The organism is Paraburkholderia sacchari (assembly GCF_000785435.2).
Taxonomy (GTDB): domain Bacteria; phylum Pseudomonadota; class Gammaproteobacteria; order Burkholderiales; family Burkholderiaceae; genus Paraburkholderia; species Paraburkholderia sacchari.
Window position 1 is genome coordinate 1 of record NZ_JTDB02000006.1, and the last position, 229,309, is coordinate 229,309.

Below are 229,309 nucleotides of genomic sequence, written 5' to 3' on the forward strand. Positions count from 1 at the left end.
CGCGGGCAAATCCACGCTCATGAAGATTCTCTCGGGCGCGTATCAGGCCGACGCCGGCGGCGAAATCGTGCTCGACGGCAAGCCGGTCGTGATCGACGGCCCGCTCGCCGCGCGCGAGCTGGGCGTGGCCGTGATCTACCAGGAGCTGAGTCTCGCGCCGAATCTTTCCGTTGCCGAAAACATTCACGCCGGGCGCGAGCTGCGCCGCGGCGGCCGCCGCTTCGGCATGGTCGACCGCGCCGCCATGGAGCGCGGCTGCGAAGACGTGCTCAAGCGTCTGGGCGCGAGCTTCGGCCCCGCCACGCTGGTGGGCTCGCTCTCCATCGCCGAGCGCCAGCTGGTGGAAATCGCACGCGCCGTGCACAGCGACGCGCGCATCATCGTGATGGACGAGCCCACCACGCCGCTCTCCTCGCGCGAAACCGAGCGCCTCTTCAAGCTGATCCGCCAGTTGCGCGAGGAAGGGCTCGCGATCATCTACATCAGCCACCGCATGGCCGAGATCTACGAGCTCTCCGACCGCGTGTCCGTGCTGCGCGACGGCAGCTACGTCGGCACGCTGATGCGCGACGAGCTCAACGCGGAAAGTCTCGTGAGCATGATGGTGGGCCGCGATATTTCGGGGTTCTACAAGAAAGAGCACGCACCCTACGATCCGGGCCACGTCGTGCTTACCGTGCGCGATGTCGCCGATCACCACCGCGTGCGCGGCTGCAGCCTCGATCTGCATTCGGGCGAAGTGCTCGGCATTGCAGGCCTCGTGGGCGCGGGCCGCACCGAGCTTGCGCGCCTGATTTACGGCGCGGAGCAGCGCGTGCGCGGAGAGATTGCCATCGACGGCCGCAAGCTCCACGTACACGGGCCGCGCGACGCCATCGAAGCGGGCCTCGTCTATCTGACCGAGGACCGCAAGCATCAGGGCCTCTTTCTCGACATGAGCGTGCGCGACAACATCAACGTGGCCGTGGCCGGGCGCGATGCGCGCTTCGGCGTGCTCGACCTCGCGCGCGGCGCGTCGCGCGCGAAGGATTCGATTCGCGCGCTCTCGATTCGCGTGCCGAGCCCGCGCGTGAACGTGGGTGCGCTCTCGGGCGGCAACCAGCAGAAGGTGCTGCTCTCGCGGCTGCTGGAAACCAAACCGCGCGTGCTGATACTCGACGAACCGACGCGCGGCGTGGACATCGGCGCGAAGTCGGAGATTTACCGCATCATCAACGACCTCGCCAAGACCGGCGTGGGCATCATCGTGATTTCGAGCGAACTGCCCGAGATCATCGGCGTGGCCGACCGCGTGCTCGTCATGCGCGAAGGCGTATTCGCCGGAGAGCTGGGCGGCTACACCGGCCAGCCCATCACCCAGGAAGCCATCATCGAACTCGCCACCGGCTCGCAGGGCGCGCTGGGCGAGGCCGCCTGATTCCGACGCACAAGTCGAAGAGATATTGAGGAGCACGACATCATGAAGAGCATTCTTCCCCGCCACGGCGCTGCAGCGCAGCCCGCGCAGGCCACTTCCGGCAGCACGGCGCTCGACGGCCATCGCGCCCGCATGAAATCCTTCATGCGCACGGCCGGCATGCTGCCCGTGCTCGTGCTGCTGTGCATTGGCTTCGGATTCCTGACCGATGGCTTTGCCACGTTCCAGAACCTCTCGATCGTCACGCAGCAGGCGTCGATCAACATCGTGCTCGCCGCGGGCATGACCTTCGTGATTCTCACGGGCGGCATCGACCTCTCGGTGGGCTCGATCCTCGCCGCATCGGCGGTCGCGGCCATGCTCTGCTCCACCGTCCCGGGCTGGGGCTGGCTGGGCATCCCCGCCGCGCTGGGCGTAGGTCTTGGCTTTGGCATCGTCAACGGCGCGCTGATCTCGCTACTGCGCCTGCCGCCCTTCATCGTCACGCTCGGCTCGCTCACGGCGGTGCGCGGCATCGCGCGCCTCATGGGTCACGACACCACGATCTTCAATCCGCAACTCTCGTTCGCCTTCATCGGCAACGGCACGGTGTTCGGCGTGCCCTGGCTCGTGATCATCGCGCTCGTGGTGGTGGCCGTTTCGTGGTTCGTGCTGCGCCGCACGGTGCTCGGCCTGCATATCTATTCGGTGGGCGGCAACCCCGAAGCCGCGCGTCTCTCGGGCATCAAGGTCTGGGGCATCGAGATGTTCGTCTATGCGGTCTCGGGCCTGCTCGCCGGTTTGGGCGCGGTGATGTCGGCCGCGCGCCTCTACGCCGCGAACGGCCTGCAACTCGGCCAGTCGTACGAACTCGACGCCATCGCGGCGGTGATCCTGGGCGGCACGAGCTTCGTGGGCGGCGTGGGCTCGATCGTCGGCACGCTGATTGGCGCGCTCATTATCGCGGTGCTCTCGAACGGCCTCGTGCTGCTGGGCGTCTCGGACATCTGGCAATACATCATCAAGGGCCTCGTGATCGTGGGCGCCGTGGCGCTCGACCGTTATCGCCAGCGCGGCTCGGCGCGTACCTGAAACGCCTTGCCGGCTTCATAAGCGGCTTCAAATCGGCTTCAAATCGGCTTCAAATCGGCTTAAAAAAGCGGGCGCAGGCGGTCCTCCTGCACCCGCACTGCATGGCACACACCAACCGGACCCCTCTGGAGACAACGTTATGTTCAAGAAAAAGGCTGCTTTCGCGGTTCGCGCCACTGCCGCACTGGCGCTCGGTTTCGCGCTGCAAGGCGCGCATGCCGCCGACAAGCAACTGAAGTCGATCGGCATCACCGTGGGCTCGCTTGGCAATCCTTACTTTGTGACCATTGTGAAGGGTGCCGAAGCGAAGGCGAAACAGCTCAATCCGAACGCGAAAGTCACAGCCGTCTCGGCCGACTATGACCTGAACAAGCAGTTCACGCAGATCGACAACTTCATCTCGGCGCACGTCGACATGATCCTGATAAACGCCTCCGATCCGAAGGCAATCGAACCGGCTGTGAAAAAGGCGCGCGCCGCGGGCATCGTGGTGGTGGCCGTGGATGTGGCCGCAGCAGGCGCCGACGCCACCGTGCAAACCGACAACGTGAAGGCCGGCCAGATCTCGTGCGAATACCTGGCGAAAAAGATCAACGGCAAGGGCAACGTGATCATCGAAAACGGCCCGCAGGTCTCGGCCGTGATTGACCGCGTGAACGGCTGCAAGCAGGTGCTCGCGAAGTCGCCGGGCATCAAGATTCTCTCCGACGACCAGGATGGCAAGGGCTCGCGCGAAGGCGGCATGAACACGATGCAGGGCTATCTCACGCGCTTCCCGCAAGTGGCCGGCGTGTTCACCATCAATGACCCGCAGGCCGTGGGCAGCGACCTGGCCGCGAAGCAGTTGAACCGCACCGGCATCGTGATTACCTCGGTGGATGGCGCGCCCGATATCGAAACGGCGCTCAAGACCGACACGATGGTACAGGCCTCGGCCAGCCAGGATCCATGGAAGATGGCGCAAACGGCGGTGCAAGTGGGCTACGACATCATGAACGGCAAGAAGCCCGCGAATCCGATGATTCAGATGACGCCGCAACTCGTCACGCGCGACAACATCAGCAGCTACAAGGGCTGGTCGTCGCCGCATTGAGCGCGATTGCAGGGATGGCACGCGATCGCCCCGAGGCGATCGCGTGAGCGCATATCTCCTGAGCCGTGCAGCGCGCTCAGGTTCTCAGGGGCGCATTGCCCGACTTCCATTTCCACCACTCCCAGTTTGCATCCGGGTCGCCATCGGCGTAATCCGGCCACAGGTTCGCTTCCTTTTGCTTCGAGAGCAAACCAACCCGGTTCGAGTCGCTGTCCCATGCATACATGGATTGGGTGTAAAAGGGCTTCGCTTCGCCCTTGTTATAGTAATCAAGCGTGTAGCCCTGCCAGATGCGATTGTAGGGAAAGGCGGCCGTAATCCCCCCACCGATTCCGGCGCCCAACGCTGCTCCCGCTAAGGCCCACCCCGCACCACCGGTGACAAATCCCACCGACAATCCCAGCGCCGAAACACCCGTCACAGTTGCGAATTCGCCGAAGTTGGTGAGATCGCTGGTGCTCAACTGCGGCATATGCGCACTGCCGACCACCTTGCTGCCATCCGGAAAATCGAATTCGCGTACGTGCGGATTGCCGTCCACGGGTTTTCCATATTGAAAGAATCGGCCCTGCGTATCCCAACTCGCGCTCGATGCGGCGTAAGCATTCTCGTATCCGCTGGGTGCGCCAGCAGACGCGCTATGAGCGACTGGGAAGAGCGACACGGTACCGTTGTTGAATGCCAGATGACCGAGATCGCCCTGCGGTCGTTGATCGGGAAAAGCATACGTATGGTTGTGCGCAACGCCATCAACGGAGGCAGCCTGGAGTTCGTGAAAATCGGCACTTGCATCGTTATGGCCGCTGATTGTGTCGAGTCGCTGAAAAAACTCGTGCTCACGGTCGGCATTGCGTCCAGCGGACTCGAGAAGTGTACCCAGCATGCGCTCTTGCAACGCCGTCCGGCGCTGCTCCGAGTGGTAGCCTCCGAGATCCGGCACGGTCACGCCCATCTCTTGCATCACACGGCGCGCCAGAATTTCGGTCGGCCCCATGGAATTTCCTTCGTCGTACCTGGACGGATCGCTCGAGCCGCTAAGATGATGCACGAGTTCATGAATTAGTCCTTCTTGCCATAACGGCTGAAACAGCGAGTTCGCGTTTGGCGCTACGCTGTAATTCACAAAGGGCCCATGCTCACGTGTTCCACGCACAGCTTCGCCCATGGCGTAGATCGGATTGTTCGATGGATCAAGTGGTAGCAGTCTATCTATCGTCAGGTCCCGAATTGCCCCCGGTGCTGCGCTGGAATACCTGTTAAATGAATACTCGTTTCTGTACCCGATGGTCTCCAAAGGTACGCCTCCGTGGTTCATGCTGAAACTCACAAGGGAACGAAACGTAGGTGACCGATTTAGTGCCTCCTCTACGGTGTTGCCGATCATATCCATTGTGTGTGTGTCGGCAAGTCTACTGCGGCTCGCCTCTACCGCGCGCGCCACGCCCCAGCGCGTGCTATCCAACTGTTCGGTGCTAAGTGGCGCCTGCTGGCCGAGGCTTACCACGTAGTCTGCATAGTCGTCGGACCACTTTAGCGGGACTTTGGGGTCGCCCCGCTTCTCACGCACCAACGCATCGTCCGAGTTTCCTGAACCTGCAACATTACTACCGCTCGGAGGCGATAGTAGGGCGCCCTCGTCTGCGGGCGTTAATTCATTCTGTCGATTGCCGCCCGGCTGCGGCGTGGCTCCCGATGCCAAACTCGCCGTCGACCCGGAAGTTTTGCCGCCTCCGCCGACGGTACCCGGCAATGGGAATTCGTTTTCTCCCCGGCAATCGTTTTCCGAGCCAAAATGACTGCCTTGCTGGCTCCAGTTAGTTCCCGGGGTACGCCCGCTTCCATTGCCATCGCTCCGGAATGAAGAGAATATACTTGGTGGTCCAAGACCGGCCACCGCTTCGGCTGCCTTTTCGTGTTCGGCGGCGTTCTCCAAATTGGGAGATCCACTTCCTTCCGGTCGATTATTCTGCTTGCCAGAAGCATTTTCTTGTTGGGATTCATTGCTTCCTGGAACCCAATTGTTGTCGGAATTTTCCGCTGATAACCGGGACGTTTCGCCTTCGGGAGCCGCGCTCCGCGTTTCAGACAGATTGCCATTGTTGATCCCACCATTTTCATTTGCAGGATCATGGCTGCCATTATCGCTCTGCTCCGGCGGATTCTTTTCAGATGGCATATTTTCTGGCGATTCCGAAGCACAGCCTTGCTGGAGTGTGGAATCCGTCGACGTTCGAGCATCACTGCCGTTTCCGGTCGATGATTGCGACTCATCCTGTGGCTGGGGACAACTCGCTTGCTCATTCGTGTTGTCATCCTGATTGCCGTAATCCTGAGCCGCATACGACTTTCCCGAATCTACGCCTGACACGCCCATATAGACACTCCTCGAAGGATGAGATGACGCGATCCTTCAATGGCTGACGAACGCCACCATCGGATTGCCGTATCGTCAGGGACCGCGCGATTGAGAAGTGTCAGGCTACGGCTCGTTCCCGAGGTAGTACGAATATATGTGCCGCCTATTTCCCTCCAGTTTCGATCAGGCAGCGCAGCGCGCAAAAGCAACGGATCGCACCAACGAATCGCACCTGTCAAATCATGGCGTACGGACAGCGCTTCCGGCGCGCGTGCTTCAGTGTGCCGCCTTCGCCTCCGGATTGGAGCACGCCCTCGCCCGAAAGATGCTCGGGCGCGAAGTTGATGCCCAGGTGAAAGCCTGGCCGCGTGCCCCATCGCATGACGTCGCGCGCAATCAGCGTCAGCAGATGCTGTGTGAGCGCCACGATCACGCCGTCTTCCTCGGCGGCCTGGATGAACTCGTCGGGACGCACCCAGCGCAGCAGCGCCTCGGCCCCCTCGCAACGGCCCGACTCAACGCCATAGAGCGGTTGATATTCGACGTGGAATTCTCCCGCGCGCATCGCACGCAGCAACTGCTCGCGGCGCGACTGGCGGCTGCGCTGCACGCGATGCACGAGCCCGGCGAGAAGCACGGAGAACGCCGCCACCCAGGGTATGTAGCGCAGCAGCAAGCCGCCCCATATTTCGTTCAGGTGGGCAGGTTCGCCGTAAAGCTGGAGGTCGATCACGCCGCCTGCAAATAGCTTGCGCGTATCAGCCACGAGCGGGCTCGATGCCAGCGGGGTAGCGTCGCCGGCTTCGCGCAGCGAATTGCCGGTGCCCACGCGCAATTCGGCCTGGCGATACGCGGTGAGCGGTGCGGCTGCGTGCAGCAGATCGAGCAGATACTGCGAGTCCACCACCGCAATCACGGCGCGGCCGCCCGGCGCACCCACGCCCACCAGCAGCGCCGGGCGGTCGGCCACCATCGGCGTGCGGGGCACGATCGCGAGCCAGTCGCCACGCGGCAGCCGCCCATCGACTGCGATGCTGCGCATGGCGAACACCTGCGGGCCGAGCGCGGAAGAGCAGACAAGGCGATCGCCGTCGGCGACATTGAGCGTGCGGATATAAGGCTCTGTCGCCGTGCCAAACGTAAGCGCGGCCGCCAGCGTCGAGCACGGCTCGGCGGCGCGCGGCGCGACGACCCGCGCCGTATTGCGCGCGCGCTCGGCAATGGCGACCACCTGATTGACGACGAAATTGGAACGTTACACACCAAGGGACGGAATGAAGAGCGGACCGTGCCAGACGAGCGCACTCGCCGCTCGCCGGGTGCGCCGGGCGTGGCACACCCGGCGCGGCTCAGGCGCACTCGATGCGGTTGCGCCCGCCTTTTTTCGCGCGATAAAGCGCGCTGTCGCTGCGCGAGAGCGCGGCTTCGACGCTCGGGTCGCCGGCGCTCATCTGCGTGACGCCGATGCTGACCGTGAGCGGCACTCCACCAGCTGCGGCCGCGAGCGGCGCACGGGCGATGCAATCCTGGATGCGGCGCGCGACCGTGCACGCGCCATCGAGATCGGCGCCGCCCAGCAGGAGCGCGAATTCCTCGCCGCCGATGCGCCCGGCCACATCGCCCGCGCGCAAATGCGTGCGCAGGATCCCGGCGAAATGGCGCAAAGCTTCGTCGCCCACGGCATGGCCGAAGCGGTCGTTGATCGACTTGAAATGATCGAGGTCGCACATCAGCACGGCGGCGCTCCCGTGGCCGACATGGCCGGGGTTGCCCACGCTGTCCGCATGGCGCAACAGCGCAAGCTGCGCCTCGAGCCGCATCATGAAGTGACGACGGTTCGCGAGCCCCGTAAGGCCGTCGGTCGTGGCGAACTCCTGCAGCTCGGCCTCGATGCACTTGCGCTCGGTGACGTCGGTGATGAAGCCGTGCCAGACGATCACGCCATCGGCGAGGCGCTGCGGCTTCGCATCGCCCTGCCTCCAGCGCAGCCCCTGGCGCGGCAGGCACACGCGATATTCGAGGTGCCACGGAGCAAGCGTGGCCGCCGAAGCCGCGAACGACGCGCGATACGCTTCGAGATCGTCGGGATGAATGAGCGCCTCGATCGCGCGCGCATGCGCCGCGACCTGCGCCGGCTCCAGTTCGTATATCTCCGCGATGCCCGCGCTCGCGTAGGGCAGACTCATGTGGCCGTTGGGCGTGCGGCGGCACTGGAACACGAGACCGGGCACTTCATTCGTGAGATTGGTGACGAGGCTGGCCGACTCACGCAGGCGCTCCGCCATCTGGTGCATCGACGTCACGTCGGTCGTGGTGCCGATCATGCGCAGCGCGCGGCCTTCGTCGTCGCGCGCGGTGACCTTGCCGCGGCTGCAAATCCACTTGTAGCTGCCGTCCTTGCAGCGGATGCGGTGCTCCACTTCGTACTGCTCGGTGCGGCCTTCGAAGTGGGCCTGCATGGTGGCCTTCACGTAGTCGAGGTCGTCGGGATGCAGGCGCTGGTAGCTGTCTTCGATGCGGTTGCTCACCTCGTCGGCGGCGTAGCCGAGCATCGCCTTCCACCCAGTGGAATAGCGGATTTCTCCAGCGACGACATCGCGGTCCCAGATGCCCGTGCCGCTGCCCGCGATGGCGAGCGCGAGAAGCCGCTCGCGGGCGCGCAGTGATTCGAGTTCTTCGAGCAGCATGGCTTCGGCGGGAGACGGCGCGCGCTGGGCTTCGATAATCGATTCCTGCGCCGCCAGCGCCGCGATCACGCGCGCGAAGTCGTCGAGGCTCGCGCGTTCAGCCGGCGCGAGCTCGCGCGGCGCGTGGTCGAGCAGGCACAGGCTGCCCAGTTGCTCCCCGCCCGCCCCGCGCAGCGGCCAGGCCGCCACGAAGCGGAACGGCAGCGCGCTCGCCCGCGACAGGCACGCCTGCCATGCGGGGTCGTTCCCGAGATCGCTGACGATGAACGCCTCGCCCGCGCCTGAGATGTCATGCGGCTCGTCCGTGTCGCCTGGCCCGTTCATGGCGAGCGCGTTCTGTGCGGAGCGGATTTCGGCCAGCGCCTCGCGCAACGGCATCGCGACGCCCGGCGCAGCGGCGCCCGACGTAGCGGCGCACGCGGCTTCCACGCCCGCACCCGCCCATGCCTGCGCGCCGGCCGCCGCATCGCCAGGCAACACGCACGCGGCCGCCACGCCGAAATGGCGGGCCACGAGCCGCATCAGCGCATCGAGCAGGGAATCGAGACTGCTCGGGGCCTGCGAGCCCGCGCCTTGCACACCGGGCACGTGGACGCTGCCGTGCGCGTCGCGAACCGGCGCTGTGGGCGGGACGAACGCGGATTCGACTGATGTTTGGGGAACGTGCATGGCGCGCGCAGTGACGAAAAATCGAGCGCCCAGTATACAGCGCCGATTTTTCGACAAGACGGCAAAGCCGCACGCCCTGTGCCCGCCTTCGTTGCGCACGCACCGGAGCCCCGGCGCCAAGCCCTTCCGCGCACAAACCGGACAAACCCTCCTCCCCACTCATGCCGCCGCGTGACTACACTATTTTTGTCGGCGCCCGCTGCATCATCATTGCATCCCGGTCCACGTCCGCCAGCACGATTGCCCTGGGAGGTGTGCTGTGCTCCGCCTCATTTTCGCCCGCACCTCGCGCCCCGCGGCGGCGCTCACGCTGGCGCTCGCCAGTGCATTCTGCCTCCGGGCGAACGCGGCAACACCCTTGCCGGCGTCGAGCGGATCCGGCGCCAACAAATCGGCGGCAAGCAAGCCCGCCGCCGTCACCGGCGCCGGGAACATCGCCGGGAATTCGTCAGTCACACCCTCCGCGATGGCCACGCCGGACTTCTTCGCGCTCGCCGAGCGCTACGGTCCCGCCGTCGTGCACGTGATCGCGCGCGGCCCCGACGACCAATCCGAAACGCCCGAGCAGGAAGCCATCGACGCCGATGACCCGTTCTTTGCGTTCTTCAGGCGTGCGCCAAGGCCGCCGTCGGAGGGCCAGGCCGGTGCGCCGCGCGCGATGACGGGCGCGGGCTCCGGCTTCATCGTGACCTCGCATGGCCTCGTGTTCACCACGGCCCACGTCGTGGACAAGGCCGACGAAGTGATCGTTCGGCTTACCGACAAGCGCGAGTTCAAGGCGCGGGTGGTGGCCGTCGACCCGCAGAGCGACGTCGCGGTCCTGCAAATCGACGGCGCGCGCAATCTGCCGTTCGTGAAGCTCGGCGCCTCGTCGAAGATGCACGCGGGCGAACCCGTGCTCTCGATCGGCTCACCCGACAACTTCCAGAACACCGTGACGACGGGCATCGTCAGCGCAACCTCGCGCACGCTGCCCGATGGCAAGCCGTTCCCGTTTCTCCAAACCGATGTGGCAGTCAATCCCGACAACTCCGGCGGGCCGCTGTTCAATCGCGCGGGCGAAGTGATCGGCATCGGCGTGCAGCTTTACGCCGATAGCGGCCACTACGAGGGCCTGACCTTCGCGATTCCGATCGAAGCCGCGAACCAGTTCCGCGCGCAGTTGCAGGCCGCGCGCGCGACAGCGCCAGCCGCCAATGCGGACACCAGTGCCGACGCCAACGCCGACGCGAACCCAGGTGCTGCCCGCGCAGGCAACCCGCACGCGACCCAAACCTTCGGCATGCGCATCGAAGATGTGAGCCCGGGGATCGCGGCGGCGCTCGGCTTGCCGCGCGCGAGCGGCGTGCTCGTCGATGCCGTCGAGCCGGGCTCGCCCGCCGCGGCGGCGGGCGTGAACCCGGGCGACGTCATCGTGGGGATAGGCGGCAAACCGGTCGACCGTGCCGCGGCGCTCGCCGAGCAGCTCGCAGCCGTGCCGCCCGCGACGAAAATCCCGCTGTCGGTGATCCGCAACCGGCAGCTGACGCAGGCGCACTTCACGAACGCGGCTGCCGCCGAGACGCAGCCGGCAAATGCGACCAATGCGGCAAATGATGTGCATGCGGTTCCGGCGCCAGCGGCGGTGGCTGCTGCGCCAGCGGCGGCGGCTGCTGCGCCTGCCGTGGCCGTGGCTGCCGCAGCCGCCACCCCGGCAGTCGCCAATGCGGCACAGGTGAACAACGTCAAGGCGGTGAAGACGGCAATGACGGAAGCGGCTGTCCAACCGGCTGTCCAACCGACAGTCCAACCGGCCGTCCAGCAGCCCGTCCAACCGCCGGCTCCGCCAGACGCCCAGGCAACCGCTGCCAAGGCGCCCCGCCATACCGCGGATCGCCTCGGCCTTATCACGCACTCGCTGACCGAGGACGAAAAGCGCTCGACCGGTCTGCCGCTGGGGCTGATGGTGGACGACTCGACCGGCCCCGCCGCGAAAGCGGGCGTGCGGCGCGGCGACGTCGTGCTGACGCTCAACGAAACGCTGGTCGAAACCGAGGACCAGGCCGCCGAGCTGGAAGCCAAGGCAACGAGGAGCATGGACGTGCTGATCCAGCGAAACCATGCGCGCAGCTTCGTGGCGGTGAAGCTCCAGTGAGGATACCTACACGACGATATGCAACGCCGATACCCCGATCATGAGAAGCGGGGGTATCGGCGTCGGCATGCTAGTCTCGCGAGCGCCTCTAGCGCGGCGCCGGTGAAGGCGTCGGCGTCAATTGCGCATAGACGTCGTGCGCGAGTTGCAGCAGCACCTTGCGGTCGATGCCGCCCGACAACGCATAGCCAAAATCGCCGTCGATCCAGTAGAACACGTTCACCGGGCCGTCCTGATAGAGCTTGAACGCGGTCGTATTGCTGCTTGCCTTGCGGTGCGAGATGCACAGCGTCACGCGCTCGCCCTGGGCGTTGTGATACATGAACTGCGCGACGTCGCCATTCGCGCCGGGCAGCAAACGCCCGCCCTGGAGCTCGAAGCCGCTCTTTGCCAGCATCGGCGCATGCACGTTGGTGCCGAGCCGGTTCGCGAGCCACTGCGCGAAATCCTGCTCGCGGCGCGCGCCCATCGTATCGGGCCGATCCACCTCGGGCATGTAGACCACGTGCGCGAGCGCGGCCTCGTGCACGAAGTTCATGGTCGAGTCCGCGCTCACCGTGGACAGATTCGCATGCGGGTCGCTGCGGCCCGCCGCGCCGCCGAGCAGGTCCGCGCCATAATGCGAGCCCCAGCCGATGCCCACGCCCAGCACCAGCGCTGCCGCGAGCCCCGCGAACTTCGGCCAGTTCGCGGCTGCGCGCGCGCCGCGCCCGGCCTGTACGCCGGAATTGCCGATGTTGTCCGAGCCGCCGGAGCGCCTGGCCGGTTCAATGCGCAGACGCGCGGGCACAGGCTCGCTCAACACACGGTCGTAACGCTCGTGCAGCAGATTGTTCAGCGAGAAGAAATCGCTCGTGCGCGCCGCCAGATCGGGATTGCGTTCGAGTTCGCGCTCGACGTCGACGCGGCGCGCCTGCGCGAGCGTGCCATCCACGTAAGCGTGGATTTCGTCTTCGGTCACGGGATTACGTTGCTCGCTCATCGCACCACCTTCAGATTCGCACGCGGGACGGCACCGGCCATAAGCGCGCGCAGGCGCTCACGTCCCCTCGAAAGCCGCGACATCACCGTGCCGATGGGGATGTCGAGCGCCAGCGCCACGTCGGCGTAACTCATTTCCTCCAGCCCGACCAGCAGCACCACCTCGCGCTGCTCGAGCGGCAACCGCTGCAGCGCGAAATCGAGATCGCGAACTTCCAGCGTGCCGGTCTGGGTCGGCTGCACCGCGTAATCGGTCTCGGGCACGCTCTCGTCGTCTACGCTCACATGCGTGCCGCGCGCCGCCGATTTGCGCACCTGATTCACGAACAGGTTGTGCATGATCGTGAAGAGCCAGGCGCGCAAATCCGTGCCCGCCTGATACAGCGCCGTGCGCGCGAGGGCGCGTTCGAGCGTGTCCTGCACGAGATCGTCCGCGAGTTCCCGGTTGTTGATCAGCGCGCGGGCGTAGCGCCTCAGGCGCGGCACGTGTTCTATCAACTCGTCACGGATGTCCATGTTCCATCCTCAAGGTCCCCGCCATTCTCGTTTGCCCGCTCATCGTGGGTATTCATCGCTGCTGCTCCGCATTGCCTGCCTCTTCCGCGCGGGCCGTCGGCTCCTGGGTGGCGAGGTCCGCCGCTCGCATCAACCCGCGCGTGCGCGCGTCGCCTGCGAGCACCCAGCGCTCGCCATGCCCGGTCCATCCGAGCAGGCGCAGATTGCCGGCGCGGCGCGCGCTCCATTGCCGCTCGGCACGCGCGAGCCACGCATGCGACGCAAGCAGCACGACCGGCTTGCCCTCACTGTTTTCGTAAATCCAGCGACGCACCCGCACGAACAGCCCGAGTTCGACCGTGCCGGAAGCCACGAGCCGCAAGCCCGCCGGCGCGAAATCGAACGGCGCGGGCGCGCTGGCCTGCGTCGTCGGCACGAGTTCATTGGCGAGCGGCACAGCAAGCAACTCCGGTGTGGACTGCGTGGGCGACGCGGACCGCGCGGAAGATGTCACCGAAGCGCCGTTGCCGGCCTCCATGAATGCCATGACTGCAGCGTCGTCGAGGATCTGGACACTGGGCTCGGAAACGGCCGACCACGCCAGCGCCGCGCCGGCCAGCATACACGCGAGTGCAAGCGCGACGCAGCGGCGGCGCTTGGTGCCACCATGCTCAACCCTATGACGGCGCGCCGACGCGAACCACCGGACAGCGGTTGCCGCCCCGGCTCCGGCCCCTGCCTCACCGAACGAATGCCGAAGCTCGGCATTGAGCCGGCGATAAAACAGGATCCGATGCCATTCGCCAGGGCGCGCAGCCAGATAGCGGCGCACGCGCGCGACCCGCTCGCTGGCGAGCGCGCCATCGGTATAGGCGTGGATATCGCGTTCGGATACCGGCCGCTCGTCGCGCGGCCCCTGCAAAGCCATGATTAGCCACCGTCCTGGTTGGAGACGATGAACTAACACGTGCGCCTTGGCGCTTATTCCATGTGGGGACGCAATTTTGTGCACTCGCGAACGGCTTTGCAGCGATCCAAGGGCCACGCCGAACAGCCGCTCAATCGAGTAACGAAGTGACCCCGCTTCTTTAGGCGGGGCTAATTTATTCGAGCGACAAGCGCGCCTGTTTCTGCGCCGCGTCGACGGGGAAGGCACTCGAAGGCTTCACGAAGCAATTTGCGTTTTTTTCTCCAGTCGGGGGAATTGTGCCCCCCTCACCCCCTTCCCGTCACCGCCGTCGAATACGCCACACGATTGCGCCCTTCGCGCTTGGCCCGATAAAGCGCCGCATCGGCTTCTTCGATCAGCGCAGTTTCCGCAAGCGCTTCGGTGGGCGTGAGCGTGGCCACACCCACGCTGATCGTGAGATGCTCGCTCACCGCGGAACCGCTATGCGGCAGCGCCAGATCCGCCACGTCGCGGCGCATCTTCTCGGCCAGCAGACGCGCGAGCGCGCTGCCCGCGCCCGGCAGCACGACGGCGAACTCTTCGCCGCCGAAGCGCGCCACGAGATCGCGCGGCTGGTTCACCTCGTGGCGGATCGTGGCAGCCACGGAGCGCAGCACGTTGTCGCCCGCTACATGGCCATAGGTGTCGTTATAGGGCTTGAAGTAATCCACGTCGATCATCAGCAGCGAGACCTCCGTGTTCTCGCGCTGCGCGCGCCGCCATTCCGCGCCAAGGAATTCATCGAAGTAACGGCGATTCGAGAGCCCCGTGAGGCCGTCTGACTGCGTGAGGCGGCGCAGTTCCAGATTCGCCTTGAGCAGTTCCTGCTGCGAGCGGCGCAGCGCGCGATAAGCTTCGTCGCGCTGAAGCATGTTTACATAGGATCGCGAATGATATTTGACTCGCGCGATAAGCTCGATGCTGTCCGGCAGCTTGACGAGATAATCGTTCGCGCCCGAGGCGAAAGCCGCGCTCTTGATCGCCGGCTCCTCTTTGGTGGAGAGCACGATGATCGGCACGTCGCGCGTGGCGTCGTTGGCGCGATAGGCGCGCACCAGCGTGAGGCCGTCAGTGCCTGGCATCACGAGGTCCTGCAGGATCACGGTCGGGCGCACCTGCCCGGCCATGAGCACGGCCTGGTCGGGGTGCGCGCAGTAGTGAAAGTCGATCTCGCGCTCGCTCGCCAACGCCCGCCGCACCGCCTCCGCGACGATCGCCTGATCGTCCACCAGCAGCACCATCATCGGCGCCTCCGCAGCGGGCAGCGGCTGCGCGAGCGCCGTGCGCACTGCAGCGAGCGCGGCTTCGAGCGATGCCTCGTCAGGCCCGCCTTCGGCCAGCGCGGAGTCGGCTGCCGTCGATGGGTTCGGCTTCTCGGTCATGGTGTCTTTCACTTTTACAGTCGGTGTTTCCAGGGTCTCAATTACGGTTTCTTCGCCGGCAGTCTTTAACGCGCCGGCGGGCTCGTTATCGCCACCATGCTCAAGCGGCTCGCGAGTTCGCCGGCAATCGCGGAAAGCGGCAGGATCGCGCGCGCCGCGCCCAGCGTAGCGGCTGCCTTCGGCATGCCGTAGACGGCGCTTGTCGCCTCGTCCTGGGCGATTGTGTAGTAGCCCTTGGCGCGCATCGCCTTCAGGCCGATCGCGCCATCGCGCCCCATGCCCGTGAGCAGCACGCCAATCGCCTCGCCGGGCCAATGCTCGACCACGCTATGAAAAAAGGTATCCACGGATGGGCGGTACGGCGTCTCGGCCGGCTCGCGCGTGTAGGCGAGGCGCCCGGAAGCCGTCATGCACAAATGGTCGTTGGTCGCCGCAAGCAGCGCTTCGCCCGCCGCCACGCGGTCGCCCTCATTCGCCACGCGCACCTTGAGCGCGGTTTGTCCGTCGAGCCACTCCGCCATGCCAAGCGCGAACGACTGGTCCACGTGCTGCACGATCACGATGCCCGCGTTCAGGTTCGCCGGCAGTGCGCCCAGCACCGCCGCGAGCGCCGTGGGCCCGCCCGCCGATGCGCCGATCGCCACCAGCGGCGTGCGCGCGTCAACGCAGGCTGCGAACGCCTCGGGCGCGCGCGCCATTTCCAGCGTGCCGTTCACACGGCCGATCTGGTCGATCTTCGCGAGCAGAAGGTCCATCGTGCCGCGTGCGCCGGGGCCCGCCAGCGTGGGCGTATCGACCGCGTCGAGCGCGCCCGCGCCCATCGCTTCGTACACGCGCCAGGCGTTCGCGCCCACGCTGCTCGTGACGATCAGGATCGGGCACGGCGAGCGCGCCATGATGCGCCGCGTGGCCTCCACGCCGTCGAGCCGTGGCATCACGAGATCCATCAGGATCACGTCGGGCGGCTGGGCGGCGCAGAAGTCCACGGCCTGCTCGCCGTCGGCGGCCACCCACAGCACGCGATGCCCGGGCCGCGCCGCAATGGCGTGGCGCAGCGCCTCCACGGCGAGCGGCATGTCGTTCGCTATGCCGATGTTCATCAGGTCGCCTCTCCGATCAGGTCGTTCACGGCGTCGAGCAGCGCTTCGTCGTGGAAGCTGCCCTTGGTCAGGTAGTAGTCGGCGCCGGCGTCGAGTCCACGGCGCCGGTCGTCCTCGCGGTCCTTGTACGAGACGATCATGACCGGCACGCCGCGCTGCTGCGGGTCGTTGCGGATCATCGTCACGAGTTCGATGCCGTCCATGCGCGGCATGTCCACGTCGGTGATCACGAGATCGTACTGGCCGTTGCGCAGCGTGTTCCAGCCGTCCATGCCGTCCACCGCCACGCTCACCGCGTAGCCGCGTTTTTCGAGGAGCTTGCGCTCCAGCTCCCGCACGGTCAAGGAATCCTCCACCACGAGAATGCGCTTGCGTTCGCGCGCCTGGCTCTCGCTGCCGCGCGCCACTCCCGCCAGTTGCCCTTCGCGCACGAGCCGCGCGACCGAGGCCACGAGATCCTCCACATCGACGATCAGCGCCACGGCGCCGTCGTCGAGCAGCGCCGCGGCGGCCACGTTGCGCACTTTGCCGAGGCGCGCGTCGAGCGGCTGCACAGCCAGCGTGCGCTCGCCCGCGAAGCGGTCCACCGCGATGCCGTAAAGCGCCGCTTCGTGGTCGGCGCCGTGGCCCGCGCTGATGAGCACGACGCACACATCGTCCGCGCTCGCCGCCTCGCCGCTCGCGCCGAGCAGCTGGCGCGCCGTCACGAGCCCCACGGGCCGCCCTTCGTGGATGATGTGCTGCTGGCCTTCCAGCATCTCGATGGCTTCGCGCGGCACCCGCAGCGCGCGCCGCACATGCGCGAGCGGGAACGCATAGGCCTCGCCCGCGACCTCGACGATCAGGCTGCGCACCACCGAAAGCGTGAGCGGCAATTGCAGCACGAAGCGCGTGCCGCGCCCGGCCGCGCTTTCGATGCGCACGGTGCCGCGCACGGCCTTGGCGAAATTTTGCACCGCATCGAGCCCCACGCCGCGCCCCGACACGTCGGTTACGCGCTCGCGCATCGTGAAGCCGGGCAGCAGCAGGAATTCGAGCAGCTCGGGCTCGGACATGGCCGCCACGGCCTCGGGCTGCGCGAGGCCGCGCGCGACGATCGCGCGCCGCAGCGCCGCGAGGTCGACGCCCGCGCCGTCGTCGGCCACGGCGATCAGCAACTTGCCCGCGCTGTGGCGCGCTTCGAGCGTGAGCTTCGCCTCTTCGGGCTTGCCGCCGTTGCGGCGCGTCTCAGGATCTTCGACGCCGTGATCGAGCGCGTTGCGCAGCAGATGGCCGAGCGGTGCGTCGAGCATTTCGAGGATGTCGCGGTCCACCTGGGTCGCCTCGCCTTCGACGACCAGGCGCACGCGTTTGCCCAGCGAGCGCGCGAGGTCGCGCACGATGCGCGGGTAGGCGTGCGCCGCGTCGCCGAACGGGCGCATGCGGCATTGCAGGGCTTCGTCGTAGAGCCGTTGCGCGAGCTGTGTGCCGCGCCGGTCGATGTAATCGAGGTCGTCGAAACGTTCGGCGAGCTGGCGCTCCAGCGCAGCCAGCTGATCGCGGATGCCCGCGAGCGAGGCGCGCGCCTCGGCGCCGAGCGTCTGCGCGTGGCGATCATGGAACTGGCCGAGGGCGGCAAGCACCTCGCCCTGGGCGCGGCGCATCCGCAGCAGGTTGTTCGCGAACGGGCGCATGCGGCGCGACTCCACCAGCGACTGGCCCGCGAAACCCAGCACACGGTCGAGCGTGCCGGCGCGCACGCGCAGCATGCGGTCGCGGTCCTGGGTGATGGGACCCGCCGGAGCGGCCTGGGTGGCGTGGGCATCAGCGGGTGGTGCGGGGACGGACATAGCGACATTCGAACCCGGCGCGGCTGCGAGACTCGCGGCAAGCAAGGCCTCGGCCTCCGCTGTGTCCGCTGTGTCCGCTGCTTCCCCCACCCGCGCCACGTCCACCAGTGCTGCGTGTGCTGCGCTGGAACCTGCCGCACTTCCCGCCCCCGCCAGCCGCGCGACAAAATCGTCGACAACTTCGCGCGCGAGCGGCGGCGCCGACGCATCGCCTGCCGCCAGCAGCAGATCGATGCCCACCAGCAGCGCGTCGATGTGCGCCGCGTCGATCGTCAACGCGCCGTGCTGCGCGGCGACGAAGCAATCCTCCATCGCGCTCGCCACGTCCACGGCCTCGGGCAAGCCGACGATGCGCGCCGCGCCCTTGAGCGAATGCGTCGCGCGCATGCACGCTTCGAGCGTGGGCGCGTCGGCGGGGGTGGACTCCAGCGCGAGCAGGCCCGCCGAGAGCGTGCGCGTTTGCGTCTGCGCCTCCTCGCGAAAGAGGTCGAGCAGCGAGCGGCGGCTCAGTTCGTCGTCGCTCATCGCAGGCTCCGGGTTAGCGCGCCGAACAGCGCGTCGGGTTCGAGCACGCCCACCGAGCGCCCGCGCCAGGCGAACACGCCGCGCACGTGCCGGCCCGCCGCGTGTGCGAGCGTGGCGGGCGCGGGCAGCAAATCGCCCGCGCCGAAGTAGGCCACGCCTTCGACTTCGTGGACGGGAAACGCCGTCGTCTCGCCATCCCACTCGGCCACGAGCAGGCGCGGCGTGGCCGCTGCCGTTGCGGGATTGGCCGGTGCGCCGGCCGTTGCGTCTATCCGCAGCAACTCGGCGAGCGAAGCCGCCAGCGTGAGCACGCCGCGCACGTTCACGACGCCGAGCACCGCCGGGCTGCGCCGGTGCGGCAGCGAGTGAATCGGCCGCGATTCGCCCACGTAGCGCAGCGCCTGCGCGCTGAGAGCGAGCCACTCCGCACCCACGCGGAACACCAGCGAGCCTTCCCGCCGCACCGCGCCGGTTTGCATAGTCGATTGCGTGAGGTCGCCGTTCCCGGCTTCGGTCGCGAGCGACGCGCGCTGTGCGGGGCGATCGAGCATGCGCGCGGCGGCCTCTTCGAAGACCGGGCAGTTCAGGCACCGCACATGGCGCGCGAGACGCTCGCACGAGCCATCGCCGCGCGTGCCGATGCGGTTCCAGCAATCGTCGAGCGGCACGGCGTGTGCAGTCGGATCGTGCATGGCGTCATGCTTTTGCGGATTCGCTTGCATGTCGTTCAGGTGCGGGAAGGGCGAGTCACGCATCCGCGCCTCCGTGGCCCGGGCGACGCGATACGTCAGGCGCGGCGCGTTCGGCACGACGCATCAGGCGGCGCGCGCCCTCAGCGTCGCCCTGCACTTCGAGCAGCGCAGCCAGATGCGTGAGCGCTTCGTAATGGCCGGGCTGCAGATACAGCGCCTTGCGATAGTGCTCCAGCGCCAGCGCTGGCCGGCCCTGGGCGTCGGCGATCAGGCCGAGCAGGTACCACGCCTCGGCATCTTGCGGAGACGCTTGCGCGACTTGCGCGGCGGCCCGGGCGGCTTCGTCGAGCGCGCCCGAGTCGGCGAGGCGGCGCGCCGACGCCAGCGTAGCGACGCCCGGCGTAGCGACGCCAGGCGAGGCGATGCGCGGCGCAGCGACCGCCGGCGTACCGAATGCACTATTCGCCTGTGCCGCCGGCTGCGTGCGGGCCAAGCCAGCGGCGCTCGCAACAGAAAACGCTTTGCCGGCTGCCACGCCCGCCGCGCTGCCCGCGCGCGCAGACAGCGCAACGGGCGGCGAACGCCGCGCCAGCGGCTGTGCCTGCACGGCGGAATGCAGCGACACATTGGGCAACCCCGTGGAAGCGGCAGTCAAGGCACCCCTCAAGTCCCACCTTGAGTCAACCTTTAAGGCATCCGAACCATGCCCCCGACGCGCAGCCCGCTCATCAGGCGCAACAAACCCAAACGCCAGCGGAATCTGTGCCGAAATCCAGTCATGACGCATCATGAGCCCCGTCTCGGCCGGCCCCACGAAAATCATGCCGCCATCGGCCAGGCGCGCGCGCAGCAGCCCGATCGCGCGGTCCTGCGCCTCGCGATCGAAGTAGATCAGCACGTTGCGGCAGAAGATGAAGTCATAGCGCACGGGATGCGCGGCGAGCCAGTCGAACAGGTTCGCGCACTCGAACGACACGGCGCGCCGCACGGCGTCGGCGAGCTGCCAGCCGTCCGGCGCCGGGTGAAAGTAGCGCTCGCGAAACCCGTGAAGCGTTGGCGTATCGCCGCGAAACGCGTTGCGGCCATACACGCCGCGCGTGGCGGCCGCGATCGAGGTAGCGCTGATATCGATGGCGTCGATGCCGAACTGCCCGTGCGCTAGGCCCGCATCCATGAGCGCCATCGCCGCCGAATAGGGCTCCTCGCCGGTCGAGCACGGCACGCTGAGCACGCGCACAGGCTCGCCGGGTTCGGCCGCGAGGCGCTGCACGCCACCACGCGCAAGCGCCGCGAATGCCTCGCGCTCGCGGAAGAACCAGGTTTCGGGCACGACGAGTGCGTCGATGAGCGCCTGGCGCTCGGCGGTGTCGGTCGTCAGACGCGCCCAGTATGCGTCGCGCATCGCTTCGGGCAGCGCCGCACCGTTCTCCCATTGCGCCGGCAGCGCACGCGTGCTTGCGACGCTCGCCTCGCGAGGCGCTGCTGCGCCGCCGTGGTCATGCACGGTCAGCGCCGCGCGCGCGGCCACCGCGCGCGCTAGCGCGTGAGCGCCCAGCGATTCGGCATCGATGCCGGTCTCCTGCGCGAGCCAGGCGACGAAGCGCGGATCCACGTGCTGCTGGGCGGACATCATGGCGCGCGCCCGGCCGGCGAAACGTTGCCCCAAAGAGCATCGCGCCAGGTGGGCGGATCGGGAAACAGCAGCGCGCGCACCCGCTCGTCGAGCAACTGCTCGACCTTCACCCATTGCACGAAACCCAGCGCGTCGCTCGCCACCGGGCCAAGCCAGCGCGCCTCGGGCGTCGCGATGCCGGCTTCGGCGAACGCTTCGGGCGAAAGTGTCTGGGTGCGCGTCGCGCATTCGAGCAGCAGCGCGATGCGGCGCGGGGACGTTTCATCGCCAGCGCCCGAAAGCGTGTTGGAAGCCACTGGAGCCTTGTCATCCACCAGCACGAGCCGCGTCGACATCAGCGTGCGCGCGGGCCGGCCGAGCGCAAGCATCGCCATGTCGACCACCGGCACTGGCGCGCCTTCGTGATCGATCACGCCCGCGATATACGGCGGCGTGCCCGCGAATGCGCGCACCGGCTGCAGCGGCAGCACGCGCACGATCTCGCGCGCATCGAGCGCGTAGCGTTCGCCGTCCAGCTCGAACACGAGAAACAGCATCGCGGCTCCGTTCAATGAACCGGCAAGCAAGGCTCGCCGCTACACAGGCCCACGCCTACACCCGCGCCCGCGCCCGCGCCCGCGAGCATCGGCATCAATCCGCTCACGCCTCGATCCTGAACCGCGACACGCCGGTGCGCAGCTCGTTGGCCACGAGCGTGAGATTGTCGATGGCCTGCGAGGACTGGCGCAGCGACTCGGCCGTCTGCTGTGCGGCTTCAGATAGCTGCGTGAGCGCCTGGGTGATCTGCTCCGCGCTGGTGGCTTGCGCCTGCATGCCGTCGTTGACCACCTGGAAGCGCGGCGCGAGCGTCTGCACCGCACCGATGATCTGCGAAAGCTGCGCGCCCACTTCCTGCACGTCGTGCATGCCGCGGCGCACTTCCTCGGCGAACTTGTCCATGCCCATCACGCCCGCCGAGACCGCCGACTGGATCTCCTTCACGGTCTGCTCGATGTCGAAGGTGGCCACCGCCGTCTGGTCGGCGAGACGCCGGATCTCGGTCGCCACCACGGCGAAGCCGCGCCCGTACTCTCCGGCCTTTTCCGCCTCGATGGCGGCGTTCAGCGAAAGCAGATTGGTCTGGTCGGCGACCTTGGTGATGGTCGCCACCACCTGATTGATGCTCACGGCCTTCTCGTTGAGGATTGCGAGCTTGGCGTTCACCGAGCCCGCCGCCTCCATCACGCTGCGCATGGTGTCTTCCATGTGCGTGAGGCCACTCTGGCTCGTGCTCGCGAGCGCCGCCGACTGCTCGGCCACGGTCGCCACTTCGCCCATCGTGCGCACGAGGTCGCGCGCGGTCGCGAAGATCTCGCGCGAGGTCGCGCCAATCTCGGTCGTGGTGGCCGCGGTCTCGCTTGCGGTGGCCTGCTGCTCTTTCGAGGTGGCCGCCACCTCGGCCACCGAGGTCGTCACCTGGAGCGACGACTTCTGCGCCTGGGCGACGAGGCTCGTGAGCTCGTCGCTCATGCGGTTGAAGCCGTCCTCGAGCACGCCGAATTCGTCCTGGCGGTTCAATTGCAGGCGCTGCGAAAGATTGCCCATGCGCATCGAATCGTGGACCTCGACGAGGCGCGCCATCGGCCGCGTGATCGCGCGATGCAGCGCATAGCCGGTCACGAGCGAGGCAATCAACACGACGCCGAGCGCCGTCGCGAGCGTGATCTCGGTGCTCGCGACCGAGCCGCGGATGGTCTGCGCGGATTCGTCGGCCTGGTTGCGGTTTGCGTCGACGAGCCCATTGGCGACAGTGAGCACCTCTTGCCAGGAAGCATCGAGCTGGAGGAACGCGGCCTGCGCGGCGGCGCGCTGCGCAGGCAGTTGCCGCGCGACGGCCATCAGTTGGGGCAGAAAGCGCGCGTAAGCGTCGTGAAAGTGCTGATAGCGTGCGCGGTCGTCGCCGCGAAACACCGTGGCCTCGTAGTGTGCGCCGTTCTCGTCGAACTGCTTGACGGCGGCGGGCAATTGCCCGAGCACGCGCGCGATGCCGGCCGCATCGGGTTCGACGAAGGTGGCGCGCTCCACGATGTCGTGCACCTCGGTGGCGGACGTGCGCAGCGCTGTCGAGTAGTACAGCCCCGGCACGGAATCGCGCGTGAGGCTCACCGCTTCGTCGTCGATGGTGCGCAGGCGGTCGTAGGAGATCGCGGCCATCACGAGCATGAGCACGAACAGCAAGCCGAAGCTCAAGACGATGCGCGTTCCGAGTGTGTAGCGACCCTGGGTCTGGTGCGGCAGTCCGGCGGAGCCGGAACGGGGCATGGCTGTGCTCATTACGCGTGGCCTTATCCGGTTGGCGAGGGACGACGCCCGCCGTTCGCGCTTTGTGCGCGAACGAATAGACGACGCAGCAAAAGCCCGTCAGCCGGGCTTCCGGGACGTAGTGTAATGCGTCCCGGCACTTTTATGGGATGGGGGAAGAACAGGATGCGCCGACGCCACACTATGCAGCATGAATATCGGGATTGCTCGCGGGCAGTGTCGGGGTTCAGCCGGCCTTGCGCGCGAACCTCACGACAGCGTCCACCACCATCTCGCGATGACGCGCGCGCAGCCGCGGATGCGAGGGATCGCGCCCGAACGCCGCGCCGAAGGTATGGCGATTGCTCACGCGATGAAAGCACATCGAGCTGATGAGCAAGTGCAGGTCGATGGGATCGATGTCGTCGCGGAATGCGCCCGTGCTCACGCCGCGCGCGAGCAGGTCTTCGATGGTGCGGATCACGCTGGCGTTGCGACTGCGGAACGTCTTGAGCCGCTCGATGTATTTCGCGCCGTGAATGTTTTCGATCGTCACGAGGCGCACGAAGTCGCGATGGCGGTCGTGATAGTCGAAGGTGAATTCGACGAGACGCTTCAAGCCCTCCTCGGGGTCGAGCTCGTCGATATGCAGATCCTGCTCCAGCGCGCGGATATCGGCATAGACCTTGTCGAGCACCGCTTCGTACAGCCCTTCCTTGCTGCCGAAGTAGTAATAGAGCATGCGCTTGGTGGTGTGGGTGCGCTCGGCGATCTGATCCACGCGCGCGCCCGCGAGACCCATGGCCGAAAACTCGGCGGTCGCCACTTCAAGGATGTTGCGCTTGGTCTGCTCCGGGTCGTACTTGCGCCGGCTTTCGGATTGAGCGTCGTTGCTTTCGGCCGAAGCCGCCGGTCTTGCCATTTTGTTGTGGAGCACGAGTGGGAAGGAATGCGACCGATTCTAGCATGGGCTCCTGCACGAACCGGCTGGCCTGACCGCACCAGGCGGACCTTCCAAGGAGCCTTCTGGCGGGCCTTCATTGCGCCTTGATTGCACCTTGATCGCACCTTCTGGCAGCCCGCCTGGTGAGCCGCCCGGCGCCCGGGCATGTGCCGCCGGAGCGCCGGGCCCGCGCGATTTTTACAGCTCGATGCGCTTGATATCGCCCACCACGAAGATGTACGACGCGGCGCCCAACAGCGCGATCGCGCCGATAAACGCGAGCGCCCACACGAACGAGCCCGTCGCCCCCACGATCAGCCCGACCACGAGCGGCGTAATGATGCCGGCGAGGTTGGCGGCCAGGTTGAAGATGCCGCCCGTGAGCCCGAGCATGCCGGCCGGCGCGATATCGGAAACGAGCGTCCAGCCGAGCGCGGCCATGCCCTGCGCGAAGAACGCCACCGAAAGAATCACGATCACCGTCACATTGCTCTGCACGAAGTTCGCGAGAATGATGCACGACGCGAGCAGCAGGCCGGCGATGATCGGCAGCTTGCGCGCCACGTTGGCCGAGATGCCCCGGCGCAGCATCCAGTCGGAGAACGTGCCGCCGAACATCACGCCAACCGACGCCGCGATGAACGGCATGATCGCGAAGAAGCCGATCTTGAGCCAGCCCATGTGGCGCTCGGTGGCGAGGTAGGTCGGGAACCACGTGAGGAAGAACACGAGCGTGGAGTTGCCCGCGAACTGGCCGAGGCAGATGCCCGCGAGCTGGCGCTTGCGCAGCAGCTTGCCGGCCATGCGCCAGTCGAAGCCCTTCTTGAGCGCTTTGCCGCCCCCTTCCTTGCCCTCGGCCGCTTTTGCGTCGTGCTTCGCGAGGCCGCCGCCCGCCTCGATATAGTCGAGTTCCGCGCGGTTGGCGCCCGGGTGATCGTGCGGCTCGCGATAAAACGCCCACCAGACGAACCCGAACACGATGCCCACTCCGCCCACTACATAGAACAGCGAGCGCCAGCCGTACGCGCCCATCAGCGCGAACAGGAAGGGGCTGAAGAACGCGAGGCCGATGTACTCGCCCACGGTATAGGTTCCAGTCGCGAACGCGCGCTCGTGCTGCGGGAACCAGGTCGCCACCACGCGGCTATTGGTGGGAAAGCACGGCGACTCGGTCACGCCTAGCCCCAGCCGGCACGCGAACAACGCGCCCACGCTGCCCACGAAACCCTGCACGAGCGTGCACGCCGACCATAGTGTCATGGCGAGGTAATACGTGAGCTTGCTTCCAAAGCGGTCGAGAAACAGGCCGCCCGGAATCTGCGCGACCACGTAGCTCCACGAGAACGCCGAAAAAATCAGCCCCATGAGCGCCGCGTTGATGCCCAGTTCCTTCGTGAGCTGCGGCGCCGCGATGCCAAGCACCGTGCGGTCCAGATAATTGATCATGGTGCCCACGGCCAGCAGGCCGAGGATGCGGTAGCGCGCCTTCGAGCGCCGCAACGCGCCTTCTGCGGGCGCAGCGGCAATGGGAGGCGCGTCGCGCCCCGTCGATACGGGTGGTGCCATGTCTCTCTCCTGACTATCTATATAGATGCAGCGCCGACGTGATGCTCGAGCGGCGGGTAATTTATTGGCCGGCGTCCCGCGCCAGCATCGATTGCAAATGCGCATACATGCGCTCGGCGTCGGGCTCGTGGCCCGTGAAGAGCCGGAACGCATCCACGGCCTGGTAGACCGCCATCCCGCCGCCGCTCAAGACGCGGCAGCCGCGCGCCTCGGCCGCTTCGAGCAGCGCCGTGCGAATCGGGAAATAGACGATGTCGGCCACCCACAGGCGCGCATGCAGATACTCGGGGGGCAGCGGCAAGCCGGGCAGCTTCGCCATGCCGGTGGGCGTCGCGTGAATGAGGCCGGTGGCGCCTGCCAAGGTATGCTGCAAGTCGCTATCGTTGCCCGCGCTCACGCGCGCCGTGGGAAAGCGCGCCTGCAATTCGCCGGCAAGGGCCTGAGCGCGCGCGGCGTCCACATCGAACAGCGTGAGCGCGCGCGCGCCCATCTGCAGCGCGGCATGCGCGACCGCCGCGCCTGCCCCGCCCGCCCCCAGTTGCACGACCGCTTCGAGCGAGACGTCGGGCAGCCCGCGCTCGAACGCGGCGGCAAAGCCCGACCAGTCTGTGTTGTGGCCGATGCGCCTGCAATCGCGGAACAGCACGGTGTTCACCGCGCCCAGCGCGCGCGCATCGTCGGAGAGCTCGTCGAGCAGGGGAATCACGGCCTGCTTGCACGGATACGTGATGTTCAGACCGTCGAAGCCCATGCGCTGCGCCGCTTGCAGCAGTTCGGGCAGAGAGTCGACGGTGAGGCCGAGCGCGTCGAGATCGATACGCCGGTACACGGTGTTGAAGCCGAGCTCGCGCCCTTCCTTCTCATGCATCGCGGGCGTGAGCGAGCCGCCGATGCCTTGGCCGATCAGCCCGCAGAGAAACGAGCGCGGCTTGTTCGAATGCTCGCTCATTTCGCCACCTTATTTGCCGCCGTGTTTGCCAACTTCGCTGCCAGTATCGCGGCCATGCGTTCGAGCGCGAGCACATAGCCCTGGGTGCCGCAACCGACGATGATCGCCTCGGCAATCGGCGAGACGAACGAATGGTGCCGGAACGCCTCGCGCTTGTGGACGTTCGAAATATGGACCTCGATCACCGGCTTGTCGATGGCGGAAAGCGCATCGGCAATCGCCACCGAGGTGTGCGTGTAGGCGGCGGGATTGATGACGACGCCGTCGATGCGCGTGCGCGCCTCGTGCAGCCAGTCGATCAACTGATGCTCGGCGTTCGATTGGCGGAAGTCGATTTCGATATGAAGCCGCTCGGCGGCTTCGCGGCACAGGCGCGCCACGTCGTCCAGCGTTTCGGACCCATATATCGCGGGTTCCCGCGTTCCCAGAAGATTGAGGTTCGGCCCGTTCAGGACCAGTACCGACGGCAATAGCATCAGGCGCTCCAGAATACACAACGACAACTTGAAAACCGCTTTACAACAACGCGGCTGGGCATTCGCTCCGCACTACGGCAAATACGCTCACCCCACACATGGCCGCCAGTGTGCCCCGCTCATGCGTGCGGGTCACCCTGGGGTTTTCGAGAATTTGTACTAACTAGTTAGTTTTATTATCCTTGCATCTCCGGCGGCGCTTGCGGGTTCGACTTTGCCAGCACCGCCGTGTCGACCGGTTCACTGGTTATCGTTCATCCGCTGCCGCGCCACGCCATGTCCAAGCCGCTCCAAACTCCCGCCCTCGCCCCGCTGTGCCGCTCGATCGCAACCGTTTCGGTCAGCGGCACGCTTGCGGAAAAGCTCGCCGCCATCAGCGACGCGGGCTTCACGGGCGTGGAGATCTTCGAAAACGACCTGCTTTATTTCGAAGGCTCGCCCTCCGACGTGCGCCGAATGGCCGCCGATCTCGGGCTTGCGATCGTGCTGTATCAGCCGTTTCGCGACTTCGAGGGCGTGAGCCCTGAACGCCTCGCGCGCAATCTGGAGCGCGTGAAGCGCAAGTTCGACGTGATGCACGAACTGGGCACGGAGCGGCTGCTGGTGTGCAGCAGCGTCTCGCCCGACACGATCGACGACGACGCGCTCGCCATCGAGCAACTCGGCCAGTTCGCGCAGGCCGCCGCGCAGGCAGGCGTGGTGACGTGTTACGAAGCGCTGGCCTGGGGCCGCCACGTGCGCACGTATCGCCATGCGTGGCAGCTCGTAAACGCCGTGAATCATCCGAATCTCACGCTTGCGCTCGACAGCTTCCACACGCTCTCGCTCGACGACACACCCGATGCCATCGCTACGATTCCCGGCGAGCGCATCGGCTTCGTGCAGATCGCCGACGCGCCGAAGATGAATATGGACGTGCTCGAATGGAGCCGCCATTACCGCTGCTTTCCGGGCCAGGGCGATTTCGCGCTCGCGAACTTCACGGCGCAGGTGGTGAAGAGCGGCTATACAGGCCCGCTCTCGCTGGAAATCTTCAACGACGGCTTTCGTGGCGCGCCGCCTGCGGCCACGGCAGCGGACGGCCATCGCTCGCTGCTGCTGCTCGAAGAGCTCACGCGCGAAGCGCTGGGTAGCGCGGACCAAGCCGCGCCGCTCTACCACCCGAGCGCGCCGCCGGCGCATGCGGGATGGCAATTCCTCGAGTTCGCCGTGGACGATGCCGCACGCCAGCGCGTGGCCGACTGGCTCGAAAAACTCCATTTCCGCCGCGCGGGGCAGCATCGATCGAAGGACGTGACGCTTTATCGGCATGGCTCGGCGGCCATCGTGCTGAACGCCGAACCCGATTCGTTCGCCGACGCGTTTTTCCAGCGCCACGGGCTTTCGCTGTGTGCCTCCGCATTGCGCGTAGACGACGCGCGCCTCGCGCTCGAACGCGCGGCGGGTTTTGGCTATCAACCGTTTTCGGGCCGCGTCGGTCCTAACGAGCGTGTGGTGCCGGCCGTGCAGGCGCCGGACGGAAGTCTTAACTATTTCGTTAACGAGCAGCCGGGACAGCCGACGCTTTTCGAAGCCGACTTCGTCCTCACCGATGTGGACGGTCCCACGGAGGTCGGCCCCATCATCGGCATCGATCATGTGAGCCTTTCGCTGCCGGCCGGTTCGTTCGATGCGTGGGTGCTGTTCCTGAAAGCGGTGTTCGGCCTGCAGGCGAGCGCCGCTGTCCTGCTGCCCGATCCGTATGGCCTCGTGCGCAGCCGCGCGCTGTTCAGCGCGGACCGTGGCTTGCGCATGGTGCTCAACGCCTCGGTCGATCCGCACACCGCGACTGCCGAGACCGTGCGCGCCTATCACGGCACCGGCCTGAACCACGTGGCATTCAGCACTGCCGATATCTTCCGCGCGGTGACGGAGTTCGAAGCGGCGGGCGTGCCATTGCTGCGCGTGCCTGCGAACTACTACGACGATCTGGACGCGCGCCACGCACTGCCCGCCGAATTCCTCGATGCGCTGCGCCAGCACAACCTCCTGTACGACCGCGACGAGCAAGGCGGCGAGTTCCTGCACGCCTACACCGAAACGCTCGATCAGCGCTTCTTTCTGGAACTGGTGGAGCGGCGCGGCGGCTATGACGGCTACGGCGCGCCGAACGCCGCGGTGCGCCTCGCCGCGCAAGCCCGCCAGCGCTCGCGCCCGGCGGGTCAAGACGGCATTGCAAATAATAAATAAGCAATCCTGCTTTTATTGATTATCGGAGATCTACAACGATGAAGAAGACTGGCTTCGGCCCGGGGATTTTCCTGGCCGCAGGCGCGGCACTGATTACGAGCCCCGCATTCGCACAATCCAGCGTCACGCTGTATGGCGCAATCGACGACGCGATTACTTACGTCAACAACCAGAACGGTCACTCGAATGTGTATCTGCGCCAGGGCAACCTCTATGCCTCGAAGTTCGGCCTGCAAGGCAAGGAGGATCTGGGCGGCGGCACACTCGCGATCTTCGATCTTCAGAACGGCTTCGATCCGAACAGCGGCGCGCTCCAGACCAACGGCCTGATTTTCAACCGCCAGGCGTATGTGGGATTGCAGAACCGCAGCGCGGGCCAACTCACGCTCGGCCGCCAATACACGCCCTACTATCAGTTCGTGGGACCGCTCACGGGCAGTAGCTGGCTCACGGGCGCAACCGGCGCGCACCCCGGCGATATCGACGGACTCGATACCACCGTGCGCATCAATAACTCGGCGGTTTATACCTCGCCCACCTGGTACGGCGTGCAGGCAAGCGCAATGTATGCGTTCGGCGGAATTGCGGGCAGTACGGGCAAGGGCCAGACATGGAGCGCGGCGCTGCGCTACACGAATGGCCCGGTCTCGCTTGGCGCGGGCTATCTGCGCATGGACAACGCAGCAATCACGGGCGGCTTCGACAGCGCGTCGACAGCAAGCTTCGGCAAATCGTCGCTGAACACCGGCTATGTTTCGGCGCGCGCGGTTCAGCACGTGGCCGTGGCCGGCGACTATACGATCGGCAATCTGATGTTGGGGGCGTCGTATTCCAACGTCGAATACCTCGCGGGCGGCAAGTCGCTGTTCGGCTCCACAGCCGTCTTCAACACGTGGGCCGCGCTCGCCACCTGGCGCTTCACGCCCGCGTTCGACGTGGGCGGCGGTTATGCGTACACGCTGGCCTCGAAGGCCAACGGCATCAACGACGCCGCGCGCTATCAACAGATCTCGCTCAAGGAGACGTATCACCTTTCAAAGCGCACCTCGCTTTACGCGCTGCAGGGCTATCAACACGCGAGCGGACAAACGCTGGGCGTACACGGCGCGAGCGACATCGTCAACGCGAGCCCTTCCGTGGGCGATTCGCAAAACAGCACGCCGTCGAGCACGCATTCGCAGTTCGTCGGCATGGCGGGCATTGCGATGTTGTTCTAACGGGCCGCGCAGGTCGGGCCGTGCAGGGTGCGGCCCGACCTGCATCTATACGTGCCAATACGCGTCAATGCGACGCAACTGCCCGCACACCCGCATCACACGGGCGTCTGTGCACCGCAGCAGGGCGCAACGGTGTCATTCCGGCTCCGGTGATCGAATCAATATGAGACACTGGCGCGTCTCGATCGAGCCGCCCCGGTTCTGGCGCGCTTGACGCGTCCGCCACCATCGGCGCCGTCGGTTCGCGGCGTCATCGCACATGGGGTTTACACGGCTGCGCGCGAGGCTCTTGAGCCCAACCCTCAGCGCACATTCATGCCGGACGTTCCCCTATCCCAGGCGGGCCAGCCGAGCCAACCCAGCCAGCCGCGCGCCATGCAGCCGCGCCGCCGCGGTCTTGCCGCCGCGCTCTTCTTCCTCGTCATCGCGGCCGGCGCGCTCTATGTTATCGATCATCTCGTCGTCGACCTGAGCGCGGTGCAAGGCAGTTCCGCGCTGCCATTCGTTCTGCTCGGCCTCGCGCTCGTCATCGCACTCGGCTTCGAGTTTGTGAACGGCTTTCACGACACCGCCAACGCCGTCGCCACAGTCATCTACACGAATTCACTCGAACCGCATACCGCCGTGATCTGGTCGGGCGCATGGAATTTTCTCGGCGTGCTCGTATCGAGCGGCGCGGTCGCGTTCGGCATCCTGCAACTGCTGCCCGTCGAATTGATCCTCCAGGTGGGTAGCCACGCGGGCTTTGCGATGGTGTTCGCACTCTTGATCGCGGCCATCCTCTGGAATCTCGGCACCTGGTACTTTGGGTTGCCCTCCTCGAGCTCACATGCACTCGTGGGCTCGATCATCGGCGTGGGCATCATGAACCAGTGGATCAGCGGCCCCTCGGGCACTTCCGGCGTCGACTGGACTCAGGCGCTGGGCGTGGGCAAGGCGCTGCTGTTTTCGCCCGTGGTGGGCTTCCTGCTCTCCGCGTTCGTGCTGTTTGCATTGAAGCTTCTCGTGGTGGCGCCGCGCCTTTATCGCGAGCCGCCGGCGAACGAGAGGCCGCCGCTCTGGATCCGCGCGCTGCTGATCCTCACCTGCACGGGCGTCTCGTTCGCGCACGGCTCCAACGACGGGCAGAAAGGCATGGGCCTCATCATGCTGATCCTGATCGGCGTGGTGCCCACGGCCTATGCGCTCAACAAGGCCGTCACGCCCGAGCAGACCGTGACCTTCGTGGCCGCCGCGCGCGCGACTTCGGCCACGCTCGCGCGCTACGTGCCTGAGGAATCACTCCAGGCGCTGCCCGAGAATCCGCGCGCGGAAGTCGAAGCCTACGTGAGCACTCACCGCCTGAGCCCCGCCACGCTGCCCGCGCTGCGCGCGCTCACCGACACCATCGGCGACCAGGTGAGCCTCTCGGGTTCGATGGCGCAGGTGCCGCAGGCAATCGTCGACAACGTGCGCAACAATATGTATGTCGCTTCCGAAGCCATCCGGCTGATGGACAAAGCACACGCGCCCGCCTTCTCGGCCGCCGACGCAGCCACGCTGGACGCCTTCCGCAAGCAGATGGACCACGCCACCAAGTTCATCCCCACCTGGGTCAAGGTGGCGGTGGCCATCGCGCTCGGGCTGGGGACGATGGTGGGCTGGAAGCGCGTGGTCGTGACCGTGGGCGAAAAAATCGGCAAGCAGCATCTGACCTACGGGCAAGGCGCTTCCGCCGAGGCCGTGGCCATGCTGACCATCGGCATGGCCGACGCTTACGGCCTGCCTGTTTCGACCACGCACGTGCTCGCTTCCGGCGTCGCCGGCACGATGGCCGCCAATGGCTCGGGCCTGCAATGGGGGACCGTGCGCAATCTCGCGCTCGCGTGGCTGCTTACACTGCCCGCGTCGATTGCGCTATCCGCGCTGCTCTATTGGGTGTTCCGTCAATTCTTCTGAACAAAGCGGGCTGCACGCGCAACGCTCATAGCCGCGCGGCGAGATCCATTTCGATTCGTCTGCGCAAATCACGCACGACCTTCGCCGCCGGCAGGAGCCACCACGCGGGCGCCTGCACCCCGAAGCCCCAGGCAATGCGCGTCTCGCCCGCACTCACGGCGTGGGCGCGACAGAGGAAGATCACGGCCTGGTGCGCTTCACCCTCGCCTTGGCCTGGCCGCACCGTGGAATAGCGCAGGACCGCGCGCAGTTCGAAGCCCGCGTCGCCGGGCAGTTGCTTGAACGTCTCGATGCTCCATTCCGCGCCGTGCCGGCCCGTGCCGCGCAGCGCGGCGCTCACGCGCAGCCACGTTTCATGCGCGGGCAGCGGCATGCCATGCTCGCGCCCGGCGCGATCGGCGCGGTAGAACGTCCGCTGCGCCCACGCATAACCGCCTGCCAGCACCACGCCCACTGCAATCAGAAGCCCTTGCAGCGTTTCGCCGAGCCAGTGCCACGAACCGGCCGTGTCGAATACGCTGAAGACGATCTTGTGCGCCACCACAAAAATGACGATGCACATCACGACGATGCCGCTCAACGTCATCAGCCAGCCGCGCGCGGGGTCGTCGAAACGCGAGTACAAGAAATCGCGTATGGGATGCCGTTCGGGCAGCGCGAGGTCCGCGCCATGATGGTTTGCGTTGCTTCCGTTGCTCCTGTTCCCATTCGCGGGACTGGCGGGACCGGCCGCCTCTGCCTGCTCGCGCCGCTCGGCGGCGCTCGCGCGCTCGTGCGTGGCTTCCTCGCGCAGGCGCACGAGTTCGACGATCAGCCGTTCGCGCTCGGTCTGCATGCGCGCGAACTCTGCCAGGCCTCGCAGTTTTGCGCTTTGCAGCGCGTCGAGTTCGCTGCGCAGCCGCTCGCAATTCAACTGGAGTTCGCGCACCTGCTCGCGCACGCGGGCGAGATGCGCGTCGCTCTGTGCCACGCGGCTCGCGGGCGCTTCGTCGTGCACCGACCAGTACGCTTCCAGCACCTCCCGCGCTTCCTTGATCTTCTTGAACTGCTCGGACGCCCAGTGCAGCGACGCGGGGCTCGGATGCCGCCATTTGTCCGGATGAAAGATCTGCGCAAGCTGCCGGTAGTTGTGCTTGATATCGGCCGCGCTGGCACCGGGCTCGAGATCGAGCCGGTAATAGAGGCGGTCGTAGTCTTCTCGGTTCCGAGGGTCTGAGGCGGGCATGACCGGAGTGTCGATTCCGTGAGTAGTTTTAGTCGCTGGGTCGAATCAAGACGCGTTCGTGGCGGCGCTATTGGAAAGTTATAACACGCGAGCGCCCGCGGCAAGAATCGCAGCGGATGCGTTCAACCTCGGCGCGAGCGCATGCAAGTCGCTGCGCAAGACCGCAGGATCGCAGGATCGCCGTCGCTGGTAGTTGCGGCAAGGTCCGTCAAAATACTTTGGCCTCCTGATCTTTCGACAAGCAGTCGAGTTGTCGAACAGATAGACCCGCCAGCCGCCGAGAAATGCCTCGTTGAGCAGATTCGCGCCCCGGTGAAAGCCGATACGCGCCAATCGTGCACTCACCGCGCGCGCAGCACGCCGTGGCCCGTACGCACGTCCACTGGCCAGTAATTGGCGGCATCCGGCATCAACCAATGTTGCAGCACTGCGACACGGCGTCAAATTTGTTGCAGAAATATGAACAATTCGCAATATTATTGCCCCGTCGCGCGCGGGACGCCCCACCCGCCTTGCGTGCGATGCAGCCCAAACGACTAAAACAGAGAACACATGAAGAAGACCACCGCAGCGCTCGGCGCCGCCATGCTCGCGATTTCCGCGCAATCCGCCTTCGCACAAAATTCGGTCACGCTGTACGGCATCGTCGACACCAGCGTGCGCTACCTGACCAACGCCAACGCCACCAACGACAGCCAGGTGCAAATGGGCGTCGGCCCGGTCACCGGCAGCCGTTGGGGCCTGAAGGGCTCTGAAGACCTCGGCGGCGGCCTCTCGACGGTGTTCCGCCTCGAAAGCGGCTTCAACCTGTGGAACGGCCAGATGGCCAGCCAGAACACGCTGTTCAACCGGATGGCGTACGTCGGCCTGCAGCACAACCAGTACGGCGCGCTCACGTTCGGCCGCCAGAACACGCCGCTGTTCGACCAGCTCGGCAACGTGTACGACCCGCTGACCGTCGGCAACTTCGACCAGGACGGCTGGCTGCCGGGCGCGCTCGGCTACGGCCTGCGCCAGAACAACTCGGTCAAGTACGACGGCCACTTCGGCGGCCTCGAACTCGAAGGCATGTACAGCTTCGGCGGCGTGCCGGGCAGCACCGGCGCGAACAACATGTACGGCTTCACCGCGGCGTACACCTACGGCCCGGCCTCGCTCGACGTCGGCTACCAGCAGAACAGCGACCTGCACAACAACAAGTACCGCGTGGTCAACGTGAGCGGCGTCTACCAGATCGGCCCCGTCAAGGCGCTGGCCGGCTGGTTGTGGGGCCAGGACAATACCGGTTTCGTCGACTTGTACATGGCCTCGGCCAACTCGCCGGCGGCCAGCTTCGCGGCACCCGTGGCGAAGACCAACCGCATCGACAACGGCCTCTACGCCGGCGCCGTGTGGCAGATCACTGCGCCGCTCACGCTGACGGCCGCGTACTACTACGACCACGCCAGCAACGCGCTGAACGCGGACGGCGCGACCTTGAGCACCGGCATTCGCTACACGGCCGTCGTGCTGGCCGAATACGCGCTCTCGAAGCGCACGCAGATCTACGGCACGGTCGACTACGCACACGGCTCGGGCGCGGCGAAGGCCGACTTCCCTGGCCGCAACAACCAGACCGGTGTGGCAGCCGGCATGCGCCACATCTTCTGATCGGGGCGGCTGTGGGATAATCGGCGTTTGCCCAGAGTGCAGCTCAAGAGGTTGTTCGCACGGGCGCAGGGGGCCTTCAATCCCGCGGCCCGACCTTTTTGCAAAAAATCACTCTCGAGCAACCACGATGCCCGCATACCGTTCCAAGACCTCAACCGCCGGCCGCAACATGGCCGGCGCGCGCTCTCTGTGGCGCGCCACCGGCATGAAAGACGACGACTTTTCGAAGCCGATCATCGCGGTGGTCAACTCGTTCACCCAGTTCGTGCCGGGCCATGTGCACCTGAAAGACCTCGGCCAGCTCGTTGCGCGCGAAATCGAGGCTGCGGGCGGCGTGGCCAAGGAATTCAACACCATCGCCGTGGACGATGGCATCGCCATGGGCCACGACGGCATGCTGTATTCGCTGCCGAGCCGCGACATCATCGCCGACTCCGTGGAATACATGGTCAACGCGCACTGCGCCGACGCCATGGTGTGCATCTCCAACTGCGACAAGATCACCCCGGGCATGCTGATGGCCGCCATGCGCCTGAACATCCCCGTGATCTTCGTCTCGGGCGGCCCGATGGAAGCCGGCAAGACGCGTCTGGCCAACCCCGTCACCAAGGCCATCGAAGTCAAGAAGCTCGACCTGATCGACGCCATGGTGATCGCCGCGGACAGCAAGTACTCCGACGCCGAAGTGGCCGAAGTGGAACGCTCGGCCTGCCCGACCTGCGGCTCGTGCTCGGGCATGTTCACGGCCAACTCCATGAACTGCCTGACCGAAGCGCTGGGCCTCTCGCTGCCCGGCAACGGCACCGTGGTGGCCACGCACGCCGACCGTGAGCAACTGTTCAAGCGCGCCGGCCACCGCATCGTCGAACTCGCGCGCCAGTACTACGAGCAGGAAGACGAGCGCGTGCTGCCGCGCTCGGTGGGCTTCAAGGCGTTCGAAAACGCCATGACGCTCGACATCGCCATGGGCGGCTCGACCAACACGATCCTGCACCTGCTGGCGATCGCGCAGGAAGCGGGCATCGAGTTCGGCATGGACGACATCGACCGCCTCTCGCGCGTCGTGCCGCAACTGTGCAAGGTGGCGCCCAACACCAACAAGTACCATATCGAAGACGTGCATCGCGCGGGCGGCATCATGGCGATCCTCGGCGAACTCGACCGAGCCGGCAAGCTGCACACCGACGTGCCGACCGTGCACGCGCCCTCGCTCAAGCATGCGCTGGACCAGTGGGACATCGTTCGCACCGAAGACGAAGCCGTGAGGACGTTCTATATGGCCGGCCCCGCCGGCGTCCCGACCCAGGTGGCGTTCAGCCAGAACACGCGCTGGCCGAGCCTCGACCTCGACCGCGCCGAAGGCTGCATCCGCTCGAACGAGCACGCGTTCTCGAAGGAAGGCGGCCTCGCGGTGCTCACGGGCAATATCGCGCTCGACGGCTGCGTGGTGAAAACCGCCGGCGTGGACGACAGCATTCTCGTGTTCGAAGGCACGGCGCACGTGACCGAATCGCAGGACGAAGCGGTTGAAAACATCCTCGCCGACAAGGTCAAGGCCGGCGACGTGGTGATCGTGCGCTACGAAGGCCCCAAGGGCGGCCCGGGCATGCAGGAAATGCTTTACCCGACGAGCTATATCAAGTCGAAGGGCCTGGGCAAGGCTTGCGCGCTGCTGACCGATGGCCGCTTCTCGGGCGGCACCTCGGGGCTTTCGATCGGCCACTGCTCGCCTGAAGCGGCGGCGGGCGGCGCGATCGGCCTCGTGCGCGATGGCGACAAGATCCGCATCGACATTCCGAATCGCACGATCAACGTGCTCGTGTCCGACGAGGAACTGGCGCGCCGTCGCGAAGAGCAGAACGCCAAGGGCTGGAAGCCGGCCAAGGCGCGTCCGCGCAAGGTGTCGGCGGCGCTCAAGGCTTACGCCAAGCTGGTGATGTCGGCGGATAAGGGCGCGGTGCGGGATCTTTCGCTGCTCGAGGATTGAGGCTGGACTGGCGCCGGGGGCTTTAGAACCGGCGCCTTCCTTCCAGATGAAAGCCGCTCTCTGTAGCGGCTTTTTGTTTGTGGGTGCTGTTCAAGCGCCGCTGCGCGCACCATGCAAATGTGGCATTCTCGGCGCCTTGGCTCGCGCCTTATACCGGCTCGGCCCTCTTCCTCAGCCTTTACGACCCACCATGCCCAGAAAATCCGTTCCAGCATGCCAGGACTGGATGGTGCACGCCAGGCCCATCGATGGCGTCGAGCGTATCGAGGCCTGGTTTCAAGGCAACGCGTACGCCATGCATCGGCACGATACCTACGCGATCGGCCGCACGCTCGCAGGCGTACAGCGCTTCAACTACCGGCGCGGCCGGCGCGATAGTCTGCCGGGAAACACCATGGTGCTTCATCCGGACGAAGCGCACGACGGCCAGGCCGGCACCGGCGAGGGCTTCCGCTACCGCATGATTTACGTCGAGCCCGCGCTCATTCAGGATGTGCTGGGCGGACGCGCATTGCCGTTCATCGAAGGAGGCGTCATCAACGACCCGCGCATCGCGGCGGCAACCGAGACCTTGCTGCAACGTGTCGGCGAAACGATCGAGCCGCTCGAACAGAGCGACGCGCTGGCCGAACTCGCCCATGCGCTCGCTGCAGTTGCGGGCCTGCCGCGCTCGCGAGGCAAAGGCGATTACGTGGCGGCGCGCCGTGCGCGCGACTATCTGCATGCGAACTTCATGCGAGTGGTCACGCTCGACGAAGTGGAAATCGCAACGGGCCGGGATCGCTGGAGCCTCTCGCACGATCTCCGCACCTTCTACGGCACGAGTCCGTATCGCTACCTCACGATGCGCCGCCTCGACGCGGTGCGCAGCATGCTGCTCTCTGGCACCTCGCTCGCGAGCGCGGCTGCAAACGCCGGCTTCGCTGACCAGAGCCACATGACGCGTCATTTTCTGAAGACCTTCGGTCAAACGCCGGGACACTGGCTCCAGGTCGCAGGCGCGATGCGCCGTGGTTGAACACCGTTTGAACGCGGGTTGAACGCGGGTTGAACGTCTCCCACGATCGTTCAATACGGCGCCCCGGCGGTTGCGTATTCTCTGCAGTACATCCACACATGCACGGAGAGAACGATGTCCGCATCAACGCCTGCCCAGACTGCACCCGCCGCGCGCGGCCAATGCGAAGCGATCGACCTGGTTGGCAAAATCGCCCTGATCGACGGCCACTGGCAACCTCGCGTGGTCGCGGAAATGAACGATTACCAATTCAAAGTCGTTAAGCTCGAGGGCGAATTCGTCTGGCACCAGCACAGCGATACCGATGAAACCTTTATCGTGCTCGACGGCGAATTACGCATCGATTATCGCGGCGGCCCGCAAGGCGACGGTTCGATCGTGCTGCGCGCCGGTCAAATGGCAGTCGTGCCGAAAGGCGTCGAGCACAAACCCTGCGCTCAAGGCGAAGTGAAAGTGCTGTTGATCGAGCCGCGCGGTGTTGTGAATACCGGGGAAAACGCCGCAAGCGAACGCACAGTTGCGAACGATCAGTGGGTTTGAAGGGAGGTGCCTGGCATCGTCCGATCAACGTTCACAATCGAATCATTCGATGCAGACCTTGAGGCTCAAGAGTACGCTGGCGTAACGTCAAGCGGTGTCGATGACGGGATTCCAACGGGGAATACATCATGTCAGGAGAATGGAAGCGCCGCGCCCGGCTGTTCGTCCAGCGTTTCTGGCAGCCCACCAGCGCCTGCATGACCTGCATGCCGGGAAGTTGGGGCAATATCATGAGTCTCGCCCACTGGACGATTGCCCTCCATACCGGACTGCTCACCGGAATTCTGGCCGTACTGCTAACTTTCACGCCGGCGGCAAAACTCTATGCGCATCGATACGGCAATGCACTCATTGTCGGCTGCCTGACGACGCTGGGCGATGCCTACTCGCACAAAAGCCACTACCGTATTCCCGTTGTCGAGCACATCATGACGGGAGTCCTCTCAGGACTGCTCGCACTTATCGCCTCATATCTCCTTGAAGATCGCGCGCGGCGCATTCGTGCGGTTTGGGCTCGGGTTTTCGGATAGTTGTCCGCCAGCCTGGATACCGCAATCACTGTGACGGCCCGGCAAGGTATTACGCGCCCGCCACGGCCTCCAGCCACTCGATGTTCTTGCCGTCCAGCGCTTCGTGGATCGCGATATGTGTCATCGAGGTCGTTGGCGACGCACCGTGCCAATAGCTGCACTCGTCGTGGCGCGCCTGTGTGCGGTGGCGCGAGCGTCAGGCCACGCCTCTCTTACACACTACCCTCCGTTTCAACCACGAGAATGCGCGCCTCGCCAAGCGGATGCGCAACATGCTCGGTCCCAACGCAGGCATAAAAAATATCGCCCGTTTCAAGGATCACCGATTGCTCGACGCCCGCTTCGCGGTAGCGCATTTCCACCCGGCCATCGAGTACGGCAAAGACCTCTTCGCCGTCGTTGACGTGCCATCGATAAGGCTCATTGGTCCAGTGCAGCCTTGTGGTAATGCCGCGCATATTGGCAATATCGAGCGCGCCCCAAGGGCGCGTCGCGGTAAAAGTCTTGCTGCGAATGATCTTCATGGTGAACCTGTCGGCCGCTGACAATGCGAAGTTCAATGCGAAATGGGCTTCGAGAATATCATGCGGTCGATGCGAAAGCCCCTTACTTCGTGGTGTATCCGCCGTTGATGAGGATGGTCTGGCCCGTGATCCACCAGCCGTCGCTCACGAGATGGCGGATGAACGGCACTGAATCTCTTGAAACGCCAGTGCTGCGCGCCGGGCGAGAACGACTGAGCCGCGTGCATACGCATCCCGGTACGGCATTTGCGGCCTGAGCGCCATCAAGTTCCGCATATCGATGGCAACATGCGTTACTTCGGCCGGCCCGCACCTGGGCGCCGACATCAACAGGAGATGCTCCATGGCGATTCAAAAGATCACGCCTTTTCTCTGGTATTCCGCCGCGCAGGTCGAGGAAGCCGCTGCCTTCTACACAAAAATCTTCCCGGACTCACGCATCGTCAAGGTCACGCCGATTACGAGCGCCGGCGATACCAGGGTCGTCGACTTCGAACTCTTTGGGCAGCCCTTTGTTGCGATGGGCTCCGGACAGCCCGAGGCATTCAATCTCTCGATCTCACTCATGGTCGACTGCGCCGATCAGGCCGAGGTCGACCGTTACTGGAGCGCCCTGCTCGAAGGTGGCGGCGCGCCACTCGAATGCGGCTGGCTGAAAGACCGCTTCGGCATTGCATGGCAGATCGTCCCCGACGATCTCATGCGCATGATGGCCGATTCCGACCCGATCAAGGCCGCTCGCGTGGCCAAAGCCATGATGTCGATGGTGAAGTTCGACGTAGCCGCGCTCAGAGCGGCCTACGCGGGCACGGCCAGCTGAACAGAAACCCAGAGCGGTTTGAATCCGCTGCTGCGACGCCACACTACGCTCTGCGCAATCGAAACCGGACGCGCGCCCCGCCATTGCGCTAGCGCAGAGCTTCCCACCGATTGAAAGCTTGTTGAAAAAATTACCAGGTAGCGTGCGCACTGCACGTTGCCGCTGCTTTCCATTGCTTACCGCTCTCCCGTACAAGCCCGCTGCCGGTAAAGCCGCTTAAAACCGCATAAAGCCGGATAACAAATTCCGCCTGTTGTAACAACCATAAATCTTTCAAATACCTGACGTTTCGAAATTAATGCACGAGTTGGTTAGACTCGAGTTTCCAGGCTTGGCGGTCCGGCCCTCTCAGCCCGATCGCACCCAGCATCGGCGGCACACAACAACCAAGAGTATGCGTATGCAATCCGACGATAACCGGACCGGCGCCCGAGCGACCCAAGCGCCGCGGTCCGCCCATGGCACCCGCATTCGCGCTGCGCATTCCGTCGGCACCACTGGGAGACTGGCATGAGCGACACGCCAAACGATCCCGCTGCTCCTCAAGCCCCAACACCCCCAACCCCGCCTACCCCCAAGGCCCCCGACGCGCCGCCACCGCCTAAGCGTCGCGGGCGCTGGATTCTCGCGCTGGCCGTGCTGGTGCTGGTCGCACTTGTGGTCATGCACGTGCTGCGCGGCAAGAAGCCCGAGCACGGCGCGGTCGCGCAGGTCGTGACCGTTGCGCCCGCCACACTCGGCTCGATGCCGGTGACGCTGGACGCGCTCGGCACAGTCACGCCGGTCGCCACCGTCACGGTGCTGCCGCAACTGAGCGGCTACCTGACCGAAGTCGGCTACCGCGAAGGCCAGGAGGTGGTGAAAGGCCAGTTCCTCGCCCAAATCGATCCGCGCCAGTACGAAATCAGCAAGGAGCAGGCCGAGGCGCAGCTCGCCAAGGACCGCGCCTTGCTCGCGCAGGCGCGCGCCGACCTCGCGCGCTACACGCAGCTCCACGAAAAGCAGTCGGTCGCCGAGCAGACCTACACCGACCAAAAATTTCTCGTAGCCCAGGACGAGGCCGCCGTAAAAGCCGATCTCGCCAACATCAAGCAATTCGAGCTCGATCTCGCCTATTGCCATATCACCGCGCCGGTATCGGGGCGCGTGGGCCTGCGCCTCGTGGATCCGGGCAACTACGTGACGGCGTCGAGTTCCACCGGCATCGCCGTCATCACGCAGATGAAGCCCACCACGGTGCAATTCACGGTGCCGCAAAACTCGCTGTCTAGCGTGCTCCAGCGCGTGAACGCCGGCGCGAAGCTGCCGGTGACGATCTACAGCAGCGACAACACCAGGCAACTCGCCACCGGCACGCTCTACGCCATCAGCAACCAGATGGCCACCGCCACCGGAACGGTCACGCTGCGCGCGAGCGTACCCAACGACGACGAGGCGCTATTCCCCAACGAGTTCGTAAACGTGCGGCTGCTGGTGGACACGATGGAAAACGCCGTGCTCGTGCCCGCGCCCGCCGTGCAAAACGGCGCGCCCGGCGACTATGTGTATCTCGTGAACGCCGACAACACGGTGTCGGTCCACAAGGTCACGCTGGGCCCCGGCGACGGCAAGCATACGGTGATCGTCGCGGGCCTCGCGGCGGGCCAGCGCGTGGTGACCGACGGGCTCGACCGCCTCAACGACGGCGCGAAAATCCAGCCCTCAGAAGCAAAGCCCGGTGCAGCAGGTGCGGCGCGCATGGGCAACGCTGCGCATGCGCAATCAGGACCATTGCCGCCAGCATGGGGCGCGAGCGGCGCCAAAGCGCAACCGGCCGCCTCTCAAGCAGCGCCCGCCTCCCAGGCGTCCTGATCCCCAGCCATCGCGCCGATGAATATTTCGCGTCTTTTCATCCTGCGGCCCGTCGCGACTTCGTTATTGATGATCGCGCTGGTGCTCGTGGGCCTGCTGGCGATGAAGTTCTTGCCGGTGTCGTCGCTGCCTTCGGTCGACTACCCGACCATTCAGGTGCAGACCTTCTACCCCGGCGCGAGCCCCACTGTCATGGCCACCACGGTCACGGCGCCGCTAGAGGTGCAGCTCGGCGAGATTCCGGGCTTGCAGCAGATGGTCTCGTACAGTTCCGAGGGCGCCTCGGTCATCACGCTGCAGTTCGATCTCTCGCTTAATCTCGACGTGGCGCAGCAGAACGTGCAGCAGGCCATCAACGCGGCCAACAGCTACTTGCCGAGCGGGCTGCCCGCGCCGCCCACCTACGCGAAGGTCAATCCCGCCGACCAGCCCATTCTCACGCTCGCGCTGACCTCGAAGTCGATGTCGCTCACGCAGTTGCAAGACGCGGCCAACAACCGGCTCGCGATGAAGATTTCGCAGGTGCAGGGCGTCGGTCTTGTGAGCACGGCAGGCGGCCACGTGCCCGCCGTGCGCGTGGAAGCCGATCCGCAAAAGCTCGCCGGCTACGGTCTGAATATCGACGATCTGCGCACGCTGCTAGCGAACGTGAACGTCAGCGCGCCGAAGGGCAACTTCGACGGCCCCGAACTCGACTACACGATCAACTCGAACGACCAGATTTCCGACCCGAAGGACTACGAGGACACGGTCATCGCCTACCAGAACGGCGCGCCGGTGTTCATGCGCGACGTCGCGCGCGTGTCCACGGCGGCCCAGGATGTCGAGCGCGGCGCGTGGTACAACAAAGAGCCCGCCATCGTGCTGAACGTGCAGCGCCAGCCGGGCGCGAACGTGATCGCCACGGTCAACCAGATCATGCGCCTGCTGCCGCAGCTCGAAGCCACGCTGCCCGCCGGCATGAAGGTCACGGTGGTTTCCAACAGCGTGGGCGCGATCCAGGCCTCGGTCAACGACGCGGCGTTCGAACTCGTGCTCGCCGTGGCGCTGGTGGTGGCCGTGATTTTCGTGTTCTTGCGCAATCTGCCCGCCACCATCATTCCGAGCATCTCGGTGCCGGTCTCGTTGATCGGCACGCTCGCGCTCATGTACGAGCTTGGCTACTCGATCGACAACCTCTCGCTGATGGCGCTTATCATTGCCACGGGCTTCGTGGTCGACGACTCGATCGTGATGATCGAGAACATCGTGCGCTATCTGGAAGAAGGCGATAAACCCTTGCAAGCGGCGCTCAAGGGCGCGGGGCAAATCGGCTTCACGATTCTTTCTCTCACGATCTCGCTCATCGCGGTGCTGATTCCGCTGCTCTTCATGGGCGGCGTGATCGGCCGGCTTTTCAGCGAATTTGCCGTCACGCTCGCGGTGACCATCGTGCTCTCCGCCGTGGTCTCGCTCACTGTCGTGCCCATGCTGTGCGCGCGCATCCTGCGCGCCCAGGCCGAGCGCCACCCGAGCCGCTTCGAGCGCGTCAGCGAAGGCCTCTTCAACAAGACGCTCGCCGCCTACGAGCGCGGCCTGCGCTGGGTGCTCGATCATCAGACGCTCACGCTCGCCGTGGCAGTGGCCACGGTCGTGCTCACGGGCCTGCTCTACGTGGTCATTCCCAAGGGACTCTTCCCGGTGCAGGACGTGGGCGTGATCCAGGGCATCAGCGTGGCCGACAACTCGGTTTCGTATCAAGCGATGGTGCGCCGCCAGTCCGCGCTCGCCGAGGAAATTCTCAAGGACCCCGACGTGGTTTCGCTCACCTCGTACGTGGGCATCGACGGCATCAACAGCACGCTCAACAACGGGCGTTTCCTGATCAACCTGAAGCCGCACGACGACCGCTCCGAAACCGCCGAGGAGATCGCACGGCGCATCCAGCAATCGGTCGCCAAAGTGCCGGGCATCCGCCTTTATTTGCAGCCCGAGCAGGATCTCACGCTCGACACCACGGTCTCGCGCAACCAGTACAACTTCGTGCTGCGCGGTCCGAACCAGCAGGCGTTCGAGCAGTACGTGCCGGCGCTCATCGCGCGCATGAAGCAGATTCCGTCGATTGCCGACGTCACGAGCAACCTGAACACCGATGGCCTCTCCGTGAACGTGCAGGTGAACCGCCAGCTCGCGGCGCGCTACGGCATCACGGCGGCGACCATCGACAACGCGCTCTACGACGCGCTCGGCCAGCGCATCGTCTCGACCATCTTCCAGCAGTCGGACCAGTATCGCGTGATACTCGTGGCCAAGCCCGAGTCGCTGCCCACGGTGGAATCGATCGGCGACATCTATCTGCCGAGCCAGACCGCCTCATCGGGCCAGGTGCCGCTCAAGGGCATCGCGACCATCGACATCACGCGCTCGCCGCTGATGATCAGCCACCTCGCGCAGTTCCCGTCGGTCACGATCTCGTTCAATCTCGCCGATGGCGCGTCGCTGTCCGCCGCCGTGCGCGACATCCGCAAGGCCGAGGCCGCCGTGAAGCTGCCGCCTTCGATCACCTCATCGTTCCAGGGCGCAGCGCAGGCATTCGAAGATTCGCTTTCGAGCGAGGTCTATCTGCTTATCGCGGCCATCGTGGCGGTGTATATCGTGCTGGGAGTGCTCTACGAGAGCTATGTCCATCCGGTGACGATTCTTTCGACGCTGCCTTCGGCCGGCATCGGCGCGCTGCTCGCGCTGATGATCGCGGGCAAGGACCTCGACGTGATCGGCATCATCGGCATCGTGCTGCTGATCGGCATTGTCAAGAAGAACGCCATCATGATGGTGGACTTCGCGCTCGAAGCCGAACGCGTTCACGGCAAGCCGGCGCGCGAAGCGATCTTCGAGGCGTCGCTGCTGCGCTTCAGGCCGATCCTCATGACCACGCTCGCCGCCATGCTCGGCGCGCTGCCGATGCTGCTCGGCAGCGGCACGGGCTCGGAACTGCGCCGCCCGCTCGGCCTCGCGATCATCGGCGGGCTCACCGTGTCGCAACTGCTCACGCTGTTTACAACGCCCGTGATCTATCTGTTCTTCGACCGGCTCGCAGAGCGCTTCGGGCGCAAGGGCAATCGCGGCCAAAGCGGTCAAGGCGGTAGTGAAACCGGCGCACCGCCCGCGCCCGAGGGCACGCCGTGAATCTCTCGGCGCTCTTCATCCGGCGGCCAGTCGCGACCTCGCTTCTCGCGATCGCGATCCTGCTCGCCGGCACGCTGGCGTTTTTCCGGCTGCCCGTGGCGCCGCTGCCCAACATCGCTTTTCCGGTGATCGTCGTGCAGGCCAACATGGCGGGCGCGAGCCCCGAGACCATGGCGGCCACGGTGGCCGAGCCGCTCGAACGGCGGCTGGGCACCATCGCCGACGTGAGCCAGCTCACTTCGATCAACAATACGGGATCCTCACTGATCGTCGTGATGTTCGGCCTGAACCGAGACATCAACGGCGCGGCGCGCGACGTGGAAGCCGCCATTCAGGCCGCCCGCGCCGACCTGCCCACCACGCTGCGCAGCAACCCCACCTACCGGCAGTACAACCCCGCGAGCGCGCCGATCATGGTGCTCGCGCTCACCTCCGATACGCTCACCAAGGCCCAACTCTACGACTCCGCCGATTCGGTCATCATGCAGCAGCTCTCGCAGGTGGACGGCGTGGGCCAGATCACGCTGGGCGGCGGCGCGCTGCCTTCGGTGCGCGTCGAACTGGAACCTGGCAAGCTCAATAGCTACGGCATCGGACTCGAAGACGTGCGCGCCGCCATCGGCGCGGCCAACGCGAACAGCGCGAAAGGCCATATCGATCAGGGCGCCCAGCGCTTCGTCGTGACATCGAACGACCAGATCGGCAATGCCGCGCCGTTTCGCGACATCGTCATCGCCTACCGCAACGGCGCGCCCGTGTATCTGCGCGACGTGGGCACGGTGAAAGACTCCAACGAGAACATCCGCAACGCCGGCCTCTTCAACAGCAAATCGGCGGTGCTCGTGATCGTCTACCCGATGCCGGGCAGCAACGTCGTGAAGACCGTGCAGCAGATCCAGGCGCGCTTGCCCTATATCGAGGCGGCGCTGCCCGGCACGATCAAGGTGAACGTGGCGATCGACCGCTCGGAGGCGGTGCGCGACTCGGTGGCCGACACCGAGCGCACGCTGTTTATCGCCGTGCTGCTCGTGATCGGCGTGGTGTTCGTGTTCCTGCTCTCGCCGCGCGCCACGCTCATTCCCGCCGTGGCGCTGCCGCTCTCCATCGTGGGCTCGTTCGGGCCAATGTACCTGCTCGGCTACAGCATCGACTCGCTCTCGCTGATGGCGCTCACCATCGGCACCGGTTTCGTGGTGGACGACGCCGTGGTGGTGCTCGAAAACATCGTGCGCCATATCGAGGCCGGGCTCGACCCCAAGGAGGCCGCGCTGCGCGGCGCGGGCGAAGTGGGCTTCACCGTGCTCTCGATGAGCCTCTCGCTGATTGCGGTGTTCTTGCCGATCCTGCTGATGCCGGGCATCGTCGGGCTGCTGTTTCACGAGTTCGCAATGACGCTTTCCATTGCGATCATCATCTCGCTCGTGGTCTCGCTCACCGTTACGCCCGCCATGTGCGCCTATGTGCTCACGCGCGAACGCAAGGAGCGCAAGCCCTCGCGCGCGGCCCGGTGGATCAACGCGCAATTCGAGCACTTCAAGCAGTTCTATTCGCGCACGCTCGACGTCGCGCTCGATCATGCGCGGCTCACCATCTTCATCTTGTTCGCCTTGCTGGTCGGCAATGTGTTTCTCGCACGCCTGCTTCAGGGCACTTTCTTTCCGGAGCAGGACACCGGCATCCTGATCGGCCAGATCATTGCCGACCAGAGCATCTCGTTCACGGCGATGGAGAAAAAGCTCGCGCAGTTGCAGGACATCGTGCAGAGAGATCCCGCCGTGGCATCGGTGGCGGGCTTCACGGGCGGGCGCGCGCTCAACTCGGCCACGGTCTTCATCGAGCTCAAGCCGCTCGCGCAGCGCAAGCTGTCCGCCACCGAGGTCGTGAACCGGTTGCGGCCCAAGCTCGACGCGGTCTCGGGTGCGCGCCTGTTCCTCCAGGCGCAGCAGGATCTGCAGATCGGCGGGCGGCAGTCGGCGGCCGAGTACCAGTACACGCTCACGAGCGACGACGCCGAAGCGCTCTTCAAATGGACGCCCAGGCTCATCGACGAGCTGAACAAGTACCACGCCACGCTTACCGACGTGAACTCGGACTTGCAGCAAAACGGCCTGCAAGCCTATGTCACCGTGAACCGCGCGACGGCAAAGCGATACGGCTTCGATCCGAACCAGATCGACAATGTGCTCTACGACGCGTTTGGCCAGCGCGCCGTCTCCACCATTTATAACGCCATCAACCAGTACTTCGTGGTGATGGAGGTGGCCCCGCAATACTGGCAGTATCCGCAGTCGTTCAACCACATCTTCCTGAGCACGGCGGCGGGCAACGCGAGCGGCTCGGCCACCACCCAGATGCCGGGTACCACGATGTCGGGCGTCACGCCCTATAGCGCAATCACCACCGCCAGCAAGACCATCAGCAATACCAACGAACGCAACGCGAACGCCGTAGCCAACGTGCAGAACAACTCGATTGCCAACAGCAAGGGCGGCAGTTCGAGCGGCAGCGCGAACAGCACCGCCGCCGAAACCATGGTGCCCCTTGCCGCGCTCATGAACTGGACCACCGGCCACACGGCCACCCAGGTCAATCACCAGAGCGGCGAGGTGGCGGGCACGATCTCGTTCAACCTGCCCAAGGGCGGCTCGCTCTCCGAGGCAGGCAAGATCATCGAGCAGGCGAAGCGCGACATCGGCATGCCCGCCTCGATCCACGGCGAGTTCGCGGGCGCGGCGCAGGCCTACGCGCAATCGATGGGCACGGTGCCGCTGATCATTCTCGCGGCGCTCGGCGTCGTCTATATCGTGCTGGGCGTGCTCTATGAAAACACCATTCACCCGCTCACGATTCTTTCGACGCTGCCTTCGGCCGGCATCGGCGCGATTCTGGCGATGCTGATCTTCGGCACGCCGTTCTCGGTCATTGCGATGATCGGCATCATTTTGCTGATCGGCATCGTGAAGAAGAACGGCATCATGATGGTCGACGTCGCGATCCAGTTGCAGCGCAGCGAAGGCCGCAACGCCCGCGACGCGATTCACGAAGCGGCCGTGGTGCGGCTGCGCCCGATCATGATGACGACCTTCGCCGCTGTGCTGGGCGCGGCGCCGCTCGCAGTGGGCATTGGCCAGGGTGCCTCGCTGCGTCAGCCGCTCGGCGTGACCGTGATGGGCGGCCTGCTCCTCTCCCAGCTTTTCACCCTGTACACCACGCCCGTGATCTATCTGTTCCTCGACCGCCTGCGCGCACGCCTCGCACGCTGGGCCGCACGCCTGCCCTGGAACCGCCAGGCCGATGAGAGCGCATCATGAAGACGATCTACCGCCAGGGGCGGCGCAAAGCCCCGCTTGAATTCGCGCGCCGCGTGCGCGCGGCGGGCCGTTTGCTGCCGCTCGCGTTGGCCGCGTCCTTCACGTTCCTCGCAAGCGGCTGCATTGTGGGTCCCGACTACCACCGCCCGCAGGTCGCGGTGCCCACGCAATGGAAGGAGCTGCCCGGCTGGACCCAGGCCGAGCCGGCCGACGCCGATGGCCCGAAGGGCGAATGGTGGACCGCGTTCCAGGACCCGCTGCTCGACGAGCTCGAACCGCTCGTGGCGGTCTCGAACCAGACCGTGCGACAAAGCTACGCGAACTACCGGCAGGCATTGGCCGAAGTGCGCATCGCACGCGCGAGCCTGTTTCCCTCTTTGGGCGTGACGGGCTCCGCCACGCGCGAGCGTTCTTCGTCCATTACGCAAAGCAACAGAGCGCTCATCGTCAACTCGGGTTCGCTGGAAGCCAGCGTGAGCTGGGAACCGGACTTCTGGGGCAAGGTGCGCCGCCAGATCGAGGAGCAGTCGGCCACCGCGCAGGCCAGCGAAGCCACGCTCGCCAATGCTCAGCTATCCGAACAGATTGCGCTCGCCAATGCCGTGATCGCCCTGCGCGTAACGGATGCCGATATCGATCTGCTCACGCAAACCGTGGCGGCCTACGAGGCCTCGCTGCGCGTGGTGAGCAACCAGGACAGCGCGGGCACCATCCCGCCTTCTGACCTCATCACGGCGCGCACGCAACTGGAAAACGCCCAGGCCAGCCTGATCGCGCTGGGCGTCGCGCGCGCGCAGTACGAGCATGCGATCGCGGTGCTCGTGGGCCGCAATCCCGAGGACATGACAATTCCGCACAGCTCGCGGCTCCCGGTGCTGCCCGCAATACCCGCGGGCGTGCCTTCCACGCTGTTGCAACGGCGCCCCGACATCGCCACGGCGGAGCGCCAGATGGCCTCGGCGAATGCATCCATCGGCGTGGCGGTGGCCGCGTATTACCCGAACATTTCGCTTTCGGCGTTCGACGGCTTCACACAGGCGCCGCTTTCGGGGCTGCTGCATATTAGCAACTATGTGTGGTCGCTCGGCGCGAGCGCAACGCAGACGATCTTCGACGGCGGCGCGCGCAGCGGCGAAGTAGCGGCGGCGCGCGCGAGCTACGACGCGGCGGTGGCAAACTATCGCGGCACCGTGCTCACGGCGTTCCAGAATGTCGAGAACGATCTCTCGGGGCTGCGCATCCTCGCGCAGCAGAGCGAGCGGCTGGACGCGGCGGTTCGCGACTCGATCCGCGGCGCGCAGATTGCGCTAAACGAGTATGAGGCGGGCACCGTCGATTACACCACGGTGGTGACGGCGCAAGCCGTCCAGTTGAGCACGCAACAAAATGCGCTCAACGTGCAGCAGCAGCGGCTGCTCGATGCGGCCGCGCTGATCGGCGACCTGGGTGGCGGGTGGACGGGCGTGCTGCATGACCCGCGCCATCCCGATCGAGCGGCTGTGGATTCAGCATCGACTCAACCTGCAACAGCAAGCGTGGATACCGCCGCCGCGCCCAACGCTACAGCACCGACAAACCACAACAACCCAGGGCACGCGCCAAGCCCGTGACATCGCACGCCGCGCACGGCGCGCGATGCCCGAACGCTTACGCCAGCTCCGTGAAAACCGCTTGCGCGGCCAGACGCGACTTCGGCAGCTTCGCGTTGAAATCGTCGGCGCTGCGGTAGCCAAGGCCGATCACGACGAGCGCGGTCAGCCCCTTCGCGGCCAGCCCGAGCTCTTCGTCGAGCGCCTTCGCATCGAAGCCCTCCATCGGGCAAGCGTCGATTTCGAGCGTCGCCGCGCCGATCAACAGCGTGCCGAGCGCGAGGTAAGCCTGCTTCTCCATCCACGCCGGTAGGTCCGCGCGCTCGCGATGCAGATTCACGTAGAAAGCGCGCGTGTTCTGCTGGCCCACCTTGGCCTCGGCAGTCGCGAAGCGGCCATCGGCCTCTTCCTGAGCGAGCACCGCGTTCAGATGCGCCTCGTCCATGTCGGTGCGCACGCACAGCACGAGAACGTGCGACGCGCGCATCACCTTCGGTTCGTTATAGGCGTAGCCCGGCTGCATGGACTTCGCCACGCGCGCACGCGCCGCGTCGCTTTCGGCCACCACGAAGTGCCACGGCTGCGAGTTCACCGAAGAGGGGCTGAAGCGGATCAGCTCCTTGAGCTCATCGATAACGGCGGCGGAAATCTTGCGTGTGGAATCGAAAGCCTTGGTGGCGTGGCGTGCTTTTGCGAAACGGGTGAGGTTCAACTGGGTTCTCCTGCGTCTATCGTCAGCCGCCGGAGCGGCGGCAAGGCCGGTATGCTACCAGCATGTGCAATGTCACGTGCAAGCAAGGCGCGCGGCCAGGCGCTATGCTACGTGCTGCCCGTTGCTCGCCAACGCACTTCAATCCACACATCGAGGAACCCCATGACACACCCCGCCGGCTCCATGATCAACTTCAATCGCCCTGATGGCCAATCGCTCCAGGGCTATCTCGCCACGCCCGCGAAGACCGAGGGCGCGCCCGCCATCGTCGTGATCCAGGAGTGGTGGGGCTTGAACGACCAGATTCGCGGCGTGGCCGACCGCCTCGCACAGGCGGGCTACTATGCGCTGGTGCCCGACCTCTACCGCGGCAAGAGCACTGTCGAAGAGGAAGAAGCGCACCACTTGATGACGGGCCTCGATTTCGCCGATGCCGCTTCGCAGGACATCCGTGGCGCGGTCGATTACCTCAAGACGCTGACCGATCGCGTCGGCGTGAGCGGCTACTGCATGGGCGGCGCGCTCACGCTGCTCGCCGCGAACATGATCCCGGGTCTCGCGGGCGTCGTGGTGTGGTATGGCTTCCCGCCGCTCGAATACCTCGACGCGAGCAAGATCACCGCGCCGGTGCTCGGCCACTGGGCCACGCAGGACGGCTTCTTCAAGGTGGAGACCGTCGACGAGCTCGAAAAGAAGCTGCGCGACGGCGGCGTGAACGTCGAGTTCCACCGCTACCTTGCCTACCACGGGTTCGCGAACGAAACCGCCGTGGGCCCGGGCCGCATCGCCACTACGCAGTTCGATCCGGTCTGGTCGCAGCGCGCGTGGGATCGCACGCTCACGTTCTGGGGCCGCACGTTGTGGACGCAGCGCTAAGCGCGCAGCGTTTTCCCTGAGCTCTCGCGCCCCGGCACCTCAATACAGGACTTCGCATGAACGAACTTTCCGTCTTCCCCATCAACGCCAAATGGCCCGCGCAACACCCCGAACGCATCCAGCTCTATTCGCTGCCCACGCCCAACGGCGTCAAGGTGTCGATCATGCTCGAGGAAACCGGGCTGCCGTACGAACCGCATCTGGTTCGCTTCGACGCGAACGACCAGATGTCGCCGGAATTCCTGTCGCTCAATCCGAACAACAAGATTCCCGCGATCATCGATCCCAACGGCCCCGGCGGCGCACCGCTACCGCTGTTCGAATCGGGCGCGATCCTGATCTACCTCGCCGACAAGTCCGGCCAGTTTCTCGCGCGAGAAGGCCGCGAGCGCTACGAGACGATTCAGTGGCTGATGTTCCAGATGGGCGGCATCGGGCCGATGTTCGGACAGGTGGGCTTCTTCCACAAGTTCGCCGGTAAGGACTACGAGGACAAGCGACCGCGCGAGCGCTACGTGGCCGAATCGCGCCGCCTCATCAGCGTGCTCGACCAGCATCTCGCGAAACGCCAGTGGATCATGGGCGAGCACTATACGATCGCCGACATGGCGACATTCCCGTGGGTGCGCAATCTCATCGGTTTCTATGAGGCTGGCGATCTGGTCGGCTTCAAGGATTTCCGCCACGTCGCGCGTGCGCTCGATGCGTTCCTCGCGCGTCCGGCTGTCAAGCGCGGACTGGAGATTCCCGCTCGCAATTGATGCGCACGCAACGATCTAAACGGGCGGGTTCGACGCGCGCCAGAACGGCGTACGTGAAACCGCCCGCGCCTCGCTCGACGCTCATGCGCTGATCGCTACATGCCGAACACCCTTTCCGTGTGACCGTTGCGCGAGGGGCGCGGACCGTGTCCACCGGAGCGCACCTGGGATCGTGCCCCTAAAACGTCATGCGATTCCAGTTAAACTGCAACTCATGGACATATGCCGTTACTGCGGAAAAACGCGCGACGAGTGGGATTGCCACGGACCGGTCTGCCGTAGCGCGATTGCCCGGGCGCTGCGACGCCAGCGCCAGGGCCTGCCGATGGTCGCCAACGTGATCCGTAACGAAATTCCTGAGAATGCCAGCACTGGCGAGGTCATCCACGTCCTCTCGCGCCAGCGCATGCGCGCGCGCCGCAGCAACGAGGAACGGCGCGAGCGCAAGGCGCTCGAAAACGCCGACAAAACGGGCGGCTCGGCCAACAACTGATCCCGCGATAGATCGGGCCTCACGCCTCACTACGTCCAACGCAGCAGTGCCAATGACCGTGCCGCTCTCGTGCAGTACCGATTGCGAACGAACGATCATGCGCCGCGCATACACCATTTCCTCGCGCTTCGCACCCTATTCAGCGTGCATGCCCAAAGGTTAAACCTGTTCAAAACACAGGGAAAACACCCCCCGCCAATTTTCAAATATGCGTTGTTCACCGGATGGATTCGCCCTTGCATCTGTGCGAGATTGAATGGGCGCTATCGCGCACGTCACTTTCCACGCGCGGAACCCATACCACTCTCAAGGGGGACAGCATGCAAGACTTTCTTTCTCCCGCAGCCGTACTTCCAGCCCTTTTGCGCATGCTTTGCATGACTAATCAATTGGGCGAAAGCCTCTGCGCAAAACTGCGCTCGATCTCGTCATGACGGCCCCGCAAATCGTCGTGCTCGGCGCGGGGCCGGCGGGCGCCACCGTGGCGCGCGCGCTCGCCACGCTCGGCTACGCCGTCACCGTCGTGAGCGAGCGGCGCCGTTTCGACGCCGTGGAAAGCCTGTCGCTGCGCGCGCTCGACGGCCTGCGCCGTGCGGGCCTGTTCCGCGCCGCGCTGTGCGCACAAGGACCGGGCGTGCGCACTACGCTCTGGAATGACTCCATGCAGACGGCCAACGCGGAGTTTCTGGTCGACCGGCACGCGTTCGACGCGGCCTTGCGCGACGATCTGCGCGAAGCGGGCGTCGAAATCATGGAGGCCGCGGTGCGTTCGGTGCAAACCACGGCGCACACGCACGACCTGATGATCGAGACCATCGATGGGCCGCTCTCGCTGAATGCCGATTTTCTCGTCGAGGCACGGGGCCGGCTTGCGCCACTCATGCGCGACGCGACGCGCGGCCCGCAAACGCTGAGCCTGCTCAACGCCTGGCAAGGCGCTCCCGCCTCTGCCGCTTGCACCGGTTCGGCCGTGGAAAGCCTGCAAGACGGCTGGGCCTGGATGGCGCGCCTGCCGGACGGTCGCTGCTATTGGCAGATGACGCTCGACGTCGCGAGCGCGGAGCTGCCGCAACGCGACGAGTTGCTCGCATTCTGCGCGCGCAAGCGTCGCTCGCCGCTCGCGAGCGCGTTCTTCGCCGGAGAGACGGGCGAGCACGCGCGGCTTCATGCGCGCAGCAGCACGGCCACGCTGTGCGGGCGCACCGGTGCGCGCAACTGGCTGCGCGTGGGCGACGCCGCGATGGCAGTCGATCCGCTCGCGGGCAACGGCATCTTGCAGTCGCTCTCATCGGCCTTGCAGGCGCCAGCTGTGATCCACACGCTCATTAGCCGCCCCGGACGCGCCGATCTCGCACTGCGCTTTCACCAACAGCGCATCGAGCACCTGTTCAAGCACTTCGCCCGCACGGGCCGCGATGTCTACGCGCTCGAGCAGCGCTTTGGCGCAGCGCCCTTCTGGCGGGCGCGCAGCCAATGGCCAGACGACGAGCCCGCTCATCAGGTTCCCGACTTCGGCCAGCTTGCCATCGCACGCGCGCCGGTAGTCGACGGCGATCTCATCGGCGAGGCCGACGTCGTCGTGAGCCCCGATCAACCGCTTGGCGTCTGGCATCTGCAAGGCGTGCCGCTCGCGCCCATCGTTCAGGCGCTCATGCACGAGAATGCGCGCGAAAATCCGCACGAAAGCGCGCACGAAGCGCTCAAGTCCCTCGATGCCGATACCGCCCACACGATTCGCCAGTGGCTCGTCGCGCAGGGTTATCCGCACGCGCTCGTCTGATGCGATGCGGTTTTTCTGCGCGCCGGGCGTCCGGCAAACCGTGGAATATGGCCGATAAAACGCGTTAAAGCACGCCGCTGTCCGCTTTGAGGAAATCGACGAACGCCCTGAGCGGCGCGGGCAAATGACGCCGGCCCGGATAGTAGAGAAACGGCCCGGAAAACTGCGGCCACCAGTCGGGCAGCAGCGGCTCCAGCGCGCCGCTTGCAAAATGCGGCTGCAGCATGTCCTCGAATAGCGCGATCACGCCCGCGCCGCGCAACGCCATCTCCATGGCAAGATCGAGCGCCGCCGCGGGTTTCACCACGAGCGCGCCGGGCGGGTCGACGCGCAGCGTTTCGCCATCGCGCTCGTATTCCCAGACCGCCATCGCGCCCCCCGAAAAACGCACGCGCAAACACACATGCCCGAGCAAGTCGCGCGGATGCGTGGGCCTGCCATGCGCGGCGAGATACGCGGGTGACGCCGCCGTCGCGAAGCGCTGCACGCGCGGGCCGATCGGAATCGCGATCATGTCCTGCTCGAGTCGCTCGTCGTAGCGGATGCCTGCGTCGCAACCCGCCTGCAGCACGTCGACAAAACCATCCTCCACCACCACTTCCACGCGAATCTCGGGGTACGCGGCCACGAAACGCGCGAGGATCGGCGGCAGAATGCTGCGCGCCACGTTGGCGGGCACGTTCAGGCGCAGCACGCCCGCCGGGCGGTCGCGATAGCCGTTCAGGACATCGAGCGCGGCCTTCATTTCGGCGAACAGCGGCGTGATCGATTCGAGCAGGCGCTGGCCCGCTTCGGTGGGAGCGACGCTGCGTGTGGTGCGGTTCAGGAGGCGCAGGCCGAGCTTTGCCTCGAGCCGGCGCACAGCGGTGCTCAGGCTCGAAGCCGAGACACCGCCCGCGCGCGCCGCGTCGCGAAACCCGCCCGCGCGCGCGACAGCGGCGAATGCGGCCAGATCATTCATCTCGAACGCGGCGGGTGAGGGATTCGCAGGCAGAGAGGTTTCGTGGCTCATGTCGGTCGTGCTTCGCGTGCATGCGAGGGCACACGCGCATTGTGCGGAATTTCGAACAACCCGTGCAAATCAGGTGGGATTATCCAACAACGCGAACGCGCCCATACTGGCGCCATCCGTTCACGAGGAGCACGACATGACGCAATCGTCCAGCCAACCTTCCCGCACGTTCGCGCTCGCGGGCCGCACCGTCAATCGCATGGGCTATGGCGCCATGCAGCTCGCCGGCCCCGGCGTATTCGGGCCGCCCAGGGACCGCGCGGCGGCCGTCGCCGTGCTGCGCGAAGCGCTCGCGCTTGGCGTGAACCATCTGGACACGAGCGACTTCTACGGCCCGCACGTGACGAACCAGATCATCCGCGAGGCGCTCCATCCCTATCCCGCCGATCTCACGATTGTCACGAAGGTGGGCGCGGTGCGCGACACCACAGGCGCATGGCTGCCCGCTCAGGAGCCCGCCGATATCGAGCGTGCCGTGCAAGACAATTTGCGCAATCTGGGGCTGGATACGCTCGACGTGGTCAATCTGCGCATCATGGGCGACGTCCACAAGCCCGCCGAAGGCCCCATCGAAAGGCAAATGGAAGCGCTCGCCGCGCTGCGCGAACACGGCCTTGTGCGCAATATCGGCATCTCCAACGCAACGGCGAAACAGATCGAGAACGCCGGACGCATTGCCCCGATTGCCTGCGTGCAGAACCACTACAATCTGGTGAACCGCGCCGACGATGCGCTGATCGACTCGCTCGCCACGCATGGCATTGCCTATGTGCCGTTCTTCCCGCTCGGCGGCTTCACGCCGATCCAGTCGACAGCGCTCTCGGAGATCGCGCAGTCGCTCGGCGTCGCGCCGATGACCGTCGCGCTCTCGTGGCTTCTCTATCGCGCACCCAATATTCTGCTGATTCCAGGCACGTCGTCACTCGCGCATCTGCGCGAGAACATGCAGGCGCAATCGCTCGAATTGAACGACGAAGTGCTCGCGCGACTCGACGCAATCGGCAAAGCGGGCGCGTGAACGCGGCCAGAGCATTCGAGCGGCAAAAAAAAACCGCGGTCATCGGACCGCGGTTGACAGGTTTCTGCCGCGTTGGGTCAGGTTTGCGAGTCCGGCGCAGCATCGCCTGCATCTGCCTGCTGGGTGTCGTCGGCCGGCTTCTCGTCCTCTTTCTTCTCGATCATTTTCTCGAGCGCCCCAGCGCCCTCGAAGCCCGCGACCGCAGCGGCCGCCTTCGTCAGGAAGCCGGCATCGGGGTCGACCTTTTCCGTTGCTTCCACCGCCGCAATCGCGCCCGCGACCTTGCCCACTTCGTCAAGAATGCCCATTTGAATCCTCCGGTTGATTGCAGTGCGTTTGCCTGAAATTGTCTGGTTTTGCCTGATTAAAGGCCATTGCCGCCGCGCGCTGGCGCCCTGCGTCCACGCTGATTGCCAGGCGCAACGGGTGCTAAAACATTCTGGGCTCGCGCGGTACGCACGGCAATCATAATCTCAAGAACTGACAATGGTTAACGGTTAATAATGCTTCGAATTACTTACGATCCTTGCGTTCTTTTCTTTTTGCCTACAGACCGAATACAAAACCCGTCTGCTCGCTCGCGCCCTTTCAGTCCACAAGGGCTGGCATAATTCCAGTTTCGCCTTTCAACCGGTTGTCGTCATGAGTCTCCATACCTGGTGGCTGTTCCTCGCTACTGTCTTTGTCGTCTGCGCCATTCCCGGCCCCAATATGCTGCTGATCATGTCGCACGGCGCGCAATACGGCCTGCGCCGCACGAGCGCGACCATGGGCGGCTGCCTCTCCGCCCTCGTGCTGATGCTGGCCGTCTCGGCCGCCGGCCTTGGTGCGGTCCTCCAGGCGTGGCCCACCCTGTTCAACGCGCTGCGCATCGTTGGCGCGGCCTATCTCGTCTATCTCGGCGTGAAGGCGTGGCGCTCGCCGGTGAGCGAAAGCGGCGCCGGCGCCAGCGACGCCGTGACCGAAGCGCTCGCCACCCGCATCTGGCGCTCGCCTGGCGCGCTGTTTCGCAACGGCTTCCTCGTGGGGGGCAGCAACCCCAAAGCCATCCTGTTCGCAGCCGCGCTGTTGCCGCAGTTCATCGACGCGAGCCGCCCCACGCTGCCCCAATTCGGCGTGCTGGTGACGACCTTCGCGGTGTGCGAGGTGAGCTGGTATCTGGTCTATGCGAGCTTCGGCACGCGCATCGGCGCGACGCTCAAAAGCCGCCGCGTGGCGAAGGCGTTCAACCGCGTGACGGGCGGCGTGTTCGTTGGCTTCGGCGCGATGATGGCGCTCGTGCGCCAGTAGGCGCATGCCTTTTTAAAGCATGAACGCCGCCTGATCTATTTGGCTCGCCGGACCGCTCGTCAGGAACGGCCCTGACGGGGAAATGTCACCGCGCCTTCACTGCGCCGCCGTGTGGGTGAGCGCGAAAAGTTCGGCGCGCAGCGCCTTGGCGCGGTCGCGCTTCATGTGCTGCTCGAATTCAGCCTGGGCGTCGAGCCACAGCGCATGCGCCTTCTCGTAGCGGCGCGCCCCGCTTGCCGAAAGACGATAAACGAGTGTGCGCGTGTCGTGCCCGGCCGCAAATGCAAACACAAGGCCGTCGCGCTGCAAGGGCTTGAGCGCGCGCACGAGCGTTGTGCGGTCCATCACGAGGTCGTCCGAAAGCTCGGCCGCCGTGGCGTCCGGACGGTCCGCAAGACGCGAAAGAATCGTGAATTGCGCGGCCGTCACGCCCGCCTGCGAAAGATGGCGCTCATATAGCTGCGTGACGAAGCGCGCCGCCTGCCGCAACGCGAAACAATTGCATTCTTCGCGTGTCATTCGCTTTGCCATCTGTGCTTGCCCTTGTTCGCTTGGTACGTCATGCGCGCTGCTTACCCTGTGCGCGAATGGCCATCATACTTTTTCGAGCGCGAGCGCGATACCCTGGCCGCCGCCGATGCAAAGCGTCACGACGCCACGACGCAAACCGTCGCGCTGCATCGACCATGCAAGCCGCGTCGTCAGGATCGCGCCCGTCGCGCCGATCGGATGGCCATGTGCGATCGCGCCGCCTTCCACGTTCACGATATCGTCAGGAATGCCAAGCTGCTTGATCACCGCGAGCGGTACCGCCGCGAAGGCTTCGTTGATCTCGAAGCGATCGACGTCGGCGAGCGACCAGCCCGCGCGGCGCAGCGCAAGCTGAACCGCTGGCACGGGGCCGAGGCCGAACATGCCGGGCTCCACAGCCGCGACTCCCCACGCCACGAGCCGCACCATGGGTGCGAGCCCGTGCGCCTCGGCAAATCCGCGCTCGGCCACGAGCATCGCCGCAGCCGCGCTGTTCAGCCCCGGCGCGTTGCCCGCTGTGATTGTGCCGTCAGGACGGAACGCGGGCTTGAGCTTCGCCAGCACTTCGAATGTCGTGTCCGGACGCGGCGCTTCGTCGGTTTCAAAACGTTCGACCCCTTTGCGCCCCTTCACCTCCACGGCGACGATCTCGTCCTTGAAGCGTCCGGCCGCCTGCGCCGCTGCGAAGCGCTGCTGCGAACGCGCGGCCCAGCGGTCCTGTTCCTCGCGCGTGAGTTCGGCGTGCGTGACGAGATCTTCGGTATGCCAGCCCGAATGCTCGCCCGAGAACGCATCGACGAGTCCGTCGCGCAGCATGCTGTCCTGCACCTGGGCGTTGCCCATTCGATAGCCCCAGCGCGCATCGTCGAGTAAAAACGGCGCGCGGTCCATGTTTTCCATGCCGCCCGCCACCGCGACGTCGGCGAGACCGAGCAGGATTTCCTGTGCGGCGCTCGCAACGGCCTGCGCACCCGAGCCGCATACGCGGTTCACCGTGAGCGCGGGCACCGAGACGGGCACGCCGCCGCCGAGTTCCGCCTGGCGCGCGGGATTCATCTTGTTGCCGGCCTGGATCACGTTGCCGAGTACGACCGACCCGAGCAAAGCGGGATCGAGCTTTGCGCGCGCGAGCGTCTCGCGCACCGCAATCGCACCAAGCTCCGTGGCCGGCACACCCTTTAGCGCGCCATTGAAGGCGCCGATTGCCGTGCGCACCGGTTGGCATAGAACAATCTCGCGTGCTGAATTGAAGCTGCTCATCGTGTTCTCTCCGTTGATTTGCAGAACTGCCACATCGTCTACTTCATTCTATGTATGCATATGCACACATTCCAATGCTTTAATCGAATCGATACTCGCCCCCGGTGGCACGTTTTATGAAGCGCCACCGAGGCAGCGTGAAAATCCAGCACGCGGTTACAGCGATGATTGCTACACGGTTACGCCACGGCCGGGAAATCGAGCGTCGTATCGTTCACGCGATTCACGATATTCGTGAATGTAATCGACGCAATGGCAAGCGCAATTTCCACGATCTGGCGCTCCGTGTATCCTGCCTCCCGAATCGCATTCACCTCCGCTTCGGCCACGGTGCCGTGCGTACGAACCAGTACGCGCACAAAGCGCACCAGCGCATCGCGCTTTACGTCGCCGGTGGGCTCGCCCGCGCGAATCTGCTTCATCGCTTCGGGCGTGAGGCCAGCAAACTTGCCAGTCAGCGTGTGTGCAGCGACGCAGTAATCACAACCCGCCACTTCGCTCACCGCGAGCTTGATGGTCTCGATATCGGGCTTGCCAAGCGTGCCGCCGGCCAGCACGGCGTCGACAGCCAGCATCGCGCCGAGCGCTTCCGGGCTGTGCGTGCCGATGGTGGCGTAAGCATTTGGCACCTTGCCGACGGCCTTGCGGATCTTCGCGAAGATTTCAGCGGCGGCGCCCGTGGCGGCTTCGGGGTGAATGGCGGAAAGTCGGGACATGGTTAACTCCTGAGGTTACATTGGACTAACTGGTTTGAACTCGCTTCGCTATGTAGCCATCGTCGATGGCACGAAATCAGTCTAGCCGCGCAGCCTCATGCTTTTAATGCCAGAATGGCGCGACTTCATGCTCATTCGTCTCACTCATTTCGCACAGCCATATCGCTGAGCCACCGCACATGGACATCCTCAGCCGCCTTCTGATGCTCATGCCCGTCGCGGGCCGCCTCGACGCGCGCTGCCATTTCGGCGTGCCGTGGCGCATCGATCAACCCGCCGCCGATGCGCGCGAGATCCACTATCACGTGCTGCTGAGTGGCACGGCCGTCGTCGAGGATGCGCAAGGCGCGCAAACGGCGCTGCATGCGGGCGACATCGTGCTGTTTCCCTCGGGCTCGCCTCACCTGCTTCACGACGGCAGCGGCGCGCCGCCAGCCGCCGTGGAAAGACGCTTCGAGCAGGGCCATGCGGTCGAAACCAATCTTGCCGAAAGCGAGGCCGTGGACGTGCTCTGCGGCCGTTTCCTGCTGCCCGCCGTGCCTCAACGGCTGCTGCGCGAGAACCTCCCCGCGCAGCTCGTGGTGCACAGCGCGAGTTCCGGCGGCACCCCGCCCGAACGGCTCGTACGCCTGCTCGCGCTGCTGCGCGACGAAGCGCTCGACGCGCTGCCTGGCAGCGAATCGCTCGTCAACCATCTCTCGGGCGCGCTCTTCGCGCTCACGCTGCGCTATGCAAGCCGTGCCGATGCGCCGCCGCGCGGCCTGCTCGCGCTCGCGCAGCAACCGCGCCTGCAGCCCGCCATCGACGCGATGTTCGACGCGCCCGGCAAGCCATGGACGCTGCCGGAGTTCGCCGCGCTGTGCCATATGTCGCGCGCGACGTTCGCACGCCACTTCGACGAAGCAATCGGGCGCAGCGCCACCGACGTGCTGACCGATGTCCGCATGACGCTCGCGGGCCGCATGCTCGCGCAGGGCAGCCAGCCCGTAGCCGAGATCGGCGAATTCGTGGGCTACCAGTCCGACGCCGCGTTTCAGCGCAGCTTCAAGCGGCACGTGGGGATGACGCCTGCGCAATGGCGTGCCACCGCGCACACGCTCGCGTGAATGCTGACGCTGCTCCGGTTGCGCGAAAAAGGTTCGCGCAGCGGCGGCGCACATAGTCATCCCCCTCGCACCACGCTCGCGCCCGGCGCACCGGCATTGCGCGCGACCACGTCGCCGTTCAGGCTCCAGCCGCCGCCGAGCGAACGGTAAAGCGCCACCGCCGCGAGCGCGCGTTCGCGCTGCGCGCCGTTGAGCAGGTCGGCGTCGGCCAGCCAGGTCTGCTGCGCGCTCAGCACGTCGAGAAAGTCGGTCGCACCGCCCTTGTAGAGCTGGTTCGCGAGCTTGAGCGCCTGCTCGGACGACGCCACCGCGTCGCTCAACTGTTGCGTCTGCCCTGCCGTGCTCACGAGGTCGCTGCGGCTGTCTTCCACTTCGCGCAACGCCTGCAACATCGTCTGCTGCAGGTTCAGCTGCGATTCGCGCATGCGGCTCTCGCTCTGCTCGATATCGGCGGTGATGCGGCCCGCGTTGAAGATCGGGCTCGTCGCGCCAAGCGCCGCGCTGAACAGATTGTCGGTGAGCGCAGGCATGCCGAGATACGACGCGGCGAGCACGCCGTCCGTGAGATTCAGCGTGAACTTCGGATACCGCTCGGCGCGCGCGACACCCACTTCCGCTGCGCGCTGCTGCACGGTTGCGTAAGCGGCCTGCACGTCAGGGCGGCGCAATAGCGCCTCCGAAGGCAGCCACTGCGGCACCCCGGCAGGCGCTGAAGGAATGGGCTCGGGTGCAGCCAGCGCGAGCTGCGCGACCGACTCGGGCGTGCGTCCCGTATAGACCGCAATAAGATTCAGTTGATGATCGATGCTTGCCTGCGCGCGCGGCATGCGCGCCTGTAACTCGCTGAGCTGCGTTTGTGCGCGCGTGACGTCGAGCTGTGTCGAAAGGCCGAATTTCAGGCGATCTCGAGTCAACTGCAGCGTGCGCTGCCTGATCGATACGTTGTCCTGCAGGATCTTCAGCTCGGCTTGTGCCCAGCGCAGATCCACATAGGCCGATGCGGCGTCCGCCGCCAGCGCGAGCCGCGCCGCGTCCAGCGCATGTTGCTGGCCCACCAGATTCGCCTGCGCCGCGAGCAGTTCCAGCCGCTCGCCGCCGAACACATCGGGCGACCAGCTCAGCGTCAGGCCGGCGCCGGCCTGCTTCACGTAGCCCAGCGGCGGCGGCGTGTTCTTCCGCTCGTAGGCGCCTTGCGCCGTAAAGTCCAGTTGCGGCAGCAACGCGGCGTGCTTCTGCGTCGTGATCGATTGCGCCTGCTTCACGCGCTCGGCGGCGGCCTGCAAGTCCAGATTGCCGCTCAGCACGCTCGAGAGCAGCGCATCGAGCGCCGGATCGTCGAACTGTGCCCACCACGCGCGCGCGTCGATGGCGTCTTGCGGCGCGTCGATACGCCATGCAGCGGGCGCCGTCGTGTGCACCGCTTCAGGCAGGTCGGCGTGCTGCGCGGGCTGCACGGCGCACGCAGCAAGGACGGCTGCGGCGAGTACCGTGAGGCCCGCGCGTACCGCACGCACGAGATGCACTGGCTTCGGGAAATGACGGTCTTGCGATTGCATAGGAAACCTCACTGACTCAATGTGCATCGGGCGGCGGCGCGCCGTTGATCGGATGCGAGAACACCACGCAGGCAATGGCGACCACGAAGCACAGCGACAGCACGAAGAACGTATCGGAGAACGTCATCACGAGCGCTTCGCGCAGCACCAGCGCATGCAGTTGCGCGAGGCCCGCTTGCGCCGCATCGAGCGTGTTGCCTGCTACTGTCGCCCAGCGATTCGTACTTCCAGCGAGCAAGGTCTCGACTTGCGGGACACCGTGCACGACGCTTTCATTCAGGCGCAAATAGTGAAAATTGAGCCGGTCGTTGAGCATGGTTGCGCTCACCGCAATGCCGATCGCGCCGCCCAGGTTGCGCATCAGGTTGAAAAGCCCGCTTGCCGACTTGAGCCGCGAGGGTGGCAGCGAACCGAGCGACATGGTGACGATAGGCGGAATCGCGAACTGCTGGCCCACGCCGCGCAGCGCCTGCGGCAGCAGGAATTGCTGCCAGCCCCAGTCGTGTGTGAGCGGCACATAGAGATAGCAGCCAAGGCCGAAGCACACGAGGCCGAACAGCATCAACGCCCGCAGACTGAAAAAGCGCGTGGCGAACGCGTAGACGCCGAGCGCGAGCATCTGGAACACGCCCACCGAGAGCAGCGAAAGCCCGATCTGCAGCGAACTCAAGCCGCGCACTTCCGCGAGAAAGAGCGGCGTGAGGAACACCGCCACGAAGATGCCGATCCCCGTGACGAACGAGAGCACGCTGCCGATGCCGAAGTTGCGCACGGCGAGCGCGCGCAAATCGACAATGGGGTCCTTCGCGGTGAGCGCATGCACGATGAAGAGAAAGCCGCAGATCGCCGAGATCCACGCGCAAGCCACGATGACGTCGTCGCCGAACCAGTTCTTGCGCGGGCCTTCCTCGAGCACGTATTCGAGGCAGCCAAGAAAGCCGCACATCAGCGCGATGCCGATATAGTCGCCGCGCTTGACGAGCGAGAGATCGGGTTCGTCGATATGCACGTACTTCGGAACGAGAACGGCTACCGCAATGCCCGGTACGAGGTTCAGGTAGAAGAGCCAGTGCCACGACCACTGGTCGGTGATCCAGCCACCAATTACGGGGCCAAGCGTGGGCGCGAGCGAAGCGAGCGCGCCGATGGTCGTGGAGGCCACGAGCCGCTGCTTGCCCGGAAACAGCACGAAGGCGGTGGTGAACACCGTGGGGATCATCGCCGCGCCCAGCGCGCCTTGCAGCGCGCGAAAGATGATCATCGAGTTAATGTCCCAGGCGAGGCCGCACAGCATGCTCGTCACCGTGAAGCCCACCGCCGAGGCCACGAAGAGCCAGCGCGTGGACAGCACCTTCGAGAGCCATCCGGACATGGGAATCACCATGATTTCGGCGATCAGGTAGGCGGTCTGCACCCAGGACAGCTCGTCCTGGCTCGCGGAGAGCCCGCCGCCGATGTCGCGCAGCGAGGAAGCCACGATCTGGATGTCGAGCGTGGCCATGAAAAAGCCGATGCACATCAGCGCGAAGGCAAAGGCGCGCTGCGCCATGGGCTGCTCGTGCGGCGCAAGCTTTTGGTGCGCGTCGTGCGGGTCGGGCGCTTCCTGCGCGGGTCGCACTTCGATGACGGAAGTGGTGTCGCTCATGTCGTTCCTCCCTCAATGCGCAGCGGCAGCGGCTTGCCCGCCATCGCGCAGATGCACCGTCACCGTGGCGGAAAGGCCGGGCCGCAGCACGCCCTCCATGCCTTGCGGCACCTTCACGCGAATGCGCACCGGCACGCGCTGCACGATCTTCGTGAAGTTGCCCGTGGCGTTCTCGGGAGGCAGCACGCTGAATGTCGCGCCCGTGGCGGGTGCGAGGCTCTCCACGGTGCCGTGCAACGTGCCGCCTGCGGCGTCGAGCGAAACATCGGCGCGGTCTCCGGCGTGCATCTTCTTCAACTGGTCTTCCTTGAAGTTCGCGTCCACCCAGAGGTCCGCTGCAGGCACCACCGTTAGCAGCGGCGCGCCCACGTTCGCGAGGATGCCCACGCGCGCCGTGCGGTTGCCGATATAGCCGTCCACCGGCGAGCGGATCGTCGTGTAATCCACGTTGAGTGCGGCAAGGCGCCGGTTCGCCTCGGCCGTCGCCACGCGTGCCTGGGCCTCCGCGATCTGCGCAGCGAGCACGTCGAGCTGGCGCTGCGCGGCCACCACCGACGCGCCGCTCTGCGCCACCGACGCTTGGGCCTTCGCGTAGTCGGCGTTGGCGCGTTCGACGAGCTGGTTCGATACCGCATCGTCTTTCACGAGTTCGCGATAGCGCGTCTGATCCTGCGCACTGCGCGTAAGCTCGGCGTCCGATGCCCGCACTTCCGCCTGATGCTGACCGATCACCGCGGCCTGCAGCGTGCGCTGCGCTTCGAGCTCCGACACCGCAGCGCGCGCACTCGCCAGCTCGGCGTCGGCCTGCGCGAGCTTCGCGTCGTAATCGCGTGCGTCGAGCCGCATGAGCACCTGGTTCGCATGCACACGCTGGTTGTCCTGCACGAGGATCTCGGAAACGAAGCCGCTCACGCGCGGCGCCATCACAGTGACGTTGCCGCCCACATAAGCGTCGTCTGTGGTTTGTATGAAGCGCTGCACGAAGAACCAGTAGCCGCCCGCCACCGCGAGCACGAGGGCCACCGCGCCCAGCGCGAGCGGCATCCAGGGCTGGCCCGCACGCTCACGCGGCGCCGCTGCTGGGGCAGGAGTGGAAGGACTCGACATGAGGATCACCTGTGTATATGCACTTTAGAAGTTAAAAAAATGCCGCGAGATTGAAAGCAGCTCGCATATGAATAGCCGGGAACTTCAGACCGCGCGCGTGATGCGCAAAAGCTCGCGCCGCAGCCATGCAGCACGCCGCTGCCCGAAGCGCCGTTCGAACTCGTCTTGTGCCGCGCGCCAGTGCACGCCCGCCTCGCCCAACCGTGCACGGCCCGCCGCCGTGAGCGCGAGGCAACGGGGGCGGCAACCGGTTGCGCTCGCCGTATCGGTTACCAGCGCGCTGCGCAGCAGCGGACGCAGCGCGCGCAAAAGCGTCGTGCGCTCCATGACCATCGTGCGCGCGAGCTGCGCCATCGTCAGCGTTGGCGCGCCAGCCCCCATCGCGTTTGCGCCCTGCGACCCCAGCGCCCCGAGAATGCTGAACTGCGTGGGCGTGAGCCCGGCCGCGCTCAAGTGCCGCTCGTAGAGCTGCGACAGATGGCGGGCCGCCTGGCGCACGGCGAAGCAGTCGTCATGCTCGGGGAAATGGGCATGCGGCTGTTCGCGGTTCGGAGCGCAATCAATGGGATGGGCTTTCATGTGCATATGCACAGATTAGACACCCTGACGACCCAAAACAAGCGTCGCGCGCGGCATCACTTTATGACCGCGCCGACAACAATCACCGCTGCATTGACCGCCAATCCTTCAATTTACTTTCATGTTCGCGTGCCCGGCGCCGCTGAAAAACTCGCTGGCGTGATCGATGAAAGCGCGCACTTTCGCGGGCAGCAGCGTACGCGACGCATAAGCGAGGCGGATCTCGATCTGCGCATCGACGACAGGAAAGTCGTCGAGCAGCGTGACGAGCTGTCCGGTCGTCAGTTCGCGCTGCACGAGCGGGAGCGGCAGGACGCCGATGCCGAATCCCTCCAGCACCATCGCGCGGTTGAAATCGGGATTATTCGAGGTGATGCCGTACTTCAGGCGTACGGTCACCTCCTCATCGCCGTCGCGGAACGTGAGCGACGGCTTGCGCAGCGAAGGCGACATCGGCACGAACACGTGCGGCTCGAGGTCCAACGGATGCCGCGGCGTCGAGGTTGCCGCAAGGTATGCGGGCGTAGTGACGAGCACAAGCGAAATACGGTCGAGCAGCTTCGTTACCGTGGCATCGTTGTTGAGCATGAACGGCAGCACGAGCCCGAGGTCGTAGCCGTCCGCGACCAGGTCGACGGGACGCTCGGTCAGCATCACGTCGAGCGTCACGTTGGGATGCGCGCGCTTGAAGCTGGCGATAAGCGGCACGAGCCGGTTCACCGTGGCCGTCGTGTGCGCGACGAGGCGCAGCACGCCGGTGGCCTCGCGCGTCTGCTCGGTCGCGCCGGCCTCCAGCGCATCCAGGTCGTCGAGCACGCGGCAGCAGCCGTCGTAGAAGCGCTCGGCGGCTTCGGTGAGCGAGATCGCGCGCGTGGTGCGATGAAAGAGCCGGCTGCCGAGGCGCTTTTCGAGCCGCGAGATCGCGCGCGAAACGACCGGGGTGGCGAGCCCGTGCATCTCCGCGGCGCGCGTGAAGCTGCGCGCCTCGACCACGGAACGGAAAATCCTCAGAGTATCGATATAGTCCATGGCAATTGCGCCTGTAATGGCGAACGAGTCCGGTGCAGTAGCTTAAAGCCGCCCGGGCAAACCTGCCGGGGCAGCCCGCGTCACGGCGCAGGCTCGCAGAAGACTTCCACGCAAAATGCGCAGCCGTCCCCGGAAAACCGCGCTGCCGGTGCCCGGCACAATCGCGGCGGCCAAGGTGCCGAATATGCCGCAATTTTGTATCCGCATGTATCCGCGGCGCCAGCCGATACACAGCGTTTCACCCACCCCTCATTCCCGACACAGGCGAGATACGTCTGCGCAGTCAAATACATCCATGGCAGGACGCAATGCAGCACCGGCCGAAAGCCGAAACGCGATACCTGCCTGCGAGATCCTTTCTTTTTCTTCTGGAGAACATCATGAACCTCGTCAAGCCGCTCATCGTTGCCGCTGCCGTCGCCCTGCCCGCTCTCTCGTTTGCCCAGTCCACCCAGCCGCTCACGCGCGCCCAGGTACGCGAGGAACTGGTCGCCCTGCAACAGGCTGGCTACAACCCCTCCTCAGACGAAACGCAATACCCACGAAACATCCAACAAGCCGAAGCACGCCTGCACGCGCACGACAGTGTCGCCACGACGTCTTATGGCGGCTCGACTGCAGGCACTTCGGCCTCGGGTGCCCGCGTGAACGGTTCCGATATTCCCGGCCTTGGCCCGATTTTCGCGCACTCGTGATTTGCAAAGCCGCACAGCCGGTCAGGCGATACCACATCGTCACCTGGCCGACTGCGCCCGGAATAGCTCGGGCAAATTTCACGACACTACCCGCTGTTGACGCGGATATTCCGAAACGTTCGAGCGCCTTGTATCGCAATGTGTCGCCGCTGCGTGCAGACAAAGCGGATTGCAATTTATGCCCTGTGGCGACACAAGCCAGATACGCAGCGGGCTTCCAATAACTCCACACCCGTCAACCGGAAGCCAATCATGCACAACTTCCTCGAGCCGACACTCGCCTTCTCCGCAGGGGTCTTCACCATCGCCTCTCCATGCGTGCTCCCCGTCATGCCGATACTGCTTGGCACTTCGGTCGAGCGGCCTGACCGGACGCGTCCGCTCTTCGTCATTGCGGGATTTATCGTAGCGTTCGCATCGCTCGCCCTGACGCTGGGTGCCGTCTCGAACGCCGCACATCTTGCCCAGCACACACTACGCAACACCGCGACGGCGCTGCTCGCGTTGTTCGGTCTCCTGCGCTTGTGGCCCGCGCCTTTCGAATGGTTGATGGCGCGAATTCCGCTGACGACCGCCTTCGCAGCCGGCCCCTCGCAAGCCGCGAGCGGAAATTCAGGCGGCTTCGTGCTGGGCATGTCGCTCGGCGCCGTCTGGACGCCATGCGCCGGGCCGGTGCTCGCGTCCATCCTCGTGCTGGTCGTGAAAGCGCAGAACCTGCAGTGGTCGGCCTTGCTGCTCGGTCTATATGCGATCGGCGCCGCCGTGCCGATGCTCGCCGTCATTTACGGCGGACAGTACGCGCTGCGCAAGTCGCGCAGCATCGCCCGCATGGCACCCCGGCTACAGCAGGTCTTCGGTGTGTTCGTGATCCTCACCGCAGCCGCGGTCTATTTCCAGTACGACACGCTCGCCTATGGCGCCCTGTCCGCTCACTTTCCCACTCTCGCAGGTCTCTGACATGTTCAATCGAATCAGGACTCTTTCAGCAGCGGCCATCGCCGCCACCGCGCTCGTCGCCGCCGCTGCAACGTTCGGCACTGCCGCCCAGGCCGAAACCATGACCGCAAGCGCCACCGCACCGGAATTCACCGGCATCGACAAATGGCTGAACAGCGACCCACTTACGATGCAGCAACTGCGCGGCAAGGTCGTGCTTGTCGACTTCTGGACCTACTCGTGCATCAACTGCATCCACACACTGCCATACGTCAAGGACTGGTTCGCGAAATATAAGGACCAGGGACTCACGGTCATCGGTGTTCATACGCCCGAGTATCCATTCGAGCGCGATACGGACAACGTCAAGACGGCCATCCGCCGTTTCGGTATCCGCTATCCGGTCGCGCAGGACAACAGCTACGCAACCTGGAATGCCTACAGTAACGAGTACTGGCCTGCGCTCTATCTGATCGACAAGCGTGGACATATCGTCTATTCCCACTTTGGCGAAGGCGACTACGCGCAGACCGAAGCGGCAATCCAGCATGCGCTGGCCGGGAAGTCCTGATCCGGGCCATCCGCCCTCCTTCCGTCCGGCATGGCGGCACGCACGTTTACTTCGCATGCGAATATATGTATTATTCGCATGCGAACCAATCGGCGTGACGCTTCAGCAGACAACGCCATCACTCAGGAGTCAAGGCAATGACCGCGGAAATAAGGACTGATCTTTCAGATGGTGTACTGACCGTTACCATTTCGCGCCCGGACAAGAAGAACGCGCTCACCAACGACATGTACGGCGCACTGGCGGACGCCGTCGCGAAGGCTAATGACGACGAAATTCGGGTCGTGTTGATTCAGGCCGATGGGGACAGCTTCACGTCCGGGAACGATCTTGCGGAGTTCGCCGCGCAAGGAAGCGGAAACGGACCGAAAGAGCGGCACGTCGTGCGCTTTCTGCGGGAACTCGCGACCGCCACGAAGCCGATCATCGCCGCGGTGCAGGGCAAGGCCGTCGGCGTTGGGACGACGATGCTGCTGCATTGCGACTATGTGCTGCTTGCCGAAGATGCGCAGCTGATTACCCCGTTTGTGAACCTGGCGCTGGTTCCGGAAGCCGCCTCGAGCTACCTGCTCCCCTTGCGGATTGGCCATGTCAGGGCATTCGAAATGTTCGCCCTCGGCGAGCCTGTTACGGCCGATGCCGCCGTCGCATGGGGCATTGCGAACAAGACCACCGGCGCAGCGGAACTGCGCGCGGAGGCACGTCGCGTCGCCGCGAAATTTGCCGCAAAGCCCATTGGGTCGCTCACCGCAATGAAGCGACTGATGCGGGACGCAGAGCGGTTGGTCACCCAGATGGAATCCGAAAGCACCATCTTCGTGGAGCGGCTTGCAAGCGCCGAGGCGAAGGAGGCATTCATGGCGTTCGCCCAAAAGCGCCAGCCGGATTTCACGAAGATCCGCCGACAATAGCGGTCCTACGTACGACGGAGTTACACAGCCAGGCACCGTCGGTGCCCCGGGTTGCTATTCCGGATCGTCGCCGTCGGCCGGAAACTTCTCCTGCAAACTGGTCAGCCATCGCGCCACGACGTCGATCTCGGAATCCGTAAACCCCTCCGTGAGTCGCGCGTTGAGGTCAACAAGACCTGCCTTGCTGCGCCTGACCGCCCCCCGACCTTCTTTGGTAAGCCACAGGCGCGTAGCGCGCCTATCGGACTCGTCGGCATGGCGTTCGATGAGGCCTGCCCTTTCGGTTCGATCGACCAGCCCACTCATTCCCGGCGCCTTGAGATCCAGCGCGGCCGCCGCTTCATTCGTCAGAGCCCCATCGTTCTTCGCCAGAAAAAAGAGCAGGCCTGCCTGAGCTGCCGTCACGCCGCCGGCGGCGGTCCGCGCCTGCGACCATCTATGCAGGCGCCGCTGACCCACATTCAGCAGATAGACGAGCCGATGATCCATTGCCAATCCTCATATCGCGTTCTCATAGTAGGGCGCGCGTCAATTTATTGTTCGCATGCGAATATTAACATGCCGCGTTGCGTGTTGAATTACGATTCCTGGAGCGACATGTCCCGGTCTCCCGTACGAGCCTCGCGTCGGACGGCCTGGGGCGGCAGCCCCATTCCTCGCAGGAACGCCTCTCTCATATGGCGGCGATCGCGAAACCCGGTTTCCCTTGCAATGATTTCGAGCGGATGGCGGCTCTGCTCAATCATCAGCCGCGCCGCCTCCAACCGCAACCGTTCGACAGCCTTCGCGGGCGACTGCCCGGTTTCCTGCGAAAACACGCGGCTGAACTGGCGCGCGCTCATGTGAACGGACTCGGCCAACTCCTCCACCGTCAGCGTACGGTTCAGGTTCTGGCGCGCATAGGTCAACGCATTCTGGATACGGTCCGACTTCGCAGAGAGCTCCAGCATTTCGGAATGCTGAGATTGGCCGCCTGCCCGACGCTGATGCATCACGAGCTTGTGCGCCACCGAACGCGCTGCGTCAGCCCCCAAGTCCTTTTCTACCATTGCAAGCGCCAGATCGAGCCCTGCTGTCATACCCGCGGACGTCCAGATCGATCCGTCGACGACATAGATGCGATCCTCCTCGACGCGCACATCCGGGAAACGTCGTTCCATTTCGCGGCCATAAGCCCAATGCGTTGTCGCACGCCGGTGCGCGAGCAATCCCGCTTCCGCGAGGACAAATCCTCCCGTGCAAATGCCGGCGACGCGTCTTGCCCGCGTGCTCGCCCTGCGCAGGAACGCCAGAACCTTGTCTGGCGTCGCGGAGTCGAGCGGATTGTTCACGCCGGCGACCATCCACGTGTCCACTGCGATCGCGCCACGCAACGGCCGGCTGCCCACCGCCATGCCGAGCGATGAGCGCACTTCACCGCCGTCCGGCGAAAAATTGTCGATCTGGTAGAACGGCTCGCCCGCCACGAGGTTCGCGTACTCGAACACGGATTGAGTCGCGAGCGCCATGATCTGGAAGCCGTCAACCAGCAGAAAACCGATCCGGTGCATGTTCGTCACCCCTCAAGCGATGTCCTGAATCATACACATATGTGTCATTTATGTCGCAGCGAAAGAAAGCCAGAATGGACTCGTAAATTCATCAACGGCTTTTCCGAACGGAGGCAGATCATGACACAGGCACATCGAGGCACCGCCCTCATTACCGGCGCATCATCGGGTATCGGCGCGATTTATGCGGAGCGACTGGCTCGGCGCGGCTACGACCTGATCCTGGTGGCGCGCAACCGCGACCGGCTGGTTACCCTTGCGCAGCGCATCACCAACGAGACGCAGCGGAGCGTCGAAGTCGTCGGCGCCGACCTGAACGACCGCACGGACCTCGCGGCCGTCGAGGCCAAACTGAAACACGACGCAAGCATCACGCTGCTCGTCAACAATGCCGGCGTGGGAGCGCATACGCCATTGCTCGAGACCGATGTCGATGCGATGACGCGATTGATCGAACTGAACGTCACCGCGCTCACCCGCCTCACCTATGCCGCCGTGCCGGGATTCGTCGCGCGCGGTACGGGCGCCGTCATCAACGTCTCGTCCGTTGTTGCGATCTCGCCGGAGACGCTCAACGGCGTCTATGGCGGGAGCAAGGCCTTCGTGCTGGGCTTCAGCCAGTCGCTGCACCACGAACTTGCCGACAAGGGCGTTCAGGTGCAGGCCGTCCTGCCAGGCGCCACCGCCACCGACTTCTGGCAGACCGCCGGCCTGCCGGTCGAGCATCTGCCCAAGGAGATCGTGATGTCGGCGCAAGACCTGGTTGACGCCGCGTTAATCGGCTTCGACCGCCATGAGGTCGTCACGATTCCATCGCTGCATGCCGGCGAAGAGTGGGACGCGTACGAAACTACCCGGCGATCGATGGCGCAGCATCTGTCGAGCAGCACGCTCGCCTCTCGGTATGTAACGGCGCAACAGGACGCATCATGCGGAATCTGATCATTCCATGCTATGGATTCCTGACGATGATATCGAGATCATGGCCATGAAATTGCTCTTCAATGCCACCGTGCTGGCCGCCGCCACCGTTGTGCCGCTCGCGGCCTTTGCTCAGACGGTTCAGCCATTGCCCCGCGCCGAAGTGCGTACCGAGTTGACCCGCGCTGAGCAGGCCGGTTATACCCAGGACGACCGGGCTCACTACCTGGAACATAGCGCGGGAAACAGCGAGACTGCACAGGCGCACATCGCCGCGCGCGATGGCGACACGGCGTACGGTGCCAGCACAGGTGGCTCGTCGCAAACGGGGCAACGCACCGAAATAACCGTCAGCCCCTATTCGCCGCCAATCGAAGTCATCGGCCATTGACCGCCTGGCGCCTGGCGCCGGATTCTGAAAGTACGCTTCAGACCGGCCGCAGGCGTCACAGCGTGCCCAGGCGCGGCGTCACTTCACTCCTGTTCTTCCACCGAGCGAACGAGATTGTTGCGCAGCGTGACGATCCCTTTTTGCATCCGCTGGAACTCATCGGGCTTCAGCCCCGTCGCCTTCACCAGGTCCATGGAAAGGCCCTTTTCGCGCAGGCGCCGGCCGCTTTTGGTCAGGCTGACCAGCACCTGGCGCTCGTCGGCGGGGTCGCGCCTGCGCTCCAGGTAGCCCATCGCCTCGAGCTTCTTGAGAATCGGTGTGAGCGTATTCGACTCGAGGAACAATTTCTCGCCAAGGCTGCCGACGGTCTGATTGTCTTCCTCCCACAGCGCTATGATCGCGATGTACTGCGTGTAGGTCAGCCCGAGCTCCTCGAGAATGGGCTTATACGCCTTGCCAAACGCCAGATTCGCCGAATAGACGGCAAAGCACAGAAAGTCCGAAAGCTTCGGCGCGTCGGATGCTGCGGTGTCGGTCGGTTTCATGGGTATCGTCCTCGGCAAAGGTTTCCCTTCGGAGCCTTCATTATATATCGCGCGCGATTTAATCGTAAGCGTCTATCACGGCGGCAGGACATGCCCTCACCCCCGCCAATAAACTCGACCCGCAACCGCTCGCACTGCATTTCTTCGAGGGCGCCCCAATTAAATCGCATGCGATTTGTTCGGAACCGCTTGACATCGCTCAAGATCCGTCCCATCATTCATCTCACGCGATTACATCGCATGCGATTAATACCCGCGTACCTCACCATTAACGAACGGAACCCATCATGAGCCAGATCGAAAACGTCCTCTACACCGGCAAGACCCGCACCACCTCAGGCGGCCGCGACGGCGCTGCGCGCAGTTCCGATGGCCGCCTGGACATCCAGCTTTCGTCGCCGGGCTCCGCAGGTCACGGCACGAATCCGGAGCAGTTGTTCGCCGCCGGCTGGTCGGCCTGCTTCATTGGCGCCATGGGCATTGCGGCCCGCAAGCTCGGCGTCAGGCTTCCAGAGGACCTCACCGTTGACGCCGAAGTGGATCTCGGCACCGTGGGCGATGCCTACTTTCTCCAGGCGCGCCTGAACGTCCGGGTTCCGGGCGTGCCGGGCGACGTAGCCCAGGCCATCGTGGACCAGGCTCACCAAACCTGCCCGTACTCCAAGGCAACCCGCGGCAACATCGACGTCGTCATCAACGTGCTTTAAGCGAAATGCGTCATCGGGCCGGTGCGGAACGCGCAGCCGGTTCGAACACTGCCCTTACTTACGAATATTCTCCGGAGCGTACCCATCATGAAACTGCAACACATTGCATCCCTGCTCGTCACTGTCGTTGCGGCACTCGCCACCCCCGCTTTCGCCAGCGGCTATGGTCCCGCACCCTTCCACGACACGCGCACGGGCGCACCTGCCTCCCAGGCCGGTCCGGGCGTGCAAGTCATTGTTGCGAACAACGCCGACACCACGGATGCACGGTCCGGGTACGGCGGAGTGGCGTCGGGGCATTCGGAATCGGCGAACCGGTTGATGACGGCATCGGCGCACGACGACTTTTTCACTCACCATTGAACCGCTTTTCGGTACAACCCTTGATTAACCATTTGCTTCAGGTACACACCATGAAATCCCTTCATTCTCTCCTCGTCGCCGTGCTCGTTGCGATACCCGTTGTTTCCTTCGCTCAAACGAACGCCCCCGTGACTCGCGCATCCGTGCGCGCCGAGATCGTGCAGTTGCGCGAAGCCGGCTACAACCCGGCTTCGGATCACAACCGCTACCCCGATAACATTCAGGCGACGCTGGCGCGCATTGGCGGGGCAAGCACCTTCGCAACGACTTCGTACGGCCCGTCCAGCGAGGGGACGTCGGCTTCGGGCTCGCGGCAGGCAACACCCGAAACCGCCGGATTTGCTACGATCTACGCTCACCCTTGATGCCTTTTGCGCAGCAACCGCAAGCTCGCGCGAAGCGTTTTCGACGAATCTTGCGGCTGCCCGCTCGCCGCCCTGTCAATCCAGTGCCCGGCACGGGACCCGCCCGACATCCGGACTATGCCGACGCGGCGACGCGTCACGAGGTCTGATCGGTAACAATCGGCGCCACCGTTTCCAAAGAACAACGCTTGAGCCCGCGAGGACACCATGCACATCGCAATCCTGACTTTCGAAGGCTTCAACGAGCTCGACTCGTTGATTGCGCTAAACATTCTCAACCGTGTCAAAGATCCCGACTGGCGGGTGTCGATCGCGAGTCCCACGGCCAGAATACGTTCGATGAATGGCGTGGCGGTCGAGGCGCAGGCGTCGCTGAAAGACGCCTGCGAAGCCGACGCGGTGCTGGTTGGCAGCGGCATCCTGACTCGCGATGTCGTCGCCGATGCCACGCTGATGTCGCAGTTGAGGCTCGACCCGGCGCGCCAGCTGCTGGGCGCGCAATGCTCGGGGACGCTGATACTCGCGAAGCTGGGCCTGCTAAACGGCGTTCCGGCGTGCACGGACGTGACCACGAAACCGTGGGTCGAAGAGGCCGGCATCGCCGTGCTCGACCAGCCGTTCGTGGCCAGGGGGAATGTCGCGACTGCCGGCGGATGCCTCTCGTCGCAGTATCTGGCCGCCTGGTTTATCGCGCGTCTTGCGGGCGTCGAAGCCGCGCGACGCGCGATTCACTATGTCGCCCCGGTGGGGGAGAAGGAGATCTACGTAGCGCGCGCAATGGCGAATATTTCCCCGTTTCTCCAGGAAACGCAGCCCGGCAATTTGACTGAAGTGCTTCGTTCATCGAACTAGCAAGCGAACGGCGTCTGACTATGCAGCTTGCTGCCTGGCAACCCTCGTCTTTGTGCAAGGCGCATTTGCCGATGGATCGAGCTGGGACCAGGTGATCCCGCTACTCGAGGCACGCGGGCTGCACGTAGTCTCCGTTCAGAACCCGCTTAGCTCGCTCGCGGACGATACGGCGGCTGCGAGACGCGCAATAGAACAACAAACGGGCCCCGTCGTGCTCGTCGGCCATTCGTGTGGCGGGGTCGTGATCACTCAGGCAGGCAGTGACGACAAAGTCAAGGCACTCGTATATGTTGCCGCCCTCGTTCCGGACAGCGGTGAATCGGTCAACGACCTGATGAAAAACCAGCCCGCCCCAGCCTGGGCTGGCGAACTCAGGAAGGACTCCGCAAATTTCCTGACGCTGTACACCAAGGCTGTGGTCAACGACTTCGCACAGGACCTGCCGCCAGCGCAGGCACGCATCATCGCAACGACACAAGGGCCGTGGTCCGCGGGCTGTCTGGACGACAAGGTGAGCACCGCCGGCCCAACCCAATGCCTTCAGGACTCTTCATGGCGAATGACCTCCCTCCCCAAACTCCGTCGCGCCGCCGCTTTGCTGGTGTGGCAGCAGCGGCCATTGCTTCGGCCTCACTGGGTCGGCTCGCTTTTGCAGAAACCAGGCTTTCCATCACTGAGGTCGCGCAAGCGCCGGACGGTGACAAGACCGCAATTCGTCCGCTTCGCGTGCATGTGCCGGATTCCCTGCTTGCCGACTTGCGCAGACGCATCAAAGCAACAAGGTGGCCTGAACGCGAGACCGTAACGGACGCTTCCCAAGGCGTGCAGCTCGCGACGATGCAGAGGCTCGCACGATATTGGGCAACAGATTATGACTGGCGCAAGATCGAAACGAGGCTGAACGCCTTGCCGCAGGAACGCATCGGACGCGTTCGATGTCGTGATTCCATCGCTGCCGGGCCACGGGTTCTCGGGCAAGCCAACCACGACGGGCTGGGATCCCGCCCGCATCGCATGTGCATGGGTCGCGCTGATGCAGCGCCTTGGATGCAAGCGATATGTGGCTCAATGATAAACCGTATATACTGTTTATATGATTTCCATACCAGGAGCCTGACATGACCAAAGCAACTGCACGCAAACCCACCAAGAAGGCGCTCGACCGCCCGAAATCGACGAATCCAGGCGGTGAGCAAAGCGAAGTGGAAACTCCCTCGGCAAACGTGAACTCGGGCAGGACCAAAAGCTCAAAGTTCCGGGCGAACGACACGGAATCGGCGAGTCCGGAGTTGGCGGCGCAGGTACGCAAAGCTGCTGGAACGGCCAAGGCCAAGCGTGCAAAGAAGGACAAGGTCATTCGCGACAGCTTCACGATGCCCAAGGCCGACTACGAGCGCATCGCCCAACTCAAGCGAAAGTGCCTCGAAGCTGGTGTCGCGGTAAAGAAGAGTGAGCTTCTGCGCGCCGGCCTGCTGTTACTGGATTCCGCTTCGTCCAAGCGGCTGGTGGCTGCGATTTCGGCCCTCGAAGCTGTCAAGACAGGCCGGCCGGCCAAGAGCGAACAGGATCGCGCCCCATCCTCAGCGACATAGTGTTGACCCAAGTTAGCATTGCCCTCAGGTGACTTGTGCGCAGCAGGCAACCGCATTCTCAGTTTGACGCGCTCAATGTCGCTGCAGATTTCGGCTAGTCGCGGTCCGGCCAGACGCGTCAATGTGCTGGTGCCACGCGAGCGGGCATACATGCGTACGCAACAATCTCGACCAGCATTTCCTCACGTGCGAGCCCGGCAACGACAAAGGACGCACGATTCGGAAATGGCGCCGCGAAATGGCGCAGCCAGACCGCATTGACGGCCGGCAGCCACGCGCGATCCGTCACGTAGATCAGCACCTGCGCGACGTCGCCCACTGATACGCCAGCCGCCATGAGCGTCTGGCACAGGTTCGCGAACACCTGCTGCGCCTGGGCTTCTATGCCGCCGCTCACGACCGCCCCGTCGTCGCCGACCGGAATCTGCGCCGTGTACAACATGCCATTCGCCGTCACCGCCCATTCGAACAGCGGCGTGCGGCTTTGTGGCAGGCCGGTGCTGACGGCCTCGACCGCGCATCGCGCCTTCGTCTCTTGCTCAAAATCCGTCATCGGCCCCTCCCGCACCATGATCGCGCGATGACTGGGTTGCCGCGACCAGTACACGCTCCTTCCACTCGGCCAGACGCGCGGTTTGCGACGCCTCCACGTCGAGGCCGCGCCAGATCGCCTCGTAATAACGTGCTTCGAGCTCCGAAGGATCGGCAGCGCTCTCAAGCGTCGGTGCAATCTCGATCGGCGAGTGCAGTTCGGCATTCGCGCGGCAGCATACGATCAGCTCTTGTGCATCCTCCGCGGCCTGTGCCGCCCCGGAGTCGCAGCCCAAATAGGCCGGCCACGCCGCTTGTCCGGTTGTACTCGCATAATGACGCCCTTCGGCATCGCTCCACGCGAGATCGAAGTGCCGCCCGCGCGCACTCATTGTCTTCAGGCCGTACAGTGCAAGGCGCGGCGCGAGCGTGTGCGAAACGCGCACGATGCCAATGCCGTCACGCGTCGCTTCTGCCCATGCAAGCTCGAACGCGAGCGCGCATCCTGCGAGCCCCATACAGCGCTGGACACGATTTTCGCCAGGCGCGGCGCCTTCAACAACCACCCGTTCGCCGTGCCCGGCGCCAAGCAGGCCATCCAGTGCGCTCAAGCCGTCGAGCCCAAGCGCCTGCAACCAGCCGGCCGCGTCGGCCGCATCCTCGTAGTCGCCCTGCTCCCAGCCGCTGCCCTCCAGGGCGGCGCGGCATAGCGAGACCAGCTCGTTCATCGCCATCTTCATACCTGTGTACTCCCTCTTTCATGACCGTCCGGCACGCACGGAAACAGCCCGTCATCGATCATGTCCGGCGCGAGGTCGTCGAGCGTCGGCGCCCCCTGGAACAGCGTGACCCGCACCCACAGGTTCGATTTCGGATCGAACTTGCTCGCGCCAAACATGGAGAGCTTCGCTCGCATCAAGTCGATCGGCAGCATGTCCTGCGCGAGCAGGTTCTCGCGAATCTCGCCATACGCGCGCCCCGCCAGCGACTGCACGCGGCGCACGATCGCGCGATACTCGGGATGCTCGGCCACGAACGCCGCGACGCCCATATCGTCTTTCGCATCCTGGAGCCGCGCATGCAGACGCACGACCTGCCGCGCGATGTCGAGCGGCAACTCGCGTTCGGCACCCGGCTCTTCCGCGCGGATGCCAAGACGCGGCTCCTCCTTCTCGGCGGAGCGGTACCAGAAGAAGTGCGTGTCGTCGCGCTGTGCCTCGGGCTGCGTGAGCGCCCAGCGGTAGTCGTGCGCCACGAGCGAGCGCAGCGCGCTCACGCGCATGTCGGGATCGAGCCGCAGCGTATCGTCGACCGGTGCGCCGCAATCGATCGAATCGACGCGCTCCGGGTACAACTCGAGCAGCACCGCCACGAGCACCTCTTGCGCGGCGCACGAGAGTTGCGCCGTGGCCCACGCAAGCAGCGCGCCCCAGCGCAATGGCTGCGGCTGCGCCGCTTCGTGCTGCAACGCGCGCTCGAGACGCGGCAGCTCGGTGAGCAGTCGCGCGTTGCGCGCGGCCTCGCGCGGATGGTCCGTATGGACCTGCGCGATATGGCGAGCGGCGCGCGCGAGCAGCGTGCGCGCACGGGCGAGCGTGGCTGCATCGACAGACTCGACTGCCAGCACGCGCGCGAGCGCGGTCTCGCGTGAGCGTATCCACTGGTCGAGCTGGGCCGGGTGGCGCACGAGGAACGGCGCCATGCCGAGCCCGGTTGCGTTGCCGACGCCAAGATATCGCCGGTAGCTGCGCGCCAGCTTGACCGCTGCACGCGGATTGCGCCGCGCCGCCATGTGCTCGACAAGGCGTACGCTGAAATCGCGCAAGACGAACACTGCGCACATCTGCGCCGAAAACCCCGAGCGGAACGCCTGGCTATCGATGAGCCGCGTGTAATCAGCAATGCCAAATTTTCCATTGCCGTACACGGCCGTCGTGCGGATCAGGTAACCCACGCGCTCGAACACGGCCGGGTCCGGTTGCCGCCCTTCGGCGAGGCAATTCACGACATAGTCGAAGTTGCGCACGCTCTTGTTCGCCCGGCACAGCACGAGATCATGCGCGCGTTGCCGGCCCGCCTCCTGCAGCGGCACGTTGGCTCGCAATTGCGCGAGGTCCGCTGCTTCAGGCACGCCGCACACGAGTGCGCACGTGATGTCCCACTTCTCGGCGATCACACGGTCGGTGCGCTCGGCAGCGTCCAGGTACTGCGAAAAGATCACCTGGCTGTAACGCTCGCCATAGGCTTCGATCGTATAGACGCACGTGCCATAGCCGTTGTCGTCGAGGTCCATCTGCGCGACGCGGATGCGCCAGTTGTCGCGCGCCATGCGCCTCACGATCGCGCGCACGAAGCTGAGCCGCGTACCGTGCATGGCGCCGAGCCGCTCGGTGCGATTGGTGACATCGGGGCCGCGCATCTCGGGGACTTCTTCCATGTCATGCGAGCGCGCCTCGCACACCAACGCGCCGCCTCTGTCCAATGCTGCAATGGTCATCACTTCACTCCCTGCTCAACGGCCATCGTGCGCGCGATTCGCACGGCATCCCACAGCGAAGGCAGGATCAGGATCGAAACCGGCACCGCCGTGATGACGATAAACGATTGCAACGCGCTGATGCCGCCCGCTCCCATCGTGATCAGCACCGCGCCCACGAGCCCCATGCCTGCGGCCCAGAAGATCTTGAGCCACGCGCTGGGTTCGCCGCCACGATCTCCGGTCATTGCCATCGCGATCGTGTAGGCCATCGAGCCGCCGTTCGTCACCACCGAAAAGAAACTGAGGAACAGGAACAGCGCCGAAATCAGGTTGCGCAGCGGCATGGCCTGGGCGACGCCGAGCAGCAGCGCCTCGGGCAGCGTGCCGTGCGAAACCACCTTGCCCGGCGAAGCCAGTTCAATGCCGATGCCCGCGCCGCCCACGAGCGTAAACCACAGCATTGTGATCAGCGGCGCCGCGATCGAGAGCAGCACCACAAGCTCGCGAATCGTGCGGCCGCGCGACACCTTCGCGACATAGATCGCCATGATGGGCGCATAGCCGATGAACCAGCCCCAGTAGAACAGCGTCCATGCGTTAAGCCATTTGCTGTCGCCGCGGTACATCGCCGTCTGCACGAAGTCCACGAGGTGCGTCGAGAACGCCTTGAAGAACACGCTGCTCAGGAAACTCGTGGGGCCGCAGACATACAGATACGCGGCGAGGCCCAGCATCAGCCACACGTGGATTTTGCAGACGAAACGCAGCCCTTCGAGACCGGCGATGCAGGCGGTCGTGAAGATGGCGGTCACAGCGAGGATCACGAGTGCCTGGGTTGCGATCGTATCGGGCACGTTCCACACCGAATGCAGCACATAGGCGATCTGCAGGCCGAGAAAGCCAATCGGGCCGATGGTGCCAGCCGCCACCGCGATGATCGACGTGGCGTCCGCCAGCGCCGCAATCGGGCCCTGGAGCGCACGCTTGCCGAACAGCGGATACAGCAGCGTGCGCGGAGCAAGCGGCAAGCCTTTGTCGAAATGCAGGTGCATGAACACGATGGTCAGCAGACTGCCCAGCACGGCCCACGCCAGAAAGCCCCAGTGAAGAAACGACTGGGCTAGCGCGGCCACGCCAGCCGCCTCGCTGCGCGGCGCAGCGCCGAAGAGCGGCGGCGGGCTCATGAAATGCATGAGCGGCTCCGCGGCGGCCCAGAACGCACCGCCACCGGCCAGCAGCGCGCACATGATGATCACCACCCAATTGAATGTCGAGTTCGAAGGAGTTGCGGTGCGGCCGCCGAGTTTCACGCGGCCCAGCTTCGAAAACGCAATGCCGAGACTGACCACAAAGGTCGCGAGCATGAGCAACTGCCAGTACAGCCCGAAGCCTCGCGTTGCCCAGCCGAAGGCTGTGTCGACCGCCGCCGAGAGCCACGGCAGGTTGACGAGCGCAGCGGCGAGAAACAGCGCGAAGAAGCCGCCGCTGATCGTGAAGATGGGCCAGTCGATGCTGCCCTTGCGAATGCCCGCCTGCGGCGGCGCGGCCGCGAGGTCCGGCGATGTCGGTATTTCCATGTCTCCTCCAGATGTGAATATTAGTCTTGCGTGCGCTCGTGGCGCTGCTCGGCATCGCGCAGGATCCGCATCCAGTTGCCGCCCATGATTTGAGCGACCTCCGCATCGGTAAAGCCCGCGTGGACGAGTGCCGCCGTGAGGTTCGGAAAGTCGGCGTTCGAGCCGAACCAGGTCACGGGCTCGGGCCATGCCGCGTTATCGGCGCTGCCTTCGCCGTAATCGGTCTGCTTGCTCCAGCGGCCATTGCGCATCCACTCGAGCACGCGGTACGGCTGCCCCTGGCACAGGTCGCTGCCTATGCCCACGTGGTCGATGCCGATGAGTTCGACCGTGCGCGCGACCATGTCGGTGAACTCGCCGGGCGTGCAGCGGCTGCCGTTCTTCAGATGAAACGGATAGAGGCTGAAGCCGACCAGGCCGCCGCGCTCGCCGAGTGCGCGCAGCACCGCGTCCGACTTGTTGCGCCTGGCCTCGTGAAAAAACGAGGGATTCGCGTGGCTGATCACAATCGGCCGCGAAGACAGCGCAATCGCTTCGAGCGTCGAGCGCTCGGCGCTGTGCGACATGTCGATCACCATGCCCACGCGGTTCATCTCCTCGATCACCGCGCGGCCGAACCGCGTGACGCCGCCATCGGCCGACTCATAGCAGCCCGTGGCCAGCAGGCTCTGATTGTTGTAAGTGAGCTGCATCGTGCGCACACCGAGATCGCGAAACACCTCGACGAGTCCGATGTCGTCCTCGATCGGCGAACAGTTCTGCAGTCCAAATAAAATGGCGACCTTGCCGGCCCGTTTCGCCGCCAGCACGTCGTCCATCGTGCGCGCTGGCACCACGAGATCGGCGTGGCGCTCGAAGCGCGCGTTCCATTCGGCGATGCGCGTGAGCGTCTCGCGTGCATTCTCCCAGTAGACGATGGTCGCGTTGACAGCCGCGACGCCGCCGTCGCGCATCTGTTCGAAGATGCCGCGGTCCCAGTTCGAGTATTGCGTGCCGTCGATGACGACAAGCGAGTCATGCAGGTTCATATCGGTCGTTCCAGGGCTTGTGCTATGCGCGTGTGTAGGCGGTCTTCAGCGTGGTATAGAACTCGGCCGCATTCGGGCCCTGCTCGCGCGGGCCGTAGCTCGACGCCTTGCGTCCCCCGAACGGCACGTGATAGTCCGTGCCGGCGGTCGGCAGGTTGACCATCACGCAGCCGGCCTGGGCGTGGCGGCGGAAATGCGTCGCGTGGCGCAGCGATTGCGTCACGATGCCGGCCGTAAGGCCGAACGCCGTGTCGTTCGCTACCGCCAGCGCTTCTTCGTAGTCGCGCACGGGGATCACGCAGGCAATCGGGCCGAACATCTCGTCGCGATTGATTTGCATATCGTTGCGGCCATGATCGAATAGCGCGGGCGACATGCACCAGGCGCGCTCGGGGCGCGCGAGCGCCTCGCCGCCGCGCACGAGCCGCGCGCCCTCGCGCTGGCCGAGCGCGACGTAGCGCAGATTCGCTTCGAGCTGGCGCCCATCGATCACGGGGCCCATCTGCACGCCTTCGTCGAGCGCGCGGCCGACCCGCACGCTGGAGAGCCGCTCGGCGAGCCGCTCGACGAACGCCGCGTGGATGCCCGGCGTCACGACGAGCCGCGACGAGGCGGTGCACTTCTGCCCGGTGCCCGAATACGCCCCTTGAAACGCGCACTCGACCGCGAGATCGAGATCGGCGTCATCGAGCACGACGAGCGCGTTCTTGCTGCCCATCTCCATCTGCAACTTGATGAGATTCGGCGCCGCCACGGCAGCGAGACGGCGGCCGGTTTCGAGCGAGCCCGTGAACGAGATGCCGTCAACGCCCGGCGAACTGGCGAGGCGGTTGCCGACGGCCTCGCCCGGCCCCATCAGCAGGTTGAAAGTGCCGGGAGGCAGCGCCTGCCGGCTGATGATTTCCGCGAGCGCCCAGGCGCTGGCCGGCGTGAGGTTGGCCGGCTTGAACAGCACGGCGTTGCCGAATGCGAGCGCCGGCGCGATCTTCCAGCTTGCGGTCGCCATCGGAAAGTTCCACGGCGTAATGATGCCGACCACGCCGAGCGGCTCGCGCCGGACATCGATCTCGATGCCTGACCGCACCGAATCGGCGTTGCTGCCAAGCTGCCGCAGCACTTCGGCTGCGAAGTAATGGAAGAACTGGCCCGCACGCGCGACCTCGCCCACGGCCTCCGCGAGCGTTTTGCCCTCCTCGCGCGCGAGTTGCCGGCCCAACTCTTCGCGGCGTGCGATCAGCTCGTCGCCAATCGCGCGCAGCACGTCGTGGCGCTTTTCGAGCCCCGTGGCGGCCCACTGCGGTTGCGCGCGGCGCGCGGCTTCGATGGCTTGCTGGACCTGAGCGCCAGTGGCCTGGGCATACACGCCGATCAGGTCGTCGGTATCGGACGGGCTGCGGTTTTCAACGAAGGTCTCGCCGGCCAGCCATTGGCCGTCGATCCAGTTCAAAAATGTCTGAGGATTCATCTTCGATCTCAACGCGATTGACGTGAGAGCGATTCTAGAAACCGGGCTAAAATAACCAAAACCAATTTTTCTGATCAAAATATTTATAATTCTTATATGGCTATCGACCGGCTTCCCGATGTGAAAATCGCGCAGTTGCGCCATTTCGTGGCTGTTATCGAGCATGGCGGCTTCAAGGCCGCCGCGAAGGCCGTGTTCCGCAGCCAGCCGGCGCTATCGCTGTCGATCAAGGAGCTCGAGGCAGCGCTGGGCGCGGCGCTGTTCGAGAAAGGCAGCCACGCGTCGCCTACCCCGTTTGGCACGATGCTCTATGGCGAAGCGCGCAAGCTCGTCGAACACTACGAGCGCGCCATCGCGTCGGCGATCGACGTCGCTCAGGTGCGTGGCGGTCGCGTTCGTGTGGCTGCGGTGCCGTCGATCGCGCACGAGATACTGCCGCGCGCGATCAGCCGGTTCTCGCCCCGCCATCCGGGCATCCATCTGCATGTGGAAGACGGCACGGCCGCCTATATTCATGACCGGGTGCGCTCGGGAGCGATCGACTTCGGTATCGCCAGCGAGCCGACGGCCGACGCCGAACTCAGCTTCACGCCACTGCTCGCCGACGTGATGTGCGTGGTCGTGAACGCGGGCCACGCGCTCTTCAGGCAGCGCCGCGTCGACTGGAAGGATTTGTCGGGCTACCGGCTAATCGGCAACGGCACGCTGCGCGCGTTGCCCGAGCCGGTGCGACGCACCGCGGGCGGGCAAGACGACATCTTCATCGCCAATACGACAACGCTGCTTTCGGCCGTCGAAGGTGGCGTGGGGCTCACCGTGCTGCCCTATCTCGCACAACAGCGCCATCGCGAGACACTGCGCTTCATTCCGCTCGACGCTCCGCGCATCGAGCGCGCGGTGGGCTTCGTCGAACTGACCGGACGTTCGCTGAGCCCGGCCGCGCATGCATTGCGCGAAAGCATTTGCGAGGCGCTCGACGAAGTGTCGCTGCCCCCGACGCATGTGCGGCGGCCCTCTGCAAACCAAGGCTAGCTGTGCGAGCCGACGCGCCTGCGCCCGCATCAGGGCTCAGGCTGTGATCGGCTGCACCCACTACAATGAATGCTTGCCAGCAGAAAACTGGGACCAGTCATGCACAGCATCTCGATCGCGCGAACGGGGAACCGGGCAGCCAGGCCAATCCGGATCGCTGCGTGCGCCGCGCTTCTGCTCTCGCCACTCGCCCTGATTGCCCAGGACGAAAAGCCAGGTATTGCCTTTTCGGCGATCGAGCCGGGCGGACCGTTGCCGGCGGGGTGGAAGAACCTGCCGGTCGTGCGCGGCAAGCCGATCACACAATACACACTGGTTCAGGAAGGCAACACAACGGTCCTTCAGGCAGATGCGAACCGGTCCGCTTCCGCCCTGATGCATGCAGGCAATATCGATCTGACGCAAACACCCGTGGTGGCATGGCGCTGGAAAGCAGACAAGCCGATCGAGGGCGCCGACAATCGCGTCGCAGCGAAGGAAGACGCGCCCGCGCGACTGGTGTTCACATTTGATGGTGACACCAGCAAGCTGTCGATTTTCGATCGGACGAGCATGGCAGTGGCAAAGCACCTGGGTGGCCAGGACCTGCCCTACGCGACGCTCATGTACATCTGGTCGACCACGGCTACGCCTGGCAGCGTCATTGCCAATCCCCATACCAAGCGTGTTCAGATGATCGTCGTCTCCGGTCAGCCCGGCGATGCAGCCCAGTGGCAAACCCTGCGTCGCAACATCGTGCAGGACTACAAGAAAGTCTTTCATGAACCGCCGGGCCGGATCAGTGGCTACGGCCTGCTGACCGATACCGACAATACCGGTACTGCAACACGGGCGTGGTATGGAGACATCCAGTTCCTGCCTGGGCCATAACACGCTTAAGCCTTGATCGGCCAGCCAGCTCGCCTGCACCTCCCGCGCGAGTGGCGGGTGTGCCCCGGGTGCGGAAAAATAGCGTCGATCTGCACGATTCGATTCGGCAAGCTATGCGGCGCGCTTGCCCAGCATGGCCAGATACTGCTTCACCGCCCCCCATTCCGGATGGGCAAAACCGGAACGTCTGACATTGCAGATTCGCTTCGAGTTCCCTACGAATGCCATACGCGATGCTCACGCGCGTAACGTCAACGCCGATAAAACAGGATTGCGCGTACTCCACGTCACATGCATCGGCGATAATCGAATGCGCCCTCTTTCTCTACGACGCAGTCGCACAACCGCACCGACGGCTCCATCGTCACCCGCCATCCCCCTCGGAACGTAACCGACGACGCAGGCCGCCACGGCATCGAGCAACACTCGTACTACACTCAAAACCATCATGAAATCGCATCTGCACGCCATTGCCACGGCACTGCTGGCCGCCGCGCTGTTCGGCGTGGCCACGCCGCTCGCCAAGGCGCTGCTCGGCACATTGCCGCCCTTCATGGTCGCGGGACTTTTCTATCTGGGCAGCGGCGCGGGGCTCGCGCTCGTCATGCTCGTGCGGCGGCTCGGCCGGCGCGCGGGCGAGCCGCCCGCGCACGCCCCGCTGCGTCTGGCCGAAGCGCCCTGGCTCGCGGGCGCGATCCTCGCGGGCGGCGTGGCCGGCCCGGCGCTGCTGATGCTCGGGCTGGTCACCACGCCCGCCGCCACCAGTTCGCTGCTGCTCAATCTCGAAGGCGTGCTCACGGCGCTCATCGCATGGATTTGCTTTCGCGAGAACTTCGACGCGCAGATCGCGCTAGGGATGGTGGCCATCGTCGCGGGCGGCGTGCTGCTCTCGTGGAACGGACCGCACGCGGGGCTCGCGCCGGGTGCGCTGTTCGTGGCCGGAGCATGCCTGTGCTGGGCCATCGACAATAACCTCACGCGCAAGGTCTCCGCCAACGATGCTATGACCATCGCCTGCCTCAAGGGCCTCGTGGCCGGCCCCGTGAATCTGGCCGTCGCGTTCTGGCTGGGTGCGCACTGGCCCGACGGCGCGAGCCTGGCAGGCACGCTGGCCGTGGGCTTCGCGGGCTACGGCGTGAGCCTCGTGCTGTTCGTGATCGCCCTGCGCAATCTGGGCACGGCGCGCACGGGCGCGTATTTTTCGGTGGCGCCGCTGTTCGGCGTCGCGCTTTCGCTGCTGCTCTGGCCGCAGCGTCCGGCGCCCACGTTCTGGGCCGCCCTTGGGCTCATGGCGTTTGGCGTCTGGCTGCACGTGCGCGAGCGCCACGAGCATTCGCACACGCACGAAGCGCTCGACCATACGCACAGGCACCGCCACGACGCGCATCATCAGCACGAGCACGACTTCGACTGGGATGGCACCGAGCCGCACACGCATGCGCATCACCATGTGCCGCTCACGCACACGCATGCGCATTACCCGGATGTGCATCACCGGCATTCGCATTGACGGCATTGACGGCATTGACGAGATTCACCATACAGAGAGCAGCACAGCAATTTTCCCCAGGCGCATGAACGAGCGGATGAGCACAATCGCCTGATGATCGACGCCTGCATGCGGGCATGGATGAAGGAGACAATGCGATGGTTTCTCTCTACCGTGAAGTTCCCCTCGAAACCGATGCGGCCCACGCATGGGAAACGCTGCGCGATTCGCGCAATCTCGCGCGGGTGTTCGCGGGGGTGCTAACCGACGTGCAAGTGGAAGGCGACCTGCGCACCGTGACGTTTGCTAACGGCAGCGTGATAGAAGAACGCATCGTGGCCGTGGATGACGCGCGCATGCGCGTGGCCTATGCAGTGCGAGGGCCGAACTTCGAGCAGCACGCCGCTTCGATGCAAATCGTGGCCGAATCGGCCGGACACTGCCGCCTCGTGTGGATCAGCGATTTCCTGCCGGACGACCGGCGCGCCATGGTCGAACCGCTGATGGACGCGGGCTGCGCCGCAGCCGCGCGGAATTTGGCGCGATAAAGGCAGCGCCCAAATAAAAACGCGAGCGCCAATGCGCTCGCGTTTCGGTGTGTTTGGCGTCAGTGCTGGGCGCTCGTGCTCGTGGTAGCCGAGGCGTCTTCGTCAGAGGCTTCGAAGCCCCAGTCGCCGTAATCGAGCCAGTCTTCGCCAAGCAATTCGATGGGGTGCTGGGTGCGCGACGAACCGTTTCCGCAACTAAGCGAACTAGCGGGGCAATAGCGGTCGCAACCCCAGCAGATGCGTTCAGGATGCTTCGGATGCAGCGGAATTTTCTTGGCCATGGTGGTGCGTGATACGCAAATTTATCGGCAACGGAATTAATTCTAGGACGCGCGTCCGTACGATCCAGAGACGCATTGCCGCATTCCCTCCCCATGCCGACCCGATCTGCAAAACATCTGAGTCACCGTGTGCAAATAAAATCCCGCTTCGCCGCCCAATTCGCTGGTGTGGCGGCGGATTGGCGGTTAGTTGCACTTTAAAGGCGCACACTACAAACCCATCCCCATCAATTCGACAACTCATCCAGCGAAACGCCATTGGTGCGCGGGCCGAAAGCGCCAATCGAAACCATCACCACGACCATGCAAATCGTGATGCCGGCAAACACGCCATGCACGCCGAAGTCGCGCAGCAGCGCGGCAACAATGAAGCCCGACATCATCGCGCCCACCCGGCTCGCCGAATACACCACGCCGTTCGCGCGGCAGCGCACCCAGGTGGGGAAAAGCTCCGCCTGGTAAGCGTGATAGCAGACCGAGATCATCTGCCCGGCGAGGCTGACCATGATGCCGAGGGCGATCAGCGCAGCGGTGCTGCGCGCCTGCGCAAACCCCAGCCCGAAGACCACCACCGCCAGCGCCGATCCGACGATGAGCCATTTGCGCTCGATGCGGTCGGCCACCGGCATGGCGAGCAGCGGGCCGCACGGCAACGCGGTGGCGATCACGAACGCGTAGAGCAGGCTCTTCGTGACGGTCACGCCCTGCCCGATCAACAGCGTCGGCACCCAGTTCGCAAACCCGTAATAGCCGACGGCCTGACACAGATTGAACGCGATCAGCATGCAAAGCCGCGCACGGTACGGCGGCCGCCAGAGTTCGGCGAGCGACGCGCGCCGGTGCGCGGGCAGCGCGGGCATGGCAGCGGGCGCCGGCAACTCGCGCCCGCTCTCGCGCAATGCGGCATGCTCCAGTCCTGCGATGATCCGCTCGGCGTCCTCCGTGCGCCCGTGGGTGGCGAGCCAGCGCGGGCTCTCCGGCACCACGCGGCGCACGAACCACACCAGCACGGCGCCCAGTGCGCCTGCCAGCACGACCCAGCGCCAGCCGTCGATGCCGAACGGCGCGATAGGCACGAGCCACCACGAGAGCAAGGCCGAAGCCGGCGCGGCCGCGAACATGACCGCCTGGTTGAACGCCATGGCGCGCCCGCGCATCTGCTGCGGCACCATCTCCGTGACGTAGCTGTCGATCGTGACAATCTCTATGCCCACGCCGATTCCCGTTATGAAGCGCCACAGGATCAGCCCCTCGGACGAATGCTGCACCGCCATCACCACCGAGCCGAGCGAATACCACAGCAGCGAGAACGTGAATACGCTTCGTCGTCCAAATTTATCGGGCAGCCAACCGAAAAACAGCGTACCCACGAATAACCCGCCAAAGGTCGCGGCGACGAATGCGCCAATGCCGTTGAAGCCGAAGAAGCTCGCCGTGGTGGTGTGCAGCAGGCCGCTCTTCGCCAAACCCGGCGCGATGTAGCCCGTGAAAATGAGGTCGTAGACCTCGAAGAAGCCGCCCAGCGAGATGAGCAGGACGAGCTTCCAAAGCTGCCGCGTAACGGGCAGCCGGTCGAGGCGCGCCGATAATGCCTGTGCCGCCGTGTTTCCGGCAGCCAGCCCGCGAGCGGCCAGGTCCAGCGCCTCGCTGGACGCCTCGTCCGTGGTGAGGGTGCGTTGCATGTCTGTCTCCATGTCTGCCGTGCGTGCGACATCGCTCAGGCGATTGCCGCCGCAGGAACTTCGTTATGCATGCTTGCGCGAGCCGCTGCGGCCCGCGATATGTCGCGGCGAACCGGCGCCGCTATGGCTATGGCTTCGCTGCAATGCCGCCCAGCCGTGCGAGCACTTCCGCCGTGTGCTCGCCCACCTTCGCGAGCGGCTGGCGCACGCCCGGGCGGCGGCCATCCATCAGGAGCGGAAGGAGCACGACCTCGGTGGTCTCGCCGTCGTCGGTCTGCATTGGCGCGAGCCCGCCGCTTTCCCGCAGATGCGGATCGTCGAATAGCTGGTCGGGGCGCACGATCGGCGCATAGGGAATGCCTGCCGCTTCGAGACGCGGCGTCAATTCGTTCGCGCGCACGCTCTTGAGCATTTCGCCGAGCCGCGCGAGCAATTCGGGCCGCACGGCCACGCGCGAAGCATTGGTGGCGTACTGCGGTTCATCTGCAAGATTCGGACAACCAATGACCTCGCACAGCGTCACGAACTGCTTGTCGCTCACCGCGCCGATAAAAAGCTGCTCGCCCTCGGCAAGCGTGAACACGTCGTAGACGCTCCACGCCGAGACGCGCGAAGGCATGGGCGGCGGCGCTTCATGCGTCATCGCGTACTGCTGCATGTGCTGGGCGCTCAGAAACACGCAATTTTCGAAGAGCGCGCTTTGCACTTCCTGGCCGCGCCCGGTGGCGTCTCGCTCGCGCAGCGCCGCCAGCACGCCTATCGCACCGAACATCCCGCCCATGATGTCGTTCACCGAGGTGCCCGCGCGCAGCGGCCTGCCCGCCGGCCCCGTCATATACGACAGCCCGCCCATCATCTGCACGACTTCGTCGAGCGCGAGGCGGTTCTCGTAGGGACCTGGAAGAAAGCCCTTGTGCGATACGTAGATGAGGCGCTCAAAGCGCTGCGAAAGCGTGGCATAGTCGAGCCCGAGCTTGTTCATCAGGCCGGGCCGGAAGTTCTCGAGCATCACGTCGCTCTGCCCGATCAACTCGATCGCGGCGGCGCGGCCCTCCTCCGTGTTGATGTCGAGCACGACGCTTTTTTTATTGCGGTTGAACGAGCGGAAAAAGCCGATGCCGAGCCCCGGCAGATTGCGCGTCTTGTCGCCGCCGGGCGGCTCGATCTTGATGACCTCCGCGCCGAGATCGGCGAGGATCATGCCGCACGTCGGCCCCATGACCATGTGCGTGAATTCGACGACGCGCACGCCGTCGAGCGGAAGCCGTTTTACTGTGTTCACAGTTACCTCAGGATGACGAATTAGTTTGCGCAGGCAGCGCTAAAAGTCTTCGGCAAGCCCGCTCGCCAAAGGGCGCCATGCAGCGTCTCGTGTTCGAGCCACTGCGCCACTTGTGCGCGCAAGGCGAGCAGCGCGTCGATATCGATACCGGTCTGGACGCCCATCGCGGCCAGCATGAACGCGAGATCCTCGCTCGCCGCATTGCCGCTCGCGCCCGGTGCGTGCGGGCAGCCGCCAATACCGGCCAGCGAGGCGTCGAAGCGCGTAACGCCCGCTTCCAGTGCGGCAACTACGTTGGCGAGCGCGAGGCCGCGCGTATCGTGAAAGTGCGCGCACCAGAGCCGCTCGCCCGCGATGGCGCGTGCGGCTCCGAACAACTCGCGCACGGCGGCGGGATTCGCGTAGCCCACCGTATCGGCGAGGCTCACGCGGTCGGCACCCGCATCGAGCAGCGCCTGCATGTAGCGCAACACGTCCCGCGCTTGCACCTGCCCCTGCAACGTACAGCCGAACGCCGTGCCGATGCCGCCTTCGATCAGCGTCTTCGCACCGGCCGCGTCGCGCGCGGCGCGCATGCGCGCGACTTCGGCCACCACTTCGTCGGGTGTCTTGCGCAGATTCGCGAGGCTGTGCGCCTCGCTCGCGGAGAGCGGCACGAGCATGAGATCGGCTCCCGCCTCGATGGCGCGTGCGGCGCCCTTGAGATTGGGCACCAGCACCGAAACGAACAGGCCCGGCAGCCGCCGCGCGAAGTCGACGAGTTCGGGCGTATCGGCCAGTTGCGGCAGCAAGCGCGCGGGCACGAACGAGCCCACCTCGATCTCGCGCACGCCGGCCTCGTGCGCCGCGCGCAGCCACTCCCATTTGCGCTCGGTGGGCAACACGCTCTGGATGCTTTGCAGGCCGTCGCGCAAGCCGACTTCACGAATAACGGCGCGCTCGGGGAATGAGGGCATGAAGTGTCTCCATCAGCATTTGGGGGCGTTTCCCGGCTCATTTCCAGCTATGTGGAGAACCGGTGCTGTGCTAACTTTAGTCATTCCCTGAGATACATAAAGCGGTATTTTGGAACCGCAGACATTCCGAACTGGAAACGTCGTGGAGAGAGACGGAGCAGCGTATGCACGACATCGATATCAAGACCTTGCGGTTGCTGGTTGCCGTATGCGAGCACGGCAACATGGGCCGCGCGGCGCGCGACGAGCACATCGAGCCTTCTGCGATCAGCAAACGCATCGCGCAACTGGAAGCAAGCCTCGGGGTGCCGCTTCTCACGCGCTCGCGGCGCGGCGTGCAGCCCACGCCTGCGGGCGTCGCGCTCCTCGAGCACGCGCGCAGCGTGATCTTCACGCTCGAACGCGCGCTCGGCGACATCGCGGCGTTCGGCAGCGGCCTGCGCGGCAGCGTGAGCGTGTGCGCGTCCGCCTCGGCGATTGCCGAGGCACTGCTCGATGACCTCGCCTCGTTCATGCGCATGCCGGCGCACCAGAACATTCGCGTAAACGTGGATGAGCGCACCTCCAGCGAACTGGTGCAGCGTGTGCGCGACGGCGTGGCGGCAGTGGGTGTCTGCTGGGACAACGTGGAACTGGCCGGCCTCGCGTCGCGGCCGTGGCGCGAAGACCGGCTCGCGCTCGCGGTGCATCCCGACCATGCGCTCGCGCGCCGCAAGTCCGTTGCGTTCGCCGATACGCTCGACTTCGAGCACGTGGGCCTGCCGCCCTCCACGGCGGTGCACACGCTGTTGCAGCGCTCGGCGGCGCGCAGCGGGCGCACCATCGACTATCGCGCGACGGTGTCGAATTTCGACGCGGCGTTCCGGGTGGTGGCGGCGAATCTGGGCATTAGCGTCGTACCGCAAGAAGTCGGCCAGACCTACACGCGCATCATGAACGTGCGCATGATCGCGCTCTCCGACGCCTGGGCGCGCCGGCGCTTTATCGTCTGCTTTCGCGAGTTCGATGCGTTGCAGCCCGCCGCGCAGCGCATGGTCGAACATCTCGTGATGCGGGCGGAATCCGCTCAGAAGGCGCCGGAGTGAAAAGCGCGGGCTTCGTGAATGCCGCGCGTCGTTTACACTTGCGCCATTAACGGCCCCACGATGATCTTTCAATGAGGCATCTTCCGCCCCTGAACGCGCTGCAAATCTTCGAAACGGTCGCCCGCTACGGCAGCTTCACGCGCGCGGCGGAACACCTGTGCGTCACCCAAGGCGCGGTGAGCCGGCAGATTCTCGCGCTAGAAGAATATTACCGGCTGCCGCTTTTCCGCCGCTCTCCCAAGGGGCTCGTGCTCACGCCCGAGGGCGAACAGCTGCTGCCCGCCGTGCGCGATGGCTTTGCGCGCATCGAAGAAGCCTCGATGCGGCTCACGCGCCAGCGCACCGAACTGGCGTTGAAAGTGCCCACCTGCGTGATGCGCTGGATGCTGCCGCGCATTATGCGTTTTCAGGCCGAGCATCCCGATCTTCAGGTGCAGATCACGACGACCTGGCAACACGAAGCAGACTTTCAGGCCGAGCCGTTCGACGCTGCCATCATCTACGCGCAGGCACCCGGCGCGGGCGTTCACGCCGTTGCGCTCTTCGACGAATACCTCACGCCCGTGTGCGCGCCGGAACTGCTGGAGAAGCACCCCATCGCGCATGCCGACGACCTCGCCCATCAAACCCTGCTGCACCCGACGCGCGACCACCGCGACTGGAAGCTATGGCTCGCGCACGCAGGTGCGCAGCACGTGAATGCTCACGTGGGGCCCACATTCGAGTCGCTCGACCTCGCCAGCAGCGCCGCAATGCAAGGGTTCGGCGTGGCCATTGGCGACCGCACGCTCGCGAGCGAGGACCTCGCTGCAAACAGGCTCGTGATGCCTTTCGAGCTGACCGTGGCGACAGGCTGGCGCTACTACTTCGTCTATCCCGAGTGCGTTGCCCGGCAACAGAAGGTGCAGCGCTTCAGCGAGTGGATCGCGCACGATCGGGAACGCCCCGGCGCAGGTTGATCCGCGCTCGTAACGAGAGAGCCTGATCTACGCGGCTCTCTCGCCAAGGCGCGCGGCATTACTGCCCCTTCTGCTGCTGCAAGTACTGGCGCACGTCGCTCATGGAAATGCGGCCCGTATGCGCCGAATCGATCTGATCGAAGTGCTGCGCGATATAGCCGAGACCGTTGCTTTGCGCCTGCTCCTTCGTGATCGAAGCGCCGTTGCTCAACACCGAATTCGCGCCAAGCCGCGCTTCAACGCGCTTTTGCGCCTCGTTCTGCAACTGCGTTCCGGTGGATGGCGTGACGGGCATCGGGCGGTTCGCGGGGAAAAACGGACCGTCCACGCCATGCCCGCCCTGCGGGAGCTTGACGGGTGCCACTGCCTGGGTGGTCCCGTCGGTTGCCGCCTGCGTCGTTGCCCCGGTAGTGGTCTGGGCAGCCGCCTGCGTGCTTCCCGCCACGACAGCGAGGACGACTAGCGGCGCGAGGCGCCGCAGTTTATCGAATTCAGACATGATCGCTCGCATTCATTAGGTGTACATGATGTCAATGCCGGTTACCGCGTGGCTGCGGCCTGGGCAGTGACCGTCGTGGGCGTGCCCGCGGGGCTCTCGTCGGACCACGGCGCCGGCAGCGTCCAAAGCGAAAGCGCCTGCGCAATCGGCTGCCCGGCGTAGTAGTTCACGAGATCGGCCTTCATCTTCGGGCGTGCCACGTCGTCCAGATAAATCATGTGCCCGCCCTGGAAGAAGTTGACCTGCAGGTCCGGCGTCAGGCCCTTCACCGTTTGCAACCGCGCAAGCTGCTTCTCCGTGTTGAAGAACGGCGTGGCAAGATCGTGATACCCGTTCTCGGCCAGCACCTTCAACTGCGGATTCAACTGGATGGCCGCCAGCAAATCCGGCAGCGTGTCCGGCAACGGCTGACCATCGTGCGAGAAGTCCCAGACGTTGATGATGTTGTCGTTCAGCGGCATATAGGTCGCGTTCGGCGCCCGGTAGCCGAGGTAGCCCGGCAATTGTGTCGAGAGCGCCGTCGTGAACGGCAGCGAGATCAGAATGTCCGAGGGGTCGCCATCGTTCTGCAGGCGCGGATCCGAATTGGGCAGCGATACGCGTCCGTCGTAGCGGCCGATGGTCGTGCCCGGCAGCAACTCGACATTGAAGGGGTTCGCATTGAAGTAGCCCTGCAGTGCCTGCAAAGTCAGGCCCGATGGCCAGCGCCACGAGTCGAGCGTGCGCGCGGGCGGGAACACGGGCGTGCCGAGCGCATCGGGAATGCCAAGCTGGCTCAGCACCCACGATTGCGCGTATTTCCCGAAGTGGTTGTACTGCCCTGTCGCGAATACTTCCGACTGGTACGCAAACAGCCCCTGATCGATCAGCGGCGGCGAGGCCTGATTGAAGTACGCGGCCACCTCGGCATAGCCGGGGTAATAGCCTGCGAGCGTATCGGTGTCGAGCATGAGGCCTTCCGTTGAAGCCGTGATGGCGGTGGCCTCGATCGCATCGGCGAAGTAATTGAGGATCGAAGACTGGAGCACGATGCCCGTGAGCTTCACGCCTGCCGTTTCGAGCGCGAGTGCCAGCATGTCCGTGCGCGGCGTGCCGTACGATTCGCCATAAAGATAAATGGGCGAGCCGCTACGGTTGTTCGCCGCGAGATAGCGCATGATGAAATCGCGCATCACGTTGACGTCGGCATCGCTGCCCCAGAAGTCCTGGTTCTTGTACGGCTGGATCGCCTCCGAAAGCCCCGTTCCCGGGGGATCGATAAAGACCATGTCGGTGGTGTCGATCAGGCTATCCGCGTTGTCCACGAGCGGGAAATTCGGCCAGTTCGTCATCAGCGGATCGGGCGTAGCAACGCGCGTGGGCGCGAACGAGCCCAGGCGCAGCCAGATCGACGACGAACCAGGCCCGCCGTTGTAGATGAACGTGACGGGCCTGGGCGCGCCATTCGCGGCCGGCGCGGTATAGGCGACGTACGACATTGTCGCTTCGGGCGTGCCGTCTGGATTCGAAGCCGTTAAATGGCCCGTTGTCGTCGTATAGTTGATCGGCGTTTTGCCCGCCGTCCACTGGTAATGCATGATGGCCGCTTTCTCCGCGACTTTCTTTAGTGGCAGGGCATCGGCGGCATTGGGCGAATACGCAATCGGGTCGACATAGCGCTGATTGCCGTTTTGCGCCTGCGTGCTGCTATTTGGCGTCTGCTGATTCGCTGCCACCTGGTTCATTGCGCTCGCGCCGGAAACGCCGGTGCTGCTGTCGCCGCCACCGCATCCCGAGAGCATCAGCACACCGGCGACCAACGCGCCGGGCGCGCCCAGCCGCACCAAACTACGCCGGCGGGCATGGTTCAAGCTACTTTCTGGGTTCATTTTTGTGCCTGTGAATGGTGAAGTGCCGCTACACAAAGGCCACTTTCGCCGCAAAGACGCACGGGGAAACGGACCGCACATGCCGGGATCGTTGATACTCGGAATCTGACAATCAGCTTTCTTTATTCCGCCCTTATTAATTCGTCTCCTTGAAACGGTATTTGTTCCGGATGACTAACTAAATAATGCTTAAAAATTCCGGAAATTTATACCGCATGCCTCAAATGCCTGACTGTGAAATATTTAGTAATTAATCTTGGCAGAGGAAAAATAGGAGGTGTTGCAGCACGTTGTCAAGGCGGAGTTTCAAGCCTATGCGCCGTGGATCGGCAGTTGAAATAATTCCCGAAAATCGGCGGATAAATTTCCGGCATTCAGTTATAAATACCGGCCGATATGCGCTTGCATTTGGAGATTGTCGCGGCAGATTCGACGCGCGCGCCGCTTGATGCAGCGGCGCGCGGCATTTCCTGCGTGTTCAGTGGCTGATATCTTCGAGCGAGAGGCCACGCGTATTCGGCCCGAGCAGAATCATCACGATACCCACGAACATCGCTACGCCGATAAAGATCGCCACACCCGGCACACCATAGTGATGCAGCAAGATGCCGATAGCGAGTCCCGCGAACGCCGCCGCAATCCGGCTCCACGAATACACGAAGCCCACCGCGCGAGCGCGCACGCGCGTGGGATAGAGTTCGGCCTGATAGCCGTGGTAGGCATAGGACATCACGTTCGACGCAAGCGTGAAGAGCACCCCCAGCACGATCAGCACCGAAGGCTGCGAGGCCTGCGAAAACAGCGCAATCACGACCGCCATGACGAAGAGGCCGCCGACGATCTGCGTCTTGCGCTCGATCTTGTCGGCAAACCACACGCCAATCAAAGGTCCGAACGGGTTGGCGATGGCGATCACGAACGCATAGGCCAGGCTTTGCGTCACGTGAATGCCACGGTCGATCAGCAGCGTGGGGACCCACGCCGCGAATCCATAAAAGCCGATCACCTGCGCCATGTTGAAGATCGAAAGAATCACGGTGCGGCGCAAATAAGGCGGGCGCAGCACTTCGCCCAGCGAGCCACGGCCGCCCTTTTCGACCTGAATGGCGCCGGGCGGCGGCAGCTCGATCGACTTCTCGGCGGCCACGCGGCGCTCGATGTCGGCAACGATGCGCTCCGCTTCATCCACGCGCCCGTGGCGTGCGAGCCAGCGCGGACTTTCGGGAATGCTGCGACGCAGGAACCACACCACCACCGCGCCCACCGAGCCAATGAGAATCACGACGCGCCAGTAGTCGAGCCCGAGCGGCTGGGTGTCCTTGAGAATGTATGCGAGAAACGCCACCACCGGCACCACGCTGAAGGTGATGAACTGATTGACCGCGTAGGCCCGCCCGCGCTCTGCGCTCGGGATCAGTTCGGAGATGTACGTGTCGATCGTGACCAGTTCGATGCCGATGCCGATGCCGGCGATGAAGCGCCAGATATTGAGCCCGAGGCCGGTGGTCTGAAACGCCATGATGGCCGTGCACCCGATGTACCAGATCAGCGACCAAGTAAAGATAATGCGGCGCCCGAACCGGTCGGCGACCTGGCCGAACACGAGCGCGCCCACCCACAGCCCTGCGAACGTCGAGAACACGAAGGTGCCGAAGCCAGCGACCTTGAGCGGCCCGAGCGCGGAAAAGAAGCCGAGCGACTCTGGCGTGAAGAGGCCTGAATGCACCATGCCCGGCGCGACATAACCGGTGAAAAACAAGTCATAAAACTCGAACACCCCGCCGAGCGAAAGCAGGATCACCATCGACCAGACCGTGCGCGACGGCGGCAGCCGGTCGAATCGGGCGGCGATTTCCGCGGATTTTTCTATCGACATCGGAATACCTCAAGCAATTTTTGTAAGCACGAGGAAAGCGAAAAGCCGGTGACTTGCGTGCACAGCACATGCACGCAGTCTCCCCGGCGCAGATCCTTGCGTCGTCATCATTCTCGTGCCGCGGCGCGCGCTCGCGTAAATACGCGGCACAGCATGCAGCTTATTGGCACCGGAGCATCGAGGCACCTGGTTGAAACCCAAGTTTGAACAGGCGTTTTTTTAGTTTTTTCTAATTCACGCCTCGCCAACCAGTTCGCGCGACAGGCCAGATGCATCGAATTCCCTGACCCTGGCAGCGCCCGCAGCGCACCCGCGCTTTTCGAGCCGCTCGGCCAGCAGCCAGCAAAAAGCATCGAGTTCCTCGCTGCCTTGCGCCGCGACGAACTCTTGCATAACCTCATGCACAGCGGCCTCCAGCGTTTCGGCAGAAAGCATGCTGGCGATATGCGACGCCCCGCGCGCGAGTTCGAGCAACCAGACCGACTCGTAGTGATACCCGCCACCGTGCCGTGGCTTCTTCGGATACTTTTTCATTTTTCCCCCGTCCTGCGCCGATCTCGCTGATCTCGCGGATGCCGGCAACTTTGCAGGTGGCAGCGCGCGGGCGCAACGAATGCGAGAGGCCGATGGCAAAACCTGTCCATACGTCTCAAATACTTGTTGCGGTGTCTCACGCGAAGCCTGCGCGATCCGCGCCAAGGGTTCAACGCAGCAAGGTCATCCAGTAGCGCCAGTCGTCCACCGAAGCGCCTTGCGCATGCATAGCGCTGCCACCGCCGCCACTGAGCGCCAGCATGCGCACCGCGCGTGGAGACAGCCCGATCGAGCGGCGAAACGCACGGGCAAAATTCGCGGCGTTCGAGAAGCCATGCTCCGCAGCAATATCGGCAATCGACACGCCGCTGCGCGCCGGATCGACGAGCAACTCGCGGCAGCGCCGCAAGCGCCGCTCGCGCACGTACGTCGCAAAACCGCCCTCCTTTTCGAACAGCCGATACAGCGTCGCGCGCGACATGCCGAATGCGAACGCCACCTGCTCCGCGCTCAATTGCCGATCGTTCAGGTGCTGCTCCAGATAGCGGCAGATCGAGACGAATACGCTTTGCTGAACGGCCGGCATATGTTCCGGATTCACGCTCGCATTGATTGCGCACGCCGCGAGTTGCAAGGTCGCGGGCAGAACGGCATGGGCATCCGCTTGCGTCATCTGCGGCGCCTGGCGATAGAGTTCGCCCAGATGCTCGCGCAGCAGCGCGACCATGGGCTGCGTGCCGCGCAACACTTGCATGCCATGCTGGTCGGGCGCATCGAGCAACGGAGCGAGCAGGCGGCGCGGCACCGCCAGATTCAAGAATTCGCTGCGCGTGGTCTCGGTCGCGAGCGGCTGGGCCGCATCGACGATGAACATGTCGCCGGGCCGCGTGCATGACTCCGACCCGCCGTCGCGCACACGGCAGCTACCGCCCAGATAAAACTGCAGCACGTACTGGTCGTGGCCGTCGCGCCCGATCTTCGCTTTCGAGCGGTCGTAACGCTGCGCACCGGTGCTGATCGATCCCAGCACCACGTCCGAAAACAGATACGCGTTCACGCTGGTCTGGAAACCGGTGTCGCGCGCCTCGGTGGCCTGCGTGTCGAACACCACATTGATCGCCTCGCGCCACGCAGCGAATTGCTGCGAGCGCTGCAAACCACTGGTATCGAATTGCGAATGAAGCAGCGCGTTTGGCGCGTGGTTCATGAATCACCTCGGGAATCGCCTCGATTGGAAAAGCGACTTCTGAATTGACCGGGACTGCCCGTCGGGGACTGCCCGTCCGGGACTACCCGTCCGGGACTGCCCGTCTGGGACTGCCCGTCGGGCACGATTTCTTCCACTCGACAACCGGGATATCGGTCACATAAAGCCGGTACTTTAGATTTCACGCATGCCCTGGATGACCTCGGCGGGGGCGCAATTCTTCTATAAGACTGGCCGGCTGACCCACTATTTTTGTAAGGGTATTCACCAGATTGACATACCAAACTTAAGTTAACACGAAAATTCACGAGCCGTATCCAGGTGCCCCACCATACCCGCCAAAGCCTTACTCAGCGGGCCTCTGGCGCGACACCGCTTTCGACGCGGGACCGCGCGCGAGGACCAGACGAGCCGGTTTTTGAGCCAAATTATGTGGCGCAACGCATTTCCATAATATGAAATTGATGGATAGTAAGTCCCCAAGTCGTCCCGAATTGAGGCAAAATTCACGTGTTTCGCCGACTGCGCGCAGCCGGTGGTCTTATCACCCCGTTTTTGGACCCCGCCAAGAAAGCCGATGAGTACCCAGCAACCCACCATCATCTACACCCTGACCGACGAAGCCCCGCTGCTTGCCACCAGCGCGTTTTTGCCGATCATCCGTACCTTCGCTGCGCCGGCCGGCGTCAATGTCGAGACTAGCGACATTTCCGTTGCGGGCCGCATCCTCGGGGAATTCCCCGAATTCCTGACCGAAGAGCAACGCGCTCCGGACAATCTGGCCGAACTGGGCCGCCTCACCCAGCTCCCGGACACGAACATCATCAAGCTGCCCAACATCAGCGCGTCGGTTCCCCAGCTCGTTGCCGCGATCAAGGAACTGCAGGGCAAGGGCTTCAAGGTCCCCGACTATCCGGAAGACCCCAAGACCGACGAAGAGAAAGCGATTCAGAAGCGCTACTCGAAGTGCCTCGGCTCGGCGGTGAACCCGGTTCTGCGCGAAGGCAATTCGGACCGCCGCGCGCCGCTGGCCGTGAAGAACTACGCGAAGAAGCACCCGCACAGCATGGGCGAGTGGAGCATGGCTTCGCGCACGCACGTTGCGCACATGAAGCACGGCGACTTCTACCACGGCGAAAAGTCGATCACGAACGATAAGGCGCGCGAAGTGCGCATGGAACTCGTGACGAAGAGCGGCGAAACCATCGTCCTCAAGCCGAAGGTTGCGCTGCAGGCCGGCGAAATCGTCGACAGCATGTTCATGAGCAAGAAGGCGCTGCTCGCGTTCTACGAAGAGCAGATGGAAGACGCGCGCAAGACCGGCGTCATGCTCTCGCTGCACGTGAAGGCCACCATGATGAAGGTCTCGCACCCCATCGTGTTCGGCCACGCCGTGAAGGTGTTCTACAAGGACGCATTCGAGAAGCACGCGAAGCTCTTCGAAGAGCTCGGCATCAACGTGAATAACGGCATGGTCGATCTCTACACGAAGATCGAAGCACTGCCGGAGTCCAAGCGCGAAGAGGTGATTCGCGACCTGCACGCTTGCCACGAGCATCGTCCGTCGCTCGCGATGGTCGACTCTGCCAAGGGCATCTCGAACCTGCACGCGCCGAACGACGTGATCGTCGACGCCTCGATGCCCGCGATGATCCGCGCCGGCGGCAAGATGTGGGGCGCCGACGGCCGTCCCGCCGACACGAAGTGCCTGATTCCGGAAAGCACGTTCGCGCGCATCTACCAGGAAATCATCAACTTCTGCAAGACCAACGGCGCATTCGATCCGCGCACGATGGGCACGGTGCCCAACGTCGGCCTGATGGCGCAGAAGGCTGAAGAGTACGGCTCGCACGACAAGACCTACGAGATCCCGCAAGACGGCACGGCGCGCATCGTCGACAACGCCACGGGCGAAGTGCTGGACGCACTCACGCAGCAAGTCGAGCAAGGCGACATCTGGCGCATGTGCCTCGTGAAGGACGCGCCGATCCGCGACTGGGTCAAGCTCGCCGTCACGCGCGCGCGCAACTCGGGCATGCCGGCCGTGTTCTGGCTCGACCCGTATCGTCCGCACGAAAACGAGCTGATCAAGAAGGTCGAGACGTACCTGAAGGATTACGACACGAACGGCCTCGACATCCAGATCATGTCGCAGGTTCGCGCCATGCGTTACACGCTCGAGCGCGTGATCCGCGGCCTGGACACGATCTCGGTCACGGGCAACATCCTGCGCGACTACCTGACCGACCTGTTCCCGATCATGGAACTTGGCACGAGCGCGAAGATGCTCTCGATCGTTCCGCTGATGGCCGGCGGCGGCATGTACGAAACGGGCGCAGGCGGTTCGGCGCCGAAGCACGTGCAGCAGCTGGTGCAGGAAGACCACCTGCGCTGGGACTCGCTCGGCGAATTCCTCGCGCTGGCTGTGTCGCTCGAAGACCTCGGCATCAAGACGAACAATGCCAAGGCCAAGCTGCTCGCGAAGACGCTCGACGCTGCTACCGGCAAGCTGCTCGACAACAACAAGGGCCCGTCGCCGAAGACCGGCGAACTCGACAATCGCGGCAGCCAGTTCTACCTCGCGATGTTCTGGGCGCAAGAGCTGGCCGCGCAGAAGGAAGACGCGGAACTCGCGGCGCACTTCGCTCCGCTCGCGAAGGCGCTGGCCGAAAACGAGCAGACCATCGTGAGCGAACTTGCCGCGGTGCAGGGCAAGCCGGTCGACATCGGCGGCTACTACAAGCCCGATTTCGCGAAGCTCGCTGAAGTCATGCGCCCGAGCAAGACGTTCAACGCCGCAATCGAAGCCGTGGCGAAGTAAGCCACCGTTCGAAGCGGGAGGCCCTGCCGGGGCCTCGCCCGAAACGAGGCGCCTGTGCCTCGCTCATGAAAATCGCCCTTGCAGCGCGTGTCGCTGCGAGGGCGATTTTGTTTTGGGCGGCCGTGATGCGCCGGGACGTCGATCTGGTTTCCTCCAAGACCAAAAATCGACGTTTTTCGGAAAAGTGCTTGCCATCGCACCACCACTGCAATACATTGGTCTTTCCAAAACCAATATTGCGAGACCTATCATGCGTCATCTCATCATGGCCATGGCCGCCGCGTCGGCTTTCAGCGCCGCTGCCGTGCAGGCCCAGCAAGTCGTCGTCATCGGCCATTCCGCGCCCCTGACCGGCCCGCAGGCGGCAAACGGCAAGGACAATGAGAACGGCGCGCGTCTCGCAATCGACGAGTTGAACCAGCAGCACGTCACCGTCGCCGGCAAGGCCGTCACGTTCAAACTGGATTCGCAGGACGACCAGGCCGACCCGAAGGTGGGCGTGCAAGTCGCCCAGAATCTCGTCGATCGCGGCGTGGTTGCCGTCATCGGCCCGTACAACTCCGGCGTCGCAATTCCGGCCTCGCGCGTCTACAGCAACGCGAATATTCCGATCCTGCCGGTTGCATCCAATCCGGCGCTCACCCAGCAGGGCTTCAAGAACATCTTCCGCATTGGCGCGAGCGACGAGCAACTGGGCGGAACCATGGCCGAGTTCGCGGTCAAGACGCTTCACGCGAAGACGGCGGCCATCATCGACGATCGAACCGCGTACGGCCAGGGCGTGGCCCAGCAGTTCGAGCAGGTGGCGAAAACCAACGGCCTGAAAATCGTCGACCACCAGTTCACGAATTCGCAGGCCACCGATTTCCTCGGCATTCTCACGGCGATCAAGGCCAGGAATCCCGATGTGATCTTCTTCGGCGGCTACGCGGCCCAAGGCGCGCCGATGGCCAAGCAGATGCGCCAGCGCGGCCTGAATGCGAAGCTGCTCGGCGGCGACGGCATCTGCTCCGCCGACATGGGCAAGGTCGCGGGCGACGCAGCGTCCATCGTGTATTGCGCGCAAGGCGGCGTGGCGCTCGACAAGACGCCGGAAGGGCGCGCCTTCCTGAAGAAGTACCACGACACCTTTCATACGGATACCCAGGTTTATGCGGTCAACTACTACGACGGCATGAAGATGCTCGCTGACGCCATGGTCAAGGCCGGCACGACCACCGACAAGGCGAAGCTCATCGCGCAGTTGTCCAAGGAACAATACAAGGGCGTTGCGGGCACCTATTCGTTCGATGCGAAAGGCGACCTGCTGGGCGCGCCCACCGCCGTTTATGTCATTCGCAACGGGCTACCCGTGCCGTATGAAAAGTAAGCCACTATTCGCCTGAATTCCCGATTCTCATGAAACCGACACGCACCATTTCCACCGTCGAAGTCCACACCGGCGGCGAGGCATTCCGCATCGTCACGAGCGGTCTGCCGCGCCTGCCTGGCGACACCATCGTCCAGCGCCGCGCATGGCTCAAGGAAAATGCCGACGACATTCGCCGCGCGTTGATGTTCGAGCCGCGCGGCCACGCCGACATGTACGGCGGCTATCTAACCGAGCCGGTTTCGCCAAACGCCGACTTCGGTGTGATCTTTTTGCATAACGAAGGATATAGCGACCACTGCGGCCACGGCGTCATTGCGCTCTCGACGGCGGCGGTCGAACTGGGCTGGGTGCAGCGCACGATGCCCGAAACGCGCGTGGGCATCGACGCGCCTTGCGGCTTCATCGAGGCTTTCGTCAAATGGGATGGCGAGCACGCCGGCAGCGTGCGTTTCGTGAACGTGCCGTCATTCCTGTGGAAGCGCGACGTCACCGTGGAAACGCCGAGTTTCGGCAAGGTCACGGGCGATATCGCCTACGGCGGCGCGTTTTACTTCTACGTCGATGGTGCGCCTTTCGATCTGCCGGTACGCGAAGCGGCGGTCGAGAAGCTCATTCGCTTTGGCGCCGAGGTCAAGGAAGCCGCCAACAAGGCCTTCCCGGTGCAGCATCCGGAGATTCCGGAAATCAATCACATCTACGGGACCATCATCGCCAACGAGCCGCGCCATGCCGGATCGACCCAGGCCAATTGCTGCGTGTTCGCCGACCGCGAAGTAGACCGCTCGCCCACGGGCTCGGGAACCGGCGGACGCGTCGCGCAGCTTTATCAGCGCGGCGAACTCAAGGCCGGCGAGACGCTCGTGAACGAATCCATCGTCGGGACGGTGTTCAAAGGCCGGGTTCTGCGCGAGACGTCGGTTCAAGGCATTCCCGCCGTGATTCCCGAAGTCGAGGGCGAAGCGTATATCTGCGGCTTCGCGCAGTGGATCATCGATGAGCGCGACCCGCTGACCTACGGCTTTCTCGTGCGTTGATCGCGCTGCACGATGACACCGGATCACACCGGCGCGATATCGCGCTGGACGCGGTGGATGTGCTGCTCCACGTAGAAAGCGGCGGCGTCCGCGTCGCCGGTCACGATGGCTTCGTAAATGAGCCGGTGCTCCGCAACGTAAAGGCGGATGCGGGCAGGATCGTAGATGCCGTCGTCCTTGAGGCGTTTCCACAAGGACTGGTCCATCGTGTCGGCAATCTCCTGGGCCAGCTTCACCAGCAGCGCGTCGCCCGTCATCACCGCAAGCTGGCGATGAAACAGGCGGTCGCTGTTGTTCCAGAGCGCGCGTTCTTCGGGATCCGAAACGTCGGTCAGCGTTTCCATCTGGGCGAGATAGTGCTCGGCAAGCGCGTCCCGCTTCTTGCGGGCCGCCGCCCGGCGCGCGATCGCGGGTTCGAGAATCAGCCGGACATCGAGCGTTGCCGACGGGCTGTAATCCGCCTCGACCGAACTTGCTTCGCCCGTGCCCGATAGCGCACTGCCGCGCGCTAGCACTTCGGGTGCATTTGCCGAGACATAGGTGCCGGAGTTTCTGCGCGTGACGACGAGGCCTTCGTTCTGGAGCGCACCGATCGCCTCGCGCACGGCGGGACGTCCGACGCCGAACAAAGCAGCCAGTTCGCGCTCCGAAGGCAGGCGCGACTCGGGAAGATATCTGCCAGCCCGGATTTCCGCGCGGATCTTTTCGGAGACCTGCTCGTAAATCTGTAGAGGGCGGAAGTTCGCGGGAGAATCGATGCGTGCGGAGGCCATGGTGGATCTTTCGATGCGTTGGTTTTCAATATACCACTTCCGCGCTAAACACTCGATTCATGGATTGATAACCGTCCAAATCTGGTTTAAATTGAATCCACTTGAATCCCATTCAGCGACTTCTCCAAAACCATGACCACTTCGCCCGTCAAAACCTTCGACGCACAAGCCACGGCCGCGCTGCTCGACTATCCGGCGCTCGTGCAGATGCTGCGCGAGACCATCGTGGAATATGCAGCCGGGAAGATCGTGAGTCCTGAACGTCTGGTCATTCCATTGCAGGAAGGCGGCGTGATGCTCTCGATGCCTTCCAGCGCGAGCGATATTGCGATCCACAAGCTCGTTAATGTGTGCCCCGGAAACGGCAAGCGGCAGCTCCCCACCATTCACGGGCAAGTCATTGCGTGCGACGCGTTCACGGGCGAAATGCTGTTCGTGCTCGATGGTCCCACGGTCACCGGGCGCCGCACGGCCGCCGTTAGCGCGCTTGGCATCATGTGCCTGCATGCGGGCGCACCCGAGGAGATCCTGATCATCGGGACCGGCAAGCAGGCCGTCAATCATGTGGAAGCGTTTGCGGCGCTCTTCCCGCAGGCGCGGATGCTCGTCAAGGGATCGACGCCGGAACGCGCGCAGCGTTTTGCCGAATCATTGCGCGCGATGGCGCCCAATCTCGGCGCGCTCGATGGCGACGTTCCCGATTCGGTCGATGTCGTGGTGACGGTCACGACCAGTCAATCGCCCGTGTACACCGCGCCCGCGCGGGCCGGGCGGCTGGTGGTCGGCGTGGGCGCGTTCACGCCCGTTGCGGCGGAAGTCGGCAAAACGACCGTGGACGGCAGTTTCGTCGTTGTCGACGATCCTGCCGGTGCGAGGCACGAAGCGGGCGATCTGATTCAGGCCGGCTTCGACTGGACAAACGTAAACACGCTCGCCGATGCCATCGAGGGCAGCCTTGCGCCCGCGGCGCCGGTCTTTTTCAAAAGCGTGGGCTGCGCCGCGTGGGATCTGGCTGCTTGCCGGGTCGCGCGGGCGCGGATCGGCCACGTGGCGTAAGCCGTAGCGGCCCTCCCCGATTCGTGATGACGCGCCGTTTGCAGCGGCGTATCGTTACCCCATGCGGGAGGCACATCTCGCCGTCCGCATGAGCATGGATACGCTCGTCGGGGAGCGATATGACGATTCGGCAACGTTCAAGGGAACATGTTGTAATGCTGGCGCTCGGTGTCGTACTGGGCCTCGTGGCCGTGGCGGCAGGCGCGGGGCTGTGGCTCCACGCGATTCATCTGGGCGCCCACGCCGGTGCTGGCGATCAATCGGCCTCGGTGGCCGCGATCCTGTTCGGCGTGTTTCTCGCGGTCTGCGCCGGCCACGAAATCTGGCGACGCAAAACACACCATTAGAAGCACGCCGCGCCATGGACAACGCTGCGGCTCAGGCCGTCGCGAGCCCTTCCTCGGCAATCATCTCGAACAGCAGCGTCTCGAACGCCTGCGCGGCCACCGTGCGCGAGGCGCGGCAGCGCGCGAGCAGCGCCACGGTGCGCTGCGGCAGCGCGGGCGTCACGGGCACGCTCGCGAGACCCTTGTGCTCGCGCAGCACCGTCGAAGGCAGCAGGGTCGCGAGCGAGCCGTCCTTCACGAGCTTCAGCACAGTGCCAACCGCATTGGCCTGCACGAGAACCTGCGGACTCAACTGGTGAGCGTGGAAGTAGGCGTCGGCGAATTTGCGCACCACGAAATCGGGGCTCAGCAAGGCGAGGGGAATGTCATCGAGCTGCGCCGCCGTAACAGTGCTGCGCCGCCGCGCCAACGGATGTCCGCTCGCCACGAGCAGCGCAATATGCTCGGCAAACAATGGCTGCGCGTGGATATTCTCCGAGCGCACGTCGGTGAACCCGATGCCCAAATCGAGCGCATCGCGCTCGAGGCCGGCTTCGATCTCGTCGAGCGGCCGCTCGCTCACTTCCACGGCCATGGCCGGATGCATGGCGTGAAAGCGGCGCAGCGCGGGGCCGATCAGGTATTCGGCAAAGGTGGGGGCGTAGGCGAGCCGCAATAAGCCGCGCGTCAGTCCACGCACGTCCTGCAGCGCGCGCTTGCCCGCGTCGAGATGTTCGAGCGCCTTGCGGGCGTGTTCGATATAGACGCGCCCAAAATCCGTGAGGCTGATTGTGCGGCCGCTACGGTCGAAAAGCGCGCCGCCCAGTTCTGCCTCGAGCTGACGAATCTGCTGCGAAAGCGCCGGCTGGGAAACGTGCAGCACTTCCGCCGCGCGCGTGAAATTCTTCAACTCGGCCACGGTGAGCACGTAGCGGATCGGACGGAGCAACAAGGCGGCGGCCTCCATAAGGCGTACTTATAGCAACGATCGCAATATCGTCTTGGACTCGCTCGCGCGCGATGCGCAGAATGAAATCGATGCAAAGTTGCGCTTGAATGCCGGCATGGCGATACTGCTGGCCGGCGCGCCATCATTCTACCGTTTGGGGGACAGGATGTTCGAGGCCTTCGCAATGTCCATTGTTGCCGTCACGGCCGGCGCCAGCCTGACGTTTCTCTGCGCGCTCCTCATGCCCGATGCATTCGCGCAGAAGAGCGCCGCGAACGGCCCATTCGCGGGACTGGGCGAGACACCCGCGCAGCAGCGCGTCGCGCGCACTCGGCGCTCGCGCCGCGTGCGGCGCGACGGCCACGCGCTAATGTGAGTTCGCGGCGCAGCCCACGTGATCGCGGCATGCCGGCGTGCGCCAATTGCCGTTAGCGCTCAGTACACGTCGCGCACATAGCGGCGCTCGCGCGTCATCTGGCCAACATACTCGCCGGCCGCTTCGTCGCTCATCCCGCCATGATGTGCGACGATCGTTCTCAAGGCGGCATCCACGTCTTTGGCCATACGGCTTGCATCGCCGCACACGTAGAAATGCGCCCCCTCCTCCAGCCATGCCCATAGCTGCGCGCCCTGCTCACGCATGCGGTCCTGCACGTAGACCTTCTCCTTCTGGTCGCGCGAGAACGCAAGGTCGAGCCGGCTGAGCAAGCCATCGTCGCGCATGTGCTCCAGTTCTTCGCGATAGTAAAAGTCCGTGGACGCGTGCTGTTCGCCGAAGAAGAGCCAGTTGCGCCCCGTGTCGCCATGCGCGCGCCGCTCGTGCAGGAAGGCGCGAAATGGCGCGACGCCCGTGCCGGGGCCTACCATGATCATCGGCGTGTCGCCATGGCGCGGCGGGCGGAAATGCGTGCTCTTCTGCACGAACACGGGCACGCTCGCCGCCGTCGCACGATCGGCGAGAAACGTGGAGGCCACGCCCTTGCGCTCGCGCCGGCCATTGTTGTAGCGCACTGCCGAGACCGTCAAATGCACTTCCCCCGCGTGCGCCTTCGGGCTCGACGAGATCGAGTAGAGCCGTGGCTGCAAACGCTTGAGCATGCCGGTCAATTCCTTCGCGCAAAGATCGATGGGGAACTCGTGCAGCACATCGGCCAGTTGTTGTCCCCACAACCAGTTCTTGAGATCGCCTTTGCGTTCGTCGCGCAGCAGTTCGCTCAAGCCCTGCCCGCGCGTGCGCGAAGCGATGAACGCAAGCGCATCGGGGCTGGGACGCGCGATCTCGTAGTGCTTGCCGAGCGCGTCCGCCAAACGCATATCGCCCACGCCCGGCACGTCGACTGGCGCATCGGCGGGAAGTCGCGTGAGCGCGAGCAATTCGTCCACGAGCGCGGGGCAGTTGGTCGGCCATACGCCGAGCGCGTCGCCCACTTCGTATTCGAGTCCTATGCCGTCGCCGCCGCCCGTCGCGAGCGAGAAGTAACGCGTGTCCTTCACCGCGCCCTTCATGTTCAGGCGAACGTTGTGAATGAGACGCGATGTGGCCGGGCGTGTCTTGGTCGCCGCGCAACCGGGCAGCACCTCGAGAATCGAACCGCCCGCAGGCACGGCGTGCAACGCGGCGTCCTCTTCCTTGATACGCTCGACCACGCGGTCGAGCCAGGCGTCGGCGCTGTTCTGATAGTCGGTGTCGCAATCCTGGCGCGGCATCAAGCGCTGCGCGCCCAGCGCTTCGAGGCGCGCATCGAGATGGCGGCCATGGCCGCAGAACTGGTCGTAATTGCGGTCGCCGAGCGCGAGCACCGCATAACGCAACGCGGCAAGGCGCGGCGCATGCTCAGCTTTGAGCGCCGACCAGAACGGCTCGCCATTGTCGGGCGCGTCGCCGTCACCGAAGGTGCTGGTCATCAGCAATGCGTATTGTGCCTTTTCCAGATTCGCGAGCGAATAGTCGGCCATGCATGCGGTGCGGATCTCGAAGCCCGACTCCATCAGTTGCATGGCGTAGCGTTCGACGAGCGACTCCACGTTGCCCGTTTGCGACGCCCACAGCAGCACCACCTTCGGGCGCGTATGGGCAATCCGCACGGCGCTCGGCTTTTCGACCGGCTTGTCGTTATGCACATGGACCGTTTCGAGCGACGGTTCGATGCCCAATGCACCACGGCTGAACAGCCCCGCGAGCAAACCATCGAGCCATGCGCGTGTGCTCGCGGGAAACGGCGCGTGCTCGGGCAGCACGGGCACCGCTATGGCGCGGCCCTGTGGCTCGGCCTTCGACGAACGCAGCCCGCCGACGAAACCCGCGAGATAGCGCCGCTCCGTGTCGTTGAGTTCCGGCGCGGCCACCGCGCCCAGGTCGAGTAGATTCGCAAACGCATCGATTCGGGACATGTCGAGTTCCTGAGACGGATGAGCCGCGCCGCTATCGTGCACGTCTGGCACGAGACGGTCAGGCTCAGGCGCCACGCGCGCAAGCGCAACGGCACAAAATTTCAGTTCGGGCTGCTGAGAGAGTTCGTCGATCGCGTCGCTCGTGACAGCGTTCACGCAAAGCTCCTCGCCGAATACGTCGTTCCAGTGCATCGGCGCGAAGCAATTGCCGGGCTGCACGCGGTCGGTCACCACGGCGGGCAGCACCACGCGAGCGCGCCGCGAACGCACCTCCACGCGATCCTTTGCCTCGATGCCTAGCGCGCTCGCATCCTCCGGGTGGATCTCGACGAACGGAGCGGGATTGAGCTTGTTGAGCATGGCCACCTTGCCGGTCTTCGTCATGGTGTGCCACTGATGCTGCAAGCGCCCGGTATTGAAGACGATGGGAAACGTGCCATCGGGCAACTCGGCTGGCGCCACATGTGGCCGCGCGAAAAATACGCCCTTGCCGTGCGGCGTGGGAAAAACGATGCGCGGGCGGCTGCCGTCCTCGTCCTCGCGCAGCGTCTGGCTCACGCCGTCGTTCAGATAGCGAACCGGATTGCGGTCACTTTGCGCAGCGCCTTCCTGCGGTGCGCAGGGCCATTGCAGGGGCGTCTCGCGCAGCTTCGCGTGGCTCGCGCCGCGCAGGTCGTAGCCCGTCTTCGGATTCGAAAACGTCACGATCTCGTCGAACACCTCGGCCGCGCTTGTATAACTGAACGCGTCCTCGTAACCCATCGCACAAGCCACGCGCGCAATGATCTGCCAATCAGGCAAGGCCTCGCCCGGCGGCTCGACCGCCTGCTGCATGAGCGTCATGTTGCGCTCGGAATTGATCATCACGCCTTCGGCCTCGGCCCAGAGCGCGCCCGGCAGCAGCACATCCGCGTACTGATTCGTTTCGGTGTCCAGAAAGGCGTCCTGCGCGATCACGAGTTCGGCGGCGCGCAAGCCCTCCACCACGGTGCGCCGGTTGGCGACCGAAGCCACGGGGTTCGTGCAGATGATCCAGCATGCCTTGATTTCGCCCGCCGCCATGCGCGAGAACATGTCGATGGTGCCGCCGCCAAGCCGCGTCGTGAGCGTGCCGCGCGGCACATGCCAGAGGTCTTCCACGCAGGCACGGTCGTCTTCCGAGAGCACCGAGCGCTGGCCCGGCAAGCCCGCTCCCATATAGCCCATCTCGCGCCCGCCCATCGCATTGGGCTGGCCCGTGAGCGAAAATGGCCCGCTGCCGGGGCGGCAGATCTTGCCCGTCGCCAGGTGCAGATTGCAGATGGCGTTCGTGTTCCATGTGCCATGCGTGCTCTGGTTCAGGCCCATGGTCCAGCAGCTCATCCACTCGGGCGCTTCGCCAATCATCTGTGCGGCGCGACGGATATCGTCCTCTGCCAGCCCCGTGATAGCCGCGACTTTCTCCGGCGTATAGTCGCCGAGGAACGCGGGCATCGCATCCCAGCCCTGCGTGTACTGCTCGATGAACGCCGCATCGGTATGGCCGTTCTCGTGCAGCAGATGCAACAGGCCGTTGAGCAGCGCGAGATCGCTGCCCGCCTTGATCTGCAGAAATAGGGAGGCCTTCTCCGCCGTTGCGGTTCGGCGCGGGTCCACCACGATCAGCTTCGCACCCGCCTTCACGCGGTCCATCATGCGCAGAAACAGGATCGGATGGCAGTCCGCCATATTCGAGCCGATCACGAGGAACAGATTGGCGCGATCGAAATCCTGATACGAGCCAGGCGGCCCATCCGCGCCGAGCGAAAGCTTGTAGCCGCTGCCCGCGCTCGCCATGCACAAGCGCGAATTCGACTCGATGTTGTTGGTACCCACAAAGCCCTTTGCGAGCTTGTTCACGAGGTACTGCGCCTCGATCGACATCTGGCCCGACACATAGAACGAAAGTGCATCCGGGCCGTGCGTATCGAGCGTCTCGCGCAGGCGGCGCGCCGTATCGGCAATCGCCTGCGCGAGTGGCAGCGGCACGGGGTCTTCGTCGCGCGCGTGGCGCACGAACGCGCGTTCGAGCCGCCCGGACTTGCGCAGCGCCACGTGCGCCGAAGAACCCTTCGTGCACAGGCGCCCGAAATTGCTCGGATGCTCGGTGTCGCCGGAGATCTTCGTAACCTCGCCGTCCTGCACGTGCAACACCATTCCGCAGCCCACGCCGCAGTACGGACAAACGCTCTTGACGGTCTTTTCGGTCATGTGCGGCTCGAATCCGTGGCTATAAAAGAATCAGGCCGAAACCCAGACCTGGCCGTTCTCCACACGCGCGGCAAACGCGTTCACCGAACGCATCGGGTCCTCAAGGCACTCGCCGGTCGAGAGATCGAAATGGTGCTTGTAGATGGGCGACGCCACGACGATGCGCTCGCCCAGGCTGCCCACGAGTCCGCGCGAAAGCACCGCGGCCTGCGAGTTCGGGTCGTAGTTGCCGATGGCGAACACGCGCGCGTCGCCGTCGTCGATATGGAACACGGCGATCTGCTCGCCCCCCACGAGCGCGCACACGCCCGTATTAGGTACGATGTCGTCGAGTTTGCACACGGGAACCCAGGTGTCTTGCGCGATTGCATTGCTGGCGACGTGGCTCATTTCGTACTCCTCGTAAGTGAATGAACTCGGTAAATCTCAAACGGCTTCGATAACAACGGGAATTTCGGCAAGCGCCTCGTGCTGCTCGAGCACCGGAATGCGCTGGCGCTCCTCGGGCGTGGCCGGGCGAATCTGGCCGCGCTCCTCGACGAAGGTCACGTGCTGGTCGCCCGCGTCGCTATTGACGAAGTGGCGGAAGCGCTTGCGCGTTTGCGGATCGGTCACGGCTTTCTTCCACTCGCACTCGTAGGTATCCACCACGAGCTGCATCTCCGCTTCGAGCTCCGCAGCAAGGCCCAGCTTGTCGTTCACGACCACGTCGATCAAATAGTCGAGGCCGCCTTCGAGGTTGTCGCGCCACACGCTCGTACGCTGCAGTCGGTCCGCCGTGCGCACGTAGAACATCAGGAAGCGGTCGATGTAGCGGATCAGCGTAGCCTTGTCGAGATCGGAGGCGAGCAGTTCGGCGTGACGCGGTTTCATGCCGCCGTTGCCGCACACATAGAGATTCCAGCCGCGCTCCGTGGCGATGATGCCGATGTCCTTGCCCTGCGCCTCCGCGCATTCGCGCGTGCAGCCCGACACGCCGAACTTGATCTTGTGCGGCGCGCGCAAACCCTTGTAGCGGTTCTCCACTTCAATCGCGAGGCCGACCGAATCGCCCACGCCATAGCGGCACCACGTCGAGCCCACGCACGACTTCACAGTGCGCACGGCCTTGCCATAGGCATGCCCCGATTCGAAGCCCGCGTCGATCAGTTCCTCCCAGATGAACGGCAGCTGCTCGACACGCGCGCCGAACAGGTCCACGCGCTGGCCGCCCGTGATCTTCGTGTAGAGGCCATACTTCTTCGCCACCACACCCACGGCAATGAGGCCCTCGGGCGTGACCTCGCCGCCCGGCATGCGCGGCACGACCGAATAGGTGCCGTCGCGCTGGATATTGGCGAGGTAGTAGTCGTTCGAATCCTGCAGGCTCGCGTGCTCCTTCTTGAGCACGAACTCGTTCCAGCACGAGGCCAGAATGCCGCCCACCACGGGCTTGCAGATATCGCAACCGAGCCCTTGGCCGTGCTTCGCGAGCAGCGCGCCGAAGGTCTTGATGTTCTCCACGCGCACGAGGTGATATAGCTCCTGGCGCGAATACGGGAAGTGCTCGCAGAGGTGATTGTTGACCGCCACACCCTGACGCCGCATCTCCGACTTCATGATCTGCGTGACGAGCGGCACGCAGCCGCCGCACGACGCGCCCGCGCAGGTCGCGGCCTTCATCGCGCCGATGCTCGTCGCGCCTTCACGCACCGCCTCGCAGATCTGCGCCTTCGAGACGTTGTTGCACGAGCAGATCTGCGCCTCCGCAGGCAGCGCCTCCACGCCCAGCGCGGGCTTGGCCTTGCCATCGGCTTGCGGGAGAATCAGGAACTCGGGCGACTCGGGCAGTTCGATGCTGTTGAGCATCATTTGCAGCAGCGTGCCGTATTCACTTGCATCACCCACCATCACCGCGCCGAGCAAATGCTTGCCGCATTCGGACACCACGATCTTCTTGTAGACTTCGCGGCGCTCGTCGGCGAAGCGGTACGAGCGGCTGCCCGGCGTCTTGCCGTGCGCGTCGCCGATGCTCGCTACATCCACACCCATCAACTTGAGTTTCGTGCTCAGGTCCGCGCCTTCGAACGCGCTTCCCGCCTCGCCCACGAGCGTCTTCGCGACGATACGCGCCATGTCGTAGCCCGGCGCCACGAGGCCGAAGATCTGGCCTTGCCACAGCGCGCATTCGCCGATCGCATAGATGTCGGGATCGCTCGTCCGGCAAGCATCGTCAATGATGATGCCGCCGCGCGCGCCCACCTCGAGCCCGCAGGCGCGCGCGATCTCGTCGCGCGGGCGAATGCCGGCCGAGAACACGATCATGTCGGCTTCGAGATGTGTGCCGTCGGCGAACACCATGCGGTTGGCCGCGCTTTCGCCATCGACGATTGCAGTGGTGTTCTTCTGCGTATGCACGCTCACGCCCAGCGCTTCGATCTTGCCGCGCAGCATGCGGCCGCCGTCTTCGTCGACCTGCACGGCCATCAGGCGCGGCGCGAATTCGACCACGTGCGTATCGAGGCCCAGATCGCGCAGGGCCTTCGCGCATTCGAGCCCGAGCAGACCGCCGCCCACCACCACGCCCGACTTCGCGCTGGCGCCGCGCGAGCGCATCGCTTCGAGATCTTCGATGGTGCGATAAACAAAGCAGTCCGTACGATTGTTTCCCGCGATCGGCGGCACGAACGGCGAGGAGCCGGTGGCGATCACGAGTTTGTCATACGAAAGCGTTTCGCCGTTGGACACGCTCACGGTGCGCGCCGTGCGATCGATCGCGACGGCCTTGGCGTCGAGCACGAGGCGCACGCTGCGGCGAACATCGTCGCGCTCGAAGAATCCGCCGCTCACGAGCGAGAGATCCTCGGCGGACTTGCCGGCGAAGAATTCGGAAAGATGCACACGGTCGTATGCAGGACGTGGCTCTTCGCACAGCACCGTCACGCGCACGTTCTGCACGTTTCGCGCTGCGGCGTCTGCGAGCACGCACTCCAGAAATTTATGGCCCACCATGCCGTGACCGATGACGACGATGTCCAGACCGTTCACTGCGAGCGTTGATTGCGTCATGCCTGTAGCCTCTGCTCAATAAAAAAGCGTCCCGCGAATCCGGCTCGCGAAGATCGCGAAGAGCCAGACTCGGGGGACGCCGTTGCCCTGAGATTGAATCGATTTGCACTGCCACGCTGCAGCATTGCAGCCGGATCGCCGGCCGCCGGATCGCCGTTGATCCTGTTCGCGGATCGTTATGCAAGCACCGTGCCAATTCGTTGGAAATCCCCAGGAACGCCCATACGGCGGGGCGCAGGTAAATTTCCACGGGACCTTGTTCACACGAACGCCGGTGCGCCGCTACGCGGTCCGGCACAAGTTTGGTGCCATGCAGCACGCTTGCTGTGCGCCTTCGATGCGCCACGGCGATGCATTCGCACAGCTTGTCAATCGGTGTGCGCCCGCTTGGGGCCGCAAAGGGCAGGCATCGATCGATACATTGCGCGCTGGTCTGGAACTTGCATGGCGGCATTTGCCGAACAGACTGAACCAACGTGAAAGGACAAACATGAAACCGACCGGCAAGGTCACTTTATTGAGCGCAGGTCCCGGCGACCTCGACCTGCTGACCCTCAAGGCGGCCCGAGCGCTCACATGCGCGGACGTCGTGCTGCTCGACGATCTCGTGAATCCCGAGATTGCCTCGCTCGCCCCGCAGGCGCGCGTGATCAAGGTCGGCAAGCGCGGCGGCTGCCGTTCCACGCCGCAGGCGTTCATCGAGCGTCTCATGCAGCGCTATGCACGCAAGGGCCTTCACGTGGTGCGCGTGAAAGGCGGTGAGGCGCTGCTGTTCGGCCGCGCGGGCGAAGAGCTCGCGGCGCTGCGGCAGGCGCAGATTCCTGTGGAAATAATTAATGGCGTGTCGTCTGCGTTTGCGGCAGCGGCTGGCCTCGGCGTATCGCTGACTCATCGCGATCACTGCCAGGGCGTGATTTTCGTAACGGCGCACCTGCGTGACCACAGCGAACCGGACTGGCGCGCGCTTGCCGCCACGCGCATGACGCTCGCGATCTATATGGGGATGAGCCGCATCGAAACGCTGTGCGCGTCGCTCGCACAAGCGCTTTCGAGCGAGACGCCGGCTGCGGTGGTGCAATGGGCCGGCAGCGCGAACGAGCGCCGCGTGACGGGAACGCTCGCCACCATCGCCGCTGTGGCGACGGAAGCCGGGCTTGGCAGTCCGGCCATCATTCTCGTGGGGGATGCGATTGGGGAGGCGGTTACGCTGGCTGCGTTCGAAGCAGAAATGCCGCTATTGCGCAGCGCCTAGCGAAAACGCAATCGGCTTATTTGCCGAGATTGAGAAGATTCGATATGGCCAACGCCAGACCGTCGGGGTTGTCGTACGCAATCATATGTTCGGCGTTGGCTACGAGTTCAACGGTACAGCCGGCCTGCTCGAATTTCGCAATCTCGTCGCGCGTTGCGGTATCGGAGAGGATCACGCCTTTTACGGCGTTCAGCGTGGCCAGATCATCGAGCCAATTGCTCGAATTATCGTCAATGGCCGATCGGGCCCATTGGTAAATGGCATATGGCGAAGCCACGGAAAATGGCCCCAGCCATGCATCGTTGCCGCCCTGGGCTTTTAGTTGCGCCAGCAATTGCGAAAAACCACCGTTGACGAATTGCTCTTCTGTCTGTGAGGTGATGTCGGACAACATGGCGATGCCGTAGTCGGTCAGTCCTGGCTGGCACAGGACAAGCGTGCCCACCGGAACGGGCAGCTTCTGTGCGAGTTTCAGCGCAATGAATGCCCCGGCGCTGTGGCCGAACAGGCTCAAGTATGAGAATCCCTGGCTGACCACGAAGTTCGACACGATCGTTGCCTGCGCATCGGAAGTGTATTTTCCGTCCTGTGGTTTGTCGCTGAAGCCCGAGCCCATGAGATCGATCAGAAATGATCTGCACTTCGAGTACGAATCGGAGGTGACTACCTGTGGATAGTCGCTGCTGGAAGCGCATCCCAGGCCGTGGATATAAAAAAGCGGAGCGGATGCTTCATTTTCGGAGTAACAATCAAGATAGCGAAGGATGTTTCCTTCATCATCAATGGAGAATTTCTTCATTTTTACCATCAATATTTAATCATTTTAAATTGCATTATCCTTCAGAATTTCTTTATTTCACCAGGTGGGAGTACGCATATTCGACAAGGATGACTAAATAAAATTTACACGCCTCTGACTGAAGCGCCCGAGCTATCCCCGCTACACCGTTTCGCGCCCGAACACATGCCTCGCGGCCAGCAACGGCAACCGCACGACGAACCCGCCCAACAACCGCAAATGCATCCCCGTCAACAACAAGTTGTCGCGGGCGTAATTGAAATGCGAAACCCCGCCCTCGTGCGCCTTGAAATAGCGCACCGGCGCTTCGATCTGAACAGGCTGCACGCCGGCCCAGCAAAGGCGCACAACGGCTTCGGGATCGAAATCGAAACGGCGCATCCAAGAATGGCGCAGCATGATCGTCTTGAGCGGCTCGATCGGATAAACGCGAAAGCCATAAAGCGAATCGCCAATGCCGGCCCACAGCGTTTCGATATCCGCGAACAGGTTCGAGAGGCGTCGCCCCTGCACGCGAACCCACGGCGCGCTCGCGTCGAATTTGGGCCGGCCCAGCACCATCGCATCGGGTTGCGCCTGCGAGGCGGCCATGAAGCGCGGAATCAAGTCGGTCGGATGCTGGCCGTCGGAGTCCAGCGTGAGCACGTGCGTGAAGCCGCGCGCGGCCGCGGCCTCGATGCCCGCGAGCACCGCGCCGCCCTTGCCGCAATTGGTGGGCAGCACCATCACGCGCAACCCCGGGTCGTTCGCCGCCATCGCCTGCAGACGCTCGGTGCTGCCATCGGTGCTGCCGTCGACGACCACCCACACGGGGTTCCAGCACGCGCGCGCGGCGCGCACGGTCTCGTCGACCTTGGGACCCGGGTTGTAGCTCGGGATCAGGACGAGATGCGTGGACGAAACAGTCGGCGTGGGCATGGAAGCGAGCGATTGCATGAAACGAAATACTGACAAGATTTTATGACTCGCCTGCGATGCTGCCCATCGAGCCGCAGCGAGCGCGCTCAGCGCACGCGATTCGCTTCCACGCAAGCGGCCAGCGCGCCCAGCGTCGCGAAGATCTTTTCGTTATCGGGATTGTCGGAGCGCAGTTCGAAGCCGTACTTCTTCGAGATCAGCAGCGCGATCTCCAGAATGTCGATGGAGTCGAGCCCGAAGCCCTCGCCATAAAGCGGGGTGTCGGCGCTCACGTCGTCGAGCGAGACGTCCTCGAGATTCAGTTCGCCGACGATTAGCGCGGCAAGCTCTTTTTCCAGTGCGTTCATCATGCGTGCCCGACAGTTGGCGCACAGGCGGCGCGCAACCGGGCGACACGGCGCACGCATCGCACGTGCTCCCCGCCGTCCCTCCCGGCGCCTGCCCGCTGCCCCACCTGTCTGATTATGGGGTTCGTTTAGTAAAAGTTACGCGGATTCTAGACGATGGGTATCGGGGCGTATACGGTGTGCATCGCCGAAAGGTTACAAGGGGTCGGGCACGCGGCGCGCCAATTTCGGGACGCGAACGCGCTAGACGCTTGCGCCGCATTGGGCGCACCTGGTTCGAAGGCCCGCGCAGCCTCGCGCAACGACATACAAACGGTTACAAACCGGCCGCGCGCCATTCCGGCGATGGTCCGTCGCCATCTTAAAATATAAGTGCCGCACTCGTGCGGTCAGTTATTCCTATGACGTATACGTTGCGCGCGGGCCTCAAAGTGCCTGAACAACCGCCCGCCTGCCGTCATGCGAGAACTGCTGCTCACCTCTCAACCCATGGAGCTGAACTCGCCGTGCCGCACTCGCCCTGTTGCCATCGCCGTGCACCGGACCCTGTTCCGGTAAAATTGCCGGTTTGCCTCGCGGCAGCCGGCGGGGCCGGCGTGCGGAGTGCGCAACGTGCACAGCACGCGCGCAAGGCTCATGGCCGGCAGCGCCCGCCCGGAGGAGCGCGATGAGCACGTTCGCAGGCTTCGCTCGCGCGGCGCTCGCGGTTGGGGCGGTGGTCGCGTACCAGATCCTGGCCCATCACGCAGTAGCAACGCCCGGCGAGCACGGTTTCGGGCTCGCCATGGCGCTGGTGCCGCCACTGGCCATCGCGCTGGTTGCGGCAGCCCGTTCGCCGCGCCGGGGCTGGCTGCTGCCGGTCTGGGCGCTCGCGGCCGCCGCGTTGTGGGCCGCACGCATGCCGCTTGCGCGCCACTTCGAATGGGGCCTGTACATCGAGCAGGTGAGCTTCAATTTTGGGATGGCGCTGGTGTTCGGCCGCACGCTCGTCAACGCGCGCGTGCCGCTTTGCACGCAGTTCGCGACGATGATTCACGGCTCGCTCACGCCGGCCGTCGCGCGCTACACACGGCAGATCACGGTCGCGTGGACGGTGTTCTTCGTCGCCATTGCCGCGGTTTCGACGCTGCTGTTCGCCGCCGCGCCGATCGTCGCCTGGGCGACCTTCGCCAATTACCTGGCGTTGCCGCTGGTGGGGGCGATGTTCGTCGCCGAGCACGCGTGCCGCCGCTTTGTGCTGCGTGGCGAGCCGTCGGCCCGCATGCTCGATGCGATTCGCGCGTACCGGCAATCGTCGGCGCAAGGTCACGCGGGCCAGACGGTCCACCCTTGCCATGAGTGATTCCGCGCGCGACCAGCGGCGCGCAGCAGCGCCGCCCCCTGTTTCCGGTTCAACTGAAGTTATGTCGACTCATCCGCTCGTTTTTCACGCTTCGCCCCGCCAGGTCATTGCCTGGCGCGATGGCTCTCCGGTCACGGTGCGCGCGTTCCTCGCCGAGGTTGCGCGGGTGGCCGCTGCGCTGCCGCCGGGCGCACACGTGTTCAACGTCTGCCGCGACCGCTACCGCTTCGCCGTGAGCCTGTGCGCGGCGCTGGTCGCGGGTCGCATCAGCCTGCTGCCCTCCACGCAGACGCCGGAGATGGTCCGCCAGCTCGCCGCGTTCGCGCCCGACGCGTTCTGCCTGCACGACGCCGCCGATTGCTCCATCGACCTGCCGCGCTTTCGCTACCCCGAAGCTGCGGCGGCTGTCTCCAACGCCAGCTTGAGCGACGACGCGCAGGACGACGCCCCGTTCGACGTGCCGCAGATCGACGCGTCGCGCATCATGGCGTACATCTTCACCTCGGGCTCGACCGGTGCGCCAGTGCCGCATCGCAAGACTTGGGGCTCGCTGGTGGCCAACGTGCGCGCTTCGGCCAAACGCCTCGGATTGCCCGAGCCGGACGCCGCCACGCATACCGTGGTGGGCACGGTGCCGCCGCAGCATATGTTCGGCTTCGAATCGACCGTGCTGCTCGCGCTGATCGGCGGCCTTGCGTTCAGCAACCGCCAGCCGTTCTATCCGCTCGATATCCGCGCCGAACTGGAGGCCGTGCCGCAGCCTCGCGTGCTCGCGACCTCGCCCATCCACCTGCGCGCGCTGCTCGCGACCGACGCCGCGCTGCCGGAAACGGCGCTGGTGCTCTGCGCCACCGCCCCGCTCGCCGAAAAGCTCGCCCGCGAGGCCGAGGCGCGCCTGCACGCGCCGCTCGTGGAGATCTACGGCAGCACGGAGACGGGCCAGATCGCCACGCGACGCACCGCGCAGGGCGCGACATGGGAACTGATGCCGCACATCCGCCTGGAGGCGCGCGCGGCTGCAAGCGACGACCGTGACGACCGCGACGAAGGGCCGACGTTCTGGGTCTCGGGCGCTCACGTGGAAGAGCCCATGCCGATGGGAGATGCGCTCGAACTACTCGACGAGCGGCACTTCCTGCTGCATGGTCGCAAGGCCGACCTTATCAACATCGCGGGCAAGCGGACTTCGCTCGCGTACCTGAATCATCAGCTCAACGCGATCCCCGGCGTGGTCGACGGGGTGTTCTTGATGCCGGACGCTGCCGTGCTCGACAATGCCGATGCGAGCGAGAACACGGATCGCGAAGGCACAGGCGCGGTCACGCGCCTCGTCGCGCTGGTGGCCGCACCCACGCTCACGGCCGCCAGCTTGCAACGCGCGCTGCGCGAGCGCATCGACGCCGCGTTCATGCCGCGCCCGCTCGTGTTCGTCGAGTCGCTGCCACGCAACGAAACCGGCAAGCTTCCGCACGATGGGCTCGCCGCGCTGGTCGCACAGCATGCGCGCGAAACGGCGGCAGCGGCAGCGGCAGCACAGACTAGCCGCGCCACTTGCACAAGCAGCACCGCATCCGCGCGCTCCTTCACGATTCCGGCCGATCACCCCGCGCTGCCGGGCCACTTCCCCGGCCATCCGATCGTGCCTGGCGTCGTGCTGCTCGACCAGGCCATCGACGCCATCGGCGCGGCCCTGAACCGCCCGATGCAAGCGTGGCGCCTGAGCGCCGCGAAGTTCCTGAGCCCGGCCCGGCCCGGCGAGGCGCTCGATCTCGACTTCGACGCAGCGGCCAGCGGCGCGATCCGTTTCACCGTGCGCGCGGGCCAGCGCGACGTAGCAAGCGGCACGCTGTCCGCCGAGCAATCCCCCGTTGCCATGACGGCCGCCTCCCCGGCATGCGCCGCGCGCGCACGCTCGCAGGAAGGGGTTCAACCATGACCAGGCGCACCGACTGGGCCCAACGCCAGGAGCGCGGCAGCGCGCTGCTGCTGCGCGCCATGACCTGGCTTTCGCTGCGCCTCGGCCGCACCGCCGCGCGCGGCCTGCTGCATCTGATCGCCGTCTATTACGTGCTGTTCTCGCCGCGCGCACGCGCCGCCTCGCGCGACTACCTGCGCCGCGCGCTAGGCCGTCCCGCCCGCTGGAGCGACATCTACCAGCACGTGTTCACCTTCGCGACGACGATCCACGACCGCATCTATCTGATCAACAATCGCTTCGATCTGTTCGACATTCGCCCTCAGGGGCACACACTCGTCGACGCCGCGCTCGCGAAGGGACGCGGCGCGTTCCTGATGGGCGGCCACCTCGGCAGCTTCGAGGTGGTGCGCGCGCTGGGCCGCACGCGGCCCGGCATGCGCGTGGTCGTGACGATGTTCGACGAGAACGCACGCAAGATCAACGCGACGATCGGCGCCGTGAACCCGGCCGCGCAGCCCGAGGTGATCGCGCTCGGGCAGGTCGATTCGATGCTGCAGGTGAACGAGCGGCTCGACCGGAACTGCCTCGTGGGCATGCTCGCCGACCGCACGCTGCTCGCCGACGCCACCAGCTCGATGCGCCGCATGGCCTTTCTCGGCGAGCCCGCCGCGTTTCCGCTCGGGCCGCTCTACATGGCCGCGATGCTCAAACGTCCGGTGATCTTCATGACGGGCTTGTATCGCGGCGGCAACCGCTACGACGTGCATTTCGAGCTGGTCGCCGACTTCACCGATACGCCGCGCGAGGCGCGCCGGGCCGCCGTCGATGCGGCGCTCGTGCGCTACGTCGCGCTGCTCGACAGGCATTGCCGCGCGGCGCCCTATAACTGGTTCAACTACTTCGACTTCTGGCAGACCGCGCAAGCGGACCAGGCCGCGAAGCAGCCGCAGACGGCCCAACCCGCGCCGGCAGCCCAAGCGGCAAAATCCACAAATGCAGCGCCGGCGCACGCGGACATTGCCGCGCGCGTCGCCAGAAACGCCTATGCGACGAACCGCGCCGACACCGCTCGCGCGCGCAGCGCGGCGGCGCACGCGGGCCTTGCCGCCCGGGAGACTTCCGACGCATGAGCGCCATCCGCCGTTTCTCCCGCCCGTTCATCGGCCAGCGGCTTGCGCGCCGCATCGTTGCGTGCGCAATGAGCGCAGGCGCCGTGACCGCGCTTACGTTCGCGCCTGTCGCGCCTTCGCTCGCGGCACAAGCAACACAGGCAACACAGGCAGCACAGTCACGACAAACGGCCGACACCACCGCCTGGACGCTCGACCGCCTCATGTCCGCGCTCGCGCAGCACAAGTCGGGCCGCGCCGCGTTCACGGAAACCAAGTACCTCGCGATCGCCTCGCAGCCCATCGAATCGTCAGGAGAACTGGTGTTCGTCGCGCCCGACCACCTGGAGAAGAACACGCTCGTGCCCAAGCCCGAGCATCTCGTGGTGGACGGCGACATGCTCACCGTCGAGCGCAACCAGCACAAGTACACGCTCGCGCTCGCGCGCTATCCGGAGCTGGGCGCGTTCATCGAGAGCATCCGCGCCACGCTCACGGGCAACCGGCCCGTGCTCGAGCAGACGTATCAGGTTGCGCTCACCGGCAGCGGCGAAAACTGGACGCTCACGCTCACGCCACGCGATTCGCGCATGCTCAAGGCGGTGAGCGCGATCACGCTCGAAGGCACCGGCGACGCGCTGCTCAGCGTGGCGATCCAGCAGGCGGGCGGCGATCATTCGCTGATGCGCCTGCGCCCGCTGCCCGCATCGGCAGCGAATTGAGCCCGACACACAGATAAGCAGGTAGCCGCGCTCATGGACGATCGCACCCCGCCAACCTCGCCTACGCAGCACGCCCGAGGCTTGCGCGCGCTCGCGCAGGTGCTGCAGCGCCACGCCGTGCTCGTGTGGCTGCTGTTTCTCATCGCGTGTGCGGGGACCATCGCGCGCACCCATTTCAGCACCGACCTTTCCGCGTTCCTGCCGCGCTCGCCGAGCGCTGGCCAGCGCGTGCTCGTCGATCAGTTGCGCGACGGCGTGGTCTCGCGGCTGATTCTCGTCTCCATCGCCGGGGGCGATCCTCACGATCGCAACAACAGCGCCGATACAGCCGCGCGCGCGCAGCTCTCCCGGCAAGTCGCGGCCCAGCTGCGCGCCGACCCGCGCTTCGCGGCGGTCCACAACGGAGAGGCCGTGAACGACGCGCGCGATCAGCAATTCGTGTTCGCGCACCGCTACGCGCTGAGCCCGGCGGTCAGGCCGCAGCGCTTCACGGCCGAGGGCCTGCATGCGGCGCTCGGCGAAAGCCTCGACTTGCTGAGCTCGTCGGCGGGCCTCGTCGCCAAGGATTTGCTGCCGCACGACCCGACCGGCGAAGTCGCCGCGCTCGTCGGCGAACTCGATAGCGCCGCGCAGCCCGCGAGCCGCGACGGCGTGTGGGCCTCGCGCGACGGCACGCGCGCCGTGCTGGTCGCGCAGACCGCCGCCGCAGGTTCCAATACCGACGCTCAGGCCAGCGCCATCGACGCCATTCGCAGCGCGTTCGACGCAGCCACGCGCGCGCTGCCGAAAACCTCCGCCGCTTCCGCTGCTTCCACCTACCGGCTGGAAATGACCGGCCCCGGCGTGTTCTCGGTGGATACGCGCGACGCGATCCGCCACGACGTCCAGCGCATCTCGGCCTTGAGCTTCGTGTTGATCGTCGCGCTGCTGCTCACGCTCTACCGCTCGCCGCGCACGCTCGCGCTCGGCCTCGTGCCCGTGCTCTCGGGCGTGGCTGCGGGCATCGCGGCGGTGAGCCTTGCGTTCGGCACGGTCCAGGGGCTCACGCTCGGTTTCGGCACGACGCTGATTGGCGAGGCCGTCGACTATTCGATCTATCTGTTCGTGCAGTCGGCCGAGACACGTTCAGACCCGCGCTCGCGCCCGCACGACACGCTGCGCGCCTGGGTCGCCGCTTACTGGCCGACGATCCGGCTTGGCGTGCTGACCTCGGTGTGCGGATTCGCATCGATGCTGTTCTCGGGCTTTCCGGGCCTCGTGCAACTGGGCGCGTATTCGATCGCGGGTCTCGTGACGGCGGCGCTCGTCACGCGCTTCGTGCTGCCGCGCCTGCAAGGCGGCGCCGTGACGATTCGCGACGTCTCGCGCGTCGGCGGCTGGCTCGCCTCGGCCGCACAGGCCGCGCCGCGCCTGCGCTGGCCGCTGCTGGCGCTGACGCTGGCCGCGGTCGCGGTGCTCGCGGTGCATCGCGGCGATCTGTGGAGCCGCGAACTGGCCTCGCTGAGCCCGGTCCCGGCGGCGAGCCAGGCGCTCGACGCGCGGTTGCGCGCCGACGTGGGCGCGCCCGACGTGCGCTATCTGGTGGAGATTCCCGCCGCGAGCGAGCAGGCCGCGCTCGAAGGCGCGGAGAAGATCGGCGCGCAACTTCAGCCGCTCGTCGACCGGGGCGTGCTCGCGGGCTTCGAAAGCCCGGCGCGCTATCTGCCGAGCGACGCCGCGCAGCGCGCGCGCCTCGCGAGCCTGCCCGATGCGGCCACGCTCGCCGCGCGCATGCGCGAGGCCGTCGCGAATCAGCCGGTCGATATCAAGCCCGAGGTGTTCGCGCCATTCCTCGCCGACGCCGATGCCGCGCGCCACGCGCCCTTGATCACGCGCGCGGACCTGCGCGGCACCTCGATGGCGCTGGCCGTCGATGCCTTGTTGACCGAGCGCGAAGGCCGCTGGAGCGCAATGCTCGCACTGCGCGCGCCCGAGGGTGCGGCGGCGCGCGCGAGCGGATCGAGCCTCGACACAGCGCCGATCAGCGCCGCCGTCGCGCGCGCGGGCGTGCCCGGCGCGCTGTTCGTCGACCTCAAGGCCGAGGCCGACCGCCTCTACGTGAACTACGTCCACGAGGACATCCGCCTCTCGCTCGCGGGCTTCGTGGCAATCGCCGTGCTGCTGGCGATCGCGCTGCGCTCGCCGCTGCTCGCGGCACGCGCGCTCGCGCCGCTCGTCGCGGCGGTGCTGGTAGTGGCCGCGGGCTTCGCGCTCGCGGGCGTGCCGATGACCATCCTCCATCTGGTCGGAATGCTGCTGATCGTGGCGGTGGGCTCGAACTATGCGCTGTTCTTCTGCAAGCCCGAGGCCGGCGGGTCGAACGAACCGGCGCATGAACCGGCAAGCGGACCGCACATCACGCCGCAGACGCTCGTTTCGCTGCTGGTCGCCAATCTTGCGACGGTTGCGGGCTTCGGCCTGCTCGCGCTCTCGCGCGTGCCGCTGCTCGAAACCTTCGGCCTCACGGTTGGCCCCGGCGCGATGCTCGCGCTCGCCTTCGCCGCGATTCTTGCGCCGCAAACCCGCCCCGCCTCCGCTACGGCATTGCCGGGCCACGAGAAACACCACGCATGAACACGCCTTCGCCACTCGCACCACAGCCGGGCGCGGCGCGCCGCTGGAGACCCACGCCGCTGATCACGGGCACGGCGGCGCTGCACGCGGGCGCGGCGGCGGCGCTGCTGACCCAGCCGTCGACCTGGCCATGGGCGGTGGGCGGCGTGGTCGCCTCGCATCTTGCGCTGGTGGCGGCGGGACTCTGGCCGAGGAGCGCGCTGCTCGGCCCCAACTGGACGCGCCTGCCTCCGGCCCCGAATGGAAGCGACGACCGCCGCATCGCCCTCACCATCGACGACGGCCCCGACCCCGAAGTCACGCCGCGCGTGCTCGACCTGCTCGACCAGCACCGCGCGCGCGCGACGTTTTTCTGCATCGGCGATCTGGCGCGACGGCACCCGCGCTGCGTGGAGGAGATCGTGGCGCGCGGCCACGCCGTCGAGAACCACAGCCAGCGGCACCGGCACAACTTCTCTGTCTCCGGGCCGAGCGCGCTGCGGCGCGAGATCGAAGCCGCGCAGCGCACGCTCACCGAGATCAGCGGCGTGCGGCCGTACTTTTTCCGCGCCCCGGCGGGCCTGCGCAATCCGTTTCTCGAACCGGTGCTGTGCGAGTTCGGCCTGCAACTGGCGAGCTGGACGCGGCGCGGCTTCGACACGCGCGAGCACGACGGCCACAAGGTCGCGCAGCGTCTGCTGGACGGCCTGGCGCCGCGCGACATCCTGCTGCTGCATGACGGCCACGCGGCGCGCGGCCCGGGCGGCAAACCAGTGGTGCTCGACGCGCTGCCCGAGGTGCTGCGCGCCGCCGCGAATGCGCAGTTGCGCTGGACGACGCTGCGCGACGCCCTCTCCCTCGCCCCGGCAACGCCAGGCACAGCAGCGGGCCCAGCGGCAACCGACTCCCGCCAAGCCGAACGCGCCCGCCCGCCAGCCGGGCTCCCCGGCCGAAACGGTGCTGGCCACCCCCCATTTGATAAAATTTGATAACAGTCAATACCCGAACGGGCTCCCGACCGAGCCCCGCGCTTCAGCCACCGGATTCGACCTTCGTGAAACCACTTCTGCTCTCGCACTTCACCGCCACCAGCTGCCTCGGGCGCGGGCTCGACGCGACGCTCGACGCCCTGCGCCGCCAGCGCGGCGGCCTCGCGCCGTGCGATTTCGAGCGCGCGGAGCTCGATACGTGGATAGGCGCAGTCGAGGGCGTCGACGCCGTGCCGATGCGCGCCGATCTTGCCGACTACGCGTGCCGCAACAACCGGCTCGCGCAACTCGGCCTCGTGCAGGACGGCTTCGCCGCGCACGTCGAAGCGGCGGCCGCGCGGTATGGCGCGGATCGCGTCGGCGTGTTCATGGGCACGAGCACGAGCGGTATTCTCGAAACCGAGCACGCGTACGTCAAGCGCGACCCGCAAACGGGTGCGCTGCCCGCTGGGTTCCGCTACGCGCAAACGCACAACGCCTATTCCGTGGCCGCATTCGTGCGCGCATATTTCGCGCTGCGCGGGCCGGCCACGGCAATCTCGTCGGCGTGCTCGTCGGGCGCGAAGGTGTTCGGCACCGCGCGGCGCATGATCGACGCCGGACTCATCGACGCTGCTGTCGTGGGCGGCGTCGACTCGCTGTGCCTCACCACGCTGTACGGCTTCAACTCGCTCGAACTGCTTTCGCGCCAGCCGTGCCGCCCATTCGACGTGGCGCGCAACGGCATCTCGATTGGCGAAGCGGCGGCGTTCGCCTTCATCGAGCGCATGCCCGAGGATCGCGGCGCGCTCGACAGCGACGCCGTGCTGCTGCTAGGCGTGGGCGAATCGAGCGACGCGCATCATATGTCGTCGCCGCACCCGGAAGGACTGGGCGCGCGCGCGGCCATCGAGCAGGCGCTCGCGACGGCCGGCATCGCGCCGCATGAAATCGGCTACATCAACCTGCACGGCACCGCGACGCCGAGCAACGACGCCGCCGAGAGCCTCGCCGTGCGCGCCCTCTTCGACGGCACGCCATGCAGTTCGACCAAGGGCGCGACTGGCCACACGCTCGGCGCGGCGGGCGCGCTGGAAGCGGTGATCGCCGGGCTCGCGCTGCGCCACCGCTTCGTGCCCGCGGGCGTGAACACGACGCAGCCCGATCCGGCGCTGGGTTTCGCGGACGATGGCGCGCACCGACTCGACTATGTGCTGCAAAGCCGCGACGCCGATCTTTACGCGGTCCTGAGCAATTCGTTCGGCTTCGGCGGCACGAATTGCAGCCTGATTTTTGGCCGCGCCGACCGCTTGCCGAGCGATCGGCACGAACCGCACGAACCGCGAGCGTAAACCCGTCATGAAACTGCGCGCTTCCATCGAAAGCATTGGCCTGATCGGGCCAGGCCTAGCCAACTGGCCGCACGCCGCCGATGTGCTCGCGGGCCGCGCGCCGTGGACGAATGCGCGCACCGCGCCGCCCGCGCCCGAAGGCCTGCCCGCCGCCGAGCGGCGCCGCACCGGGCCGATCGTGCGAATCGCGCTCGCCGCGGGCCACGAAGCCCTGGCCGCGAGCGGCCGCGACGGCACGACGCTCGCGACCGTATTCGCCGCATCGAGCGCCGACGGCGAGAACTGCCACGCCATCTGCGCAATGCTTTCGAGCGACGACCGCCATCTCTCGCCCACGCGCTTTCACAACTCGGTGCACAACGCGGCGGCGGGCTACTGGAGCATCGCGGCGCGCTCGCGGGCCGCGTCGAACGTGCTGTGCGCGCACGATGGCAGCTTTGCGGCAGGGTTGCTGGAGAGCCTGTGCCAGATCGTCGTCGATGGCGTGCCCAGCCTGCTGATCGCTTACGAGAGCGCCTACCCGGAGCCGCTGCACGCGGTGCGCCCGATCGACGATGGCTTCGGCGTGGCGTTCGTGCTCGCGCCGCTGGCCGAATACGCTCCTGCCAACGGGTTGGCGCGCATCGAGGCGAAGCTGACCGACGCGCCAGCGACAAAGCTCGCCTCCCCCGAACTCGAAGCCCTGCGCGTGGAGAATCCCGCCGCGCGCGCCCTGCCGCTACTCGAAGCGATTGCTACGGGACGCGCGGAGAGCGTGGTGATCGATTATCTGCCCGACACGCGCATGCGCATCGATGTAACGCCGTCGCCGGCAACGCGTGTGGAGGGGCCGCGATGAAGCAAGACGTACAAGACGTTGCGCTGCGCCCGCCGCTCGACCGCGCGTGGATCGCCGCGCATATTCCGCACAGCGGCGCGATGTGTCTGCTCGATAGCGTCGACGCTTGGGACGAGACGCATATTCGCTGCACGGCTACGAGCCACCGCGACGCGCACAATCCGCTGCGCTCGCAGGGCCGCCTCGCTTCGGTGTGCGGCATCGAATATGCGGCGCAGGCGATGGCCGTGCATGGCGCGCTTGCCGGTTCGCAGGACGACGCGGCCCGCCCGCGCGTGGGCTATCTTGCCAGCGTGCGCGGCGTGGATGCCCATGTCGCGCGCCTCGACACGTTCGACGCGCCGCTCACCGTGGAAGCCGAGCGCATCGGCGGGGACGGCAACAACGTCCTCTACGGCTTCACGATTCGCTGCGGCGAAGAGGTCCTGCTTGGCGGACGCGCAGCCGTGATGCTCGACGCGTCCGGGGCACTTGGCCGGACCACCGAAAACCGTTTCAAGGGAGAACCCACGTGAAAACACGCCAATTCGTTCTGGCCGCGCTGCTGGCCGGCATGGCGAGCTCGGCGGCCTACGCCGATCTCCATGAAGTGAAGGAAAACATCAAGCAGGACTCGAAAGAGGCTGCGGTGAAGACTGGTCACGCTGCGCGCGATTTTGGTCATGCTACGGCGGATGCGGCGAAAACGGTCGGCCACGGTATCGCGCATGTTTCGCGCGAGGGTTGGGAGGGTACCAAGCACGCCACGCGCGAAGGCTGGGAAGGCACCAAGCGCGCCACGAAACGTGTGTTCCATTCGGACTCGAGCAGTAGTCGGGAAACGCAGAAGACGGTGGCGTGAGGGGGTGTGATGGGTCCGGTCGGGTCTCGCGGCCCGTTTGCCTAATGCCCGCGCAACTATTGCGTTGTGAAGCAACAATAGAGTTCGACACACACAACAGGCGCTTGGGATGCGTGCAAGTTAACTGTGTGCTCCAGCTGCATATACCTTTGCGGACACTCGCAAACCGGCTTCGACGAATGGCGGCTCTCAGCGCCGCCGAAGGGGTCTTGACGACCCACAACTGCCTTTCGATGCAACGCGAGGGCTATGGCCGGTTGCAACGGGGAACGGCCGCGCGGGTGCGCGCCGTGAAAAGGTGGCGCGTTCCAGCGGGTGCAAGCCCGCCCGGCAACCTCTAGCCGGGACGCTCGTCAGTTGTGATCACCCAGCGGTGCGGGCCTCTATGAAGCGAGGGCGGTTGTAGCTCGCGATCACGCACCACACGCGAGCCGTGATCGGGGAGCTGTCGTCGTGAGAGCAGAGGAATCCCTTCTCACTCGTATCGATACACGCCTTGGCCCGGGTCGGACTCTCATCGTGGGCGCTCAGGCCTACCCAGTAAAGGATTGGCAATGTGGCGGTGTACGGATACCCCCAGATCTACCCCTGCTGAGTGGCGGAACAAAATGGAACTGAGCCGCTAAAAGCGCCAAGCCTGCCATCGGGGTTTTGCGACCTTGAAGGCCGGACTGAACTTGTAGCGGAGACCTCCGGAGAACATCTCCAGTGTAAAGCCCCTGGGCCCGCTTTTATTCGCGGGATTGCGCCCCGGCTGTACGAGGACGAGACGGAGAAGTCGTGGAACGTGTATTGCGCGCCCACGTAGTAGAACTGGTTGTTGTTCAGGCCTGTTGAAGGCGCCGTAATGATGATCGAGGGGCCGGTCTGCGTGAACGGACTGGTGTCGTGCCCGTTGTAGTACACCGCGGCGAGGTTCAGGCCATAGTTCGAATACTGCAGCACAGCCGATTCGCGCGTGCCGCCTTAGGGTTCCGCCCGGTGCATACTCGAGCGCAAGCGATGCACCGTAGAACTTTGGCGACCGGTAGACGATCGCGTTGTCATCGTAGAGCGCGCCCACGGGGCCGTTCGTGCTGAACCCCTGCCACCCCGCCGCCTGATTCAGCCCGAGCCACCCCGTGAGGATGGAGCCGAAATACTGCGCACTGCGCACGTCAGTGTCAGCCATCGCGTAGATCACCGGCACGATCTGGCGGCCCGCGTCGATCGAGCCGAACGGGCCTGACATGCCCGTCGTCTGCTGGTTGAATACGGCAGTGGCCCCCAAGGCGTCAGCGAGCCCCGTTCTGCCGTTGCTGCTGTTGAATGCGCCCTGCAACTTGAAGTTGACCTTGTAGCCGCCGCCGATGTCCTCCGAACCCTTCAAGCCCCAGATGCTGGAATAGATGCCACCGTCCTTGAGCTGGAAGACATGTCCGAGATTCACTTTCGACTGGAAATTTGCAGCGTTTGCGCTCTGATAGAACAAACCGGAGTCGATCACCGCGTACAGCGTGACCGACGATTGGGCGTGCGCCGCACTGGCGAACGGGATAAGCGCGGCTGCGCCACCCCATTTCAATTTCGTTTCGTCTCCAATCATATTGTGATCCCGCTTCGCATTGATGCGGTCGCCAGACGCCCCCCGTCGGAACGGCGGGAATCTGGACCTGGCGAACTCATTGCAGCGCTTCCGCGCCGGGTTTGCCACTGACTAGAAAAGCCCCTGCTGCTGCATATAGCGGGCCGGTGGCAACGAAACCTTTGCGCGGTGCGACGATGCATGAGGCGCCGAACGTGCGCGACGAGTTCGGTGCGCAGATCAGCCGAGTCAAATGCGAAGAGGCGCCCTCGGGCACATCATCCGGGAGCAAGCGTAACGATGCGCCTGCTTTGTCACGTTGATGTACGCAGGTTATGTGGTCAAAAAAAGCAGTTATCCTTATTAATCAATGCAATTGGCTTTGGCATCAATAGTCCAACCATGCCAGGAGGCAAGGCATTCCTTGAGTATGGTGCGATGACACGCCGCGTTCATCCCATGTCTGGGCAACGCGAAGTGTTGCCGGATCGAGCCGAAGGATGAGAGAAATGTCCGTGTACGCTTCGAATCACGAAAGCCGGACGTGGCACCTTCACGCCGGCGCGTGGGTTGATGACTGTTCTCTGCCCGGTTGCTGAGCCGTGCCGCGGCTTTCACGAACACGTGCTTCACACCAGCCAGTTCCGGAATGCCCGCCTGCGCTGCCGGAAAGCGGTGGCCGTGGTAGAGCGATTTCTTCTTCATGCCAACATCTTACTTCACCGCCAACGTGACAAAGCCGTAAATACCTGCCGCGCCGCCTCGGGCGCGCGCCGCGCTGGTTACTTTGCCCGTTCACGAAGTAAGCTTCGTGATCCTCGGATTTTTCCCTTCCGGCATCTTGCGTAGACTCGTTGCGTGATCACCGTGATCCGCCCGCGCCGTGGCCAGCCCGGCCGCCGGTGCGCCGCAGCGGCGCGTCTTCCACGCACGGAGCCCATATGTCCAACAACGCATACGATAAAGGTCGCCTCGACCTGCCGTTCGTCGGCATTTGCACGTTTGCCAAATCACCGCTGTGCCTTGACTGGGACAAAATCGATGCCGATATCGCCGTCATGGGCGCGCCGTTCGATTGCGGCACCCAGTGGCGAGCGGGAGCGCGCTTTGGTCCGCGTTCGATCCGCGAAGCGTCGACCCTGTTCTCTTTTGGACATGGAGGCGCCTACGATTTCGAGGACGACGTCGTCTATCTGCCAGCGGACGAAGTGCGCATTGTCGATATCGGCGATGCCGACATGGTCCACACGAATACGGAAAAGAGTCATGCGAATATCGAGTACGGCGTGCGCAAAATCCTTGCCGCAGGCGCACTGCCCGTCGTGATGGGCGGCGATCATTCGATCAATATTCCGTGCGTCAACGCATTCGAAGGGCAGGAGCCGTTTCACATCGTCCATATCGACGCCCACCTCGACTTCGTGGATGAGCGCCATGGCGTGCGCCATGGGCACGGCAATCCGCTGCGCCGCGCGGCGGAAAAGAGCGTTGTCACCGGCATGACCCAGATCGGCATCCGCAACGTGTCGTCAACGGCGCGAGAAGGCTATGCGCAGGCGCGCGAGATGGGCTCCGACATCATTTCGGTGCGCGATCTGCGCCGGCTCGGCATACAGGGCGTACTCGACCGGATCCCCAAAGGGGTCCGCTACTATCTGACCATCGACATCGACGGTTTCGATCCCTCGATCGCGCCTGGCACGGGGACCCCGAGCCACGGCGGGCTGCTCTATTACGAAGGCCTCGAACTGTTCGCCGGACTCGCGGCACAGGGCGAGGTAGTAGGCATCGATCTCGTCGAGGTCGCGCCCGATTACGATCACTCGGGCTGCACGTCGATCCTCGCGGCGCAACTGCTGCTCAACACCCTCGGCCGTGTGATGCATCAGCGCAAGCTGCGCCGCTGCGCTGCACGCTAGGGTTTCGAGGCCGCCAGCGAGTGCGCCGCCGCGGCGAGCAGGTGTTCCCGGAACGCCTGCACGACGCGTGTCGATTCGGCGTTGTTGCGCGTGATGATGTCGAAGTCGAGATGCGTTGCGTATTGGTCGGGGTCGATCCGGCATATCAGGCCGCGATCCACCCATGGCTTTGCATAATGCGGCGGCAGGAAGCCGATATGGTTACCCGAGAGGATCAGCATTGCACGGCCTTCGACGTTGTCGACGGTCGCTGCCGCCTTCGACATATGCAGCAGCGATAGCTCCTGTTCGGCGAGATACGAACGGGCCGCGAGGCGGCAGCCGCTCAATTCGCACGCGGGAACCTGCTGGTTCGCCCGTTCACTCAGCGGATGCGCCGTCGCGCAATATAGTCCCTGCTCTTCGCGGTAGAGCGATGTATATGCAATGCCGGGCGTGCGCGTCGGGAACGGGCCTACGGCAAGATGCAGCCGCCCGTCGAGCACGTGCTGCACCATGCTCGATGGCGCCTCGATATGCAGGTCGAGGCGCACGTCCGGCGCCGCCTGCCCGAACGTCCGAATCGCGGGCAGAAGCGGCGAGCACAGGTCGGTCAGCGTCGCCTCGATCAGCCCGAAGCGCAGCACGCCTTGCAGGCGATGGCGCACTGCGCCGGCTTCCATATGAAAGGTTTCGACCGCACCGAGCAGCCGCTGGGTGGCTTCGTACAGGCTCGCGCCGTCGTCCGTCAACCGGAATCCGCCGCGGCCTCGCTCGCACAGGCGCACGCCGAGCCGTGCCTCGAGTTGCGCCATGTATTCGCTGATGCCCGATGCGCTGATATTGAGCACCGATTGCGCGGCGGAAAAGCCGCCACACTGCGCAATCGTCGCGAAGATGCGCAGCAGCTTGAGATCGTTATCCTGGATCTGCACGTTCGTCCTTACGCATGTTGAATTGATCGAAACGTATGATCAGCAAGCGTAACAGTTCGACGCGCTTCTGTGCCCGCACGGCTCCAGCCCGATCCGCGACGCCGCCGCATGCCACAGGGGCCGCGGTGGAGGCCGCGTGGCGGATCGTGCCGGCGGCACTTTACTTCGCGGCTGGGTCGAGCGGCGAGGGGGCGCCGTTACGGTAGGTGTAGATCGTGATGGGCGAATCGGTCAGATCGCGGTCCTGATTGAACTGGTAGTGGCCGGAGATCCCATCGGCTTTGATGTCCTGGAGTACCGGGCGATACTTTGCCGGATCGATCGAATCCGCCTTGACCATGGCCTGCGCGACGATGTTCACGCCATCGTAGAGCGCGGCGCTATAGGTGAGCGGCGAGGTATTGAAGCGCTTCGCGTAGTCCGCCGCAAACTGGCGTCCGGCGGGCGTCTGGCTCAGCACGGGGCCGCCCTGCGGGCAGTAGACGCTGGCGTCGACCGAGCTGCCGCCGACCTTCGCGAGCTCCTCGTTGCACATCGCATCGCCGCCCAGCAGATAGCCGGTCATGCCGAGGCGCTTCATCTGCATGCGAAGCGCGCCGGCCTGTGCATAGTAGCCGCCGTAGAAAATCCCCTGTGCGTTGCTGCCTTTAATGTGCGTCAGGATCGCGTTGAAATCGGTGGCTTTGTCGGACGTGTATTCGCGGGCGACAATTTCGATGCCGTTCTCTTTCGCAGCGTTGATGAACTGGTCGGCGAGGCCCTGTCCATAGGCCGTGCGATCATCGACGACGGCGATCCGCTTGAGACTCAGGTTCTTCGCCGCGAACGCGCCCATTCTGCTGCCGAGCTGCGTGTCGCTCGCCGAAATCCGGAAGACGAACGGGTAGCCGCGCTGAGTGATCGACGGATTCGATGCGACGGTCGCCATCACAACGCCAGCGTTGTTGACGAGGCTGGAGATCGGAATCGCGACGCCGGAGTTGAACGGACCGAAGATCACCTTGACCTTCGCGTCGACAAGACTTTGCGCAACAGCCATGCCGGTGCGCGGGTCTCCGGCATCGTCCATCGACATCAGCTCGAAGCGCGTCTTTTGCCCGCCTATCACGAGCCCTTTCGCATTCAGGCGTTCGATCGCGAGCCGTACGCCGTTTTCATCGTCCTTGCCGGTCGCGGCTTGCGATCCCGTCAGCGGGCCGGTCAGGCCAACCATGACGACCTGCTCCCCTGCCGCGAGCGCACCCATCGACATCATCCCGCAGGCGAGCGCCGCGAGGCCGTTTGCTATCCAGCGCTGTTTCATCGTTCTCTCCTCGTAATTCCCGTACCGGGCGAGACCTATTCTCGGTAATCAATTTTGTTTGAGGTATTTGCGATTTCAGAACTACATTTCGGAAATACCCGAAGTATTTTCTGGAACGGGCGACTTTGTCACGTTGACGAAGCCGTGAAGCAAGATGCCGGCATGAAGAAGAAATCGCTCTACCACGGCCACCGCTATCCGGCAGCCATCATCAGTTGCTTTGACACAATGGATGTTGTCTCCTTTCATTTTGCAGTTCTTTTTCTTCAAGCTGTTCTGCCCGGTCGGACAGGATGAAGGGTTGATTCACCGACGCACAGTGTCGAGTTCGTGAATCAACTCTATGGGTGTTCAAATTTCTCGGTTCAATACGCAGATTCCGCGTGGCGGAATTGTCGCGAAATTTATTGTCAGTCATGTGCCAGCCTTGGCGAAGCACGCGTGCAATGGACCGATTCGGCCATTTCCGAAGTTCACTTCAGCCGATTTCTATTTTTTCAGAATCGCGTGCGAACCAGAATGGCTCCCTGTACCGCCACGGTGTGCATGTCGCCACGGAGATGTTCGGCAAGGTTTACAACGACCTTTACCGGATGGAGGTCGTCTCGATTCGAGTCTCCGAGGTATATGGACCGGGTAACAAGATGCCGCAAGTCACTCGCGACATGGTCAAGGCCGTCCTGTCAGGCCAGCCCTTCCGTATGACGGCGGGCGGTGAACATCGATTCCAGCTAATCCACATCGAGGACGTAGCGCGCGCTTCGATCCTTGCGTCAAAAGCCAAGGCGGTGAAAGGCTCGGTCTTCAATATCACCGGCGGTTCTCGCGTTTCACTGCGTGAGATGGCCGACATCGTAAAACGCTCCCTTCCGGATGCTGATATCGATATCGGCCCGGGCTTCTGGCACCTGGACAGGCAAGGCCCCTGGAATATCGAGGCCGCATCGAGGGAGCTTGACTATCAACCGTCCCGTCAGATTGAAGAGGGTATTGCGGACTACATCGAATGGTTGCGCAAGAACGCGTACTAAACGACAGAGGGAAGTTTTGGAGGTAAGACTGTGGCGGTAACCACTTCCCCGGTACGACGAGCCTCGACGGTGGAACGCTGACGTTAGTCGTTCGCGACATCGTCAAGGAACTGGGACGCCACGGCGCTAAGCACCTGGCTGTAATGAACGGTCATTGCGAGAACCTGTTTTTCGTAATTGAGGGCATCGACCTCGCGCTTCGCGATCTCCGTTATGAAGGATTGACGGATCTGAAAATCATGCGCTTTGACTATTGGGACTTCACCACCGAAGCGACGCTCCATAAGTGTTTCCCGAACGGATTCCCCGGATTCGCTCTGGAGCATGCGGCGGTGCTCGAGACCTCCATGGGACTACATGTGTTTCCCGAACTTGTCCGAATGGAAGAGCTTGTCGATGATCGGGCTGCAGTTTTTCCGCCATACGATGTTCACCCGACAAAGCAGGCGTGGGTGCCAAGGTCAGGTGTTCTTTCGCCCGCCCAAGGTGCTAGCGCAGAGAAAGGTAAAGCGCTGTTCAACGAGTACGTTGATCGGATCGCGATCGCAGTTCGAGAAGAGTTCTCGGAGGCAGCATGACAACCAATTCGGTGCCCGTTGAATATGTCGGCGTGTGGAAACGATCAAAGCTACGACGGGGGACAGCGCCTTGGGACTTTACGACGCGTGTGTTTTGGTTACAAACGCCTTTTTGGCACGCCGACATACGCATCGCACCTGACCGACCTGATTTCTCAAACGTTAAAAGCCTGGCTGACTGTAATCAGGAACAGCTTGATGCACTATTAACGCAAGAGGCGTTCTGCGGCACAACGACGGTCGAGGACGACGTCTGCAGATGGACGCGGTATATCGACTATCGCTTACGTGACACAGACGACTTCGGCCAAATGGTCTTTGACGGAAACAACGTCGAGGAAATCGGCATTGAAACGGATTACTATGAGCTTTGGCATAAGCTCCCGGAGAGCCTTGGGAGAGCCTTTGCGTTACAACGTAACGACCCCCAGTGCAAGCACGGAAGATCGGTCCTTTGTGTGGCGGGTGACTACTTCATCTATTCACGCGACCGTCCCATGTGGACATCGCCGGCGGTTCGGACTCGTCGAAAGATTCAAAACAGATGCGTCGGACGACGCGAACTCGAGGCATTCCTCGATTTTGAGTCGTCGTTCGGCACCGTAAAAGACGGCGTCGGTATGATCGAAATGTCCACCCTGCCCTGGCGCGAGGGCCAAGTCGCATTCGACCTGAACCTCATAGCTCAAGAGATTGAGGCCGCGCGCACCTCCAATCGTGAAGTGCACGGCTGGGCACCCATCACGGGATCAGGAGAGTTCAGAATCGAAAACACAGAGGCCGCGTAATCGAGGCAGCAATATGTGCCGCAGAAGGGTCGATCGCCCGACTGCGGCAACCAAAAAGATGGTAGGAGTGGAGACATGGAATCGAAGGCGATTGGTGCAGGCATTCTCGCGACTATAGTGGAGGTTCTCGAAGTACGTGCGGCTGCGCGTACGTCATTTTTCTTCATGCATAGGAACAAAGCGAGAAACGCCGCCCGCGCGAACGCCAGCGGCGCGTGATTGCCATTCATGCAATGCGTGCGTTGCCCACGCGTTGACGATCAGCGGAAACCGCCCGCAGCCAGCACATGCTCGCCGGTCAGCCAGCGCGCTTCGTCGGAGGCGAGGAACACCGCGACGTCGGCGATATCTTCCGGTTGGCCGGCGCGGCCAAGCGGCGTCTTCGCAATGAAATCCGAAGCCATGTCTGAGCCGGTGATGCCCGCGCTATGCGTGCCTTCCGTTTCCACGTATCCGGGGTTGATCGAATTCACGCGGATCTTGCGCGGGGCGAGCTCCAGCGCCAATACGTTCGTGATAGCGTCGAGCGCGCCCTTGGTGCCGGTGTAAATCGCGCTAGCGGGCGGCGTGATGCGCGTGACGCCCGAACTGATATTGATGACGCTCGCGCCTTCGCCAAGGTGCTTCACGGCCGCTTGCGTGACGAGCAGCGGACCGAGCACGTTCGTGTTGAACTGCCGATGGAATTCCTCGGCGGTAATGTCCTCAACCGGCGAAAACGCGTACACGCCCGAATTGTTCACGACGATATCGAGCCGGCCGAAGGAGTCGATGGCCGTTTGCACGAGTTTCGCGGCGTCGGCGGGCTGCGAGACGTCGCCGCCCACGGCCGTCGCCTTGCCACCCGCTTCCTGAATCCGCTCGACGACCGCCAACGCGCCCGCCTTGCTGCTCGCATACGTCACCACGACCGCCGCGCCCTCTTTCGCGAGCGCAGTGGCGATCGCCGCGCCAATTCCCTTCGATGCGCCCGTAACGAGCGCGACTTTTCCTTCGAGCCTGGCCATGACAAATCTCCAAAATGGGGTTGAACCGTCCGCTTGCCGCGCTGCGGCTTGCGTCGGTGCTCAACGACAATGTAGAGGGTGCGCGCAGCGCGAAAAAGAGCCCGCCGCCGAATGGAGTGGCCGCATTTGCCGAACAATGCGCGCACGATGCCGAAGATGCGCGTACTCAGTCTTCGTGCGGGCTTCCCTCGATCGGGCACTCCGCCCTATCGGATTACGCGACATTGCGACGGCGATCGGCGCTAGTAGCGCCATATCGGGACATTTCCTGAAGAGATCTCGAACTGGCCGCGATCCAGCATAGTGCTCTGGATTGCCGCGCGTGCCGACACGTTCGTTCAGCCACTTCGCCGTCGCATTTTCTGCAGAATTCGGCGCCCTACCGAAAAAGTCATGCAGCCACGCCGGTCTGCAGCGCATGTCGATGACACGGTGGTCCCAGTGTGACGTCTTCGATGTCGAATCAATCTGCTCGCTCATTTCGCAACCTCCACAGGGGAGCCCATCTTGTCACTGCTAGCCAGGGTGCTGGCGTCGAAAGGTCCGCCGGTAAACTGACCGCCGGTAGTCACCGGCTCTTTTCCGGGCAGCAGTGGGAATACCAGTTCCGCAAAGCGGATTGCCTCCTCGAGATGCGGATATCCCGACAGCACAAACCGGTCGACGCCAAGGTCCACATATTCCTTGAGGCGTTGCGCCACGATATGGGGATCACCAACAAGCGCCGTACCGGCGCCGCCTCGCGCCAGCCCCACCCCGGCCCACAGGTTCGGACTGACCTCGAGCCGGTCGCGTCGCCCGTTATGCAGGGCCGCCATGCGCTGCTGTCCGACGGAATCCATGCTGGCGTAGCGTTCCTGGATGCGCGCGATAGTATCGTCATCGAGGTAACGGATCAGGTCATTGGCAGCCGCCCAGGCTTCCTCAGTCGTTTCACGCACGATCACATGCAACCGCACGCCAAAGCGCACCGTGCGCCCCAACGCCCGAGCACGCCGCCGCACATCGGCGATCTTTTCCGCCACGGCCGCTGGTGGTTCGCCCCACGTCAGATAGACATCCACGTGCTCGGCGGCCAACGCGTGCGCGGCAGGCGAAGATCCGCCGAAGTACAGTGGGGGATGCGGCTGCTGTATGCCGGGAAAGAAGTTGCGAGCGTCGACCACCTTGTGATGCTTGCCTTCGAAATCGACACGCTCGCCGGCCAGCAGCTTGCGCCAGATCGACAAATACTCGGCAGCCGCCTCGTATCGTTCATCGTGGCTCAGGAACACGCCATCCGCAGCCAGTTCCGCTGCGTCACCGCCCGGCACCACATTGAGCAACAGACGTCCACGGCTGGCCGCATCGAGCGTGGCAGTCGCGCGTGCCGCCGCGGTCGGGCCGCCTAGTGAAGTCCGCAGCGCCACCAGAAACTTGAGTTGCCGGGTGATTGGCACCATGCTTGTGGCCACGACCCAGGGATCAAGACAGCCGCTCCCCGTCGGAATCAATACCCCGTCGTAACCGCGATTGTCGACGGCCACGGCGATCTCCCCCAGATAGTCCATGCTCGGCGGCCTTCCGAAATCGGAAGTGCCAAGATAGCGCGTGTCGCCGGAGGTCGGCAAAAACCAGAAAATTTCCAAACTCATGCTGAATCCTCTTTCATAGCCGGTGTGTCGGCGGCCGCTCTGCGGCGCGGTGTACCGATGCCTCTTGCCCGCATCAGCCGGGCCCGCACAATATTCCGGCTGATTCCGAGCACGCGCGCGGATTCGCTCTGGCTCTGGCCGCAATACTCGAATACCTCGTCGAAAATGCTGTCCTCGATTAATTGATGCAGATGATCCGGCTTCTCTTCGCACAGCCGCCGCACGGCAAGCCGCAAAGCCTCCTGCCCTGAGGCCGGTATGGCGTCAGCACGCCGCTCCACGCGCAGACAAGTCTGGCGCGCGGGAAAGCGCAGATCAGTCGTATCAATCTCGCCCCCGTCCGACATCAGCAACGTGCGGTGCACGACGTTCTCAAGTTCGCGCACGTTGCCGTGCCATGGATACGCCTCGATCGCTCGCTCGGCCTCTGGCGTCAGCGACGCGCCGCTGTAGTTAAGCTGCCGGCTGTATTCCTTGATGAAATAACGCGCGAGCGGCACGATATCTCCCGGCCGTTCACTCAGCGGCAGCATCTCCAGGTTGACGACGTTAAGGTGGTAATACAGATCCGTGCGGAACTGCCCCGTGGTCATCCGCTCGGCAAACCGGCCGGTGGTCGACGCCAGGATCCGTACATCCACTGCAATCCCCTGCTGACCGCCCAGACGGATCACTTCCCGGCCCTTGAGGGCCCGCAGCAGCCTGGTCTGGACGAGTGGCGGCAAATCGTCAATCTCGTCGAGAAACAGCGTGCCGCCGTTGGCCTGCTCGAGACGTCCGATCTGGCTGCCAAAGGCGCCGGCGAACGCGCCGCTCTCGTGGCCGAACAGTTCGACTTCTACCTGCGCCCCGGAAAACGCCCCGCAGCTCACCGTCAGGAACGGCGCATGACGGCGCAGGCTGTGGCTGTGGATATAACGCGCGACCAATTCCTTACCAGTGCCCGCCTCACCGCTGATCAGTACGCTCGCATCGCTGGGCGCGACCTGCTCGATTTCGGCAAGCAGCGCCCTGGAGCGGGGATCCTCGAAGATCCAGTCCTCCGGTACCGCATTCGTTTCGGCCGCCCCTGGCCAACGCGACAGGACTTGCATGGCAAACACTCACGAATAGAACGAGGGTTCAGGGAATTCGTCGTTGACCGCCCAATCTCCCAGTTCCTGCAGTTTGTAGTCGACCGGATCGTGCAGCGTCTGCGTACGCAGGTTGCGCCAGAAGCGGTCGAGCCGCAATGCGCCATGCGTGGAGCGCGCGCCTGCCACATCGAACAACCGGCTGCTGAGATCGAGCCCGTTACGCGTCGCAGCCACTTTGGCTGTGGCGACCGCTACCGCCACGCGGCCGCGCCCCGCCTCGTCAAGTGCCTCGCCGCGTGCCCAGGCGTCGTCAAAGCGACGCACTGCTTGTTGGAGCAGCAGCCGAACGGATTCCAGACCCACCCAGAACTCGCCGTAATGGCGCAACGTATGGGGATCCTTGCTAGCCTGTTTCACCGGCGACTTGAACCAGGGGCGGGATTCGTTCAGCGTGTAGTGCTTCGCCTCCTCGAATGCCCCCTCGGCGATGCCGAGGAACATATGGACGAAGATCAACTGGGCGAGCAAAGGACGCAGGCACGCAAACGGTGTACTGAGCGGTCCGGGGTCGAGCAGCAACTCACTCTCCTCCACGCGTACCTTCTCGAACAGCGCGCTGCCGCTGTCCGTCTGGCGCTGACCGAAGCAATTCCAGTCGTGGTATAGCGTGATGCCGGTACGCGAGGTCGGTATCGCGCCGATCAGTAATCTGCCGCTTTGCACATGCAGGCCCGACGCCACCAGCATTTCCGAATCCAGCGCGCCCGAGCAGAAGCTCTTCTTCCCCGAAAATTCATACCAGTTGCCGAACTGCTGGACCACAGTCCGCGTATCGAGAGGATTGAGCGCGTTGCCCCAGAACCAGTTTTTCTGCGCGCTTTGTTCGAACCACGGCTCCCACTGGTCTGGACGACCAAACTGGCGAACAGTCGCTAACAACAGATGATGAAAGCCAAACACATGCGCGATCGAGCTGTCGGCCCGAGCAAACGAGCGAACCACATCTAGCGTGGTTTCCCAGTTCGCGCCTTGTCCGCCGTACTGTCGCGGAATCGACAGCGCGAGCAGGCCGCTAACGCGGATTGCGTCGCGTTCGGCCTTTGGCGTGCCGCCCCTTTGATCGCGTTCGATGGCGCTTGATGCGAATCCTTGCGTCAGCTCACGCACCAGTTCCGCATGTGAAGATGGCAAGAGTTCGATTTGTGCGGACATGATTGATCCTCGGATATCAGGCGGCGAGCGTCTCAGCCGAGCGGAAACGGGCATCCGGGAACAGGCCGTTGAGCACCGGCAGAGCTTGATCGATGACCAGTTCGATCCGTGACTTCAGTGCGGAATCCGTGATGTCGTAATCCGTGAAATCGTCGGGCGTGGCGTAGACGCCCGTTGGCAGAACCAGTGACTGAAAGAAACTGAACAGGGGCCGCAGTTGATGATCGACCACCAATGCATGCCGCTGGCTCCCGCCGGTTGCCGCAATCAACACAGGTTTGCCCGCGAGCGCATCAATGCCGATCAGGTCGAACAGGTGCTTGAACAGCCCGGGGAGCGAACCACGGTACACCGGAGCGCCGGCTAGCAGGATGTCGGCCTGCTCGATCGCACGCAGCTCATCCTCAACATGACCAGGGAGGCGCTCGCGCGACAACACGGTGCCGATATCCGCAGCGATGTCGGCCAGCGCGACCACCCTCGTGCGAACCGGTAGCACTCGCTCTAGCGCCGCGGAAAGTGCGTTCAACAGGACATCGGTCCGCGAGGGACGAAAGGGACTGCCGCTGACGACAACCAGATTGATAACAGACGACATGGAACAGGCACCCGATAAGTGAAGCCGCGCCCGGCACGCCCGATGATCCCGGCGGAGCTTGTCACGCGCGGTTGCTTCCCCGAGGCGGCCTGCGACGCAGGAGCGAAAGGATGTTGCTGGAGCAACACCGGCTGAATAATCAGCAATCGCCAGATGTTTCGCAGTGTATGAAATGACCTCACGGCGCCCTACCAATTGTTTCCCGAATGTTTATGCGTTTTTCGAATTTGCCGCAAACCCTTGTTTTTGCTTTTTGTTTTTTATTCCCGGGATGTTTCGGCCGGAAGCCAGGGCAGATGCCTATGCTTCGCGTCTGCGTTACCAACAACATGCTGGCTATAAGGTGTTGGCAGGGCAACAGCCGGCATCGGGGCGACAGCGGATGCGGCCTATGCGCCCCGCCGTCGCAACCACTCTCGCCTCAGACAAACACGGCGTGACGCGCACGCCTGGCGCGCGAAGTGTAATCGGCGGGCTTGCCCCCGAGATACGCGTCGTGCAGCACATCGGACCGCTCGAGTTCGACCGCTGCGCCCTGTGCCACCACGCGCCCACCTTCGAGCACATAACCATGCTGCGCATAACGCAGCGCCATCGTCGCGTTCTGCTCGGCGAGCAGGAAACTCACGCCTTCATCGCGGTTGAGCGCGGCAACGGTCTCGAAGATTTCCTCGACCACCAGCGGCGCGATGCCCATCGACGGCTCGTCGAGCAGCACGAGCGAAGGACGCGCCATCAACGCCCGGCCGATCGCCACCATCTGCTGCTCGCCACCCGACGCCAACCCCGCCGGCGTCCGCCGTTTCTCCTTCAAACGCGGAAAGATCGCGTAGATCCGCTCGAGGTCCGCCTCGATCTGAGCGCGCCGCGGCCGCCGCGCGAACGACCCGATCCGCAGGTTTTCCTCGACCGAGAGATGCGCAAAGCAGCGCCGCCCTTCGAGCACCTGCGCCAGCCCGTGCTCGACCAGCGTCCAGGGCTCGACGCGCGTGACATCCTCGCCGCGAAACGCTATGCGTCCTGCGGTCAGTTCGCCGCGTTCGGCGCGCACGAGGCTCGAGATCGCCCTGAGCGTCGTCGTCTTGCCCGCGCCGTTGCCGCCGAGCAGCGCGACGATCGCACCCTCGGGCACCGCCAGCGACACCCCGCGCAAGGCGGGGACGATCTGGCTGTAGGTCACTGCGATCTCATCGACCTGCAGGATCGGGATGCTCACCATGTCAGAGGTCCTTGCTGCAATCGCGCGGCGTAAGGCCCTTTTCCTTCGCGTATGACAGGGCCGACTTTTCGATGATCGGACGCAGCAGCGCGCGATCGGCCTGCACCCAGTTGCTGATCACGTTCCACTTCTGGCCGTCCCATTGCTGGAAGCGCACGGCGCCGCCGCCTTCGTGGTCTGCGCAGGTCAGCTTGAGTGGCTGGACGAGGCCGAGTGCGCCGAGCTGCTTGAGGCGTGCATCGTCGAGATCCAGATGCTCGAAGCCCCAACGCACCTGTTCACCCGTCAGCGGCTTGTTGCCGAACTTGCGCTGGGCGACGCGCACCGCTTCGACGTTCAGGATGCCGTTCACCACGCCCAGGTTGTAATAGACCGTGCCAAAGCGCGCGGGGTCCTTGAGGTTGCCGTTACCCGGCTTGACCACGTACTGGTTGATCGCCTGCAGCACCGGGTAGTCCGTGCCCGAGGGGTGCGTCGTGATCGAGATGAAGCCCTTGGCCGCGTCGCCCGCCGGACGCACGTCTTCCTCAGAGTTGCTCCAGATGTTGCCGATGATGTGGTCGACCGGATAGCCAACCTTCTGCGCGGTCTTGATCGCCACCGGGTTCATCACGCCCCAGCCGCGCAGAATCACCCAGTCGGGATTGATCTGGTGAATCTTCAGCCACTGCGAGCCCTGTTCGTTGCCGGGGTGCGGAACCTCGATCTGGGTCACGTCGAAACCGTACTTCTTCGCGAGCAGGTCAACGACAGGAATCGTCTCGCGTCCGTACGGAGAACCGTGATACAGCACGACGATCTTCTTGCCCTTGAGTGCGGCCAGGCCGCCCGAGCGTTGCCCAATGTAGTTGACGATCGCCGAGACCTCGCTGTACGGATTCAGCTGCAGCGGGAACACATAGGGGAACACCGCCCCGTCGGTCGAATCGGTACGGCCGTGGTTGATCGTGATGAGCGGAATCTTGTCGGCCGTCGAACGGTCGAGCGTCGCGTAGGCGATGCCGACCGACAACGGGTTCGTGGCCGCCGTAGGTGCGCCGCCGGGACCGCCGCTCTTCAGGCGCTCATAGCACTCGACGCCCTTCTCCACGACGTATTCGGTCTCGCACTCCTTCCATACGAGCTTCACGCCGTTGACGCCGCCGTCGCGCGCGTTGATCAGCTGGAGATAGTCGATGAAGCCGCCGAAGAAGCCGCTGCCGCCAGCCGCATAAGGGCCGACGCGGTAGCTTTGCAGCGGAAAATATTCCTCTCCGGCGGCATGCGCCTGAGGCAAGGCACTGACCGTCAGTGCAAGCGCGGCCACGAAAGCCGAGGACCATTTTCCCCACTTCGTACGAAGTGCACGAGCGAGATCAACATCATTATTTTGCATAACAAAATATTCCATGAATTATAAAAGCACCAAAGAAACAGAAAAACGAACAGATCAGGATTGCTTCGTCCGGCGTTGACGAGCGATCAGCACGAGTCGCGCGAGGCCTTCGGGTTCCTTGATCAGAAAGACGATGATCAGCGTGCCGAAGACGATCTTCTGCAGGTTCTGCATCTGGTCCGCGCCCATGCCCACCTGCGCCAGCGCACCCGCCGCGTTCGACAACAGGATCGGCAGCAGCACGATGAAGGCCGCGCCCAGCAAGTTGCCCGAGATACTGCCCATGCCGCCGATGATGATGATGAAGAGCACCTGAAACGAGACGTTCAAGTTGAAGCCATCGGGTTCGATCGTGCCGAGATAGGCGAAAGCCCACAGCGCGCCCGAGATACCGAGCACGAAGGAGCTCAGCGCGAAGGCCAGCAGCTTGCTGCGCCCCACCGGAATGCCGATAACGCGCGCGGCGGCCTCCATGTCGCGCACGGCCATCCAGCGCCGGCCCAGTTCGCTGCGCACGAGGCTCGCGCCGAATGCGAACAGCACGGTTGCAACACCGAGCACGAACAGGTAGCGCGACACCGGCGTGTCAATGCGCCAGTGGCCGATCGCGAGTTGCGGCGCGCTCAGCACGCCCGAGGTGTCGTAGTTCGAGAACCAGCCCACCCGCGTAAACAGCCAGACCACGAAGAACTGTGCAGCGAGCGTCGAGACGATCAGATAGAAGCCCTTGATACGCAGGCTCGGCAGGCCGAACAACACGCCGGCCCCGGCGCTGATCAAGCCGCCGAGAAGCAGGTCGACCGGCAGCGGCAGCGCGGGTACGCGCACGAGCAGGTTATAAGTCGCATAGGCGCCGATCGACATGAACGCGGCCGAGCCGAGCGACAACTGCCCCGCATAGCCGGTCAGGAAATTCAGGCCGAGTCCGGCGACGGACAGGATCAGGAACGGCACGAGGATCGCGTTCAGCCAGTAGTCGTTCGCCACAAGCGGCACGCACGCGAACGCGACGAGCGCGGCCGCAAGCGGCGCGGCCAGCTGGCGGAGGTTCAGGCGGCGCGGTTCGGCAAGGGTACGGGTCAATTCCATCAGTGTTTCCTCAAACGCGCTCGACCGACGCCTCGCCGAACAGGCCGGACGGGCGCACGAGCAGGAATAGCATCGCAAGCAGATAGGGGAACCAGTTCTCGATCCCGTCGCCGATCACCGTTCCGCCATAGACCTCGGCCAGCTTTTCCGTTGCACCGACCAGCAGGCCACCAGCAATTGCGCCGCCGATCGACGAGAAGCCGCCGATGATCAGCACCGGCAACGCCTTGAGCACGACAAGCGAGAGCGAAAATTGCACGCCGAGGCGCGCGCCCCAGAGCAGACCCGCGACCAGGCTGACGAAGCCCGCCAGCGCCCAGACGATCGCCCAGATGCGCGGCAGCCGCACGCCGACCGCGAACGCGGCAAGCGGATCGTCGGCCACGGCACGCAGCGAGAGGCCGAAGCGCGAGCGCCTGGCAAGCTGCGAGAGCACGAGCACCAGCACGCCCGCGGTCGCCGCCGCGAACAGGTCGAAGCGGCTGACCATCACACCGGCCAGGTGCAGCGGCCGGTCGTCGATGCCGAGATCGAGCCCGTGCACCTGCGCGCCCCAGAAGAGCTGCGCCGCGCCTTCGAGAATCAGGCTCAGGCCGAGGGTGGCCATGAACAGCACGATCGGCGCCCGATTGACGAGCGGGCGCAGCACGAAGCGGCCCGTCGCGATAGCGATCAGCACGAGCGCGGCCAGCGTCGCGCCGAACGAAAGCCACGGGTTCCAGCCGCGCTCGACGAGGCTGACGTAGGTCAGCGCACCGAACAGCACGAGCGAGCCCTGCGCGAAGTTGAAAATGCCCGACGCCTTATAGATCAGCACGAAGCCGATCGCGACCAGCGAATACATCACGCCGGCGAGCAGCCCGCCCACCAGCACCTCGATAAAGAATCCCATGTTCGCGCTCCTTCAGTGACGTGTGCCGAGATAGGCAGCCAGCACGTCCGGATTCGTGCGCACTTCGTCGGGCCTGCCATCGGCGATTTTCTTGCCGTAATCGAGCACCACCACGTGATCGGACAGACCCATCACCACGCCGATGTCGTGCTCGATCAGCACGACTGTGACGCCGAGATGCGCGTTGGCGTCCAGCACGTACCCGGCCATCGCGTGCTTCTCCTCGGCGTTCATGCCGGCCATGGGCTCGTCGAGCAGCAGCAGGCGCGGTTCCGCGGCCAGCGCGCGCGCCAGCTCGACCCGCTTCTGCAACCCGTAGGACAAGGTGCCCACTACGCTGTCGCGCCACGGCTGCAAATCCAGCGCTTCAATCACGCGTTGCGCCCGCTCACGCTGTTCGGCTTCGTCGCGTGCAGCCCGGCCCACGTGCAGCGTCTGCTCGAGCCAGGTACTGCGACGATGCAAGTTGCGACCGGTCAGAACGTTCTCGAACACGCTCATGCGGCGGAACAGCGCCAGGTTCTGGAAGGTGCGCCCGATACCGCGATGCGCAGCGTCGTGCGCGTCCATGCGCCGGTAGGCATGGCCATCGAAGCGCAGCGTGCCGTGCTGCGGACGATATACGCCATTGATCACGTTCAGCAGCGAACTCTTGCCCGCGCCATTCGGGCCGATCAGCGCGCAAATCTCGCCCGCGGCGACTTCGAAACTGATATCGGTAATGGCCTTGACGCCCCCGAACGACACGGAAATGCCGTCGAGCGCGAGCAGGGCCGTCGAGGCTTGCGTCATGCTGATTCACCTTTGGGGTGCCGTTGTGGTTTTCCATGCGGCCGGGTCTGCTCGCGCGCCCGGCCGCGCTCCGCCGCCGCTTGCGTCAGGCGGCCTGCTTCTGCCGCTGCGCTTCCAGCTCGCGCACGAGCGGCAGCACCTTCTCGCCGAAATACTCGACTTCCTCGATGAAATGCAGGAAGCCGGTCAGCACGAGATCGACGCCGATCGACTTGAGTTCGACGATGCGCTCCGCAATTTGCTGCGGCGTGCCGATCAGGTTCGTGCGGAAGCCGTCGTTGTACTGGACGAGATCCTCGAAGGTCGACTTGGCCCAGTTGCCCTCGCCTTCCGGCGACGCCTTGCCGGCTTCCTTGACCGCGTCGCCGAACGCGTGCACGGCTTCGACGTGTGCGTGCTTGATGATGTCGTCGAGCACGGCCTTCGCTTCCTCTTCCGTGTCGCGCGCGATCACGAAAGCATTCACGCCGATGCGCACCTGGTGATTATTCTGCGCTGCCTTCGCGCGGATATCGTCGATCTGCGCCTTGAGATTCTCGGGCGTGTTGCCGTTCGTGAAGTACCAATCCGATACGCTCGCCGCGTTGTCGCGCGCCGCGCGCGAGCTGCCGCCCTGGAAGATCTCCGGATGGGGCTTCTGCACCGGCTTAGGACTCAACGTGTAGTTGTTGAAGCGATAGAAGTCGCCCTTGAACGTGAAGTTGTCCTCGGTCCAGATGCCCTTGAGCGCGCGGATGAATTCGTTCGAGCGGCGATATCGCTCGTCGTGTTCGAGCCACGGCTCGCCAATCCCGGTGAACTCGCCCTTGAACCAGCCGCTGACCACGTTGATCGCAATGCGGCCGTTCGAGATGTGATCGATGGTGGCGATCTGCTTGGCGACCACGGCCGGATGCCACGGCCCCGGCAGGATCGCCGCGAGCACCTTGAGCTTCGTGGTCGATTGCAGCAGCGCCTGGCTGAACGATACCGACTCGTGCTGATACTCGGCGCCATAGCCGGCCGTGAAGCGGATCTGGCTCAACGCGTACTCGAAGCCCGCGCGCTCCGCGGCCTGCGCGAGACGCTGGTTGTAGTCGAGGCTCCAGTCAGTACGTTGCTCGATCGTGCTGACGACGAGGCCGCCGCTTACGTTCGGCACCCAGTAGGCGAATTTGACGGCGTCGTTGGTGTGGGAAGTCTGGCTCATTGAAGGTTCCTCGATAACGGTGAATTCAGGCGGCAAGCGCCGCGGTGACGTTTTCCGCGCGTGCACGCAATTGCGGCGTGGCGCGTTCGACGGAAAGCGCGATGCGGGGCCGCAAGGCCTCGCTCGCGATCTCGTAGCGATCGAAATCGCTTTCTGATGCATAGACGTCGATCGGCAGCGTGCGCGACGGTCGCTGCAAGCTGCCCGACACTGCCATGATCTTGTGTTTCTTGCTCATAAGGATTCCTTCTTGAATCAAGACGTGTTTGAACGGTCCCGTCATGAGCTAAAGGCAAAGACCGTGCCAAATCGCGAGAACCGACCGCTCATGGCAAAACGGCTGGCATAGCAGCGGTTTTCGTCGTCAAGCGGCCTTCCGGGAAGCGAAACTGCACCTGATAAGCACATCCCGACGACGCTCGGATCGATATGCCGGGATGTGCTGAAGCACCGGCAACAGTGCTGCTTGTTCACTGCTGCCCACGCAGCAGTGCTGGTTCATCACATGAATGGAACGACGCAAGACGCATGGCTTCGCGTCGCGTTGCTGCTAGCGCAGCAGGCTGATTAGGTTATGAGAATTGCTTGCTTCTCTCGCCGCCCAAAACCCTCGACACTGTGCTGACCCTGCAGCACGCCCGCGCGTGCGGTGCTGCTTCACCCGAACCCACTGCAATGGCATCCATTTCTCTATCGTTGCCGCTGACCGAGACGCCAGAGCCCATCGGGCCCGACCTGCCGGACGCGTCGCCGCTGAGCATCGCCCGGCGTCTTGCCAAACGCTTCGCGCAAACCGCTGCGGAGCGCGACGCGCGCGGCGGCACGCCGAAAGCGGAACGCGACGCCCTGCGCGCAAGCGGCCTGCTCGCATTGAGCATCCCCACCGTGCATGGCGGACTCGGCGCGACCTGGCGCACGACGCTCGACGTCGTGCGCACGCTTGCGCGCGCCGACAGTTCGCTCGCGCACGTGTTCGGCTTCCGTCACCTGATGCTGGCCACGGTTCGCTTGTTCGGCTCACCCGCGCAATGGCAGGCGCTGTTCGAACAAACTTCGCGGCACCGGTGGTTCTGGGGCAATGCGCTCAATCCGCTCGACGAACGCACCATTGGCCATGCGCGTGACGCGTGGTTCGAATTCAGCGGGCAGAAGAGCTTCTGCTCGGGCGCACTCGACTCGGAAATGCTGATCGTCTGCGCGCGGCACGCGGAAACGCGCGCTTATCTCGTTGCCGCCGTGCCAACCCAGCGAAGCGGCATCTCGATCGCGGACGACTGGAACAATTTCGGCCAGCGCCAGACCGACAGCGGCTCGGTCACGCTCGAACAGGTCCGTGTCGAGCACCACGAACTGCTCGCGGACCCGGGTCCCTTCTCGTCGCCGTTCGCGGGGCTGCGGCCGCTCATCGCGCAACTGATCCTGACGAACATCTACCTCGGCATTGCCGAGGCGGCGTTCGACGATGCGCGTCATTACACGCTCAACGAGGCGCGGCCCTGGCCCGCCTCGAAGGTGGCGAGCACCGGCGAGGACCCCTACATCCTGAGCCAGTACGGCGAGTTCTGGCTCGGACTGGAAGCCGCACGCGCGCTCGCGGACCGGGCCGCCGCCGGGCTGGACAAGGCATGGTCGCGCGGCACCCGGCTCGCGGCGAACGAACGCGGCGAGGTGGCGCTGACGGTTGCGAGCGCGAAGGTCGCTGCCGCCCAAACGGGTCACGACATCTGTACCCGCATGTTCGATGTCACCGGTGCTCGCGCGACCCATGGCGAGCTGCGGCTCGACCGCCACTGGCGCAATTTGCGCACCCATACGCTGCATGATCCACTCGCCTACAAGATCCGCGAGATCGGCGAGTGGGCGCTCAACCGAACCTATCCCACGCCGAGCTTCTACTCATGAACCACACGCTCCCCCACGCATGGTCCGCCGATGCCGAAGCCGACCGCCACGTCCCCCTCCTCACCTTGCCGAACAAGCATTCGCTGACCACCTCGATCCGCGCACGCGCGCAGGTGTTCGTCGATCCGCGTTCACTCGACCTGCTTGAGCGCATCCAGCTGGTCGCGCCGAGCGACGCGAACATCCTGATCATCGGCGAGACCGGCACCGGCAAGGAACTGGTGGCGCGCCACGTGCACAGCCTGAGCGAGCGGCGCGACAAGCCGTTCGTCGCCGTCAACTGCGGCGCGTTCTCTGAAACGCTAGTCGAAAGCGAACTGTTCGGGCACGAGAAAGGCGCCTTCACCGGCGCGTTCAACGCCAAGCCGGGCTGGTTCGAAGCGGCCAATGGCGGCACGCTGTTCCTCGACGAGATTGGCGACTTGCCGCTCTCGATGCAGGTAAAGCTGCTGCGCGTGCTGCAGGAGCGCGAGGTCGTGCGGCTCGGTTCCCGCAGCGGCATCCCGATCGACGTGCGCGTCGTGGCGGCGACGAACGTGCATCTGCAGCACGCTGTGGCAGCCGGTCATTTCCGCAGTGACCTCTTCTACCGGCTCAACGTGGTGCAACTCGCGATTCCAACGCTGCGCGAGCGTCCCGGCGACATCCTTCCGCTCGCCCGCTACTTCATCGAGGACTACCGCAGCCGACTCGGTTACGGGCCCGGCGCGATCTCACCGCGCGCCGAACAAAAGCTGCTCGCGTACAGCTGGCCTGGCAACATTCGGGAACTCGAGAACGTGATCCATCATGCGTTGCTGGTGAGTCGCCACGACGCCCTGCAGGACTGCGACCTGCACCTGTTCTCGTCCGGCATCGCGGCCCCGGCTGTCGCAAGCGCGCCGAGCGGTCCGCATCATGCACTCGAATCCGCCCTGCTCGAACTCTTCAACGGCGAGCACGAGAATCTCTTCGAGCAGATCGAGGACATGGTGATGCGCACGGCGTTCGAGTACAGCCACCGCAACCAGATTCAGGCAGCGAAGCTGCTCGGGATCAGCCGCAATGTCTTGCGTGCGCGGCTGATCCGCACGAAGGAAATCGCAGCGCTGAAATAGCGCCGTCCGCTGGACGGCGCAGCACTGCCTCGCTCAGGCCGCCTTCTGCGCCACCGCGGGACCGGCGCCGATCGCCCAGACATAGGGCGGCTCGGTGCCGTTGATTTCGCGGTCGCCAACGATGCGCTCCTTGAACACGACCGGATTATGCGAGGCCGCCGTGCGGGCGTTGCGCCAGTGGCGGTCGAGACGCTTCTGCTCGCTCGTGCCCGATGCGCCGAGCGCGTTGAACAGCAGCGTGGTCGCGCGCAGCACGAGATCGGCAATCGCGCTCTGGCCGCGCGCGGAGTCCAGTTCGGCGTCGACATTCGCAGCATGTTCGGCCTGCTCGTTGCCGCCGAAACGCGCTTCATACGCGCGCTGTGAAGCCTGCGCCGCGCGCACGGCCGCGGCCTCGGCCGCGAATACGAGCGACGAGACCTGCCCCACGACCTGTTGAATCTGCGCGTCCTGCGCGAAGGACGGAGCATTGCCGTGGCTGAAGATGCGCCGGCGCAAACGCACCTCCTGCGAGATGTCCCGCAGCGCGGCGCGACCCGTGCCCACGAGCACGGCCAGCAGCACTAGCTGGTAGAACGCGGTCTGATATTTGAAGCGCGTCGAAAAATCGATGATGTCGATCTCGTCCACCTCGGCCGACACGAACGTGGTCGTACCGCTGCCCGTTGTACGCTGGCCGAAACCGTCCCAGTCGTCGCGATGCGTCACGCCGGGCTGCCTTGCCCGTACGGCCGCGATGACGTCTTCGCCCGTGTCATCGCGACGCGCAAATACATCAATCCAGTCGGCGAAGATGCTGCCCGTACTGTAGTACTTCTCGCCGTTGACGACCCAGCGTTCGCCGTCACGCGACACGCGAGTGATCACATCGCCGATCTCTACGCTGCCGACCTCGGTCCAGGCATTGCCGACCAGTTCGCCCGCTACGAAGCGCTTGAACCAGACATCGCGAGCCGGCCCCGGCTCGGCATTGAGCCGATCCTCCACGAACGCGAAGTGGCCGCGCAGCGCCTGTGGGAGGTTCGAGTCCGCCTCGGCCAGTTCGATGAGAAGTTCAATCAACTGCGGCAGTGAAGCCCCCGCGCCACCAAGCTCGAGCGGCACACGCACCGCGCCGAACCCAGCGGCCTTGAGCCATTCGATCTGTTCATGAGGCAGCCTGCGATCCCTTTCACGTTCCAGAACCCCCTCCGCAATGCGAGCGAAGATAGGCCGAAACCTTGAGGCAAGGCGCTCGTAATCCGTACCGAGAGATAAAGCGGGCGTAACGGTCCCCGTGCTGGCGAGATTCAAAGCGGTCATATGTGCTCCAGATATCAGCTTGATTGGCGGCTCGCGATCGAGCTCGTTCTTTATCTATTAAGCAGAAGCCATGCCAATCGTCCGTTGGAGAGCAGGCGTGCACGTGGCCAGTCAGCCGCCGCCCAGGCTGCTGGCTCAGCAACACCTGGCTGCTGATTCACTGCCCGATGTCCAGCAGTGCGAGGGGCGACACGTGTCGCTATGCGCGTCTGAGCGAGGGGAATCGCAGTGATGATAAGCAACCCAAAACAAATGCGTCAGTCATAGATGGGCGCACTTCTATACTCGTCGCGTCGAGTGGCCGCGTACCCGGCCCGGCTCCTGATCCACGTGCGCGCCGATCGCCGTATTCCTTCGTGGCGTGTCCGTTATGTCATATCCGTCGTTATATTCCACCCGGGCATATGCATAGCGAATGTGTCTGTTTGGCAGTCACATTCGCAGCCAGTAGAATCCGTCGACTCACCTTTGATGCCGCCAACGAAACGCTCACCGAGAATATTTCAATCATGAAAGTCATCCGCTCCGCTCTTCTTGCCGCCCTGCTATCGGTCGTTGCCGCGGCGCCAGCCCTTGCTGCCGACGAGCTCGCGCAGGTCAAGTCGTCCGGCGTGTTCCGTGTCGGCACTGAAGGCACCTACGCGCCGTTCACTTACCACGACGAAGCGGGCAAGCTGACCGGCTTCGACGTCGATATCGCCACAGCGATCGCACATCGGCTTGGCGTGAAGCCGCAGTTCGTCGAAGGCAAGTGGGATGGCCTGATCGCCGGCCTCGACGTCAATCGCTACGACGCCGTGATCAACGAGGTTTCGATCACCGACGCGCGCAAGGTCAAGTATGATTTTTCGACGCCGTATATCTCGACGCATGCCGTTCTGATCGTGCGCTCGGACAACACGAACATTCATTCCTTCGACGACCTGAAGGGCAAGAAGTCCGCCAACACGCTGACCAGCAACTTCGGCAAGCTCGCCGCGTCGCATGGTGCTGACGTCGTGCCGGTTCAGGGCTTTAACGAATCGATCGATCTGCTGACATCGGGCCGCGTCGACGCGACCGTCAACGACTCGCTCTCGTTCCTCGACTTCCAGAAGCACAAGCCGGACGCGAAGCTCAAGATCGCCGCCATCGACACGTCTTCCGACGACGATCAGTCGGGCGTGCTGCTGCGCAAGGGCAACCCCGAACTGGTCAAGGCCGTCAACAAGGCGCTCGCCGACATCAAGGCCGACGGCACCTACGCGAAAATCTCGCAAAAGTATTTCGGCAAAGACGTTTCACAATAAGGCGAACTGAATGATGCCGCCATGGCTGCATTTGATGGTGCAATCGTTGTGGCCACTGCTTTACGCGGGACTGGTCTTTACGGTCCCGCTCACGCTGGCTTCGTTTGCGATCGGCATGGTGCTCGCGTTTGTCGCGGCACTCGTGCGCCTCTTCGGACAACGCTGGGCCGTCGCGGCCGTGCGTTTCTATATCTGGCTCTTTCGCGGCTCGCCGCTGCTCGTGCAGCTGTTCGTCATCTTCTACGGCTTGCCCAACGTGGGCATCGTGCTCGATCCGTTGACGGCAGCGATCATCGGCTTTTCTCTCAACGTCGGCGCCTATAACGCGGAAGTCATTCGCGGCGTAATCGAGTCGATCCCGCGCGGTCAGTGGGAAGCCGCCTATTCGATGAACATGACGCGCGCGCAGGCGCTGCGCCGCGCCATCCTGCCGCAAGCGATCCGCGTGGCGTTGCCCGCGCTCTCGAACTCGTTCATCTCGCTCGTGAAGGACACATCCCTCGCGGCCGTTCTGACCGTGCCGGAAATCTTCCAGGCTGCACAACGCATCGCCGCCGTGACCTACGAACCCCTGATTCTCTATACCGAGGCCGCCCTGATCTATCTCGTGTTCAGCTCCGTGCTCTCGCAGGCTCAAGGGCGCCTCGAGGCGCGCTATGGCCGCCATGCCTCGTTCTCGGCGGGACGCTGATGATCCGCATTGAAAGTGTCCACAAGTCGTTCGGTGACCACGAGGTGCTCGCGGCCATCGACCTGACGCTCAAAGCGGGCAGCGTGACCGCGCTCATCGGGCCGTCGGGCAGTGGCAAGAGCACGCTGCTTCGCTGCATCAATCTGCTCGAAATGCCCGACTCCGGCACGCTGAGCGTGGGCGACGCGCGCGTCGAATTCGGCCTGGGCCGGCAGCTTCCTCACGCCGAAATCGCATCGGTGCGCCGCCATACCGGCATGGTGTTCCAGAACTTCCAGTTGTTCCCCCACCTGAGCGTCATCGAGAACGTGATGGAAGGCCTCTTCACGGTCCTGAAATGGGAAAAGGAACGGGCGCGCGAGCGCGCCGCCGCGCTGCTCGCCAAAGTGGGCATTGCCCAGAAGGCCGACGCGTGGCCGTCCGCGCTGTCGGGCGGTCAGCAGCAACGCGTGGCGATTGCGCGCGCGCTTGCGCCCTCGCCCCAGGTGCTGCTCTGCGACGAGCCGACTTCGGCGCTCGACCCCGAACTCTCCGCCGAAGTGGTTGACGTGCTGAGGCAGCTCGCGCTGGAGGGTACGACCATGCTGATGGCAACGCACGACTTGCGGCTCGCGGCTTCCGTGGCGCACGACGCTGTTTTCCTCAAGGACGGCGCGATCGTTGAAGCCGGCCCGTCGCATGAAATCTTCGCGCGTCCGCGCGATGCACGCACGGCGCGCTTCGTGTCCACGCTCACCCAGGCGCTGCCCTCGTTCTAAGCCCACATAAAAAGCGCCGCAGCCGCGGCGCGCTCAAGCGGCTCAATGCACCTTGGGCAAACCGTGCTGCCCGCTTTCACCAGCCATTGCACCATCTCGTCTGCGATCGAGCGCGGCGTGCCGACCATTTGCAGGCGCGAGTAACCACCCACGCGCTGCGCGAGCTGGCGAATCGTAAAGCCCTCGTCGCGGGCCCAGGCCGAATGCGAGTGCGGATGGAAAGCCCAGTATAGGAAACCCGCCCCGCGCTCCAATAACGAATTGGCTGATGGATATCTCGCGGACCCGGCTCTGAATATGGCGGTTGCGCGGCTCGTGGATTTCGGACGCGGCGATGGAAGGGATGAGTGCGCGAGCCGCAGGGCGACTCGCGCGATAACGAGAAATCGCGGGGCACGTGGCCCCCGCGAATCTATTACTGGCGCGGCGCCAGTCCTCGCACGACGGACACCAGCGCGTCAACTTCCGCGCAGGTATTGTAGAACGCAAGCGAAGGCCGCACAGTCGCTTCGAGGCCGAAGCGCCGCAGGATCGGCTGGGCGCAATGATGCCCGGCACGCACAGCGATGCCTTCGCGGCTCAATGCCTGCCCGACCTCCTCGGTCGTGTAGCCCTTCAGCACGAACGAGAGCACGCTCGCCTTGTCACGCACCGTTCCGACGAGGCGCACGCCCGGCACCGGCGCAAGCACGCTCGTTGCATACGCAAGCAAATCATGCTCGTAGCGCGCGATATTCTCGATGCCGATACGGCTCACGTAGTCGAGCGCCGCACCCAACCCGACGGCATCGGCAACATTGCCGGTACCGGCTTCGAAGCGCGCAGGCGCGCCGTGGAACACGGTTTTCTCGAACGTGACGTCCTGGATCATGTTGCCGCCGCCTTGCCACGGCGGCATCGCTTCGAGCACCTCGCGCTTGCCGTACACGACGCCGATACCGGTCGGCCCGTAGATCTTGTGGCCTGAGAACACGAAGAAGTCGGCGTCGAGCGCCTGCACGTCCACGCGCATGTGCGAGATCGACTGGGCGCCGTCGACGAGCGCTCGCGCGCCAGCGCGATGCGCGAGGTCCACGATCTCCTGCACCGGCACCACGGTGCCGAGTGCGTTCGATACCTGCGTCACCGAAACGATCTTCGTGCGGTCGTTGAGCAGCTTGCGATACTCGTCGAGCAGCACCTGTCCCGAGTCGTCGACGGGAATCACTCGCAGCTTCGCACCCTTGAGTGCCGCGAGCTGCTGCCAGGGCACGATGTTCGCGTGGTGCTCGAGATGCGAAACGATGATCTCGTCGCCTTCTCCGACGTTCTGCACGCCCCACGATTTCGCAATCAGGTTGATCGCCTCCGTCGTGCCGCGCACGAACACGATTTCCTCGGGCGCCGAAGCACCGATGAAGCGCTGCACCGTCTTGCGTGCGTGCTCGTAGGCGTCGGTCGCCCGCGCGGCCAGAGCATGGGCGGCACGGTGGATGTTCGAGTTCTCGTGCGCGTAAAAATACCCGAGCCGGTCGATCACCGCCTGCGGCTTGTGCGTCGTGGCGGCGTTGTCGAACCACACCAGCTGCTTGCCGTTCACGCGCTCCTGCAGGATCGGAAAGTCGCGGCGCACCGCGTTGACGTCGAAAGGCGGGTGAGCGCCGCGCAGCACGTCTGCCTGGGGAGCGGCGTTTTCGCGTTCCGCCAGAAAATAGCGGGCCGGGCCGTCGTGCCCGCCGTATTCCGGGCGATTGAGTGTGAGCAGTCCACGCAACGCGTCATCACCTGGCAGTCCGAATGTCTCCGGTGCGGCGCGACCTTGCGCAGGCACCACGATCTCCTGCGCCTCGCGCTGCCAGCCGTGGCCATCTGAACCCGTGAAGTAGAACGGCGAGCCGGACCCGGCTTTCGCCTCGGCGGGCACCGGTTCGACAGCCCCATACGCCTGTGGCACACCGAGCAGCGCACCGCCCACGCGCGGCTCCAGCGCAGATGCGATCGCTACAGCGTTGTCCGGCAGGCCGTTCGCGGCGGCCGCATGCGGCGCGAGCGCGGGCGCACGGTTGCCGAGCGCGAGCACGTGAGTCGGCGCGGAAGGAGCAAGGTTGGCGCCCGGCACCTTGCCTTGCGGCAGTTCCAGACCCGGCACGCCAGTGCCCGTGCCGCCAGGCCCCGCGAGCGGCGAGCCCGCCGGCGCGGGATTGCTGACCGAGGCGAGGATCGGCGCGGCCGCCGGCAACGCGGACGGCACGCCGCCCACAGCGCCACTGCCAGCCGCCACGCCGGGCGCGCCAGCATTGCCCGGCAACGTACTGAAGAACTCATTGGTAAGCCGCGCTAGCGTCGCCGGGTCCGGCAGTCCGCCCGGCAGCGGTGCGTGCGCGCCCGCTTGCGGCAGCGCCGTCGGATTAGCGGTAGGTGTCAGGGTAGTCATGGTACTTGCCGATCTCCACGTCATCGAGTACAGCCAGCGCATCCGGCGAATGGACCGCGAGCGAGCAATACAGTGAGATCAGATACGACGCGATCGCCTGATTGTTGATCCCCATGAAGCGCACCGAGAGGCCCGGTCCCTGCTCGCCCGCGACACCTGGCTGATACAGTCCCACCACGCCCTGCCGCTTGTCGCCCACGCGCAGCAGCAGGATCTTGGTCTTGCCGTCGGCGACCGGCACCTTGTCGGACGGAATCAACGGAATGCCGCGCCACGTGATGAACTGCGAACCAAACAGGCTGACCGTCGGCGGCGGCACGCCGCGTCGCGTGCATTCGCGGCCAAACGCGGCAATCGCGAGCGGATGCGTAAGGAAGAATGCGGGCTCTTTCCAGACCTTCGTGAGCAGTTCGTCGAGATCGTCCGGCGTGGGCGCCCCTGTGAGCGGGAAGATGCGTTGCTCTTCCTCGACGTTAGCCAGCAGGCCATAGTCGGGATTGTTGATGAGTTGGCTTTCCTGCAGTTCCTTGATCGTTTCAATCGTGAGCCGCAACTGCTCCTTGATCTGGTCATGCGGGCTGCTGTAAAGATCGGAAATACGCGTGTGAACGTCGAGCACCGTGCTCACCGCATTGAGGAAATACTCCCGCGGCTGCTCTTCGTAAGGCACGAACGTCGTGGGAAGCGTGCCTTCGTCTTCGCGCGCCGTGCAGGCAGCGCGCACTGCTTCGGGATCCTTAACGCGGTTCAGACGATAGATACCGGCCTCGACCGGCACCCATTGCAGCAGGTGTGTGAGCCAGCGCGGCGTGATCGTGGAAAGCTGCGGGACGGTCTTGGTGGCATTCGCCAGTTGCCGCGCGGCGTTATCGCCGAGCGCGGTCTGGCCGCTCAGAGTCGTGGACATGTAGGAGGGCTCCGGTTACTTATAACAAAAACTGCATTGCTTATGACGACAGCAGATTATGGGAATCCCTTATGCGCGGTTCAACCGGCTATAGGCATCAAGGCATAGCAAGAAGTGCAATCTGCTTACTGATTGAGTGGATGGCCCGGCAGCCCCATGGCGTTGGCCATGCCGGTCACCCCGCCGACAAGCAGTTCGCCGATGCTCACACCCAGCGCGTGCGCGAGCTTCTCCACTGTGACGATCGAGGCGATGGCCGTGCCGCGCTCGATTTCGCCGACATAGGTGCGGTTCAGCCCGGCGTGCTCGGCGAGGCGCTCCTGCGACCATGCGTGCGCCTCGCGCAAACGGCGCACGGTAGCGCCGAAGTCGTGAACGATGGCGCTCATCGCAGTGCGTCCGCTGCAATCGCAAACGATGTGGGAGCGCCGGCCTCGACGGGGCCGCTCACAGACGGCGCGCGCGTTTCGTGGCGCGAAATCGCCTGGGTGACGTGTGCGCCAGGCGGCACGCTCTCGGTCAACCAGACGTTGCCGCCGATGACCGCACCGCGGCCGAGCGTGACGCGCCCGAGAATCGTGGCTCCCGCGTAGATCACGACATCGTCTTCGACGATGGGATGTCGCGCGTGGCCCTTCTCGAGATTGCCGGCGGCGTCGCGCGGAAACCGTTTTGCGCCGAGCGTCACGGCCTGGTACACGCGCACGCGCTCACCGATGATCGCGGTTTCTCCGATCACGACGCCTGTGCCATGATCGATGAAGAACGCACTGCCGATCTGCGCGCCCGGATGAATGTCGATGCCCGTGGCCGCGTGCGCCAGCTCCGAAATAATGCGTGCGAGCAGCGGAAGCCCGAGTCGATACAACTCGTGCGCAAGACGGTGATGCGTGATGGCAAGCACGCCGGGATAGCAAAGCAGCACCTCGTCCACGCTGCCCGCGGCCGGGTCGCCATTGAACGCGGCAAGCACGTCAGTATCGAGCAGCGCGCGGATGGCGGGCAAGCGCTGGGCGAATGCGCGCACGGCAGCCAGCGCGCGTGCGTCGATCTCTCCACGGTCGGCCTCGACGTGCCGTGCCTTGTAGCGCAGCTCGAGCCGCGCCTGCGCGAGCAGGGCGTGCAATGCGGCGTCGAGTGCGTGGCCAACGTAGAAATTTTCGCTCTCCTGGCGCAGATCCGGCGGCCCGAGCCGCATGGGAAAGAGCACGCCCTTGAGCGTTTCGATGACCTCCGCCAGCGCTTCACGCGCCGGCAGATCGCGCCCACCCGGCTCCAGCGCACGCCGCTGCAATTCGCGCCATTGTTGCCGCACGCCCTGAAGCGCGTCGACGATCTCAGCCACATGAAATACAGTCACGCCAGTTCTCTCTTCATTGTCGGTTTGAATGATCCGGCGCACGGGTGGGCCGTCCTTCTATTCCTGCACCCACGGCAGACCATGGAAACGCCAGCCGTTGCTCGAGCCGCGATGCCCCGCCTCGTCCAGTTCGCCTTCGAAGCCTTCAGTGACGTTGAACACATGCGCAAAGCCTGCCTTGGCGGCCGCCTCGGCGGCCTGCGCCGAGCGGTTGCCGCTGCGGCACAGCAGCACGACCGCCGCGCCCTTGCCCGTCTTTGCCTCCAGTTCGCGCACGAAGCGCGGATTTCGCGTGAGGCTCGTTCCGGTCGCCCACGCGACATGCAAGGTGTCAGGCACGTGGCCGACGAACTTGCGTTCCTCGCCAGTACGCACATCCACGAGCACCGCTTCGGCCGCCTGATGGAGCGCCCACGCCTGCTGCGGCGTCACGCTTCCCGCGTACGGAAGACCGCTTGCCTGCGCGTTGGCGCGCGCCGCTTCGAGATCCGCGTGCAGCGGCTTTTCCTGCAGTTCCACTGTCATCAGTGCCTCCATGTCATGTTGGCGGCACTCATCGGAATTTTTTGCGGGCTGCCGCCTTTAGCCATCTGGATTCCACTATGCGGGCAAGGCGGCGCGCCTCCAACCAACTAAAAATGCTATCCAAATTCGCATACGTGTCAGATGCAATTGCACCAGTTCGAGAGCGATTGCAGACGAGGCGGCTTGCTCGCCGTGGAATCAGGGAACGATGTAAAGGTCTGAGAAATTGCAGCGCAGCCGTGGATGCATCGCCGGAACGGAAGGCAGGGAATTTCGCGCCAAGGTCCGCAATCGTCTTGATGTCGTTCGTCACCAGATCGTCGCGCGTGATCAGCGTCGGCTTCACCACGATGTGATGACCAGGTGCCACCAGCAAGGCCGCCGCGCATACCGACACGGCGCCGACCACGGCGGGATTGGTCGCCGCTACCGCCACCCATGCGCTGCCTGGCGCGCGGATCGCTTAGATGTCGGCAGAAACCAGAAGATGTCGAGACTCATGAATGTTCCTTTGCGAAGCAGTGTGATGCGCCTGTCGTATCCATATTTGCCGGCTGCATCGCTTGACGGCGGAAGCTTGCCGCCGTGTGGCGTTCGGGAAGTTGGTCGCCCTCGCCGAACAGGCGCTGCCGCAGCGTCCCATCGGCGTAAGCGGTCTTGTAGAGGCCGCGGTTCTGCAACTCGGGCACGACGAGATCGATGAAATCCTCGTAGCTCTCCGGCACCACCGTGCGGCTCAGATTGAAACCGTCGATCCCCGTTTCGTCGATCCACGACTCCAGTTCATCGGCGACCTGCGCGGCACTGCCAACGATCGCGGGATAGCGTCCGCCGAGCTCGAACATCTCGAGCAGCCTGCGGCGCGTCCAGCCGTGCCGCTTTGCGGTGCGCGTGGCCGACTCGATTGCATTGCCGGGCGCGTAGTCGACGGGCGCGTCGAGATCGTATTGCGAATAGTCGATGCCCGTGCTCGCGGCAAAATGGGCAAGTCCTGCTTCGCGGCTCGCGTAGCGCAGATAGTCGGCGTACTTCTCGCGCGCTTCGCGTTCGGTTGCTCCCGCAACGACTGCGGCACCCGCAAAAACCTTGACGTCGTCGGGGCGGCGTCCGGCCTGCACGAGCTGTTCACGCAAGGTCTGCACCGTTTCGCGCGCGACCTTGCGATTCGGCGGCGAGATGAATACGCATTCGGCGTGGCGCGCCGCGAAACGCTGGCCGCGCCCGGAACTGCCAGCCTGGAACAGCACCGGCGTGCGTTGCGGCGAGGGTTCCGCGAGGTGATAGCCATCGACGTTGTAGTAACGCCCAGCATGCCGAACCCGATGGACCTTGGCTGGGTCCGCATACACGCGCGCGCGCCTGTCGCGCTGCACGGCATCCGCTTCCCAGCTGCCTTCCCACAGCTCGTAGAGCACGTCGAGATATTCGTCCGCGCGTTCATAGCGTTCGTCGTGCGGAAGCTGTTCGCTCAACCCCATCGCGCGCGCCGCGCTGTCGAGATATCCGGTAACGATATTCCAGCCGATGCGTCCTTGCGTAAGATGATCGAGTGTCGAAAAACGGCGAGCGAGCAGATACGGCTGTTCGTAGCTGAGATTCACCGTCACGCCGAAGCCGAGATGGTTCGTCACGGCCGCCATCGCCGAAACCAGCAGCAACGGGTCGTTGACGGGCAATTGAATCGACTCGCGCAGCGTGACATCGACGTTGTGCTGATAGACGTCGTACACACCCACGATATCGGCGAGAAACAAGCCATCGAACAGGCCGCGTTCCAGCGTGCGGGCAAGATCGGTCCAGTATGGCAACTGCCGGTAATCGAAGGAACGGTCGCGCGGATGTGTCCACAATCCGTGATTGATGTGGCCGACGCAGTTCATGTTGAACGCGTTCAGCAGAATCTGTTTGCGTGCCATTACAAGGCTCCGTGCCGGGGCGGCAGCGTGTCGTTGAGGTAGTAGTTTCCGACCGCGTGATACTTCCAGCGCACCGGGTCATGAAGCGTGTGCGTGCGGGCGTTACGCCAGAAGCGGTCGAGGCCCAGGCCATCGAGTGTCGCCGACGTGCCAGCCAGTTCGAACAGTCGAGAGCCTGCATCGAGCGAAATCGTCGTGGTGAGCACGCGCGCCTCGGCCACCGCAACGGATGCCTCGGCCACCGAGCGCTCCGTCGGCCCCGCCTGCGCGATATCGACGAAGCGCGCCGCGCGACGCACCAGCGCCTCGGCAGCGCGCAGACGTGCGGCGAGATCGCCGAACTGCACGACGGTCAGCGGGTCGTCGGTGGCGCGGTCGACTTTAGCGTCGATCCACGGGCGCGAATTCTCGCGCACGAACTGCAATGCGGCCTGGAAAGCGCCGCGAGCCTGACCCAGATCGATCGATGCATGCATGATCTGCGCGAGCGGACCGATGGTGGTCGGTCGTTCGAACGACGCCTGAAACGGCACGACCCATTCGGGCTCAACGTGCACATGATTGAACTGCACTGAGCCGCTGCCCGTCACACGCTGGCCAAAACCGTCCCAATCGTCGATCACCTCGACGCCTTGCGCATTGCGCGGCACGAACGCGAGACAGGTGATATCGCGCCCGCGCTCCTCCGTGATGACCAGCGTGGGAATCCAGTCTGCATACAGTGCGCCCGTGCAATAGAATTTGCGGCCGTCGATATGCCAGCCAGCCGTGGTGCGCGTGAGCCGCGTGCGTCGCTTGAAATCCTTGTGGCCGGTTTCGGCGAGTGCATTGCCGAAACGCTCGCCTGCCAGCACACGGTCATAGAAGAAGCGCTGCTGTCCGGTGCTCGCGCCGACGCGCAGCACTTCGAGCGCATAGAAATGATTCTGTGGAATCTGACCCAGCGACCCATCCGCCGCCGCGATCGTTGCCGTCACTTCGGCGAGCGTTGCGCTGCTCACGCCCCCGCCGCCGAATTCGCGTGGCACGGTCATGCCCCATAGCCCGCTCGCGACAAACGCGTCGAGTTCGGCCCACGGCAGCCGGCGCTCACGGTCGCGCGCTGCCGCGTCGGGTGCGAACTCATCGGCGAGGCGCTTCGCGACACGCAACGCGTGGGCATCGTCGGCAATAAGGTCGGGCGTGCGTTGCACCTGTCGCTCACGCGTCTGTGCAGCAGTCTCTTCAGAAATATCGGTGCTCATGTTTCAGTTCCACGAATGCCGCGTCGGCAGCGCATGATTAAGGTGATAGTTGCCGAGCAAATGCAGCTTCCAGCGCACGGGATCATGCAGCGTATGCGTGCGTGCATTGCGCCAGTGACGGTCGAGATTGTGTGCAGCGCGTGTCGATGCGGAACCCGCCAGTTCGAACAGCTTCTCGCTCGCTTCGAGGGCGATGCGCGTGGTCAGCACTTTGGCCCCGGCCACGGCGACAGATGCCTGCGCGCTCGCTTCGGCATCGATGGGTGCGGCGGCAATCGCATCGAGCGTGCGTCCTGCGTCGAGCAAAACTTCGCGTGCGGCATGCAAATCAATCTGCAGACGGCCTATGTCGGCGATGATGTACGGATCGTCGGTCGCGCGCTCCAGTCCCGAGTCGATCCACGGACGCGCGCGCTCGCGCACAAACGCGAGCGCATCGGCAACGGCAGCCTCGGCGATGCCCTGATCGATGGCGGCCTGGATCAGTTGCGAATTGGGACCGAACAGGCCCGGACGATCTGCGAGTTGCCAGAGCGGCAGCACGTCCTGCGGATCGACGCGGACGTTATCAAAAACCACGCTGCCGCTTGCCGTGGTGCGTTGGCCGAATGAACTCCAGTCGTCGAACACCGTGAGGCCGGGCGCGTCGCGCGGCACCCAGACCTGCACGGCGCGGCCCGCATCGTCTGTTGCTCGCGCGGGAACGCGATGCGCGAACAGCGCGCCCGTCGAGTAGAACCGCTTGCCGTCGAGGCGCAATCCATCTTGCGTCTCACGCAGCCGCGTCGTGCCTTGCAGCACCGTGGACACCGCCGCCGAGCGGCGTTCCGGGCCCGCATTGCCGAGCCGGTGGCCCGCCAGCGCCTCGCCATACAGACGCGCTTTCTGCACCGGTGTGCCGATTTCGCGCAGCACGCCCAGCACGCCGAAATGATTTTGCGGGATCTGGCCGAGCGCGGGATCGGCGGCACAAAGAATCACGAAGACTTCAGCGAGCGTCGCGAACGACACGTCCGCGCCGCCGTATTCACGCGGCACGGTAATCGCACCAAGACCGCTCTCCGACCATCGATCGAGTTCCGCCCACGGCAGCATGCGCTGACGGTCACGTTCGGCCGCGTTCGCCGCAAAGCCTGCTGCGAGCGTGTGGGCGGCCGCGAGCGCGTCGGCGTCGGTGGCAATGCGCTGCACGCGCGCGGGATCAGGACGCCGCGGCAATTGCGCAGCGGCAATAGAGGTTTCGACACTAGACATGATGGCTCACACGAAGAGGAAAAAGCCCTTTGAGCCCATCGCGGCTCGCTTCGAACAGGGCCAATCCTGTATTGGATCAGCCCAGGCGCGCCAACCCTACTATCGGATTTGCAATTGCTTATGACAGGCGCCGATTTTCCCTGCCATCGGGCGCCCAGCAGTTCAGGAATAGAATGATGGCGTGGGCATTTCGTCGTTGACGGCCCATTCGCCGAGTTCCTGCAGCTTGTAATCGATGCGCTGCTTGCGGAAGTCGGCTTGACGAATGTTCATGACGTGCTGCCAAAGCAGTTGTCAGGCGGCATGGCGCAACGTGTCTCACTGGCGCGCGGGCTGTTTGCGGAACCTGCTCTGCTGTTGCTCGACGAACCGTTCGGCGCCGTCGACGCCATTACCCGTTCCCGGCTTCAGCGCGTGTTGCTCGCGGCGCAATCTGATCTGCGCGCCCCCATTGCATCAGGTGCTCACGCGCGCCGCGACATTCGCGTCGTCACTCGCATCCCTGTAATCTTCTCCATCGATGTCATAGCCCGACGGTTCCCAGCGGATCGCGAGCAACACCAGCAGCGACGTAAGCGGCGCAATCGCGATGACCCAGAACACTTTCGTGCCGAGCGCTGCCGCCAGTACCGGGAACAGAAACAGCGAGATCGTCGATGCGGTGCGCACGAGCGTCTGATTGAAACCCACGCCGATACCTCGCAGCGAGGTCGGATAACTGAGCGACGCATAGGTCATCGAATGGGAGCCGGGACCGAAGCCTTGCCCGAACAGATAGCCGCCCAGCAGCAGAATCGCAACGACCACCAGCGCGCCGCCGCCCGGCTTGCCGATCAGCGCGAGTCCGATCAGCGACGCGAACTGGAGCGAATGCCCGAGCACCGTCATTTTCCACGCGCCAACCGTGGGTGCCGTGCGCACGCCGATCAGTCCGCCGACAAACGCAAACAGCAGATTCAACGCCAGCGATGCAACGATCGTCGTCAGCGGCCCTTGCGCGAAGAAACTCGTGATAATGACGGGCAAACCGAAGATGATCGCGTTGTAGCCGAACGACGATGCGCTGCCGATCACAGCGGCCAGTACCGTCCGCTTGCGATACGTGGCGTTGAACAGCACGCCGTAGTTGCGCCACGACGCGCGGCGCGGTTGCGCGACAGGCGTCGCGGTGCGCTCGACGACTGCATCGACACCATAGGTACGCTTCAGAATGCGCGCGGCGCCTTCCAGATCGCCCTGATTGGCCGCCCACACAGGCGATTCGCTGATATAGCGGCTGCGCACCAGGATGATGGCTATCGCGGGCACGGCGCCGAAGGCGAGCGTGAGGCGCCACAGCCAGCTCAGATGATGCTCGGGCAGGATCGCGTAAAGCCCCAGAATCAGCAGATAGCAGGTGCTGGTTGCCGCATACCACGCGGGGCACCATGCAGCCACGCTCGCCGCCTTGTTGCCCTTGCCCGCCACGCGCGAAAACTCGGCGAGAAACGCCATCGCAACGGGCAAATCGAGCCCCACGCCAAAGCCCATCAGAAAACGCGCGCCGCCGAGCACCCACGCGTTGGGCGCGAGTCCTGCGGCAATCGCCGCAATCACGAAGAACAGCATGTCCGCCATGAAGACCCGATAGCGGCCGATGCGATCGGTCAAATAGCCGCCGAACAATGCACCCAGAATCGCACCGAAGGTAATCGCCGACGACACGAAGCCGACCTGCACAGGCGTCAGCGCGAACTGCTTCGCGATGTCCTTGATGCCATAAGCGAGCGACGTCAGATCGTAGGCATCGAGGAACACACCGCCCAGCGCGATCGCAATCACAATGCGGGCATTGCTGCCCTTCGCGGCGCCCGCGTTGACGATACGCGATACGTCCTGCGCGGAACGAATCACGGCGTGGTGCGCAGACGGTGGATGTGCGGCGGCACCGACGGAATCGGATGGAATAGCGACGGTAGACATGGCTGTCAAACATGAAAGTCAGAGGTTTTTGCATGCTAGCGCCGCTGTGCATCTATTCAAAACGATGAATGCGTATATGTAAATCCAGCCAGAATCATGCGCGCCACAATTGGACGACGCGTTTTCGCGTGGCCGGCACTTCGTTGCGCCCCGCGATGCTGAGATCCAGGAACGGCAAGCCGCGATTCACGTATTTCTTCGCAATTGCGATGACAAGACGAAGATTCGCTTCGATCATCTCCCGCCCGGCTTGCCGCATTCTCGACTCCGCGACACCCATTGTGCGGTTGATCCCCTTGAGCTGCCGCAGCGGCAGCAAAACCCTCGCCTCAATGTTGGTGAGTTTCTGCTGCCCGGCCTGAATGGCGGGCATATATCGCTCGAGCGCCGGGTCAAACTGGCAGGAATTAGCTGCCATGCGGCTCACCCAGCTAAGGTCGGTCTCGTGGCCCGAGAACGACTCGACAAACAACTCGCGTGGCATGCCGCAACGAGTGACGACGATTTCCAAAAATGCTGCGCTCGATCGCGCGTACCTCCGCAACCTGCTCCTGCACGTTGGCGCACAGGCGATCAATGATTTTCGGCGTGAAACGGATCGACTTCGTCACCGTCCGGGTCTTCGCCGCAGACGGAAGGTTCCGCTTCATTTTCTTCGGAATCTTGCGTCATTGCGTTCCCGCTCACGTCGTCGCCGACACCAGCGACCAGTTCATCGATATGCAGTTCTCCGGCAATGACGCGGTCTACATCGGCAAGAATCGTGGCCACGACCATCGGACATGCAGCAATCGCCTGAATCATGTCCTGCTGGCCGGATTCGATGCGTTTTGCGATCTCGATTTCACCCGCTCGGGTCAGCAGTTCCCTGGCTCCCATCTCTCGCATATACATCCGCACCGGATCAGATATGCAATCCTTACTATTCCGGAACACGGTACAGCACAGGCTGGCGTTCATGTCGAATATCGAGCCCGGTATGCCGGCATCATCAAGTCGCGTCTGGCACGTCCTGACTGGCGAGGCGGCTTTTCCAGGCGCGGTTTCCTTGCTGTTCCTGCGCCAATGCACTGGAATCTGAACCGGGTACATCGCGTACCCGTTAGTATGTCTTCGTTCCTTGACCCGCCTGTATGGTGGATTTTATTAAGAGTCGGAACAAATTTTTTGCGCGCTGAAAACACCGAGAGATCGGCGCAAGGCTGACGGGCGAGGACACAGGGGGACTGCCGCCCGGGCGCTGCGAACCGGGCTCCGTGCGCGAGAAACGGTAGCCCAACGGCACGCCGTCTCCCCGTGGTATGCCGTGCGCGATCGCCTCGGGTGGCCTTGATGGACGCTCGGCTGCAATCAACGACTCGATACCGCAGGTTAGCGATACGACGCCCACCCCATAAAAGACGGCGCGCGGTACTATCTTCGTCGGCCCCGTCCCGTATACCCTTGTCCCATGGAACTGAAGCAAATCCAGTACTTCATCGCGCTTTTCGAAGAAGGCACCGTCACGCGCGCTGCCAGGCGGCTCAACATCGCGCAACCGGCGCTCAGCATGCAGATCGCCAAGCTCGAAACGGAGATTCGGCAGAAGCTCTTCGAGCGTGGGCCGCACGGCATGGCGCCGACCGAAGCCGCACGGTTGATGTACCGCCTTTACACGCCGATCATGCGCGACATCGATCACGCACGCGAGCACCTGAGTCGTCGCGATGTCATCGTGACCGGCCGCGTCTCGCTGGGGATGGTGTCGTCGGAGGCGCAGAGCGTATTGCCCGAATCGCTCGCCCGATTCGATGCGCTTTTCCCGCAAGTCGAAGTCTCCGTCGCCGATGGCTTCAGCGCGCAACTGATCGACGCTGTCGAATCTGGCCGGCTCGATGCCGCCATCATCAACAAGCCGCGCGGACGGCTGACGCTCCACGTAGTGCCTTTGCTCGTCGAAGAAATGGTGCTGGCGACGAGCGTGGCGAATGGCCCACAGCTGCCCGACGAGATCGATCTCACGCAGCAGTCGGGCATCGAATTCGTGCTGCCCACGCGCCGCAACGGCCTGCGAGGCGCGCTCGATGCCGCGCTGATGGCGGCTGACGTCGTCATCAAGCCGAAGTTCGAGATCGATCTGCTCAGCACCATCGTGCAGTTCGTTGAGCAGAGCAGTGTCGCGACAATCCTGCCGCGCGTCGTCGTGCAGGCGAAAGTGGACGAAGGGCGCTTGCGCGCACGCACGATCGCGTCGCCGCCGATCGTGCGCCACATCATTCAGGTCACGCATCCGAAGCGGCCGATCGGGCCGGCCGCCCAGGCGCTCATCACGATTATCACTGATGAGATAAAGCGCGTGACGACGGGTGTTTTGGGGAAACAAGCGCCTTAGCGGCCGCGTTCCAACGGTTCGCGCGCACTACTCGGAACGTCGCTGCGCGTGCCGAACAGCGTGTCGCAGATCGGGAACGTGAGGTTGAAGTTCTGTGTCGCCATCACTTCGGGATCGTGGTGTGTGGCGTGCAGGCGCCGCACTGTGTTGACGAGCGGAAGGCGGTCGAGGAACGGGCTGTCGGTGACGTGTGAGAGCGTATGCAGGCCCTCGTACATGAGAAAGTACGCCGCCATAGTGAGCAGCGCGATGTAGCCTGCGTTGCGGGAGAATACGAACCCAATCACGAGCGCGAACGGCACGGCCGCCAGCACGAACGCAACCGGCGCAAAAGGCGGAAACAGCAGCGCGCGCCAGTGACGGTGGCCCTTGTATTCAAGCGTCACATGCGTGAAGAACCGGTGATGGACGGCGCAATGGCGCTTGTAGATCATGCTGAAATACTTCGTCGGACGATGCAGTACGTAGCGGTGCGCCGCCCATTCCGCCCAGTTGCCGAACAGAAAGAGCGGAATGACCGCCAGCCATTCGGCGAGCGTCGGTGCATGAAGCTGCATCAGGCAATACACGATCACGCCGCCGGTGAAGAGCAATGTGAAGCCGAGGTGCATTTCGCCGCGATACCACCATGGTGTGGCATTGACATACTCGTCACGGAACTTGTAGGAACGCGCACGAACGTCTTCTTCGTATTTCATCGATATCTCCGGCTGTTGTGAAAGGCGTGCGCCCATTGGCGTCCGCCGTTATGCCCAATGACTCAGGAGGGACTGCGCGCCGAGCCGTTGTCGAGCTTGCCGAGCGTCTCCGGCACCACAAACGCGCCGACCAGAAAGATCACGCTGATCGCGCCGACGAAGATCGCGAGCGTCGACGGCAACTGGCCCGCATCCTTCGCGATCAGCGAGACGAACGTCGGCATCATTCCGCCGATCGCGAAGCCGATATTCCACGAAAGACCCGTGCCCGTCGCGCGGATCGCTGTCGGGAAGCGTTCGTTCAGGAAGATCAGCACGGGCGCATAACCGGCGCTGCCGAGCGCCGAAAGCAGCACCGCGTAGACGCCGACCATCGTGATGCTTTGCGCCGTCGGCAGCAGCAGGAACAGGCCGGGCAGCGCGACGAGCCGGATCACGCCGATCCAGATGAACGCGCCCTTGCGGCCGATGAACGTGCTGATGTGCCCCGCCGCGACCGAAGCGACCACCACGGCGACGCTGCAGATCATCAGGATCGCGGCGGCGGCGCCGTTCGGCGCATGGCTCACGACCTTGAGGAACGTCGGCAGATAGCCCGATGTGAGGTAGTAGCCGCTGCCGCCGCCGATTGTCAGCAGCAGATTGACGAACAGCACGCTGCGATATTCACGCGAGAAAAGCGTGCGGATCGGCGAGCGCGCCACTTCGACGGTCGCGCTTTTCATCTGCGCGGCGGCCTTCGCGGCCTTGTCTGCGGCGAGCTTCTTCCAGAGCGGCGATTCTTCGAGACTGTTGAAGACGAAGAGGCCGAGCACCGAACTCAGGATGCCCGTGAAGAACATGCAGCGCCAGCCCCACACGTCGAACGCATCGCCTGGAAAGAGCGATGACATCGCCAGATAGGTGAGCGACGCGAGCAGCGCGCCGAGTCCCGCGCCACCGCCGCCGATCAGCCCCGACACCGCGCCGCGATACTTCGGCGCGACGGATTCGGTGCCAATGGTATGCGTGGATGCGACCACGCCGCCGACGAACACGCCCTGCACGAGACGCAGCAGCAAGAACAACACCGGCGCGACGATGCCCGCCTGGGCGACCGTCGGCAGCACGCCGAAGGCCGCCGTCGACACGCCGACGCCGACGACCGCGACGATCATCGCGCCCTTGCGGCCGTGGCGGTCCGCGTAAGAGCCGAAGAGCGCGGAGCCGAGCGGCCGCATCAACAGCGTCACCGCAAACGACGCGTAGACCGCAGCGAGCGAAAGCATCGCGTGCTCGGACGGGAAGAACAGACGCCCGACGATCGGCGCGACGTACAACAATACGAACAGGTCGAACAGATCGAGCGCCCAGCCCATGCACGACGCCATCACCGCGCCCATGATCTGCCTCTGATTAACCGGAAGCACGGTGGCCCCGTCTTGCGCTGCTATAGACATTTGCATCTCCTTGTGTGTCACAGGCACGCTTTGTTGGATGCGCGCTCTTGTCGAGGTTGAAAAATCGTCAGTGGGCGGCGGCGTGCGGCGATGCCACGCTCGCCCGTTGCTGGGCAACCATCGCATCGGCGATCTTCTCGGCGATCATGATGGTCGGTATGTTCGTATTCGCCGATGGCAGTCGCGGCATCAGCGATGCATCCACAACGCGCAGCCCTCGTGTGCCTCGCACGCGGCCTTCCGTGTCGGTGACGGCGTCGCAGTCCTGCGCGCCACCCATGCGGCAGGTGCCGCTCGCATGCCACACGCCGAACACGTTCGCGCGGATGAAATCGGCGAGAGCGCGGTCGTCGTGGATCAGCGAAGTCATCTTCAGGCCGCGCGTGAAGAAGCGTTCGATCAGCAGACGCCGCAGCGGCGCCGGTGTGTCGAGCAGCGCTCCGAGGATCGAAGTCAGAAGCGCATTGCCTTCGCCGACATTGCTCAGCGCCTTCACACGCGGCGAGAATGCGGCCGGGAAAAAGTCACGTGAATCGCGGCCAAGACCGGATGCATCGACAATGCGCGCCAGCATCCGCACGCCAGCGGCGAGCCGTTGCAAATCGCGTTCGTCGTCGAGCAGATTCAGATCGACGCGGGGCGCTACGGCCGCATCGGGCGACGCCAGTTGCACGCAGCCACGCGAATACGGCCGGTTGCACCACAGGAAAAAGAGGCCCAGCCGGTTGCCGAGCGCATGCCACGCTGCGCGCGTCGCGCTCGACAGATACAGATCCGACTCGTCGCAGCCCGCGACGCCCGAACTCATGCGCGCGGCCATCATGCTCGCGCGGCGTCGCGCGAGCGGCATCCGAAAGCGCGGCTCGAGAAAATGACAGAACGTGAGCGACGGATGATCCTGCAGATTGCGTCCGACGCCCGGCAAATCGACCGTACACGGGATACCCATCGCCACGAGTTGGTGCGCGTCGCCGATACCGGCGCGCATCAGCATCGCGGGCGACTGCAACGCGCCCGCGCTCAGCACCACTTCGCCCGCATCGAAACGCACGCGCTCGCCGTTCGCCGCAATCGCGACGACACCGCGCGCCGTCGCACCTTCCATCACGATGCGTTCGACGCGCAGATTCGAATAGATGCTGAGATTCGGGCGCTTGCGCGTGGCTTCGTCGAGATAGGCGATGGCCGTCGACACGCGCTTGTCGTCGATGTTCGAGAACGCGCCCGGAAAGAAGCCGTCGCCGAATTCGCCGTTCTGGTCCTGAAGTTCCGCGAAGCCGTTCGCGCGCAAACCCTTCGCGAATGCACGACAGAACGCTGGCCAGTCGTTCGGCATGATGCGGCGGATCGGCACGGGACCGTCGCTGCCGTGCAATTCGCCGCCGGGAAAGTTCACGTCGCGTTCGAGCTTGCGAAAGTACGGCAGCACCTCGCGCCACGACCAGCCTTCGGCGCCGTTCGCGGCCCATTCGTCGTAGTCGCGCGGCAGGCCGCGATTGGCCGACTGCACGTTGATGCTCGACCCGCCGCCCATCACGCGGCCCTGCTCGTAGACGCGCGGCGCGGCGTGCTGCGTGGCTTTCGCTTTCAGATCGGGCCAGATGTACGTGTCGCCGCAGAAGACGGGCATCGGATAGCTGTCGAGAATCGCCGCGGGCACCGCGCCCGGCGGCGTGTCGGCGCCCGCCTCGATCAGCGCGACGCGCACCGACGGCTCCGCCGACAGTCGATGCGCAAGCACGCATCCCGCCGAGCCGCCGCCTACGATCACGTAGTCGAAGCGATCCATCGCATTGTCTCCTCTTGTCTCGTCCGCCGCGCGGCGTGTCAGGTGTCAGCTGCCGCGAAACACCGGCTTGCGCTTGCCATGAAAAGCTTCGACGCCTTCGCGGAAATCGTCCGACGCGCGCAGACGGCTATAGCAATGCCCTTCAAGTTCGATCGCGATCGACAACGGTGCGTCTTCCGAATCGTTCAAGAGCTTCTTCGCGGTGCGCTGCGCGAGCGGCGAGAACGCGCGCAGTTCGTCGACGAGCGCGTCCGTCGCCGATTCGAGTTCGGCGTCCGCGACGCATTCGACGGCGATGCCCCACTCGTACGCCTGCTTGCCCGGAATGCGGCGCGAGCGCATCACGATGTCCTTCGTGCGGCCGATGCCGACCATCGACTGCAAACGCGCCGAGCCGCCCGAGCCGGGAATCTGCCCGAGCTTCTGCTCCGGCAGGGCATAGAAGGTCGTATCGGTGACGATGCGGAAATCGCACGCCAGCGACAACTCGAAGCCCACGCCGAAGCAGAAGCCGCGATTGGCCGCGATCACCGGCTTGGAGCATCGCGCGGGCGCCGCGATGTTCCAGGCGAGCTTCGATACGTGCTCCGGCGAGGCTTCCAGAAAGCCTTTGATGTCACCGCCGCTCGAAAAGTGCTCGCCTTTGGCGCGCACGACGATCACGCGCACGCGGTCGTCGTCGTCGAGGGCTTCGAACACGGCGCGCAACTGCTCGCGTGCGTGCATCGAAATGACGTTGAACGGCGGCCGATGCAGGATGATGTCCGCGCGCTCGCGCTGCGCGTCGATTTCGACCGAGAAGCCGTCGAGGTCTTGCAGCAGGGTCTGGCCGCGATGGTTGAGATCACTCATTGTGTTACTCCTTGGTGGTTTCAGTAGGTTGCACGGCCTGCGCTTTCGAATCGGGCGTGTACTCGCCCGCTTGCAGCTTGCGGCGCAGAATCTTGCCGACCGGCGACTTCGGGATGTCATCGACGAAGACGTAATCGCGCGGGCGCTTGAAGTTGACGAGGTCGGACTGGCGGCACCATGCATCGAGCGAGTCGGAATCGACGTACTCGCGGCGCTTGATGAATGCAACCACGCGCTGGCCCCAGCGCTCGTCCTTGACACCCGCGACCGCGACTTCATCGACGGCGGGATGCAGCGACAACACCGATTCGATATCCACCGGCGAGATGTTTTCTCCGCCGCTGATGATCATGTCGTCGACGCGGCCCGTCACGTACAGATCGCCGTCGCGGTCGAGATAGCCCGTGTCCCCGGTGAAGTACCAGCCTTCGCGCAAGCACTTCGCATTCGCGTCCGGGCGATTCCAGTAGCCTTCGAAGGCCTCGTCGCCGAGCAGGTCCACGATGATCTGCCCTTCTTCGCCGACTTCGGCGATCTCATCGGGCGAAAGCGCATCGAGCTTCACGACGCGCAGCCGCGTATTGATGCCCGCGCGGCCCGCGCTGCCGGGCTTCTTTGTCGCGTCCTGGTCGATGCTGAACGTGTAGACCTCAGACGAGCCGTAGTGATTGACAAAGAGCTCCGGCTCGAACGCGGCCGAGAGGCGCTTGAGCAGGCCGTCGCTCATCGGTGCGCCCGCGAAGCCGAGCTTTCTGACCGACGACGTGTCCGTGCTCGCGAACGCGCTGTCGGCGAGCAGATCGTGATAGAGCGTCGGCACGAGATAGAGGCAGGTGAGCGCGTGCTTCGAGATGCTTTCGAGCGCGAGCTTCGCGTTCCAGCGCCGCACGCAAACGAAAAGGCCATCGACGAGCGCCATCGCGAGCAGCGAGCGCACGCCCATCGTGTGATAGAGCGGCATCACGCCGAGCGTCCGTTCGCCGCGCCTGTACAGGTTCTGCGCGACGTGCGCCAGCGCGCCCGCGCGTTCATGCCGATGCCGGCGCGGCACGCCCTTGCCTTTGCCCGTCGTGCCGGACGTGTAAAGGATCAGCGAGATTTCGTCGGCGGTGGCGTGCGTCGTGTCGGACACGTCGCCGCTGCGCGTTCGTTCGACGATGAGCGCATCGAAGGGGATGGTGCGGCCTGGCGCATCGTCGAGTCCGACGCGCGGCACTTTCTGCGCGGCGGCGCTCTGCGCGACGGAATCGGCGCTGACGGGTTCGTAGACGATCGCCTTCGCCTCCGCGTCGGTCACGCAGTAGTCGACTTCTTCCGGCTTCGCGCGCCAGTTGAGCGGCACGATCACGATGCCAGCAAACTGCCCGGCCCAATGCAGCGTCGCCATTTCCCAGCGGTTTTGCAGCACGACGAGCAGCCGGTCGCCGCGTTGCAGGCCGAGCTCGCGCAGGCCATGGGCGACATTCAAGATCATGCGATGCCACTGCGCGTACGTCAGTTGCACATCGCCATCGACGAGCGCGAGCGCGTTCGGACTGCGCTCGACGCTTTGCAGAAACGTGCGACCGAGATCAAGCATGTTCGACCTCCTTCGTGCTTGCCTCATCCCGGCGGCGCGCCGCCACGTCGAGCACGGCGGCTACGATCGGCGTGTAGCCCGTACAGCGGCAGATATGACCCGAGAGCATCTCGCGCACTTGCTCTTCGGACGGATCCGGCACGCGCCGCAGATAATCCGCGCACGACATCAGAATGCCCGCCGTGCAGAAGCCGCATTGCAGCGCGTGATGCCGCTGGAACGCCTGCTGCAGGTCGCCAAGCGTCTGATCGGGCGCAAGGCCTTCGACGGTATCGATATGCCGCCCATCTGCCTGCACCGCGAGCATCAGGCACGAGCGCGCCGCGACGCCATCGACCTGCACGGTACATGCGCCGCACACGCCGTGTTCGCAGCCGACGTGCGTGCCCGTCGCGCCGAGTTCGTGCCGGATGAAGTCCGACAGCAGTTCGCGCGGCTCGCAATGGCCGCTTCGTTCGCGGCCGTTCAGCGTCAGCGCGATGCGCTGCGCTTTGCCGTGCCGCATGATGGTGTCCGACATCTTGCTCACTTTGCCTCCTCGATCACGCGCCATCCAAGTTGCCGGACCAGATTCCGGCGATATTTCGCGCTGATGTGCGCATCGTCCTGCGCGTTCAGTTTCCAGCTCAAATCGTTCAATGCGCCACGCAGGTCGTCGCCCTGCAAACGCGGCCATTGCTCAGTCACCGGCCGGTCAGCGACGCCGCCGACTGCAATGCGAATCGACTCCTCGGTGACCACGGCCGCGCACGCGACGATCGCGAAATCGCCGTGTCGCGCGGAAAATTCCGCGAACGCGTAGCGCTCGCCTGCCTTGCGCAGCGGGAAGCGCACCGCTTCGACAAGTTCGTCGGATTGGCGCGCGGTCATCAGCATTCCCTGAAAGAAGTCCTGCGCGGCGAGCGTGCGGCGCCTTTTTCGCGAGCGCAGCATCACGTCGCCGCCGAGCGCCGAAAGCACCAGCGGCAACTCCGCGCTCGGGTCCGCATGCGCGATCGATCCGCACACGGTTCCGCGATTGCGAATCTGAAAGTGCGAGATATGCGGGAAGGCCATCGCGAGCAGCGGCGCTTCGTCGGTGAGCGTGCTGCGCCATTCGACGCTGCCTTGCGTCGCCGCGGCGTTCACGACGAGATGCCCCGCCTGCTTGTCCACGCGCACGGCATCGAGTTCGGCGGTGCGCGAGATATCGACGAGCACCTTCGGCTGCGCGAGCCGCATATTGAGCACGGCCATCAGCGACTGGCCGCCCGCCAGCACGCGGGCGTCTTCGCCGTATTGCGCGAGCGCGTCGAGCGCGTCTTGCGCGGTCATCGCGCGCAGGTAATCGAACGGTGCGGGCTTCATGCGTGTCTCCTGAAACGTGCGCGGAGTCTTGCGATCCACGATCCGTGCGCTTGCGCGGGCTTGCCCGCCGCCTGCCGTCCGAGCGATTCGAACAACTGCTTGAGCACGACCTTCGCCGCGCCTTCGAGCATGCGGCCGCCGACCGCTGCGACCTTGCCTGACACCTGCGCTTCGTAGTCGTACGTGAGCCGCGTGCCGCTGCCTTGCGGCGTCAGTTCGACGAGACCGCTGCCGCGCGCGCTGCCGAGCGGCGAGATCCCGGCGCCAGCGAGTCGCAGGCGGCGCGGCGCATCGATCTCCGACAAGCCGATACGCGCCTCGAACCGCGCCTTGATCATGCCGACGCCGACGGTTACGTCCGCGCGATACTGGTTCGGCGCTGTCTCTTCGAGCGCGTGACAGCCTGGAATGACGTTCGCGAGTGCCTTCGGATCGAGCAGCACGGCGAACACAGCTTCGGGTGTCGCGGGCAGATCGACAGCGCCCTGCGCCGTCAGTGCGCGTCCGCCGCCTGGCGTCGCGGGCTTCGTGGCGGGCGCTTCGCGATATTCCGGCCGCGACGGTTCAGGATCGTCCACGCCGATCATCGCCATCACTCTGGGCGGCGTGAGCGGCAGGCGAATGTCTTCGACGCCGAGCGCGTCCGCCACCGCATTCGCGATGCACGGCGGCGTGCTCATGTTGTTGCCTTCGCCGAGACCCTTCGCGCCGAGCGGCGTGAAAGGCGAAGGCGTCTCCAGATGGACGATCAGCGGATCGGGCACTTCGCAGGTCGTCGGCATCAGATAGTCGGCGAGCGTGCCGGACTGGAAGCTGCCGTCCGCGCCGTAGCGGAACTCTTCCATCAGCGCCGCGCCGACGCCTTGCGCGAACGCGCCGCGAATCTGGCCATCGGCGAGTGCGGGATTGAGGATGGTGCCGGCGTCGTGCACGGTCACATATCGGTCGATGCGCACGCGTCCCGTCACGCGATCCACTTCGACGCCGCACATGTCGAAGGCGAAGCCATACGCCGCCGATGTATTGATGCGGTCCTGTTCGTCGGGCGCATCCATGTGCGGCGGCGACCAGAACACGGTTTCACGAAGGCCCGGCTCTTCGCCCTCGGGCAAGAGCGCGGGCGCCCAGTGCGGCGCATTGCTCGCGGCGCGCGCGAACGGCAGCGCGCGGTCTTCGGCGTCGTGCGGAAAGACGCGCGCGCCTTCGAAGCGCACGTCGCCGGGCGCGCAGTTGAACGGCTTCGCGAGCACGCGCGCGAGCTTGTCGCGCACGCGCGTCGCGGCGAGATGCACCGTGCCCGCCACTGCGCCCGCGAACCGGCTCGAATAATTGCCCGCCGCGACGGACCAGGCGTCCTTGTGCGTATCGAATTCGACGTTGACGACGATGTCCTTCGGATCGAGCCCGAGGACATCGGCGACGACTTGCGCGCACACTGTCATGTGACCCTGGCCCGCGGGCGTCGATGCGATCGTGACGACGACGCCACCGAGCAGATCGACGCTGACGGTCGCGCTCGCGATCGCGCCGTTCTTCGGCCCGGCTTTCCTGCGTGCGTCGGCGGGCATCACGGTCGTGATATAGCCCATGTTCGATACCGACGGCTCGACGATCGCCGCGAAGCCGATGCCATACAGCCGCCCTTCGTTGCGCGCGGCGTCGCGGCGCGCAACGAGTTCCCGGTATCCGCCTTCGTCGAGTGAACGGCGCAGCGCTTCCTGATAATTGCCTGAATCGAGCAGCGCGCCCGCCGCCGCGCGATACGGGAACGCATCGGCGGGAACGAAGTTGCGGCGATACACGTCGAGCACATCGAGCTTCAGTTCGATCGCGATGCGCTGGATCAGCCGCTCCAGCGCGAAGTACACCTGCGGCCCGCCGAAGCCGCGCACGAGCCCCGTCGGCGTCTTGTTCGTCAGCACGACGCGATTGCGCACGAGCAGATTCGGGATCGCGTACGCGCCCGTCAGGCAGCCGTGCATCCGGTAGAACGTCGCGGGCTCGGGCGCGCGCACGTAGCCGCCGACGTCTTCCAACTGATCGTAAGACAGCGCGACGATGCGGCCATCCGCTTCGACGGCCGCTTCTATCGTTGAAACACGCGCCGTCGCCGATGTCGCCGCGCTCAAGTGTTCGAGCCGATCCTCGACCCACTTCACTGGCGCACCCGCCTTGCGCGACGCGAGGCACATCAGCACGACATACGGAAACACGGCCTGCTTCACGCCAAAGCTGCCGCCGGAATCGCGCGGAGCCTTATGACGCAGGCGATTGGCGGGCAGGTTCAACGCCATCGCCATGACGGCGTGCAGCGAGAACGGCCCCATGAAATTCGACGTGACGTCGTAGCCTTCATCGCCCGAAAGATACTCGGCGATGACCACGCCGCATTCGATCGGCGCGCACGTGTTGCGCGGATAATCCGCGACCAGCTTCACGCGATGCGGCGCGCGCTCGAAAGCCGCTTCCGGTTCGCCGTAGCGGAAATGCCGGTCGCTGATGACGTTGCTGCCGACGCGTTCGTGCAGCACCGGAGCGTCGTCCTTCGCGGCTTGTTCGATCGACGTCACGGGATCGAGCATCGCGTAATCGACCTTGATCAGATCGAGCGCGTCCTCCGCGAGCGCACGCGATTCGGCCATCACGACCGCGACCGGCTCGCCGACGTAGCGCACGCGGTCCATCGCGAGCGCCCACTGTTCCATCGGCGATTTCACGCCGACGACGAACGGTCGCGACCACGGACGCAAATCGTCGCGCGTGAGCACGGCGCGCACGCCCGCGAGTTTCGACGCGGCTTGCGTATCGATCGACAAGATGTCCGCGTGCGCGTGTGGCGAACGCAGAATCGCGGCGTGCAGCGTGCCCGGCTTGACAGCGATGTCATCGCCATAGCGGCCACGGCCCGTCAGGATCGCCGGGTCTTCGAGGCGCTCCATCGAGCGCCCGATGTGACGCTGCGGTGCGCTCGCTTCGCGCATCTCTTTGCCGGCGACGCGCGCGTCCATATCGGCAAATGCGGTTTCGCGCTGATTCATGACGTTACTCCTCACGTGCGGCGCGGCCGCCGAATTCATCGGCGAGACCGCTCCAGCGGCGCGCAATCTCGTCGTGCTCGATGCCGAACAGATCGAGAATGCGCCCGACCGTGTGGTCGACCACGTCCTCGATAGTCTGCGGATGCGCGTAGAACGCGGGCACCGGCGGCATCACGATCGCGCCCATTTCCGTGGCGAGCGTCATGTTGCGCAGATGCGCGAGATTGAGCGGCGTTTCGCGCGCGACCAGCACGAGGCGGCGGCGCTCCTTGAGCATCACATCGGCGGCACGCGTCAGCAGGTTGTCCGCGAAGCCGTTCGCGACGCCCGCGAGCGTTTTCATCGAACATGGCGCGATCACCATGCCTTCGGTCAGAAACGATCCGCTCGCCACAGCCGCGCCGATATCGCGCACGTTGTGCACGACATCGGCAACGGCTTCGAGATCGCCACGCGCGAAGCCGAGTTCCTGTGCGGCCGTCACCGCGCCCGACGACGACACGATGAGATGCGTCTCGTGCGTGCCGAGCCGGCGCAACGCGGCGAGCAAACGCACGCCGATCACCGCGCCGCTTGCGCCCGAAATGCCGACGACGATGCGCTTCTTTCGCTCAGCCATGATCGCGCGACAAATAAGCGTCGAGCGCGCTGTTGTCAGCGGCGACGAGTGCGTGCGGATCGACCGTGTCTTGCCCCGGTATGCGCACGCGCGTGAACACATGCGCGGGATACACGACGGGGCGCGTCGCATCGAGGCCCATCTTCGCGCTCACGCCTTGCAGATGCGACGGCGCATCGTCGGGCTGACCGACCGTCGTCGATGGATCGAGGGGCGAACCTTGCGCGCCTGCTATCACGACGAGATCGCGGTCCGCCTGGAAGCGCGTCGCGATAGCCCATTCGATTTCGGCGGGATCGTGCACGTTCACATCGGTATCGACGACGACGACCTGCTTGATGTCGTAATGCGCGCCGAATGCGCACAGGATGACGTTCTTCGCTTCGCCTTCGCGCTTCTTGTCGAACTGCACCCACAGGTGATAGCGGCACACGCCGCCCACCGACAGATGCACGTCCTTCACGGCCGGATGGCTGCGCTGAAGATGCGCGAGCAACGTGGCTTCGCGCGGAATCGCGCCGAGCAGCAGATGCTCCATTTCGGCGGGCACGATCGTATGAAAGATCGGATCGCGCCGATGCGTGACGGCCGTCACTTCGATGACTTCGCGTGCTTCCCTCGCGCTGTAGTACTTCGGAAACTCGCCGAACGGACCTTCCGGCTCGCGCACGTTCGGCAGAATGCGGCCTTCGATGACGATCTCCGCAACTGCCGGCACGTGCACGCCGTTCGTCACGCATCGCGCGACAGGCAGCGGCGCACCGTGCAGCGCGCCTGCGATTTCGAGTTCGTCGTGATCGATCGGCGTGATCGCTTGCGACGCGAGCATCGTCAAGGGATCGACGCCAATAACGATGGCGACGTCGAGCGCATCGCCCGCGGCTTCCGCGTCGCGCTGGAATGCGTAGAGATGACGCGGCAGCAGCAGGATCGCCATGCGATCGGGGCCGTGCACCTGAATGCGGTTGATCGACACATTCTGCACGCCGGTGCGCGGATTGCGCGCGATCACGAGACCGGCGGTGATGTACGGGCCGTTGTCGTGTTCGCTGTGCGTGGGAATGGGCAGCAGCGCGTGAAGATCGATATCGCTCGTATGCACTACTTGCTGACAGGGCGCGCCCTCACGTTGAATCAATTTCGATGCGAGCGGCGCGGCGGCCGCAGCCGAAAAATGCGCGAGCAACGCGGACTCATCGACGCCCATCGCTTCCGCGATCCACGCGCGCCTGGACATGAAGCCGCTCACGACGGGCATCGCATGTCCGCGCGGCTGCGTGAAAAAAGCAGCTTGTTCGCCGTCGAGCCGCTTTGCAATGGCGGCGAGTTCGTGCTCGAGCGCGACGGGCTTGTCGATCGTCGCGACACGGCCGGTTTTCGCGAGATGCGCGAGCCAGTCGCGCAGCGACAGCGAGCCGGTGTCGGCGTGATCCCGTGCCCAGGCGAATGAGGGATTGCCGTGCGTTGCGGCATCGCGTGTGTTCATCATTGTCTCCATCTGTGTGCGCCTGCCATGGCAAGCGGATGGGATGGAGCGTAGCGGGATCGCACCATAACATCTAATACTGTTTACTGATGCGAAGGATCATTCGTTCTTATATCCGTGTTAGCCCGGATGACAGCACTCTTACAGTTACGTATCAATAGACCGATCGCGCACGCCCGTATGGAAGGGCGCGCCACGATAAGGCGCCCTGCACCGTCGACGAACGCAGGGTAATAATGTCACCGCACCCCATTAGCGTCGCTGATGCCCCGAGGGAACATGGACCTCAAGCAAATCCAGTACTTCATCGCGCTGTTCGAGGACGGCTCGGTCACGCGCGCCGCGAAGCGGCTGAACATCGTGCAACCGGCCTTGAGCATGCAGATCGCGAAGCTGGAGGACGAGTTACATCAGCAGCTGTTCGAGCGCGGCGCAGACGGCATGGCGCCGACCGCCGCCGGACGGCTGATGTACCGCCTGTTTTTACCGATCATGCGCGACCTCGCCCACGCGCGGCAGCAACTCGTGCAGCGCGACGAAGTGGTGACGGGCCATGTCGGCATCGGGTTGATCGCATCGGTGACGGAAAGCGTGCTCGCGGATTCGCTGTCGCGCTTTCACGCGCGTTACCCCGATGTCGAAGTCACCGTCGCCGATGGCTACAGCGCGACCTTCATCGACTGGGTGGCGGGCGGCCAGCTCGATGCCGCCATCATCAACAAGCCGCGAGCGCGCCTTTCGCTCGACTCGCGCCCGCTGCTCGACGAAGAGATGGTGCTCGCCACCAGCGCCGCGCATGGCCCCGACTTGCCGCATGCAATCGAACTCGCACAATTGCCCGAACTCGAACTGGTGCTGCCAACGAAGCGCCACGGCTTGCGCGGCGTGCTCGACAGCGCGGCGCAACACGAGGACGTGCTGCTCGCGCCGCGCTTCGAGATCGACGTGCTCTCGACGATTCTCAAGTTCGTCGAGCACACGCGCTTCGCGACGATCCTGCCGCGCATCGTCGTGGAGCGTGCCGCACGGCACGGCACGTTGCGCGCGCGCCCGATCCTCGCGCCGCGTATCGTCCGGCACATTCTCTGCGTGAGCCATCCGCGCCGCCCATTGAGCGCGGCGGCGGAGGCGTTGATCGCGACCATCGGCGACGAGTTGCATCGGGCGTCGGCCATTACGGGCGACGAGCCCTCAAACGACACGAAGGAATGCTCAGCATGAATGCACGACACTGGATTGCCGGCGAATGGACGGGCATGCCCAACATCGACAGCATCGATCCCGCAACGGGCGAGGCCGTCGGCCAGTTCGCCGACGGCGGCGCGGTCGAAGCCGATGCCGCCATCGCCGCTGCTCGGCACGTGTTCGATCGCACGGCATGGGCGCAGGACGCGCGTCTGCGCCAGGACGTGTTGCTCGGCTGGGCTTCAGCGCTCGAAGCCGAACGCGACATGCTCGCGACGCTGCTCACGCGCGAAAACGGCAAGGCGATCGCGCAATCGCGCGGCGAGATTGCGGGCGCGATATCGGAAGTACGCTATTACGCGGGGCTCGCGCGGCATATTGCCGGGCACGTGCTCGAACCGGAACCGGGCACGATATCGACGATGCTGCGCGAAGCGGCCGGCGTTGCGGCGATCATCGTGCCGTGGAATGCGCCCGCCGTGCTGCTCGTGCGCTCGCTCGCGCCCGCACTGGCAGCCGGCTGCACGGCGATCGTCAAACCGGCGGCGCAGACGTCGCTGCTCACGACCGCGATGTTGCGCTGCTTCGAACGCACGGCGTTGCCTGAAGGCGCCGTGAACCTCGTCAACGAACGGGGACACACGGCCAGCCAGCGGCTCGTGGATTCTCACGACGTCGACGTGGTGAGCTTCACGGGATCGACGGCAACGGGCAAGAAGATCATGGCGGCCGCTGCCGACAGCATGAAGAAGCTGTCGCTCGAACTTGGCGGCAAGTCATGCTGCGTCGTTTTCGACGATGCCGATATTGCGGCGATAGCGCCGCGTCTCGCGCGCGCCGCGACGATCATCTCCGGGCAGCAATGCACGGCGGCGCGCCGCGTGCTGGTTCATGCGTCGCGCGCCGCGGAGATGCGCGAGCACCTCGCGTCGGCGCTTGCGTCGCTGAGGGTCGGACCGGGCATCGATCCGGCAACGGATATCGGCGCGCTCATCGACGGCACGACGCGCGATGCGGTGCAACAGACGATCGAGCGCGCGTGCGGGATGGCCGAGCGCGTGCTGCTGCGAGGCACTTGCTCGGGGCATGCGTTTCTGTCTCCGACTCTCGTCGAACATGGCGATCCCAAGGCGTTCTTCTGTCAAGACGAGATCTTTGGCCCGTTCGTTACGCTGGAAGTCTTTGAGAACGAAATGGAAGCGATCGACAAAGCCAACGACACGGTCTTCGGTCTCTCGGCAAGCGTATGGACGCACGACGGAGCGCGCGCGTTGCGCGTCGCGCGTGCGCTGCGCAACGGCACTGTGTGGATCAACGACCACAACAAGCTTTTCGCCGAAGCCGAAACGGGCGGGTATCGCCAGAGCGGACTGGGTCGGCTGCACGGCTACGATGCGCTTGCGGACTTCACCGAGTTGAAGCACATCTGCATGCAGGCCGGCGTTGCGGAACGTATCGCGCCGTTGCGGTGAATGGCATGGAGGCGAGTCAATGGACAACTTGATCTCGAAGTCCTGAAAAGCAGTGCGCGATGGCTGGCAGACGGGCATCGCGTGCTGCTGGTGACGGTGGTGAAGACATGGGGATCGTCGCCGCGTCCCGTAGGCGCGATGCTCGCCGTGCGCGCCGATGGGCATGTGGCCGGGTCGGGGTCGGGCGGATGCATCGAAGACGATCTGATCGATCGCGTGCGGCAGCGAGGCCTCGAACAGGAAAGGCCGCAGGCGTTGAAGTACGGCGTCAGCGCGCAAGAGGCGCACCGCTTCGGCCTGCATTGTGGTGGCATTGCGTCGGGCTCCATGGACGGCGACGACCGTGTAGGGTCGACCTTCGCCTGCAGGCAAGCCGACGAGCCCCATTCAGAAGCTGATATCGCAGGCGAATGGGATTGACCGGTAGAACAATCTCGATGCATGCGGCGCTAGAATTGTATTTGGCGTCGGTCCATTCCACGGAACCAAACGCGCATCCCGATCCAACAACGGCAGGCAACCATGAACACTCACTACGCGTGTTTCGTTCGTCCGGCGCTGGCCACTCTTTGCGCGGCTTCCATCGCAACACTCGCGGCATGCGGCGGCGGCAGCGTCTGCATCGGCAACGGTTGCGGCGCAATCGTGACGCCAAATTTCACGATATCCGGCACGGCCGCCACCGGTAGAGCGCTCGCGAACGCGACGGTGAGCTTCAGTTGTGTGCAGGGCTCGGGATCCACCCTGTCCGACGGCGGTGGACACTACACGATCACGCACAATGCCACGCCTCCCTGTATCCTCACTGTGACCTCTGCTGGCATGAGCCTGCATTCGCTGGCATTTGCCGACGGCACCTTCAATACGACGCCAGAGACCGAACTGATGTTTGTCTACATCGCTGCGCAACTCGGCACGAGCGTGAGCGGTCTGATAGCGGGCTTCCCGACCAACTCACAGTACCAGCAGGTGCTGGCAAACCAGGCCGACGTGCAGGCTGCGCAATCGGCAGTTGTCACGAATCTACAGCAGCGCTATGCGCTGACGCTGACGGCACCGGCGTTTCTAACGACATCCTTTACGGTTGGCCAAGCAGGTGTCGACAGCGATCTGGCCGCGCTAGCGGCAGCAGGGGCTATCGACGCCAATGGCATGCCCGATCAGGCCGCCGTCTCGCTGCTGTCCGCGGCGGGCCTCGCCCATCCGCTTACAGCGACGTCCGCACCTTCTTCCGGCAATGGCGGTGCTGGCAGCAGCACCGGAATGATGTGACGCGCGGTGATCCGGGGGCCATGAAAGGGCTGCACGTCGCAGTGGAAGAAGAAGGAAGCAAGGCGCGTTCCCTGCTGGTTTTGTGAGGCCTACAATTCAGTTCGCGTATTCTTTTTCGGATCTGCTCTCACACGGCCGATGGCGACGTCGATTTGCGGATCATCCGGCCACTTCATCCGACACCGGCGAGGCGGCGCGGCTTCGGGATCGTTCGTCAGTCATGCATCGATGATGAGAAGTTTTCGGTTGCTCGGTCGATCAACCTGGCGCTAGCCATCTTCTGGCCAGATCGAGGAGGCTCAGAACGACTTCAAAACAGATTAGCCCGATTACATACCATTCCAGTTTGTGGATTTTCTTGTTCTCCACGATATCCGCCAAGGTTTGCACGGTGTCCGAGATCAGAGTCAGTTTGCGCTCCAGTGCCGCGTGACGCTCATGGAGTTCAAATTCATCTTCGAGGGCGGCGTACAGGCCGCCGAGGGAGGGAAAGTCCCAAAGGATTTCCGGTTTGTCACCGATTTCGGCACGGCCAACCATGCGGTGCTCGATTAGTATCAAATTGCCCATCTTCGAAAAGAGTGATTTTGAATCTGCACTGACCTTTCCCGAGTTCGCCAGTTCTATCGCGACGGGAGCAATCCCGTCAAATTTCCACGCGACCTCTTTCTCATACAGTGACAAGACCAGGCTTTTCCCGAGTACATCTGCGATTATCTGTATTTTCTCAAGTGTGATCCTGTCCAGCGACACGGCGTCGCTTTGCACCCCCTGGTTGGGTTTTCCACTGTAAATGTCGAGTTCTTCAACTTGGGGGCTGCCGTAAGCGTTGGTTATGATGTTTTTGAGCGTATCAATAAAGGCTGTTTCATCGTCGGTACTTACCCCAAAAAATACGACGACACCATAGCGAAACAGAACAGCCACGCCATTGTCGGACCCGACCATCAGTGTCAGCGGCGTGGTCCCAATTGGATTAGCAATCTTGTAGTTTTTCAACTCAAGCCGGTCTCCAACCAGGCGCGCGCGGGCCTTCACGTGTTGCCTGGACTCGAGAGCGAGCTGGTTCATGTTCTACGCACAAAAGAGGCTCGGTCCGCTAGAGAAACTTGAGGTTGCGGATTTTGCCAGGCGCGATGGATTCCTGAGGTGCGCTAGCGAGGCTGTCCTCATAGCTGACGCGGATTCCCATGATTGATCTGCTTTTTGACACGGTCACTGATGCCGCGCCCGGCACGGACATCGACACGAACGTGTCGAACGTTCTACCGGGAGTGTAATGCGTGTGAGGCTACGCTGGAATACTCTCACCGGCCGGAAGTCCGCGTGCATGTGGCAGCGACGCGCTGGCAGGCGGCGCCGCACGCAACGACAGCTTTATCCGATATGCGGGACGACCCGAATTGATGGGCCAGGGAAGCTGCGCCTACCATCAAGTCCCTCGCGCTATCTCGCAGCGCGTGCACCGCCGGCAGCGCATCGTCAAAAGCGCGCGCTTCAGCCGACACAATCCATACAGCACCTACTCGAGCTATCAGGAGGCAAGCATGCTTAGCGCCCACGAATTTGCGACATTGATGCTGGTAAGGGACTCGGCCGACCATATTGCGGACCGGGAAGAACTCGATACATTGCTTGAACGCCAGCTGGTCGCCCTGGAAAGGCTTGACGGCGACACAGTGCGGCCTCGCGTTACGCAAGACGGCGATTCACTCCTTCATGCCCTCGCGCGCCTGCATTGACACGCTGCGATCCAGGGCGAGTGAGTGGACAGTGTGATGCCCGACGCGTTGCCAACAGCTCCTTCAACATCTGTCAGGTGGCCCAACACTGTTTTCCGTGCGCTAGACGGGTTCGATCTGTGAGGTTGGTGCGCTGCCTACAACAGCCGCAGCCAGATAGGCCGAATTCACCAAAGCGCACTTCAACGTCGCACGCATTCGCGAAGCCCCAGGTCACTTTCCGCACGCAATTCGGCATTTCAACAACCCGTACGTGATCCTCCAAAAATCGCAGTTCATGTGAGCCCTTGCTCTGGATGCCGTGCGCGGCTGCAATACCACTGCAGACATTGCCGACTTCGGCAGTTCGTACTGCGTATCTCCTGCTGATCAATGACCTGGTTTGCGCAGAGCCTTCGAAGGCTGCTTTTGCCCGGCCAGGTCGACGATCACCCGCTCGATATTTCAACTTGGCTAAAAGCAGACATTACAATTTAGCCACTACAGTATCAAAATCCGACTCCCAACCCGCCGTGCAGGATTTTGGTGGGAACGGATCGTTGATGCTTATGCTGCATGGTGCCGGGCGCTCCTCTGCAGACTGGCATCCGACGGTCAGGGCGCTCGTCGAGCATTCGCACGTTGTCACGATGGACCTGTGAGGTTGCCCGTGAATTTTGTATCCGCTAACCAAAGCAACGTGGCGCGTCTGGGTGCTATGCAAGCACCATCCAGATTCGTTCTATGGATTCGCCGCACAACTGACGGACTGCGTTTCCGCTGCTTTGGTAATGGCGGCGGCCACATGCGCTTCGGCATCGAGCAGCGAGTGCAGCGTCACCTGATCGCTGCGCGCCGCTTGCCACGACGCCGTGGTGCGCCGCGCTCGTGGTCGTGGATCGTTGAACGCACCAACGGATAGATCTGCGTGTCCCAGCGGCGGCCGTTGAACACGCCGTAATGGCCCACGCCCGTCTGCACATGGTGCGTCTTCGTGTAAGGGCGCAGTCCCGAGCAAAGTTCCTGTGCGGCGACCGTCTGGCCAACGGCACAGATATCGTCCTTTTCTCCTTCGATCGTGAGCAGCGCGGTGCGCCGGATCGCGTGCGGTTCCCCTCTGCGTATTCGCCCGCTTCCTGCGTGCCGCAAAGTGGTGCCCCTCGCTAACATCTTCGGTGCATGGAAGGTGCGATGTACGCGTTCGGTGCACGCTGGAGCGGCCACCCTTCGCGCGCCGCTTTGCTTTATCACTGCGTCCTTTGCGCCCGGGAGTTCCGCATGAGCCAGACCAATACGACAATGACAATCAGCAGCCGCAACTATTCATCGTGGTCCATGCGCGGCTGGCTGCTGGCCAAACTTGCCGGACTCGAATTCGAAACGGTTACCGTGCCGATCGACAACGCCGCGGCACGCGCGGAACTGCTGCTACTCTCGCCCTCCATTCTCGTGCCCTGCCTGCGCCACGACGGCATCGAGGTCTGGGACACGCTCGCGATATGCGAATACCTGAACGAAATCCGGCCGCAGGCGCAGCTCCTGCCCGCGGAGCGCACCGCGCGCGCGCATTGCCGTTCGGTCTGCGGAGAGATGCATTCGGGCTTCAGCGCACTGCGCTCGGCCCTGCCCATGAACCTGCGCGGCCACTTTCCGGGCTTCCGTGTCTGGTCGCGGGCGCAGGACGACATTGGGCGCATTGTGGCGATCTGGCGCGAATGCCTGCAAAAATATGGCGGTCCCTGGCTCTTCGGCGAGATCGGCGCTGCCGACGCGATGTACGCCCCCGTCGTCACGCGCTTGCTCACCTACGACGTGCCGATCGATCCCGACATCGCCGAATACTGCATGCGTGTGCTTAAGCAGCCTCATGTTGCCGAATGGATTGCAGCAGCAAAGGCCGAAACCGAGGATATCGACGAACTCGACATGGAGTTCTGAGCGCCCCCTGCGCACCAACGGCGAGATCCAGGGTACGCATCGCAGGAGATCGAGCGACACCGGCGTAATGAGCCTGTAGTTGAATGGGCACACCGTTCCTGCGAGAGCCATCTTGAGCATTCCTATTCATAGCGGAGTGCGTGCGCCTCACTCCAATCTTGTTGCCGATGGTCGTGGCAGCCGGGAATCTCCGGTCGTCTAGTGGTATCAAAATTACTTGCTCCGACGGGAGTGACGCGAGGTGATCTGGTGTGGGCGGATCAACGAGTGTTTCCTGCTTCCTCCCCGCCGCCAGTTCGTTCCGATGCGGCTAGCCAGCCCGCTTGGTGGGTGCCTGCTCCAGACGTTCGATGAAAAAGTCGACAAAGACGCGCACTCGTGACGACAGATAACGTGCGTGCGGATACAGCAGCACGAACGGCCGCGACCGCCCTCCCCGGCTGGACAGCACTTCCGTGAGCGTGCCCTCCTGCAGATCGCGTTCGACGATGAAGCGGTAGGTCTGGAAGAGGCCCGCGCCGCTTCGTGCGAGCGTAACGCCAGCGAGGACGTCACCCGACGCCCCATAGCTGCCGGTGGTTGCGATTTCGATTTCCTCCGAACCGTCGTTGAACAGCCACGGAATCGGTCGGCCGCTGCTCGGGAGGTCGAACTGGATGCATTGGTGCATGTGGAGATCGTCCAAGGCGCGGGGCATGCCGGCGCTCTTAAGGTAGCCGGGTGTCGCCACGACAACGAGTTCGGCATCCTCCAACTTCCGCGCGACCAGGCTTGAATCCGCCGGCGCACGGCCGCGGATGGCAAGGTCGAAGCCCTCGTCGGCGAAGTCGATGTTGCGGTTGCTCAGGTGCGTTTCGACGCGTACGTCGGGGTAACGCTCGCGAAACGCAGGGAGCAGCGGCAGCACGCGATAGTGTCCGTACGGCGTCGGCATGCTGATACGCAGCACGCCCGCTGGCGTCGCCTGCTGGCCCGTCGCTTCGCGCTCAGCGTCGACGAGTTGCGACAGCGCATCACGACATTGCTCGAAGTAGCGCCGCCCGGAATCTGTGAGGCGTATCTGCCGCGTCGTCCGGACGAACAGCCGTACGCCGAGCCGCTCCTCCAGACGCGCGACCGACCGGCTGACCGCGGCAGGCGTGACGCTCGCTGCTGTCGCCGCAAGCGTGAAGCTGCCGAGTTCGGCCGCCATGCAGAACAGCTCGATGCTGCCGAGCAAGAGGTCGTCGAATTTTCTTTGCATGTGGGCGTCTCCTGCTCCTTCATACGTGACGCGGTCGCAAGACGGTCAATCCGCCGAGCGCCTGCAACACAGATCGTGCTTCCGGCCTGTCGGCGCGGGTTGTTTCGTCCCGCGACACTGAAGCGGCGAGTGCCTGTGAACCCCGGCCCAAACCAGTGTGCCGGCAACCGCGGCGGGTCACTTGCGCGCCGCGTTGCGTCGCCAGAGATTACGCGATCGGATAGGCAGGCGTGGCCGGCGCGTGCGGATCGTCGCCGAGCGCGGTCAGCCGGTTCGCGATACCGCGTGCGATCCGGCCGGAAATCGCGGTGGTGAACGTCGTGCGGCGCGCCGCGTCGCCGAGGATTGCGCAGCGATAGCCCTCGTCGATCGATGTCAACCCGCAGGCCACCCGGCCTTTGCGCTACCGGCTTCGTACCCGATAGGCAAGCCCTGCACAGGCCGCCAGCAGAACGGCCGTCACGAAGAACACCGAATGCAGGCCGAGCGCGACACCGATTTGGCCGCCGATCACGGGGCCGATCACTTGCCCGCCGAACTGCGCGGACTGCAGGTAGCCGAGCATCTGGCCGGTCGAGCGCTCGTCGACCGACTGCCGGACCAGCTTGCCGATCGACGGCAGGAGCCCGGCCAGCGTCATCCCCATCAACACGCGCAACGCCGCGAGCTGCCACCACTGGGTGACGAACGCCTGCGGCAGCATCGCGAGCGCAGTCAGCAGCAAGCAGCCGACGATCACGTTCCAGCTGCCGATCCGGTCGGCAAGCGCGCCGAGCCGCGCGGCGGTCAGCATGCTGCCGAGTGCCGAACAGGCCATCACGACGCCGGCGATGCGCGCGAGATGATCGCCGTCCACGCCGAGCCCGCCGATATAGACGGTGATGATCGGCTCGATCGACATGTTCGCGAGCAGCACCATCATCGCGGTTACCAGCAGCGCGGCGACCGCCGCGCGATCGATGCGCCGGTCCGTGGGCGCCGTTGTGCGGGTGCGTCCCGTCTGCGCGTCGGTGTCCGCGTGAAAATCTTCCTTCACGACGATGATCGTCAGCAACGCGGCGACGGCGATCATCGCGCCACCCGCGAAGAACGTGCCGCGAATGCCGAGCCAGCCGGGCAACAACCCGCCGACAAGAGGCCCGACGAGATTGCCCGCGAGTGCACCCGTCGACAAGATGCCGAGCGCCCAGCCCGCGCGTTCGCGCGGCGCCTGGGTGCCGACCATCACGGTCGAAGCAGACGCATAGCCGCCGACGAGGCCGGCGACGAGTCGCAGCGCAACGAGCTCCTGAACGTTGTGCGCGACGCCGATCAGCGACATCACGACGGCCATCCCGAGCGCCGCGCGCACGAGCATCGGCTTGCGGCCGAAGCGGTCCGCAAGACGGCCCCACAGCGGCGCGGTCACCGCGGTGCCGAGAAACGTCGCGCCGAACGCGATGCCCGACCACTGGATCACGGCCGCCTGCGTATCGACGCCGAGCTGTCGCACGTACAGCGGCAGGAACGGCAGCAGCATGCTCAGGCTGACGAGCGTCGTGAACGAACCGAACACGCAGACGGCGAGATTGCGCCGCCAGTAGCGCGCATTGCGTTCGGCGTAGCTGGCGGCCGGGTGGCCCGCGCATGCCGCGGCCGGCGCGTGGGCGGTCGTGCTCATCGCGCCCTCGCCGTGGCAACGACGTCGACCGCGAGCGCGAGCGGCACGATGCCGATCAGGCTCGCACTGGCGCCCGACAACGTGCCGCGCCACACGTTGACCGCGGGCGCGTGCGGCCGGTCGAGAATCGCTTGTTGCATGTGGACCTCCATTCGCTGAACGCGCGCTTGCGCGTCCGTCGGTTGAAGGAAGTCTAGATTGAACCGTATGGCAGGAGAATTCACGAGTTGCGGAAGCCATTCTTCCGCAATCCGGTTCAATCTCGGTCGGTGATGGCAGCCAGTTGGGCGAAGTGCTCGCGCAAGCGCGGCGCGGCGAAGTCGACGAAGGTCCGCACTTTCGGCACCGATAGCCGTCCGTAAGGCGTGACGAGGTGGATCGGCAGTGGCGCATGCTCGCTGTCGTGCAGCACGATTCGCAGCGTGCCGTCCCCGACCTGCTCGGCGATGTGATACGAGAACAGCCGCGTGACGCCGCGGCCGGTGAGCGCGGACGCCACTGCCGCGCGAATTGTGTTGACGATGAAGCGTGGCACAAACTGAACTACCTGTGGCAGCGCCGATTGGCCGGACGGCGGGAAGCTCCATGAATCGAGCCCGAAGTGCGTCATCGAGATGATCCGGTGCTGTGCGAGATCGGCCGGTGTGGCGATCGGCGGATGATTCGCCAGGTACTCGGGCGATGCGACGACGACGCGCCGCACCGCGCCTACCGGAATGGCGACGAGCGTCGAGTCGGCCAGGTGTGCGATACGCAGCGCGACATCGATCCCCTCGTCGATCAGGCTGACGGGTCGGTCAAGCAATTGCAGGCGAACAGACACGGCCGGATGGCGGTCGATGAATTCGTCGATGAGCGCTCGCAGTACGTCTTCGCCCGCGGCGACCGGTGCTGTGATAGTCAGCAGCCCGCGCGGCGCCGAGCGTTCGTCAGCGATCAGCATGTCGGCTTCCTCGAGATCCGCGAGGATGCGGCGGCACGCCCCGGCGTAGCGTTCACCGGCTTCGCTCAACCGGATCGTCCGGGTGGTCCGGTACAGTAACGCGGTGCCAGTGTGTTCCTCGAGAAACGCGATTGCGCGGCTGACTGCGGCCGGCGAACGGCCGAGACGGCGGCTCGCACCCGCGAGACTGCCCTCGTCCAGCGTGGCGACGAACACCTTCATCGCGTCGATTCGGTCCATGGCGTGTGGGTGGAGGGATTGATTTTGTCGTTGACCGCAAAAATGCAGCGATCAGTCTACCGTAGCGACAGCCGGTGCACCGCCGGCCCGCAGAGCCGTTCCGTCGAATACCTCGGCCCCATCCGTCTGGAGCCATGCCGTAAGTGGAGTGTCTGCCATACGCCTGAGTTCCTACCCCAGGATGCAGCAGTTCGCCGAGACGTTGCGCTCCATCACTGTACGGGACGTGTCCGTACAGCCGCAACGTCCCATCTGTTTCTCGAATGCGATGCCCATGCCACAATCGCATCAGGTCGTCGCACGTTTCCCTGCTTGAACAACGTACTCAAGCATTCGGATCGCGTTGACGCCATACTCGCCTTCACGACAGCATCGCGCCCCCTTCTCTCGCACCCCACAGGTGTCTTACCTTGGCCGGCAATTCAAGCGTAAGCGGGTAAGGCGTGCGACGGTATTGGCCGATATGGTGTGATGTCTTATGCCAGCGCTTGTATGTCTAATACATTCGGATAGCTGGAGCGATTGACCGGTTTAGCGGAGCGCTTCGCGCCGGATCACGCTTTGAGCAATTTGCTAACCAGTGCAAGCAGTCGGCTGTCATCCACGGGTTTCGAAAGGACGTTCAGGGATTACCTGCGCGAGGCGGTGGCCAAAGCGCTGAGCGCGGATGCGCAAGCGCTGAGCCGGGCCGCTGGACTACCTTAGCCCGCCGTTCCCTTGTTATCGCGCGCAGCCACGTGTTGCGGCGACGGTTGTGACGCAGTCGCAGGCGCAGTCATTTCGTTTTGCCTGATGACCTTTTCGATCTCGCCGTCGGCTTGCGCATCGTATTGCGCGAAGACATCGGTGCGATAGCGCGTATTTTGCGCCGCACCGAGCTGCGAGCCGGATTCGTCGTGCGTGTCGGCGTCCACTGTCATCGAGAGGCCAATGCGCAACGGACGCGCCGCGAGTTCGCGTGGATCGAGTGCAATCCGCACTGGCAGGCGCTGGACGATCTTGATCCAGTTGCCGGTTGCGTTCTGCGCCGGCAGCGTCGCGAATGCACTGCCCGTGCCCGCAGAAAAGCCTTCTATTCGACCGTGATACTTCACGCCCGAGCCGTAGACGTCGGCCGTGAGCGTCACCGGCTGGCCAATGCGCATGTGCTTGAGCTGCACTTCCTTGAAGTTCGCTTCCACCCACACGCCGTCGAGCGGCACAATCGCCATGAGCGGCGCGCCAGGCGACACGCGCTGGCCGACCTGCGCCTGGCGCTGCGCCACGTAGCCTGTCACCGGCGCCGGCAAGGTATCGCGCGCATACGCGAGCCACGCCGCGCGCACCTTCGAAGCGGCCGCCTGCACGTCCGGATGCTGTTCGACCGACGTGCGATCGGTCAGCGCATAATTGGCCGCCCCTTGCTGGCGTGCTGCGTCGAGCGCGGCCTTTGCGGCCCGCACGGCGTCACGCGCATGAGCGATGTCTTCGGCGGAAACGGCGCCCGAGTCCGCCACCGCCACCCGGCGGCGCAGATCGTCGTTGGCGCGGGCGAGATCAGATTCGCGTTGCGCCACGTTCGCCGCGAAGAAGTCGTTGTTGACATAGAGGCCGCTCACGCGTCGCACGGTCTGGCCGAGCGACGCTTCCGCATCCGCCAGCGCGATTTTGGCGTCGGCCGGGTCCAGCGTCACGACGGGGTCGCCCGCCTTCACGATCTGCGTGTCGTCGGCGTTGACGGCAACCACCGTGCCCGTGATCTGCGGCGTGAGCTGAACGAGATTGCCGCTCACATAGGCGTCGTCGGTCGATTCGTGAAAACGGCCCTCCGCGAAGTAGTACGCGCCATAGGCCGCGCCCGCCATCAACGTCACGGCGCCGAGCAACGCGACCAGGCGCTTGCGGCGGCCAGGGGGCGTGGCCTGATTGTCGTTACCGGCAGGGGCGGCTCGCGCGCCGCCTGTCTTCTCGCCAACTGGATCCGCCGCCTCGCGGTCGCTCGTGATCGTTTCGCTCATTTCAGTTCTCCTGACGGGTTTGCAAACATGCCGTTCAACGTGCGGCGGCAATGACGGAATGGGCTTGAGAGGTTGGTTGGGCTGCAACGTCCGTGCGGCGGTCTGCGTTGGCCGAGGTGTCGACATAACCGCCACCCAGCGCCGACGCCAGCGCGATCTGCTGGTCGCGGCGGTCCATCTTCAGGTTGGCGATGGCTTCGTCGGCGTTCAGTGCCGTGACGTCGGCATTGAGCACGGTGAGCTGGCTGGTCAGGCCGCCCTTGTATTGCGTGATCGCGAGCTGGTCGGCGTCGCGCGCCGCCTGCTGCGCGGTTTGGGCATCGGCGAGCTGCGCATCGCTCGAACGGATCTGCGCGAGTTGCGTGGCCACGCTGCTGAGCGCGCCAATGAGCGTCTGGTCGTAGGCGGCCACCGCATAGTCGAACTCGGCGTAGCGGCCCTTCAACTGCGCACGCAGTTCGCCCCCGTCGAAGATCGGCAGATGGATCGCCGGGCCAGCCGAGACCGTGCGGCTCGCAGCGGTCAGGAAGCGGCCGAAGCCGAATGCGTCGAGACCGATGGCGGCGCTCAGGTTGATGTCCGGATAGAACTCGGCCTTCGCCTCCTTCACCTCGTGCGTGATCGCGTCCACGCGCCAGCGCGCCGCGACGATATCGGGGCGACGGCTCACGAGGTCGGCGGGCAGGTTGTCCGGCAAACGCACCTCGTCGCCCACGCCGAGCGTTGGCCGCGCGATCGCGAGTCCGCGGTCGGGACCCTTGCCCATTAGCGCAGCCAACTGGTAGCGCGTAGTCAGAATGCGTCCGTCGAGCGCGCTTACCCGCGAGCGGCTCGTTGCCAGGTTCGCCTGCGCGGTCTTGCGTTCGACTTGCGTGTCGAGGCCCGTTGCAATGCGGCCCGCCGTGATGCGGTCGATCTGCTCGCGGCGCGCGACCTCTTCCTGCGCGATGTCGCGCAACGCGTAGAGGCGCGCCAGCTCGTTGTAGGCGCGCGCGATCGAGGTATCCAGCGTGAGCTTGACCACTTCCTCGTCGGCCTCGCTCGCGGCTTCCTCCGAAACGGCTGCCCGCAGCGCCTCGCGATTCTTGCCCCACAGATCGAGATCGTAGGAAGCGGTGAGAAGGCCCTTGTTTTCGGTTTGCCACGAGCCAGCATACGGGGGCGGAATCAGTGCCGTGCTGCTGAACTGCTGGCGCGTGAGCGTGTAGCTGGCGTCCACGCGCGGCAGCGTACCCGCTTTCGCGGTTTCGCTATATGCCTGCGCCTGCGATACGCGTGCCCTGGCCTGCTCGACCGTTGGGCTGCCCTGCAACGCTTCGGCAATCAGCGCCTTCAGTTGCGCGTCGCCGAACTGATCGACCCAATCGGCGGACGGCCAGTGCCCCTGCTCTTGCGGCAGGCTCTGCGCCGTCTCGAATTGTTGCGGACGGGCCATCTGCGTGTCGCTGTGGATGCCCGCATAATTGGCGCATGCCGCCAGCGCGGCCATTGCGATCGCCGATACGCCCAGCTTCAGCGTACGGGCACCGATGCTTGATTCAAAAATCTGCAATTTCATTTTCTGACAAATCAGATTAATAGCCAAAAAAAGCGCGGCGCCACGGCCGCACCGTTCAGTCGCCTGTGAACTTGCGAAGCAAACGGTTCAGTTCGGCAAACTCCGCCTTGGTGAATTTGCGCAGGCGCGTGTTCAATACATCCGGCGCGACTTCGGGAATCTTTTCCGCCGTTTCCAGACCCTTCGCAGTCAGATTCAGATTGACCACACGACGGTCGTCGGCGTCGCGGGAACGCTCCAGCAGACCCTTCGCTTCCAGCTTGTCCAGCATCCGTGTCATGAGGCCCGTATCGATGCCGAGCAGCTTCGACAGTTCGAACGGCGTGGTCGCCACACCCTGCTTCAGCGAAAGCAGAATGCCCATTTGCTGGCCCGTGATGTCGAGGTCCTTAAGCGCCGCGTCCATCTCCGCCACCACCAGATTGCGTGCCTTGACGATCCTGAAGCCGACACTTTCCGTGAGCATGAAATTTCTCGTCGTATAGTGGTCCATTGCGACATCCTCCGTGTTGTACAGCAACAATATCTGCATTATCAGATATTGTCAAGAAAAACACGCGAGATTCGTCTGCCCTCCGAACCGGGTTCAACTGCAGTACTCAGTGTCCACCAGCGCCTGCCGCGCCCGCGCCACCACCCTTGGCCGGCCTCGTCACCCAGATCAGCGGGATGATGACGATGAAGATCACCGCCGATATCCAGAAGATGTCGTTCAACCCCAGCATGGTGGCTTGCGCGCTGAGCGAGCTTTCGTAAAAGGCCGTGGACTTGGGAATGCCGCCGCCAAGCGTCGCCTGCAGGTGCGCAATGGCGCCGGTGAACGCCGGATTCTCCACGCTTGTCTGCTCGGCGAGCCGGGCGTGATGGAGGATCGTGCGGTCGTTCCAGGCGTCGCTCATGAGCGACGTGCCCACGGCGCCGGCGAAAATGCGTACAAAATTCGACAGACCCGCGGCCGCCGGAATCTCGTCGGGCCGCAGACCCGAGAGGATGATGCCGGTGAGCGGCGTGAAGAACAGCGCCGTGGGAATGCCTTGCAGCAGCGTTGGCAAAATCAGCGTCCAGGCATCCACGCCAGTCGTGTAGTTCGAGCGCATGAAGAACACGGCTGCGAAGCCGGCGAACGCCAGCGTGGCAAGCACCCGCATGTCGGAGCGCGGCATGACCTTGCCCATCACGGGGGCCAGGATCACCGCGAATATTCCCAGCGGCGCGGTAACGAGCCCGGCATCCACCGCGCGGTAGCCGAGAAAGCCCTGGATCCATTGCGGCAGGATCACGAGGTTTGCAAAGAAGATTGCATACGCGACCGAAATCGCAATCGTGCCGCCGAGGAAGTTGCGTTTGGTGAAGAGCCGCAGGTTGACGATCGGCTTTTCTTCAGTCAGTTCCCAGATGAGGAAGAACACGAAGCTGACCGCGGCGACGATGGTGAGCCCCCAGATGACAGGCGAGCTGAACCAGTCGAGATCCTTGCCCTTGTCGAGCATGATCTGCAGCGGCGCGACCCACGCGATGAGCGAAATCAGCCCGACCTTGTCGATGGGCAGTTTGCGTGCAGGCGACTCGCGGTCGCGATAGAGCGCCCAGATAACACCGGCGGCGAAGAGGCCGACCGGCACGTTGATGTAGAAAATCCACGACCAGCTATAGCTGTCGGTGATCCAGCCGCCGAGCGCCGGGCCCGCGATCGGTCCGACGGTTGCGGTCATCGCCCACAGCGCCAGCGCGTTCGAACTCTTTTCCTTCGGGAACGAGGCGAGCAGCAAGGCTTGCGACAGCGGCACCAGCGGCCCCGCCACCGCGCCCTGAACAATCCGGGCCACGAGCAGCGTCAGAAGGTTCGGCGCCAGACCGCACGCTGCCGACGAGAGCACGAACAGCAGGATCGCCCAGACGAACAGCTTGACCTGCCCCACGCGCTGCGTGAGCCACCCAGTCAGCGGAATGGATACTGCATTGGCCGCCGCGAACAGCGTGATGACCCACGTGCCTTCGTCGATCGACACGCCAAGGTTCCCGGAAAGCGTGGGGATCGCCACGTTTGCAATCGACGAATCCAGCACGTTCATAAAGGTGGCGAGCGCCACGGCGAAGGTACCGAGCGCGAACTTCGCGCCAGTCAGGGGGGCCGGCCCGCCTGGGTTGGTCGATGGATTCATGTTGTGTTCTCTCATCTGGATGCAAATGTCCTGTCAAGCGCGGACCGTTATCTGACATGTCTGATAATTGGGCAAAAAAAGGCCCTGGCCATTGAGTCATCTCGAGAGCAGCGTGCTCAACGCGATCACAGACTTCTGCGTCCGCTCGAAATCTTCATTGACGGGAGCGTCCGTTGATCGACCTCCCACATATCTGACACAGACTATATCTGACATTGCAGATGTACGCAAGAAGGTTCGCGAGGTCGCATGAGAGGAACCGGCGCCTCGATCCAGCGCCGCAGCGGCCTCTGCGCTCAACGATATCTACTCACGCGTGTCCGCGTGGCCGGGCGTGACAATCGAGTTCGCGCCTGAAAACCTCGGTCCGGGGCCGAAACGCCACACCATGGTGTATGAACCAGGCGCGATCAGGCTCGAATTGGACCACGATCCGCGCACGCAAACCCCCTGAGCTTCCCGGCAAACCGCGTGCGGGCGCGCACGCGGTCTTTTTCGCCTCAAATTAATCAGTCATCCGAAATTTTAACAATCTTCAGCGCGCGTACGTGAATCCTATTTGTTCCTGCGACGCACAACTGTTTGTCCGCATCCTGTATTCAAAACGGGGGCGCCGCTGCGTAAATTGGTTGACATCGGAGCAGCAAGCCCGATCAAACGCCGTCCAACCTACTTCGAGGTTCATATGAGGGGACCTCGAATAACCTGAGGTTTTCATCGAATTCCTCCGCGACAGCATGATTGCGACGGAGTTTTTGTCGAGACCATCGCCGCTTTCTTCGCAGCTTCGCCCGTTTCTTCGCTTCGCATCGCCTCGGGCACCGGCGATGCGCCCCCTATGGGCGTCAGAAAGCCTCGATTCTGGCATTCCTGAAATACATCAGCCGCTTCAGGTTGTAGCTGGCCGCCATCATCGTCATTGCAAAGCTGGCACGAGCCTGGCCGACTGTGCGGACCAGCTTTCCACCCATCTGCTCGATTGCAGCAAAAACATGCTCGACCCGGGCACGCGTCTTGGCGATGCGCTGGTTGCGTCGCTGCTGGCAGGCGGACAGCGCCTTGTTGCGTTTTCCCTTTCTCTGGATCTGGTTCCGGAAACCCTTTTCCTTTAGCCATGCCTCACGCGCTTCGGACGGGTAACCCTTGTCGGCATACACATCCCGGCTCGTGTTGCACGGATCGATGACCTTCTCGAAGTGCTGACTATCGTGGGTACTGGCCGTGTCGGTCTCGATCTGGCGAATGAACTTGTACTTGCTGTCAACGTTGATCGACAGCTTGTAGCCGAAGTGGCTCTTGCCGTGCTTCTTCGTCCAGCTCGCATCCAGATCCTTCTGGCGCCGCTTCGCGGGCTTCCAGTCGGCGGGCATCGCGTGCTGGTCGATCAACTCCTTTTCCTCCCGGTTGTTGTGCTGCTTCGGCGCAGGTACCAACGTCGCGTCGATGATCTGCCCGCCACGCGCGATGAAGCCCTTGCCGAGTAGCTGCTCCGACACGCCATCAAACAGCGCCTTCGCCCCCGCCTCGCCGATCCGGTTCTCGAAGGACCACACCGTCGTGCGGTCCGGGATATAGGTCGCATTGCTCAAACCGCAGAACCGCTTGTAGCTCATACGATCGAGCAGCTGGTACTCCATCTGTTCATCCGAGAGGTTATATAGCCGCTTCAACACGAGGATGCGTATCATGGTCTCAGTCGGGTACGGCGGACGGCCGCCCTGCGGACTCACCGGTCGCGGTGCAATCGTATCGACCGCGGCTGCCAGCGCCGCGAAGTCGATGTGCGACTCGATCTCGCTCAGCGGATCGCCCAGTGCATCGATTTTCTTGCGGTGATGCTCGTCGGCGAACAGGTCAGTTTTGATGGCGCTACGCTTTTTCATCAACATCCTCTGTTGATCTGCTTAGGATTCCGCAATCTTACCAGGCATGCAGGTTTTTCGAGGCGCCCTATGAGTCAATCCCCCAAAGTCGTCGTGGTCACGGGCGCATCGCAAGGCATCGGCGCCGAAACGGTCAAGGCATTGCGCGCGCTCGGCCACAACGTGGTCGCGACGTCGCGCAGCATTAAACAGACTGACGATAGCAATCTCCTTGCCGTGGCTGGCGACATCGCCGATCCGACCACAGCGCAACGCGTCATCGAAACGGCCGTTTCGCGCTATGGCCGCGTCGACACGCTCATCAACAACGCGGGCATTTTCGTGGCGAAGCCGTTCACGGAATACACCGCGCAAGACTACGCCACGATCACCGGCATCAACCTCGGCGGTTTCTTCTACATCACGCAACTCGCGATATCGGAGATGGAAAAGCACGAAAGCGGCCACGTCCTCAATATCACGACCACCCTCGTCGACCACGCGATCGACGGCGTGCCGTCGGTGCTGGCCTCCCTGACCAAGGGCGGCCTCGCCGCGGCAACGCGCTCGCTGGCTATCGAGTATGCAAAGCGCGGCATTCGCGCAAACGCGGTGTCGCCCGGCATCATCAAGTCGCCGATGCACGCACCCGAAACGCACGCGGCACTTGGCGCGCTGCACCCGATGGATCATATGGGCGAGATGAGCGACATCGTGAACGCCATCCTTTATCTCGACTCGGCGCCGTTCGTGACGGGCGAAATCCTGCACGTCGACGGCGGTCAAGTCGCGGGCCACTAAAGCTGGACTGCCCCCCACTGAGCCGATAGGGAGCGCCGGCCAACGGCGCTCCTTCCAACGATCACCATCAAGGAAAGCGAAATGCCGATCGTCACCATTCAGGTTACGCGCGAGGGCACAAAGCCCGGCGCAGATTGCGTCACGTCTGACGAAAAAGCCCAGCTCATCAAAGGCGTGAGCCAGCTACTGCTCGACGTGTTGAACAAACCGCTGGAAGCGACGTTCGTTGTCATCGAAGAAGTGCCAACGGAAAATTGGGGATGGGGCGGCCTGCCTACCGATGTTTATCGGAGACAGAAGGGATTCATCAAGTAAGTGCGCGCGGCCCGCTCGAAAGGGCTCTGATGTGATGGACGACTAAAGTGGAAAAGTCGCTGCAACACATGCATGGCCAGGTCCAATCCAACGGTCGCTATGATCATGATGAACGCTCCTTTGCCGTGGACGTCACGAGCGGAGCGCTTGGGCGGCTCGGCGACTTTCAGCGTCTTAAGACGCGGCGTGACATCGACGCCGAGGTCTTCGGGCCTGATCGTTTCCAGCGGCTTTTTCTTCGCCTTCATGATATTCGGCAACGTCACGTAGCGCGGCTCGTTCAGGCGTAGATCAGTTGTGACCACGGCGGGAAGCGTCAGCGACAGCGTTTCAGCTCCGCCGTCCACTTCGCGCGACACGGTCGCCTTCCCCTCAGCCACAACGACCTTCGAAGCGAACGTCACTTGGGGAAGGCTAGCCAAAGCGGCGAGCATCTGCCCGGTCTGGTTCGAGTCGTCGTCGATGGCCTGCTTGCCCAGCAATACCAACGAAGGCTGTTCCTTGTCGACCAGCGCCTTGAGCAGTTTGGCAACGGCCAGAGGCTGCAGGTCTTCGGATGATTCGATCAACACAGCACGATCCGCGCCTATCGCCAACGCCGTACGCATCGGCGTGCAGTCCCCTTTTAGCGAACATTGCTGGCAATTAGAACTCCAATACTTACTGAGTTTCAGGCCGCGCTCAACGGTCGAGAATCGCCAGATGAGCCGCTCGCCTGCCGGGCACCGATATTCGTTCGTCTTTGCGTCATAAATGAAGTCTTCCTTGCCGAAGCGGCCATGAGCCGTAGCGCTCGATGTCACCGTCTTTGGAACGAACACGGTTATCCCAGCCTCATGACAGGCGAGTATCTCTTCGCTCTTGTAGTAGCCGCGATCCGCAACTGCGGTGAGCTTGTCAACACCCATCTCTGTACGGGCAAGCTTCGCCATCGACGTTCACTGATCACGATCGATGCCGTCGTTAGTAACTGCGTGCGCGACGATCAGATGGTGCTTCGTGTCAACCGCCGTCTGGACGTTGTAGCCGACGACTCCAGTTCCTCGCGTCTTCATCGAACGGGCATCCGGATCCGTGAGCGATATTTGTCCGTCGGGTGCTGCTTTGAGTTGAACCTCGATCTCCTTCAGGCTGCGCGTCTGCTCTTTCAAGGCCGCGATCTTCTCCTGCAGTCGCTCTGTCCTCGCCTTCGCGATCGCAGGCTCCTGACGATCCGCTGTGTCCAGCGCCTCGAGATAGCGAGCGATACTTGATTCGATGTCGCGCATCCGTCGTTCGAGCTTGGCGCTCGTGAAGTTGCGGTCGCGATGGTTCACCGCCTTGAACTTGCTGCCGTCGATCGCAACAATCGCTTCTGCAAAGAGGTTCAGACGCTGGCACAGCATCACGAACTGACGACAGACGCTGCGGATCGCCTTGCCGTTGTCTTTACGGAACCGGGCGATGGTCTTGAAGTCCGGCGCCAGGCGGCCCGTGAACCACATCAGTTCAACATTGCGCTGGGCCTCGCGTTCAAGACGACGGCTGGATTGAATGAGGTTCAGGTAACCGTAGATGTAGATCTTGAGCATCACCGCGGGATGAGACGAAGGCCGCCCGGTCGGCGCTGGCTCGACACCTTCAAACCCGAGCTTCTGAAGATCGAGCTCATCCACAAAGACGTCCACCACGCGCACAGGATTGGTATCCGTCACGTAGTCATCAAGCGCTTCGGGAAGGAGAAAGCTTTGTGTACGACTGTCGCCTTGAATGAACCGCTTCATCCTTCGCTGTCGGATGAAGAATCTTGGCGCTTCAAAAAGGCGCTTTTGACACAATCTGGGCCGATCCCCGTCTTGCCTCTGCACCGAGTAATTCAACCGCCAGTTCTCGTACGGCTTCGCGTTTGCTAATGGTCGTCACAACCGGCAATGCAAGGAAAATATTTCGAGAGCCCGGAGTGCGATGTTAAACGCGCATTGAATTGCTGCTTCGGCACTATCACGAATGCAGCGTCCGATGCGTCTCGCTCTGTTTTTTATTGTCCCGATATACGGTTGCAGGCGCAAAAGCTGCAACGCCGCCTCGCTCTCCAAGGTTGCCGTGCCGGAAAACCCGACATAGGCTATCTGCATACCGATGCCCATAACAGAACTCCATCGCCAATGCGGAAACAGAACTCGGAGAAACGTAGCCACTGGCGAAATGGTCGCGTGTCCGCGTACGAACCGTTTGATGTCAATCAGCTTTCCGCGGTATCTGCCTGGGATTTTGGCGTCGTGAAGTCGCGCGCTGCGGGGCAGCGTAGTCGTCACCTTTCCGCACATGCACCGGGTGCCCCGGGCCGCGGATCCAGGGCGCAAGAATTCGAGTTCGCTGAGTGGATGGCTGCTTGGTGTTTGTCAGGCGACGCCTGAACGTCATCGGATTCGGTCCGTCGACTGACTCTTGATGGCCGACTCTACTCATTCACATAGAAGCCCGAAGGCTGCCTTCGATGATTTCAACGTCCGGTCTGTGGAGACTCGTCGAACTGGTGTGCTCGGCCTGTTTCCGCCATTCGCGATCATGACCAGACAGTCACTCGAGCGGCTGCTCAGCGGATACAGGCCCCACATCCTCGGACCAGATCGGAACACCCATCGATCATAGTAGTTCGTGAAGGGTGCCGAGCGGCGCCAACAGCTGCAAGTTGCATTTGCACCAAACGCTATTGACCACTCGCTCGTGCGTAGCTGCCCGGCATAGAGTTACCCACCTTGACCGCATAATCGCCGATCTTGCCCGCCAGTTTCTCCGACAGCGAAAAGCCGGCCAGCACCCCCACCGCACCGCCCAGCTTATAAGGCGCTCCGCCCGATACCGACCGGTAGTCGGCCAGCCCGTCCACCACGCCGTTCTGCCCCCACGCGACGATGTACGGGTTCGACGGAAGCACGGGATGCCCGCCCTGTGCCTGGCCGGACTGCAACCGTCCGAGCATCTGATCGAAGAGTTTTTTCGCGGCGTATAGCGTGGGCGCCGCACGACACGTCGGATCGCCAGTCACCCCTGCAAGGAAGCGAATGTACATGTAATGCTCGGCTGCCGCGGCGTCGTAGTCTTCGTCGTAGCGGTGCTGACTGTCTCCCCGGATCGTTTGCTTCAGCACCATCCAGGCAATGCGGTTGACCTCGACAATCGACGGGGAGCGCTCGCCATCCTGCCAAAGCAGGTAGCGCGCGGCATCCTGCGACCAGCCGATGAATTGATCGACGCGCGTGTCGTCGAGCTTCGTGAGATTTCCCATGTCGTGCCCCCCTGAACCGGCGCTCGCGATACACCATCGTGCCAGCACACGTCATTGCATGATTGTTACCGGTAGACCCAACGTCAAGGCGATATCGGCCTTCCGGGTAGGCCGCCGAACGCTCGCCAGCAGGCGAAAATGCGCTGCCGAAGGCCTCCAAACCCGCCAATTCCCTCCCCCGAACAGCCAAAATACCCGTCTCGCGCTCGCGACAAGGCAAAATACGGGTTTTGAGCCCGCGCCGGGCTCATGTTTTTCCCGCCGGCTGCCGCCTGTGGGGCCTGAACAGCCCCCGCCGTCACACGATGGACGTCCCGGCGACGTACCGTGAACGCTTCGACGCGAAACCGGCCGGACCGCTCGCCCAGACCGGCGAGCCCACTGGAGTTGTTTTGATGACCGAACCCAAGATTTCTTTCGCGGGCAGGCTCTCGCTTGCCTTCGGATCGTTCTTCGCCATTCTCGGCAGTGCCGAGCTGGCCGCTGGCGTGCGCCGTCTGCGCGATGGCGAGACGCCGGTATCCGCGCCTGCGCCCGCCCCCGCGCCGCAAGCCGCCGCTCCGGCTCCGGCCGCTGCGCCCGTTGCAAAGGCCGCCCCCGCGCCCGTGGCCGCCATCGAGGAAGCCAGTCCGCAGTCGGCGCTGCAGCTGCTGGGCCTGCTCCAGCGCAACGCCCGCTTCGTGGACTTCGTCGAAGAAGACATCGCCAACTATGGCGACGCCGACATCGGCGCTGCCGCGCGCCTCGTGCACGAAGGCTGCCGCGCCACGCTGCGCGAGCACTTCACGATCCGCCCGGTGCGCACGGAAGCCGAAGGCAGCCGCGTGACCATCGCTGAAGGCTTCGACGCCACCGCCATCCGCCTGACCGGCAACGTGGTGGGCGCGGCGCCGTTCCACGGCACGATCAGCCACCGCGGCTGGCGGGTCGAAGACGTCAAGCTGCCCAAGCTCGTGAAGTCGAACGATGCCAAGGTCCTTGCACCGGCAGAGGTGGAACTGTGAGCGATCCGCGTTATTCCATCGGCGTCGACCTCGGCACCACACACTGTGCGCTCTCTTACGTCGACCTCGCCGGCAGCGATGGTGAAAAAGCCACCCAGGGCGTGCTGCCCGTCACGCAACTGACCGCGCCCGGCGCAATCGAGTCGCCTGAGCTGCTGCCCTCGTTCCTCTACCTGCCCAACACGGGCGAACTGACGCCGGGCGACCTCACGCTGCCCTGGACGACCACGCGCGAATACGCCGTGGGCGAGATGGCGCGCAGCCGCGGCGCCGGCACGCCCATCCGTCTCGTGTCGAGCGCCAAGAGCTGGCTCTGCCATCCCGGCGTGGACCGCCGCGCCGCGATCCTGCCCAACGACGCGCCGCCCGAAGTCGCACGCGTCTCGCCGCTCGAAAGCTCGATTCGCTACCTCACGCACCTGCGCGAGGCATGGGACCACGCGCACCCCGAAGCCCCATTCGCGGATCAGGACATCACCGTCACGATTCCGGCTTCGTTCGACCCGGCCGCGCGCGAACTCACGGCCGAGGCCGCGCAGGCCGCCGGCTACGCGCGCATGACACTGCTGGAAGAACCGCAGGCCGCGCTCTATAGCTGGATCCAGAAGAGCGGCGGCGCGTGGCGCAAGGAGGTGAAGGTCGGCGACGTGATCCTCGTGGTGGACGTCGGCGGCGGCACGACCGACCTCTCGCTGATCGCCGTGGTCGAGCGCGAAGGCAATCTGGAGCTGCACCGCGTGGCGGTGGGCGAGCACATCCTGCTCGGCGGCGACAACATGGACCTCGCGCTCGCCCACGTGGTCGCGCGCAAGCTCGCGGCGCAAGGCACCCAGGCCGATCCGTGGCAACTGCGCGCGCTCACCTACGCGTGCCGTTCGGCCAAGGAGACGCTGCTCTCCGACCCGAGCGTGGAGACCGTGCCGCTCGTCGTGCCGAGCCGGGGCTCGAAGCTGATCGGCGGCTCGATCCGCACCGAACTCACGCGCACCGAACTCACGCAGATCATCCTCGAAGGGTTCTTCCCGCAAGTGGACGCGGCAGCGCGGCCCGTCACGCGCGCTCGCGCCGGCCTCACGCAACTTGGCCTGCCCTACGCGCAGGATGCGGGCGTGACGCGCCATCTCGCGGCGTTCCTTGGCCGCCAGGTGGGCGCGCTCGCGGAACTCGAAGGATTCGCGGAATCCGCCAGCCAGGCCGGGAGCGCAAGCTTCCTGCATCCCACTGCGGTGCTATTCAACGGCGGCGTGTTCAAGTCGCCGCTGCTGGCCGGACGCGTGCTCGAGATTCTCAACGGCTGGCTCGCGGCTGAAGGCGCGGCGGCGGCACGCCTGCTGGGCGGCGCGGACCTCGACCTCGCCGTGGCGCGCGGTGCGGCGTACTACGGCTATGTGAAGCGCGGCAAGGGCGTGCGCATTCGCGGAGGCACGGCGCGCGCTTACTACGTGGCGATCGAATCGGCCATGCCGGCCGTGCCTGGGCTCGAGCCGCCGGTCTCGGCGTTGTGCGTGGCGCCCTTCGGCATGGAGGAAGGCACGGACGCCGCGCTGCCGCCGCAAGAGTTCGGCCTGGTGGTGGGCGAGCCGGTGCACTTCCGCTTCTTCGGTTCATCGGTGCGCCGCCAGGACCAGGTGGGCACCCTGCTCGATTACTGGTCGCCGGAAGAGCTGCAGGAGCTCGAAGAGATCCAGGCTACGCTGCCCGCCGAGGGCCGCACGCCCGGCGAAGTGGTGCCCGTCAAGCTGCACGCGCGCGTGACCGAAGCCGGCACGCTCGAACTCGAAGCCGTGCCGAGCGGCAGCAGCGAGCGCTGGAAGGTCGAGTTCGACGTGCGCGGCGGCGCGAGCGCCTGACTCCGGCCAACCGTCTCTTGAGCTCCATGACGCGATACGTCGTAGGCATCGACCTCGGTACGAGCAACACGGTCGTTGCCTACGCAGAAGCAGGCGCGGACGAGATCCGCGTCTTCGATATCGAGCAGCTCACCGCGCCCGGCGAAGTGGGCGCGCAGCCGCTCCTGCCCTCGGCGCGCTATCACCCGGCGCCGGGCGAACTCGCGCCCGGTGCCCAGCAATTACCGTGGCCCACGCCGCATGCTTCGGATCCCACAGCAACTGCGCCGGTCATCGGCCGCCTTGCGCGCACGCTCGGTGCGCAGGTGCCGGGCCGGCTCGTCGCCAGTGCGAAAAGCTGGCTCTCGCACGCATCGGTGGACCGGCTCGCGCCGATCCTGCCGTGGGGCGCGCCCGACGACGTCGGCAAGGTCTCGCCCGTGGACGCGAGCGCGAGCTACCTCGCACATGTGCGCGCCGCGTGGAACCACCGCTTCCCGCACGCGCCGCTCGAAAAGCAGGACGTGGTGCTCACCGTGCCGGCCTCGTTCGACGACGGCGCGCGCGCGCTCACGCTCGAAGCCGCGCGGCGCGCGCAACTGCCCGCGCTGCGCCTGCTCGAAGAACCGCAGGCCGCGTTCTACGACTGGCTGTTCCACCATCGCGAAACGCTGCAGACCGAGCTCGCGCAGACGCGCCTCGTGCTGGTGTGCGACGTGGGCGGCGGCACGACCGACCTCACGCTCATCAAGGTCCACGTCGAGAACGGCGAGCCGCAACTGAGCCGCATCGGCGTCGGCAACCACTTGATGCTGGGCGGCGACAACATGGACCTCGCGCTCGCGCATCTGGCCGAAAGCCGGCTCGCGGGCGAGAACGCGCGCCTCTCCGCCGCGAGCCTCTCGCAGCTTGTGGAGCGGTGCCGCGTCGCCAAAGAACAACTGCTGGGCGAAGGCGCGCCCGAGGCCGTTGGCGTGACGCTGCTGGGCGCGGGCTCGCGGCTGATCGGCGGTGCGCGCACGACCCAGCTTGCGCGTGACGAAGCCGAACGCGTCGTCGTGGACGGCTTCTTCCCCGCAGGCGCCCCCGACGACCTGCCGCGCCGCTCGCGCGCGGCCATCGTCGAATTCGGGCTGCCCTATGCCGCCGATGCGGCAATCACGCGCCATATCGCGGCGTTCCTGCGCCGCTTCGCGGCGCAGTCGCGCGAGGCGCTGGGTGCGGCGGACAGCGGAGAAACGACGTTACCCGTACCCGACACGCTGCTGCTCAACGGCGGCGTGTTCCGCGCGCAAGCGCTTTCCTCGCGGCTGCGCGAAACGCTGGGCGCCTGGCGTGAGCAGCCGCTCACCGTGCTGCAAAACGACCAGCCCGACGTGGCGGTCGCGCGCGGCGCGGTCGCCTTCGCGCTGGCGCGTGCGGGGCGCGCGCCGCGCATCGGCGGCGGCTCGCCGCGCAGCTACTTTCTCGTGCTCGACGAGGAAAACGGCAAGCGCGCGGACGTTGACGATGCAAAGACGCGCGGCGTCTGCCTGCTGCCGCGCGGCACCGAGGAAGGCCACGAAGTGCGCCTCGACAACCGTGTGTTCGCGCTGCGTCTGGGCCATCCCGTGCAATTCCACCTGGTTTCGACCGTCGCGGACACGGCCTGGCGGCCGGGCGAAATCGCCGATGTTTCGCCGTCGGATTTCGTGCGCTTGCCGCCGCTCTCCACCGTGGTGCAGCGTCAGGAACGCGAAGGCGCGGCCAGCGGCCGCGCGGAACAGGAGCGGCCGGTGCGGCTCACCGCGCAACTGACCGAAGTGGGCACCCTGGAAGTGCGCTGCATCGCCACCGACGACGACGCGCAGCGCTGGCTGCTCGAATTCCAGTTGCGCCGCGACGAAGCCTCGAGCGCGGCAGCGGACCAGAGTGCGCGCCACGCCGGGCTCGACGAAGCCATCGCTTTGATCGATCGCGTCTTCGGCCCGAAATCGGCGAAGGTCGATCACAAGGAAGTGAAGCGCCTGCGCGCGCAACTGGAGCACTGCCTCGGGCCGCGCCAGAACTGGGACGGCCCGCTGCTGCGCGAGCTTTTTGGCGCGCTTTGGGAGCGCGCGGCACGCCGGCGCCGTTCGCCCGATCATGAACGGCTGTGGCTGAATCTTGCCGGGTTCTGCGTGCGCCCGGGCTTTGGCTATCCGCTCGATGAGTGGCGTGTTGAGCAGCTTTGGACGCTTTTCGACGACGGTATTCAGCACGTCAACGAAGGCCAGGTGTGGTCGGAGTGGTGGACGCTGTGGCGACGCACGGCGGGCGGGCTAGACGAAGCCGCGCAGGAGCAGGTGCTTGAAGCGATGCGCTGGCTTGAAGAAGCGGCGAGTTCGAAGAAGCACAAGCTTCCGTTCGATCCCGCGAAGCTCGGGCATGCGGATATGGTGCGGCTTTATGCTTCGCTCGAGCGCATTGCCGCCGATCGAAAGATCGAGATCGGCGAGCAGCTTTTGGCGCGCTTGCAGAAGCCTGCGGAGAATAATCAGAGTTGGTGGGCCGTGGGGCGCATTGGTGCGCGTCTGCCTTTTTATGGCAGTGCGCATGGGGTTGTGGCGCCCGAGGTGGCTACGCGATGGCTCGATGCGATTCTCGCGCTTGACTGGAAGAAGGTTGAGCCGGCTATGTTCGCCGCGGCGCAGATTGCGCGGATGACGGGGGATCGGTCGCGGGATTTGGAGCCTGCTGTGCGTGAAGCGGTTCTAAAACGGCTTGAAGCTGCGAATGCGCCGGCTACCTGGATTGAAATGGTGCGGGAAGTTGTGACGCTAGACAATGCTGATACAGGGCGGGTGTTTGGGGAAGCGCTGCCGGCGGGGTTGAAGCTGATGGCGGGGTGAGCGAGGGTGTTACGGCTACCTCGCGTTGAAAAGGAAACACAAAAGACTATTCTTTAGACGGACGTCGGAGTCGAAACACTCGTAGCTAACGGTTTCCAATCATCCCTGGTCGGCTTCGAAATGATCAAGCGCGTCACGCTGATTACGGCTTCGATTGCTCTTGGGTGTCTCGCCACCATAGGCCCGGTGTTAACCAGCCTTTACGTCGCCGACAAAGACGTCGAAAGCCGCGACCGCGAAGAACTGCGCGAGTTTGCAAACAAGGCGGTCATGCGCACGGATCTGGTGACGTATCAGGCATTCGCCGCGCTCTCCGACCTCGACCGCATACCCGGCCGGTTTTGCTCGCAGGCGAAACTGGAACAGGCTGCACGCGTGCTTTACAACTACCGCTACGTCCAGGACGCGGGGTCGTACGGCAATGGGCGCTATCTCTGCTCGCCACTGCTTGGCGATGTACGCACAGAGCATTTTGCGCTGTCGCCGCCGGACTATCGCACCAACGATGGCTACCTGATCTGGTTTCAACAAAAGAGTCCATTGAGCGAAGTACGCAAGGACATTCAGATCGGTCGAAGCGGAAATTACGTCGCGATCGATTCCGGGTCTTACGTCGATCTCATCGATCCCGCGCGGCGCCCCATCGCGGCGATTCAGACCACGACCGGTACGCTGCTGGCCATATCGCCTGGGGCCGATCCCGACGAAATGCTCAACGCGTGGAAGCACGACGGAAACGTGAAGAGCGACCAGTGGTATTACGCAGTTGCTCGTTCATCGACACGTCCAGTTGGTGTTGTCGTCAGATCCGCGCGCGGCAGTATCGCGGGAGGCTGGCCCAAGCTGCTGGCTGCCTGGCTCTCGATCGGCGTCATCGTGGGCGCCGCGCTGGGCTGGCTCGCCTACCGGCGGGTCACGCGGCAGCTATCGTTTCCCGCCACGCTCGAATGGGCCATTGCGCGCCGCATGATCGATGTGGTTTATCAGCCCATCGTCAATCTCGCGGACGGCAAATGCATGGGCGTGGAAGCGCTGGTGCGCTGGACACTGAATGGAAGGAGCATCTCTCCCGAAGTCTTTGTGCGAGTTGCCGAGGATAACCAGCTCATCCAGCCGCTGACCGATCTCGTTCTGGAAAAGACCATCGCGCAACTGGGCGCTTTGCTGGCGGCCAATCCCACTTTTTACGTCTCGATCAACGTAAGCGCCGAAGATCTGGCCACCTTTCGGTTCCTGAATCTGCTTAATGCCTCGCTCAACGGGACTGGCATCGCACCGATGCAAATCCGGATAGAGGCAACGGAGCGCAGCTTCATGAATGCGGACACCACGCGGGGCGTGATTGCCGCTTTCAGGTCGGCGGGCCATCCGGTCTACATCGACGATTTTGGAACGGGCTACTCTAGCCTCTCGTACCTCCAGACCTTCGAGATCGACGTCTTGAAGATCGATAGATCTTTCGTCGATACAATTGTTCAGGATACCGCATCGAGTGTCGTTGCTCCTCACATCATCGCAATGGCACATGAACTGAATGTGGAAATCATTGCGGAAGGCGTCGAGTCGGCCGCTCAGGCCGCGTGGCTTCGGAACAAGGGCGTGCAGTATGCGCAAGGCTGGTATTACGCGAAGGCGATGGCGGCCAATGAACTCACGCGCTGGCTTGGCCAGAATCGCGCCTTGCACGAGAAAGCCATGTTCCCCGAAAATACGCGGGAAACAACGTAGCAAGTTCACGACGTTGTGCCCAGAACCCCGCCCCGTGCCAGTTACCCAGAAAAGGAGTGCACCATGGCGACCCTGTCACTTTCTAGCGGTACAACCATCGATGAGATTGCGAATCGCATCTATCGCATCTCCACACCGGTCGAGATCCCTGGGGGTGGATTCTCCTTCAACCAGTATCTGATCGACGACGACGAACCCCTGCTATTTCATACCGGTCTGCGCAAGCTGTTTCCAATCGTGAGGGAAGCAGTCGAGCGCATCATGCCAGTCGACCGTTTGCGCCATATCGGCTTCTCGCATTTCGAATCCGACGAATGCGGCGCGCTCAATGAATTTCTCGCTGTCGCGCCGCGTGCAGAGCCAGTATGCGGCCAGATTGCGGCCATGGTTTCGGTTGGCGATTTTGCCGACCGGCCGCCACGTGCGCTCGCTGATGACGAGACGATCTCGCTGGGGCAGCACAGCGTGCGTTGGCTTTATACGCCGCATCTACCCCACTCGTGGGAATGCGGGTTCCTCATGGAAACCACGTCGGCAACGCTGCTCTGTGGCGACTTGTTTACTCAAGGCGGTTCGCATCCGCCGCCGCTCGTCGAGAGCGACATCCTCGAACCGAGCGAAGCCTTCCGTCACCAGATGGATTACTTCTCGCACACCACCAACGCCCGCGCGATGCTGGAACGGCTCGCGGCATTGCAGCCGACCACGCTCGCCTGCATGCACGGCAGCGCCTGGCGCGGCGATGGCGCGGCCTTGCTGCGCGCGCTCGCCGATAGCGTCGAGCGCGGCTAGCTTCACTTTCCTCACTTTCGTGCGGGAGGCTGCGGATTATTGGCAGGGTTCGTGTCGAACCGGCTCACCGCTTCGATACCCACCTTGCCCGCGAGGGCCGATAGCCGCTCGTGCAGCCAGTCGGCTGTTTCCTTATCGTAGACTTCGGCGCCTCGGACGTACACCGTAAACGACTTCAGATACTTCGCCTTTTTCTCGGGGTTATCGATCGTATCGTTCGTCCACTGGTACAGCGGATAGCGGTCCCGGCCCGCCCTCTCCGCCTGCGCCACATAGTCGGCGAATGCATCGTACTGGCACTTCAACGAGGCGCTGCGCTCACGCAGGACCGCTTCGAGTAAATCGCGCCCTTCATGTGGAGTGCATGCGCGCAACGCTTCGGCCAGCTCGGGCATAGCGGTAATCCGGATCTGGAATTGCCAGGTCTCTGTCATGTCCATCTCCTGAGGTGAGGGCTCTTCGTATTAAGGACCCCGGCCGCGAAGCACTCAAAAAAAACCCGCGCCACAGTCATTCATATCGAACGACCAGCAACGCGGGGTTTTACAGCATGTGGAAGCAGCGGCCAAAACAAAGGCCGCCCAACCACCTTACTTCTTCTCGTCCTTGATCTGCGGCAGCGCCGAAGCCTCACCCGGCGTGAGCAGACCGACTTGCGAATAAATACGCAGCTTGTCGCGCGTATCGGTAATGTCGAGATTACGCATCGTCAGTTGACCGATACGATCGCGCGGCGAGAACGTCGAAGCCACCTTCTCCATCGACAGACGTTCCGGCTGATACGTGAGGTTCGGCGACTTCGTGCTCAGGATCGAGTAGTCGTTGCCACGGCGCAGCTCGACCGTCACTTCACCCGTGATCGCGCGCGCGACCCAGCGCTGTGCCGTCTCGCGCAGCATGATCGCCTGCGGATCGAACCAGCGGCCCTGGTACAGCAGGCGGCCCAGGCGACGGCCATTCTCGCGATACTGCTCGATGGTGTCTTCGTTATGAATGCCGGTAACGAGGCGCTCATAAGCGATATACAGCAGCGCCATACCCGGGGCTTCGTAGATGCCGCGGCTCTTCGCCTCGATGATGCGGTTCTCGATCTGGTCGCTCATGCCCAGACCATGACGGCCGCCAATGCGGTTCGCTTCGAGCATCAGCTCGACCGCATTCGGGAAGGTCTTGCCGTTCAGCGCAACCGGCTGGCCTTCCTCGAAGCGGATCGTGACTTCTTCGCGGTCGACCTTGACGTCGTCGCGCCAGAACGCCACGCCCATGATCGGGTTCACGATCTTGATGCCCGATTCGAGGCTCTCCAGATCCTTGGCTTCGTGCGTCGCGCCCAGCAGGTTCGAGTCCGTCGAGTAAGCCTTCTCGGCCGACATCTTGTACGCGAAGCCCGACTGGCGCATGAACTCCGACATTTCCGCGCGGCCGCCGAGTTCGTCGATGAACAGCTGGTCGAGCCACGGCTTGTAGATCTTCAGATCCGGATTGACGAGCAGGCCGTAGCGGTAGAAGCGCTCGATGTCGTTGCCCTTGTAGGTCGAACCGTCGCCCCAGATGTTGACGCCGTCTTCCTTCATCGCGGCGACGAGCATCGTGCCCGTCACGGCGCGCCCGAGCGGCGTGGTGTTGAAGTAGGTGACGCCGCCCGTCGAGACGTGGAACGCGCTGCTTTGCAGCGCCGCGATGCCTTCGGCCACGAGCTGCGCGCGGCAGTCGATCAGGCGGGCGCCTTCGGCGCCGTACTCCGTCGCGCGGCGCGGGATCGAATCGTAGTCGTCCTCGTCGGGCTGGCCGAGGTTGGCGGTATAGGCGTACGGCACGGCGCCCTTCTTGCGCATCCAGTGCAGCGCGGCGCTGGTGTCGAGGCCGCCCGAGAACGCAATACCTACTTTTTGACCAACCGGAACACTTTCAAGAATCGTACTCATCGACAAAACCCGTTAATGGAGGACATTGACCAGGCGCATAGTTTACCCGATGCGCGACGGCTGGACCCTTGCTCCGGTAGAAATCGTGCCCGGCAGCCCCTTTGAAGTGCAGCAAGAACCGGGATGAGGCGAATTCATCGCATTGTTTTCATAATTTTTTCGTCATAAATACAAATTTTTCCGAAGGAATTCAGAAGAAGTCATGTGTTTTCCACCCCGATCGATTAAACTGATGACGCATTTCTGGCGCCAACGCCAAAGATCGACGCTGGAATGCGGCATAATTTATTATCATTAACTACAGATTTTTTCGCGTTGTCGCGAAGAAATCATGATCCGCGACAGCATGGCCAGCAAATCACTCCAGCGGCTCATGGAAAGCGTCCCGCGCGGGCAGCCGCTTGATCCCCAGATGCTCCGCGACTGCGGTGTAAGCGCCCAGCAGACCACCTACCTGGTGAGCGCCGGGTGGCTGCAACGCCTGTCGAAAGGGGCTTATCTCCTTGCAGGCGACACGCCTGCGCGCGACGGCGTACTCGCGTATCTCAGCCGGCATGTGACGGGCCTGCATGTCGGCGGCAGAACAGCACTCGATTGGCAAGGCGTCCACCACAATGTGAGCTTTCGCGAACGTGTCGTGCTCTGGGCCATGCGTCCCCACGTGATGCCGGGCTGGGTCGACGAACATCTGCCCCACACGCTGCAGACGACACGCCTGTTCGATGACAGTCTGCCGGAAGGCTTCGCAATCTCCGCGCTACCGAACCGGGATCCCTCGATCCTCGTCGCCGAGCCCGAGCGCGCGCTGCTTGAACTCGCAAGCGATGTCGGCAAACGCCTCGCGAAAGGACAGTCCCTCGAAGAGGCCATCCAAATCGCGTCGTCATTGCGCAACCTGCGTCCGAAGGTACTGGATACCCTGCTCTCCCACTGCACGCGGGTGAAGGTCGTCAAACTGGTGCGAGATCTCGGAGAGACCAGCGGCTTTGCCTGGGGTAAAGATCTGCAACGCCACGTCGACAGACTGGGTCCCGGAAAGCGCTGGACCAGCAGCCGCAAAGGCATGCCTTCGTTGAACCTGAAGGCATGAGATGCTCATTTCCAGGCAGCAGCACTTTGATATACAGCCACTCAGGTCCGCATCGTTTCATCTGTAGGCCGGGCTGCATGGTGAAACAGTTACAAGATAAGTATTGACGCTGGCAGCAACCTGCAGTTACCGTGTCGCTTCAAGTTCAAGAAGTTCGATTGCTGTTCATCAATTGCTCGCTCCTCAGCGGTATTCGTTGTCCTCTCCCTCCTTGATGCTTCACGCGCTCTTTCGCAGAGCAGATTTTTCTATTTTTCTTCAAGGATTCTTCATGGATACCGGTATCGTTAAGTGGTTCAACGACAGCAAAGGCTTTGGCTTCATCGCCCCAGACAATGGCGGCGACGATCTATTCGCGCATTTCTCGGAAGTCAGCGGCGACGGCTTCAAGACACTCACTGAGAACCAGAAGGTCAGCTTCGAAACGAAGCGAGGCCCGAAGGGTCTGCAAGCAGCTAACATCAAGCCGCTGTAAAAATTGAAGAACCCGGTCTTCCGCGATGGACGCCGGGTTTAGCGACACCCTCGCGGAGATTTGTCTCCTGAAGTTGGCACGGCCGCTTAGTTGCGTCTGTTGTCTGCTTATTCAGCAGATCGCCAAGCGCAACGCGCCTCGTTGAGCTCCCATCTCCCCTCCGGCTGAAACGCCTTTCTTCGCGTTACGACTGCTTCAGATTCGGCTCGCAATGGCTTTGAATCGGCGCAAGCGCGCACATCTCATACGGCGCGCACTCGAACACCATTAAAATTAAAATGCACAACAAACTAATTCAACAATACAACGGCTATGCCGTCCAACCGTCGGCGCATCGTTTGCCTGACGGCAGTTATTCATCCAACCTGCTGCTCGAACGCACCGATTGCGCACGCGCCGAAGGGCGCTACCAGTTCTATTCACTCGATTACTTCACGAGTGAAGAACAAGCGCTGCAGCACTCGACGCGCTGGGCACGCAACTGGGTCGACACGCGCGGATAGAAACGGTGTTGCCTGGGATGCCTAACGACGATAGCTCTGCTTCCTGACCCGCGACGCGGTTCGCCCCGAACCGCCCTGCATCAGATGCCGGGTCGCAGACCTCCCGCCGCTTCCAATCATGCGAGCGTTCGCTGCGCAATGCTCGCGACTTCTCGCCCGGGCGAGGCATCTCGAATGATGTTTCGCTTGCTACTCTCGACCCAGTTTGCCGGCTTCATAGAAGAACAACGGCGATGAAAACATTCGCTGTACAAACAGGGCAATGGGTGTAGCATGAAAGCGTTGATTGACCCACAGCCCTTCTCTGCGCCTCCCCGGTCGTTTTTTTCGGCGGACTCGGGCCGCTCACTTTCATCGCAGGCCGAACAACACGGCCGATCACGTGAAGACTGAACTCAGTCGCTCACACTCTTTTCCGATTTGTCGCGCATTGACGCGGCCTCAAAGGCATTTCATGAAAACGGGTTTCCGTCTCTACCGTGGACTGGAAGTTTATCCACTCGTCTATCCACATCATGCCACCGAGCCCGGCGGTGGGCACAACTACGACGAAGGGTTCGACGCTGCCGTGCGTATCCAGGAGCCGGAAAGCGCTGGCGAAGCACCCCGTAGCCGCGTATTCCGGCTTGCGGTGACGAGGCCCTTCCAGACCGCCGGCGACGCGCGGCGTGCGTCGACTGCTTATGCCGAACACCTCATCGACTCCTGTTCCCGGGACACGAATGTCCTCGATCTGAAGTTGTGATTCGCAGCGCACTGCATGCCGGAACCTGTCAGCACACGTTCGCGGCAGGCCACGCAGACAACGCCGGAGGTTTGACATGGACAGAGCTGATCTCTTGAAGTGGATTCGACGCGACGGTTCGGGACTTGTCGACCGGTTTCTGCCGTCAGGGGCCCGAGCCGAACTCGAAGAAGTTATCCTCGACGGTCGCCACGAGATCGATGCCGATGCTTATCTGATGTTTGTATCGGTTCGCGAACTGCTGCGCAAGGACGGCATGGCCAGTTGCGATTCCGATCGCGAGGCCGGTCAGATCATGGCCCTGCTGAACGCGTGACGCGACCCATCCAGCGACCCGACGCTACGCAGGGCTGACGGCGAAGGACGCTCCGGCAAGTCCCGAAGCGTCCGCATCAAAGCGGCAACGCCGCATTTAATTCCCCACCCTTGCCTCCACAGCCTGCACAGCCGGCTGCGCCATGCTCCCCTCCTGCGCCAGTGCCCATTCAAGCCAGCGCGCGCGGTGCGCGAGCACCAGCATGAATGCGAGCGCCGCGAGCCCACCGAAGGTCGCAAAGCCCATCTGGTAGCTGCCCGTGCTTTCCCGCGCGATGCCCATGATCACGGGCAGATAAAACCCGCCAATGCCGCCGGCCGCGCCCACGATGCCCGACATCAGGCCCGTGCGGCCCTGCCAGCGGCGCGGCACAAGCTGGAACGTCGCGCCGTTGCCGAGACCGAAGCACACATAGGTAAGCGCGAGCAGCGCGATGCCCGCGCCAAGCGGCGGCATCCACGCGGCGAACGCGAAATCGCACAGCGAAATCGCCGCAAGCAGCAGCACCAGCGCGCGCACGCCAGAGATGCGGTCGGCGATCAACCCGCCAACCGGACGCACCATCGCGCCGGTGAGCGCAAGCAGCGACATGATCACGCCGGCTTCGAGTTTGGGCACCTGATAGAGCGACACCAGCAGCGTCGTCACGTACGACGACATCCCCACAAAACCGCCAAACGTGATGCTGTACACGAGCATGACGACCCAAGTGTCGCCTTCGGCGAGCACGCCGCGATAGTGGCGCGGCAGCACGGCGATCGCGAGCAGTGCGCCCATTACGGGCAGCAGCAGCACGCCGGTCTTGCCGGCGCCGAACACGCCCGCATGCACGGCGAGCACGAGCGCGATCAGGCCCGCCAGCGCGATGCAAAATGCGCGCAGCGCCTCGCGCGCGCTGCCCGACTTCTCGCCGAGGTCGCGGGCCCAGAAGCACACGGCCATGGCGGCGAGGCCGAGCAGCGGCAGTGCCGCGCCCGTGGCGCGCATCCAGCCATGGCTATTGGCGAGCCCCGGGAACAGGAAGCCGTCGAGCACCGCGCCAATGTTGCCGGCGGCGGCAAGCCCGAGCACGAGACCTTGCACCTTCGGCGGATAATTGCTGCCCGCCATCGGCAGCGCCACCGCGAAGCTCGCGCCGCCCACGCCCAGCAGCACTCCGAGCACGAGCAGCAGCGTATAGGACGGCGCGCCAGGCATCAGCAGCAGCACGAACGCGGGAATGGCCGAGAGCGCGATGCCCATCAGTGCGACCTTGCGGCCATCGCAGGCCTGGTAGAGGTTGCCCAGCGTCACGCGCAGAATGGCCGCGCCCAGCACCGGCACCGCGACCAGCAAGCCGAGTTCGGCCGGCGTCATCGCAATGTCCTTCTGAATGAACGGCGCGAGCGGGCCGAACATCACCCACACCGTAAATCCGGTGTCGAAATACAGAAAACACGCCACCAGCGCGCGCCAGTTGCCACTCTTCAGCGAACTCAAAAGATCTTTCACGAGGCTCTCTCCAGGTAATGCGTCTGTGCGCGCCAGCGGCGCCCGGTTCCATTTACTTCGCAATCCGACATTTCATTTGTTGGCGGCACGGGCCATAAAAAAAGCGTCCCGAAGCGCCTCCGCATGAAACTAACTCGCTTCATGGGATGCAGCCTCGGGACGCCTTTGCCCCGCCTTGCTCGTAGTCGCCGCCTGCAATCGTCCCGCGTGTGCGGGGCAAACTGAAATCACCGAGGCCGTCGTTGGCCCCGCGGCGTATCAAGCAATCCGCATGCCAACGACGAAACAGGCGCCAGAGGCCCGTTCTGCGGCTGTCACGCGGCCGCGCGTCCACCAACCCTGTGCGATCGATGAAAACTGTTGGTGCACCGCAGCGTAGCCACGCACCAGAGCCGGGCGCGCGCGTCCTCAGGCGACCTATTATTTGACTGGAGCGAAGTGCTCTATATGGGTCGGGAACCGCCATTCATCCCGGCCAGGAAGGAGGCGCATCATGAAACCCGCCACCTGGATCTTGCTGGGCACGCTGGCCTTCGTCGCTTTCGCCGTATGGTCCGAAAGCGTCGCGGCAAGCACGCCGAAACCCGCTGCCGCGCCGGTAATCGCCATCGTTTCCGGCACGTGGGGCGCGAATTGCGGCGCGCCGCGCGGCAACGTCACGCGCGATCTCGCGCGGCGCTGTAACGGTCTGCAGACCTGCGGCTACGTGCTCGACGCGCGGACGATGAGTTCGTCGACGTCCAGAGCCAACGAAGCACTGCCATCGCCGCAAAACGCAACGGCTTCCGGAACCTGCCACGTCGACTATCGCGCAAGATGGCGATGCGGCAACCGCGAAGTTCATGAGGCTGCGCTTGGTGCCGAAGCGGCTCCAGGCGATACGCTTGTGCTCAGTTGCGTGCACGAAGATGGCCCGGGGCACTGAGGCCCTTGCCATCCACCGCCATCACGCGTCAGCCTGATAGCGCCTCAGCCGTTGCCGCCTGCTCGATGTGCGCGGCAAAACCACTGCTTCCTGGCGCGATCTCATCGCGCAGTGTGAGCGCCGGAATCTCGTACGCTCCCGCGTTCTGCGGGCGAAATGCAATAGGCGCGGCGCTCCAGAGCGTGTCGAGCCGCTCGCCCAATGCGTCGCGCGTGGCCACGAAGCGCGTTTCGTCCATGCGCCCCGTGCGATAGACGAGGAACGGCGGCAAAACGTCGAAGCCCGGGTAGTACAGCACGCCGTGATGGATCGGGAACAGGATGTCGTCAATCGGCCCGTTGACGCCGCGCGCGCTGTAATGCGATTCCCAGCCGCCCGCCGTCACCAGCAGCATCGCACGCTTGCCCGCGAGCGTGCCTTCGCCATATCGATTGCCCCAGCGCCGGTCGGAATGCTCTCCCACGCCGTACGCGAAGCCATAGGCGTAGACGCGTTCGATCCAGCCCTTCAGGATCGCCGGCATCGAGAACCACCAGAGCGGAAACTGCAGAATGACCGCATCGGCCCATAGCAGCTTGTCCTGCTCGCGCGCGATGTCCGCGCTCTGCGTGCCGCTCTCGAAAGCATGTTTCGAATCGACGGAGGGATTGAACGGCGCAGCGGGATTGCGAGCCGGCGCATCCCGCGCGTCGAGTACGGCCTTCCAGTCCATCGCGTAGAGATCCGAAACTTGCACCGCGTGGCCCGCCTGCGTGAGGCGCTCGATCGCGAAGTCCTTGAGCGCGCCATTGAGCGAGCGCGGCTCCGGATGCGCGTAGACGATCAGTACGTTCATGCTGAAACTCCAATGGTTGAATCGGTCAAGTGAACGACCCTCAGCATAGGAGCCTGCCTGCTATATTTGAAATGAATATCGGCAATGACAGGTATTACCGTGAATAATTTGCGCCGTCTCGATCTCAATCTGCTGGTTACGCTCGACGTGCTGCTCGCGGAACTCAATGTCACACGCGCGGCCGAGCGCCTGAACTTCTCTCAGCCGGCGGTAAGCGTCCATTTGGCGAAGCTGCGCGAACTCCTGGGCGACCCGCTGCTGCTGCCGGGCCCGCGCGGCATGCAGCCCACGGCGCGCGCGCTGGCGCTGCGCGAGCCTCTGCGCGAAGCGCTCGAAGCGCTGGAGCGCGCGGTGGCGCCCTCGACCCCGTTCGAGCCGGCCACCGCGCATCACACCTGGCGTGTGGCCGCTACCGACTACACCGAATCCACGCTCGTCCTGCCCGCACTGCGCGCCTTGCGCATGGCGGCGCCGCATACGCGCCTCGCGATTGTCGAGCTCGTGCCGCCGCGCATTGCCAAGGCATCGGAACAAGGCGAGATCGACCTCGCCTTCCACATCTCCAGCGACGCACCCGAGGGCCTGCGCCAGCGTGTGCTGTTCAAAGAGCGCTACGTACTCGCGGGGCGCGCGGGGCATCCGCGGCTCAAGCGCCGCCCCAGCCTCAAGCAGTTTTGCGAGTTGGAACACGTGATCGTCTCGCCCGATGGAGGCGGCTTTCGCGGCGTGACGGACGAAGCGCTCGCGAACATGGGACTCACGCGCCACGTAGTGCTCTCCGTGCCGCATTTTCTGTTCGTGATGTCGGCGCTCGCACAAACCGATCTTGTGGCGCTATTGCCCTGGCGGCTCGTGCGCGACAACGCCGCGCTGAAAACCGTGGAGATGCCCATCGAAGTGCCAGGTTATGAAATTTGCATGCTGTGGCACGAGCGCGTGCATCGCGATCCCGCTCATCAGTGGCTGCGCGAACAGATCGCGGCTTCACTCTGAGCGCAAGCCACGTCAATCGAAATTCGATTGGTATCCGAACAATGTTTGCAGCCTTCCCGGCATCGCAATAAAGTCAATACGCATAATATCGCTTCAACTGCAATGTCCCTCACGCTCCTTACGTACGGCAACGTACATTTTTTAAATTCCACTGCCCTCAATGGCATTCCTGTTTTCTAGAATTCATGGATATCGGCGTGGCGCAGTCCAGACTGGATATGCGTGCCCGGAGTGCAAAAAAGGAGACGTGGCGATGACTGACGACGACATTGTCGACTACGTGCTGAGGTTCGAAGGCGGCTTCACCAACAACCCGGAGGATCATGGCGGCCCAACCAACTTCGGCATTACGGCCGCCGACTATGGCCGCTTTCTCGGGCTCAAAGGTCCGGCGAGCGCGGAGCAGGTCAGCAATATGTCGCGCAACAATGCAATCGCCATCTACAAGCGCGATTACATCGCCCAACCGGGGTTCGGGCCCATCATGGACGGCACGGTCAAACTCACGGTGGTGGATGCCGGCGTGTTGTTCGGCACGTCGCGTTCGACCCGCTGGCTGCAGCAGGCGCTGAATATCAAGGTCGACGGCGCAATGGGCGCCGATACGCTGGGTGCATTGTCCGCTTGCACCGATCTGCCGAAACTTGCGCGCGCGATCCTCGCGTTGCGGTTCAGCGCCATTGCCGATATCGTCGCAAAAGATCACTCACAACTTATATTTCTGCGCGGATGGGTCAGTCGCGCTACATCGCTTCTCGACATGCTTTGAGACAGACCGATCATGGCCGATACCTCCACCAGCAACGACCTGGCGCAAATCGCCAGCGCCGTCCGCTCTGCTTCTCCGAGCCTCGCGCAAGCGCTCGGCGGTCCCTCCGCAGGCATTGTGGTCGCGGCGCTTGGACGTTGCCTGCTGCAGGACGTGCAGGCGAGCCCTGACGACATACTCTCGGCTTTGAAGAAAGGCGATTCTGCGACGCAAAACGCCATTCTGGCTGCGGAGGAATCTTGTCAGCTACGCTTGCGAGAAAGCGGCAGCGGGCTCGCGCAACTTTCTCCTGAGGTCGCGCAGGCCCTCATTGCGGACGACGGGCAAAGCACGCACGAGAAATATGTTGACATCGAAAATGCACGCGCGCGCCAGATCGCCTCACATGACCTCACCAATTCGATATTGGCGTATGGGGTTAGCATTGG

Annotated in this window: 195 protein-coding genes and 19 pseudogenes (1 of these 214 cut by a window edge); 95 read left to right on the forward strand and 119 right to left on the reverse strand. The window is 64.2% G+C overall.

Annotation, left to right across the window (positions count from 1 at the left end):
• The 3 genes from NH14_RS20400 to NH14_RS20410 form a co-directional block, all read left to right on the forward strand.
• A partial coding sequence (locus NH14_RS20400; RefSeq protein WP_168727149.1) for a sugar ABC transporter ATP-binding protein occupies positions 1-1,417 on the forward strand: 1,417 nt, incomplete at its 5' end.
• A 51-nt stretch (positions 1,418-1,468) separates the two neighbouring features.
• On the forward strand, positions 1,469-2,488 hold the full coding sequence (locus NH14_RS20405) for an ABC transporter permease subunit (protein WP_244143502.1): 1,020 nt from the start codon (positions 1,469-1,471) through the stop codon (positions 2,486-2,488).
• 139 nt (positions 2,489-2,627) lie between these two features.
• Positions 2,628-3,581, forward strand: a complete 954-nt coding sequence (locus tag NH14_RS20410) for an ABC transporter substrate-binding protein (RefSeq protein WP_168727150.1) — start codon at positions 2,628-2,630, stop codon at positions 3,579-3,581.
• A 76-nt stretch (positions 3,582-3,657) separates the two neighbouring features.
• Here NH14_RS20410 and NH14_RS20415 read toward each other — a convergent pair whose 3' ends face one another.
• The 4 genes and pseudogenes from NH14_RS20415 to NH14_RS20425 all read right to left on the reverse strand — a co-directional run bounded on the left by NH14_RS20415 (position 3,658) and on the right by NH14_RS20425 (position 9,293).
• On the reverse strand, positions 3,658-5,955 hold the full coding sequence (locus tag NH14_RS20415; RefSeq protein ID WP_152617195.1) for a M85 family metallopeptidase: 2,298 nt from the start codon (positions 5,953-5,955) through the stop codon (positions 3,658-3,660).
• A 217-nt stretch (positions 5,956-6,172) separates the two neighbouring features.
• Complete coding sequence (locus tag NH14_RS33905) at positions 6,173-6,766, reverse strand: EAL domain-containing protein (RefSeq protein ID WP_331253464.1); 594 nt, start codon at positions 6,764-6,766, stop codon at positions 6,173-6,175.
• 30 nt (positions 6,767-6,796) lie between these two features.
• A pseudogene (locus tag NH14_RS33610) lies at positions 6,797-7,177 on the reverse strand (CSS-motif domain-containing protein); the annotation flags it as partial.
• 109 nt (positions 7,178-7,286) lie between these two features.
• Positions 7,287-9,293, reverse strand: a complete 2,007-nt coding sequence (locus NH14_RS20425) for a sensor domain-containing diguanylate cyclase (RefSeq protein ID WP_237179716.1) — start codon at positions 9,291-9,293, stop codon at positions 7,287-7,289.
• 259 nt (positions 9,294-9,552) lie between these two features.
• Here NH14_RS20425 and NH14_RS33615 point away from each other — a divergent pair, with 259 nt between their 5' ends.
• Complete coding sequence (locus NH14_RS33615) at positions 9,553-11,427, forward strand: trypsin-like peptidase domain-containing protein (RefSeq protein ID WP_052148212.1); 1,875 nt, start codon at positions 9,553-9,555, stop codon at positions 11,425-11,427.
• Positions 11,428-11,515: 88 nt separating this feature from the next.
• Here the strand turns inward: NH14_RS33615 and NH14_RS20435 are convergent, their stop codons facing one another.
• From NH14_RS20435 to aroQ, 14 genes are all read right to left on the reverse strand, one after another.
• Positions 11,516-12,409, reverse strand: coding sequence for an anti-sigma factor family protein (locus tag NH14_RS20435; RefSeq protein ID WP_035529573.1), 894 nt, complete (start codon positions 12,407-12,409; stop codon positions 11,516-11,518).
• Positions 12,406-12,924, reverse strand: a complete 519-nt coding sequence (locus NH14_RS20440; protein WP_035529571.1) for a sigma-70 family RNA polymerase sigma factor — start codon at positions 12,922-12,924, stop codon at positions 12,406-12,408. Before NH14_RS20440 ends, NH14_RS20435 begins: the two co-directional genes overlap by 4 nt.
• Positions 12,925-12,976: 52 nt before the next feature.
• Positions 12,977-13,831 carry an anti-sigma factor gene (locus NH14_RS20445; RefSeq protein ID WP_052148211.1) on the reverse strand — a complete coding sequence of 285 codons (855 nt, stop codon included), beginning with the start codon at positions 13,829-13,831 and terminating at the stop codon, positions 12,977-12,979.
• A 287-nt stretch (positions 13,832-14,118) separates the two neighbouring features.
• Positions 14,119-15,234, reverse strand: a complete 1,116-nt coding sequence (locus NH14_RS20450; protein ID WP_035529569.1) for a diguanylate cyclase — start codon at positions 15,232-15,234, stop codon at positions 14,119-14,121.
• Positions 15,235-15,299: 65 nt separating this feature from the next.
• Positions 15,300-16,334: a chemotaxis response regulator protein-glutamate methylesterase gene (locus tag NH14_RS20455; protein WP_035529567.1), complete on the reverse strand. Its 1,035-nt coding sequence runs from the start codon at positions 16,332-16,334 to the stop codon at positions 15,300-15,302.
• Positions 16,334-18,688, reverse strand: coding sequence for a hybrid sensor histidine kinase/response regulator (locus tag NH14_RS20460; protein WP_035529565.1), 2,355 nt, complete (start codon positions 18,686-18,688; stop codon positions 16,334-16,336). The genes NH14_RS20455 and NH14_RS20460 overlap by 1 nt, the downstream gene beginning before the upstream one ends.
• Entirely contained in the window at positions 18,685-19,410 is a 726-nt protein-coding gene (locus NH14_RS20465) for a chemotaxis protein CheW (RefSeq protein WP_407947172.1), read from the reverse strand. The genes NH14_RS20460 and NH14_RS20465 overlap by 4 nt, the downstream gene beginning before the upstream one ends.
• 25 nt (positions 19,411-19,435) lie before the next feature.
• The gene (locus tag NH14_RS20470; protein ID WP_052148222.1) at positions 19,436-21,010 is read right to left on the reverse strand and encodes a CheR family methyltransferase; all 1,575 of its coding nucleotides are present in this window, start codon (positions 21,008-21,010) and stop codon (positions 19,436-19,438) included.
• Positions 21,010-21,549: a chemotaxis protein CheW gene (locus tag NH14_RS20475; protein ID WP_035529563.1), complete on the reverse strand. Its 540-nt coding sequence runs from the start codon at positions 21,547-21,549 to the stop codon at positions 21,010-21,012. The genes NH14_RS20470 and NH14_RS20475 overlap by 1 nt, the downstream gene beginning before the upstream one ends.
• A gap of 103 nt (positions 21,550-21,652) precedes the next feature.
• Positions 21,653-23,326, reverse strand: coding sequence for a methyl-accepting chemotaxis protein (locus tag NH14_RS20480; RefSeq protein ID WP_035529562.1), 1,674 nt, complete (start codon positions 23,324-23,326; stop codon positions 21,653-21,655).
• A gap of 214 nt (positions 23,327-23,540) precedes the next feature.
• The gene (locus NH14_RS20485) at positions 23,541-24,215 is read right to left on the reverse strand and encodes a TetR/AcrR family transcriptional regulator (protein WP_035529637.1); all 675 of its coding nucleotides are present in this window, start codon (positions 24,213-24,215) and stop codon (positions 23,541-23,543) included.
• Positions 24,216-24,434: 219 nt separating this feature from the next.
• Positions 24,435-25,802, reverse strand: a complete 1,368-nt coding sequence (locus NH14_RS20490; RefSeq protein WP_035529560.1) for an MFS transporter — start codon at positions 25,800-25,802, stop codon at positions 24,435-24,437.
• 61 nt (positions 25,803-25,863) lie between these two features.
• A complete protein-coding gene (locus NH14_RS20495) occupies positions 25,864-26,751 on the reverse strand; it encodes a shikimate dehydrogenase (protein ID WP_035529558.1) in 888 nt (295 codons plus the stop codon).
• A complete protein-coding gene (aroQ, locus tag NH14_RS20500; protein WP_035529556.1) occupies positions 26,748-27,227 on the reverse strand; it encodes a type II 3-dehydroquinate dehydratase in 480 nt (159 codons plus the stop codon). Before aroQ ends, NH14_RS20495 begins: the two co-directional genes overlap by 4 nt.
• Positions 27,228-27,539: 312 nt before the next feature.
• On the opposite strand from aroQ, the gene NH14_RS20505 reads away from it, so the two are divergent.
• From NH14_RS20505 to NH14_RS20515, 3 genes are all read left to right on the forward strand, one after another.
• A complete protein-coding gene (locus NH14_RS20505) occupies positions 27,540-29,456 on the forward strand; it encodes a bifunctional sugar phosphate isomerase/epimerase/4-hydroxyphenylpyruvate dioxygenase family protein (protein ID WP_052148221.1) in 1,917 nt (638 codons plus the stop codon).
• A 38-nt stretch (positions 29,457-29,494) separates the two neighbouring features.
• A complete protein-coding gene (locus NH14_RS20510; RefSeq protein WP_035529554.1) occupies positions 29,495-30,673 on the forward strand; it encodes a porin in 1,179 nt (392 codons plus the stop codon).
• A 375-nt stretch (positions 30,674-31,048) separates the two neighbouring features.
• The gene (locus tag NH14_RS20515) at positions 31,049-32,611 is read left to right on the forward strand and encodes an inorganic phosphate transporter (protein WP_035529552.1); all 1,563 of its coding nucleotides are present in this window, start codon (positions 31,049-31,051) and stop codon (positions 32,609-32,611) included.
• A gap of 25 nt (positions 32,612-32,636) precedes the next feature.
• On the opposite strand, the gene NH14_RS20520 is transcribed toward NH14_RS20515, so the two are convergent.
• Complete coding sequence (locus tag NH14_RS20520; protein WP_035529550.1) at positions 32,637-33,836, reverse strand: J domain-containing protein; 1,200 nt, start codon at positions 33,834-33,836, stop codon at positions 32,637-32,639.
• A gap of 552 nt (positions 33,837-34,388) precedes the next feature.
• Here NH14_RS20520 and NH14_RS20525 point away from each other — a divergent pair.
• The 5 genes from NH14_RS20525 (at position 34,389) to NH14_RS20545 (ending at position 39,561) form a co-directional block, all read left to right on the forward strand.
• A complete protein-coding gene (locus tag NH14_RS20525; RefSeq protein WP_035529548.1) occupies positions 34,389-35,486 on the forward strand; it encodes a porin in 1,098 nt (365 codons plus the stop codon).
• Positions 35,487-35,613: 127 nt separating this feature from the next.
• A complete protein-coding gene (gene ilvD / locus NH14_RS20530) occupies positions 35,614-37,473 on the forward strand; it encodes a dihydroxy-acid dehydratase (protein ID WP_035529546.1) in 1,860 nt (619 codons plus the stop codon).
• Positions 37,474-37,663: 190 nt separating this feature from the next.
• Positions 37,664-38,491, forward strand: coding sequence for an AraC family transcriptional regulator (locus tag NH14_RS20535; protein ID WP_035529544.1), 828 nt, complete (start codon positions 37,664-37,666; stop codon positions 38,489-38,491).
• Between the two features lie 114 nt (positions 38,492-38,605).
• Positions 38,606-39,031, forward strand: coding sequence for a cupin domain-containing protein (locus tag NH14_RS20540; RefSeq protein WP_035529542.1), 426 nt, complete (start codon positions 38,606-38,608; stop codon positions 39,029-39,031).
• A gap of 128 nt (positions 39,032-39,159) precedes the next feature.
• A complete protein-coding gene (locus NH14_RS20545) occupies positions 39,160-39,561 on the forward strand; it encodes a hypothetical protein (RefSeq protein WP_035529540.1) in 402 nt (133 codons plus the stop codon).
• Positions 39,562-39,610: 49 nt separating this feature from the next.
• Here NH14_RS20545 and NH14_RS33620 read toward each other — a convergent pair.
• The 3 genes and pseudogenes from NH14_RS33620 to NH14_RS34135 form a co-directional block, all read right to left on the reverse strand.
• A pseudogene (locus tag NH14_RS33620) lies at positions 39,611-39,715 on the reverse strand ((R)-mandelonitrile lyase); the annotation flags it as partial.
• Between the two features lie 58 nt (positions 39,716-39,773).
• Positions 39,774-40,085 (reverse strand): cupin domain-containing protein, encoded by a 312-nt coding sequence (locus NH14_RS20550; RefSeq protein ID WP_035529538.1) that lies wholly within the window; start codon positions 40,083-40,085, stop codon positions 39,774-39,776.
• Positions 40,086-40,167: 82 nt separating this feature from the next.
• Positions 40,168-40,260: pseudogene (locus tag NH14_RS34135) on the reverse strand (SDR family oxidoreductase); the annotation flags it as partial.
• Positions 40,261-40,428: 168 nt separating this feature from the next.
• On the opposite strand from NH14_RS34135, the gene NH14_RS20555 reads away from it, so the two are divergent.
• From NH14_RS20555 to NH14_RS20575, 5 genes are all read left to right on the forward strand, one after another.
• Entirely contained in the window at positions 40,429-40,905 is a 477-nt protein-coding gene (locus NH14_RS20555; protein WP_035529536.1) for a VOC family protein, read from the forward strand.
• A gap of 510 nt (positions 40,906-41,415) precedes the next feature.
• Positions 41,416-42,756, forward strand: coding sequence for an efflux RND transporter periplasmic adaptor subunit (locus NH14_RS20560; protein WP_084225663.1), 1,341 nt, complete (start codon positions 41,416-41,418; stop codon positions 42,754-42,756).
• Between the two features lie 18 nt (positions 42,757-42,774).
• Complete coding sequence (locus NH14_RS20565) at positions 42,775-45,921, forward strand: efflux RND transporter permease subunit (RefSeq protein WP_052148210.1); 3,147 nt, start codon at positions 42,775-42,777, stop codon at positions 45,919-45,921.
• Positions 45,918-49,232, forward strand: coding sequence for an efflux RND transporter permease subunit (locus NH14_RS20570; protein WP_035529534.1), 3,315 nt, complete (start codon positions 45,918-45,920; stop codon positions 49,230-49,232). Before NH14_RS20565 ends, NH14_RS20570 begins: the two co-directional genes overlap by 4 nt.
• The gene (locus tag NH14_RS20575; RefSeq protein ID WP_084225661.1) at positions 49,229-50,842 is read left to right on the forward strand and encodes an efflux transporter outer membrane subunit; all 1,614 of its coding nucleotides are present in this window, start codon (positions 49,229-49,231) and stop codon (positions 50,840-50,842) included. The genes NH14_RS20570 and NH14_RS20575 overlap by 4 nt, the downstream gene beginning before the upstream one ends.
• A gap of 37 nt (positions 50,843-50,879) precedes the next feature.
• Here the strand turns inward: NH14_RS20575 and nfsB are convergent, their stop codons facing one another.
• Positions 50,880-51,533, reverse strand: a complete 654-nt coding sequence (nfsB, locus tag NH14_RS20580) for an oxygen-insensitive NAD(P)H nitroreductase (RefSeq protein ID WP_035529532.1) — start codon at positions 51,531-51,533, stop codon at positions 50,880-50,882.
• Positions 51,534-51,695: 162 nt separating this feature from the next.
• Here nfsB and NH14_RS20585 point away from each other — a divergent pair, with 162 nt between their 5' ends.
• From NH14_RS20585 to qhpG, 4 genes are all read left to right on the forward strand, one after another.
• On the forward strand, positions 51,696-52,409 hold the full coding sequence (locus NH14_RS20585) for a dienelactone hydrolase family protein (protein WP_035529529.1): 714 nt from the start codon (positions 51,696-51,698) through the stop codon (positions 52,407-52,409).
• 56 nt (positions 52,410-52,465) lie between these two features.
• On the forward strand, positions 52,466-53,170 hold the full coding sequence (locus tag NH14_RS20590; RefSeq protein WP_035529527.1) for a glutathione S-transferase N-terminal domain-containing protein: 705 nt from the start codon (positions 52,466-52,468) through the stop codon (positions 53,168-53,170).
• A 214-nt stretch (positions 53,171-53,384) separates the two neighbouring features.
• Positions 53,385-53,663 carry a hypothetical protein gene (locus NH14_RS20595; protein ID WP_035529526.1) on the forward strand — a complete coding sequence of 93 codons (279 nt, stop codon included), beginning with the start codon at positions 53,385-53,387 and terminating at the stop codon, positions 53,661-53,663.
• A 430-nt stretch (positions 53,664-54,093) separates the two neighbouring features.
• A complete protein-coding gene (qhpG, locus tag NH14_RS20600) occupies positions 54,094-55,443 on the forward strand; it encodes a flavin-dependent monooxygenase QhpG (RefSeq protein WP_035529524.1) in 1,350 nt (449 codons plus the stop codon).
• A gap of 64 nt (positions 55,444-55,507) precedes the next feature.
• Here qhpG and NH14_RS20605 read toward each other — a convergent pair whose 3' ends face one another.
• Positions 55,508-56,455: a LysR family transcriptional regulator gene (locus tag NH14_RS20605; protein WP_052148209.1), complete on the reverse strand. Its 948-nt coding sequence runs from the start codon at positions 56,453-56,455 to the stop codon at positions 55,508-55,510.
• Between the two features lie 136 nt (positions 56,456-56,591).
• On the opposite strand from NH14_RS20605, the gene NH14_RS20610 reads away from it, so the two are divergent.
• Positions 56,592-57,473, forward strand: a complete 882-nt coding sequence (locus NH14_RS20610) for an aldo/keto reductase family oxidoreductase (protein WP_035529523.1) — start codon at positions 56,592-56,594, stop codon at positions 57,471-57,473.
• Positions 57,474-57,550: 77 nt separating this feature from the next.
• Here NH14_RS20610 and NH14_RS20615 read toward each other — a convergent pair whose 3' ends face one another.
• Complete coding sequence (locus NH14_RS20615) at positions 57,551-57,781, reverse strand: hypothetical protein (RefSeq protein ID WP_035529522.1); 231 nt, start codon at positions 57,779-57,781, stop codon at positions 57,551-57,553.
• A 334-nt stretch (positions 57,782-58,115) separates the two neighbouring features.
• On the opposite strand from NH14_RS20615, the gene NH14_RS20620 reads away from it, so the two are divergent.
• The gene (locus tag NH14_RS20620) at positions 58,116-58,763 is read left to right on the forward strand and encodes a LysE family translocator (protein WP_035529521.1); all 648 of its coding nucleotides are present in this window, start codon (positions 58,116-58,118) and stop codon (positions 58,761-58,763) included.
• Positions 58,764-58,859: 96 nt separating this feature from the next.
• Here the strand turns inward: NH14_RS20620 and NH14_RS20625 are convergent, their stop codons facing one another.
• The 3 genes from NH14_RS20625 to NH14_RS20635 all read right to left on the reverse strand — a co-directional run bounded on the left by NH14_RS20625 (position 58,860) and on the right by NH14_RS20635 (position 61,270).
• Positions 58,860-59,294, reverse strand: coding sequence for a MarR family winged helix-turn-helix transcriptional regulator (locus NH14_RS20625; RefSeq protein WP_035529520.1), 435 nt, complete (start codon positions 59,292-59,294; stop codon positions 58,860-58,862).
• A gap of 63 nt (positions 59,295-59,357) precedes the next feature.
• Positions 59,358-60,554, reverse strand: a complete 1,197-nt coding sequence (locus NH14_RS20630; protein WP_035529627.1) for a thiolase family protein — start codon at positions 60,552-60,554, stop codon at positions 59,358-59,360.
• Between the two features lie 179 nt (positions 60,555-60,733).
• Positions 60,734-61,270 (reverse strand): carboxymuconolactone decarboxylase family protein, encoded by a 537-nt coding sequence (locus NH14_RS20635; protein WP_035529518.1) that lies wholly within the window; start codon positions 61,268-61,270, stop codon positions 60,734-60,736.
• A gap of 179 nt (positions 61,271-61,449) precedes the next feature.
• On the opposite strand from NH14_RS20635, the gene NH14_RS20640 reads away from it, so the two are divergent.
• The gene (locus tag NH14_RS20640) at positions 61,450-62,376 is read left to right on the forward strand and encodes an AraC family transcriptional regulator (protein ID WP_035529516.1); all 927 of its coding nucleotides are present in this window, start codon (positions 61,450-61,452) and stop codon (positions 62,374-62,376) included.
• Positions 62,377-62,432: 56 nt separating this feature from the next.
• Here the strand turns inward: NH14_RS20640 and NH14_RS20645 are convergent, their stop codons facing one another.
• The 5 genes from NH14_RS20645 to NH14_RS20665 all read right to left on the reverse strand — a co-directional run bounded on the left by NH14_RS20645 (position 62,433) and on the right by NH14_RS20665 (position 68,292).
• Complete coding sequence (locus NH14_RS20645; RefSeq protein ID WP_052148208.1) at positions 62,433-63,932, reverse strand: efflux transporter outer membrane subunit; 1,500 nt, start codon at positions 63,930-63,932, stop codon at positions 62,433-62,435.
• 16 nt (positions 63,933-63,948) lie between these two features.
• Complete coding sequence (locus tag NH14_RS20650) at positions 63,949-65,481, reverse strand: DHA2 family efflux MFS transporter permease subunit (RefSeq protein ID WP_052148218.1); 1,533 nt, start codon at positions 65,479-65,481, stop codon at positions 63,949-63,951.
• Between the two features lie 108 nt (positions 65,482-65,589).
• Complete coding sequence (locus tag NH14_RS20655) at positions 65,590-66,684, reverse strand: HlyD family secretion protein (RefSeq protein WP_035529623.1); 1,095 nt, start codon at positions 66,682-66,684, stop codon at positions 65,590-65,592.
• 84 nt (positions 66,685-66,768) lie between these two features.
• Positions 66,769-67,263, reverse strand: a complete 495-nt coding sequence (locus NH14_RS20660; RefSeq protein WP_237179718.1) for a MarR family winged helix-turn-helix transcriptional regulator — start codon at positions 67,261-67,263, stop codon at positions 66,769-66,771.
• A gap of 108 nt (positions 67,264-67,371) precedes the next feature.
• Positions 67,372-68,292: a LysR family transcriptional regulator gene (locus NH14_RS20665; protein WP_035529512.1), complete on the reverse strand. Its 921-nt coding sequence runs from the start codon at positions 68,290-68,292 to the stop codon at positions 67,372-67,374.
• 380 nt (positions 68,293-68,672) lie between these two features.
• Between NH14_RS20665 and NH14_RS20670 the strand changes: the two genes are divergently transcribed.
• The 4 genes from NH14_RS20670 to NH14_RS20685 all read left to right on the forward strand — a co-directional run bounded on the left by NH14_RS20670 (position 68,673) and on the right by NH14_RS20685 (position 71,405).
• Positions 68,673-68,987, forward strand: a complete 315-nt coding sequence (locus NH14_RS20670) for a DUF4148 domain-containing protein (RefSeq protein WP_035529619.1) — start codon at positions 68,673-68,675, stop codon at positions 68,985-68,987.
• 252 nt (positions 68,988-69,239) lie between these two features.
• On the forward strand, positions 69,240-69,944 hold the full coding sequence (locus NH14_RS20675; RefSeq protein ID WP_035529510.1) for a cytochrome c biogenesis CcdA family protein: 705 nt from the start codon (positions 69,240-69,242) through the stop codon (positions 69,942-69,944).
• Position 69,945: 1 nt separating this feature from the next.
• Positions 69,946-70,494 (forward strand): thioredoxin family protein, encoded by a 549-nt coding sequence (locus NH14_RS20680; RefSeq protein WP_035529508.1) that lies wholly within the window; start codon positions 69,946-69,948, stop codon positions 70,492-70,494.
• 137 nt (positions 70,495-70,631) lie between these two features.
• The gene (locus NH14_RS20685; protein WP_035529506.1) at positions 70,632-71,405 is read left to right on the forward strand and encodes an enoyl-CoA hydratase; all 774 of its coding nucleotides are present in this window, start codon (positions 70,632-70,634) and stop codon (positions 71,403-71,405) included.
• A gap of 54 nt (positions 71,406-71,459) precedes the next feature.
• On the opposite strand, the gene NH14_RS20690 is transcribed toward NH14_RS20685, so the two are convergent.
• Positions 71,460-71,894, reverse strand: coding sequence for a MarR family winged helix-turn-helix transcriptional regulator (locus tag NH14_RS20690; protein WP_035529504.1), 435 nt, complete (start codon positions 71,892-71,894; stop codon positions 71,460-71,462).
• Positions 71,895-71,983: 89 nt separating this feature from the next.
• Positions 71,984-72,955, reverse strand: a complete 972-nt coding sequence (locus NH14_RS20695; protein ID WP_035529503.1) for a GlxA family transcriptional regulator — start codon at positions 72,953-72,955, stop codon at positions 71,984-71,986.
• Between the two features lie 120 nt (positions 72,956-73,075).
• Between NH14_RS20695 and NH14_RS20700 the strand changes: the two genes are divergently transcribed.
• Entirely contained in the window at positions 73,076-73,897 is an 822-nt protein-coding gene (locus NH14_RS20700; protein ID WP_035529500.1) for an SDR family NAD(P)-dependent oxidoreductase, read from the forward strand.
• A 7-nt stretch (positions 73,898-73,904) separates the two neighbouring features.
• Complete coding sequence (locus tag NH14_RS20705) at positions 73,905-74,267, forward strand: DUF4148 domain-containing protein (RefSeq protein ID WP_052148207.1); 363 nt, start codon at positions 73,905-73,907, stop codon at positions 74,265-74,267.
• 83 nt (positions 74,268-74,350) lie between these two features.
• On the opposite strand, the gene NH14_RS20710 is transcribed toward NH14_RS20705, so the two are convergent.
• Entirely contained in the window at positions 74,351-74,812 is a 462-nt protein-coding gene (locus tag NH14_RS20710) for a MarR family winged helix-turn-helix transcriptional regulator (RefSeq protein ID WP_035529497.1), read from the reverse strand.
• A 287-nt stretch (positions 74,813-75,099) separates the two neighbouring features.
• On the opposite strand from NH14_RS20710, the gene NH14_RS20715 reads away from it, so the two are divergent.
• From NH14_RS20715 to NH14_RS20745, 7 genes and pseudogenes are all read left to right on the forward strand, one after another.
• On the forward strand, positions 75,100-75,519 hold the full coding sequence (locus tag NH14_RS20715) for an organic hydroperoxide resistance protein (RefSeq protein WP_035529494.1): 420 nt from the start codon (positions 75,100-75,102) through the stop codon (positions 75,517-75,519).
• A gap of 87 nt (positions 75,520-75,606) precedes the next feature.
• Complete coding sequence (locus tag NH14_RS20720; protein WP_035529491.1) at positions 75,607-75,882, forward strand: hypothetical protein; 276 nt, start codon at positions 75,607-75,609, stop codon at positions 75,880-75,882.
• 50 nt (positions 75,883-75,932) lie between these two features.
• Positions 75,933-76,247, forward strand: coding sequence for a DUF4148 domain-containing protein (locus tag NH14_RS20725; protein ID WP_035529489.1), 315 nt, complete (start codon positions 75,933-75,935; stop codon positions 76,245-76,247).
• A gap of 207 nt (positions 76,248-76,454) precedes the next feature.
• Positions 76,455-77,099 carry a DJ-1/PfpI family protein gene (locus tag NH14_RS20730; RefSeq protein WP_052148206.1) on the forward strand — a complete coding sequence of 215 codons (645 nt, stop codon included), beginning with the start codon at positions 76,455-76,457 and terminating at the stop codon, positions 77,097-77,099.
• A gap of 43 nt (positions 77,100-77,142) precedes the next feature.
• Positions 77,143-77,694 (forward strand): annotated as a pseudogene (locus tag NH14_RS20735) (alpha/beta fold hydrolase); the annotation flags it as partial.
• Positions 77,652-78,168, forward strand: a pseudogene (locus NH14_RS20740) (epoxide hydrolase family protein); the annotation flags it as partial. The pseudogenes NH14_RS20735 and NH14_RS20740, both read left to right, overlap by 43 nt.
• Before the next feature lie 49 nt (positions 78,169-78,217).
• Complete coding sequence (locus NH14_RS20745) at positions 78,218-78,691, forward strand: hypothetical protein (RefSeq protein ID WP_035529487.1); 474 nt, start codon at positions 78,218-78,220, stop codon at positions 78,689-78,691.
• A 118-nt stretch (positions 78,692-78,809) separates the two neighbouring features.
• On the opposite strand, the gene NH14_RS20750 is transcribed toward NH14_RS20745, so the two are convergent.
• Genes NH14_RS20750 through NH14_RS20775 form a run of 6 tightly spaced genes read right to left on the reverse strand, consistent with a single transcriptional unit; the run spans position 78,810 to position 85,771 of the window.
• Complete coding sequence (locus NH14_RS20750) at positions 78,810-79,244, reverse strand: RidA family protein (RefSeq protein ID WP_052148205.1); 435 nt, start codon at positions 79,242-79,244, stop codon at positions 78,810-78,812.
• Positions 79,231-79,950: a DUF3726 domain-containing protein gene (locus NH14_RS20755; RefSeq protein ID WP_168727151.1), complete on the reverse strand. Its 720-nt coding sequence runs from the start codon at positions 79,948-79,950 to the stop codon at positions 79,231-79,233. The genes NH14_RS20750 and NH14_RS20755 overlap by 14 nt, the downstream gene beginning before the upstream one ends.
• 8 nt (positions 79,951-79,958) lie before the next feature.
• The gene (locus NH14_RS20760) at positions 79,959-81,719 is read right to left on the reverse strand and encodes a hypothetical protein (protein ID WP_176329272.1); all 1,761 of its coding nucleotides are present in this window, start codon (positions 81,717-81,719) and stop codon (positions 79,959-79,961) included.
• Positions 81,719-83,278: a BCCT family transporter gene (locus NH14_RS20765; protein WP_035529483.1), complete on the reverse strand. Its 1,560-nt coding sequence runs from the start codon at positions 83,276-83,278 to the stop codon at positions 81,719-81,721. Before NH14_RS20765 ends, NH14_RS20760 begins: the two co-directional genes overlap by 1 nt.
• 20 nt (positions 83,279-83,298) lie before the next feature.
• On the reverse strand, positions 83,299-84,306 hold the full coding sequence (locus NH14_RS20770; protein WP_237179719.1) for a dipeptidase: 1,008 nt from the start codon (positions 84,304-84,306) through the stop codon (positions 83,299-83,301).
• 22 nt (positions 84,307-84,328) lie between these two features.
• Positions 84,329-85,771: an aldehyde dehydrogenase family protein gene (locus NH14_RS20775; RefSeq protein ID WP_035529481.1), complete on the reverse strand. Its 1,443-nt coding sequence runs from the start codon at positions 85,769-85,771 to the stop codon at positions 84,329-84,331.
• Between the two features lie 96 nt (positions 85,772-85,867).
• Between NH14_RS20775 and NH14_RS20780 the strand changes: the two genes are divergently transcribed.
• From NH14_RS20780 to NH14_RS20795, 4 genes are all read left to right on the forward strand, one after another.
• Positions 85,868-86,803, forward strand: a complete 936-nt coding sequence (locus NH14_RS20780; protein ID WP_052148204.1) for a LysR family transcriptional regulator — start codon at positions 85,868-85,870, stop codon at positions 86,801-86,803.
• A gap of 99 nt (positions 86,804-86,902) precedes the next feature.
• On the forward strand, positions 86,903-87,673 hold the full coding sequence (locus tag NH14_RS20785) for a DUF3047 domain-containing protein (RefSeq protein WP_035529479.1): 771 nt from the start codon (positions 86,903-86,905) through the stop codon (positions 87,671-87,673).
• Between the two features lie 448 nt (positions 87,674-88,121).
• Entirely contained in the window at positions 88,122-89,183 is a 1,062-nt protein-coding gene (locus tag NH14_RS20790; RefSeq protein ID WP_035529477.1) for a DMT family transporter, read from the forward strand.
• A 137-nt stretch (positions 89,184-89,320) separates the two neighbouring features.
• Positions 89,321-89,710: an SRPBCC family protein gene (locus NH14_RS20795; protein ID WP_035529474.1), complete on the forward strand. Its 390-nt coding sequence runs from the start codon at positions 89,321-89,323 to the stop codon at positions 89,708-89,710.
• 59 nt (positions 89,711-89,769) lie between these two features.
• Here the strand turns inward: NH14_RS20795 and NH14_RS20800 are convergent, their stop codons facing one another.
• The 4 genes from NH14_RS20800 to NH14_RS20815 all read right to left on the reverse strand — a co-directional run bounded on the left by NH14_RS20800 (position 89,770) and on the right by NH14_RS20815 (position 93,911).
• Complete coding sequence (locus NH14_RS20800) at positions 89,770-89,991, reverse strand: DUF3079 domain-containing protein (protein WP_035529470.1); 222 nt, start codon at positions 89,989-89,991, stop codon at positions 89,770-89,772.
• Between the two features lie 227 nt (positions 89,992-90,218).
• Positions 90,219-91,673, reverse strand: a complete 1,455-nt coding sequence (locus NH14_RS20805; RefSeq protein WP_035529467.1) for an MFS transporter — start codon at positions 91,671-91,673, stop codon at positions 90,219-90,221.
• Positions 91,674-91,800: 127 nt separating this feature from the next.
• Positions 91,801-92,955 (reverse strand): CaiB/BaiF CoA transferase family protein, encoded by a 1,155-nt coding sequence (locus tag NH14_RS20810; protein WP_035529465.1) that lies wholly within the window; start codon positions 92,953-92,955, stop codon positions 91,801-91,803.
• Between the two features lie 20 nt (positions 92,956-92,975).
• Positions 92,976-93,911, reverse strand: a complete 936-nt coding sequence (locus NH14_RS20815; protein ID WP_035529462.1) for a hydroxymethylglutaryl-CoA lyase — start codon at positions 93,909-93,911, stop codon at positions 92,976-92,978.
• Between the two features lie 164 nt (positions 93,912-94,075).
• On the opposite strand from NH14_RS20815, the gene NH14_RS20820 reads away from it, so the two are divergent.
• On the forward strand, positions 94,076-94,996 hold the full coding sequence (locus NH14_RS20820; RefSeq protein WP_035529458.1) for a LysR family transcriptional regulator: 921 nt from the start codon (positions 94,076-94,078) through the stop codon (positions 94,994-94,996).
• A gap of 71 nt (positions 94,997-95,067) precedes the next feature.
• Positions 95,068-95,955, forward strand: coding sequence for a transcriptional regulator GcvA (gene gcvA / locus NH14_RS20825; protein ID WP_035529455.1), 888 nt, complete (start codon positions 95,068-95,070; stop codon positions 95,953-95,955).
• A gap of 58 nt (positions 95,956-96,013) precedes the next feature.
• On the opposite strand, the gene NH14_RS20830 is transcribed toward gcvA, so the two are convergent.
• From NH14_RS20830 to NH14_RS20850, 5 genes are all read right to left on the reverse strand, one after another.
• Positions 96,014-96,454 carry a hypothetical protein gene (locus tag NH14_RS20830; RefSeq protein ID WP_035529452.1) on the reverse strand — a complete coding sequence of 147 codons (441 nt, stop codon included), beginning with the start codon at positions 96,452-96,454 and terminating at the stop codon, positions 96,014-96,016.
• 41 nt (positions 96,455-96,495) lie between these two features.
• Complete coding sequence (locus NH14_RS20835; protein WP_035529449.1) at positions 96,496-98,322, reverse strand: S10 family serine carboxypeptidase-like protein; 1,827 nt, start codon at positions 98,320-98,322, stop codon at positions 96,496-96,498.
• Positions 98,323-98,800: 478 nt separating this feature from the next.
• The gene (locus NH14_RS20840) at positions 98,801-100,198 is read right to left on the reverse strand and encodes an MFS transporter (RefSeq protein WP_035529446.1); all 1,398 of its coding nucleotides are present in this window, start codon (positions 100,196-100,198) and stop codon (positions 98,801-98,803) included.
• Positions 100,199-100,432: 234 nt separating this feature from the next.
• On the reverse strand, positions 100,433-100,732 hold the full coding sequence (locus NH14_RS20845) for a hypothetical protein (RefSeq protein ID WP_035529443.1): 300 nt from the start codon (positions 100,730-100,732) through the stop codon (positions 100,433-100,435).
• A 169-nt stretch (positions 100,733-100,901) separates the two neighbouring features.
• Positions 100,902-101,939, reverse strand: a complete 1,038-nt coding sequence (locus NH14_RS20850; protein ID WP_035529440.1) for a helix-turn-helix domain-containing protein — start codon at positions 101,937-101,939, stop codon at positions 100,902-100,904.
• Positions 101,940-102,516: 577 nt separating this feature from the next.
• Between NH14_RS20850 and NH14_RS20855 the strand changes: the two genes are divergently transcribed.
• From NH14_RS20855 to lhpH, 3 genes are all read left to right on the forward strand, one after another.
• Positions 102,517-104,760, forward strand: coding sequence for an NADP-dependent isocitrate dehydrogenase (locus tag NH14_RS20855; protein WP_035529437.1), 2,244 nt, complete (start codon positions 102,517-102,519; stop codon positions 104,758-104,760).
• Between the two features lie 250 nt (positions 104,761-105,010).
• Positions 105,011-106,129 carry a branched-chain amino acid ABC transporter substrate-binding protein gene (locus NH14_RS20860; RefSeq protein WP_035529434.1) on the forward strand — a complete coding sequence of 373 codons (1,119 nt, stop codon included), beginning with the start codon at positions 105,011-105,013 and terminating at the stop codon, positions 106,127-106,129.
• Between the two features lie 29 nt (positions 106,130-106,158).
• Entirely contained in the window at positions 106,159-107,166 is a 1,008-nt protein-coding gene (lhpH, locus tag NH14_RS20865; protein ID WP_035529431.1) for a trans-3-hydroxy-L-proline dehydratase, read from the forward strand.
• 23 nt (positions 107,167-107,189) lie between these two features.
• Here lhpH and NH14_RS20870 read toward each other — a convergent pair whose 3' ends face one another.
• A complete protein-coding gene (locus NH14_RS20870) occupies positions 107,190-107,939 on the reverse strand; it encodes a FadR/GntR family transcriptional regulator (protein ID WP_035529427.1) in 750 nt (249 codons plus the stop codon).
• Positions 107,940-108,071: 132 nt separating this feature from the next.
• On the opposite strand from NH14_RS20870, the gene lhpI reads away from it, so the two are divergent.
• Positions 108,072-108,995: a bifunctional Delta(1)-pyrroline-2-carboxylate/Delta(1)-piperideine-2-carboxylate reductase gene (gene lhpI / locus NH14_RS20875; RefSeq protein WP_035529424.1), complete on the forward strand. Its 924-nt coding sequence runs from the start codon at positions 108,072-108,074 to the stop codon at positions 108,993-108,995.
• Positions 108,996-109,150: 155 nt separating this feature from the next.
• Positions 109,151-109,342: a hypothetical protein gene (locus tag NH14_RS20880; protein WP_035529421.1), complete on the forward strand. Its 192-nt coding sequence runs from the start codon at positions 109,151-109,153 to the stop codon at positions 109,340-109,342.
• 31 nt (positions 109,343-109,373) lie between these two features.
• Here the strand turns inward: NH14_RS20880 and cynR are convergent, their stop codons facing one another.
• On the reverse strand, positions 109,374-110,273 hold the full coding sequence (cynR, locus tag NH14_RS20885) for a transcriptional regulator CynR (protein WP_035529604.1): 900 nt from the start codon (positions 110,271-110,273) through the stop codon (positions 109,374-109,376).
• Between the two features lie 181 nt (positions 110,274-110,454).
• Between cynR and NH14_RS20890 the strand changes: the two genes are divergently transcribed.
• Positions 110,455-110,646, forward strand: coding sequence for a hypothetical protein (locus NH14_RS20890; RefSeq protein ID WP_152617193.1), 192 nt, complete (start codon positions 110,455-110,457; stop codon positions 110,644-110,646).
• A gap of 59 nt (positions 110,647-110,705) precedes the next feature.
• Here NH14_RS20890 and NH14_RS20895 read toward each other — a convergent pair whose 3' ends face one another.
• The 3 genes from NH14_RS20895 to nirB are packed head-to-tail and all read right to left on the reverse strand — an operon-like array spanning position 110,706 to position 117,908.
• Positions 110,706-114,890: a bifunctional nitrate reductase/sulfite reductase flavoprotein subunit alpha gene (locus NH14_RS20895; protein ID WP_035529416.1), complete on the reverse strand. Its 4,185-nt coding sequence runs from the start codon at positions 114,888-114,890 to the stop codon at positions 110,706-110,708.
• A 30-nt stretch (positions 114,891-114,920) separates the two neighbouring features.
• Positions 114,921-115,280 (reverse strand): nitrite reductase small subunit NirD, encoded by a 360-nt coding sequence (gene nirD, locus NH14_RS20900; RefSeq protein ID WP_052148203.1) that lies wholly within the window; start codon positions 115,278-115,280, stop codon positions 114,921-114,923.
• Between the two features lie 36 nt (positions 115,281-115,316).
• A complete protein-coding gene (nirB, locus tag NH14_RS20905) occupies positions 115,317-117,908 on the reverse strand; it encodes a nitrite reductase large subunit NirB (RefSeq protein ID WP_035529601.1) in 2,592 nt (863 codons plus the stop codon).
• Between the two features lie 520 nt (positions 117,909-118,428).
• Here nirB and cobA point away from each other — a divergent pair.
• Positions 118,429-119,190: a uroporphyrinogen-III C-methyltransferase gene (gene cobA / locus NH14_RS20910; RefSeq protein WP_035529414.1), complete on the forward strand. Its 762-nt coding sequence runs from the start codon at positions 118,429-118,431 to the stop codon at positions 119,188-119,190.
• A 16-nt stretch (positions 119,191-119,206) separates the two neighbouring features.
• Here the strand turns inward: cobA and NH14_RS20915 are convergent, their stop codons facing one another.
• The 3 genes from NH14_RS20915 to NH14_RS20925 form a co-directional block, all read right to left on the reverse strand.
• Positions 119,207-119,989 (reverse strand): alpha/beta fold hydrolase, encoded by a 783-nt coding sequence (locus tag NH14_RS20915; RefSeq protein ID WP_237179720.1) that lies wholly within the window; start codon positions 119,987-119,989, stop codon positions 119,207-119,209.
• Positions 119,990-120,130: 141 nt separating this feature from the next.
• Positions 120,131-120,907 carry a glycosyltransferase family 2 protein gene (locus NH14_RS20920; RefSeq protein ID WP_035529599.1) on the reverse strand — a complete coding sequence of 259 codons (777 nt, stop codon included), beginning with the start codon at positions 120,905-120,907 and terminating at the stop codon, positions 120,131-120,133.
• An 86-nt stretch (positions 120,908-120,993) separates the two neighbouring features.
• Entirely contained in the window at positions 120,994-121,254 is a 261-nt protein-coding gene (locus NH14_RS20925) for a phosphopantetheine-binding protein (RefSeq protein WP_035529598.1), read from the reverse strand.
• 667 nt (positions 121,255-121,921) lie between these two features.
• Between NH14_RS20925 and NH14_RS20930 the strand changes: the two genes are divergently transcribed.
• From NH14_RS20930 to NH14_RS20975, 10 genes and pseudogenes are all read left to right on the forward strand, one after another.
• Positions 121,922-122,596: a COG4648 family protein gene (locus NH14_RS20930; protein ID WP_035529412.1), complete on the forward strand. Its 675-nt coding sequence runs from the start codon at positions 121,922-121,924 to the stop codon at positions 122,594-122,596.
• Positions 122,597-122,657: 61 nt separating this feature from the next.
• Positions 122,658-124,532 carry an AMP-binding protein gene (locus NH14_RS20935; RefSeq protein WP_084225657.1) on the forward strand — a complete coding sequence of 625 codons (1,875 nt, stop codon included), beginning with the start codon at positions 122,658-122,660 and terminating at the stop codon, positions 124,530-124,532.
• Positions 124,529-125,440 (forward strand): annotated as a pseudogene (locus tag NH14_RS20940) (lysophospholipid acyltransferase family protein); the annotation flags it as partial. The gene NH14_RS20935 and the pseudogene NH14_RS20940, both read left to right, overlap by 4 nt.
• Before the next feature lie 200 nt (positions 125,441-125,640).
• Complete coding sequence (locus NH14_RS20945) at positions 125,641-126,345, forward strand: outer membrane lipoprotein carrier protein LolA (RefSeq protein ID WP_035529409.1); 705 nt, start codon at positions 125,641-125,643, stop codon at positions 126,343-126,345.
• 33 nt (positions 126,346-126,378) lie between these two features.
• A complete protein-coding gene (locus NH14_RS20950) occupies positions 126,379-128,958 on the forward strand; it encodes an MMPL family transporter (RefSeq protein ID WP_035529407.1) in 2,580 nt (859 codons plus the stop codon).
• Positions 128,955-129,926 (forward strand): polysaccharide deacetylase family protein, encoded by a 972-nt coding sequence (locus NH14_RS20955; RefSeq protein ID WP_035529404.1) that lies wholly within the window; start codon positions 128,955-128,957, stop codon positions 129,924-129,926. Before NH14_RS20950 ends, NH14_RS20955 begins: the two co-directional genes overlap by 4 nt.
• Positions 129,927-129,991: 65 nt before the next feature.
• On the forward strand, positions 129,992-131,257 hold the full coding sequence (locus tag NH14_RS20960) for a beta-ketoacyl-[acyl-carrier-protein] synthase family protein (protein ID WP_035529402.1): 1,266 nt from the start codon (positions 129,992-129,994) through the stop codon (positions 131,255-131,257).
• A gap of 7 nt (positions 131,258-131,264) precedes the next feature.
• Positions 131,265-132,095, forward strand: coding sequence for a beta-ketoacyl synthase chain length factor (locus NH14_RS20965; RefSeq protein WP_035529399.1), 831 nt, complete (start codon positions 131,265-131,267; stop codon positions 132,093-132,095).
• Entirely contained in the window at positions 132,092-132,610 is a 519-nt protein-coding gene (locus tag NH14_RS20970) for a hotdog family protein (RefSeq protein WP_052148201.1), read from the forward strand. The genes NH14_RS20965 and NH14_RS20970 overlap by 4 nt, the downstream gene beginning before the upstream one ends.
• Positions 132,607-132,936 carry a hypothetical protein gene (locus tag NH14_RS20975; protein WP_035529398.1) on the forward strand — a complete coding sequence of 110 codons (330 nt, stop codon included), beginning with the start codon at positions 132,607-132,609 and terminating at the stop codon, positions 132,934-132,936. Before NH14_RS20970 ends, NH14_RS20975 begins: the two co-directional genes overlap by 4 nt.
• A 655-nt stretch (positions 132,937-133,591) precedes the next feature.
• Here the strand turns inward: NH14_RS20975 and NH14_RS20980 are convergent.
• Positions 133,592-134,521, reverse strand: a pseudogene (locus tag NH14_RS20980) (porin); the annotation flags it as partial.
• 342 nt (positions 134,522-134,863) lie between these two features.
• Positions 134,864-135,172 (reverse strand): annotated as a pseudogene (locus NH14_RS20985) (IS6 family transposase); the annotation flags it as partial.
• 269 nt (positions 135,173-135,441) lie between these two features.
• Here NH14_RS20985 and speB point away from each other — a divergent pair.
• Entirely contained in the window at positions 135,442-136,419 is a 978-nt protein-coding gene (gene speB / locus NH14_RS20990) for an agmatinase (RefSeq protein ID WP_035529397.1), read from the forward strand.
• Here speB and NH14_RS20995 read toward each other — a convergent pair.
• The 3 genes from NH14_RS20995 to NH14_RS21005 all read right to left on the reverse strand — a co-directional run bounded on the left by NH14_RS20995 (position 136,416) and on the right by NH14_RS21005 (position 138,906).
• Complete coding sequence (locus NH14_RS20995) at positions 136,416-137,333, reverse strand: LysR family transcriptional regulator (protein WP_035529395.1); 918 nt, start codon at positions 137,331-137,333, stop codon at positions 136,416-136,418. The genes speB and NH14_RS20995 overlap by 4 nt on opposite strands.
• A gap of 160 nt (positions 137,334-137,493) precedes the next feature.
• Complete coding sequence (locus NH14_RS21000) at positions 137,494-138,636, reverse strand: branched-chain amino acid ABC transporter substrate-binding protein (RefSeq protein ID WP_035529393.1); 1,143 nt, start codon at positions 138,634-138,636, stop codon at positions 137,494-137,496.
• Between the two features lie 81 nt (positions 138,637-138,717).
• A complete protein-coding gene (locus NH14_RS21005) occupies positions 138,718-138,906 on the reverse strand; it encodes a hypothetical protein (RefSeq protein ID WP_152617192.1) in 189 nt (62 codons plus the stop codon).
• Positions 138,907-139,082: 176 nt separating this feature from the next.
• Between NH14_RS21005 and NH14_RS21010 the strand changes: the two genes are divergently transcribed.
• From NH14_RS21010 to NH14_RS21025, 4 genes and pseudogenes are all read left to right on the forward strand, one after another.
• Positions 139,083-139,667: an NAD-dependent epimerase/dehydratase family protein gene (locus NH14_RS21010; RefSeq protein ID WP_161790857.1), complete on the forward strand. Its 585-nt coding sequence runs from the start codon at positions 139,083-139,085 to the stop codon at positions 139,665-139,667.
• 44 nt (positions 139,668-139,711) lie between these two features.
• Positions 139,712-140,245, forward strand: a pseudogene (locus NH14_RS21015) (creatininase family protein); the annotation flags it as partial.
• Positions 140,242-141,033: a hypothetical protein gene (locus tag NH14_RS21020; protein WP_084225649.1), complete on the forward strand. Its 792-nt coding sequence runs from the start codon at positions 140,242-140,244 to the stop codon at positions 141,031-141,033. The pseudogene NH14_RS21015 and the gene NH14_RS21020, both read left to right, overlap by 4 nt.
• A 75-nt stretch (positions 141,034-141,108) precedes the next feature.
• Positions 141,109-141,252, forward strand: a complete 144-nt coding sequence (locus NH14_RS21025) for a hypothetical protein (RefSeq protein WP_161790856.1) — start codon at positions 141,109-141,111, stop codon at positions 141,250-141,252.
• A 41-nt stretch (positions 141,253-141,293) separates the two neighbouring features.
• On the opposite strand, the gene NH14_RS21030 is transcribed toward NH14_RS21025, so the two are convergent.
• From NH14_RS21030 to NH14_RS21085, 12 genes are all read right to left on the reverse strand, one after another.
• A complete protein-coding gene (locus tag NH14_RS21030; RefSeq protein WP_035529387.1) occupies positions 141,294-142,040 on the reverse strand; it encodes an SDR family NAD(P)-dependent oxidoreductase in 747 nt (248 codons plus the stop codon).
• A gap of 476 nt (positions 142,041-142,516) precedes the next feature.
• On the reverse strand, positions 142,517-143,674 hold the full coding sequence (gene ssuD, locus NH14_RS21035; protein WP_035529385.1) for an FMNH2-dependent alkanesulfonate monooxygenase: 1,158 nt from the start codon (positions 143,672-143,674) through the stop codon (positions 142,517-142,519).
• On the reverse strand, positions 143,671-144,768 hold the full coding sequence (locus NH14_RS21040; RefSeq protein ID WP_035529588.1) for a sigma 54-interacting transcriptional regulator: 1,098 nt from the start codon (positions 144,766-144,768) through the stop codon (positions 143,671-143,673). Before NH14_RS21040 ends, ssuD begins: the two co-directional genes overlap by 4 nt.
• A 9-nt stretch (positions 144,769-144,777) precedes the next feature.
• The gene (locus NH14_RS21045; RefSeq protein ID WP_035529381.1) at positions 144,778-145,962 is read right to left on the reverse strand and encodes an acyl-CoA dehydrogenase family protein; all 1,185 of its coding nucleotides are present in this window, start codon (positions 145,960-145,962) and stop codon (positions 144,778-144,780) included.
• Between the two features lie 16 nt (positions 145,963-145,978).
• Positions 145,979-146,560: an FMN reductase gene (gene msuE, locus NH14_RS21050; protein WP_035529380.1), complete on the reverse strand. Its 582-nt coding sequence runs from the start codon at positions 146,558-146,560 to the stop codon at positions 145,979-145,981.
• A gap of 421 nt (positions 146,561-146,981) precedes the next feature.
• On the reverse strand, positions 146,982-147,779 hold the full coding sequence (locus NH14_RS21055) for an ABC transporter ATP-binding protein (RefSeq protein WP_035529378.1): 798 nt from the start codon (positions 147,777-147,779) through the stop codon (positions 146,982-146,984).
• Between the two features lies 1 nt (position 147,780).
• Positions 147,781-149,154, reverse strand: a complete 1,374-nt coding sequence (locus NH14_RS21060) for an ABC transporter substrate-binding protein (RefSeq protein ID WP_052148199.1) — start codon at positions 149,152-149,154, stop codon at positions 147,781-147,783.
• Between the two features lie 54 nt (positions 149,155-149,208).
• Complete coding sequence (locus NH14_RS21065) at positions 149,209-150,243, reverse strand: branched-chain amino acid ABC transporter permease (RefSeq protein WP_035529374.1); 1,035 nt, start codon at positions 150,241-150,243, stop codon at positions 149,209-149,211.
• A 10-nt stretch (positions 150,244-150,253) separates the two neighbouring features.
• Positions 150,254-151,135, reverse strand: a complete 882-nt coding sequence (locus tag NH14_RS21070; RefSeq protein ID WP_035529372.1) for a branched-chain amino acid ABC transporter permease — start codon at positions 151,133-151,135, stop codon at positions 150,254-150,256.
• Positions 151,136-151,147: 12 nt separating this feature from the next.
• Positions 151,148-151,927 carry an ABC transporter ATP-binding protein gene (locus NH14_RS21075; protein WP_035529370.1) on the reverse strand — a complete coding sequence of 260 codons (780 nt, stop codon included), beginning with the start codon at positions 151,925-151,927 and terminating at the stop codon, positions 151,148-151,150.
• An 85-nt stretch (positions 151,928-152,012) separates the two neighbouring features.
• Complete coding sequence (sfnG, locus tag NH14_RS21080; RefSeq protein ID WP_035529367.1) at positions 152,013-153,116, reverse strand: dimethylsulfone monooxygenase SfnG; 1,104 nt, start codon at positions 153,114-153,116, stop codon at positions 152,013-152,015.
• A gap of 25 nt (positions 153,117-153,141) precedes the next feature.
• Positions 153,142-153,354, reverse strand: coding sequence for a hypothetical protein (locus tag NH14_RS21085; protein WP_035529365.1), 213 nt, complete (start codon positions 153,352-153,354; stop codon positions 153,142-153,144).
• 437 nt (positions 153,355-153,791) lie between these two features.
• Between NH14_RS21085 and NH14_RS21090 the strand changes: the two genes are divergently transcribed.
• Both NH14_RS21090 and NH14_RS21095 read left to right on the forward strand, forming a co-directional pair.
• Positions 153,792-155,018, forward strand: coding sequence for an acyl-CoA dehydrogenase family protein (locus tag NH14_RS21090; protein WP_052148198.1), 1,227 nt, complete (start codon positions 153,792-153,794; stop codon positions 155,016-155,018).
• Positions 155,015-156,115 (forward strand): sigma-54 interaction domain-containing protein, encoded by a 1,101-nt coding sequence (locus NH14_RS21095; protein ID WP_035529360.1) that lies wholly within the window; start codon positions 155,015-155,017, stop codon positions 156,113-156,115. The genes NH14_RS21090 and NH14_RS21095 overlap by 4 nt, the downstream gene beginning before the upstream one ends.
• A 33-nt stretch (positions 156,116-156,148) precedes the next feature.
• Here the strand turns inward: NH14_RS21095 and NH14_RS21100 are convergent, their stop codons facing one another.
• Positions 156,149-157,417 (reverse strand): acyl-CoA dehydrogenase family protein, encoded by a 1,269-nt coding sequence (locus NH14_RS21100; RefSeq protein ID WP_052148197.1) that lies wholly within the window; start codon positions 157,415-157,417, stop codon positions 156,149-156,151.
• Between the two features lie 509 nt (positions 157,418-157,926).
• On the opposite strand from NH14_RS21100, the gene NH14_RS21105 reads away from it, so the two are divergent.
• Genes NH14_RS21105 through NH14_RS21115 form a run of 3 tightly spaced genes read left to right on the forward strand, consistent with a single transcriptional unit; the run spans position 157,927 to position 160,155 of the window.
• Positions 157,927-158,706 carry an amino acid ABC transporter substrate-binding protein gene (locus NH14_RS21105; protein WP_035529358.1) on the forward strand — a complete coding sequence of 260 codons (780 nt, stop codon included), beginning with the start codon at positions 157,927-157,929 and terminating at the stop codon, positions 158,704-158,706.
• 13 nt (positions 158,707-158,719) lie between these two features.
• Positions 158,720-159,397 carry an amino acid ABC transporter permease gene (locus tag NH14_RS21110; RefSeq protein ID WP_035529584.1) on the forward strand — a complete coding sequence of 226 codons (678 nt, stop codon included), beginning with the start codon at positions 158,720-158,722 and terminating at the stop codon, positions 159,395-159,397.
• Positions 159,397-160,155, forward strand: coding sequence for an amino acid ABC transporter ATP-binding protein (locus NH14_RS21115; RefSeq protein ID WP_035529356.1), 759 nt, complete (start codon positions 159,397-159,399; stop codon positions 160,153-160,155). The genes NH14_RS21110 and NH14_RS21115 overlap by 1 nt, the downstream gene beginning before the upstream one ends.
• Positions 160,156-160,220: 65 nt before the next feature.
• On the opposite strand, the pseudogene NH14_RS33625 reads toward NH14_RS21115, so the two are convergent.
• The 10 genes and pseudogenes from NH14_RS33625 to NH14_RS21160 all read right to left on the reverse strand — a co-directional run.
• A pseudogene (locus tag NH14_RS33625) lies at positions 160,221-160,352 on the reverse strand (LLM class flavin-dependent oxidoreductase); the annotation flags it as partial.
• A gap of 218 nt (positions 160,353-160,570) precedes the next feature.
• Positions 160,571-162,568, reverse strand: a complete 1,998-nt coding sequence (locus NH14_RS21120) for a family 2A encapsulin nanocompartment cargo protein cysteine desulfurase (protein ID WP_035529351.1) — start codon at positions 162,566-162,568, stop codon at positions 160,571-160,573.
• Entirely contained in the window at positions 162,543-163,475 is a 933-nt protein-coding gene (locus NH14_RS21125) for a family 2A encapsulin nanocompartment shell protein (protein WP_035529349.1), read from the reverse strand. Before NH14_RS21125 ends, NH14_RS21120 begins: the two co-directional genes overlap by 26 nt.
• 125 nt (positions 163,476-163,600) lie before the next feature.
• Positions 163,601-163,864, reverse strand: a complete 264-nt coding sequence (locus NH14_RS21130; RefSeq protein WP_035529348.1) for a helix-turn-helix domain-containing protein — start codon at positions 163,862-163,864, stop codon at positions 163,601-163,603.
• On the reverse strand, positions 163,861-164,835 hold the full coding sequence (gene epsC, locus NH14_RS21135; protein WP_035529346.1) for a serine O-acetyltransferase EpsC: 975 nt from the start codon (positions 164,833-164,835) through the stop codon (positions 163,861-163,863). Before epsC ends, NH14_RS21130 begins: the two co-directional genes overlap by 4 nt.
• Before the next feature lie 57 nt (positions 164,836-164,892).
• Entirely contained in the window at positions 164,893-165,360 is a 468-nt protein-coding gene (locus NH14_RS21140) for a rhodanese-like domain-containing protein (protein ID WP_035529344.1), read from the reverse strand.
• A 232-nt stretch (positions 165,361-165,592) separates the two neighbouring features.
• Positions 165,593-165,823: pseudogene (locus NH14_RS21145) on the reverse strand (sugar ABC transporter substrate-binding protein); the annotation flags it as partial.
• A 34-nt stretch (positions 165,824-165,857) separates the two neighbouring features.
• Positions 165,858-167,276 carry an LLM class flavin-dependent oxidoreductase gene (locus NH14_RS21150; protein WP_035529341.1) on the reverse strand — a complete coding sequence of 473 codons (1,419 nt, stop codon included), beginning with the start codon at positions 167,274-167,276 and terminating at the stop codon, positions 165,858-165,860.
• Positions 167,276-168,520, reverse strand: a complete 1,245-nt coding sequence (locus NH14_RS21155; protein ID WP_035529339.1) for an SfnB family sulfur acquisition oxidoreductase — start codon at positions 168,518-168,520, stop codon at positions 167,276-167,278. The genes NH14_RS21150 and NH14_RS21155 overlap by 1 nt, the downstream gene beginning before the upstream one ends.
• A gap of 3 nt (positions 168,521-168,523) precedes the next feature.
• Positions 168,524-169,774, reverse strand: coding sequence for an SfnB family sulfur acquisition oxidoreductase (locus NH14_RS21160; RefSeq protein ID WP_035529338.1), 1,251 nt, complete (start codon positions 169,772-169,774; stop codon positions 168,524-168,526).
• Positions 169,775-170,005: 231 nt separating this feature from the next.
• Here NH14_RS21160 and NH14_RS21165 point away from each other — a divergent pair.
• Positions 170,006-170,200: pseudogene (locus NH14_RS21165) on the forward strand (ATP-binding cassette domain-containing protein); the annotation flags it as partial.
• 30 nt (positions 170,201-170,230) lie between these two features.
• Here the strand turns inward: NH14_RS21165 and NH14_RS21170 are convergent.
• Both NH14_RS21170 and NH14_RS33910 read right to left on the reverse strand, forming a co-directional pair.
• Positions 170,231-171,736, reverse strand: coding sequence for an MFS transporter (locus NH14_RS21170; RefSeq protein ID WP_052148196.1), 1,506 nt, complete (start codon positions 171,734-171,736; stop codon positions 170,231-170,233).
• 160 nt (positions 171,737-171,896) lie between these two features.
• A pseudogene (locus NH14_RS33910) lies at positions 171,897-172,645 on the reverse strand (sigma-70 factor domain-containing protein); the annotation flags it as partial.
• A 541-nt stretch (positions 172,646-173,186) separates the two neighbouring features.
• On the opposite strand from NH14_RS33910, the gene NH14_RS21180 reads away from it, so the two are divergent.
• Positions 173,187-174,107, forward strand: a complete 921-nt coding sequence (locus NH14_RS21180) for a LysR family transcriptional regulator (RefSeq protein ID WP_035529335.1) — start codon at positions 173,187-173,189, stop codon at positions 174,105-174,107.
• Here the strand turns inward: NH14_RS21180 and NH14_RS21185 are convergent.
• From NH14_RS21185 to NH14_RS21230, 10 genes are all read right to left on the reverse strand, one after another.
• Entirely contained in the window at positions 174,104-174,805 is a 702-nt protein-coding gene (locus NH14_RS21185) for a sterol desaturase family protein (protein ID WP_035529332.1), read from the reverse strand. The genes NH14_RS21180 and NH14_RS21185 overlap by 4 nt on opposite strands.
• Positions 174,806-174,867: 62 nt before the next feature.
• Complete coding sequence (locus tag NH14_RS21190; protein WP_035529331.1) at positions 174,868-176,244, reverse strand: MFS transporter; 1,377 nt, start codon at positions 176,242-176,244, stop codon at positions 174,868-174,870.
• Positions 176,245-176,311: 67 nt separating this feature from the next.
• Complete coding sequence (locus NH14_RS21195; RefSeq protein WP_035529329.1) at positions 176,312-178,033, reverse strand: GMC family oxidoreductase; 1,722 nt, start codon at positions 178,031-178,033, stop codon at positions 176,312-176,314.
• A 45-nt stretch (positions 178,034-178,078) separates the two neighbouring features.
• Entirely contained in the window at positions 178,079-178,885 is an 807-nt protein-coding gene (locus tag NH14_RS21200) for an enoyl-CoA hydratase/isomerase family protein (protein ID WP_035529327.1), read from the reverse strand.
• 4 nt (positions 178,886-178,889) lie between these two features.
• Positions 178,890-180,464 (reverse strand): AMP-binding protein, encoded by a 1,575-nt coding sequence (locus NH14_RS21205; RefSeq protein ID WP_035529324.1) that lies wholly within the window; start codon positions 180,462-180,464, stop codon positions 178,890-178,892.
• Entirely contained in the window at positions 180,457-180,993 is a 537-nt protein-coding gene (locus NH14_RS21210) for a (2Fe-2S)-binding protein (RefSeq protein ID WP_035529322.1), read from the reverse strand. The genes NH14_RS21205 and NH14_RS21210 overlap by 8 nt, the downstream gene beginning before the upstream one ends.
• Positions 180,990-181,811: an FAD binding domain-containing protein gene (locus tag NH14_RS21215; protein ID WP_035529319.1), complete on the reverse strand. Its 822-nt coding sequence runs from the start codon at positions 181,809-181,811 to the stop codon at positions 180,990-180,992. The genes NH14_RS21210 and NH14_RS21215 overlap by 4 nt, the downstream gene beginning before the upstream one ends.
• Positions 181,808-184,849, reverse strand: a complete 3,042-nt coding sequence (locus tag NH14_RS21220; protein ID WP_035529581.1) for a xanthine dehydrogenase family protein molybdopterin-binding subunit — start codon at positions 184,847-184,849, stop codon at positions 181,808-181,810. Before NH14_RS21220 ends, NH14_RS21215 begins: the two co-directional genes overlap by 4 nt.
• A gap of 4 nt (positions 184,850-184,853) precedes the next feature.
• On the reverse strand, positions 184,854-185,468 hold the full coding sequence (locus NH14_RS21225; RefSeq protein WP_035529317.1) for a UbiX family flavin prenyltransferase: 615 nt from the start codon (positions 185,466-185,468) through the stop codon (positions 184,854-184,856).
• Positions 185,461-186,954 (reverse strand): UbiD family decarboxylase, encoded by a 1,494-nt coding sequence (locus tag NH14_RS21230; protein ID WP_035529315.1) that lies wholly within the window; start codon positions 186,952-186,954, stop codon positions 185,461-185,463. The genes NH14_RS21225 and NH14_RS21230 overlap by 8 nt, the downstream gene beginning before the upstream one ends.
• A gap of 279 nt (positions 186,955-187,233) precedes the next feature.
• On the opposite strand from NH14_RS21230, the gene NH14_RS21235 reads away from it, so the two are divergent.
• The 4 genes and pseudogenes from NH14_RS21235 (at position 187,234) to NH14_RS21250 (ending at position 190,883) form a co-directional block, all read left to right on the forward strand.
• The gene (locus NH14_RS21235) at positions 187,234-188,175 is read left to right on the forward strand and encodes a LysR family transcriptional regulator (protein WP_035529313.1); all 942 of its coding nucleotides are present in this window, start codon (positions 187,234-187,236) and stop codon (positions 188,173-188,175) included.
• Entirely contained in the window at positions 188,172-189,611 is a 1,440-nt protein-coding gene (locus NH14_RS21240) for an aldehyde dehydrogenase family protein (RefSeq protein ID WP_035529310.1), read from the forward strand. Before NH14_RS21235 ends, NH14_RS21240 begins: the two co-directional genes overlap by 4 nt.
• Positions 189,612-189,923 (forward strand): annotated as a pseudogene (locus NH14_RS21245) (XdhC family protein); the annotation flags it as partial. It lies immediately after the preceding gene.
• A gap of 210 nt (positions 189,924-190,133) precedes the next feature.
• On the forward strand, positions 190,134-190,883 hold the full coding sequence (locus tag NH14_RS21250; RefSeq protein ID WP_052148193.1) for a hypothetical protein: 750 nt from the start codon (positions 190,134-190,136) through the stop codon (positions 190,881-190,883).
• A gap of 258 nt (positions 190,884-191,141) precedes the next feature.
• On the opposite strand, the gene NH14_RS21255 is transcribed toward NH14_RS21250, so the two are convergent.
• A complete protein-coding gene (locus NH14_RS21255; RefSeq protein WP_035529304.1) occupies positions 191,142-191,954 on the reverse strand; it encodes an RMD1 family protein in 813 nt (270 codons plus the stop codon).
• A gap of 476 nt (positions 191,955-192,430) precedes the next feature.
• Here NH14_RS21255 and NH14_RS21260 point away from each other — a divergent pair, with 476 nt between their 5' ends.
• On the forward strand, positions 192,431-192,625 hold the full coding sequence (locus NH14_RS21260) for a hypothetical protein (protein ID WP_035529301.1): 195 nt from the start codon (positions 192,431-192,433) through the stop codon (positions 192,623-192,625).
• Positions 192,626-193,346: 721 nt separating this feature from the next.
• Here NH14_RS21260 and NH14_RS21265 read toward each other — a convergent pair.
• A pseudogene (locus NH14_RS21265) lies at positions 193,347-193,735 on the reverse strand (hypothetical protein); the annotation flags it as partial.
• A gap of 147 nt (positions 193,736-193,882) precedes the next feature.
• On the opposite strand from NH14_RS21265, the gene NH14_RS21270 reads away from it, so the two are divergent.
• Positions 193,883-194,542, forward strand: a complete 660-nt coding sequence (locus NH14_RS21270; protein WP_035529577.1) for a glutathione S-transferase family protein — start codon at positions 193,883-193,885, stop codon at positions 194,540-194,542.
• A gap of 310 nt (positions 194,543-194,852) precedes the next feature.
• Here NH14_RS21270 and NH14_RS21275 read toward each other — a convergent pair whose 3' ends face one another.
• The 9 genes and pseudogenes from NH14_RS21275 to NH14_RS21315 all read right to left on the reverse strand — a co-directional run bounded on the left by NH14_RS21275 (position 194,853) and on the right by NH14_RS21315 (position 204,345).
• A complete protein-coding gene (locus NH14_RS21275; RefSeq protein ID WP_035529298.1) occupies positions 194,853-195,785 on the reverse strand; it encodes a LysR family transcriptional regulator in 933 nt (310 codons plus the stop codon).
• 211 nt (positions 195,786-195,996) lie between these two features.
• Positions 195,997-196,176 (reverse strand): annotated as a pseudogene (locus NH14_RS21280) (nitronate monooxygenase); the annotation flags it as partial.
• A gap of 12 nt (positions 196,177-196,188) precedes the next feature.
• The gene (locus tag NH14_RS21285) at positions 196,189-197,445 is read right to left on the reverse strand and encodes an MFS transporter (protein WP_035529296.1); all 1,257 of its coding nucleotides are present in this window, start codon (positions 197,443-197,445) and stop codon (positions 196,189-196,191) included.
• Positions 197,442-197,585, reverse strand: coding sequence for a hypothetical protein (locus NH14_RS21290; RefSeq protein ID WP_161790855.1), 144 nt, complete (start codon positions 197,583-197,585; stop codon positions 197,442-197,444). Before NH14_RS21290 ends, NH14_RS21285 begins: the two co-directional genes overlap by 4 nt.
• 116 nt (positions 197,586-197,701) lie before the next feature.
• Positions 197,702-198,628, reverse strand: coding sequence for a LysR family transcriptional regulator (locus NH14_RS21295; protein WP_035529293.1), 927 nt, complete (start codon positions 198,626-198,628; stop codon positions 197,702-197,704).
• Positions 198,629-199,329: 701 nt separating this feature from the next.
• A complete protein-coding gene (locus NH14_RS21300; protein WP_035529290.1) occupies positions 199,330-200,625 on the reverse strand; it encodes an HlyD family secretion protein in 1,296 nt (431 codons plus the stop codon).
• Positions 200,626-200,659: 34 nt separating this feature from the next.
• Positions 200,660-202,183 (reverse strand): efflux transporter outer membrane subunit, encoded by a 1,524-nt coding sequence (locus tag NH14_RS21305; protein WP_035529288.1) that lies wholly within the window; start codon positions 202,181-202,183, stop codon positions 200,660-200,662.
• Between the two features lie 55 nt (positions 202,184-202,238).
• Complete coding sequence (locus tag NH14_RS21310) at positions 202,239-202,676, reverse strand: MarR family winged helix-turn-helix transcriptional regulator (protein ID WP_035529575.1); 438 nt, start codon at positions 202,674-202,676, stop codon at positions 202,239-202,241.
• Between the two features lie 106 nt (positions 202,677-202,782).
• Positions 202,783-204,345, reverse strand: a complete 1,563-nt coding sequence (locus NH14_RS21315; RefSeq protein ID WP_035529286.1) for a DHA2 family efflux MFS transporter permease subunit — start codon at positions 204,343-204,345, stop codon at positions 202,783-202,785.
• Between the two features lie 289 nt (positions 204,346-204,634).
• Here NH14_RS21315 and NH14_RS33640 point away from each other — a divergent pair.
• Positions 204,635-204,799 (forward strand): annotated as a pseudogene (locus NH14_RS33640) (VOC family protein); the annotation flags it as partial.
• A 391-nt stretch (positions 204,800-205,190) separates the two neighbouring features.
• Here the strand turns inward: NH14_RS33640 and NH14_RS21325 are convergent.
• Positions 205,191-206,228, reverse strand: a complete 1,038-nt coding sequence (locus NH14_RS21325) for an IS5 family transposase (protein ID WP_035535547.1) — start codon at positions 206,226-206,228, stop codon at positions 205,191-205,193.
• A gap of 69 nt (positions 206,229-206,297) precedes the next feature.
• Here NH14_RS21325 and NH14_RS21330 point away from each other — a divergent pair, with 69 nt between their 5' ends.
• Positions 206,298-207,008 carry an SDR family NAD(P)-dependent oxidoreductase gene (locus tag NH14_RS21330; RefSeq protein ID WP_035528709.1) on the forward strand — a complete coding sequence of 237 codons (711 nt, stop codon included), beginning with the start codon at positions 206,298-206,300 and terminating at the stop codon, positions 207,006-207,008.
• A gap of 81 nt (positions 207,009-207,089) precedes the next feature.
• A complete protein-coding gene (locus NH14_RS21335; RefSeq protein ID WP_035528708.1) occupies positions 207,090-207,323 on the forward strand; it encodes a tautomerase family protein in 234 nt (77 codons plus the stop codon).
• Positions 207,324-207,460: 137 nt separating this feature from the next.
• On the opposite strand, the pseudogene NH14_RS21340 reads toward NH14_RS21335, so the two are convergent.
• From NH14_RS21340 to NH14_RS21355, 4 genes and pseudogenes are all read right to left on the reverse strand, one after another.
• A pseudogene (locus NH14_RS21340) lies at positions 207,461-207,931 on the reverse strand (electron transfer flavoprotein subunit beta/FixA family protein); the annotation flags it as partial.
• Positions 207,932-209,086 (reverse strand): annotated as a pseudogene (locus tag NH14_RS21345) (IS1182 family transposase); the annotation flags it as partial. It lies immediately after the preceding pseudogene.
• A gap of 135 nt (positions 209,087-209,221) precedes the next feature.
• Positions 209,222-209,449 carry a hypothetical protein gene (locus NH14_RS21350; protein ID WP_035528705.1) on the reverse strand — a complete coding sequence of 76 codons (228 nt, stop codon included), beginning with the start codon at positions 209,447-209,449 and terminating at the stop codon, positions 209,222-209,224.
• Between the two features lie 563 nt (positions 209,450-210,012).
• Positions 210,013-210,591 (reverse strand): hypothetical protein, encoded by a 579-nt coding sequence (locus NH14_RS21355; protein ID WP_035528702.1) that lies wholly within the window; start codon positions 210,589-210,591, stop codon positions 210,013-210,015.
• A gap of 395 nt (positions 210,592-210,986) precedes the next feature.
• On the opposite strand from NH14_RS21355, the gene NH14_RS21360 reads away from it, so the two are divergent.
• From NH14_RS21360 to NH14_RS21380, 5 genes are all read left to right on the forward strand, one after another.
• The gene (locus tag NH14_RS21360) at positions 210,987-211,595 is read left to right on the forward strand and encodes a DUF2760 domain-containing protein (protein WP_035528699.1); all 609 of its coding nucleotides are present in this window, start codon (positions 210,987-210,989) and stop codon (positions 211,593-211,595) included.
• Positions 211,592-213,445: an Hsp70 family protein gene (locus NH14_RS21365; RefSeq protein ID WP_035528696.1), complete on the forward strand. Its 1,854-nt coding sequence runs from the start codon at positions 211,592-211,594 to the stop codon at positions 213,443-213,445. The genes NH14_RS21360 and NH14_RS21365 overlap by 4 nt, the downstream gene beginning before the upstream one ends.
• A 26-nt stretch (positions 213,446-213,471) precedes the next feature.
• Positions 213,472-216,294, forward strand: a complete 2,823-nt coding sequence (locus NH14_RS21370) for an Hsp70 family protein (RefSeq protein WP_035528693.1) — start codon at positions 213,472-213,474, stop codon at positions 216,292-216,294.
• A gap of 120 nt (positions 216,295-216,414) precedes the next feature.
• Positions 216,415-218,022 (forward strand): EAL domain-containing protein, encoded by a 1,608-nt coding sequence (locus NH14_RS21375; protein ID WP_052148161.1) that lies wholly within the window; start codon positions 216,415-216,417, stop codon positions 218,020-218,022.
• A 63-nt stretch (positions 218,023-218,085) separates the two neighbouring features.
• On the forward strand, positions 218,086-218,814 hold the full coding sequence (locus NH14_RS21380; RefSeq protein ID WP_035528690.1) for an MBL fold metallo-hydrolase: 729 nt from the start codon (positions 218,086-218,088) through the stop codon (positions 218,812-218,814).
• A gap of 11 nt (positions 218,815-218,825) precedes the next feature.
• Here the strand turns inward: NH14_RS21380 and NH14_RS21385 are convergent, their stop codons facing one another.
• Together NH14_RS21385 and argG are read right to left on the reverse strand one after the other, a co-directional pair.
• Positions 218,826-219,248 carry a hypothetical protein gene (locus tag NH14_RS21385; RefSeq protein WP_035528829.1) on the reverse strand — a complete coding sequence of 141 codons (423 nt, stop codon included), beginning with the start codon at positions 219,246-219,248 and terminating at the stop codon, positions 218,826-218,828.
• Positions 219,249-219,404: 156 nt separating this feature from the next.
• The gene (argG, locus tag NH14_RS21390) at positions 219,405-220,739 is read right to left on the reverse strand and encodes an argininosuccinate synthase (protein ID WP_035528687.1); all 1,335 of its coding nucleotides are present in this window, start codon (positions 220,737-220,739) and stop codon (positions 219,405-219,407) included.
• 346 nt (positions 220,740-221,085) lie between these two features.
• On the opposite strand from argG, the gene NH14_RS21395 reads away from it, so the two are divergent.
• The 5 genes from NH14_RS21395 to NH14_RS21415 all read left to right on the forward strand — a co-directional run bounded on the left by NH14_RS21395 (position 221,086) and on the right by NH14_RS21415 (position 223,868).
• On the forward strand, positions 221,086-221,829 hold the full coding sequence (locus NH14_RS21395) for a type IV toxin-antitoxin system AbiEi family antitoxin domain-containing protein (protein WP_035528826.1): 744 nt from the start codon (positions 221,086-221,088) through the stop codon (positions 221,827-221,829).
• Between the two features lie 271 nt (positions 221,830-222,100).
• The gene (locus NH14_RS21400) at positions 222,101-222,304 is read left to right on the forward strand and encodes a cold-shock protein (protein WP_035528685.1); all 204 of its coding nucleotides are present in this window, start codon (positions 222,101-222,103) and stop codon (positions 222,302-222,304) included.
• Between the two features lie 278 nt (positions 222,305-222,582).
• Positions 222,583-222,807 (forward strand): hypothetical protein, encoded by a 225-nt coding sequence (locus tag NH14_RS21405; protein ID WP_035528682.1) that lies wholly within the window; start codon positions 222,583-222,585, stop codon positions 222,805-222,807.
• A gap of 454 nt (positions 222,808-223,261) precedes the next feature.
• A complete protein-coding gene (locus tag NH14_RS21410) occupies positions 223,262-223,552 on the forward strand; it encodes a hypothetical protein (RefSeq protein ID WP_035528679.1) in 291 nt (96 codons plus the stop codon).
• A 76-nt stretch (positions 223,553-223,628) separates the two neighbouring features.
• Positions 223,629-223,868 carry a hypothetical protein gene (locus NH14_RS21415; RefSeq protein ID WP_035528676.1) on the forward strand — a complete coding sequence of 80 codons (240 nt, stop codon included), beginning with the start codon at positions 223,629-223,631 and terminating at the stop codon, positions 223,866-223,868.
• A 96-nt stretch (positions 223,869-223,964) separates the two neighbouring features.
• Here NH14_RS21415 and NH14_RS21420 read toward each other — a convergent pair whose 3' ends face one another.
• Positions 223,965-225,359, reverse strand: a complete 1,395-nt coding sequence (locus tag NH14_RS21420; protein ID WP_035528673.1) for an MFS transporter — start codon at positions 225,357-225,359, stop codon at positions 223,965-223,967.
• Between the two features lie 493 nt (positions 225,360-225,852).
• Between NH14_RS21420 and NH14_RS21425 the strand changes: the two genes are divergently transcribed.
• A complete protein-coding gene (locus NH14_RS21425) occupies positions 225,853-226,284 on the forward strand; it encodes a hypothetical protein (protein ID WP_035528670.1) in 432 nt (143 codons plus the stop codon).
• Between the two features lie 28 nt (positions 226,285-226,312).
• Here the strand turns inward: NH14_RS21425 and NH14_RS21430 are convergent, their stop codons facing one another.
• Entirely contained in the window at positions 226,313-227,119 is an 807-nt protein-coding gene (locus NH14_RS21430) for an NAD(P)H-dependent oxidoreductase (RefSeq protein ID WP_035528669.1), read from the reverse strand.
• Between the two features lie 84 nt (positions 227,120-227,203).
• On the opposite strand from NH14_RS21430, the gene NH14_RS21435 reads away from it, so the two are divergent.
• The 3 genes from NH14_RS21435 to NH14_RS21445 form a co-directional block, all read left to right on the forward strand.
• Positions 227,204-228,112: a LysR family transcriptional regulator gene (locus NH14_RS21435; protein WP_035528667.1), complete on the forward strand. Its 909-nt coding sequence runs from the start codon at positions 227,204-227,206 to the stop codon at positions 228,110-228,112.
• A 253-nt stretch (positions 228,113-228,365) separates the two neighbouring features.
• The gene (locus NH14_RS21440; protein WP_052148160.1) at positions 228,366-228,881 is read left to right on the forward strand and encodes a glycoside hydrolase family 108 protein; all 516 of its coding nucleotides are present in this window, start codon (positions 228,366-228,368) and stop codon (positions 228,879-228,881) included.
• Positions 228,882-228,893: 12 nt separating this feature from the next.
• On the forward strand, positions 228,894-229,309 hold the 5' portion of the coding sequence (locus tag NH14_RS21445; RefSeq protein WP_052148159.1) for a hypothetical protein. The gene runs 241 nt beyond the window's last position; only the first 416 of its 657 coding nucleotides appear in the window; it begins with the start codon at positions 228,894-228,896; the stop codon falls past the right edge of the window.

Excerpts from the sequence above, each read along its gene's own strand:
- NH14_RS20410 (WP_168727150.1), top strand. The coding sequence starts at position 2,628 with ATGTTCAAGAAAAAGGCTGCTTTCGCGGTTCGCGCCACTGCCGCACTG.
- NH14_RS20415 (WP_152617195.1), bottom strand. The coding sequence starts at position 5,955 with ATGGGCGTGTCAGGCGTAGATTCGGGAAAGTCGTATGCGGCTCAGGAT.
- NH14_RS20425 (WP_237179716.1), bottom strand. The coding sequence starts at position 9,293 with ATGCACGTTCCCCAAACATCAGTCGAATCCGCGTTCGTCCCGCCCACA.
- NH14_RS20435 (WP_035529573.1), bottom strand. The coding sequence starts at position 12,409 with ATGAGCGAGCAACGTAATCCCGTGACCGAAGACGAAATCCACGCTTAC.
- NH14_RS20440 (WP_035529571.1), bottom strand. The coding sequence starts at position 12,924 with ATGGACATCCGTGACGAGTTGATAGAACACGTGCCGCGCCTGAGGCGC.
- NH14_RS20445 (WP_052148211.1), bottom strand. The coding sequence starts at position 13,831 with ATGGCTTTGCAGGGGCCGCGCGACGAGCGGCCGGTATCCGAACGCGAT.
- NH14_RS20450 (WP_035529569.1), bottom strand. The coding sequence starts at position 15,234 with ATGACCGAGAAGCCGAACCCATCGACGGCAGCCGACTCCGCGCTGGCC.
- NH14_RS20455 (WP_035529567.1), bottom strand. The coding sequence starts at position 16,334 with ATGAACATCGGCATAGCGAACGACATGCCGCTCGCCGTGGAGGCGCTG.
- NH14_RS20460 (WP_035529565.1), bottom strand. The coding sequence starts at position 18,688 with ATGAGCGACGACGAACTGAGCCGCCGCTCGCTGCTCGACCTCTTTCGC.
- NH14_RS20465 (WP_407947172.1), bottom strand. The coding sequence starts at position 19,410 with ATGCAAGCGAATCCGCAAAAGCATGACGCCATGCACGATCCGACTGCA.
- NH14_RS20470 (WP_052148222.1), bottom strand. The coding sequence starts at position 21,010 with ATGTCCGCCCAGCAGCACGTGGATCCGCGCTTCGTCGCCTGGCTCGCG.
- NH14_RS20475 (WP_035529563.1), bottom strand. The coding sequence starts at position 21,549 with ATGCTGTTTCTCGTGTTCGAGCTGGACGGCGAACGCTACGCGCTCGAT.
- NH14_RS20480 (WP_035529562.1), bottom strand. The coding sequence starts at position 23,326 with ATGAGCACAGCCATGCCCCGTTCCGGCTCCGCCGGACTGCCGCACCAG.
- NH14_RS20485 (WP_035529637.1), bottom strand. The coding sequence starts at position 24,215 with ATGGCAAGACCGGCGGCTTCGGCCGAAAGCAACGACGCTCAATCCGAA.
- NH14_RS20490 (WP_035529560.1), bottom strand. The coding sequence starts at position 25,802 with ATGGCACCACCCGTATCGACGGGGCGCGACGCGCCTCCCATTGCCGCT.
- NH14_RS20495 (WP_035529558.1), bottom strand. The coding sequence starts at position 26,751 with ATGAGCGAGCATTCGAACAAGCCGCGCTCGTTTCTCTGCGGGCTGATC.
- aroQ (WP_035529556.1), bottom strand. The coding sequence starts at position 27,227 with ATGCTATTGCCGTCGGTACTGGTCCTGAACGGGCCGAACCTCAATCTT.
- NH14_RS20510 (WP_035529554.1), top strand. The coding sequence starts at position 29,495 with ATGAAGAAGACTGGCTTCGGCCCGGGGATTTTCCTGGCCGCAGGCGCG.
- NH14_RS20515 (WP_035529552.1), top strand. The coding sequence starts at position 31,049 with ATGCAGCCGCGCCGCCGCGGTCTTGCCGCCGCGCTCTTCTTCCTCGTC.
- NH14_RS20520 (WP_035529550.1), bottom strand. The coding sequence starts at position 33,836 with ATGCCCGCCTCAGACCCTCGGAACCGAGAAGACTACGACCGCCTCTAT.
- NH14_RS20525 (WP_035529548.1), top strand. The coding sequence starts at position 34,389 with ATGAAGAAGACCACCGCAGCGCTCGGCGCCGCCATGCTCGCGATTTCC.
- ilvD (WP_035529546.1), top strand. The coding sequence starts at position 35,614 with ATGCCCGCATACCGTTCCAAGACCTCAACCGCCGGCCGCAACATGGCC.
- NH14_RS20535 (WP_035529544.1), top strand. The coding sequence starts at position 37,664 with ATGCCCAGAAAATCCGTTCCAGCATGCCAGGACTGGATGGTGCACGCC.
- NH14_RS20540 (WP_035529542.1), top strand. The coding sequence starts at position 38,606 with ATGTCCGCATCAACGCCTGCCCAGACTGCACCCGCCGCGCGCGGCCAA.
- NH14_RS20545 (WP_035529540.1), top strand. The coding sequence starts at position 39,160 with ATGTCAGGAGAATGGAAGCGCCGCGCCCGGCTGTTCGTCCAGCGTTTC.
- NH14_RS20550 (WP_035529538.1), bottom strand. The coding sequence starts at position 40,085 with ATGAAGATCATTCGCAGCAAGACTTTTACCGCGACGCGCCCTTGGGGC.
- NH14_RS20555 (WP_035529536.1), top strand. The coding sequence starts at position 40,429 with ATGGCGATTCAAAAGATCACGCCTTTTCTCTGGTATTCCGCCGCGCAG.
- NH14_RS20560 (WP_084225663.1), top strand. The coding sequence starts at position 41,416 with ATGAGCGACACGCCAAACGATCCCGCTGCTCCTCAAGCCCCAACACCC.
- NH14_RS20565 (WP_052148210.1), top strand. The coding sequence starts at position 42,775 with ATGAATATTTCGCGTCTTTTCATCCTGCGGCCCGTCGCGACTTCGTTA.
- NH14_RS20575 (WP_084225661.1), top strand. The coding sequence starts at position 49,229 with ATGAAGACGATCTACCGCCAGGGGCGGCGCAAAGCCCCGCTTGAATTC.
- NH14_RS20585 (WP_035529529.1), top strand. The coding sequence starts at position 51,696 with ATGACACACCCCGCCGGCTCCATGATCAACTTCAATCGCCCTGATGGC.
- NH14_RS20590 (WP_035529527.1), top strand. The coding sequence starts at position 52,466 with ATGAACGAACTTTCCGTCTTCCCCATCAACGCCAAATGGCCCGCGCAA.
- NH14_RS20595 (WP_035529526.1), top strand. The coding sequence starts at position 53,385 with ATGGACATATGCCGTTACTGCGGAAAAACGCGCGACGAGTGGGATTGC.
- qhpG (WP_035529524.1), top strand. The coding sequence starts at position 54,094 with ATGACGGCCCCGCAAATCGTCGTGCTCGGCGCGGGGCCGGCGGGCGCC.
- NH14_RS20605 (WP_052148209.1), bottom strand. The coding sequence starts at position 56,455 with ATGAGCCACGAAACCTCTCTGCCTGCGAATCCCTCACCCGCCGCGTTC.
- NH14_RS20610 (WP_035529523.1), top strand. The coding sequence starts at position 56,592 with ATGACGCAATCGTCCAGCCAACCTTCCCGCACGTTCGCGCTCGCGGGC.
- NH14_RS20615 (WP_035529522.1), bottom strand. The coding sequence starts at position 57,781 with ATGGGCATTCTTGACGAAGTGGGCAAGGTCGCGGGCGCGATTGCGGCG.
- NH14_RS20620 (WP_035529521.1), top strand. The coding sequence starts at position 58,116 with ATGAGTCTCCATACCTGGTGGCTGTTCCTCGCTACTGTCTTTGTCGTC.
- NH14_RS20625 (WP_035529520.1), bottom strand. The coding sequence starts at position 59,294 with ATGGCAAAGCGAATGACACGCGAAGAATGCAATTGTTTCGCGTTGCGG.
- NH14_RS20630 (WP_035529627.1), bottom strand. The coding sequence starts at position 60,554 with ATGAGCAGCTTCAATTCAGCACGCGAGATTGTTCTATGCCAACCGGTG.
- NH14_RS20635 (WP_035529518.1), bottom strand. The coding sequence starts at position 61,270 with ATGTCCCGACTTTCCGCCATTCACCCCGAAGCCGCCACGGGCGCCGCC.
- NH14_RS20640 (WP_035529516.1), top strand. The coding sequence starts at position 61,450 with ATGGACATCCTCAGCCGCCTTCTGATGCTCATGCCCGTCGCGGGCCGC.
- NH14_RS20645 (WP_052148208.1), bottom strand. The coding sequence starts at position 63,932 with ATGCAATCGCAAGACCGTCATTTCCCGAAGCCAGTGCATCTCGTGCGT.
- NH14_RS20650 (WP_052148218.1), bottom strand. The coding sequence starts at position 65,481 with ATGGCGCAGCGCGCCTTTGCCTTCGCGCTGATGTGCATCGGCTTTTTC.
- NH14_RS20655 (WP_035529623.1), bottom strand. The coding sequence starts at position 66,684 with ATGTCGAGTCCTTCCACTCCTGCCCCAGCAGCGGCGCCGCGTGAGCGT.
- NH14_RS20660 (WP_237179718.1), bottom strand. The coding sequence starts at position 67,263 with ATGAAAGCCCATCCCATTGATTGCGCTCCGAACCGCGAACAGCCGCAT.
- NH14_RS20665 (WP_035529512.1), bottom strand. The coding sequence starts at position 68,292 with ATGGACTATATCGATACTCTGAGGATTTTCCGTTCCGTGGTCGAGGCG.
- NH14_RS20670 (WP_035529619.1), top strand. The coding sequence starts at position 68,673 with ATGAACCTCGTCAAGCCGCTCATCGTTGCCGCTGCCGTCGCCCTGCCC.
- NH14_RS20675 (WP_035529510.1), top strand. The coding sequence starts at position 69,240 with ATGCACAACTTCCTCGAGCCGACACTCGCCTTCTCCGCAGGGGTCTTC.
- NH14_RS20680 (WP_035529508.1), top strand. The coding sequence starts at position 69,946 with ATGTTCAATCGAATCAGGACTCTTTCAGCAGCGGCCATCGCCGCCACC.
- NH14_RS20685 (WP_035529506.1), top strand. The coding sequence starts at position 70,632 with ATGACCGCGGAAATAAGGACTGATCTTTCAGATGGTGTACTGACCGTT.
- NH14_RS20690 (WP_035529504.1), bottom strand. The coding sequence starts at position 71,894 with ATGGATCATCGGCTCGTCTATCTGCTGAATGTGGGTCAGCGGCGCCTG.
- NH14_RS20695 (WP_035529503.1), bottom strand. The coding sequence starts at position 72,955 with ATGCACCGGATCGGTTTTCTGCTGGTTGACGGCTTCCAGATCATGGCG.
- NH14_RS20700 (WP_035529500.1), top strand. The coding sequence starts at position 73,076 with ATGACACAGGCACATCGAGGCACCGCCCTCATTACCGGCGCATCATCG.
- NH14_RS20705 (WP_052148207.1), top strand. The coding sequence starts at position 73,905 with ATGCTATGGATTCCTGACGATGATATCGAGATCATGGCCATGAAATTG.
- NH14_RS20710 (WP_035529497.1), bottom strand. The coding sequence starts at position 74,812 with ATGAAACCGACCGACACCGCAGCATCCGACGCGCCGAAGCTTTCGGAC.
- NH14_RS20715 (WP_035529494.1), top strand. The coding sequence starts at position 75,100 with ATGAGCCAGATCGAAAACGTCCTCTACACCGGCAAGACCCGCACCACC.
- NH14_RS20720 (WP_035529491.1), top strand. The coding sequence starts at position 75,607 with ATGAAACTGCAACACATTGCATCCCTGCTCGTCACTGTCGTTGCGGCA.
- NH14_RS20725 (WP_035529489.1), top strand. The coding sequence starts at position 75,933 with ATGAAATCCCTTCATTCTCTCCTCGTCGCCGTGCTCGTTGCGATACCC.
- NH14_RS20730 (WP_052148206.1), top strand. The coding sequence starts at position 76,455 with ATGCACATCGCAATCCTGACTTTCGAAGGCTTCAACGAGCTCGACTCG.
- NH14_RS20745 (WP_035529487.1), top strand. The coding sequence starts at position 78,218 with ATGACCAAAGCAACTGCACGCAAACCCACCAAGAAGGCGCTCGACCGC.
- NH14_RS20750 (WP_052148205.1), bottom strand. The coding sequence starts at position 79,244 with ATGACGGATTTTGAGCAAGAGACGAAGGCGCGATGCGCGGTCGAGGCC.
- NH14_RS20755 (WP_168727151.1), bottom strand. The coding sequence starts at position 79,950 with ATGAACGAGCTGGTCTCGCTATGCCGCGCCGCCCTGGAGGGCAGCGGC.
- NH14_RS20760 (WP_176329272.1), bottom strand. The coding sequence starts at position 81,719 with ATGACCATTGCAGCATTGGACAGAGGCGGCGCGTTGGTGTGCGAGGCG.
- NH14_RS20765 (WP_035529483.1), bottom strand. The coding sequence starts at position 83,278 with ATGGAAATACCGACATCGCCGGACCTCGCGGCCGCGCCGCCGCAGGCG.
- NH14_RS20770 (WP_237179719.1), bottom strand. The coding sequence starts at position 84,306 with ATGAACCTGCATGACTCGCTTGTCGTCATCGACGGCACGCAATACTCG.
- NH14_RS20775 (WP_035529481.1), bottom strand. The coding sequence starts at position 85,771 with ATGAATCCTCAGACATTTTTGAACTGGATCGACGGCCAATGGCTGGCC.
- NH14_RS20780 (WP_052148204.1), top strand. The coding sequence starts at position 85,868 with ATGGCTATCGACCGGCTTCCCGATGTGAAAATCGCGCAGTTGCGCCAT.
- NH14_RS20785 (WP_035529479.1), top strand. The coding sequence starts at position 86,903 with ATGCACAGCATCTCGATCGCGCGAACGGGGAACCGGGCAGCCAGGCCA.
- NH14_RS20790 (WP_035529477.1), top strand. The coding sequence starts at position 88,122 with ATGAAATCGCATCTGCACGCCATTGCCACGGCACTGCTGGCCGCCGCG.
- NH14_RS20795 (WP_035529474.1), top strand. The coding sequence starts at position 89,321 with ATGGTTTCTCTCTACCGTGAAGTTCCCCTCGAAACCGATGCGGCCCAC.
- NH14_RS20800 (WP_035529470.1), bottom strand. The coding sequence starts at position 89,991 with ATGGCCAAGAAAATTCCGCTGCATCCGAAGCATCCTGAACGCATCTGC.
- NH14_RS20805 (WP_035529467.1), bottom strand. The coding sequence starts at position 91,673 with ATGCAACGCACCCTCACCACGGACGAGGCGTCCAGCGAGGCGCTGGAC.
- NH14_RS20815 (WP_035529462.1), bottom strand. The coding sequence starts at position 93,911 with ATGCCCTCATTCCCCGAGCGCGCCGTTATTCGTGAAGTCGGCTTGCGC.
- NH14_RS20820 (WP_035529458.1), top strand. The coding sequence starts at position 94,076 with ATGCACGACATCGATATCAAGACCTTGCGGTTGCTGGTTGCCGTATGC.
- gcvA (WP_035529455.1), top strand. The coding sequence starts at position 95,068 with ATGAGGCATCTTCCGCCCCTGAACGCGCTGCAAATCTTCGAAACGGTC.
- NH14_RS20830 (WP_035529452.1), bottom strand. The coding sequence starts at position 96,454 with ATGTCTGAATTCGATAAACTGCGGCGCCTCGCGCCGCTAGTCGTCCTC.
- NH14_RS20835 (WP_035529449.1), bottom strand. The coding sequence starts at position 98,322 with ATGAACCCAGAAAGTAGCTTGAACCATGCCCGCCGGCGTAGTTTGGTG.
- NH14_RS20840 (WP_035529446.1), bottom strand. The coding sequence starts at position 100,198 with ATGTCGATAGAAAAATCCGCGGAAATCGCCGCCCGATTCGACCGGCTG.
- NH14_RS20845 (WP_035529443.1), bottom strand. The coding sequence starts at position 100,732 with ATGAAAAAGTATCCGAAGAAGCCACGGCACGGTGGCGGGTATCACTAC.
- NH14_RS20850 (WP_035529440.1), bottom strand. The coding sequence starts at position 101,939 with ATGAACCACGCGCCAAACGCGCTGCTTCATTCGCAATTCGATACCAGT.
- NH14_RS20855 (WP_035529437.1), top strand. The coding sequence starts at position 102,517 with ATGAGTACCCAGCAACCCACCATCATCTACACCCTGACCGACGAAGCC.
- NH14_RS20860 (WP_035529434.1), top strand. The coding sequence starts at position 105,011 with ATGCGTCATCTCATCATGGCCATGGCCGCCGCGTCGGCTTTCAGCGCC.
- lhpH (WP_035529431.1), top strand. The coding sequence starts at position 106,159 with ATGAAACCGACACGCACCATTTCCACCGTCGAAGTCCACACCGGCGGC.
- NH14_RS20870 (WP_035529427.1), bottom strand. The coding sequence starts at position 107,939 with ATGGCCTCCGCACGCATCGATTCTCCCGCGAACTTCCGCCCTCTACAG.
- lhpI (WP_035529424.1), top strand. The coding sequence starts at position 108,072 with ATGACCACTTCGCCCGTCAAAACCTTCGACGCACAAGCCACGGCCGCG.
- NH14_RS20880 (WP_035529421.1), top strand. The coding sequence starts at position 109,151 with ATGCTGGCGCTCGGTGTCGTACTGGGCCTCGTGGCCGTGGCGGCAGGC.
- NH14_RS20890 (WP_152617193.1), top strand. The coding sequence starts at position 110,455 with ATGTCCATTGTTGCCGTCACGGCCGGCGCCAGCCTGACGTTTCTCTGC.
- NH14_RS20895 (WP_035529416.1), bottom strand. The coding sequence starts at position 114,890 with ATGACCGAAAAGACCGTCAAGAGCGTTTGTCCGTACTGCGGCGTGGGC.
- nirD (WP_052148203.1), bottom strand. The coding sequence starts at position 115,280 with ATGAGCCACGTCGCCAGCAATGCAATCGCGCAAGACACCTGGGTTCCC.
- cobA (WP_035529414.1), top strand. The coding sequence starts at position 118,429 with ATGAAACCGACCGGCAAGGTCACTTTATTGAGCGCAGGTCCCGGCGAC.
- NH14_RS20915 (WP_237179720.1), bottom strand. The coding sequence starts at position 119,989 with ATGAAGAAATTCTCCATTGATGATGAAGGAAACATCCTTCGCTATCTT.
- NH14_RS20920 (WP_035529599.1), bottom strand. The coding sequence starts at position 120,907 with ATGCCCACGCCGACTGTTTCGTCCACGCATCTCGTCCTGATCCCGAGC.
- NH14_RS20925 (WP_035529598.1), bottom strand. The coding sequence starts at position 121,254 with ATGAACGCACTGGAAAAAGAGCTTGCCGCGCTAATCGTCGGCGAACTG.
- NH14_RS20930 (WP_035529412.1), top strand. The coding sequence starts at position 121,922 with ATGAGCACGTTCGCAGGCTTCGCTCGCGCGGCGCTCGCGGTTGGGGCG.
- NH14_RS20935 (WP_084225657.1), top strand. The coding sequence starts at position 122,658 with ATGTCGACTCATCCGCTCGTTTTTCACGCTTCGCCCCGCCAGGTCATT.
- NH14_RS20945 (WP_035529409.1), top strand. The coding sequence starts at position 125,641 with ATGAGCGCCATCCGCCGTTTCTCCCGCCCGTTCATCGGCCAGCGGCTT.
- NH14_RS20950 (WP_035529407.1), top strand. The coding sequence starts at position 126,379 with ATGGACGATCGCACCCCGCCAACCTCGCCTACGCAGCACGCCCGAGGC.
- NH14_RS20955 (WP_035529404.1), top strand. The coding sequence starts at position 128,955 with ATGAACACGCCTTCGCCACTCGCACCACAGCCGGGCGCGGCGCGCCGC.
- NH14_RS20965 (WP_035529399.1), top strand. The coding sequence starts at position 131,265 with ATGAAACTGCGCGCTTCCATCGAAAGCATTGGCCTGATCGGGCCAGGC.
- NH14_RS20970 (WP_052148201.1), top strand. The coding sequence starts at position 132,092 with ATGAAGCAAGACGTACAAGACGTTGCGCTGCGCCCGCCGCTCGACCGC.
- speB (WP_035529397.1), top strand. The coding sequence starts at position 135,442 with ATGTCCAACAACGCATACGATAAAGGTCGCCTCGACCTGCCGTTCGTC.
- NH14_RS21000 (WP_035529393.1), bottom strand. The coding sequence starts at position 138,636 with ATGAAACAGCGCTGGATAGCAAACGGCCTCGCGGCGCTCGCCTGCGGG.
- NH14_RS21010 (WP_161790857.1), top strand. The coding sequence starts at position 139,083 with ATGGACCGATTCGGCCATTTCCGAAGTTCACTTCAGCCGATTTCTATT.
- NH14_RS21020 (WP_084225649.1), top strand. The coding sequence starts at position 140,242 with ATGACAACCAATTCGGTGCCCGTTGAATATGTCGGCGTGTGGAAACGA.
- NH14_RS21025 (WP_161790856.1), top strand. The coding sequence starts at position 141,109 with ATGGAATCGAAGGCGATTGGTGCAGGCATTCTCGCGACTATAGTGGAG.
- NH14_RS21030 (WP_035529387.1), bottom strand. The coding sequence starts at position 142,040 with ATGGCCAGGCTCGAAGGAAAAGTCGCGCTCGTTACGGGCGCATCGAAG.
- ssuD (WP_035529385.1), bottom strand. The coding sequence starts at position 143,674 with ATGAGTTTGGAAATTTTCTGGTTTTTGCCGACCTCCGGCGACACGCGC.
- NH14_RS21040 (WP_035529588.1), bottom strand. The coding sequence starts at position 144,768 with ATGCAAGTCCTGTCGCGTTGGCCAGGGGCGGCCGAAACGAATGCGGTA.
- NH14_RS21045 (WP_035529381.1), bottom strand. The coding sequence starts at position 145,962 with ATGTCCGCACAAATCGAACTCTTGCCATCTTCACATGCGGAACTGGTG.
- msuE (WP_035529380.1), bottom strand. The coding sequence starts at position 146,560 with ATGTCGTCTGTTATCAATCTGGTTGTCGTCAGCGGCAGTCCCTTTCGT.
- NH14_RS21055 (WP_035529378.1), bottom strand. The coding sequence starts at position 147,779 with ATGGTGAGCATCCCGATCCTGCAGGTCGATGAGATCGCAGTGACCTAC.
- NH14_RS21060 (WP_052148199.1), bottom strand. The coding sequence starts at position 149,154 with ATGCAAAATAATGATGTTGATCTCGCTCGTGCACTTCGTACGAAGTGG.
- NH14_RS21065 (WP_035529374.1), bottom strand. The coding sequence starts at position 150,243 with ATGGAATTGACCCGTACCCTTGCCGAACCGCGCCGCCTGAACCTCCGC.
- NH14_RS21070 (WP_035529372.1), bottom strand. The coding sequence starts at position 151,135 with ATGGGATTCTTTATCGAGGTGCTGGTGGGCGGGCTGCTCGCCGGCGTG.
- NH14_RS21075 (WP_035529370.1), bottom strand. The coding sequence starts at position 151,927 with ATGACGCAAGCCTCGACGGCCCTGCTCGCGCTCGACGGCATTTCCGTG.
- sfnG (WP_035529367.1), bottom strand. The coding sequence starts at position 153,116 with ATGAGCCAGACTTCCCACACCAACGACGCCGTCAAATTCGCCTACTGG.
- NH14_RS21085 (WP_035529365.1), bottom strand. The coding sequence starts at position 153,354 with ATGAGCAAGAAACACAAGATCATGGCAGTGTCGGGCAGCTTGCAGCGA.
- NH14_RS21090 (WP_052148198.1), top strand. The coding sequence starts at position 153,792 with ATGGCATCCATTTCTCTATCGTTGCCGCTGACCGAGACGCCAGAGCCC.
- NH14_RS21095 (WP_035529360.1), top strand. The coding sequence starts at position 155,015 with ATGAACCACACGCTCCCCCACGCATGGTCCGCCGATGCCGAAGCCGAC.
- NH14_RS21100 (WP_052148197.1), bottom strand. The coding sequence starts at position 157,417 with ATGACCGCTTTGAATCTCGCCAGCACGGGGACCGTTACGCCCGCTTTA.
- NH14_RS21105 (WP_035529358.1), top strand. The coding sequence starts at position 157,927 with ATGAAAGTCATCCGCTCCGCTCTTCTTGCCGCCCTGCTATCGGTCGTT.
- NH14_RS21110 (WP_035529584.1), top strand. The coding sequence starts at position 158,720 with ATGCCGCCATGGCTGCATTTGATGGTGCAATCGTTGTGGCCACTGCTT.
- NH14_RS21115 (WP_035529356.1), top strand. The coding sequence starts at position 159,397 with ATGATCCGCATTGAAAGTGTCCACAAGTCGTTCGGTGACCACGAGGTG.
- NH14_RS21120 (WP_035529351.1), bottom strand. The coding sequence starts at position 162,568 with ATGACTACCCTGACACCTACCGCTAATCCGACGGCGCTGCCGCAAGCG.
- NH14_RS21125 (WP_035529349.1), bottom strand. The coding sequence starts at position 163,475 with ATGTCCACGACTCTGAGCGGCCAGACCGCGCTCGGCGATAACGCCGCG.
- NH14_RS21130 (WP_035529348.1), bottom strand. The coding sequence starts at position 163,864 with ATGAGCGCCATCGTTCACGACTTCGGCGCTACCGTGCGCCGTTTGCGC.
- NH14_RS21140 (WP_035529344.1), bottom strand. The coding sequence starts at position 165,360 with ATGACAGTGGAACTGCAGGAAAAGCCGCTGCACGCGGATCTCGAAGCG.
- NH14_RS21150 (WP_035529341.1), bottom strand. The coding sequence starts at position 167,276 with ATGGCACGCAAACAGATTCTGCTGAACGCGTTCAACATGAACTGCGTC.
- NH14_RS21155 (WP_035529339.1), bottom strand. The coding sequence starts at position 168,520 with ATGAGCACCGATATTTCTGAAGAGACTGCTGCACAGACGCGTGAGCGA.
- NH14_RS21160 (WP_035529338.1), bottom strand. The coding sequence starts at position 169,774 with ATGTCTAGTGTCGAAACCTCTATTGCCGCTGCGCAATTGCCGCGGCGT.
- NH14_RS21170 (WP_052148196.1), bottom strand. The coding sequence starts at position 171,736 with ATGTCTACCGTCGCTATTCCATCCGATTCCGTCGGTGCCGCCGCACAT.
- NH14_RS21180 (WP_035529335.1), top strand. The coding sequence starts at position 173,187 with ATGGAACTGAAGCAAATCCAGTACTTCATCGCGCTTTTCGAAGAAGGC.
- NH14_RS21185 (WP_035529332.1), bottom strand. The coding sequence starts at position 174,805 with ATGAAATACGAAGAAGACGTTCGTGCGCGTTCCTACAAGTTCCGTGAC.
- NH14_RS21190 (WP_035529331.1), bottom strand. The coding sequence starts at position 176,244 with ATGTCTATAGCAGCGCAAGACGGGGCCACCGTGCTTCCGGTTAATCAG.
- NH14_RS21195 (WP_035529329.1), bottom strand. The coding sequence starts at position 178,033 with ATGGATCGCTTCGACTACGTGATCGTAGGCGGCGGCTCGGCGGGATGC.
- NH14_RS21200 (WP_035529327.1), bottom strand. The coding sequence starts at position 178,885 with ATGAGTGATCTCAACCATCGCGGCCAGACCCTGCTGCAAGACCTCGAC.
- NH14_RS21205 (WP_035529324.1), bottom strand. The coding sequence starts at position 180,464 with ATGCTTGATCTCGGTCGCACGTTTCTGCAAAGCGTCGAGCGCAGTCCG.
- NH14_RS21215 (WP_035529319.1), bottom strand. The coding sequence starts at position 181,811 with ATGAAGCCCGCACCGTTCGATTACCTGCGCGCGATGACCGCGCAAGAC.
- NH14_RS21220 (WP_035529581.1), bottom strand. The coding sequence starts at position 184,849 with ATGAATCAGCGCGAAACCGCATTTGCCGATATGGACGCGCGCGTCGCC.
- NH14_RS21225 (WP_035529317.1), bottom strand. The coding sequence starts at position 185,468 with ATGGCTGAGCGAAAGAAGCGCATCGTCGTCGGCATTTCGGGCGCAAGC.
- NH14_RS21230 (WP_035529315.1), bottom strand. The coding sequence starts at position 186,954 with ATGAACACACGCGATGCCGCAACGCACGGCAATCCCTCATTCGCCTGG.
- NH14_RS21235 (WP_035529313.1), top strand. The coding sequence starts at position 187,234 with ATGGACCTCAAGCAAATCCAGTACTTCATCGCGCTGTTCGAGGACGGC.
- NH14_RS21240 (WP_035529310.1), top strand. The coding sequence starts at position 188,172 with ATGAATGCACGACACTGGATTGCCGGCGAATGGACGGGCATGCCCAAC.
- NH14_RS21250 (WP_052148193.1), top strand. The coding sequence starts at position 190,134 with ATGAACACTCACTACGCGTGTTTCGTTCGTCCGGCGCTGGCCACTCTT.
- NH14_RS21255 (WP_035529304.1), bottom strand. The coding sequence starts at position 191,954 with ATGAACCAGCTCGCTCTCGAGTCCAGGCAACACGTGAAGGCCCGCGCG.
- NH14_RS21260 (WP_035529301.1), top strand. The coding sequence starts at position 192,431 with ATGCTTAGCGCCCACGAATTTGCGACATTGATGCTGGTAAGGGACTCG.
- NH14_RS21270 (WP_035529577.1), top strand. The coding sequence starts at position 193,883 with ATGAGCCAGACCAATACGACAATGACAATCAGCAGCCGCAACTATTCA.
- NH14_RS21275 (WP_035529298.1), bottom strand. The coding sequence starts at position 195,785 with ATGCAAAGAAAATTCGACGACCTCTTGCTCGGCAGCATCGAGCTGTTC.
- NH14_RS21285 (WP_035529296.1), bottom strand. The coding sequence starts at position 197,445 with ATGAGCACGACCGCCCACGCGCCGGCCGCGGCATGCGCGGGCCACCCG.
- NH14_RS21290 (WP_161790855.1), bottom strand. The coding sequence starts at position 197,585 with ATGCAACAAGCGATTCTCGACCGGCCGCACGCGCCCGCGGTCAACGTG.
- NH14_RS21295 (WP_035529293.1), bottom strand. The coding sequence starts at position 198,628 with ATGGACCGAATCGACGCGATGAAGGTGTTCGTCGCCACGCTGGACGAG.
- NH14_RS21300 (WP_035529290.1), bottom strand. The coding sequence starts at position 200,625 with ATGAGCGAAACGATCACGAGCGACCGCGAGGCGGCGGATCCAGTTGGC.
- NH14_RS21305 (WP_035529288.1), bottom strand. The coding sequence starts at position 202,183 with ATGAAATTGCAGATTTTTGAATCAAGCATCGGTGCCCGTACGCTGAAG.
- NH14_RS21310 (WP_035529575.1), bottom strand. The coding sequence starts at position 202,676 with ATGGACCACTATACGACGAGAAATTTCATGCTCACGGAAAGTGTCGGC.
- NH14_RS21315 (WP_035529286.1), bottom strand. The coding sequence starts at position 204,345 with ATGAATCCATCGACCAACCCAGGCGGGCCGGCCCCCCTGACTGGCGCG.
- NH14_RS21325 (WP_035535547.1), bottom strand. The coding sequence starts at position 206,228 with ATGAAAAAGCGTAGCGCCATCAAAACTGACCTGTTCGCCGACGAGCAT.
- NH14_RS21330 (WP_035528709.1), top strand. The coding sequence starts at position 206,298 with ATGAGTCAATCCCCCAAAGTCGTCGTGGTCACGGGCGCATCGCAAGGC.
- NH14_RS21335 (WP_035528708.1), top strand. The coding sequence starts at position 207,090 with ATGCCGATCGTCACCATTCAGGTTACGCGCGAGGGCACAAAGCCCGGC.
- NH14_RS21350 (WP_035528705.1), bottom strand. The coding sequence starts at position 209,449 with ATGGGCATCGGTATGCAGATAGCCTATGTCGGGTTTTCCGGCACGGCA.
- NH14_RS21355 (WP_035528702.1), bottom strand. The coding sequence starts at position 210,591 with ATGGGAAATCTCACGAAGCTCGACGACACGCGCGTCGATCAATTCATC.
- NH14_RS21360 (WP_035528699.1), top strand. The coding sequence starts at position 210,987 with ATGACCGAACCCAAGATTTCTTTCGCGGGCAGGCTCTCGCTTGCCTTC.
- NH14_RS21370 (WP_035528693.1), top strand. The coding sequence starts at position 213,472 with ATGACGCGATACGTCGTAGGCATCGACCTCGGTACGAGCAACACGGTC.
- NH14_RS21375 (WP_052148161.1), top strand. The coding sequence starts at position 216,415 with ATGATCAAGCGCGTCACGCTGATTACGGCTTCGATTGCTCTTGGGTGT.
- NH14_RS21380 (WP_035528690.1), top strand. The coding sequence starts at position 218,086 with ATGGCGACCCTGTCACTTTCTAGCGGTACAACCATCGATGAGATTGCG.
- NH14_RS21385 (WP_035528829.1), bottom strand. The coding sequence starts at position 219,248 with ATGACAGAGACCTGGCAATTCCAGATCCGGATTACCGCTATGCCCGAG.
- argG (WP_035528687.1), bottom strand. The coding sequence starts at position 220,739 with ATGAGTACGATTCTTGAAAGTGTTCCGGTTGGTCAAAAAGTAGGTATT.
- NH14_RS21395 (WP_035528826.1), top strand. The coding sequence starts at position 221,086 with ATGGCCAGCAAATCACTCCAGCGGCTCATGGAAAGCGTCCCGCGCGGG.
- NH14_RS21400 (WP_035528685.1), top strand. The coding sequence starts at position 222,101 with ATGGATACCGGTATCGTTAAGTGGTTCAACGACAGCAAAGGCTTTGGC.
- NH14_RS21405 (WP_035528682.1), top strand. The coding sequence starts at position 222,583 with ATGCACAACAAACTAATTCAACAATACAACGGCTATGCCGTCCAACCG.
- NH14_RS21410 (WP_035528679.1), top strand. The coding sequence starts at position 223,262 with ATGAAAACGGGTTTCCGTCTCTACCGTGGACTGGAAGTTTATCCACTC.
- NH14_RS21415 (WP_035528676.1), top strand. The coding sequence starts at position 223,629 with ATGGACAGAGCTGATCTCTTGAAGTGGATTCGACGCGACGGTTCGGGA.
- NH14_RS21425 (WP_035528670.1), top strand. The coding sequence starts at position 225,853 with ATGAAACCCGCCACCTGGATCTTGCTGGGCACGCTGGCCTTCGTCGCT.
- NH14_RS21430 (WP_035528669.1), bottom strand. The coding sequence starts at position 227,119 with ATGAACGTACTGATCGTCTACGCGCATCCGGAGCCGCGCTCGCTCAAT.
- NH14_RS21435 (WP_035528667.1), top strand. The coding sequence starts at position 227,204 with ATGACAGGTATTACCGTGAATAATTTGCGCCGTCTCGATCTCAATCTG.
- NH14_RS21440 (WP_052148160.1), top strand. The coding sequence starts at position 228,366 with ATGACTGACGACGACATTGTCGACTACGTGCTGAGGTTCGAAGGCGGC.